Source organism: Aminobacter sp. NyZ550, assembly GCF_025628925.2.
Lineage (GTDB): Bacteria > Pseudomonadota > Alphaproteobacteria > Rhizobiales > Rhizobiaceae > Aminobacter > Aminobacter ciceronei.
Window position 1 is genome coordinate 1,295,367 of record NZ_CP114190.1, and the last position, 219,897, is coordinate 1,515,263.

The 219,897-nt window shown below is 63.0% G+C and carries 236 protein-coding genes, 1 tRNA gene, 1 other RNA gene and 4 pseudogenes (2 of these 242 running past the window's edge); 126 read left to right on the top strand and 116 right to left on the bottom strand.

Features of this window, described 5'->3' with window-relative positions; genetic code table 11:
• The 10 genes and pseudogenes from N7E70_RS06355 to N7E70_RS06400 form a co-directional block, all read right to left on the bottom strand.
• Positions 1-72, bottom strand: a pseudogene (locus N7E70_RS06355) (metallophosphoesterase); it reaches 827 nt to the left of the window's first position.
• The gene (locus tag N7E70_RS06360; RefSeq protein ID WP_263005828.1) at positions 69-560 is read right to left on the bottom strand and encodes a GNAT family N-acetyltransferase; all 492 of its coding nucleotides are present in this window, start codon (positions 558-560) and stop codon (positions 69-71) included. Before N7E70_RS06360 ends, N7E70_RS06355 begins: the two are co-directional and overlap by 4 nt.
• Positions 561-563: 3 nt before the next feature.
• The gene (ruvB, locus tag N7E70_RS06365) at positions 564-1,604 is read right to left on the bottom strand and encodes a Holliday junction branch migration DNA helicase RuvB (RefSeq protein ID WP_067956812.1); all 1,041 of its coding nucleotides are present in this window, start codon (positions 1,602-1,604) and stop codon (positions 564-566) included.
• A 40-nt stretch (positions 1,605-1,644) separates the two neighbouring features.
• Positions 1,645-2,265 carry a Holliday junction branch migration protein RuvA gene (ruvA, locus tag N7E70_RS06370; RefSeq protein WP_192313797.1) on the bottom strand — a complete coding sequence of 207 codons (621 nt, stop codon included), beginning with the start codon at positions 2,263-2,265 and terminating at the stop codon, positions 1,645-1,647.
• Between the two features lie 13 nt (positions 2,266-2,278).
• Positions 2,279-2,695 (bottom strand): type II toxin-antitoxin system VapC family toxin, encoded by a 417-nt coding sequence (locus N7E70_RS06375; RefSeq protein ID WP_210283767.1) that lies wholly within the window; start codon positions 2,693-2,695, stop codon positions 2,279-2,281.
• Positions 2,676-2,945 carry an AbrB/MazE/SpoVT family DNA-binding domain-containing protein gene (locus N7E70_RS06380; protein WP_154386618.1) on the bottom strand — a complete coding sequence of 90 codons (270 nt, stop codon included), beginning with the start codon at positions 2,943-2,945 and terminating at the stop codon, positions 2,676-2,678. The genes N7E70_RS06375 and N7E70_RS06380 overlap by 20 nt, the downstream gene beginning before the upstream one ends.
• 103 nt (positions 2,946-3,048) lie before the next feature.
• On the bottom strand, positions 3,049-3,300 hold the full coding sequence (locus N7E70_RS06385) for an AbrB/MazE/SpoVT family DNA-binding domain-containing protein (RefSeq protein ID WP_263005829.1): 252 nt from the start codon (positions 3,298-3,300) through the stop codon (positions 3,049-3,051).
• Positions 3,301-3,360: 60 nt separating this feature from the next.
• Positions 3,361-3,882, bottom strand: coding sequence for a crossover junction endodeoxyribonuclease RuvC (gene ruvC, locus N7E70_RS06390; protein WP_263005830.1), 522 nt, complete (start codon positions 3,880-3,882; stop codon positions 3,361-3,363).
• Positions 3,883-3,972: 90 nt separating this feature from the next.
• Positions 3,973-4,506: a protease adaptor protein RcdA gene (gene rcdA / locus N7E70_RS06395; protein WP_263005831.1), complete on the bottom strand. Its 534-nt coding sequence runs from the start codon at positions 4,504-4,506 to the stop codon at positions 3,973-3,975.
• A 416-nt stretch (positions 4,507-4,922) separates the two neighbouring features.
• Positions 4,923-5,300, bottom strand: a complete 378-nt coding sequence (locus N7E70_RS06400) for a hypothetical protein (protein ID WP_263005832.1) — start codon at positions 5,298-5,300, stop codon at positions 4,923-4,925.
• A gap of 449 nt (positions 5,301-5,749) precedes the next feature.
• On the opposite strand from N7E70_RS06400, the gene N7E70_RS06405 reads away from it, so the two are divergent.
• Positions 5,750-6,301: a DUF2269 domain-containing protein gene (locus tag N7E70_RS06405; protein ID WP_263005833.1), complete on the top strand. Its 552-nt coding sequence runs from the start codon at positions 5,750-5,752 to the stop codon at positions 6,299-6,301.
• A 37-nt stretch (positions 6,302-6,338) separates the two neighbouring features.
• Here the strand turns inward: N7E70_RS06405 and N7E70_RS06410 are convergent, their stop codons facing one another.
• Positions 6,339-7,973, bottom strand: a complete 1,635-nt coding sequence (locus N7E70_RS06410) for an acyl-CoA synthetase (RefSeq protein WP_263005834.1) — start codon at positions 7,971-7,973, stop codon at positions 6,339-6,341.
• Positions 7,974-8,030: 57 nt separating this feature from the next.
• Positions 8,031-8,801, bottom strand: coding sequence for a sulfite exporter TauE/SafE family protein (locus tag N7E70_RS06415; protein ID WP_067956835.1), 771 nt, complete (start codon positions 8,799-8,801; stop codon positions 8,031-8,033).
• 174 nt (positions 8,802-8,975) lie between these two features.
• Here N7E70_RS06415 and N7E70_RS06420 point away from each other — a divergent pair, with 174 nt between their 5' ends.
• The 8 genes from N7E70_RS06420 to N7E70_RS06455 all read left to right on the top strand — a co-directional run bounded on the left by N7E70_RS06420 (position 8,976) and on the right by N7E70_RS06455 (position 16,054).
• Positions 8,976-9,623: a thiamine phosphate synthase gene (locus N7E70_RS06420; protein ID WP_192313812.1), complete on the top strand. Its 648-nt coding sequence runs from the start codon at positions 8,976-8,978 to the stop codon at positions 9,621-9,623.
• A 6-nt stretch (positions 9,624-9,629) separates the two neighbouring features.
• Positions 9,630-10,745 (top strand): tetratricopeptide repeat protein, encoded by a 1,116-nt coding sequence (locus N7E70_RS06425; protein WP_263005835.1) that lies wholly within the window; start codon positions 9,630-9,632, stop codon positions 10,743-10,745.
• Positions 10,746-10,848: 103 nt separating this feature from the next.
• Positions 10,849-11,415, top strand: a complete 567-nt coding sequence (efp, locus tag N7E70_RS06430) for an elongation factor P (RefSeq protein ID WP_018429990.1) — start codon at positions 10,849-10,851, stop codon at positions 11,413-11,415.
• 25 nt (positions 11,416-11,440) lie between these two features.
• Positions 11,441-12,241 (top strand): inositol monophosphatase family protein, encoded by an 801-nt coding sequence (locus N7E70_RS06435; protein ID WP_067956845.1) that lies wholly within the window; start codon positions 11,441-11,443, stop codon positions 12,239-12,241.
• A gap of 177 nt (positions 12,242-12,418) precedes the next feature.
• Positions 12,419-13,108: a PAQR family membrane homeostasis protein TrhA gene (gene trhA, locus N7E70_RS06440; protein WP_067956848.1), complete on the top strand. Its 690-nt coding sequence runs from the start codon at positions 12,419-12,421 to the stop codon at positions 13,106-13,108.
• Positions 13,109-13,307: 199 nt separating this feature from the next.
• Entirely contained in the window at positions 13,308-14,327 is a 1,020-nt protein-coding gene (locus tag N7E70_RS06445) for a MotA/TolQ/ExbB proton channel family protein (RefSeq protein ID WP_067956851.1), read from the top strand.
• Between the two features lies 1 nt (position 14,328).
• Positions 14,329-15,360 (top strand): peptidoglycan -binding protein, encoded by a 1,032-nt coding sequence (locus tag N7E70_RS06450; protein ID WP_263005836.1) that lies wholly within the window; start codon positions 14,329-14,331, stop codon positions 15,358-15,360.
• Between the two features lie 271 nt (positions 15,361-15,631).
• The gene (locus N7E70_RS06455; protein ID WP_263005837.1) at positions 15,632-16,054 is read left to right on the top strand and encodes a hypothetical protein; all 423 of its coding nucleotides are present in this window, start codon (positions 15,632-15,634) and stop codon (positions 16,052-16,054) included.
• Positions 16,055-16,109: 55 nt separating this feature from the next.
• Here the strand turns inward: N7E70_RS06455 and N7E70_RS06460 are convergent, their stop codons facing one another.
• On the bottom strand, positions 16,110-16,463 hold the full coding sequence (locus N7E70_RS06460) for a DUF1304 domain-containing protein (protein WP_263005838.1): 354 nt from the start codon (positions 16,461-16,463) through the stop codon (positions 16,110-16,112).
• 137 nt (positions 16,464-16,600) lie between these two features.
• Here N7E70_RS06460 and N7E70_RS06465 point away from each other — a divergent pair, with 137 nt between their 5' ends.
• Together N7E70_RS06465 and N7E70_RS06470 are read left to right on the top strand one after the other, a co-directional pair.
• The gene (locus N7E70_RS06465; RefSeq protein ID WP_263005839.1) at positions 16,601-18,085 is read left to right on the top strand and encodes a carboxypeptidase M32; all 1,485 of its coding nucleotides are present in this window, start codon (positions 16,601-16,603) and stop codon (positions 18,083-18,085) included.
• Between the two features lie 182 nt (positions 18,086-18,267).
• Positions 18,268-19,920: an FAD-binding dehydrogenase gene (locus tag N7E70_RS06470; RefSeq protein ID WP_263005840.1), complete on the top strand. Its 1,653-nt coding sequence runs from the start codon at positions 18,268-18,270 to the stop codon at positions 19,918-19,920.
• Here the strand turns inward: N7E70_RS06470 and N7E70_RS06475 are convergent.
• The gene (locus N7E70_RS06475; RefSeq protein WP_263005841.1) at positions 19,917-20,252 is read right to left on the bottom strand and encodes a helix-turn-helix transcriptional regulator; all 336 of its coding nucleotides are present in this window, start codon (positions 20,250-20,252) and stop codon (positions 19,917-19,919) included. The two genes, N7E70_RS06470 and N7E70_RS06475, sit on opposite strands and share 4 nt — an antisense overlap.
• Before the next feature lie 856 nt (positions 20,253-21,108).
• On the opposite strand from N7E70_RS06475, the gene N7E70_RS06480 reads away from it, so the two are divergent.
• Together N7E70_RS06480 and N7E70_RS06485 are read left to right on the top strand one after the other, a co-directional pair.
• Positions 21,109-24,045, top strand: a complete 2,937-nt coding sequence (locus tag N7E70_RS06480; RefSeq protein WP_263005842.1) for an autotransporter outer membrane beta-barrel domain-containing protein — start codon at positions 21,109-21,111, stop codon at positions 24,043-24,045.
• A gap of 135 nt (positions 24,046-24,180) precedes the next feature.
• Positions 24,181-24,870, top strand: coding sequence for a nitroreductase family protein (locus N7E70_RS06485; RefSeq protein ID WP_263005843.1), 690 nt, complete (start codon positions 24,181-24,183; stop codon positions 24,868-24,870).
• A 4-nt stretch (positions 24,871-24,874) separates the two neighbouring features.
• On the opposite strand, the gene N7E70_RS06490 is transcribed toward N7E70_RS06485, so the two are convergent.
• Positions 24,875-26,680: an ABC transporter transmembrane domain-containing protein gene (locus tag N7E70_RS06490; RefSeq protein ID WP_263005844.1), complete on the bottom strand. Its 1,806-nt coding sequence runs from the start codon at positions 26,678-26,680 to the stop codon at positions 24,875-24,877.
• A 188-nt stretch (positions 26,681-26,868) separates the two neighbouring features.
• Between N7E70_RS06490 and rpmE the strand changes: the two genes are divergently transcribed.
• Positions 26,869-27,090: a 50S ribosomal protein L31 gene (gene rpmE, locus N7E70_RS06495; RefSeq protein WP_067956883.1), complete on the top strand. Its 222-nt coding sequence runs from the start codon at positions 26,869-26,871 to the stop codon at positions 27,088-27,090.
• Positions 27,091-27,126: 36 nt separating this feature from the next.
• Positions 27,127-27,690: a hypothetical protein gene (locus tag N7E70_RS06500; protein ID WP_263005845.1), complete on the top strand. Its 564-nt coding sequence runs from the start codon at positions 27,127-27,129 to the stop codon at positions 27,688-27,690.
• Between the two features lie 27 nt (positions 27,691-27,717).
• Here the strand turns inward: N7E70_RS06500 and N7E70_RS06505 are convergent, their stop codons facing one another.
• Positions 27,718-28,344, bottom strand: a complete 627-nt coding sequence (locus N7E70_RS06505; protein ID WP_263005846.1) for a TetR/AcrR family transcriptional regulator — start codon at positions 28,342-28,344, stop codon at positions 27,718-27,720.
• Positions 28,345-28,442: 98 nt separating this feature from the next.
• Here N7E70_RS06505 and N7E70_RS06510 point away from each other — a divergent pair, with 98 nt between their 5' ends.
• Positions 28,443-29,288: an NAD(P)H-binding protein gene (locus tag N7E70_RS06510; protein ID WP_263005847.1), complete on the top strand. Its 846-nt coding sequence runs from the start codon at positions 28,443-28,445 to the stop codon at positions 29,286-29,288.
• Positions 29,285-29,770, top strand: coding sequence for an anthrone oxygenase family protein (locus tag N7E70_RS06515; RefSeq protein WP_263005848.1), 486 nt, complete (start codon positions 29,285-29,287; stop codon positions 29,768-29,770). The genes N7E70_RS06510 and N7E70_RS06515 overlap by 4 nt, the downstream gene beginning before the upstream one ends.
• 34 nt (positions 29,771-29,804) lie before the next feature.
• Here the strand turns inward: N7E70_RS06515 and N7E70_RS06520 are convergent, their stop codons facing one another.
• From N7E70_RS06520 to N7E70_RS06530, 3 genes are all read right to left on the bottom strand, one after another.
• Positions 29,805-30,881: a D-alanine--D-alanine ligase family protein gene (locus N7E70_RS06520; RefSeq protein WP_263005849.1), complete on the bottom strand. Its 1,077-nt coding sequence runs from the start codon at positions 30,879-30,881 to the stop codon at positions 29,805-29,807.
• Positions 30,882-31,016: 135 nt separating this feature from the next.
• Positions 31,017-31,328: a SelT/SelW/SelH family protein gene (locus tag N7E70_RS06525; protein WP_263005850.1), complete on the bottom strand. Its 312-nt coding sequence runs from the start codon at positions 31,326-31,328 to the stop codon at positions 31,017-31,019.
• 230 nt (positions 31,329-31,558) lie between these two features.
• Entirely contained in the window at positions 31,559-32,308 is a 750-nt protein-coding gene (locus N7E70_RS06530) for a YebC/PmpR family DNA-binding transcriptional regulator (protein WP_067956900.1), read from the bottom strand.
• A 165-nt stretch (positions 32,309-32,473) separates the two neighbouring features.
• Here N7E70_RS06530 and N7E70_RS06535 point away from each other — a divergent pair, with 165 nt between their 5' ends.
• On the top strand, positions 32,474-33,280 hold the full coding sequence (locus N7E70_RS06535) for an MBL fold metallo-hydrolase (RefSeq protein ID WP_263005851.1): 807 nt from the start codon (positions 32,474-32,476) through the stop codon (positions 33,278-33,280).
• 9 nt (positions 33,281-33,289) lie between these two features.
• Here N7E70_RS06535 and N7E70_RS06540 read toward each other — a convergent pair whose 3' ends face one another.
• The 4 genes from N7E70_RS06540 to N7E70_RS06555 all read right to left on the bottom strand — a co-directional run bounded on the left by N7E70_RS06540 (position 33,290) and on the right by N7E70_RS06555 (position 36,580).
• Positions 33,290-34,066 (bottom strand): GGDEF domain-containing protein, encoded by a 777-nt coding sequence (locus N7E70_RS06540; RefSeq protein WP_263005852.1) that lies wholly within the window; start codon positions 34,064-34,066, stop codon positions 33,290-33,292.
• A gap of 2 nt (positions 34,067-34,068) precedes the next feature.
• On the bottom strand, positions 34,069-35,007 hold the full coding sequence (locus tag N7E70_RS06545) for an IS481 family transposase (protein WP_263005546.1): 939 nt from the start codon (positions 35,005-35,007) through the stop codon (positions 34,069-34,071).
• Between the two features lie 46 nt (positions 35,008-35,053).
• A complete protein-coding gene (locus tag N7E70_RS06550) occupies positions 35,054-35,767 on the bottom strand; it encodes an MASE1 domain-containing protein (RefSeq protein ID WP_263005853.1) in 714 nt (237 codons plus the stop codon).
• A 162-nt stretch (positions 35,768-35,929) separates the two neighbouring features.
• Positions 35,930-36,580: a glutathione S-transferase family protein gene (locus N7E70_RS06555; protein WP_263005854.1), complete on the bottom strand. Its 651-nt coding sequence runs from the start codon at positions 36,578-36,580 to the stop codon at positions 35,930-35,932.
• Positions 36,581-36,762: 182 nt separating this feature from the next.
• Between N7E70_RS06555 and N7E70_RS06560 the strand changes: the two genes are divergently transcribed.
• A complete protein-coding gene (locus N7E70_RS06560; RefSeq protein WP_263005855.1) occupies positions 36,763-37,113 on the top strand; it encodes a winged helix-turn-helix transcriptional regulator in 351 nt (116 codons plus the stop codon).
• Positions 37,114-37,138: 25 nt separating this feature from the next.
• On the opposite strand, the gene N7E70_RS06565 is transcribed toward N7E70_RS06560, so the two are convergent.
• Complete coding sequence (locus tag N7E70_RS06565; RefSeq protein ID WP_067956912.1) at positions 37,139-37,462, bottom strand: ArsR/SmtB family transcription factor; 324 nt, start codon at positions 37,460-37,462, stop codon at positions 37,139-37,141.
• A 51-nt stretch (positions 37,463-37,513) separates the two neighbouring features.
• Here N7E70_RS06565 and N7E70_RS06570 point away from each other — a divergent pair, with 51 nt between their 5' ends.
• Both N7E70_RS06570 and N7E70_RS06575 read left to right on the top strand, forming a co-directional pair.
• Positions 37,514-37,999 (top strand): SRPBCC domain-containing protein, encoded by a 486-nt coding sequence (locus N7E70_RS06570; RefSeq protein ID WP_263005856.1) that lies wholly within the window; start codon positions 37,514-37,516, stop codon positions 37,997-37,999.
• A gap of 11 nt (positions 38,000-38,010) precedes the next feature.
• Positions 38,011-38,373, top strand: coding sequence for a VOC family protein (locus N7E70_RS06575; RefSeq protein ID WP_263005857.1), 363 nt, complete (start codon positions 38,011-38,013; stop codon positions 38,371-38,373).
• 45 nt (positions 38,374-38,418) lie between these two features.
• Here N7E70_RS06575 and N7E70_RS06580 read toward each other — a convergent pair whose 3' ends face one another.
• From N7E70_RS06580 to ssrS, 5 genes are all read right to left on the bottom strand, one after another.
• Positions 38,419-39,129, bottom strand: a complete 711-nt coding sequence (locus tag N7E70_RS06580; protein ID WP_263005858.1) for a DNA helicase — start codon at positions 39,127-39,129, stop codon at positions 38,419-38,421.
• Positions 39,130-39,350: 221 nt separating this feature from the next.
• Positions 39,351-40,106 (bottom strand): TerC family protein, encoded by a 756-nt coding sequence (locus N7E70_RS06585; RefSeq protein ID WP_067956922.1) that lies wholly within the window; start codon positions 40,104-40,106, stop codon positions 39,351-39,353.
• A 162-nt stretch (positions 40,107-40,268) separates the two neighbouring features.
• On the bottom strand, positions 40,269-41,093 hold the full coding sequence (locus tag N7E70_RS06590) for a TIGR00282 family metallophosphoesterase (RefSeq protein WP_067956925.1): 825 nt from the start codon (positions 41,091-41,093) through the stop codon (positions 40,269-40,271).
• Positions 41,094-41,180: 87 nt separating this feature from the next.
• Positions 41,181-41,765: a 5-formyltetrahydrofolate cyclo-ligase gene (locus N7E70_RS06595; protein WP_263005859.1), complete on the bottom strand. Its 585-nt coding sequence runs from the start codon at positions 41,763-41,765 to the stop codon at positions 41,181-41,183.
• A gap of 121 nt (positions 41,766-41,886) precedes the next feature.
• Positions 41,887-42,042, bottom strand: a non-coding RNA gene (ssrS, locus tag N7E70_RS06600) — 6S RNA.
• Positions 42,043-42,280: 238 nt separating this feature from the next.
• On the opposite strand from ssrS, the gene N7E70_RS06605 reads away from it, so the two are divergent.
• The 3 genes from N7E70_RS06605 to N7E70_RS06615 all read left to right on the top strand — a co-directional run bounded on the left by N7E70_RS06605 (position 42,281) and on the right by N7E70_RS06615 (position 43,993).
• Positions 42,281-43,120 carry an AAA family ATPase gene (locus N7E70_RS06605; protein WP_154387228.1) on the top strand — a complete coding sequence of 280 codons (840 nt, stop codon included), beginning with the start codon at positions 42,281-42,283 and terminating at the stop codon, positions 43,118-43,120.
• 4 nt (positions 43,121-43,124) lie between these two features.
• Complete coding sequence (locus N7E70_RS06610) at positions 43,125-43,370, top strand: hypothetical protein (protein ID WP_263005860.1); 246 nt, start codon at positions 43,125-43,127, stop codon at positions 43,368-43,370.
• A gap of 176 nt (positions 43,371-43,546) precedes the next feature.
• Positions 43,547-43,993, top strand: coding sequence for a GNAT family N-acetyltransferase (locus tag N7E70_RS06615; RefSeq protein ID WP_154387229.1), 447 nt, complete (start codon positions 43,547-43,549; stop codon positions 43,991-43,993).
• Between the two features lie 36 nt (positions 43,994-44,029).
• Here the strand turns inward: N7E70_RS06615 and N7E70_RS06620 are convergent, their stop codons facing one another.
• Positions 44,030-45,103 carry a glycoside hydrolase family 25 protein gene (locus N7E70_RS06620; RefSeq protein ID WP_263005861.1) on the bottom strand — a complete coding sequence of 358 codons (1,074 nt, stop codon included), beginning with the start codon at positions 45,101-45,103 and terminating at the stop codon, positions 44,030-44,032.
• A gap of 226 nt (positions 45,104-45,329) precedes the next feature.
• Between N7E70_RS06620 and N7E70_RS06625 the strand changes: the two genes are divergently transcribed.
• Together N7E70_RS06625 and msrB are read left to right on the top strand one after the other, a co-directional pair.
• Positions 45,330-46,520: a vWA domain-containing protein gene (locus N7E70_RS06625; protein WP_154387231.1), complete on the top strand. Its 1,191-nt coding sequence runs from the start codon at positions 45,330-45,332 to the stop codon at positions 46,518-46,520.
• A 99-nt stretch (positions 46,521-46,619) separates the two neighbouring features.
• Positions 46,620-47,024, top strand: coding sequence for a peptide-methionine (R)-S-oxide reductase MsrB (msrB, locus tag N7E70_RS06630; RefSeq protein WP_154387232.1), 405 nt, complete (start codon positions 46,620-46,622; stop codon positions 47,022-47,024).
• Positions 47,025-47,096: 72 nt separating this feature from the next.
• Here the strand turns inward: msrB and N7E70_RS06635 are convergent, their stop codons facing one another.
• The 4 genes from N7E70_RS06635 to N7E70_RS06650 form a co-directional block, all read right to left on the bottom strand.
• On the bottom strand, positions 47,097-47,450 hold the full coding sequence (locus N7E70_RS06635) for a hypothetical protein (protein ID WP_263005862.1): 354 nt from the start codon (positions 47,448-47,450) through the stop codon (positions 47,097-47,099).
• A gap of 136 nt (positions 47,451-47,586) precedes the next feature.
• Positions 47,587-48,411, bottom strand: a complete 825-nt coding sequence (locus N7E70_RS06640; protein ID WP_154387233.1) for a sugar phosphate isomerase/epimerase family protein — start codon at positions 48,409-48,411, stop codon at positions 47,587-47,589.
• Between the two features lie 10 nt (positions 48,412-48,421).
• A complete protein-coding gene (locus N7E70_RS06645) occupies positions 48,422-49,774 on the bottom strand; it encodes an LLM class flavin-dependent oxidoreductase (protein ID WP_263005863.1) in 1,353 nt (450 codons plus the stop codon).
• A gap of 91 nt (positions 49,775-49,865) precedes the next feature.
• Positions 49,866-50,849: a LysR family transcriptional regulator gene (locus tag N7E70_RS06650; RefSeq protein ID WP_263005864.1), complete on the bottom strand. Its 984-nt coding sequence runs from the start codon at positions 50,847-50,849 to the stop codon at positions 49,866-49,868.
• 42 nt (positions 50,850-50,891) lie between these two features.
• On the opposite strand from N7E70_RS06650, the gene N7E70_RS06655 reads away from it, so the two are divergent.
• Positions 50,892-51,569: an NADPH-dependent FMN reductase gene (locus tag N7E70_RS06655; protein WP_246670911.1), complete on the top strand. Its 678-nt coding sequence runs from the start codon at positions 50,892-50,894 to the stop codon at positions 51,567-51,569.
• Between the two features lie 58 nt (positions 51,570-51,627).
• On the opposite strand, the gene N7E70_RS06660 is transcribed toward N7E70_RS06655, so the two are convergent.
• From N7E70_RS06660 to N7E70_RS06670, 3 genes are all read right to left on the bottom strand, one after another.
• Positions 51,628-51,888: a DUF2312 domain-containing protein gene (locus tag N7E70_RS06660; protein ID WP_067956960.1), complete on the bottom strand. Its 261-nt coding sequence runs from the start codon at positions 51,886-51,888 to the stop codon at positions 51,628-51,630.
• 137 nt (positions 51,889-52,025) lie between these two features.
• Positions 52,026-52,334 (bottom strand): DUF1244 domain-containing protein, encoded by a 309-nt coding sequence (locus N7E70_RS06665; protein WP_067966058.1) that lies wholly within the window; start codon positions 52,332-52,334, stop codon positions 52,026-52,028.
• 11 nt (positions 52,335-52,345) lie between these two features.
• Complete coding sequence (locus N7E70_RS06670) at positions 52,346-53,143, bottom strand: N-formylglutamate amidohydrolase (RefSeq protein WP_263005865.1); 798 nt, start codon at positions 53,141-53,143, stop codon at positions 52,346-52,348.
• Positions 53,144-53,388: 245 nt separating this feature from the next.
• Between N7E70_RS06670 and N7E70_RS06675 the strand changes: the two genes are divergently transcribed.
• Both N7E70_RS06675 and pyk read left to right on the top strand, forming a co-directional pair.
• Positions 53,389-53,877: a DUF1036 domain-containing protein gene (locus N7E70_RS06675; protein WP_067956963.1), complete on the top strand. Its 489-nt coding sequence runs from the start codon at positions 53,389-53,391 to the stop codon at positions 53,875-53,877.
• Positions 53,874-55,310 carry a pyruvate kinase gene (pyk, locus tag N7E70_RS06680; RefSeq protein ID WP_067956968.1) on the top strand — a complete coding sequence of 479 codons (1,437 nt, stop codon included), beginning with the start codon at positions 53,874-53,876 and terminating at the stop codon, positions 55,308-55,310. The genes N7E70_RS06675 and pyk overlap by 4 nt, the downstream gene beginning before the upstream one ends.
• 97 nt (positions 55,311-55,407) lie before the next feature.
• On the opposite strand, the gene N7E70_RS06685 is transcribed toward pyk, so the two are convergent.
• From N7E70_RS06685 to ykgO, 3 genes are all read right to left on the bottom strand, one after another.
• The gene (locus N7E70_RS06685) at positions 55,408-56,457 is read right to left on the bottom strand and encodes an alpha/beta fold hydrolase (RefSeq protein ID WP_263005866.1); all 1,050 of its coding nucleotides are present in this window, start codon (positions 56,455-56,457) and stop codon (positions 55,408-55,410) included.
• Positions 56,458-56,585: 128 nt separating this feature from the next.
• Complete coding sequence (locus N7E70_RS06690; RefSeq protein ID WP_157096998.1) at positions 56,586-57,167, bottom strand: tetratricopeptide repeat protein; 582 nt, start codon at positions 57,165-57,167, stop codon at positions 56,586-56,588.
• A gap of 79 nt (positions 57,168-57,246) precedes the next feature.
• On the bottom strand, positions 57,247-57,372 hold the full coding sequence (gene ykgO / locus N7E70_RS06695) for a type B 50S ribosomal protein L36 (protein ID WP_018429929.1): 126 nt from the start codon (positions 57,370-57,372) through the stop codon (positions 57,247-57,249).
• Positions 57,373-57,615: 243 nt separating this feature from the next.
• On the opposite strand from ykgO, the gene N7E70_RS06700 reads away from it, so the two are divergent.
• The gene (locus tag N7E70_RS06700) at positions 57,616-58,023 is read left to right on the top strand and encodes a lysozyme inhibitor LprI family protein (protein ID WP_263005867.1); all 408 of its coding nucleotides are present in this window, start codon (positions 57,616-57,618) and stop codon (positions 58,021-58,023) included.
• 28 nt (positions 58,024-58,051) lie between these two features.
• Here N7E70_RS06700 and N7E70_RS06705 read toward each other — a convergent pair whose 3' ends face one another.
• Entirely contained in the window at positions 58,052-58,393 is a 342-nt protein-coding gene (locus tag N7E70_RS06705; protein WP_067956986.1) for a winged helix-turn-helix transcriptional regulator, read from the bottom strand.
• 130 nt (positions 58,394-58,523) lie between these two features.
• Between N7E70_RS06705 and N7E70_RS06710 the strand changes: the two genes are divergently transcribed.
• On the top strand, positions 58,524-59,408 hold the full coding sequence (locus N7E70_RS06710) for an NAD(P)-dependent oxidoreductase (protein WP_269441448.1): 885 nt from the start codon (positions 58,524-58,526) through the stop codon (positions 59,406-59,408).
• Between the two features lie 507 nt (positions 59,409-59,915).
• On the opposite strand, the gene N7E70_RS06715 is transcribed toward N7E70_RS06710, so the two are convergent.
• The 3 genes from N7E70_RS06715 to N7E70_RS06725 form a co-directional block, all read right to left on the bottom strand.
• On the bottom strand, positions 59,916-60,935 hold the full coding sequence (locus tag N7E70_RS06715) for a 5-(carboxyamino)imidazole ribonucleotide synthase (RefSeq protein ID WP_269441463.1): 1,020 nt from the start codon (positions 60,933-60,935) through the stop codon (positions 59,916-59,918).
• A gap of 59 nt (positions 60,936-60,994) precedes the next feature.
• Positions 60,995-61,459 (bottom strand): 5-(carboxyamino)imidazole ribonucleotide mutase, encoded by a 465-nt coding sequence (gene purE / locus N7E70_RS06720; protein WP_442866514.1) that lies wholly within the window; start codon positions 61,457-61,459, stop codon positions 60,995-60,997.
• 117 nt (positions 61,460-61,576) lie between these two features.
• On the bottom strand, positions 61,577-61,780 hold the full coding sequence (locus tag N7E70_RS06725; protein WP_067956996.1) for a YdcH family protein: 204 nt from the start codon (positions 61,778-61,780) through the stop codon (positions 61,577-61,579).
• 238 nt (positions 61,781-62,018) lie between these two features.
• Here N7E70_RS06725 and N7E70_RS06730 point away from each other — a divergent pair, with 238 nt between their 5' ends.
• Positions 62,019-62,198 (top strand): YdcH family protein, encoded by a 180-nt coding sequence (locus tag N7E70_RS06730; RefSeq protein ID WP_067956999.1) that lies wholly within the window; start codon positions 62,019-62,021, stop codon positions 62,196-62,198.
• 311 nt (positions 62,199-62,509) lie between these two features.
• Here the strand turns inward: N7E70_RS06730 and N7E70_RS06735 are convergent, their stop codons facing one another.
• The 3 genes from N7E70_RS06735 to N7E70_RS06745 all read right to left on the bottom strand — a co-directional run bounded on the left by N7E70_RS06735 (position 62,510) and on the right by N7E70_RS06745 (position 64,372).
• The gene (locus N7E70_RS06735) at positions 62,510-62,773 is read right to left on the bottom strand and encodes an ArsR/SmtB family transcription factor (protein ID WP_067957002.1); all 264 of its coding nucleotides are present in this window, start codon (positions 62,771-62,773) and stop codon (positions 62,510-62,512) included.
• An 83-nt stretch (positions 62,774-62,856) separates the two neighbouring features.
• Positions 62,857-64,098 (bottom strand): MFS transporter, encoded by a 1,242-nt coding sequence (locus tag N7E70_RS06740; RefSeq protein WP_067957005.1) that lies wholly within the window; start codon positions 64,096-64,098, stop codon positions 62,857-62,859.
• Positions 64,099-64,177: 79 nt separating this feature from the next.
• Complete coding sequence (locus N7E70_RS06745) at positions 64,178-64,372, bottom strand: DUF1192 domain-containing protein (RefSeq protein WP_067966066.1); 195 nt, start codon at positions 64,370-64,372, stop codon at positions 64,178-64,180.
• A 114-nt stretch (positions 64,373-64,486) separates the two neighbouring features.
• On the opposite strand from N7E70_RS06745, the gene N7E70_RS06750 reads away from it, so the two are divergent.
• A complete protein-coding gene (locus N7E70_RS06750) occupies positions 64,487-65,497 on the top strand; it encodes an NAD(P)H-quinone oxidoreductase (RefSeq protein WP_263005870.1) in 1,011 nt (336 codons plus the stop codon).
• Between the two features lie 118 nt (positions 65,498-65,615).
• Here N7E70_RS06750 and N7E70_RS06755 read toward each other — a convergent pair whose 3' ends face one another.
• The 4 genes from N7E70_RS06755 to N7E70_RS06770 form a co-directional block, all read right to left on the bottom strand.
• Positions 65,616-66,416, bottom strand: a complete 801-nt coding sequence (locus N7E70_RS06755) for a class I SAM-dependent methyltransferase (protein WP_067957011.1) — start codon at positions 66,414-66,416, stop codon at positions 65,616-65,618.
• Positions 66,417-66,704: 288 nt separating this feature from the next.
• The gene (locus N7E70_RS06760) at positions 66,705-67,409 is read right to left on the bottom strand and encodes a hypothetical protein (protein ID WP_263005871.1); all 705 of its coding nucleotides are present in this window, start codon (positions 67,407-67,409) and stop codon (positions 66,705-66,707) included.
• A gap of 139 nt (positions 67,410-67,548) precedes the next feature.
• Entirely contained in the window at positions 67,549-68,385 is an 837-nt protein-coding gene (locus N7E70_RS06765; protein ID WP_067957017.1) for an ABC transporter permease, read from the bottom strand.
• Between the two features lie 31 nt (positions 68,386-68,416).
• Entirely contained in the window at positions 68,417-69,238 is an 822-nt protein-coding gene (locus tag N7E70_RS06770) for an ABC transporter ATP-binding protein (RefSeq protein ID WP_263005872.1), read from the bottom strand.
• A gap of 343 nt (positions 69,239-69,581) precedes the next feature.
• Here N7E70_RS06770 and N7E70_RS06775 point away from each other — a divergent pair, with 343 nt between their 5' ends.
• The 6 genes from N7E70_RS06775 (at position 69,582) to N7E70_RS06800 (ending at position 77,495) form a co-directional block, all read left to right on the top strand.
• Positions 69,582-71,696 (top strand): hydantoinase/oxoprolinase family protein, encoded by a 2,115-nt coding sequence (locus N7E70_RS06775; protein ID WP_154387251.1) that lies wholly within the window; start codon positions 69,582-69,584, stop codon positions 71,694-71,696.
• Positions 71,693-73,888 (top strand): hydantoinase B/oxoprolinase family protein, encoded by a 2,196-nt coding sequence (locus N7E70_RS06780; protein WP_263005873.1) that lies wholly within the window; start codon positions 71,693-71,695, stop codon positions 73,886-73,888. The genes N7E70_RS06775 and N7E70_RS06780 overlap by 4 nt, the downstream gene beginning before the upstream one ends.
• A complete protein-coding gene (locus tag N7E70_RS06785; protein WP_182573737.1) occupies positions 73,885-74,340 on the top strand; it encodes a Zn-ribbon domain-containing OB-fold protein in 456 nt (151 codons plus the stop codon). The genes N7E70_RS06780 and N7E70_RS06785 overlap by 4 nt, the downstream gene beginning before the upstream one ends.
• Positions 74,337-75,500: a thiolase C-terminal domain-containing protein gene (locus N7E70_RS06790; protein ID WP_263005874.1), complete on the top strand. Its 1,164-nt coding sequence runs from the start codon at positions 74,337-74,339 to the stop codon at positions 75,498-75,500. Before N7E70_RS06785 ends, N7E70_RS06790 begins: the two co-directional genes overlap by 4 nt.
• A gap of 12 nt (positions 75,501-75,512) precedes the next feature.
• Entirely contained in the window at positions 75,513-76,310 is a 798-nt protein-coding gene (locus tag N7E70_RS06795) for an SDR family NAD(P)-dependent oxidoreductase (protein ID WP_263005875.1), read from the top strand.
• Between the two features lie 159 nt (positions 76,311-76,469).
• Complete coding sequence (locus N7E70_RS06800) at positions 76,470-77,495, top strand: ABC transporter substrate-binding protein (RefSeq protein WP_263005876.1); 1,026 nt, start codon at positions 76,470-76,472, stop codon at positions 77,493-77,495.
• Here N7E70_RS06800 and N7E70_RS06805 read toward each other — a convergent pair.
• Complete coding sequence (locus N7E70_RS06805) at positions 77,458-78,354, bottom strand: IclR family transcriptional regulator (RefSeq protein WP_263005877.1); 897 nt, start codon at positions 78,352-78,354, stop codon at positions 77,458-77,460. The genes N7E70_RS06800 and N7E70_RS06805 overlap by 38 nt on opposite strands.
• A gap of 138 nt (positions 78,355-78,492) precedes the next feature.
• On the opposite strand from N7E70_RS06805, the gene N7E70_RS06810 reads away from it, so the two are divergent.
• Positions 78,493-80,625, top strand: coding sequence for an acetate--CoA ligase family protein (locus tag N7E70_RS06810; protein ID WP_263005878.1), 2,133 nt, complete (start codon positions 78,493-78,495; stop codon positions 80,623-80,625).
• Positions 80,626-81,238: 613 nt separating this feature from the next.
• On the opposite strand, the gene N7E70_RS06815 is transcribed toward N7E70_RS06810, so the two are convergent.
• Positions 81,239-81,418, bottom strand: a complete 180-nt coding sequence (locus N7E70_RS06815; RefSeq protein ID WP_192313940.1) for a hypothetical protein — start codon at positions 81,416-81,418, stop codon at positions 81,239-81,241.
• A 209-nt stretch (positions 81,419-81,627) separates the two neighbouring features.
• Positions 81,628-83,043 (bottom strand): aminotransferase-like domain-containing protein, encoded by a 1,416-nt coding sequence (locus tag N7E70_RS06820; protein WP_263005879.1) that lies wholly within the window; start codon positions 83,041-83,043, stop codon positions 81,628-81,630.
• A gap of 82 nt (positions 83,044-83,125) precedes the next feature.
• Between N7E70_RS06820 and N7E70_RS06825 the strand changes: the two genes are divergently transcribed.
• Positions 83,126-83,989: a DMT family transporter gene (locus N7E70_RS06825; protein ID WP_067966072.1), complete on the top strand. Its 864-nt coding sequence runs from the start codon at positions 83,126-83,128 to the stop codon at positions 83,987-83,989.
• A gap of 375 nt (positions 83,990-84,364) precedes the next feature.
• On the opposite strand, the gene N7E70_RS06830 is transcribed toward N7E70_RS06825, so the two are convergent.
• Positions 84,365-85,372, bottom strand: coding sequence for an SMP-30/gluconolactonase/LRE family protein (locus N7E70_RS06830; RefSeq protein WP_263005880.1), 1,008 nt, complete (start codon positions 85,370-85,372; stop codon positions 84,365-84,367).
• 161 nt (positions 85,373-85,533) lie between these two features.
• Positions 85,534-86,445: a LysR family transcriptional regulator gene (locus tag N7E70_RS06835; RefSeq protein ID WP_263005881.1), complete on the bottom strand. Its 912-nt coding sequence runs from the start codon at positions 86,443-86,445 to the stop codon at positions 85,534-85,536.
• 111 nt (positions 86,446-86,556) lie between these two features.
• Here N7E70_RS06835 and N7E70_RS06840 point away from each other — a divergent pair, with 111 nt between their 5' ends.
• The 7 genes from N7E70_RS06840 (at position 86,557) to N7E70_RS06870 (ending at position 94,907) form a co-directional block, all read left to right on the top strand.
• Entirely contained in the window at positions 86,557-87,711 is a 1,155-nt protein-coding gene (locus N7E70_RS06840) for an acetyl-CoA C-acetyltransferase (protein WP_263005882.1), read from the top strand.
• A gap of 253 nt (positions 87,712-87,964) precedes the next feature.
• Positions 87,965-89,401 carry an NAD(P)/FAD-dependent oxidoreductase gene (locus N7E70_RS06845; RefSeq protein ID WP_263005883.1) on the top strand — a complete coding sequence of 479 codons (1,437 nt, stop codon included), beginning with the start codon at positions 87,965-87,967 and terminating at the stop codon, positions 89,399-89,401.
• 93 nt (positions 89,402-89,494) lie between these two features.
• Positions 89,495-90,094, top strand: coding sequence for a LysE family translocator (locus N7E70_RS06850; protein ID WP_263005884.1), 600 nt, complete (start codon positions 89,495-89,497; stop codon positions 90,092-90,094).
• 92 nt (positions 90,095-90,186) lie between these two features.
• Complete coding sequence (locus N7E70_RS06855; RefSeq protein ID WP_263005885.1) at positions 90,187-91,773, top strand: FadD3 family acyl-CoA ligase; 1,587 nt, start codon at positions 90,187-90,189, stop codon at positions 91,771-91,773.
• Between the two features lie 119 nt (positions 91,774-91,892).
• Positions 91,893-93,581 carry a sensor histidine kinase gene (locus tag N7E70_RS06860; RefSeq protein ID WP_263005886.1) on the top strand — a complete coding sequence of 563 codons (1,689 nt, stop codon included), beginning with the start codon at positions 91,893-91,895 and terminating at the stop codon, positions 93,579-93,581.
• A gap of 59 nt (positions 93,582-93,640) precedes the next feature.
• Positions 93,641-94,228 (top strand): response regulator transcription factor, encoded by a 588-nt coding sequence (locus N7E70_RS06865; RefSeq protein WP_263005887.1) that lies wholly within the window; start codon positions 93,641-93,643, stop codon positions 94,226-94,228.
• A gap of 190 nt (positions 94,229-94,418) precedes the next feature.
• Positions 94,419-94,907 (top strand): GlcG/HbpS family heme-binding protein, encoded by a 489-nt coding sequence (locus tag N7E70_RS06870; protein ID WP_263005888.1) that lies wholly within the window; start codon positions 94,419-94,421, stop codon positions 94,905-94,907.
• Positions 94,908-94,990: 83 nt separating this feature from the next.
• On the opposite strand, the gene N7E70_RS06875 is transcribed toward N7E70_RS06870, so the two are convergent.
• Positions 94,991-97,795: an autotransporter outer membrane beta-barrel domain-containing protein gene (locus N7E70_RS06875; protein WP_263005889.1), complete on the bottom strand. Its 2,805-nt coding sequence runs from the start codon at positions 97,793-97,795 to the stop codon at positions 94,991-94,993.
• Positions 97,796-98,298: 503 nt separating this feature from the next.
• Here N7E70_RS06875 and N7E70_RS06880 point away from each other — a divergent pair.
• Together N7E70_RS06880 and N7E70_RS06885 are read left to right on the top strand one after the other, a co-directional pair.
• Positions 98,299-99,000: a DUF1013 domain-containing protein gene (locus N7E70_RS06880; RefSeq protein ID WP_263005890.1), complete on the top strand. Its 702-nt coding sequence runs from the start codon at positions 98,299-98,301 to the stop codon at positions 98,998-99,000.
• A gap of 96 nt (positions 99,001-99,096) precedes the next feature.
• Positions 99,097-100,467 (top strand): IS1182 family transposase, encoded by a 1,371-nt coding sequence (locus N7E70_RS06885; protein ID WP_263005891.1) that lies wholly within the window; start codon positions 99,097-99,099, stop codon positions 100,465-100,467.
• 177 nt (positions 100,468-100,644) lie between these two features.
• On the opposite strand, the gene N7E70_RS06890 is transcribed toward N7E70_RS06885, so the two are convergent.
• Positions 100,645-102,114: a serine hydrolase gene (locus N7E70_RS06890; RefSeq protein ID WP_263005892.1), complete on the bottom strand. Its 1,470-nt coding sequence runs from the start codon at positions 102,112-102,114 to the stop codon at positions 100,645-100,647.
• Positions 102,115-102,427: 313 nt separating this feature from the next.
• On the opposite strand from N7E70_RS06890, the gene N7E70_RS06895 reads away from it, so the two are divergent.
• Complete coding sequence (locus N7E70_RS06895) at positions 102,428-102,898, top strand: nucleoside deaminase (protein ID WP_263005893.1); 471 nt, start codon at positions 102,428-102,430, stop codon at positions 102,896-102,898.
• Positions 102,899-103,045: 147 nt separating this feature from the next.
• On the opposite strand, the gene N7E70_RS06900 is transcribed toward N7E70_RS06895, so the two are convergent.
• From N7E70_RS06900 to N7E70_RS06935, 8 genes and pseudogenes are all read right to left on the bottom strand, one after another.
• Positions 103,046-104,368 carry a serine hydrolase gene (locus N7E70_RS06900; protein ID WP_263005894.1) on the bottom strand — a complete coding sequence of 441 codons (1,323 nt, stop codon included), beginning with the start codon at positions 104,366-104,368 and terminating at the stop codon, positions 103,046-103,048.
• Between the two features lie 312 nt (positions 104,369-104,680).
• Positions 104,681-105,880 carry a serine hydrolase domain-containing protein gene (locus N7E70_RS06905; RefSeq protein ID WP_263005896.1) on the bottom strand — a complete coding sequence of 400 codons (1,200 nt, stop codon included), beginning with the start codon at positions 105,878-105,880 and terminating at the stop codon, positions 104,681-104,683.
• 120 nt (positions 105,881-106,000) lie between these two features.
• On the bottom strand, positions 106,001-106,435 hold the full coding sequence (locus N7E70_RS06910; protein ID WP_263005897.1) for a GFA family protein: 435 nt from the start codon (positions 106,433-106,435) through the stop codon (positions 106,001-106,003).
• Positions 106,436-106,555: 120 nt separating this feature from the next.
• A pseudogene (locus N7E70_RS06915) lies at positions 106,556-107,911 on the bottom strand (IS3 family transposase).
• Between the two features lie 91 nt (positions 107,912-108,002).
• Positions 108,003-108,719 carry a helix-turn-helix transcriptional regulator gene (locus N7E70_RS06920; RefSeq protein ID WP_067957091.1) on the bottom strand — a complete coding sequence of 239 codons (717 nt, stop codon included), beginning with the start codon at positions 108,717-108,719 and terminating at the stop codon, positions 108,003-108,005.
• A gap of 196 nt (positions 108,720-108,915) precedes the next feature.
• Positions 108,916-109,514: pseudogene (locus N7E70_RS06925) on the bottom strand (DJ-1/PfpI family protein).
• 29 nt (positions 109,515-109,543) lie between these two features.
• On the bottom strand, positions 109,544-109,717 hold the full coding sequence (locus N7E70_RS06930) for a hypothetical protein (protein ID WP_263005898.1): 174 nt from the start codon (positions 109,715-109,717) through the stop codon (positions 109,544-109,546).
• A 95-nt stretch (positions 109,718-109,812) separates the two neighbouring features.
• On the bottom strand, positions 109,813-110,598 hold the full coding sequence (locus N7E70_RS06935) for an SDR family NAD(P)-dependent oxidoreductase (RefSeq protein WP_263005899.1): 786 nt from the start codon (positions 110,596-110,598) through the stop codon (positions 109,813-109,815).
• 193 nt (positions 110,599-110,791) lie between these two features.
• Between N7E70_RS06935 and N7E70_RS06940 the strand changes: the two genes are divergently transcribed.
• Both N7E70_RS06940 and dmeF read left to right on the top strand, forming a co-directional pair.
• Positions 110,792-111,064: a metal/formaldehyde-sensitive transcriptional repressor gene (locus N7E70_RS06940; protein WP_263005900.1), complete on the top strand. Its 273-nt coding sequence runs from the start codon at positions 110,792-110,794 to the stop codon at positions 111,062-111,064.
• Positions 111,061-112,041, top strand: a complete 981-nt coding sequence (gene dmeF / locus N7E70_RS06945; RefSeq protein ID WP_263005901.1) for a CDF family Co(II)/Ni(II) efflux transporter DmeF — start codon at positions 111,061-111,063, stop codon at positions 112,039-112,041. Before N7E70_RS06940 ends, dmeF begins: the two co-directional genes overlap by 4 nt.
• 28 nt (positions 112,042-112,069) lie before the next feature.
• On the opposite strand, the gene N7E70_RS06950 is transcribed toward dmeF, so the two are convergent.
• A complete protein-coding gene (locus N7E70_RS06950; RefSeq protein WP_263005902.1) occupies positions 112,070-112,720 on the bottom strand; it encodes a glutathione S-transferase family protein in 651 nt (216 codons plus the stop codon).
• A gap of 271 nt (positions 112,721-112,991) precedes the next feature.
• On the opposite strand from N7E70_RS06950, the gene N7E70_RS06955 reads away from it, so the two are divergent.
• Complete coding sequence (locus N7E70_RS06955) at positions 112,992-113,471, top strand: VOC family protein (protein WP_263005903.1); 480 nt, start codon at positions 112,992-112,994, stop codon at positions 113,469-113,471.
• A 44-nt stretch (positions 113,472-113,515) separates the two neighbouring features.
• Here the strand turns inward: N7E70_RS06955 and N7E70_RS06960 are convergent, their stop codons facing one another.
• From N7E70_RS06960 to N7E70_RS06980, 5 genes are read right to left on the bottom strand one after another with little or no spacing between them, the layout of a single operon-like run.
• Positions 113,516-113,965, bottom strand: a complete 450-nt coding sequence (locus N7E70_RS06960) for a GNAT family N-acetyltransferase (RefSeq protein WP_263005904.1) — start codon at positions 113,963-113,965, stop codon at positions 113,516-113,518.
• A 32-nt stretch (positions 113,966-113,997) separates the two neighbouring features.
• A complete protein-coding gene (locus N7E70_RS06965) occupies positions 113,998-114,414 on the bottom strand; it encodes a DUF1801 domain-containing protein (RefSeq protein WP_263005905.1) in 417 nt (138 codons plus the stop codon).
• Positions 114,414-114,638 carry a hypothetical protein gene (locus N7E70_RS06970; RefSeq protein ID WP_263005906.1) on the bottom strand — a complete coding sequence of 75 codons (225 nt, stop codon included), beginning with the start codon at positions 114,636-114,638 and terminating at the stop codon, positions 114,414-114,416. Before N7E70_RS06970 ends, N7E70_RS06965 begins: the two co-directional genes overlap by 1 nt.
• Positions 114,639-114,666: 28 nt before the next feature.
• Positions 114,667-115,077, bottom strand: a complete 411-nt coding sequence (locus N7E70_RS06975; RefSeq protein WP_263005907.1) for an SRPBCC family protein — start codon at positions 115,075-115,077, stop codon at positions 114,667-114,669.
• Positions 115,074-115,397: an ArsR/SmtB family transcription factor gene (locus tag N7E70_RS06980; RefSeq protein WP_263005908.1), complete on the bottom strand. Its 324-nt coding sequence runs from the start codon at positions 115,395-115,397 to the stop codon at positions 115,074-115,076. Before N7E70_RS06980 ends, N7E70_RS06975 begins: the two co-directional genes overlap by 4 nt.
• Positions 115,398-115,531: 134 nt before the next feature.
• Here N7E70_RS06980 and ybaK point away from each other — a divergent pair, with 134 nt between their 5' ends.
• Positions 115,532-116,005, top strand: a complete 474-nt coding sequence (gene ybaK, locus N7E70_RS06985) for a Cys-tRNA(Pro) deacylase (protein WP_263005909.1) — start codon at positions 115,532-115,534, stop codon at positions 116,003-116,005.
• A 78-nt stretch (positions 116,006-116,083) separates the two neighbouring features.
• On the opposite strand, the gene N7E70_RS06990 is transcribed toward ybaK, so the two are convergent.
• Positions 116,084-117,736 (bottom strand): alpha/beta hydrolase, encoded by a 1,653-nt coding sequence (locus tag N7E70_RS06990; RefSeq protein WP_263005910.1) that lies wholly within the window; start codon positions 117,734-117,736, stop codon positions 116,084-116,086.
• Positions 117,737-117,981: 245 nt separating this feature from the next.
• A complete protein-coding gene (locus tag N7E70_RS06995) occupies positions 117,982-119,892 on the bottom strand; it encodes a propionyl-CoA synthetase (protein ID WP_263005911.1) in 1,911 nt (636 codons plus the stop codon).
• 233 nt (positions 119,893-120,125) lie between these two features.
• Between N7E70_RS06995 and N7E70_RS07000 the strand changes: the two genes are divergently transcribed.
• Positions 120,126-120,281 (top strand): hypothetical protein, encoded by a 156-nt coding sequence (locus N7E70_RS07000; protein ID WP_183195089.1) that lies wholly within the window; start codon positions 120,126-120,128, stop codon positions 120,279-120,281.
• Here N7E70_RS07000 and N7E70_RS07005 read toward each other — a convergent pair.
• Positions 120,278-121,045, bottom strand: coding sequence for a sulfite exporter TauE/SafE family protein (locus N7E70_RS07005; protein WP_263005912.1), 768 nt, complete (start codon positions 121,043-121,045; stop codon positions 120,278-120,280). The two genes, N7E70_RS07000 and N7E70_RS07005, sit on opposite strands and share 4 nt — an antisense overlap.
• Before the next feature lie 338 nt (positions 121,046-121,383).
• Between N7E70_RS07005 and N7E70_RS07010 the strand changes: the two genes are divergently transcribed.
• The 7 genes from N7E70_RS07010 to N7E70_RS07040 all read left to right on the top strand — a co-directional run bounded on the left by N7E70_RS07010 (position 121,384) and on the right by N7E70_RS07040 (position 124,350).
• Entirely contained in the window at positions 121,384-121,854 is a 471-nt protein-coding gene (locus N7E70_RS07010) for a hypothetical protein (protein WP_182573769.1), read from the top strand.
• A 72-nt stretch (positions 121,855-121,926) separates the two neighbouring features.
• Positions 121,927-122,103, top strand: a complete 177-nt coding sequence (locus N7E70_RS07015) for a hypothetical protein (RefSeq protein ID WP_157097003.1) — start codon at positions 121,927-121,929, stop codon at positions 122,101-122,103.
• A gap of 113 nt (positions 122,104-122,216) precedes the next feature.
• A complete protein-coding gene (locus N7E70_RS07020; protein ID WP_154385705.1) occupies positions 122,217-122,411 on the top strand; it encodes a hypothetical protein in 195 nt (64 codons plus the stop codon).
• A 94-nt stretch (positions 122,412-122,505) separates the two neighbouring features.
• Positions 122,506-122,682, top strand: coding sequence for a hypothetical protein (locus N7E70_RS07025; RefSeq protein WP_263005913.1), 177 nt, complete (start codon positions 122,506-122,508; stop codon positions 122,680-122,682).
• A gap of 292 nt (positions 122,683-122,974) precedes the next feature.
• Positions 122,975-123,280: a hypothetical protein gene (locus N7E70_RS07030; RefSeq protein ID WP_263005914.1), complete on the top strand. Its 306-nt coding sequence runs from the start codon at positions 122,975-122,977 to the stop codon at positions 123,278-123,280.
• 88 nt (positions 123,281-123,368) lie between these two features.
• Positions 123,369-124,085 carry a type 1 glutamine amidotransferase gene (locus N7E70_RS07035; RefSeq protein ID WP_263005915.1) on the top strand — a complete coding sequence of 239 codons (717 nt, stop codon included), beginning with the start codon at positions 123,369-123,371 and terminating at the stop codon, positions 124,083-124,085.
• A 106-nt stretch (positions 124,086-124,191) separates the two neighbouring features.
• Positions 124,192-124,350 carry a hypothetical protein gene (locus tag N7E70_RS07040; protein WP_169808313.1) on the top strand — a complete coding sequence of 53 codons (159 nt, stop codon included), beginning with the start codon at positions 124,192-124,194 and terminating at the stop codon, positions 124,348-124,350.
• Between the two features lie 71 nt (positions 124,351-124,421).
• On the opposite strand, the gene N7E70_RS07045 is transcribed toward N7E70_RS07040, so the two are convergent.
• Positions 124,422-124,676: a DUF982 domain-containing protein gene (locus N7E70_RS07045; RefSeq protein WP_263005916.1), complete on the bottom strand. Its 255-nt coding sequence runs from the start codon at positions 124,674-124,676 to the stop codon at positions 124,422-124,424.
• Between the two features lie 184 nt (positions 124,677-124,860).
• Between N7E70_RS07045 and N7E70_RS07050 the strand changes: the two genes are divergently transcribed.
• Both N7E70_RS07050 and N7E70_RS07055 read left to right on the top strand, forming a co-directional pair.
• Positions 124,861-125,280, top strand: coding sequence for a hypothetical protein (locus tag N7E70_RS07050; RefSeq protein WP_263005917.1), 420 nt, complete (start codon positions 124,861-124,863; stop codon positions 125,278-125,280).
• A 401-nt stretch (positions 125,281-125,681) separates the two neighbouring features.
• A protein-coding gene (locus tag N7E70_RS07055) for an IS3 family transposase (RefSeq protein ID WP_442866498.1) occupies positions 125,682-127,036 on the top strand; the annotation gives its coding sequence in 2 pieces (ribosomal slippage) (positions 125,682-126,158 and positions 126,161-127,036; 1,353 coding nt in all).
• 66 nt (positions 127,037-127,102) lie between these two features.
• Here N7E70_RS07055 and N7E70_RS07060 read toward each other — a convergent pair.
• Positions 127,103-128,128 (bottom strand): class I fructose-bisphosphate aldolase, encoded by a 1,026-nt coding sequence (locus N7E70_RS07060; protein WP_067957164.1) that lies wholly within the window; start codon positions 128,126-128,128, stop codon positions 127,103-127,105.
• Between the two features lie 337 nt (positions 128,129-128,465).
• On the opposite strand from N7E70_RS07060, the gene N7E70_RS07065 reads away from it, so the two are divergent.
• Positions 128,466-128,846, top strand: coding sequence for a cupin domain-containing protein (locus tag N7E70_RS07065; RefSeq protein ID WP_263005918.1), 381 nt, complete (start codon positions 128,466-128,468; stop codon positions 128,844-128,846).
• A 371-nt stretch (positions 128,847-129,217) separates the two neighbouring features.
• Here N7E70_RS07065 and N7E70_RS07070 read toward each other — a convergent pair whose 3' ends face one another.
• Positions 129,218-130,414, bottom strand: coding sequence for a phosphoglycerate kinase (locus N7E70_RS07070; RefSeq protein ID WP_263005919.1), 1,197 nt, complete (start codon positions 130,412-130,414; stop codon positions 129,218-129,220).
• Positions 130,415-130,565: 151 nt separating this feature from the next.
• Between N7E70_RS07070 and N7E70_RS07075 the strand changes: the two genes are divergently transcribed.
• Both N7E70_RS07075 and N7E70_RS07080 read left to right on the top strand, forming a co-directional pair.
• Positions 130,566-131,117 (top strand): ATP-binding protein, encoded by a 552-nt coding sequence (locus N7E70_RS07075; protein WP_263005920.1) that lies wholly within the window; start codon positions 130,566-130,568, stop codon positions 131,115-131,117.
• Positions 131,118-131,251: 134 nt separating this feature from the next.
• Positions 131,252-131,635 (top strand): VOC family protein, encoded by a 384-nt coding sequence (locus N7E70_RS07080; RefSeq protein ID WP_263005921.1) that lies wholly within the window; start codon positions 131,252-131,254, stop codon positions 131,633-131,635.
• A 190-nt stretch (positions 131,636-131,825) separates the two neighbouring features.
• Here the strand turns inward: N7E70_RS07080 and N7E70_RS07085 are convergent, their stop codons facing one another.
• The 3 genes from N7E70_RS07085 to tkt form a co-directional block, all read right to left on the bottom strand.
• Positions 131,826-133,685: a potassium/proton antiporter gene (locus N7E70_RS07085; protein ID WP_067957175.1), complete on the bottom strand. Its 1,860-nt coding sequence runs from the start codon at positions 133,683-133,685 to the stop codon at positions 131,826-131,828.
• Positions 133,686-133,973: 288 nt separating this feature from the next.
• A complete protein-coding gene (gene gap / locus N7E70_RS07090) occupies positions 133,974-134,984 on the bottom strand; it encodes a type I glyceraldehyde-3-phosphate dehydrogenase (protein ID WP_192314028.1) in 1,011 nt (336 codons plus the stop codon).
• A gap of 22 nt (positions 134,985-135,006) precedes the next feature.
• A complete protein-coding gene (gene tkt / locus N7E70_RS07095) occupies positions 135,007-136,995 on the bottom strand; it encodes a transketolase (protein ID WP_263005922.1) in 1,989 nt (662 codons plus the stop codon).
• A 282-nt stretch (positions 136,996-137,277) separates the two neighbouring features.
• On the opposite strand from tkt, the gene N7E70_RS07100 reads away from it, so the two are divergent.
• Together N7E70_RS07100 and N7E70_RS07105 are read left to right on the top strand one after the other, a co-directional pair.
• Positions 137,278-137,550 carry a DUF4164 domain-containing protein gene (locus tag N7E70_RS07100; protein ID WP_067957185.1) on the top strand — a complete coding sequence of 91 codons (273 nt, stop codon included), beginning with the start codon at positions 137,278-137,280 and terminating at the stop codon, positions 137,548-137,550.
• Between the two features lie 7 nt (positions 137,551-137,557).
• Positions 137,558-137,920, top strand: a complete 363-nt coding sequence (locus N7E70_RS07105) for a cell division protein ZapA (RefSeq protein WP_067966084.1) — start codon at positions 137,558-137,560, stop codon at positions 137,918-137,920.
• Between the two features lie 109 nt (positions 137,921-138,029).
• Here N7E70_RS07105 and rpoH read toward each other — a convergent pair whose 3' ends face one another.
• Together rpoH and N7E70_RS07120 are read right to left on the bottom strand one after the other, a co-directional pair.
• Positions 138,030-138,929, bottom strand: a complete 900-nt coding sequence (rpoH, locus tag N7E70_RS07110) for an RNA polymerase sigma factor RpoH (protein WP_067957191.1) — start codon at positions 138,927-138,929, stop codon at positions 138,030-138,032.
• 185 nt (positions 138,930-139,114) lie between these two features.
• Complete coding sequence (locus N7E70_RS07120) at positions 139,115-140,143, bottom strand: RluA family pseudouridine synthase (RefSeq protein WP_067957193.1); 1,029 nt, start codon at positions 140,141-140,143, stop codon at positions 139,115-139,117.
• Between the two features lie 24 nt (positions 140,144-140,167).
• Here N7E70_RS07120 and N7E70_RS07125 point away from each other — a divergent pair, with 24 nt between their 5' ends.
• The 8 genes from N7E70_RS07125 to N7E70_RS07160 all read left to right on the top strand — a co-directional run bounded on the left by N7E70_RS07125 (position 140,168) and on the right by N7E70_RS07160 (position 146,732).
• Positions 140,168-140,548, top strand: a complete 381-nt coding sequence (locus tag N7E70_RS07125) for a fimbrial protein (RefSeq protein WP_067957196.1) — start codon at positions 140,168-140,170, stop codon at positions 140,546-140,548.
• The gene (locus N7E70_RS07130; protein WP_185910311.1) at positions 140,545-140,952 is read left to right on the top strand and encodes a VOC family protein; all 408 of its coding nucleotides are present in this window, start codon (positions 140,545-140,547) and stop codon (positions 140,950-140,952) included. Before N7E70_RS07125 ends, N7E70_RS07130 begins: the two co-directional genes overlap by 4 nt.
• A gap of 89 nt (positions 140,953-141,041) precedes the next feature.
• Positions 141,042-141,116, top strand: a tRNA-Glu gene (locus tag N7E70_RS07135).
• A 365-nt stretch (positions 141,117-141,481) separates the two neighbouring features.
• Complete coding sequence (locus tag N7E70_RS07140; RefSeq protein ID WP_263005923.1) at positions 141,482-141,697, top strand: helix-turn-helix domain-containing protein; 216 nt, start codon at positions 141,482-141,484, stop codon at positions 141,695-141,697.
• Between the two features lie 11 nt (positions 141,698-141,708).
• Positions 141,709-142,590 carry a hypothetical protein gene (locus N7E70_RS07145; RefSeq protein WP_263005924.1) on the top strand — a complete coding sequence of 294 codons (882 nt, stop codon included), beginning with the start codon at positions 141,709-141,711 and terminating at the stop codon, positions 142,588-142,590.
• 342 nt (positions 142,591-142,932) lie between these two features.
• A complete protein-coding gene (locus tag N7E70_RS07150) occupies positions 142,933-145,389 on the top strand; it encodes a helicase RepA family protein (RefSeq protein ID WP_263005925.1) in 2,457 nt (818 codons plus the stop codon).
• A 411-nt stretch (positions 145,390-145,800) separates the two neighbouring features.
• Positions 145,801-146,382 (top strand): hypothetical protein, encoded by a 582-nt coding sequence (locus tag N7E70_RS07155; protein WP_263005926.1) that lies wholly within the window; start codon positions 145,801-145,803, stop codon positions 146,380-146,382.
• Positions 146,379-146,732 (top strand): hypothetical protein, encoded by a 354-nt coding sequence (locus N7E70_RS07160; protein WP_263005927.1) that lies wholly within the window; start codon positions 146,379-146,381, stop codon positions 146,730-146,732. Before N7E70_RS07155 ends, N7E70_RS07160 begins: the two co-directional genes overlap by 4 nt.
• A 371-nt stretch (positions 146,733-147,103) precedes the next feature.
• Here N7E70_RS07160 and N7E70_RS07165 read toward each other — a convergent pair whose 3' ends face one another.
• Positions 147,104-147,397: a helix-turn-helix domain-containing protein gene (locus tag N7E70_RS07165; RefSeq protein WP_263005964.1), complete on the bottom strand. Its 294-nt coding sequence runs from the start codon at positions 147,395-147,397 to the stop codon at positions 147,104-147,106.
• A 359-nt stretch (positions 147,398-147,756) separates the two neighbouring features.
• Between N7E70_RS07165 and N7E70_RS07170 the strand changes: the two genes are divergently transcribed.
• The 5 genes from N7E70_RS07170 to N7E70_RS07190 all read left to right on the top strand — a co-directional run bounded on the left by N7E70_RS07170 (position 147,757) and on the right by N7E70_RS07190 (position 153,980).
• The gene (locus N7E70_RS07170) at positions 147,757-148,002 is read left to right on the top strand and encodes a hypothetical protein (RefSeq protein WP_263005928.1); all 246 of its coding nucleotides are present in this window, start codon (positions 147,757-147,759) and stop codon (positions 148,000-148,002) included.
• A 78-nt stretch (positions 148,003-148,080) separates the two neighbouring features.
• A complete protein-coding gene (locus N7E70_RS07175) occupies positions 148,081-148,374 on the top strand; it encodes a hypothetical protein (protein ID WP_263005929.1) in 294 nt (97 codons plus the stop codon).
• Between the two features lie 396 nt (positions 148,375-148,770).
• Entirely contained in the window at positions 148,771-149,313 is a 543-nt protein-coding gene (locus N7E70_RS07180; RefSeq protein ID WP_263005930.1) for a hypothetical protein, read from the top strand.
• A gap of 281 nt (positions 149,314-149,594) precedes the next feature.
• On the top strand, positions 149,595-152,687 hold the full coding sequence (locus N7E70_RS07185; RefSeq protein WP_263005931.1) for a hypothetical protein: 3,093 nt from the start codon (positions 149,595-149,597) through the stop codon (positions 152,685-152,687).
• A gap of 531 nt (positions 152,688-153,218) precedes the next feature.
• Complete coding sequence (locus N7E70_RS07190; protein ID WP_263005932.1) at positions 153,219-153,980, top strand: hypothetical protein; 762 nt, start codon at positions 153,219-153,221, stop codon at positions 153,978-153,980.
• Positions 153,981-153,985: 5 nt separating this feature from the next.
• Here the strand turns inward: N7E70_RS07190 and N7E70_RS07195 are convergent, their stop codons facing one another.
• Positions 153,986-154,807: a glycerophosphodiester phosphodiesterase gene (locus N7E70_RS07195; protein WP_263005933.1), complete on the bottom strand. Its 822-nt coding sequence runs from the start codon at positions 154,805-154,807 to the stop codon at positions 153,986-153,988.
• Positions 154,808-154,905: 98 nt separating this feature from the next.
• Here N7E70_RS07195 and N7E70_RS07200 point away from each other — a divergent pair, with 98 nt between their 5' ends.
• Positions 154,906-155,319 carry a hypothetical protein gene (locus N7E70_RS07200; protein WP_263005934.1) on the top strand — a complete coding sequence of 138 codons (414 nt, stop codon included), beginning with the start codon at positions 154,906-154,908 and terminating at the stop codon, positions 155,317-155,319.
• Here N7E70_RS07200 and N7E70_RS07205 read toward each other — a convergent pair.
• The 9 genes from N7E70_RS07205 to N7E70_RS07245 form a co-directional block, all read right to left on the bottom strand.
• Entirely contained in the window at positions 155,316-156,728 is a 1,413-nt protein-coding gene (locus N7E70_RS07205; RefSeq protein ID WP_263005935.1) for a KAP family P-loop NTPase fold protein, read from the bottom strand. The two genes, N7E70_RS07200 and N7E70_RS07205, sit on opposite strands and share 4 nt — an antisense overlap.
• A gap of 51 nt (positions 156,729-156,779) precedes the next feature.
• Positions 156,780-157,121, bottom strand: coding sequence for a hypothetical protein (locus N7E70_RS07210; protein WP_263005936.1), 342 nt, complete (start codon positions 157,119-157,121; stop codon positions 156,780-156,782).
• A 14-nt stretch (positions 157,122-157,135) separates the two neighbouring features.
• Positions 157,136-157,522: a thermonuclease family protein gene (locus N7E70_RS07215; protein WP_263005937.1), complete on the bottom strand. Its 387-nt coding sequence runs from the start codon at positions 157,520-157,522 to the stop codon at positions 157,136-157,138.
• A 66-nt stretch (positions 157,523-157,588) separates the two neighbouring features.
• Positions 157,589-157,879 carry a hypothetical protein gene (locus tag N7E70_RS07220; RefSeq protein WP_263005938.1) on the bottom strand — a complete coding sequence of 97 codons (291 nt, stop codon included), beginning with the start codon at positions 157,877-157,879 and terminating at the stop codon, positions 157,589-157,591.
• Between the two features lie 192 nt (positions 157,880-158,071).
• Complete coding sequence (locus N7E70_RS07225) at positions 158,072-158,263, bottom strand: hypothetical protein (protein ID WP_263005939.1); 192 nt, start codon at positions 158,261-158,263, stop codon at positions 158,072-158,074.
• A gap of 14 nt (positions 158,264-158,277) precedes the next feature.
• Positions 158,278-159,543: a hypothetical protein gene (locus N7E70_RS07230; RefSeq protein WP_263005940.1), complete on the bottom strand. Its 1,266-nt coding sequence runs from the start codon at positions 159,541-159,543 to the stop codon at positions 158,278-158,280.
• 324 nt (positions 159,544-159,867) lie between these two features.
• Positions 159,868-160,632: an SOS response-associated peptidase gene (locus tag N7E70_RS07235; protein WP_263005965.1), complete on the bottom strand. Its 765-nt coding sequence runs from the start codon at positions 160,630-160,632 to the stop codon at positions 159,868-159,870.
• A 31-nt stretch (positions 160,633-160,663) separates the two neighbouring features.
• Complete coding sequence (locus N7E70_RS07240) at positions 160,664-160,975, bottom strand: hypothetical protein (RefSeq protein WP_263005941.1); 312 nt, start codon at positions 160,973-160,975, stop codon at positions 160,664-160,666.
• Positions 160,966-161,160, bottom strand: coding sequence for a hypothetical protein (locus N7E70_RS07245; RefSeq protein ID WP_263005942.1), 195 nt, complete (start codon positions 161,158-161,160; stop codon positions 160,966-160,968). Before N7E70_RS07245 ends, N7E70_RS07240 begins: the two co-directional genes overlap by 10 nt.
• A 60-nt stretch (positions 161,161-161,220) precedes the next feature.
• On the opposite strand from N7E70_RS07245, the gene N7E70_RS07250 reads away from it, so the two are divergent.
• Together N7E70_RS07250 and N7E70_RS07255 are read left to right on the top strand one after the other, a co-directional pair.
• Positions 161,221-161,529, top strand: coding sequence for a hypothetical protein (locus tag N7E70_RS07250; protein ID WP_263005943.1), 309 nt, complete (start codon positions 161,221-161,223; stop codon positions 161,527-161,529).
• Entirely contained in the window at positions 161,526-161,918 is a 393-nt protein-coding gene (locus tag N7E70_RS07255; protein ID WP_263005944.1) for a hypothetical protein, read from the top strand. Before N7E70_RS07250 ends, N7E70_RS07255 begins: the two co-directional genes overlap by 4 nt.
• Before the next feature lie 47 nt (positions 161,919-161,965).
• Here the strand turns inward: N7E70_RS07255 and N7E70_RS07260 are convergent, their stop codons facing one another.
• Together N7E70_RS07260 and N7E70_RS07265 are read right to left on the bottom strand one after the other, a co-directional pair.
• Positions 161,966-162,874: a tyrosine-type recombinase/integrase gene (locus tag N7E70_RS07260; RefSeq protein ID WP_263005945.1), complete on the bottom strand. Its 909-nt coding sequence runs from the start codon at positions 162,872-162,874 to the stop codon at positions 161,966-161,968.
• 92 nt (positions 162,875-162,966) lie between these two features.
• Entirely contained in the window at positions 162,967-163,107 is a 141-nt protein-coding gene (locus N7E70_RS07265) for a hypothetical protein (RefSeq protein WP_263005946.1), read from the bottom strand.
• A gap of 429 nt (positions 163,108-163,536) precedes the next feature.
• On the opposite strand from N7E70_RS07265, the gene N7E70_RS07270 reads away from it, so the two are divergent.
• The 3 genes and pseudogenes from N7E70_RS07270 (at position 163,537) to N7E70_RS07280 (ending at position 164,681) form a co-directional block, all read left to right on the top strand.
• The gene (locus N7E70_RS07270) at positions 163,537-163,728 is read left to right on the top strand and encodes a hypothetical protein (RefSeq protein WP_263005947.1); all 192 of its coding nucleotides are present in this window, start codon (positions 163,537-163,539) and stop codon (positions 163,726-163,728) included.
• A 58-nt stretch (positions 163,729-163,786) separates the two neighbouring features.
• Positions 163,787-163,903: pseudogene (locus tag N7E70_RS07275) on the top strand (hypothetical protein); the annotation flags it as partial.
• A gap of 607 nt (positions 163,904-164,510) precedes the next feature.
• Positions 164,511-164,681 (top strand): hypothetical protein, encoded by a 171-nt coding sequence (locus tag N7E70_RS07280; protein ID WP_192314053.1) that lies wholly within the window; start codon positions 164,511-164,513, stop codon positions 164,679-164,681.
• Positions 164,682-164,728: 47 nt separating this feature from the next.
• On the opposite strand, the gene N7E70_RS07285 is transcribed toward N7E70_RS07280, so the two are convergent.
• The 3 genes from N7E70_RS07285 to N7E70_RS07295 form a co-directional block, all read right to left on the bottom strand.
• Positions 164,729-165,097 (bottom strand): GFA family protein, encoded by a 369-nt coding sequence (locus N7E70_RS07285; protein WP_442866499.1) that lies wholly within the window; start codon positions 165,095-165,097, stop codon positions 164,729-164,731.
• A 137-nt stretch (positions 165,098-165,234) separates the two neighbouring features.
• Positions 165,235-165,534 (bottom strand): DUF982 domain-containing protein, encoded by a 300-nt coding sequence (locus N7E70_RS07290; protein ID WP_263005948.1) that lies wholly within the window; start codon positions 165,532-165,534, stop codon positions 165,235-165,237.
• Between the two features lie 112 nt (positions 165,535-165,646).
• Positions 165,647-165,895 carry a DUF982 domain-containing protein gene (locus N7E70_RS07295; protein WP_067957266.1) on the bottom strand — a complete coding sequence of 83 codons (249 nt, stop codon included), beginning with the start codon at positions 165,893-165,895 and terminating at the stop codon, positions 165,647-165,649.
• Positions 165,896-166,213: 318 nt separating this feature from the next.
• On the opposite strand from N7E70_RS07295, the gene N7E70_RS07300 reads away from it, so the two are divergent.
• Both N7E70_RS07300 and N7E70_RS07305 read left to right on the top strand, forming a co-directional pair.
• Positions 166,214-167,092, top strand: coding sequence for a hypothetical protein (locus tag N7E70_RS07300; RefSeq protein ID WP_263005949.1), 879 nt, complete (start codon positions 166,214-166,216; stop codon positions 167,090-167,092).
• A 174-nt stretch (positions 167,093-167,266) separates the two neighbouring features.
• Positions 167,267-167,941 (top strand): outer membrane protein, encoded by a 675-nt coding sequence (locus N7E70_RS07305; RefSeq protein WP_263005950.1) that lies wholly within the window; start codon positions 167,267-167,269, stop codon positions 167,939-167,941.
• 81 nt (positions 167,942-168,022) lie between these two features.
• On the opposite strand, the gene N7E70_RS07310 is transcribed toward N7E70_RS07305, so the two are convergent.
• Positions 168,023-168,517, bottom strand: a complete 495-nt coding sequence (locus N7E70_RS07310) for a hypothetical protein (protein ID WP_067957273.1) — start codon at positions 168,515-168,517, stop codon at positions 168,023-168,025.
• Between the two features lie 359 nt (positions 168,518-168,876).
• Positions 168,877-169,104 (bottom strand): hypothetical protein, encoded by a 228-nt coding sequence (locus N7E70_RS07315; RefSeq protein ID WP_067957276.1) that lies wholly within the window; start codon positions 169,102-169,104, stop codon positions 168,877-168,879.
• Positions 169,105-169,813: 709 nt separating this feature from the next.
• Here N7E70_RS07315 and N7E70_RS07320 point away from each other — a divergent pair.
• The 8 genes from N7E70_RS07320 to phoB all read left to right on the top strand — a co-directional run bounded on the left by N7E70_RS07320 (position 169,814) and on the right by phoB (position 180,140).
• Entirely contained in the window at positions 169,814-170,170 is a 357-nt protein-coding gene (locus tag N7E70_RS07320) for a putative quinol monooxygenase (RefSeq protein ID WP_263005966.1), read from the top strand.
• A 245-nt stretch (positions 170,171-170,415) separates the two neighbouring features.
• Positions 170,416-173,361 carry a response regulator gene (locus N7E70_RS07325; protein ID WP_263005951.1) on the top strand — a complete coding sequence of 982 codons (2,946 nt, stop codon included), beginning with the start codon at positions 170,416-170,418 and terminating at the stop codon, positions 173,359-173,361.
• Positions 173,362-173,650: 289 nt separating this feature from the next.
• Entirely contained in the window at positions 173,651-174,655 is a 1,005-nt protein-coding gene (locus N7E70_RS07330; protein ID WP_263005952.1) for a substrate-binding domain-containing protein, read from the top strand.
• Between the two features lie 123 nt (positions 174,656-174,778).
• On the top strand, positions 174,779-176,167 hold the full coding sequence (gene pstC, locus N7E70_RS07335; protein WP_263005953.1) for a phosphate ABC transporter permease subunit PstC: 1,389 nt from the start codon (positions 174,779-174,781) through the stop codon (positions 176,165-176,167).
• The gene (gene pstA, locus N7E70_RS07340; RefSeq protein ID WP_263005954.1) at positions 176,160-177,770 is read left to right on the top strand and encodes a phosphate ABC transporter permease PstA; all 1,611 of its coding nucleotides are present in this window, start codon (positions 176,160-176,162) and stop codon (positions 177,768-177,770) included. Before pstC ends, pstA begins: the two co-directional genes overlap by 8 nt.
• Positions 177,771-177,787: 17 nt before the next feature.
• Positions 177,788-178,609, top strand: a complete 822-nt coding sequence (gene pstB, locus N7E70_RS07345; RefSeq protein ID WP_067957292.1) for a phosphate ABC transporter ATP-binding protein PstB — start codon at positions 177,788-177,790, stop codon at positions 178,607-178,609.
• A 38-nt stretch (positions 178,610-178,647) separates the two neighbouring features.
• Positions 178,648-179,352, top strand: a complete 705-nt coding sequence (phoU, locus tag N7E70_RS07350) for a phosphate signaling complex protein PhoU (protein WP_067957295.1) — start codon at positions 178,648-178,650, stop codon at positions 179,350-179,352.
• Positions 179,353-179,450: 98 nt separating this feature from the next.
• Entirely contained in the window at positions 179,451-180,140 is a 690-nt protein-coding gene (gene phoB / locus N7E70_RS07355; RefSeq protein WP_067957297.1) for a phosphate regulon transcriptional regulator PhoB, read from the top strand.
• A 26-nt stretch (positions 180,141-180,166) separates the two neighbouring features.
• Here the strand turns inward: phoB and N7E70_RS07360 are convergent, their stop codons facing one another.
• Positions 180,167-181,408, bottom strand: a complete 1,242-nt coding sequence (locus tag N7E70_RS07360) for an ROK family protein (protein WP_263005955.1) — start codon at positions 181,406-181,408, stop codon at positions 180,167-180,169.
• Positions 181,409-181,657: 249 nt separating this feature from the next.
• Between N7E70_RS07360 and xylF the strand changes: the two genes are divergently transcribed.
• The 4 genes from xylF to N7E70_RS07380 all read left to right on the top strand — a co-directional run bounded on the left by xylF (position 181,658) and on the right by N7E70_RS07380 (position 186,723).
• Entirely contained in the window at positions 181,658-182,698 is a 1,041-nt protein-coding gene (xylF, locus tag N7E70_RS07365) for a D-xylose ABC transporter substrate-binding protein (protein WP_263005956.1), read from the top strand.
• Between the two features lie 140 nt (positions 182,699-182,838).
• Positions 182,839-184,191, top strand: a complete 1,353-nt coding sequence (locus tag N7E70_RS07370; protein ID WP_263005957.1) for a sugar ABC transporter permease — start codon at positions 182,839-182,841, stop codon at positions 184,189-184,191.
• 21 nt (positions 184,192-184,212) lie between these two features.
• Complete coding sequence (locus N7E70_RS07375; protein WP_067957308.1) at positions 184,213-185,001, top strand: ATP-binding cassette domain-containing protein; 789 nt, start codon at positions 184,213-184,215, stop codon at positions 184,999-185,001.
• Between the two features lie 120 nt (positions 185,002-185,121).
• Positions 185,122-186,723 carry a CHASE domain-containing protein gene (locus tag N7E70_RS07380; RefSeq protein ID WP_263005958.1) on the top strand — a complete coding sequence of 534 codons (1,602 nt, stop codon included), beginning with the start codon at positions 185,122-185,124 and terminating at the stop codon, positions 186,721-186,723.
• A gap of 86 nt (positions 186,724-186,809) precedes the next feature.
• Here N7E70_RS07380 and N7E70_RS07385 read toward each other — a convergent pair whose 3' ends face one another.
• From N7E70_RS07385 to N7E70_RS07405, 5 genes are all read right to left on the bottom strand, one after another.
• Positions 186,810-187,055 (bottom strand): YMGG-like glycine zipper-containing protein, encoded by a 246-nt coding sequence (locus N7E70_RS07385; RefSeq protein WP_067957313.1) that lies wholly within the window; start codon positions 187,053-187,055, stop codon positions 186,810-186,812.
• A 160-nt stretch (positions 187,056-187,215) separates the two neighbouring features.
• Positions 187,216-187,536 (bottom strand): hypothetical protein, encoded by a 321-nt coding sequence (locus N7E70_RS07390; protein WP_263005967.1) that lies wholly within the window; start codon positions 187,534-187,536, stop codon positions 187,216-187,218.
• A gap of 98 nt (positions 187,537-187,634) precedes the next feature.
• Entirely contained in the window at positions 187,635-188,606 is a 972-nt protein-coding gene (locus N7E70_RS07395; protein WP_331461904.1) for a sensor histidine kinase, read from the bottom strand.
• A gap of 209 nt (positions 188,607-188,815) precedes the next feature.
• Positions 188,816-188,980, bottom strand: a complete 165-nt coding sequence (locus N7E70_RS07400; protein WP_018429836.1) for a DUF1328 domain-containing protein — start codon at positions 188,978-188,980, stop codon at positions 188,816-188,818.
• 75 nt (positions 188,981-189,055) lie between these two features.
• Positions 189,056-189,850, bottom strand: coding sequence for a response regulator (locus N7E70_RS07405; protein WP_067957319.1), 795 nt, complete (start codon positions 189,848-189,850; stop codon positions 189,056-189,058).
• Positions 189,851-190,045: 195 nt separating this feature from the next.
• Here N7E70_RS07405 and N7E70_RS07410 point away from each other — a divergent pair, with 195 nt between their 5' ends.
• Positions 190,046-190,243: a NepR family anti-sigma factor gene (locus N7E70_RS07410; protein WP_154385735.1), complete on the top strand. Its 198-nt coding sequence runs from the start codon at positions 190,046-190,048 to the stop codon at positions 190,241-190,243.
• A 6-nt stretch (positions 190,244-190,249) separates the two neighbouring features.
• Positions 190,250-190,798, top strand: coding sequence for an RNA polymerase sigma factor (locus N7E70_RS07415; protein WP_067957322.1), 549 nt, complete (start codon positions 190,250-190,252; stop codon positions 190,796-190,798).
• On the opposite strand, the gene N7E70_RS07420 is transcribed toward N7E70_RS07415, so the two are convergent.
• Positions 190,784-191,167, bottom strand: a complete 384-nt coding sequence (locus N7E70_RS07420) for a response regulator (protein WP_263005968.1) — start codon at positions 191,165-191,167, stop codon at positions 190,784-190,786. The genes N7E70_RS07415 and N7E70_RS07420 overlap by 15 nt on opposite strands.
• Before the next feature lie 147 nt (positions 191,168-191,314).
• Here N7E70_RS07420 and N7E70_RS07425 point away from each other — a divergent pair, with 147 nt between their 5' ends.
• On the top strand, positions 191,315-192,076 hold the full coding sequence (locus N7E70_RS07425; protein ID WP_067966099.1) for a Crp/Fnr family transcriptional regulator: 762 nt from the start codon (positions 191,315-191,317) through the stop codon (positions 192,074-192,076).
• A gap of 72 nt (positions 192,077-192,148) precedes the next feature.
• Here the strand turns inward: N7E70_RS07425 and N7E70_RS07430 are convergent, their stop codons facing one another.
• A complete protein-coding gene (locus N7E70_RS07430; RefSeq protein WP_263005969.1) occupies positions 192,149-193,261 on the bottom strand; it encodes an AI-2E family transporter in 1,113 nt (370 codons plus the stop codon).
• A gap of 121 nt (positions 193,262-193,382) precedes the next feature.
• Here N7E70_RS07430 and N7E70_RS07435 point away from each other — a divergent pair, with 121 nt between their 5' ends.
• Positions 193,383-193,709 carry a DUF883 family protein gene (locus N7E70_RS07435; RefSeq protein ID WP_067957331.1) on the top strand — a complete coding sequence of 109 codons (327 nt, stop codon included), beginning with the start codon at positions 193,383-193,385 and terminating at the stop codon, positions 193,707-193,709.
• Positions 193,710-193,778: 69 nt separating this feature from the next.
• Positions 193,779-194,231: a hypothetical protein gene (locus N7E70_RS07440; RefSeq protein WP_263005970.1), complete on the top strand. Its 453-nt coding sequence runs from the start codon at positions 193,779-193,781 to the stop codon at positions 194,229-194,231.
• A gap of 12 nt (positions 194,232-194,243) precedes the next feature.
• Here N7E70_RS07440 and N7E70_RS07445 read toward each other — a convergent pair whose 3' ends face one another.
• The gene (locus N7E70_RS07445) at positions 194,244-195,680 is read right to left on the bottom strand and encodes a sensor histidine kinase (RefSeq protein WP_263005971.1); all 1,437 of its coding nucleotides are present in this window, start codon (positions 195,678-195,680) and stop codon (positions 194,244-194,246) included.
• A 116-nt stretch (positions 195,681-195,796) separates the two neighbouring features.
• On the opposite strand from N7E70_RS07445, the gene N7E70_RS07450 reads away from it, so the two are divergent.
• From N7E70_RS07450 to N7E70_RS07460, 3 genes are all read left to right on the top strand, one after another.
• A protein-coding gene (locus N7E70_RS07450) for an IS630 family transposase (protein WP_263005224.1) occupies positions 195,797-196,740 on the top strand; the annotation gives its coding sequence in 2 pieces (ribosomal slippage) (positions 195,797-196,133 and positions 196,133-196,740; 945 coding nt in all).
• A 111-nt stretch (positions 196,741-196,851) separates the two neighbouring features.
• Positions 196,852-197,022: a hypothetical protein gene (locus tag N7E70_RS07455; RefSeq protein WP_169808314.1), complete on the top strand. Its 171-nt coding sequence runs from the start codon at positions 196,852-196,854 to the stop codon at positions 197,020-197,022.
• A gap of 210 nt (positions 197,023-197,232) precedes the next feature.
• Entirely contained in the window at positions 197,233-198,189 is a 957-nt protein-coding gene (locus N7E70_RS07460) for a PRC-barrel domain-containing protein (protein ID WP_263005972.1), read from the top strand.
• A 56-nt stretch (positions 198,190-198,245) separates the two neighbouring features.
• Here N7E70_RS07460 and N7E70_RS07465 read toward each other — a convergent pair whose 3' ends face one another.
• Positions 198,246-199,802: an alkaline phosphatase family protein gene (locus N7E70_RS07465; protein WP_263005973.1), complete on the bottom strand. Its 1,557-nt coding sequence runs from the start codon at positions 199,800-199,802 to the stop codon at positions 198,246-198,248.
• A 231-nt stretch (positions 199,803-200,033) separates the two neighbouring features.
• On the opposite strand from N7E70_RS07465, the gene N7E70_RS07470 reads away from it, so the two are divergent.
• The 5 genes from N7E70_RS07470 to N7E70_RS07490 all read left to right on the top strand — a co-directional run bounded on the left by N7E70_RS07470 (position 200,034) and on the right by N7E70_RS07490 (position 203,604).
• Entirely contained in the window at positions 200,034-200,966 is a 933-nt protein-coding gene (locus N7E70_RS07470; protein ID WP_067957341.1) for a VOC family protein, read from the top strand.
• 10 nt (positions 200,967-200,976) lie between these two features.
• Positions 200,977-201,603, top strand: coding sequence for an alpha/beta hydrolase (locus tag N7E70_RS07475; protein WP_263005974.1), 627 nt, complete (start codon positions 200,977-200,979; stop codon positions 201,601-201,603).
• On the top strand, positions 201,600-201,899 hold the full coding sequence (locus N7E70_RS07480; protein ID WP_067957347.1) for a GNAT family N-acetyltransferase: 300 nt from the start codon (positions 201,600-201,602) through the stop codon (positions 201,897-201,899). Before N7E70_RS07475 ends, N7E70_RS07480 begins: the two co-directional genes overlap by 4 nt.
• Before the next feature lie 337 nt (positions 201,900-202,236).
• Positions 202,237-202,647: a hypothetical protein gene (locus tag N7E70_RS07485; protein WP_067957350.1), complete on the top strand. Its 411-nt coding sequence runs from the start codon at positions 202,237-202,239 to the stop codon at positions 202,645-202,647.
• Between the two features lie 183 nt (positions 202,648-202,830).
• Positions 202,831-203,604, top strand: coding sequence for a glucose 1-dehydrogenase (locus N7E70_RS07490; protein ID WP_263005975.1), 774 nt, complete (start codon positions 202,831-202,833; stop codon positions 203,602-203,604).
• 2 nt (positions 203,605-203,606) lie between these two features.
• On the opposite strand, the gene N7E70_RS07495 is transcribed toward N7E70_RS07490, so the two are convergent.
• Together N7E70_RS07495 and N7E70_RS07500 are read right to left on the bottom strand one after the other, a co-directional pair.
• Positions 203,607-205,691 (bottom strand): PAS domain S-box protein, encoded by a 2,085-nt coding sequence (locus N7E70_RS07495; protein WP_263005976.1) that lies wholly within the window; start codon positions 205,689-205,691, stop codon positions 203,607-203,609.
• A gap of 129 nt (positions 205,692-205,820) precedes the next feature.
• Positions 205,821-206,600, bottom strand: a complete 780-nt coding sequence (locus N7E70_RS07500; RefSeq protein ID WP_154385668.1) for a response regulator — start codon at positions 206,598-206,600, stop codon at positions 205,821-205,823.
• Between the two features lie 199 nt (positions 206,601-206,799).
• Here N7E70_RS07500 and N7E70_RS07505 point away from each other — a divergent pair, with 199 nt between their 5' ends.
• On the top strand, positions 206,800-207,525 hold the full coding sequence (locus tag N7E70_RS07505) for a response regulator transcription factor (protein ID WP_067957358.1): 726 nt from the start codon (positions 206,800-206,802) through the stop codon (positions 207,523-207,525).
• Between the two features lie 22 nt (positions 207,526-207,547).
• Here the strand turns inward: N7E70_RS07505 and N7E70_RS07510 are convergent, their stop codons facing one another.
• Positions 207,548-207,712 (bottom strand): hypothetical protein, encoded by a 165-nt coding sequence (locus tag N7E70_RS07510; RefSeq protein WP_169808315.1) that lies wholly within the window; start codon positions 207,710-207,712, stop codon positions 207,548-207,550.
• A 759-nt stretch (positions 207,713-208,471) separates the two neighbouring features.
• Between N7E70_RS07510 and N7E70_RS07515 the strand changes: the two genes are divergently transcribed.
• Entirely contained in the window at positions 208,472-208,933 is a 462-nt protein-coding gene (locus N7E70_RS07515; protein ID WP_192314132.1) for a L,D-transpeptidase, read from the top strand.
• A 38-nt stretch (positions 208,934-208,971) separates the two neighbouring features.
• Here the strand turns inward: N7E70_RS07515 and fcl are convergent, their stop codons facing one another.
• The gene (gene fcl / locus N7E70_RS07520) at positions 208,972-209,916 is read right to left on the bottom strand and encodes a GDP-L-fucose synthase (RefSeq protein WP_263005977.1); all 945 of its coding nucleotides are present in this window, start codon (positions 209,914-209,916) and stop codon (positions 208,972-208,974) included.
• Positions 209,909-211,000: a GDP-mannose 4,6-dehydratase gene (gene gmd, locus N7E70_RS07525; RefSeq protein WP_263005978.1), complete on the bottom strand. Its 1,092-nt coding sequence runs from the start codon at positions 210,998-211,000 to the stop codon at positions 209,909-209,911. Before gmd ends, fcl begins: the two co-directional genes overlap by 8 nt.
• 592 nt (positions 211,001-211,592) lie before the next feature.
• Between gmd and N7E70_RS07530 the strand changes: the two genes are divergently transcribed.
• The 8 genes from N7E70_RS07530 to N7E70_RS07565 all read left to right on the top strand — a co-directional run.
• Positions 211,593-213,434 carry an ABC transporter permease gene (locus N7E70_RS07530; protein WP_371746554.1) on the top strand — a complete coding sequence of 614 codons (1,842 nt, stop codon included), beginning with the start codon at positions 211,593-211,595 and terminating at the stop codon, positions 213,432-213,434.
• Between the two features lies 1 nt (position 213,435).
• The gene (locus N7E70_RS07535) at positions 213,436-214,566 is read left to right on the top strand and encodes an ABC transporter ATP-binding protein (protein WP_263005979.1); all 1,131 of its coding nucleotides are present in this window, start codon (positions 213,436-213,438) and stop codon (positions 214,564-214,566) included.
• A 104-nt stretch (positions 214,567-214,670) separates the two neighbouring features.
• On the top strand, positions 214,671-215,798 hold the full coding sequence (locus N7E70_RS07540; RefSeq protein ID WP_067957376.1) for an ABC transporter substrate-binding protein: 1,128 nt from the start codon (positions 214,671-214,673) through the stop codon (positions 215,796-215,798).
• 67 nt (positions 215,799-215,865) lie between these two features.
• Positions 215,866-217,008 carry an ABC transporter substrate-binding protein gene (locus N7E70_RS07545; RefSeq protein ID WP_263005980.1) on the top strand — a complete coding sequence of 381 codons (1,143 nt, stop codon included), beginning with the start codon at positions 215,866-215,868 and terminating at the stop codon, positions 217,006-217,008.
• 92 nt (positions 217,009-217,100) lie between these two features.
• Positions 217,101-217,910 carry an HAD family hydrolase gene (locus N7E70_RS07550; protein WP_263005981.1) on the top strand — a complete coding sequence of 270 codons (810 nt, stop codon included), beginning with the start codon at positions 217,101-217,103 and terminating at the stop codon, positions 217,908-217,910.
• Positions 217,907-218,761 carry an inositol monophosphatase family protein gene (locus N7E70_RS07555; RefSeq protein WP_263005982.1) on the top strand — a complete coding sequence of 285 codons (855 nt, stop codon included), beginning with the start codon at positions 217,907-217,909 and terminating at the stop codon, positions 218,759-218,761. Before N7E70_RS07550 ends, N7E70_RS07555 begins: the two co-directional genes overlap by 4 nt.
• Positions 218,762-218,903: 142 nt before the next feature.
• Positions 218,904-219,722, top strand: a complete 819-nt coding sequence (locus N7E70_RS07560) for an inositol monophosphatase family protein (protein WP_263005983.1) — start codon at positions 218,904-218,906, stop codon at positions 219,720-219,722.
• A 35-nt stretch (positions 219,723-219,757) separates the two neighbouring features.
• Positions 219,758-219,897: the 5' end (the start) of a dual specificity protein phosphatase family protein gene (locus N7E70_RS07565; protein ID WP_263005984.1), read on the top strand. 493 nt of this gene lie beyond the right edge of the window; 140 of the gene's 633 nt are visible here — the first part of the coding sequence; it begins with the start codon at positions 219,758-219,760; the stop codon falls past the right edge of the window.

The following is a 219,897-nucleotide window of genomic DNA, read 5'->3' on the forward strand; positions in this document are numbered from 1 at the left end:
ATAGCTGCCAAGCGCCGCCGCAGCCAGGACCGAACCGCCGAGAAAACGGAAGAAGCCGCGGCGAGTGATCAAGCTTTGGCACCCGTGCGATGGCGCTCGAAGCGCTGCTCGCGCACGCCGCCGGACCACTGGTCGCGTTCTTCCTCGGCAACGAGGTTGAAGCCGAACGATTCATAGAGATGCCGGGCCGGACCGAGCCCGACGAATGTCGTGAGATAGACGCCGGGAAAACCCTTGGCGTCGACATGCGCCATGGCCTTGTCCATCAGCCGGCGCCCGAGGCCCGTCCCGCGCGCGCCATCGCTGGTGATGAACCAGCGCAGATGCGCCAGCAGCTCCGTCGAGGTCGGAGCCTCCAGGCTGATCGTGCCAAGCAGGGCGCCGTTGTCGTCATCCTCAGCGGCGAAGAAGTCGAGGCCGGGTCTGAAGTCGCGCATGAAGGCGGAAAGCTCGCTGGCGACCTTGGCCTCGAAAGGCAGCCCAAAACCCCAGTCGCGGGCGTAGTAGACGGCGTGCAGTCCAACGATGTCGGCTATCAGTCCGGGGCGATAGCCGATCATGTATCAGTCTTCCTCTTGGAACAGGTTGATCTGCTGCACGGCAAGGTCGCGCGGGATCTCGAGGCCAAGGTGCTTCCAGGCATTGGCCGTCAGCACGCGGCCGCGCGGCGTGCGTTGGATGAAGCCCTGTTGGATCAGATAGGGCTCGATGATGTCCTCGATGGCGTCGCGTGGCTCCGACAGGCCGGCGGCGATGGTCTCGATGCCGACCGGGCCGCCGCCGAAATTCATCGCGATCATCGAGAGGTAGCGCCGGTCGAGCGAATCGAGACCGAGTGCGTCGACCTCCAGCCGCGACAGCGCCTCATCGGCGATGCGGCGGTCGACCGGACCGGAGCCGGCGACGGCGGCGAAGTCGCGGACGCGGCGCAAGAGGCGGCCGGCGATGCGCGGGGTGCCGCGGGCCCGGCGCGCGATCTCGATGGCGCCGTCGTCGGCGAGCGGCATGCCGAGGATGCGGGCGCCGCGCCGCACGATCAGCTCGAGCTCCTCGACCGTATAGAAATTGAGCCGGGTCGGGATGCCGAAGCGGTCGCGCAGCGGGTTCGTCAGCAGACCGAGACGGGTGGTCGCGGCGACAAGCGTGAACTTGGCCAGGTCGATCTTGACCGAGCGCGCCGCCGGACCTTCGCCGATGATCAGGTCAAGCTGGTAGTCCTCCATCGCCGGATAGAGGATTTCCTCGACTGCCGGGTTGAGGCGGTGGATCTCGTCGATGAACAGCACGTCGCGTTCTTCGAGATTGGTCAGCAGTGCGGCAAGGTCGCCGGCCTTGGCGATGACCGGGCCGGAGGTCGAACGGAAATTGACGCCGAGCTCGCGTGCCATGATCTGGGCGAGCGTCGTCTTGCCGAGGCCGGGCGGACCGACGAACAGCACATGGTCGAGCGCCTCGCCACGGCCCTTTGCCGCCTCGATGAAGATCTTGAGATTGGCGCGCGCCGCCGCCTGGCCGACGAAATCGTCCAGCGTCTGCGGGCGCAGGCTGTTGTCGGCATCCTCGCCGCGTTTGTCGGGGGTGATAAGACGGTCAGGCGAATTCATGCGTCCGTCCTCGCACGGAGACCGGCTGCGAGCAAGGCGCTCACCGTGCCAGCTCCTTCAGGCCGAAGCGGATCAGCTTGGAGGAATCGGCGTCTTCGCCGACGCTCTTCATGGCGGCGGCAATGGCGTTGGCGGCGATGTCGCGAGAATAGCCGAGATTGACCAGTGCCGAGACCGCATCGGCGATGGGGGCAGGGGCGACGCCTTCGCCGAGTTCCTGCTTGAGCCCGATCGTGCCCGTTGCCTCGCCGGCGAAAGCCGGGGCCTTGTTCTTGAGCTCGGTGACGATGCGCTCGGCAACCTTCTTGCCGACGCCGGGCGCGCGACTGACCATGGCGATGTCGCGCAGCGCGATCGCGTTGGCGAGATCGGAAGGCGCCAGCGTCGACAGGATCGCCAGCGCCACCTTGGCGCCGACGCCCTGGACGTTGGCCATCAAGAGCTTGAACCACTCGCGTTCCAGCTCGGTCTTGAAGCCGTAGAGCCGAATCATGTCTTCGCGGACATAAGTCTCGATGAACAGGATCGCGGCTTCGCCGGCGCCGGGCAAGGCTGCGAGCGTGCGCGTCGAGCAATAGGCGACGTAGCCGACGCCATGCACGTCGAGCACGCAGAAATCCTCGCCGATCTCGTCGACGGTGCCCTTCAACTTGCCGATCATGGTTCAAGCCTCGTCATGGATGGGTATCGGGCGCGATGATCTCGAGCTCGGGGAAATAGGTGCGGTAGCGGGTGGCGTCTCGGGTCAACAGGCGATGTCCGGACACAAGCGCATGCGCCCCGATGAGGAAGTCGGGCAGGGCCCGCTCACCGCGACCGCCCCGCTGCCGGTATTCGCGGTGCGCCCAACCGGCGGCCAGCGCGGCCTCGAAAGGTATGTCCTCGAAGGTCCACAGCGTCGAGACAAAGACGCCTTGATAGCGCTCCGCCGAAACGAACTCATGCGAAACTTCGGCTGCGACAATGGCATTGAATATCAGGTCGCCATACCGTCGTGCTTCTCGAATCTGCTGCCTGGACCAGGTCGCCCACTGCGAGCCGGGCTCGACGACATCAATGATGACGTTGGAATCAATGATTGTCGCGGACATCACGATCCCTGGTCATGGCCATGATGTCATCGGCAGTCAGATTGCTGTCGCCCGTACCTTCGATACGCCGGAACCAATCCTCCAGGCTGCGGTCAAGCGCCTTCGCCCGCATATCTGGCTCGGTGCCGCGCACCAGTTCGACAGCGCCGTCGGCGCGTTCGACAAAATCCACCTCCGACCCTGCCTCGATGCCGAGCCGGTCACGGATTTCCTTGGGGATCGTCACCTGGCCCTTTGTGGTCACGCGCATGGTAATACCTCGTAGGTATTACTTAGTGGCGATGTGAGAACAAGTCAAGAACACGTAGGTCGCGGCGAGGGTGTGGTGTGCGGTCGGGACGCCTGACTGGACGTTACCGGCCCTTCGCCAGCGCCAGCATTTCGTCACCATTTGTCGCCAGATCCCCGGCGCCTTCGAGCCGGTCGAGAATGGCCAGGAACCGGTCAAGCCGGTCGCGGTCGGCCAGCCTGTTGATCTCATCCTTGGGCACGATGGTGATCTTGCCGCCTTCGATACCGAAAATCACCTCGGTGTTGGCGCCGATCCCGAACGTCTCGCGCAGATCGCGAGGGATCGTCACTTGGCCCTTGCTGGTAACCCGCATGGAATCATTCCTCTTCTTGCTGGAAAGGAATGTTGCAGCGATGAGAACAAGTCAAGAACATCACGCGTGAGCGGCAGCCAATGCAGCCAGCCTGTATGCCGGGCTCTGGCGGTGGTGGGCATGGCAGATGGCGATTGCGAGGGCATCAGCGGCATCGGCGGTGTCGAACACCGACTTCGGCAACAGCACCTTGACCATCATGGCGATCTGCTTCTTGTCGCCGTGGCCGACACCGATGACCGCCTTCTTCACCGCATTGGGTGAGTACTCGGCGACGACGAGCCCGGCGCGGGCCGGCACCAGCATGGCGATGCCGCGCGCCTGGCCGAGCTTCAGGGTTGCAGTGGCATCCTTGTTGACGAAGGTCGCCTCGACGGCCGCCTCATGCGGCATTTCGCGGTGAAGCACGTCGGCAAGGCCGTCATGCAACTGGCAAAGCCGGCTGGCGAGCGCCGCCTTGCTGTCGGAGCGCACGGTGCCGGCGGCGACGAACCGCAGCGAGTTGCCGAGGCTCTCGATGATGCCCCAGCCGGTGCGCTGAAGGCCGGGATCGATACCAATGATACGAATCGTCTCTTTCATCCGCGAACTCTATCTTCACGGAGACAAGACGCCAGAAAAATGTGAACAAAACAGAAACAATCCCCGCGTCATCGCAGGGATGGTCCTGCGTCAGTTGCGGGAAAAGGCCGTGTTGAGCAGGCTGATCTGGTCGGAAACCGGGTTGCTGCGGCGCATCGCCTGCACCGGCACGACGGTTGCGCCGTTGCCATAGATTTCATCGTCCATGCGGCGCACATGCGCCTGCAGGCGCAGCGAGCGGCGCACCAGGTCGACGAAATCGGCGGGCAGTTCGTTCCAGCCGGCGGCGTCGTCATGGGCGGAAGCCGTGTCGAGCCGCACCTTGGACTTCTCCGAGGCGACCTGGTCGCGGGTCATCTCGCCTGAGTTGGCGGCGCGCTGCAAAAGCAGCCACGAGGCGATCTGCATCAGGCGGGTGGTCAGCCGCATCGATTCGGCGGCGTAGAGGGTGGCGGCAAGCCGCGACAGCTTCTTGGCCTCGACGCGGCCGGCACCGTCGAGATACTCGGCGGCCTGTTCGACCAGGCCCATGCCCTCATTGTAGAGGGGCTTGAAGGACGGCGAAAACACCCGCCTTTCGGCGAGCTTGATCGTGTTTGCGCTTTCCCTCGAAGGCTCGTTCATCATCGCTACCCTGCACCCTGTTCGCGTTCTGCCCGTCTTTCCCGACGGATTCTGCGCGGCCGTTCCTATACGCCAAGCCCGATGAAAATGCGCTTCCGCCGATGTGAACGCAAGCGCATGTTTAACAAAGGGTTAACGCGCCGGATTGGATAGCTTTTGGAGGGCATTTCCGAAGGCGCGCGGGCGAAAAAAAAGAGCCGCGGAAAAGCGCGGCTCTCAGGAGTTTAACAGGGAGGCGTCAAACAAAGTGGCTCCAACCACTCGGTAAGAATCCAGATGACTGGATACGCACAGTAAACACTGGGAATGCTTAATGGGCGCTTAAGATCGGTGCCGATTTCGCCTTATGGCGCGTTAGACTGTGCCGGCACGGCACAACGGTGTGGCGTTGCCGGCAGGCAGGATCTTATGCCGACTCAGGACTTCCACACCGTCGGCAGGGCGATGAAGGCAAACAGCAGCATCGCTGCGTAAAAGCCGATCGACGACATCGCCACCACCGGTTCGATCGCCGCATTGCCGCCGAGCAGGAAGAACAAGCCGACCAGAAGGCCGATGCCGCTGACCGCCGTCAGCCAGAAATGGACCTTGGCCAGCGTCTTGTCGCGGGCGACAGGAAAAAGATGGTAGAAGAAGGCGAACACCGCCGACATCAGCCAGCCCGCCACCATGGTGTGGGCGTGAACCGGCATCTGGCTGTGGTCCTGGCTGATCGACATGTGCAGGCCAAGCGCCATGCCGCACAGCGCGTAGACGACCGCGAGCGTGAAGAAATTCCGTGCTACCCCTTGCATTGTAGTCTCCTGATGCCTTTTCCCCCAGCAGGGAATGGGTTGATGTCGGCCCGTGACGAACCGTCGTAACGGGGCATGTGCACCGGCCGTGTTTCCGCGGCATGCCGCACGGCCAGGCCGCGCGCATGTCGGGTCGTTACATTGCAGATATCGTCAGGATGATGTGTCCGGCCATTCGCCCCCCGCGGCCGGTTGGATACGCGCCCCTCCAGCGCATGAAGGACGATATCACGTCGCCCGGTCGGCATTACATGCCTTGTAGCTGAAATGACGTGTTTTCCCCTGCCACCTTGTGGGGCCCCCGACCATCGTTTCCATTGCCGAAACATCCCGCCGTTTTCATCGACACACTACCGAAACAGCACCGGCGCTATTAGCCGGCCCGAAAATGAGCGCGGCCTGAAGTGGGTGCTGCGATTTCGCAAAACCGGATTGGAAAGGTCAGGAGTATGGATTGGTACTCTCTCTTCAAGTTTCTTCACGTCGTCGCAGCCGTTCTCTGGGTCGGCGGCGGCTTCGCACTGATGCTGCTCGCGGTTCGCGCCGACCGTGCCGGCGACACCGACGGCATGTTGCAGGTCATGCGTTCGGTCGGCGAACTCGGCAACCGGCTGTTCATGCCGGCATCGCTGGTCACGCTTCTGCTCGGCCTCGTCATGTGCTGGTTCTGGGTCGGCTTCACCGATCTCTGGATCGTGCTCGGGCTTGCAGGTTACGCCATGGCCTTCCTGATCGGCACCCTGGTGTTCAAGCCGACCGCCGACCGCATGGCTGCGATCATCGCCCGCGATGGCGCGACGCCTGCAGCGCTCGATCAGGGCCGGCGCATCCTCAAGGTGGCGCGATTCGACTATGCGATGATGCTGATCATCGTCGCCGACATGGTGCTCAAGCCGACGGCTTCCGACCTACCGATCCTCTCGGCGATGGCTGTCGTTTTCGCGGCCGGCTTGTGGGCAGCCTTCGATGGCTTGCACCCGTCCACCGTGGTTGCGGCCTGAAGGAATGGGCGCGCTTCCGGCGCGTCGCCCTCGATCCTTATCCCTTGGCCATGTCGCGCAGCCGGAACTTCTGGATCTTGCCGGTCGAGGTCTTGGGAATCTCGGCGAAGATCACCGCCTTCGGCACCTTGAAGCGCGCGAGCAGGGAGCGGCAGTGCTCGATGATTTCGGCCTCCGTCGCTTGCCTGCCTGGCTTCAGCTCGACATAGGCAATGGGCACTTCGCCCCATTTGTCGTCGGACCGCGCCACCACTCCGCATGAAGCGACCGAGGGGTGCTTGTAGAGCGCGTCCTCGACCTCGATCGACGAGATGTTTTCGCCGCCCGAAATGATGATGTCCTTGGAGCGATCCTTGATCTGGATGTAGCCGTCCGGATGCATCACACCGAGGTCGCCGGAATGGAACCAGCCGCCGGCAAAGGCCTCGTCGGTCGCCTTCTTGTTCTTGAGATAGCCCCTCATGACGATGTTGCCGCGGAACATCACCTCGCCGATGGTCTCGCCGTCGGCGGGTGTCCTTTGCATCGTCTCGGGGTCCATCACGGTCAGGTCCTCGAGTGCTGCATAGCGCACACCTTGGCGCGCCTTCTTCGCCGTGCGCGGTCCCTTCTCGAGTTTGTCCCATTCGCCGTGCCATTCGTTGACGACCGCAGGCCCGTAGGTCTCGGTCAGGCCATAGAGATGGGTGACGGCGAAGCCGGCGTCGGCCATGCCAGACAGCACCGCTTCCGGCGGCGGCGCGGCAGCTGTGTTGAAGGTGACCTGCTGCTGAAATGTGCGCTTGTCCTCGTCCTGGGCATTGATCAGGATCGACATGACGATCGGTGCCCCGCACAGATGCGTCACGCCATGGTCGGCGATGGCATCATACATTTGCCTCGCGCGTACCCAGCGCAGGCAGACATGGGTGCCGGCCTGCACGGCGAGCGTCCACGGAAAGCACCAGCCGTTGCAGTGGAACATCGGCAGCGTCCAGAGATAGACGGCGTGCTTGGCCATGCCGGCGTGGATGGTGTTGGTGTAGGCCATCAGCGCGGCACCGCGATGGTGGTAGACCACACCCTTGGGATTTCCGGTCGTTCCCGATGTGTAGTTGAGTGAGATCGCGTCCCATTCATCGTCGGGCATCGACCATGCGAAAGCCCTGTCGCCTGTCGCGACGAAGTCTTCGTAGTCGAGGCTGCCGATACGCTCGCCCTTGGGATAGGGGGCGTCCGCGGGGTACTCAGGGTCGTCATAACAGATGACCAGCGGCTTCACCGTTGCCAGCGCCAGAGCCTCCTTGACCACGCCTGTGAATTCGCGGTCGACGATCAGCAGCTTGGTCTCGGCATGGTCGAGCTGAAAGGCGATGATCGCCGCGTCGAGCCTGGTGTTCAGCGAATGCAGCACCGCCTTTGTCATCGGCACACCGAAATGCGCCTCCAGCATCGGCGGGGTGTTGGACAGCATCACCGTCACCGTATCGCCCTTGCCGATGCCGCTCGCCTTGAGCGCCGCGGCAAGTTTCAGCGACCGTTCCCACCATTGCCGGTAACTCGTGCGCTGGCTGCCATGGATGATGGCGACATGGTCTGGGAACGTCTTTGCGGCGCGTTCGAGAAAGCTCAGCGGCGTCAGCGGCTGGTGGTTGGCGGGGGTCTTGTCGAGGTCTTCCTCGTACTTGCCCATGACAGTTCTCCTCCCTGGTCGCGACGAGCCTATTCCACCGCCGCGAGGCGGTCATCCTCACATAAAGTCGACCACCCCGTCATAAAGCAGCTTCAGGGCCACGATTGCCACCGTCGCGTAAGTGAAGGGGTAGAAGATTTCCGGCCGCATCCGCCTGACCAGCCAAGCGCCGGCCAGCGTCGCCAGCGGTGCCAATGGCATCAGCGCCAGCGAGGCGGTCAGATTGGCTGTGTCGAACTGGCCGAGCGCAAAGTAGGGCACCAGCTTGATGGCGTTGGTGACGGCGAAGAAGATGACGCTGGTGCCGGTCAGCACCTTCGGATCCATCCTCAGCGGCAAGGTGTAGACCTGGAATGGCGGGCCACCGACATGGGCGACGAAGCTGGTGAAGCCGGCGATCGATCCCCAGAAGGCGCCGGCGGCGCCGTTCGGCTCGGTCTTGTGGTCGGCGCCGTGGCGCAGGCTGGTGTAAATCCAGCGCGCCACGAAGATGAAGGCGATGGCGCCGACGATGAAGCGCACATTGTCGGCAGTCACGACAGAGGCCATCAGCCAGCCGATGCCGATGCCGATGATCGAGCCCGGCAGCATCTGCCACAGGATCGTGCGGTCGAAGACGCCGCGCCAGGTCCACAGCGACACCACATCCATCAGGATCAGGATCGGCAAAAGGATTGCAGCAGCCTGCACCGGCGAAATCACCAGCGCCATCAGCGGAACGCCGACGAAGCCGACGGCACCGCCAAAGCCACCCTTGGAAAGGCCAACCAGAATCACGGCAGGAACTGCCGCTGCATAGAACCACGGGTCGAGAAGAAGGTCGGTCATCGAGGGCCTCTCGAATCCGCAATATCGGGATGCCGCGCAGTTGGCGAGTGCCTTCCCCATGTTTTCATATGCTTGGGCTTTGCCGCCCATCCTGTTCAACGGCAGCACTTTGTTCTATGCCCCAATGCAAACATGATCGCCTTGCATAGGCGTCAAGCACCCGGATTGATGCACATGAACCCAACCACGCCACCCAATCGCTGCCGTATCGTGCTGATCGCGCCGCCGACAGTCGCCCCGCAACAGGTCGAGGCGGCACTCGCCGGTGGCGACGTCGCATCGCTGATCCTGCCCGGCGAGGGCGTCGATGAAGCGTCGTTCCAGAGCTTTGCCGAAAAGGTCGTGGCCGCCGCGCAGAAGGCCGGGGTGGCAGTGGTCGTCGCCGGCGATACCCGCGTCGCCGGGCGTGTCCATGCCGATGGCATCCATATAGAGGGCAACAAGGAAGAGCTTGCGGAGGCCGTCGAAAGCTACCAGCAGCGCATGATGGTCGGTGCCGGTGGCGCAAAGACGCGCGACGATGCGCTTGAGCTCGGCGAAGAGCGACCAGACTACATCTTCTTCGGTCGCTTCGGTTACGACAACAAGCCCGAGCCGCATTCGCGCAATCTCTCGCTCGGTGAATGGTGGTCCGAGATGATCGAGATTCCGTGCATCGTCATGGCCGGTTCGGACATCGCCTCGGTCGAGGCAGTGGCTGCTACCGGCGTCGAATTCGTTGCCGTGTCGTCGGCGGTGTTCGGCGAAGGCATCGACCCGCGCGAGGCGGTGGCCCGCGCCAATGCGCTGCTCGACGAAACCGCGCCGCGTTTCGAGGAGTAGTCATCGATGGATCGTTCGCGCCTTCTTGCCGCTCTGCTGTGCCTGGGCTTTGGGCTCGAGCCCGCGATTGCCGTCGAGAGCGCGCCGATCACGCCGTCCGACCAGGGGGCCGTTCCTTCATTCGGCAAGCCGCTCGACCTGATCGATCCGAACCGCTTCGGGCCGGCTCCGATGCCGCTCGATGCCGCGCCCATGCCGGTCGGCGAGCCGATTCCGGCGTCGCAAACGCCCGACCTCGGCGCCAACCCGGCGGCCAAGGCGACTGACGGTATCGACCCCAACCGTTTCGGCGGCAAGCATTCTGACGAAGCCTACGGCGCCTTCCAGCGTGGCCTCTACAAGACGGCCTACAATCTTGGCATCACACGTGCCGAGGCCGGCGATGCCGCTGCGCAGACGCTGGTGGCCGAGATCCTTTCGCGCGGCCTGGGCGTCGCCCGCAACGACAGCGAGGCGGCTAAATGGTATGAACGCGCCGCAGAACAGGGCATTCCCGAAGCCCAGTTCCAATATGCGCTGATGCTGCTCGATGGAAAATACGTTACCCGCGACGACAAGGCCGCCAATGCGCTGATGCAGGCGGCGGCCGAAGCCGGCAACCGTTTCGCCCAGTTCAACTATGCCCAGATGCTGGTGCAGCGCGAACCGGGCGGCAAGGGCCTCGAAAAGGCCGTGCCCTATTACGAGCGCGCGGCGGCCACCGGGCTGCCCGATGCGCAATACGCCATGGCCCAGGTCTACGCCAACGGCGTCGGCGGCAAGCGCCGCGACGACAACCAGGCGCGGCTGCTGCTCGTCCGTGCCGCCAGGCAGAACTACGACTCGGCCCAGTTCGACCTCGGCTTATGGATGGCCGATGGCCGTGGCGGCGATCGCGACCTGAAATCCGCCTTCGGCTGGATGAAGCTTGCTGCCGATGGCGGCAATGTCGCGGCGCAGAACCGGCTCGCCAAGTTCTATATGGGCGGCATCGGCGTCGATCCCGATCCCATTCTGGCGGCGGCGTGGTACATCAACGCCCGCCGTGCCGGGCTCAACGATCCCGAGATGGACGACTTCCTGCGCGGCCTGACCGACGCCGAGATGAAGCAGGCGCTGGAACGTGCCAACCGTCTGCGCTGATCCAGCGAAAATCTCGACTTCTCTTGCCTAAAAAGCCATTTTGTGGTCTTGGAGGCGCCGATAGCGCCCCTTCCGGCGCAAACCTCTCTTCCGGAATCCAATCATGGCCAAGATCAACGGCAACGAAATCCGTCCCGGCAACGTCATCGAGCATGACGGCGGCCTCTGGGTGGCGGTCAGGACCAATCACGTCAAGCCCGGCAAGGGCGGCGCCTACAACCAGGTCGAACTGAAGAACCTCATCAACGGCACCAAGCTCAACGAGCGTTTCCGCTCGGCCGAGACCGTCGAGAAGGTCCGCCTGGAGCAGAAGGATTTTTCGTTCCTCTACGAGCAGGGCGACGCCCTGGTGTTCATGGACACCGCCAGCTACGAGCAGCTCGAACTGCTCAAGGATTTTGTCGGCGATCGCGCTGCGTTCCTGCAGGACGGCATGATGGTTACCGTCGAGCTCTATGACGAGCGCCCGATCGGCATCGCGCTGCCCGACCAGGTGACGCTGACGATCACCGAAGCCGATCCTGTCGTGAAGGGCCAGACGGCTGCGTCGTCCTACAAGCCGGCCGTGCTGGAAAACGGCGTCCGCGTGCTGGTTCCGCCGTTCATCTCTTCGGGCGAGCGCATCATCGTCGACACCAACGAAATCACCTACGTCCGCCGCGCGGACTGATTTCGACACTGCTGAGGTTGTAGAAATGGCGCGTTCAGCGATTCTAAATGTTATGGTGCAGGCCGCCATGAAGGCCGGCCGCTCGCTGGCGCGTGATTTCGGCGAGGTGCAGAATCTGCAGGTCTCGCTGAAAGGCCCGGGCGACTATGTCAGCCAGGCCGATCGCAAGGCCGAAGACATCATCTTCACCGAGCTGTCCAAGGCACGCGCCGGCTATGGTTTCCTGATGGAAGAGCGCGGCGCCGTCGCCGGCGAGGACGACCAGCATCGCTGGATCGTCGATCCACTCGACGGTACCACCAACTTCCTGCACGGCATTCCGGTGTTCTCGATCTCGATCGCGCTGGAGCGCCAGGGCCAGATCGTTGCCGCTGTCGTCTACAACCCGGCGATGGACGAGCTCTACACCGCCGAGCGTGGCGGTGGCGCCTTCCTCAATGATCGCCGCCTGCGTGTTTCCGGCCGTACCAAGCTGGTCGATGCCGTCATCGGCTGCGGCGTGCCGCATCTCGGCCGTGGCCATCACGGCAACTTCCTGCTCGAGCTGCGCAACGTCATGGGCGAAGTGGCGGGCATACGTCGTCTCGGCTCGGCCGCGCTCGACCTGGCTTATGTCGCTGCCGGCCGCATGGACGGTTTCTGGGAGACGTCGCTGTCGCCCTGGGACGTCGCTGCGGGCATCCTGCTCGTGCGCGAAGCCGGCGGTTTCGTCTCCGACGACAAGGGCGGCCAGGACATGCTCGACGGCGGCTCGATCGTCGCCGGCAACGAGACCATACACCGCGCGCTCATCAAGACGCTGAAGCGCCCGGTCACGCCGCGCTGATCCGCCGCGTCGCCGGTTTCTTGCCATCGTCAATTACGCCTGCCCATATCTCTACAGTGCCGCGCGTCCATCTGGACGCGCCAAGGACGCTGTAGAACGTTTGAGCGGTGCATGATCCTTTCCGAAATCGATACCGATTTTCGAGGTCATGCACCATGAAGGGCGCAGGGACGGACCATGTCGGACACGCAGCGCAAGCCTGACACAGCTGTGCCCTTCGTCGGGCGCTACAGTCATTCGCGCGCCGAGCTGATCGCCGACGGCGTGGTCCATGCGGTCGGCATCGTGCTCGCCGTCGCCGCCGGTGCTGTGCTGCTCTCCGTCTCCGCATTCTTTACGGCCACGGGCGAATATCTCGCCGCGATCGTCTTCGTCGTCGCCCTGCTCACCGTGCTGTCGGTGTCATGTGCCTACAATCTGTGGCCGGTATCGCCGGCCAAGTGGGTGCTGCGCCGCTTCGACCATGCCGGCATCTACCTTTTGATCGCCGCCACCTACACGCCGTTCCTTGTCCAGCTCGACGATCGCGTCACGGCAGGCTGGATGGCCGGCATCGTCTGGTCGGCGGCGGCAGCCGGCATGGCGATCAAGCTGTTCCTGCCCGGCCGGCTCGACCGGCTGGCGATCGCCTTCTACCTTGCCATGGGCTGGAGCGGCATCGTCATCCTGCAGCCGCTGATCGCCACCTTGCCGGCGGCGACGTTGTGGCTGCTGTTTGCCGGCGGCATGGTCTATTCCTGCGGCGTCTTCTTCTACGCGTGGCAGCGGCTGCGCTTCCAGAGCGCGGTCTGGCATGGCTTCGTTGTCACCGGCGCTGGCCTGCATCTGGCCGCAATGATGGACCTTCTGGTCGTGGCGCGGCTTTGACCGACGGCCGGTCCCAGCTCAGCGCGCGCAAGCGTCTTTCATTTTCGTCACATTTCCGCTTACAGTCGTAGTCCACTAACGTAACGCGCCGAAACTCATGAAAAGCTCGGTGCATAGACTTTACGGCGATGGAGCAGTCCGGGCGCATCCGTATGGATAGGCGGGGCTCCGATCGCAGGAAACCGGAACCGGGGCGCCGATGGCATTGTTGAAATCTCTCGGGGTGGGTAAAGGCTCCGATGTGCTGAGCTACGACCCGCACCGCCTGTCCTCTCCACAGGTGTTCCTGCTGACGATGATCATCTTCCTGGCAATCGTCGCCTTCATCGCCGCGATTCTGACGCGGCAGATCTCCAGCGCTTTCGGCACAAATCCCGGCCTCAACGGTCTGATCCTCGGCGTGCTCGTCGTCGGCATCGGGCTGGCCTTCGTCCAGGTCGGCCGGCTGTTCCGCGAGGTGCGCTGGGTCAATTCCTTCCGCGCCGGCTCCGAAGCCACCGAACCGGTGCTGCTGGCGCCGATGAAGGCGATGCTCGGGCGTTCCGCATCAATGGCATTCTCGACCAGCTCGATGCGCACAATGCTCGATTCCATCGCGACGCGCCTCGACGAAAGCCGCGACGTCTCGCGCTACCTCGTCGGCCTGCTCGTCTTCCTCGGCCTGCTCGGCACCTTCTGGGGCCTGCTCGGCACCATCGGCTCGATCGGCGAGACCATCCAGTCGCTTGATCCCGGTTCGGGTGATGCCTCGGCTGTGCTCGAAGCACTGAAGGCCGGCCTCGCGGCACCGCTGCAAGGCATGGGCACGGCGTTCTCGTCGTCGCTGTTCGGTCTGTCCGGCTCGCTGGTGCTCGGCTTTCTCGACCTCCAGGCCGGACGTGCCCAGACGCGTTTCTACACCGAACTGGAAAACTGGCTGTCGTCAGTCACCGATCTGTCCTCCGACATGGTCGTCGCCGACGCCAAGAACGGTTCGGCCGACGAACTCCGCGTGCTCAGCGAGCGCCTGCGCAACATGCAGGAGCAAGGCGGCTCGAACCCGCGTGTCGCCGCCGCCATGGCCAATCTCGCCGATGGCATCTCCGGCCTGGTCAAGAACATGCGCAGCGAACAGCAAATCATGCGCGACTGGGTCGAGGCGCAGTCGGATGAACAGAAGGCGATGCGCAACACGCTCGAAAAGATCGCTGACGCCCTGAAGAAGGAAGGGGTGCACTAAGGTGGCATTGGCGCGCGGGCGGCGCGGCGACCGCCGGATCGACTATTGGCCGGGCTTTGTCGACGCTTTGTCGACGCTGCTTCTGGCCATCATGTTCCTGCTCTCGGTCTTCGTGCTGGCGCAGTTCCTGCTCAGCCGCGAAATCTCCGGCAAGGACGAGGTACTGACCAGGCTCAACTCGCAGATCAACGAGCTGACCCAGCTTCTGGCGCTCGAAAAATCCAGCTCGCAGGACGCCGAAGATGCGCTCGTCAATCTGCAGGCGTCGCTGTCGGCAGCCGAGAGCGAAAAGAGCCGGCTCGAACAGCTTCTGTCCCAGGGCGCCGGCGCCGGCGCCGAGGCCAATGCCCGCATCGGCACGCTGTCGGGCGAACTGGAGAACGAGCGGCAGGTCAGCCAGCGCGCGCTCAGCCAGGTCGAACTGCTCAACCAGCAGATTTCGGCGCTGCGCCGCCAGATCGGCGCGCTCGAAGAGGCGCTGAATGCGTCCGAGGCGCGCGACAAGGAATCCAACACCAAGATCGCCGACCTTGGCCGCCGGCTGAACGTGGCGCTGGCGCAGCGCGTGCAGGAGCTCAACCGTTACCGTTCCGACTTCTTCGGCCGCCTGCGCGAAATACTGTCCGACCGCGAAAACATCCGCATCGTCGGCGACCGCTTCGTCTTCCAGTCGGAAGTGCTGTTCCCGACCGGCTCCGAGCAGATCAACGAGGCGGGCAAGGGCGAAATGAAGAAGCTCGCCGATGCCATCATCGAGCTGCAGAAGGAGATTCCGCCCGAGATTAACTGGGTGCTGCGCGTCGATGGCCACACCGACAACATTCCGCTGTCGGGCACCGGCCGCTACCGCGACAATTGGGAGCTTTCCTCGGCGCGCTCGACCTCGGTGGTCAAGTTCCTGATCGAGAACGGCGTTCCGGCCAATCGCCTGGTCGCTGCCGGTTTCGGCGAGTTCCAGCCGCTCGACGAAAGCGGCAGCGACGAGGCGCGCTCCAGGAACCGCCGCATCGAACTCAAGCTCACAGAGCGCTAGCCTCCGCGCCATAGGGCCCAGCGTGCGTTCATTCTCAAGATTTCGTGTGCGCAATGGCCTGCCCCAGCGGGGGCAAAGCCGCGGCAGGCGGGGGCCGATTGTGGCGGCCAAGATTATCTTTTCTTAATTAGGTTTCCGTCCGACGCGGGCCTAGCTTTCGCAGGCAGTCCGGGAACCGCCGGCGATGACCTCCCACCGCGACACGACGGTTTCAGACGGCCTGTAGTTGACGGGACGTCCTGTCGCGCCCCGCAAGCTTGGGAGTCGCAAAATGCGCTCTATGGCATTCAAGGCGGCGCTTGCCGCAATCCTGATCGCAACCCCTCTGGCGACGGCTTTCGCCAAGGAGCACCATGGAACGATGCGGGAGTTCTCGTTCCAGAGCAGCCCGAGCGGCGGCGATAGGCCTGACTCTCCGGCGCCTTCCTATGGCTATGCGCCTGGCGGCCAGCTTCGCGCCATCCTTGACGATCTCCAGGGCGATGATGCACGCATCATGAACGACCGCCGGGCGAGGCTGATCACGCCGTCCGAGGTTCGCAGCCTGCGGGGCGAGGAAGCGATGATCCGCAGGACCGCTGCCCGTGATGCGGCCAGGGACGGCAGCAAGCTTCCAGCGGCCGCGTACGACCAACTGATGGCTGAGGTCGACGGTCTCGACCTGCAGATCGACCGCGACGCGGCTCTCCACTAGACACGTTCAGGAACCCCTTGCCCCCGGGTCGCTCCCCGGGGGAATGGGTTTCGGGCTACCAGCCAAGCCAAAGTGCCGCCAGCGCCAATGCTGCCGGCAAGGCCTGGATGTAGAGGATCTTGCGGCTGACGGTTGCCGCGCCGTAGAGCCCGGCAATGGCGACGCAGAGCAGGAAGAACACCTTGACCTGGAAGCCTGCCTGGCCCAGCCACAGGCCCCAGATCAGGCCGGCGGCGAGGAAGCCGTTGTACAGCCCCTGATTGGCGGCCAGCACCTTCGATGCCGTGGCGAAATCCGGCTTGAGGCCGAACGCCTTGTGGCCGCGCGGCGTGTCCCACAGCACCATTTCGAGATAGACGATGTAGAGATGGATCAGGGCGACGAGCCCGACCAGCATGTTTCCGACCATAGCCGCCCCTTCGACCTCAGTTGCACAACTTGAGCATGCCGGCTGCCGTTCCGGCAAGTGGTGGACCAGCCGAACGGTCTTGCGAAGGCGCACGGATTGGTATCCTCTCGCCGCGAATTTGAGACAGAGGAAATGCCATGTCCTTCGCAAGGTTAGACGAACTCGGCCGCAAGCTCGAAGCGCTGGAACACGCGCTTGCCATACTGGGCGCCGACGAAGCCACCCACATGGCGGTCGGCGGCGGCGCCAGGCGCGCCGAAGCACTTTCGGCGCTTGCCGGCATGCATCACCGCCAGGCAACCGCGCCTGAAATCGCCGACTGGATCAATGCAGCCGAAACTGAAACGCTAAACGACGAGCAGGCGGTGGCACTGCGCGAGTTCCGCCGCCAGTACACCAACATGACCTGCCTGCCGACGGAATTTGTCGAGCGCCAGACCGCCGCCCGTCTGCGCTGCGAACAGCTGTGGCGCGACCTCAGGGCCAAGAACGACTGGGCCGGTTTCCAGCCGGCGCTCGAAGGCATCGTCGCAATTGCGCGCGAGGAGGCGGCGATGCGTTCCCAGGCGCTCGGCCTCGATCCTTACGACGCGCTGATGGAGCAATATGATCCGGGCAACCGCACGGCCGACATCACGCCCGTTTTCACCGACCTCAAGGCGTTCCTGAAAGACTTCGTGCCGGAGGCGCTGGCTGTGCAGCAGGAGCACCTGGCCAAACACCCGAAGCGGCCGCTGTCGGGCGTCTACGCCATCGAGCGCCAGCGTGAGCTTGGCCTTGCGATGATGGGGGCGGTCGGCTTCGACCTGACCCGCGGCAGCCTCTCTGTGTCGCACCACCCGTTCTGTGGCGGCGTGCCGTCGGACGTGCGCATCACCACGCGCTACAAGACCTCAGACTTTCTGTCGGCGCTGATGGGCGTGCTGCACGAGACCGGCCATGCGCTCTACGAACAGAATTTGCCGGAAGCCTGGTCGCACTGGCCGCTCGGCAAGGCGCGCGGCATGGCTGTGCATGAGAGCCAGAGCCTGTTCGTCGAAAAGCAGCTCGGCCGCAACCCCACCTTCTGGCAATGGGCGCTGCCGCTGGTCGAGCAGCATCTCGGCGAGCGCTGGTCGATGGACGAGATCCTGCCGCATGTGCACCATGTCGAGCGCGGCCTGATCCGCGTCGACGCCGACGAGGTCACCTATCCGCTGCATGTCATCCTCCGCTACGAACTCGAGCAGGAGCTGATCTCCGGTCGTCTGTCGGTCGCCGATCTGCCCGAAGCGTGGGATGCCAGGATGCGCGACTATCTTGGCCTGTCGACCATCGACAACCCTGCCGACGGCCCGATGCAGGACGTGCATTGGCCGAGTGCCGCCTTCGGTTATTTCCCGTCCTACACGCTCGGCGCGATGATGGCGGCGCAGCAATGGGCGACGCTGATCAAGGACCATCCTTCCGTTGACGACGAGATCGCGCGCGGTCATTTCGAAACGGTCAACAACTGGCGTCGCGACAAGATCTGGTCACAGGCCTCGCGCTGGTCGACCCCCGACCTGCTCGAACGCGCCACCGGCGAAAAGCTCAACGCTGCGCATTTCACGGCACATCTGAAGAAGCGCTACGGGGCCTGACCTTCCTCACCGGCTCGTTGCGGCCAGCCTCCTTCTCCTCGTCTCTACGGCGAGAAGGTCTGGCAGGGGATGAGGGGCAGGTCGCCCCCTTTCCGCAAGGTAACTGAGTCAGCCCAGTTTCTTCTTGATTGCAACGTTGCTCCTATCGGACACTTGACCAACGAATGTCTTGGGAGGGGCAGTTGGCTGACCAGGCGGATGCGATCGTTGTCGGTGGCGGACTTGCCGGCCTGGTTGCCGCGGCAGAGCTGGCCGATGCCGGCAAGCGGGTCATCATCCTTGAGCAGGAGGACGAGAATTCGCTTGGCGGCCAGGCCTTCTGGTCGCTCGGCGGGCTGTTCTTCGTCGACAGCCCCGAGCAGCGCCGCATGCGCATCAAGGACAGCCGCGAACTCGCATTGCAGGACTGGATGGGTTCGGCGCAGTTCGACCGGCCGGAAGATTTCTGGCCGCGCAAGGTGGCCGAAGCCTTCATCGATTTCTCTGCCGGCGAGATGCGGCCGTGGCTACATGCCCAGGGCATGCGCTGGTTTCCCGTCGTTGGTTGGGCCGAGCGTGGCGGCGCGCTGGCGCATGGCCACGGCAATTCGGTGCCGCGTTTCCATGTCACCTGGGGCACCGGCCCGGGCGTGCTCGAACCGTTTGTCCGTCGTGTCCGCGATCATGCTGCGGCGGGCCGGATCGCGCTGAAATTCCGTCATCAGGCCAGCCGGCTGATCAAGACCCATGGTGCAATGTCCGGTGTCGCCGGCGAAATCCTGGAGTCGTCTGCCGTCGAGCGTGGCCAGCAATCCGGCCGCAAGGTGACAGGCGATTTCGAGTTCCATGCCGACGCCGTCATCGTTACCTCGGGCGGCATCGGCGGCAATCACGACCTCGTTCGAACGGCTTGGCCGACCGACAGGCTCGGGCCGGCGCCCAAGAAGATGGTCGCCGGCGTGCCGCACCATGTCGATGGCCGTATGGTCGCGATCACGGAAGCCGCCGGCGGCACCGTTATCAACCGTGACCGCATGTGGCACTACACCGAAGGTGTGACCAACTGGGACCCGATCTGGCCCAACCACGGCATCCGCATTCTGCCGGGGCCGTCGTCGCTGTGGTTCGACGCGCTGGGCGAGCGGCTGGAAGCGCCGTTCCTGCCTGGCTTCGACACGCTCGGCACACTCCGGCGCATCCTGTCCGCCGGCCACGAATACTCCTGGTTTGTGCTGACCCAGAAGATCATCAAGAGGGAGTTCGCGCTGTCCGGCTCGGAGCAGAACCCGGACCTGACCTCCAAGCGCTGGGTCGAGGTGTTGAAGAGCCGCCGCGCCAAGGGCGCGCCGCCGGCGGTCGAAGCGTTCAAGCAGCACGGCGAGGATTTTGTCGTCCGCGACAATCTCCGTGATCTTGTGGCCGGCATGAACACGCTTACCGGCAACGATCTCATCGACCATGATCGGTTGCATGCGCAGATCGCAGCGCGCGACCGCGAGATCGACAATCCCTACTCCAAGGACGCCCAGGTCACCGCCATCCATGGCGCCAGGCGTTATCTCGGCGACCGGCTGGTGCGGACGGCAAAGCCGCACAAGATCCTCGATCCCGCCAACGGCCCGCTGATCGCCGTCCGCCTCAATGTGCTCACCCGCAAGACGCTGGGCGGGCTGCACACCAATCTGAATGGTCAGGTGCTTGGTGCCAATGGCGAGCCTATTCCCGGCCTCTATGCTGCCGGCGAGGTCGCCGGCTTCGGCGGCGGTGGCTATCACGGCTACAACGCGCTCGAAGGCACCTTCCTCGGCGGTTGCATATTCTCCGGCCGCAACGCCGGCCGGCACGCGGCGCGCTAGCCGTTTTCGGACCTGTCGCGGTCCAGCTCGCGCATCTCGCGCGGCGTCATGCCGTAGCGATTGCGGAACATGCGGTTGAAGTTCGAGGGGTCGAGGAAACCGCAATTGGCCGCGATCTGCGCGATGCTGAGGTCGAGCGCCGGGCTCAAGGTTAGCACGCGCCGGGCGCGTTCGAGCCGCGCTGTCCAGATGGCGGCTGCGACGGACTCAGCTTGTCCGGAGAAGGCACGGTAAAGCTCGGAGCGCGAGCATGCCAGGGCAGCGGCAACGCGTCGCGGCGACAGCTCGGGATCGCACTGGCGCTGGTCGATGATCGTCCGCGCCGCGGCCAAAATATCCCCCGGCAGCAGGCTTTCCTCCTCTTCGGCGGCTTGGCGCAGGCGGGGGGGGCGTTGCGGTATCGACTGCGGCCTCGCGCCCGATAGCTGAGAAGCTGCGCATGCGTCTTGCCACGGCCTATGTCGGCCAGATCGGCAACAGTACGCGTGACCACGGGGCTAGGGCCAGCTTGGCGGTGAAGTTTTGAGCCATGGTGCCCGCTGGAGCCGCGTGGCCCTAATCTGTCAAATGCCGGTTTCCGGAATTAGACCCAAAAATGGCGCGGGACGAAATCTTCCCAACCACGGTGTTGTCGCTTAGGTGTGGCTCATCATTTAGGGGCCTGCCTGAGGGATAAGCTCCCCTCCCGACGGCAGGTGGGGAGTAAGCAGTGCCTGCCATTTTTTCCAGAACGCGCGCTCTTTCGGGTGTGCCACTTTTTGCCCTGTGCGGTTCGCTCCAGCCTGCCTGGGCCGATCGGTGGTCCCTGGGCGGTCAGGACATCACTGATGACCTTCTCATCTGTTCGTTCGAGGGCATTTGAGGCGTGGTGTGTATCGAGGGAGTAGAACAGTCGCAAATGCCTGCTGCCCCATTTGGCATTTGCCGGCGCATTTCACTTGCATGCGCGAGTCTTCTCGAAACGTCCGTGAGTGGAGTTGGCGGTTGTACGAGTTGAAGCAAGTTTAATTCTTCATATCTAATATTCTCTGTTGCTGAATAAGCTTGGCTGTTCTAAGCAAAATCTATTGTTGAGTTTTGGGTGGAGATTGGGGTCTCCGCACAATGCCTTTGCCCGGTTTGGGCGTGCATATAAGTGGTGGGGATATCATGCCTTTTTTTGACCGCAGCTCTGCTGCGCGGACTCATTTGGAATCGGCTCAAGCCAACAGGACCTCTTCCAGCCAACCCTCGAACCGACCAATCGCCCGTCTCGCCGCCTTGCGGTCCGGCACGGCGCTGGCGACGCTCGCGGCCGTGGCGGTTGTGCTCGGCGCTGCGTCGCCGGTCCTTGCAGACCAGTATTGGGATGGTGCCGACATCGTTGCCAATGGTGCCGTCAATGGAGGTGCCGGCACATGGGTTGCTGGCAGCACCAACTGGACCGACGTCACCGGCACAACAAACCAGCAATGGGTTGGTGGCACAGCGGTGTTCGGCGGCACTGGTGGAGGGGTAAACGTCCAGGGGCACCAGAATTTCGATACACTTCGTTTCACGGCCAGCGGCTACAGGCTTACGGCTACTGCTTCCGACTCGCTTACCTTGGCGCCGGCAATCGGCTCGGCGACGATAAATGTGGGTCCTGGAGTTTCCGCCGAGATCGGCATGGTCATCAAAGGGTCAGCCGGGCTCGACATTGTCGGCGGCGGTACGCTGAAGCTCAGCGATTGGGTCAACACCTATACAGGCGCCACCACGATCGGCTCCGGTACGACACTCCAGATGGTTGGCAGCAGCAGCAGCATCAGCGCCTCCAGCGGATTGACGGTCGACGGTACGTTCGACATCTCGAACAAGGGTGGCGGCGTCAGCATCAAGGCGTTGACGGGCAGCGGTCTGGTCAAGCTCGCTGACAAGATTCTCAACATCACAGCGGCCAGCGGCACCTTTTCCGGCGTGATCGATGGCAGCGCTGGCATCAGCATCGATGGCGGGACACAGATTTTCACCGGCAACAACATCTTTACCGGAAGCACGGCCATCTCCAGCGGCGCAACGTTGCAGCTGGGATCTGGTGGCACGTCAGGTTCTCTTGCCGGCGCGGTCAACAATCACGGTACGCTGGTTTTCAATCGCTCCGACGACCTCGTTGTTGCCGGCCAGATCAATAGCGCAGGCTCGTTCCAGCATATTGGCGGTGGCAAGTTGACCCTTACCGGCGCTGGCAACAGCGGCAGCGGCACGGCCACCGTGCTGATCTCTAACGGCGGTACACTCCAGTTCGGTGACGGCGGGGCGAGCGGTTGGTTGGGTGGGACCGATGGCAAGATCACCATCGACGCTGGCAGCAAGCTGATTTCCAACATGTCCAATGGCCTGGGCTACCTGCCGCAGAACGTTCAGCTTGCCGGCGCGGGTCAGTTCTTCAAGCAGGGATCGGGCACCATCACATTAAGGGGCGACAGTTCCGCATTCGCCGGCGAAACCTTCGTCAACGCCGGCATGCTGAATGTCGGTTACAAGGGCATTGGTACGCTGGCTGGGCCAGTCTCCGTTGACTCCGGCGCTCGGTTCGGCGGCAGCGGCACGGTTGTCGGCAACGTGACAATCGCATCAGGTGCAGCGCATGCTGTGGGCGACAAGGCGAACCCGGCTACAACGGGCCTCGTCCATACCCAGACCGTCAACGGCGACTACGTCAATCACGGCATCCTCGAGATCGAGGCGACGCCGACGACAGCCGACAAGCTGACGGTCAACGGCACGGTCGACATATCGGGTGCGACGCTCAATCTGGTACTGACACCCAACGACCCGAGCGCGACCGGAGGCTGGGATCCGCTCAACGGGCCGTTCACGATCATCGCCAATGATGGCGGTGACGCCGTCACCGGAACCTTCGCCTCGGTCGGTAACCTCAACAACCTGCTCTTCCTCAATCATCTCATCAGCTACACCGGTGGCGACGGCAATGACGTAACGCTGGCGCTCAGCCGCAACGACCTGTCGGTCGAGGAGGTCGCCCAGTCGCCGAACCAGTCGGCCGTCGCGGGTGCCGTCGACAATCTGCCGAGTGGCAATCCGGTGCGCTCGGCCTTGCTGATGTCGACGGACGAGGACGAGGCACGCGACGCGCTGCAGCAGCTTGCCGGCGATGTGCACGCCTCGGTCAGCGGCGGTACGACGCAGACGAGCCAGTTCCTCGGCGAGTTCGCCAACGACCGCGTGCGCTCGGCCTTCGGCGATGTCGCGGCACCCGATCTGACTGTCATGGGCTATGGCGAGGGCGGGCTCGAACTTGTCGCTGCCGATACCGACCGTTTCGTCGTCTGGGGCCAGGCGCTGGGCAATTGGGGTTCGTTCGACGGCGACGGCAATGCGGGCGGCTTCAAGCACGCGAGCGGCGGCCTCGTCGCCGGTGGCGACACCATCGTCGGCGATGGCTGGCGCATTGGCCTGCTCAGCGGCTACAGCCGCACCAGCTTCGACGCCGATGACGGCGCAGCTTCGGGCGACAGCGACAACTTCCATGTCGGGGTCTATGGCGGTCGCCATTTCGGCGCCATCGCTCTTCGCGCCGGGGCGTCCTACACCAGACATGCGATCGACACGAGCCGCACGGTCTCGTTCCCCGGTCTCACCGAAACGCTCAAGGCCAGCTACGATGCCGGCACGGCGCAGGCCTTCGTCGAGACGGGTTACAAGGTGGAAATGGGCCGCGTCGCCTTCGAGCCTTTCGCCGGACTTGCCTATGTTTCGACCTCGACCGACGGCTTCACCGAAACCGTCGGCGCGGCTGCGCTGACCAGCACCGACAAGAGCTTCGACAGCACCACGACGACGCTCGGCCTGCGCGCCGCAAGCGACGTCAACCTTGGCGACGCGAAGGCGACGGTGCGCGGTGGCCTCGGTTGGCGCCATGCCTTCGGCGATGTCACGCCCGCTTCCACGGTGGCCTTCGCCGGCGGCGGCGACAGCTTCACCGTCCATGGTGCGCCGATCGCCCGCGATGCGCTGCTCATCGAGGCCGGCCTCGACTTCGCCATCACGCCCAAGGCCAATCTCGGCCTGAGCTACAACGGCCAGGTCGCCAACGGCGCCCGCGATCACGGCGTCAAGGCAAGCCTCGGCGTGAAGTTCTAGGAACGGACAGCCGGCGCCGGTCACGGCGCCGCCAATCCCCCAGGCGACGCCGGTCACGGCATCGCCAATCCCCGTTGACGCGGGCGGCGGCATTGGAGATTGTCGCCGCAATCGAGATTTTCCGGGGAGGAACACGTGACTGTCTCAACCACGCACGCCTATCGCACATTGCCGCTGCCCGACTACCGGGAAAAGCCGGTCGAGGAGATGCGTGCCGGCGCACAGTCGTTCTACGACGAGATTCGCACGCGCCATACGGTGCGCGATTTCTCGACGCGGCCAGTACCGCGGGACATCATCGAAACCTGCATTCTCGCCGCCGGCACAGCGCCCAATGGCGCCAATCACCAGCCTTGGCATTTCGCCGTCATCGGCGACGCTGACATCAAGCGCCAGATTCGCGAAGCGGCCGAGATCGAGGAGCGTGCTTTCTACGAGGGCCGCGCCGGCGAGGAGTGGCTGAAGGCGCTGGCGCCGCTAGGTACCGATGCCTCCAAGCCCTTCCTGGAAGAGGCGCCCTGGCTGATCTGCATTTTCGGCGAGCGCAAGAGCCGCTCGGCCGACGGTGTCTCGCGCAAGAACTATTACGTGCCCGAATCGGTCAGCATCGCCACCGGCTTCCTGATCGCCGCGCTGCACCGCGCTGGCCTGGCGACGCTGACACACACGCCGAACCCAATGAGCTTCCTCAACCAGATCTGCGGCCGCGACCCGCACGACAAGCCTTACATCCTGATGGTCGTCGGCTATCCCAAGGAGGGCGCCACCATCCCCGTGCATGCCACGGAGAAGCGTCCGCTGTCGGAGATCGCGACCTTCCTGTGAGGCGTTATTCCGCGGCGCCCTGGAAGGCGCTGGCGCCGGTGTCGAATTGCAGCTTGGCGAGGCGGGCATAGATGCCACCCTTTGCGACGAGGCTGGCATGGGTGCCTTCCTCGACAATGCGGCCGCCATCCATGACCAGGATGCGGTCGGCCTTCAGCACGGTTGCCAGCCGGTGTGCGATGACGATAGTGGTGCGCCCCTGCATCAGGTGCTCGAGCGCCGTCTGGACCTGCCGCTCGCTGTCGGCGTCGAGCGCCGATGTCGCCTCGTCGAGCAACAGGATAGGCGCGTCGCGCAGGATGGCGCGGGCAATGGCGATGCGCTGGCGCTGACCGCCGGAGAGCGTGACGCCGCGTTCGCCGACTTCGGTGTCATAGCCGTCCTGCAGCTTCTCGATGAACTCGACGGCGAGCGCGGCCTCGGCTGCCTTGACGATGTCGGCCTGCGAAGCACCAGGCCGGCCGAAGCCGATGTTCTCGCCTGCCGTGCTGGCAAAGACCGTCACGTCCTGCGGCACGATGGCAATGCGGTCGCGCACGGCCTGCGGGTCGGCCTTCTGGAGATCGACCCCGTCGATCAGCACAGCGCCGGCTTCGGGATCGTAGAAGCGCAGCAGAAGCGAAAACACCGTGCTCTTGCCAGCGCCCGAGGGGCCTACGATGGCCACTGTTTCTCCCGGCTTGACGGTGAAGCTCAGGCCATGCACGGCGGCGCGGTCGGGCCTGACCGGATAGGAAAAGGTCACGTCGCGGAATTCGATCGCGCCGCTGCACCTGGCGGGCAGGGCGATCGGCGTAGCCGGGGCTGCAACCGTCGGCTCTTCGGCGAGGATCTCGGTGATGCGTTCGGCAGCACCGGCGGCGGAGCTGAGTTCGCCCCACACCTCGGAAAGCGCGCCAAGCGCGCCGGCTGCAAACACCGAATAAAGCAGGAACTGGCCGAGCGTGCCGGGCGAGACCACGCCTTCGAGCACATCGCGCGACCCGAACCACAGCACCGCCACGACCGAAGCGAAGATGGTGAAGATGGCAAAGAAGGTCAGCACGGCGCGCGCCAGCACCGAGGCGCGGGCGGCGTTGAAGGCGGTCTCGACGGCAGCAGCAAAGCGGCCGGTGACGAGCTTTTCATTGGTGAAGGCCTGGAGTGTGCGGATGGCGCCGATCTGCTCGCTGGCAAAGGCCGTGGCGTTGGCCAGCGTGTCCTGCGCCAGCCTCGACTTGCGCCTGACCGAGCGACCGAAGGCGACCAGCGGCAACACGATCAGCGGAATCGCGGCAATGACGAGGCCCGACAGCTTCGGGCTCGTCACCACCATCATGGCGAGCGCGCCAAGGCCGAGGATGATGTTGCGCAGGGCGACGGAGGCGGTGGCGCCGACGGCCGACTTGATCTGGGTGGTGTCGGCGGCAAGCCGCGACACGATCTCGCCCGACATCGCCGTGTCGAAGAAGGCCGGAGAAAGCGAGGTGACGTGCGAAAAGACGTCGCGGCGGATGTCGGAGACGACACGCTCGCCGAGCGTGATGACGAAATAGTAGCGGCAGGCAGAGGCCAGCGCGAGCAGTGCAGCGATCGCCACCAGCATGGCGAAATATTTGGCAATGAAGCTCGAATCGGCGGAGGAGAAGCCGTGGTCGATCATCCGGCGCACGGCGATCGGCAGGGTCAGCGTGGTGACGGCGGCGGCGACAAGCGAAATGATGGCGCCGATGACCAGCCTGGGATAGCGGTAGAGGTAGGGCGAAAGCCTGCTCAGCGGGCGGAGCGAACGTCGGCGCTGTTCATTGGCGGCCGTTGTTGTGTTCGCCATGTCAATTCCCTCTCGGCCGCGGGCCATTTGCCGGCTGCGCGGCCTTGTGATTCGAAATCGGCTGATGTATAGGCACGCCGACCGTTTCTGAAGCCGTGGCCTATCTAGCCGTGGCTTCGAATTTTCGAAAGAGGCGCATCGCCGCAGGATACCTGCGCAAGCCGCGCCGTGACAGCAGGAACAGAGCGATGAAAGCCGATATCCATCCCGACTACCACACCATCAAGGTCGTCATGACCAATGGCACCGAATACCTGACCCGCTCCACCTGGGGCAAGGAAGGCGATACGATGAACCTCGATATCGACCCGACCACGCACCCGGCCTGGACCGGCGGCCAGCACAACCTGCTCGACCGCGGCGGCCGTCTGTCGAAGTTCAAGAAGCGCTACGAAGGCCTCGGCATCTAAGCCGGCCCGCTTCAAGGATACCAAGAACCCGCCCTCGTGGCGGGTTTTTTGTTGCCGGCGGACGGGATATTCATCTCGCTTCACGGGAGGCACGTCGGGCTGAAGTTGAGTGATGAACGATGGTCTCGCCTGGCTGGCGGATACAAAGTCGCTTATGACGCCCGTCAAGCCTTCGCTGCACTTTCCAGGAACTACCGCGACAGCGCCGCCTGGGAGGAAATCTTGAATGAGCTGCATCATCAGGGCGATGTCGGCGAGGCGTCCTACGCAGCTATTCCTGCGCTTGTCGGCATCTCCTCCCAACGCCGTCATGCACACTGGGCGCTCTATGGTCTGGCGGCAACGGTCGAGGAAGCGCGGCTGGTCTTTCCACGAAATCCACCGATTCCCGAATGGCTGGAACGCGACTATGCCGATGCATGGCAACGTCTCTTTGAGTTCGCCTTGCGCGACTTGGGGACCGAGTCGGAACCATCGGTCGTGACCTGCGCGCTGGCCGTCGTCGCCTTGCACCGCAAGCAGTTGTCACTGGGACGCCTTGCGCTTTGTGACGACGATGAACGAACCGAAATGCTCCAGCGCCAATTCGGTGCGGGCTAGTCACAGTTCCACCAGCGTTTTCTCAGGCTAGGTCGCCCCCATCTCCCGCAGCGCCATCGCCTTGTAGTCGGCCACCAGCGCGTCGCCTTCGCCGCGGTCGACCGAAATCGCCAGCCGCATCGTTGCTTCGCCCAGCGACATGATCAGGAACGCCTTGCGCTCTATCTCGGCAGCATCTGCAGCGGGCGCGACCCGCTGCCACGCCTCTGCCAGCAGCGCACCATTGGCCCTGGAATCGCGCAGGTCGATGTCGCGCAGCGCCTTGTCGGCCTGCGTGCCCGACCAGATGTCGCGCATCACAGGTTCGGCGACGAAGATGCCGTAATAGACGTCGATCAGCCCGCCGAAGGCGTCGATCAGCCCCTTCATGTCGCCAACGCCCGCCAGCCCGTCTGAAATGCAGGCGCGGCCTTCGGCATTGTAGCGCTCGGCCAGCGTGCGGATGATCGCGCCCTTGTCGGGAAAGTACTGGTAGAGCGAGCCGATCGACACGCCGGCGCGTTCGGCCACCTCGCCCATGCGCATGGCGTCGCTGCCGCCTTCCGAGATCAGCGTGCTCGCGGCCTGCAGCATGCGCTCGACGCGCTCCTGGCTGCGTTTCTGGCTCGGTGCGCGCCGCAGCGCCTGGCCCGAGATGTCTTCGATCGCTTCCATGGTTCCTCGCCCGCAACGAATCCGCTTGACCGCCATAATATGAGGGTTTATCACATTTGCAAATGTGAGGAATGCTCACATTAATGAAGGAGGCCAAAATGACCGTATCTCAGCATGACATGAAGCCAATTCTCATCCTCGGCGGCACCGGCAAGACTGGCCGCCGCATTGCCGAACAGCTTGCACAGCGCAACCTGCCGGTCCGTATCGGTTCACGCGGCGCCACCCCGTCCTTCGACTGGGATGACCGCTCCAGCTGGCCGGGCGCAGTCGAGGGCGCCGGTGCCGTTTACATCTGCTACTATCCCGACCTCGCGGCCCCAGGTGCCGCCGAGGCAGTCGGCGCCTTCGCCGAATTCGCCGTCGGTATGGGCGTCAAGCGCCTGGTGCTTTTGTCCGGGCGCGGCGAGCCCGAGGCGCAGCGCGCCGAGGAAAGGGTCCAGCAGTCCGGCGCCGACTGGACCATCCTGCGCTGCAGCTGGTTCATGCAGAATTTCAGCGAGAGTTTCCTGCTCGACGCCGTGCTTTCGGGCGAGGTGGCGCTGCCGGTCGGCGCTGTAGGTGAGCCGTTCGTCGATACCGACGATATCGCCGATGCCGCTGTCGCCGCCTTGTCAGACGACCGCCATATCGGCCAGCTCTACGAACTCACCGGACCGCGCATGCTGACCTTCGCTGACGCCGTCGCCGAGATTTCAGCCGCCGCCGGTCGCGATATCCGCTTCGTCGAGATCAGCGTTGCCGACTTCAAGGCCGGTCTCACCGACCAGCAACTGCCCCAGGAGCTCATCGACCTGTTGATGATGCTGTTCACCGAGGTGCTCGACGGCCGCAACCAGCATGTTGTGGACGGTGTCAGCCGGGCGCTCGGCCGCGCCCCGCGCGACTTCACAGACTATGCCAACAATGCCGCCGCAGCCGGCATCTGGGCAGAAGCACAATGATCGCGCCCGTTTTCACCGCACTCGTCTTCGCCGCCATGCTCGGCACCGGCATCGCCGCCGGCCTGTTCTTCATCTTCTCCAACACCATCATGGCGTCGTTCGCGCGCCTGCCGGCAGCGCAAGGCATCGCCGCCATGCAGCAGATCAACGTCACCATCATCAACCCGCTGTTCATGCTTGTGTTCATGGGGCTCGTGGTGCTGTCGCTGGTCCTCGGCGCCAAGGCGATTTTCGGCTGGGCCGAGGCCGGCTCGGCCTGGCTGCTCGCCGGCAGCGTCGCCTACCTGGTCGGATGCTTCCTGGTGACGATGGTGTTCAACGTGCCGCTCAACGATGCGCTCGCCGCCGTCGATCCGGCAAGTGCCGAGGGTGCCGCGATATGGGCTCGCTATCTCAACGAGTGGCTGCCGTGGAACCATGCCCGTACGGTCGCCTGCGTGGTGTCACTGGCGTCGTTCGCCATGGCTTTCCGTGCCGCATGAACAAGAAGGCCGGGGTTGACCCGGCCTTTTTGTCTCAGCCTTGGCGCTTCCAGCGCGCCACGGCGTGTTCGATCAGCTTCCCGACCAGATCGGGGTAGGGCACGCCGGAGGCTGCCATGGTCTTCGGATACATGCTTATGTTGGTGAAGCCGGGAATGGTGTTGACCTCGTTGACCAGCGCCGACCCGTCCGCCTTCACAAAGAAGTCGACGCGCGCCATGCTCTCGCAGCCGAGCGCCAAGAAGGCGCTGCGGGCAACCTCCTGCAGCCTGGCCTTGGCCGCATCGGGCAGGTCCGCCGGGATGCGCAAGGCAGCGCCGTCGGCATCGATGTACTTGGCCTCATAGGTGTAGAAGCCGTGGCTCGCCGCTGGTGCGATCTCGCCCGGCACGGAGACGGAGAGCGATCCATCGGGCGCCTCGAGCACGGCGAATTCGACCTCACGGCCGTCGACGAACTCCTCGATCAACACCTTGCGGTCATATCTGAAAGCCTCGGCCAGCGCCTTGTCCAGCTGTTCCGCCGTCTCGGCCTTGCTGACGCCGACGGATGAGCCTTGCCGTGCCGGCTTGACGAAAACAGGCAGTCCGAGCTCGGCCTTGATGGCGTCGAACGTGGGACGGACACCGAAATGCACGGTCACACCACGCGCCACCGGCACCCCGGCCTCTCTCATCAGCCGTTTGGCGACGTCCTTGTCCATTGCGTTGGCCGAGCCGAGCACGCCCGAGCCGACATAAGGAATGTCGGCCACCTCGGCCAAACCTTGGACCGCGCCATCCTCGCCGAACGGGCCATGTAGCACCGGAAACAGCACGTCGACCCTGGGCAACTCGAACGGCACTTCGCCGGCTGGCAGGGCGATCAGCCGCCCTTTGCCGCCCGGCACCAGCGCCACCTCGGCGCCCCCGATGGGCACGGCCTTGGGCAGTGCGCCGTCGCGGTCGAGTTGGGCCAGGAACCAGCGGCCGTCGCGGGCGACGCCGATGGGCACGACCTCGTATCTGGACGCGTCGATCGCCTTGACGACGTTGCTTGCCGACATGAGCGAGACGTCGTGCTCGGAGGAGCGTCCGCCGAAAAGAACTGCGATGCTTGGTTTGGTGGTCATGGATGCTTTCCGCTCTGCCGCCAGGTTCGCGCCATGCCGCGGCGCGATGTCCCTGCTTGCTCAGCAATTCGAGTTTATCTGTGGCGCCGTTTCAGGGCGCGGCGTTCTTGCGCGATTTTCGCCGTGGGCAGGCGCTCAGGCCTGGTCCTTGGTCTTGTGACCCTTCCTGTCGGAATGGCCGAGATCGCGCTCGGGGTCGATGATGTCGCGCACCAGCTGTTTCAGCTTGGCCGCATCGGGGAAGCCGCCGTCGCGCTTACGGTCCCACACCAACGTGTCATTGCAGGTGATGGTAAACACGCCGCCTGTGCCCGGCACCAGCGTCACCTCGCCAAGCTCGGTGCCGAATGTCGACAACAGCTCCTGCGCCATCCAGCCGGCACGAAGCAGCCACATGCACTGGGTGCAGTAGGTGATGCGGATCTGGGGCAGGAGGGAGTCGGTCATTCGCAACCCGGTGCTGTGTTGTGCGTCTTACGAGCCCCGCTTCGCGGCACCTCAGGATGAGAGAAGTTCGTGCCATCCGCCCACTCTTCGACGTTCGGGCAACGGGCAGCGCATAGTCGTGCCGGACGCCGCGGTCCTCTTCCTGAGGTGCCCGCGGAGCGGGCTTCGAAGGACGCTGGAGAAAAGGCGTCAAACGAAAACGCCCCGGGTTTGCCGGGGCGTGTCAAAAATCAAGCCGCGCTGAGCTTGGCCATCGTCGCCTCGTCGACCTCGAAGTTGGCGTAGACGTTCTGCACGTCGTCGTCGTCTTCGAGCGTGCCGACCAGCTTCATCAGCGACTGGGCGCGTTCTTCGTCGACGGGGATGTTGTTCTGCGGCTTCCAGATGATCTTCACCGACTCGGCGTCGCCGAGCGAGCTTTCGAGCGCCTTGGACACTTCGCCGAGGTTTTCGAAAGCGCAGGTGATGGTGTGGCCGTCTTCATCCGACTGCACGTCGTCGGCACCGGCTTCGATGGCCGCGTCCATGACCTTGTCGGCGTCGCCGGCGCCTGCCGGATAGACGATTTCACCGACGCGGTCCCACATGAACGACACCGAACCTGTTTCGCCCAGTGCCCCGCCGGCCTTGGTGAAGGCTGCGCGCACGTTGGACGCCGAACGGTTGCGGTTGTCGGTCAGCGCCTCGACGATCAGCGCCACGCCACCCGGGCCATAACCTTCGTAGCGCACTTCTTCGTAGTTCTCGGCGTCGCCCATCGAGGCCTTGGAGATGGCGCGGGCAATGTTGTCCTTGGGCATCGACACCGCCTTGGCGTTCTGGACGGCAAGGCGAAGGCGCGGGTTCATCGAGGGGTCGGGCACGCCGGTCTTTGCTGCAACGGTGATTTCGCGTGCAAGCTTGGAGAACATCTTGGACCGCACCGCATCCTGGCGGCCCTTGCGGTGCATGATGTTCTTGAACTGTGAATGGCCGGCCATGGGACCCCTGTTTGTCGCTTCGGCAGTGTTTGAATGGGCCGCCTTATAGATAAATCGGCTCAATACGTCCAGACTTCAAGGCTTCCCGGCCCTCGCGAAAACGTGACTCCGTGCGTCGCGCCGCTGCTGGGATAGTGCGTTTCGCCCCGAACGCCCGAGAGCGCCATGCCCCTTCGCCTGTTCGCCGCCTGTCTTGCCACCCTGCTTTCAGCGTCGATCCCGACATGGGCGGCGGACGATCCGGTGCCGAGCAAATGCATGGCTATCGCGCAGGCGCTGCCCGACGTCACCTATGCCAGCTTCTATCAGGCCCAGACGTTCGTCGATGGCGACGTCTCCATCACCTATGCCGGCCACTCGACCTATGTCATCGAGACGCCTGGCGGCGTCCGCATCGCCACCGATTACAGCGGCATTTACGGCTCGAGTCCGTTGCCGCGCATCGTCACCATGAACAAGGCACACCCCACCCACTACACCGACATGCCGGACCAGGACATCGACCATGTCCTGCGCGGCTGGAACCCCGAGGGCGGGCCGGCCAGGCATGCGCTGGTCGTCGACGATGTCTATGTCCGCAACGTGCCGACCGATATCAGGCGCTTTGGCGAGATGGAGCGCGACGGCAATTCGATCTTCATCTTCGAGGTCGCCGGCCTGTGCATAGGCCATCTCGGCCATCTGCATCACCGGCTCGAGGACGCACATTATGGCGCCATCGGCCGGCTCGACGTCGTCATGGTGCCGATCGACGGCGGCATGACCTTGTCGATCGATGCGATGACCGAGATCACGACCAGGCTCTATTCGTCGATGATCCTTCCGATGCATCGGCATTCCACCCCGATTGGCGAGTTCACCGGCATGATGGGTGATGGTTTTGCCGTCGAATTCCGCAACAGCCGTTCGCTCACCGTGTCACTGCGGTCGCTGCCATCGCGGCCAACCATCGTCATTCTCGACGGTGTCTGACCTCAGCGTTCAGTTCAAGGTCGGCGATGTTGCCTCGGGCTGCCGGGCGCCGACCCGAACCATGTTGCGTCCAGCTTCCTTGGCTTCGTAGAGCGCGCGGTCGGCGGCCAGCATCATGTCGTCGAAATCAGTGTATTCCCCCGGCGCGCGCGTCGCCACGCCGATACTGACGGTGGCCCACACCTCGCCGCCCGACGGCATCTCGATCGCCCGCATTTCAAGTGCCTGGCGGATGCGCTCGGCGACGGAGGTTGCCGCGATCATGTCGAGGCCCGGCAGCACCACGGCGAACTCTTCGCCACCCATGCGGCCGAACAGGTCGGCCGGGCGCAGCAGACGGGAGATCAGGACGACAAATTCCTTCAGCATCGCGTCGCCGCCGGCATGGCCGAATCGGTCGTTGATGTTCTTGAAGTGATCGATGTCGAGCATCAGCAGCGCCGTGCCTTGGTCCCGGTTCGCTTGCAGGCAGGCTTCGCTTCGCTCGATGAAGGCACCGCGTGACAGCGCGCCGGTCAGCGAGTCGTGGTTGGCCGCGCGCGACAGTCGTTCGATCAGCTCGACGCGGGCGGCGTTGATGCTGGCAACAGTCAGCGGACAGAGCGCCATCAGGGCGATGCCGAGCCGCAGCGAGTCGAGCGAGCGCAGCGGGTCGGGCAGTTCCGGCAACGGGATGAGGTTTGCCGGGATCGAGATCAGCAACCACACGCTCAGCAGCATGGTCAGCACCGAGGTGGTGAACGTCCTGTAGGTCAGCGAGCACCAGAGCAGGGCAGGGATGGGCATCGCTAGATGTCGTTTCCAAGAAGGTTGTTCAGTCTTTGGAACGGGCTGATGCCTCCAAGGGCCGAGTGTGGGCGTGCCAGGTTGTAGTTGGCTGCCCATTGGTGAATGGCCTTGGCGCGTTCGTTCGATGAGGCGTATGGCCTGGCATAGGCGCATTCGCGCAGCGAAGTCTGGATGAAGCGCTCGGCCTTGCCGTTGGTGCGCGGGGTGTAGGGCCTTGTGCGGATGTGTCGGGCACCGGCACCTTGGAGTGCCTGGGCGAACAGTTTGGAGCGATACGCCGAGCCGTTGTCGGTCATCACCCGCTCAACCCTGGCGCCCAGCCTGGCGTACCAGGCCAGTGCCCGGTTGAGGAACCCGGTGGCATCATCCCGGCCCAGGCTGGGCAGCAGTTCGACATAGGCGAGGCGCGAGGCATCGTCGATGGCGACATGCAGGTGTTCGTAGCCGATGCCTCGGGCGCGATGATGGCCTTGGTGCTGACCCGTGATCCGATGGCCAACGCCGTCGATACGGCCCAGGGTCTTGATGTCGATATGGATCAGTTCGCCCGGCCGCTGCCGCTCGTAGCGCAACACCGGGGGCCGGGGATCGAGCCAGGCCAGCCGGTTCAGTCCTAGCCGGCGCAGCACAAGGCCCACCGTCGAGCGCGCCAGGCCCAAGGACCGGGCAATTGCCGGCCCGGTCATGCGCTGGCGCCGCAACTGCTCGATCCGCGACACCTGCATGGCTGCCAGCCGATGCCGGCAGCGGTGCGGCGCCGAACTGCGATCGTGCAGAACCCGGTCGCCGGCCCGGTAGCGGTCGAGCCAGCGATAAGCCGTTCGTTCCGAAACCCCGGCCGAACCGGCAGCACGCCGCACGCTCCAGCCCTGTTCAATTCGTTGCACCAAAAGCACTCGACCTGACGGCGTCAGACGCGCATTCTTATGGACGTTCATTCGGGGAGCTCCACTGAAGGTTGGTTGGCTTCGCAACCCCAGCTTCTCAGTCCCTCCTCGAATGAACAACCTTCATAGCTTCGACAGCTAGAGCACCTGGTCCGCCCAGCATGATGGCAAGCCCAACCGAAGCCACCAGCACCAGCGCCGGCAAGGCATGCTGGAAGAGCGCGGGCGAAAGACCGGCCGGCCAATGCTCGCGCAGCCTGCGGAAGCCGGGGAAGGTCAGCAGCACCGGAAGGATGATCAGGCTGTTGACCAGTTCGGTGATGAACCAGAAGGTGATGCCGCTGAAGAAGTCCTTGCCAAACAAAAGGCGTGCCGCGCCGCCGCCGGCGATCGAGGCGGCCAGTGCCACCGCGCAGCAGATGGCGAAGAGGTGCAGCACCGATGACTGCCGTTGCAGCCAGCGGTCGCTCTCCGGCACCAGCCGGAACAGCAGGTACCCGGTCAGCGCACCGGTGATGTTGGCAGTCGTCAGCCACAGCGTGACGAAGAAGTTTCCACCTGTTGAAAGGTCAGCCACGATGTAGCCGACGAAGGCAGCGAGCCAGCCCAGTGGCGTGGCGTAGCTCGGGTTGCGCACCATCATGCCGAGCAGGATGGCGTTCGCCGGCCAGACCGCGGCGAGGAAGCCGACCGGCCGCGTCAGTATGCCGAAGAACGATGCGAGGAAGACGATGCCGGCAACGATCAGAGCAATCGCAAGTTGCGGTTCCGTGTCTGGCCTGACAGGCAGTTCCCGGGTGGCAGTCAGCATTCCCCGTCCGTATGCACGTTCCTATTCGGATTGTTGGCCAACAAGCGTTTATCCGAGCTTAATAAGTTCCTTCTGATGTACATTGAGATGCTGGCCACGTCCAAGCATTTCGCTGGCCGCGTTGATGCCTCCGCAACCGATGGGTGCGAGAGACGTGACAGGTCAAGTGGCGATGCGCGGCTCCAGCTCCTCGACCGTGGCGTGACCGCGGAACCCGCCCAATGACACGGCTTCCCGCTCCTCCTCGATGGCATGGGCGAAGATCACCGCCGGGTCGGCTTCGAGTTTTGCCATGTGCTTGTGGATGCCGGGGAACTCGCTCGCCATGTCGAACAAGTCGAGATCCGAGCCCCAGCGCGCGATGCCGATGAAGTAGGCGTCGGCCACGGTTCTGTGGTTGCCAATCAGCCATTCGCTGTTTTCGAGCACGCGCTGCAGGAAGGCGAAGTCCATGGCTGCCTTTTCGCGCGCCATCTTGCGCAGCATGTTGCGCCCGGCGTCGTCGTCTTCGACCAGCTTGAAGGCGTTCCAGCCATAGCCGAGATCGGAATGCAGCGTGGTGTGCAGGTAGGACAGCATCCAGTTCAGCCGGTCGAATTCCTTGCTGCCCTGGGCAAAGCCGAGGCCATTGTCGAGGTCGCGCGCGGCGATGTTGTGCAGGATCGCCAAGCTCTCGGTCAGCGTGCCGCCATCCCCGGTGACCATCGCCGGCGTCTGGCCGAGCGGGTTGACCCTGGCGAAGGTGCGGGAATGCTTGGCTGTCATGTCTATGCGGTGCAGGCGGTAGGGCTGGCCGAGCCATTCGAGTGCCACGATCGAGCCGAACGATCAACCATGCGGCACGCCGTAAAAGAGCACAGGTTCCATGTCATATCCTCTTGAAATCGGACCGCGAGACAGTCGCGGCATGCCGCAGAACCTATGCATTGAACTCGTTCCAACAAGTACCTACATTTCGGTAAGGTACTGACTTCAAAGTGAGAATTGAGGATTTCTTGGCGAAGACGCAGCCAGAAAGTTGTGGCCTCGGCCCCGCCTTCCAGCTCATCGGCGGCAAATGGAAGGCGTTGATCCTGTGGCTGGTGCACACCGAGCCGCGCCGCTTCGGCGAGCTCAAGCGGCTGGTGCCTGACATCAGCGAGAAGATGCTGATCCAACAATTGCGCGAAATGGAGGCCGACGGTCTCGTCCACCGCGAGATCTTTCATGAGGTGCCGCCGCGCGTCGAGTATTCGGCGACGCCGCTCGGCCAGTCGCTCGATGAAGCGCTCGGACCGCTCGCCAGCTGGGGCAAGGAGCATGGCGCCGCCATCGAGGCGCGGAAGGCGAAATCGCCTGGTCACTAGCTGACATCAAAGCACGGGACGCGCCTCAGCCTTCCAGGTCGAGCTTCAGCCGATCGAGAATGCTCATCGCGTGGCTGGCATATTCGCTGATCCAGCGGTCGTGAATCTCTTTGATCGGCATCGAGTTGAGGTGGTTCCAGCGTTCGCGGCCTTCGCGCCGGGCGACCACCAGTTCGGCCTCCTCCAGAACCTTCAGATGCTGCATCACGGTGCAGCGGTCCATGTCGTCGAAACGCTCGCACAGGGCGCCCGTCGTCAGCGCGCCATCCTTCAGCACGTCCAGCATCAATCGCCGGCGCGGATGCGCCAGAGCCTTGAAAACATTGTCGTCTTTCGAATCGCTTGACATGTTATAATTTTATAACACATTGTTGCCGCGTGCAAGCATAGGAGGCTGACAATGTCCTTGGGGTTCAAGGTTTCGGGACGTATCGCCAAGCCCGTCCACGAGGTGTTCGACGCGGTCGTCAATCCGAAGAAGCTGAGCGGCTATTTCACCACGCTGAACGGCGCCAGCGCGCCGCTGGTCGCCGGAACCACCGTCACCTGGTGGGGTTCGGTGCCGGTCGAGGTCGACGAGATCGAGTTGGACAAGCGCATCGTACTGCGCTGGGACGCCGAGGTGGCCGAGGGCCAGCCGTCCTACAAAACCCGGATCGAGATGGGCTTCGACGTGCTCGAGGACGGCTCGACCTTCGTCACCATCGGCGAATCTGGCTGGGTTGAGGACGCGGTCGGGCGCAAGGCGTCCTACGGCAACTGCGAGGGCTGGGCGGAAATGCTGTCGGCGATGAAGGCCTGGCTCGAATACGGCATCAACCTGCGCGAGGGTTTCTACCCCTCAGAGATGCGCGGCGAGTTGCCGACGACAAGCGAACGCAAGTGAGGAGAGAGACAATGGGTGCCAAGATCGAAGGCGGCATGAACATCGCCATGAAGGTGCCGAGCCACCAGTACGAGGCGACCATCGCCTTTTACCGCGACGTAGTCGGCCTCGAGGGTATCCCTGAGAAGCTGCCCGCGGTTGGCTTCAAGCTCGGCCCGAACCAGCTCTGGATCGACGAGGCCCCGACCATGAGCCAGGCTGAGGTCTGGCTGGAGCTGTTCACGCCCGATTTTGCCGGCACGCTCAAGCAACTCGGCGATGCCGGTGCGGTGCGCTGCGACCCGATCGAGCCGCTCGACGAAACCTTCCGTGGCGGCTGGATCATGAACCCGGCCAACATCGTGCACATGGTGCGCGAACCCGACGCCTGGTGAGGCTGGAACAGTTCGGGAGGCGGGCATTCCCGCCGCCCGGTCTTGTCAAACCGAGTGGACTCGCACTTCGCCATTGGCTAGAAAGCAGGCTTTGTCGAACAGCTTGAGATCCAGCGGATTGGGCAGCCTGACGTCGCCGAGGTCGGGCATCGTCTTCGTTGCCGGGTCGTAGGAGCGGTCGATCTGCGAGATCATCACGACGATCAGCCCCTTGTCGCGCGCCAGTGCTCTCAGCGCCCGCACCTGTTCCATCAGCTTCGGATTGTCGCGCTTCTGGTCGAGCAGTTGCAGGTAATCAACCACCACCATCGTGCCGCGCGGCGCCGAAGCCATGCGCCCGGCGATATGGGCCGCGCTGATGATGTCGGAGCTGTCGAGCTCAAACAGGTTGCCAAACTGCGCCCGGTCGGCGCCGATGGCGCGGAAGCGATCGAGCACTTCCTTTTCAGTGTATTCGAGCGTGAAGAAGCTGCCGCGATGGCCCAATTTCATCGCCTCGACGGCGAGTTCGAGACCCATCAGCGTCTTGCCCTGGCCGGGCCGCGCGCCGAGCAGGACCATGTCGCCGGGAGCGAGCCGTGCGAACAGTCTTTCCGCCGGGCGCACGGCAGCGGCCTTGGCGGCAAGCAGGCTCCAGCCGGCAATGCCTTCGCCGGCTGCCACCTCGTCGAGTGCCTGATGAAGTGGGATCGTCTTCGTCCTGGCCAGAAGCCTGGCCTTGCGCTTCAGCACAGGAATGGGCGCGGATAGTTTCATTGTGCGAACCTCCAGATACGAGCTGTCGTCGCAACCCCTCCTTATGCACGTGCTCGAACAGATGGTTCGGTGATTTAGGCACCCTGCACGATCAGTACTTTCCCGCTGGAGGGGGGAGGCGTGGGCCGCGCCAGAATCAAATGATAGCCCGGTTCCGGTCGGTGTGAAATCGCTGGCCGAGACGAAAACGGCGGGCTTTTGGCCCGCCGTCGTCATGTTCATCAGTGACCGCCACTTTTCCTGCGGCGGTTCCGCTGCAGCATGTTGAGGCCCTCGACCAGCGCCGAGAAGCCCATGGCGGCGTAGATGTAGCCCTTGGGCACATGATAGCCGAAACCATCGGCAATCAGCGTCATGCCGATCATCAAGAGGAAGCCGAGCGCCAGCATGACGATCGTCGGGTTCTTCTCGATGAAGGTCGCGAGCGGCGTTGCAGCCAAAAGCATTACCGTCACGGCGACGATCACGGCGATGTACATGATGCCGATCTCGTCGGTCATGCCGACAGCGGTGATGATCGAGTCGATCGAGAACACCAGGTCGAGCAGCAGGATCTGGAAGATCGCAGCGCCCATCGAAAGCTGCAGCGTACGCGACACCATCTCGTCCTTGTGGTCCTCGGGATCGACCGAGTGGTGGATTTCCTTGGTCGCCTTCCAGACCAGGAACAGGCCGCCAGCGATCAGGATCAAGTCGCGCCAGGAGAAGCCGTGGCCGAAGGCCGTGAAGACGGGTGCCGTCAGCGCGACGATGAAGGAGATGGTGGCCAAAAGCACCAGGCGCATGATCAGCGCCGCCCCGATGCCGAGCCGCCGCGCCTTGGCGCGCTGGTGCTCAGGCAATTTGTTGGTCAGGATCGAGATGAAGATCAAATTGTCGATGCCGAGCACAACTTCGAGCGCGATCAGGGTCAGCAGTGCCACCCAGGCGGTCGGGTCGTTGATGAAGCCGAAATACGGCGCCAGGAATTCGATCATCTAAGTGTCCCCGTTGTTCTTCTGGATACGATGCGAGCGGCCGGCGGCCGCTCGTTCACATGCTACAGTGCCGAGACATGGTGCATCCGGATAGATGCATCATGCTCTAACATATGCTGACGTGCGGCGGGCAAGTAGGTTTCGACTGGCCCCACGTCAATGTCAGGACCAGAAGGAGGGGACGGTTTCTTCGAGCCTAGGCCCGCGACGCAATGGCGCAACCCGTTCGGCGAGGCCGGTGCGGTCGGAAATGTCGACGCCGACGCCGCAGATGGTGGCCGGGCCGTTGGCCGCCTCGAAGCGGCCCTTCGGCACCTTGGACAGGAACCGGTTGAGCGGTTCTTCCTTGTCCATGCCGAGCGAGGAGTCGTAGTCACCGCACATACCGGCGTCGGTCAGATAGGCGGTGCCGCCATTGAGGATCTGGTGGTCGGCTGTTGGCTGGTGGGTATGCGTGCCGACAACCAGGCTGGCGCGGCCGTCGACGAAATGGGCAAAGCACATCTTCTCGCTCGTCGCCTCGGCGTGGAAGTCGATCACCACCGCATCCGCCTGTTCGCCCAATGGGCAGGCGGCCAGTTCCCGCTCGCCGGCCTGGAACGGGTCGTCGAGTTCAGGATGCATGAACACCCGGCCCATGATGTTCGAGACGAGAACGCGGGCGCCGTTCCTGGCGATGTAGAGGCCGGAGCCGCGCCCCGGTGTGCCCTTCGGGAAATTGGCCGGGCGCAAGAAGCGTTCCTCACGCGGCGCAAAGGCCAGCGCCTCGCGCTGGTCCCAGACGTGATTGCCCGTCGTCACCACATCGGCGCCGGCAGCAAGCGTTTCGCGGAAAATCTCCTCGGTGATGCCGAAGCCGCCGGCGGCGTTCTCACCGTTGACGATGACAAAATCGAGCCGGAAATCAGAAATCAGGCCGGGCAGCTGATTCCACACCGCAGTGCGTCCGGCCTTGCCCACCATGTCGCCAAGAAAAAGAAGTCTCATAAAAAATGCTTCTACAGGGCCATTGCGAAATCATGCAAGTGGAGCCGGCCGAATTTGCCCGGAGCTGATTCGCGCTGGCCGATCACCTCACGTCGGCTCGAAACGGCGCAGCCCGCTTTCCGTTAGTATTTCGGGGATGATGACGTCATGGTTCTCGTCGGGAACGCGCTCGACCTCCTGGCAGTCGAAGGCGATGCCGATCAGCCTGGGCTCTATGCCCTTGTCCTGTAGCTTGGAGATCGCCCGGTCGTAATAGCCGGCGCCATAGCCGATGCGGTGGCCGCGTTTGTCGAAAGCCGCCAGCGGCACCAGCATGATCTGGGGATCCAGCACCTCGGCTTCCTCATGCGGCCCGACGGTGCCAAAACCCATATCGACCATCGGTGCGCCGCGCACCAGTTCGCGGAAGACGATCGTGTGCTTGTCGAGGATCGCCGGCAGGCAGAGCCGTGCACCATGCTCGCGCAGGGCAAACATCATCGGCCTGACGTCCACCTCCGATCGCATCGGCCAGAAGCCCGAGACGATCGTGCCGGGCTCGAACTGCAGATTGTCGCGCGCCGTCTCCGCCATCTCCAGCGACGCTTCGATGCGCCAGAACTGATCGAGCGCGTCGCGCCGGGCCAGCGCTTCCTTGCGCAGCTGCTTCTTGATTTCGCGATGGGAAGTCATGCCGGTGTTCGCCCGTTCTGCTGTCGTTCGCCACGTGTTTGGCACATTGGCCGTTGCACCGGCAACGCGGAAACCGACGCTTTCAGGCGTCGGGTGGGCAGGTTTTATCCTGACAGGGAGGTGACGATCCACACAACCGGTGAAGAAGTCGATCCCGGAGACCTACAAAGTAGGTGGGCGCCGTATGGAAGAACCCACGGGTCCTCCCAGGGACAGCTCCCTAAGGATCGTTAAGGCCCCGGGGAAAATGCTCTCCTGCCGGGAAGCGCAGACCGTCACCGCCAATATAGGCGCTGTGGCCGCAATGCGCCATGGCAGTGGGACGCTTCGTGCAAGGATATTTGCGGGGCTGTGGTGTGGAGGTTTTTTCATGCTCATGCGCTTTGTTGTCTGTTCGAGCGAGAGCTCTGCCTCCTGTACCGCGGCGGCCCCGAACGCCTATCACGACGGGACGTCCCGCTTGCCCCACCGGCCACACCTCCCTAGTGTCGGCGCCGACAAATTTGGAGTTTCGCATGCGCTTTGAAGGAACGTCGGCTTATGTCGCCGACAAGGATCTGATGGTGGCGGTCAATGCGGCGATCGCTCTGGAGCGGCCGCTGCTGGTCAAGGGCGAGCCGGGTACCGGCAAGACCGAACTCGCCCGCCAGGTGGCATCCGGCCTCGGCCTTGAAATGATCGAGTGGAACGTCAAGTCCACCACCAAGGCACAGCAGGGTCTCTACGAATATGATGCCGTCTCGCGCCTGCGCGACAGCCAGCTCGGCGACGGCCGCTTCAACGACATCAAAAACTACATCAAGCGCGGCAAGCTGTGGGATGCGTTTGCCGCCGACAAAAAGGTCGTGCTTCTGATCGACGAGATCGACAAGGCCGACATCGAGTTCCCCAACGATCTGTTGCAGGAACTCGATCGCATGGAGTTCTTCGTCTACGAGACCGGCGAGACGATCAGCGCCAAGGTCAGGCCGATCGTCATCATCACCTCGAACAACGAGAAGGAACTGCCCGACGCCTTCCTGCGCCGCTGCTTCTTCCACTACATCCGCTTCCCCGACGTCGACACGCTGCACAAAATCGTCGAGGTGCATTATCCCGGCATCAAGCAGAACCTGGTGCGCGCCGCACTGACCCAGTTCTACGAGATCCGCGAGGTTGCCGGCCTCAAGAAGAAGCCGTCGACCTCGGAAGCGCTCGACTGGATCCGCCTGTTGGTCGCCGACGATATCGCACCGGAAGACCTGCGCGCCGACCCCAAGAACGCGCTGCCCAAGCTGCATGGCGCCCTGCTCAAGAACGAGCAGGACGTGCATTTGTTCGAGCGCCTGGCATTCATGGCGAGACGGCAGGGGTGAAATTTTGGCGGCATCGTCCGGTGACCAGAGGGAAGTCGATGTCTCGATCATTCGCTGGGTTGACGACGAACCGCAGCCGGAAATCATTGAATTCGTCTTGAGCGACCGATCTGGGCGCCAATGGCATTTCCATGAAGAATGTGCAGTGATTTCGGGAGAGTTGTTGGATGCGGCCAGCGTCTATCCGAACCCGGCACATTGCGTTGCACCGTATTGTCTCAAGGCTGCGATCCGGAAGGACGATCAATAGCGGAAGTCGATACGTATCGACCCTGGTTTGTGGAATCTCTGGAGGGCACCAGGCGATTTGAAGTCATTTCCAGCCAACTGTTGCCCGAAAGCCAGGAGCAGCGATTTGGCAGCCCTGGACCCTTGTCCCATCAGAGATTTCTGAGGACGCTGGTGCATCCAAGGAGAGAGAGCTTCATGACCGACATCACCATCCGCCCGCTCGAGCTTGCCGACCACGAGGACTGGCGCCGACTGTGGACCGCTTATCTCGATTTCTACAACACGGTCCTGCCTGAAAACATCTACAAGCTCGCCTGGAAGCGCCTGTTCACCGAGGGCGAGTTCGAGCCCAAGGGTCTGATCGCTCTCGTCGACGGCAAGGCGGTCGGCCTGACGCACTATCTCTACCACCGCTCGGGCTGGTCCGAGGCCAACAATTGCTACCTGCAGGATTTGTTCGCCGACCCGGAGGCGCGCGGCAAGGGCGTCGGCGCCGCCCTGATCGAAGCCGTGAAGCAGGAGGCCGGCAAGCTCGGCGTTACCAATGTCTACTGGATGACCCACGAGACCAACGCCACGGCGCGCAAGCTCTACGATCGCGTCGCTCGCCGCACCGGGTTCATCGAGTACGACCTGCTCTGAGGCGACAGGCAATCACTGGCCAGGACCCGCGGGCGATCAGCCCGCGGTGCGTTCCAGCCACTGGTTCCACTGGGCTGCGCTGCCGCGGAAGACGTTGAGGTCGATCTTGCCCTCGACACCATGCGACAGGCCCGAGCCCGAATACTGCCAGAACACCCAGTTGCGGCCGGGATAGACCTTGGATGGCGGCTCGGCCACGGCGCGTAGCCAGAACGGATAGTTCTGGAAGTGGCCGCGCAGATTGTCCTTGTAGAAGTCGGGCGCGGTGTAGATTACCGGACGCTGGCCGTAATGGCGCTCCAGCTTGTCCATGAAGACCTGCATCTTCTCGCGGATCTTTTCGGGGCTGTGGCGGCGCTTGCAGCTCGATTCGCCATTATATTCGACGTCGATGACCGGTGGCAGCGCGCCGGGAACCCTGGGCACGTTGCGGATGAACCAGTCGGCCTGTTCGCCGGCGGTGCGGCACCAGTAGAAGAAGTGATAGGCGCCACGCCTCAGGCCGGCGGCCTCGGCCGCGCGCCAGTTCTTGCGGAACATCGGGTCGAGATGGTCGCCGCCGTCGGTGGCCTTGATGTAGGCGAAGTTGGCGCCCTGGGTGCGCAGCTTGGGCCAGTCGATCTCGCCCTGCCAGCGCGACACGTCGACGCCGTGGACGGCGAAGTTCTTGGGCGACATGGTTCGGCCGAAATTGATCGGCTTGGCGTCGCGGAAGCGGCGGCCATAGATCTTGCCCGGCGCAAACGGCGTTGCCTTCATCGGGTTGGACGGCGCCACCAGCGCGATCGGCTTGGCGTCGGGCGTCGGCATGTCTTCAAGCTCGATGGCAGGCTCCATCGGCGTCCTTGGCATAGGCGTGGGCATTGCCATCGCCACCTGTACCGGCGCTGCCGTCATCGTGGTCACTTCGACTGGCGCTGCCATGACCGGCTGGGGCGCCGGCGCCTGCGCGACCACGGGTGCGATGTCGGCCGACGGCCGCATCACCGAACTCGTTGTTTCAGGAGATGGCGACGCCTGCTCCATCAGGCTGCCGAGGCCCGAGTTCGAGGTGCAGCCGGCAAGAGCCAGGCTGGCGAGAACGATCGCTGACGCCGCTGAGAAACGCATTGGTACCCGTACGCAAAACAAACTCGGATCGGAGGCAGACTCGGGCCCCGCTCCCCACTGACGGCAATTGCTAACGGGAAATTACCAAGAAAGACTGAATCCGATTTTTACTTTAATTAGATTTTGGGTGTTGCAGCGCTGCCAATGCGCCCATCGCCTGATTGTCGGCACTGCTGTGGCATCGGCGGACTTGCCTGCGGCAGCGCGCCGAAGCAAAGTGCCCGCCATGTTCATACCCTTCTTCCTCGAGCTCAAGGCGGCCAAAGTTCCGGTGTCGCTGCGCGAATATCTGGCCCTGCTGGAGGCGCTCGACGCCGATCTCGTCAGCTATGACGTCGAGGGCTTTTATTACCTCGCCCGTGCGGCGCTGGTGAAGGACGAGCGCCACATCGACCGTTTCGACAGGGTTTTTTCCCACTACTTCAAGGGCGTCGAGACCGTTGCGGGCGAGGGCGGGGTCGACGTTGCCAACATCCCCGAGGAATGGCTGCGCCGCTTGGCGGAAAAGACGCTGACCGACGAGGAGAAAAAACTTGTCGAGGCGCTGGGCGGCTTCGAGAAATTGATGGAGACGCTGAAGCAGCGGCTCGAGGAGCAGAAGGGGCGCCACCAGGGCGGCTCGAAATGGATCGGTACCGCGGGCACTTCGCCCTTCGGCGCCTATGGCTACAATCCCGAGGGCGTGCGCATCGGCCAGGAGACGAGCCGCCATCGCCGCGCGGTGAAAGTGTGGGACAAGCGCGAGTTCCGCAATTTCGACGATAGCGTCGAGCTCGGCACCCGCAACATCAAGGTGGCGCTGAAGCGCCTGCGCCGTTGGGTGCGCGAGGGCGCCGAAGAAGAGCTCGACCTGCCCGGCACTATCCACGCCACCGCCGACCACGGTTATCTCGACGTCAAGACCAGGCCCGAGCGGCGCAATGCGGTGAAGCTTTTGATGTTCTTCGACGTCGGTGGCTCGATGGACGACCACATCAAGGTGGTCGAGGAGCTGTTTTCGGCGGCGCGCGTCGAGTTTCGCCAGCTCGAATATTTCTACTTCCACAATTGCCTCTACGAAGGCGTCTGGAAGGACAACCGCCGCCGCCATGCCGAGGTCATGCCAACGCTCGACGTGCTCCACAAATATGGCCACGACTACAAGGTCATCTTTGTCGGCGACGCTTCGATGAGCCCCTACGAGATCGCTTATGCCGGCGGTTCGGTCGAGCACTGGAACCCGGAGTCGGGTGCTATCTGGCTGCGCCGCGTGCTCGACCAGTGGCCGAACGCCGTCTGGCTCAATCCGACCCAGGAAAAGCACTGGGGCTACACCAGCTCGATCAAGATGATCTCGGAGATCTTCGCCAACCGCATGTACCCGCTGACGCTGGCCGGTCTGGAAGCAGCGACCAAGCAGCTGTCGCGCAAGCACTGAGCCGCTTCAACAGGATTTGATGCCCTGTCAGTCGGCACCTTTCGTAACTATCTGTGCGAAGACCGCGAACAAGAAGAACAATCGAGGGAGATCCCCGGAATGGATGCCAAGACCTATCCCGTTACCCGTACCGACGCCGAATGGCGCGCGATGCTGACGCCCGAGCAATACCAGGTGATGCGCCACCACGGCACCGAGCGGCCGGGCAGTTGTGCGCTCCTCTACGAAAAGCGCGCCGGCACCTTTGCCTGCGCCGGCTGCGATCAGCCGCTGTTCGAATCCAAGCTGAAGTTCGAGAGCGGCACCGGTTGGCCGAGCTTCAACGACCCGGTCGAGGGTTCGGTCGAAACCACCGTCGATCGCGGTTACGGCATGGTTCGCACCGAGGTGCATTGCGCCAATTGCGGCAGCCACCTCGGCCACGTCTTCCCCGACGGCCCGCCGCCCACCGGCCTGCGCTACTGCATCAACGGCGTGGCGCTGAATTTCGAGCCGGCAGCTTAATTCGCTCTTTTGACAAGAGACGCCGCGGGTGCTGCCCGCGGCGCGATCGTCTGATGGCAGCACCAGTGTTGCTCAGAGCAGGCTGGCGAGGATGATCCACAATGTGGCGCTCAGCTTGACAGCATTGGAATTCGGCGTGCCAGCCATGTCAGCCGTCCTCAGTACGCTGCCATAGAGGAACAGATTGTAGGGCAGCGGGATCAGGTGGACGGCGACTGCGAGCAGCGCTGACATTTTTGCGGCCAGGATCAGCAGCGCGACGATCGTCGTGGCGACGTTGATGATGCTGCCAACCACCACCATGTCCCACCAGAACAGCTGGCCGAGCGGCACGTCGCCGTTCCAGCGGCGCGAAAAGAATGCGGAAAGTCCGCTCTGTCCGCCCAGGGGATTGTCGGAGGGGTGGAAGTGCCCGGTCTGTGTCATCGCTGGTGACCCCGCGCCATTGCCGCTGATGTGACAGTCTAGCTCACAAATAGGGCATCAAATCTGCCGTGTTTACAAGTGCGCCGATAGTCTCGTTTCACAACAAGGTGAACGCCGTACGACGGCTGCAAGTTCCTCAGCCGGCCGCCTCAATCTCTGCAAGCAGTCGCTTCGATGTGGCCAGGCCGCGCCTCGCCCTCTCCTGCGGCAAAACCGTGTTCGCCAGCCGCAGCATCGGGATCTCGATGCTGAGTGGCCGGTCAGTTGGCAGAGCGGCGAGATAGGCCCTGAGCGGCAATGCCCCTTCGCCAGGCAGGTCGCGGTCGAAGGCCGAATGGCGCACCATCGTTTCAAGATCTGCTGGTTTGGGCGGGGCGTCGCACAGATGGACGTTGTGCAGCAGGCTACGGTCGAGCATCGCCAGCTCAGCTGGCGAAATGCCCATGCGGTCGATATGCAGCATGTCGAGGATCAGCCCGGCACCATGGGGTGCACCCGCCGCTATCACCGCCAGCGCCTCGTCGAGCGTTCCCGCCGCGCGATGGGCAATCGGCTCGAAGTCGACGCCGAGCCCAAAGCCCGAGGCCATTTCGGCGAGACCTGCGAACCTATCTTCGATCTCGGCCTGTTCGATCGCGCCGCGCATGTCAGCTACGGCGATCAGGCGTGGTGAACCGAGTTCCGCTGCAGCCTCCATGGCGCCGGCACTGTGCGACAGGTCGAAGCCTCGGCGGATCATCCAGCTTTCGACCTCCGTCACCGTCAGCCCGCTATTGTCGAGCCGCCGCCTGCACTCGGCGGCCAGCGCCTTGTTGCCGAGCAAGGGCGATGGCGCGTCGGCCGCCGCTGTCGGATGGATGCGCAACCCCAGATGATCGTAGCCAACGTCAGACGCGATGCGGATCGACTCGAGCGGCGAGACGACTGGGGCCGTCAGATACGACATCGAAAATCGTCTCATAGCCAATATCCTATCTGCGATGCGTTGAAGCTGGATGATCGTGGGCCGTGCGCGGACCCGCGCCCGTCACCTTTTCGCGCAGGGTGCCTTTTGCGTATTCGGTCTTGAACATGCCGCGCCGCTGCAGTTCGGGAACCACCATGCCGATGAAGTTCTCCATCGTCTCGTGCGCCAGGATGCGGGCGATGTTGAAGCCATCGACATCGGCGTGCTCGACCCATCTGGCGAGCTCGTCGACGACTTGTCCGGGTGTGCCGACCACCAAGAGATTGCGGCCACTGACCACCATGCTTTCGGCTGCCTGGCGCACCGTACAGCTGCCCTTGCGCGTCAGGATCTCCAGCTGCGAATGCGCCGCGTCCGTCTTTTCGTAGCGGATCGGCTCGTCCAACGGATATTTAGACAGGTCGATGCCGAGTGCTGCCGACAACTGGCTCAGCATGCCTTCGACGCTGGTGTGGCGCTTGTAGTCCTCATAGCGGGCGCGGGCGAGCGCTTCGGTTTCGTCGACGATGATGGTGGCGCCGGCGAAGAATTTCAGACTCCTGGGATCGCGGCCGAGCGCAGCGGCGCGCTTGCGCATGTCGGTCACCTGCGGCGCCACAAGCTCCAGCTTCGGCCCGTTGATGAAGATGCCCTCGGCATGGGTTGCTGCAAAGTGGCGGCCGCGCGGCGAGCCACCCGCCTGGAACAGCATCGGCGTGCGCTGCGGCGAGGGTTCGGCAGCACTCACCGCCCGGATTCTGTGATGCGGGCCGTCGTGATCGAGCTCGGAGATCAATGCCGGATCGGCATAGATGCTGCTCGCCTTGTCGCGCTTCAGCGCATCGTCGGCCCACGAGCCTTCCCACAGCCCGTACATCACTTCCATGAATTCGTCGGCGGCGTCGTAGCGCGCGTCGTGCTCGGCCAGTTCGTCGCGGCCCATGGCGAGTGCGCCGCTGCGCAGGAAGGAGGTGACGATGTTCCAGCCGATGCGTCCGCGTGTCATGTGGTCCAGGGTCGTCATGCGCCGGGCAAACAGATAGGGCGTCTCGTAGGAGGCGCTGCCGGTGATGGCGAAGCCGAGGTTTTTGGTCACCAGAGCCATGGCCGGTACGATCACCGCGGGATCGAGGCTCGGCGCCAGCGCGCCGCTGCGGAAAGCCGATGCGAAACTCTGCTTGTAGGTGTCGGGCACGCCAAGCGAGTCGGCCAGGAACAGCGCGTCGAACAAGCCTCGTTCCAGCAGGCGGGCATAGTCGGCCCAATAGTCGATGCTGGTGAAGTCGAGGGCCTTGTCGCGCGGATGGCTCCACAGGCCGAAGGCGAGGAAGCTCGGATTGCACTGGTCGAGCGCGTTGAGCCTGATTTCCCGGGTCATGCGGCGGTGTTCTCCACTTGCGTTTGTGGCACAACTTCCCGGAGGCGAGAGACTGGATCAAATGACCGTTTTCGACGAGGCGATCTCGAAATCAGGCCACACCTCCCGCGGTCCCGAACTGCGCCGCCAGTGTCTTGGCAAAACGCAGCAGCACCGGCGTCTCGATCTCCCCCCGCCAGAACAGCTTCAGCGGCAGCGGCACCGAAAATCCGGCGACGTCACGAATGATGACATTCGGCGGATGCCGCCCTGCCTGCGAGCGGTTGACGAAGGCGATGCCGAGCCCCGCGGCGACCAGGCTCAGCGTTGCCTCGGTGCTGCCGGTCTCCATCAACACGCGGATGGTGACGCCGCGTGAGTGCAGTGCCAGCGCGACCTTCTCCGCCATCAGGCCAGACTGGGCGAGGTCCATGCCGATGAAGTAGGCACCCTCAAGGTCTTCGACCACAACCTTTGGCCGTGAGGCGAGCGGATGATGCTCGGGCAAAGCGAGCGCCAGGTCGTCCAACACAAGCTGTCGCGACTTCAGGCTGTGCGGGTAGCCGAGATCATAGGCCAGGCCGAGGTCGATTGTTCCCGCCGCCAGCGCTTGGAATGCCTGCTCGGACAGCATTGGCGTCAGTCGGAGTTCGACCGTCGGATTGGTGCTGCGGAACGCCTGCAGACCGTCGGGGACCGGCGCAAACATCATCGCAGCACCATTGAAGCCGACGCGCAGCAGCGACACCTGGCCGCTGTCGATGAGGTCGAAGCGGCGGATGGCGAGGTCGACCTCGCGCAGGATGCGCGATGCGTCTTCCAGCAGCGCTGCGCCGGCCAAGGTCAGCCGCACGCCGGTCGGCTCGCGTTCGAACAGCCTGCCGCCGAGCTGCGCCTCCAGATCGCCGATGCGCCGCGACAGCGCCGACTGCACGATCGCCAGCCTATCGGCCGCCTTGTGGAAGCTGCCGAGTTCGGCGGCGACGACGAAGTGCTGCAGGTTCTTCAGGAGCTGGGCCCGGCGTATGCCGAGCCGGCCGAAGCTGAGGCTGTCGTTGGGGGTCTGAGCCTTTGGCTCGTCTGCACTGCCGGTCATCTGGGCACCACGCGCAAATGTTTGGTCGTACCGATTGTGCCGATGCCGAAACGAGATCGCCTCGTCCGAAAAGGTCATTTGCCGCTAAATGCCGTTGCCTGTCTCCTGAAGGCCGAAACAGAGATGCCTCGGGAGGACAGAATGGCTGCGAGACCCCTAATCGTCGGGATCGGCGGAACGACACGCAACGGCTCGTCTTCGGAGCGGCTGCTGCACCGGGCGCTGGCAGCGGCGCAGGCGGCAGGTGCCGATACGCTGGCCTTCAGCGGCGAAGGGCTGGTGTTTCCGATCTATGGCACTGTCACGCCCGGCGCGGCCGAGCTGGCGTTCGTCGAAGCCCTGCGCCGCGCGGACGGCGTCGTCGTTGCATCACCGGGCTATCACGGCTCGGTGTCGGGCATGGTCAAGAATGCGCTGGATTACGTCGAGGAGTTGCATGGCGATATCAGGCCGTATCTCGAAGGGCGGCCCGTTGGGCTGATCGCCGCAGCCGCCGGCTGGCAGGCTGGCGGCTCAACGCTGCAGCATCTGCGCTCGATCGTGCACGCCCTGCGCGGTTGGCCGACGCCGTTGGGCGTCATTGCCAATTCGTCGCTACCGGACTGTGATTGTGGAGACCAGATCGCGCTGATGGTCAATCAGGTCTTGAACTTTGCGGACGCGTTTGGCGTGGGGAAAGCCAGTATGGCTGCGCCGTTGCAGTCCCGGAACGTGGCGTAGATTGCTTGCCACGATGGCTGCGGCGGGGTCGCATGGATGCGCCGCAGCCATATTGGCCTCAGCTCATGCCGAGAGCGGCTTTGTAGAGGTCGAGGATTGCTTCCGCCTCGTCGCGCTCGGCCTGGTCCTGCTTGCGCAGGCGGATCAGGGTGCGCAGCGCCTTGGTGTCGAAGCCGGTGCCCTTGGCCTCGGCGTAGACGTCCTTGATGTCGTCGGAGATGGTCTTCTTTTCTTCTTCAAGCCGCTCGATGCGCTCGATAAAGGCGCGCAACTGGCCGGCGGCAACGGTCTGGCTGGTATCGGTGATTTCGTCGGCCATGGGGCACTCCGCAATTGTGATTGGAACAGCGCGACTCGGCGCGCCATGGGGCATTTCGGCCCGGTTCGATGCCCGATGACGGCAGGAGGGTCAAGGGGACGTGGCGGCGCAGCTGACACGACGCGACGTAATATCGCCTAGTGGTCCTTGGGTCGGCTCGCCTCAAAGGCGGTCTTTTGCGCATCGCTGGCGTCGCGCTGATACTTGGCCTGCCACTCGGCATAAGGCATGCCGTAGACGATCTCGCGCGATGCCTCCTTGGACAACTCGACGCCGGCGCCTGCGGCTGCGTCGCGATACCAGTTGGACAGGCAATTGCGGCAGAAGCCGGCGAGATTCATCATGTCGATGTTCTGCACGTCGGAGCGCTCGCGCAAATGTTCGAGCAGGCGGCGAAAGGCAGCCGCCTCGAATTCGCGCTGCTGCGCCTCACTGAGTTCGGCCATGGTAACCTCCTTCACAGCGGCCCGGTGCGCGAGCCGAATTGTCTGACTTCGTGTATGTCGGCACGGCGGTTGATCGCGTCAACGATCGGCGCCAGCCGATTTGCCCAGGCTCCGGCTCCGGCGTCGTCGCCGATCAGGTCCTGCCTGATTTCGATCAGCGCATGGGCAAAGCCGTTGACGATGCAGTGCTTGTACATGGTGTCGCCGCGCAGCGCCCCATCATAGGGCTCGTTGTCGCCGACGACCAAGCCGATGTCCTCGGCCAGCATCTCGATCAGCGGCCAGGCGGCACGATGGTCCATGTCCCACAGCACGCCGGCATGCCATGGCCGGATACGGCCCTGCATGACAGGCGTGAAGGAATGCACCGACAGGATGAAGGGTGCCGTACCGGTCTGCCGGTGCACCGAGGCAATCATGGCGCCGACAGCGTCATGATAGGGTCGGTAGAAAGTGTCGAGCCGGCGCTCGCGCTCTTCCCCGGACATTGGATAATTGCCCGGGATGACCGAGCCGTCATAGAGTTGGCGGATCAGGGTCGGGTCGTCCTCGCCGCGATTGGGGTCGATCAGAAGGCGCGAAAAATTGGCCATCACCGCCGGCGCGCCGATCATCGCCGCCAGCTTGCGGGTTACCTGTTCGGCGCCGATGTCATAGGCGATGTGGCGCTCGAACTCCTCGGGCGGCAAGCCGAGATCACCATATTCCTGCGGCAGGTCGCGCCGGGCATGGTCGCACAAAAGCACCAGCCCCTGGGCGCGGTCGCCGTCGATGATTTCGAACGGGGCAAAGAGAGTGTTTCGCGTCATCGGAGGCAAATTGTCCTTCGGCACGGCTTCGGTGTAGGTTTTGACGCCGTTGCAGCTGTGGGGATATGTGCTAACGCCGTTGTTTTGCCAACCTTTTTTCGAATATGCCAGATGGGGCGGCAAATCACGGCGGCCGAGCGCATCTAAATCGATTGGATAAGCGCCGTGCCATGCGTTGACATGCGCTTGCACATTGCCGAAAAGGGCACCAGAACATGAAAAATACGTCGAAGAGGGGCTTGGGGATGGAACTTGCCGGGGGGCCGCGCGTACGCTCAGCCTTCGCATTGCTTTTCCTTTTCCTGGCGGTTCCCCTGTTTGCCTCCGTTGCCGCGACGCCTGCGCGTGCCGATTTCAGGGTCTGCAACGCGACGCAGAGCCTCGTCGGCGTCGGCATCGGCTATCGCGCCAAGGCTGGCTGGATCACCGAAGGCTGGTGGCACATCGAAGGGCAGACCTGCAAGACGCTGATCGAAGGCCCGCTGTCATCGAGGTTTTATTATCTCTATGCAGAAGATGCCGAGCGGGGCGGACGCTGGGACGGCCCCATCAACATGTGCGTGGCTGAAAAAGAGTTCAAGGTTGCCGGGGTCACCGACTGCGTAGCACGCGGTTTCCAGCGTGCCGGTTTCCAGGAATACGACACGGGCGAGCAGGCGAACTGGATGGTCCAGCTCACCGACGAGCCCGCAACGGGCGGCAATGCGGCCGCCTCGGGAACGAACGGTCAATGAGACGTAGCCGCAAGGTCAAGATACTCGCCACACTCGGTCCGGCCTCTTCCGACGAGGTCATGATCCGCAAGCTCTTCGATGCGGGCGCCGATGTCTTCCGCATCAATATGAGCCATACCGACCACGATTCGATGCGCACGCTTGTTGGCCGTATCCGTTCGGTCGAAGAGGCGGTTGGCCGGCCCATCGGCATCCTCGCCGACCTGCAGGGACCCAAGCTCCGCGTCGGCAAGTTCGCCAATGGCAAGGAAGAGCTATCAGTCGGCCAGACCTTTACCCTCGACGACAACCCCGACCTCGGCACGTCGAGCCGTGTCCACCTGCCGCATCCTGAAATCCTCAAGTCGGTCCAGACCGGCCACCGTCTGCTCATCGATGACGGCAAGCTGGAGCTCAGGGCAACCAAGACCGACGGCAAGTCGATCGTCTGCACGGTCGTTGCCGGCACCAAGATTTCCGACAAGAAGGGCGTCAGCCTGCCCGACACCGACCTGCCGGTCGGCGCGTTGACTGAAAAGGACCGCAAGGACCTCGACGCGGTGCTCGAAACCGGCGTCGACTGGGTCGCGCTGTCCTTCATCCAGCGGCCCGAGGACCTCGCCGAGGCGCGCAAGATTGCCCAAGGGCGCGCGCTCCTGCTCTCCAAGATCGAGAAGCCGCAGGCGGTTGCCCGTCTCGCCGAAATCATCGAGCTGTCCGATGCCTTGATGGTCGCCCGTGGCGATCTCGGCGTCGAGATGCCGATCGAATCCGTGCCCGGCATCCAGAAACAGATCACCCGCGCGGCTCGCCGTGCCGGCAAGCCTGTGGTCGTCGCCACCCAGATGCTGGAATCGATGATCACGGCCCCGGTGCCGACCCGTGCTGAAGTTTCCGACGTCGCAACGGCCGTGTTCGAAGGCGCCGACGCCGTCATGTTGTCGGCCGAGTCGGCTGCCGGCCAGTACCCGGTCGAGTCGGTCGCGACCATGGACCGGATCGCCCAGCAGGTCGAAAAGGATCCGACCTATCCCGGCATCATCAACGCCCAGCGTTCGCAGCCGGAAGCGACCGGCGCCGACGCCATCTCACTTGCGGCGCGCGAAATCGCCGAGACGCTGAAATTGTCGGCAATCGTCACCTACACCGCCTCGGGCACCACCGGGCTGCGCGCGGCGCGCGAACGGCCGCAGGTGCCTGTCATCGCGCTGTCGCCGATCCTCGCCACCGCGCGCCGCCTGTCGCTGCTCTGGGGCACGCATTGCGTCGTCTCGCCGGATGCGGTGGATCTCGACGACATGGTCGACCGCGCCTGCAACGTCGCCTTCAACGAAGGCTTTGCCGCTGGCGGCGATCGCGTCATCATCACCGCCGGCGTGCCGCTCCGTACCCCTGGTTCGACCAACATGCTGCGCATCGCCTATGTCGGGCCGGAAGGCAAAGGCAGCAGGTAATTTATGGGAGTAGGGGAGTAAGAAAGCGGGGGAATAGGCGGCTCAAGCCGTCCTCCTCGTTCTCGATGTTCCCTTACTCCCCTACTCCCCTACTCCCTTAGTTTGGCGCCTTCTCGTTCACGCACATATCCGTCCCGAACGCGTCGCCGGCAATGCGGGCCTCGACCTGCCGCGCCATCGCCTGCAGGTCACGTGGTTGGCCGGCGAGCCTTTCAACCGCTGCCGCGACCAGATCAGGTGCCACCCAGTCGGGTTTGTGGCCGAGGTTCCTGACCCAGACCAGCTCGGCATCCGGAATGTCGCGGGCAAGGCCGATCGAATGGATCTCCTCGTAGACGACTGTGTCTGCGTCGCCCGACAGCACCACAGTCGGCGCCTTGATTTCGGGATAGCGAGGCGCCGTCTTCAGCGCGTGCCGGTACAAGCCCTCGACATCAATCGCATTGGCGCGAAACGGCTGCGGCCGCAGCACCAGCTTGATGGAGGCTTCGTCGACATAGAAATCGGGCGCCTCGTTGGGCGAGAAGACGCAGGTCGTGGCCGCATCGATGCGCATCAGCCCGGCCGGATTGGCAACCATCGCGGCGAACAGCCGCCCGACCACCGGCATGGCGCTCAGGCTGTAGTACCAGGACGTGTCGCCGCCCGGCCAAGGATGTGTTGCCGCCGACAGGAACAGCAGCCCGCGCGTCTTCTCAGGGCGCTCCAGGGCGAAGGTCGCCGCGATCGAGCCGCCGAACGAATGGCCGATAATGATGGCGTCCTTGACATCGAGCCTGTCCATCAGGGTAGCGATGGTCGCGGCCTGCCCTTCCTGCGTCTCGTTGCTGCCGGGCCCGCGTTCGGACCAGCCATGGCCGGGCCGGTCGAAAAACAGCATCTCGGCGCGGCCTTCGAATTGTGGCCTGAGCGGCAGCATCTGGTCCTTCAGGTTGGCGGATGCGCCGTGGATGAAGACCAGCGGCGGCAACTCCGCGCCAACGGGCGCCGGTACATGGACGTAATGGATGTTGGCGCCCGCTATGTCGATGAAGCTGCCCACCGGCGGATTGCGGCGCTCGATCAGCCATGAGGCCACGCCGGTAAAGCCGGCAAGCGCAAGCACGATCGCAACGAGCAGGACCAGGACAAAGGTGAGGATGTTCATGCGGCTCGTTGGAGGGGAGTAGCGAAGTAGGGGAGTAGGAGAATAGGGCAGTGAGAGAGCAGGGGGAATGGGGCATCAATCGGCGACCCTCACCTGCTCCCTTACTGCCCTATTGCCTTACTCCCCTCTCAAATCCCTTCGCCCGCAAGCTCTTCCTCCAGCCGCGAAACCTCGTTTTGGGCATTTCGCAGCATCGGGTAGATGACCAGAACGCGCTGCCAGGCCTGCAGTGCCAGCTCGTTGTGGTTGGTGGCAGCCATGATCTGGGCCATGCCGGAGAGGGCGCCGAAATGGCGCGGCTCGAGCTCCAGCGTGCGTTCGATGTCGGTCATCGACTTGCGGAAGTTGCCCATCATGAAATGCACGGTGGCGCGGCGGTTCCAGCCTTCGGCATATTGGGGCTGCAGGGTCACGACCTGGTCGAGGAAATCGAGGGCAACGTCGAACTTCTTGGCTTCCAGCGCCTGCTGCGCCCACAGCATCATGAGGTCGACGGAAGCGCTGCCAGACCTGTACCAGGCTTCCCAGATCCGGTTGGCGAGGCGTTCGGCGGCCTTTTCGTTGCGCTCACGCTTGAGGTCGGAAAACAGCGAATCGAGCTGGGTGTCGGCCTTGGCGACGACGGTATCGCCGCTCGTCTGGGCAAACGCCTGGAGCGGCAGCGGCGTTGCCGCGATGGTCAGGACAAAAAAGGCAAAAACGCTCCGCATGCGGAAATTCTAGACCCCCGCATGGGAACGTCAAACTGAAATTGCCGTGATGCGCCGGCCGCGAGTGGCCGGGCGAGCATCAGCCCTGGCGGGCCTTGTAGCGCGGCGCAGTCTTGTTGATGATGTAGATACGGCCCTTGCGACGAACCAGCTGGCAGTCACGATGGCGGCCCTTGAGCGCCTTGAGCGAATTCTTGATCTTCATGTCACTAACCCGTCAGATGGGGCCCATCTTCCGGGCCGAAACCAAAAGCACGCCCAAAGTGCGCGCCCAATTTGTGTGAGTGGCTCTTAGACGAGGAGTCTTGGTCAGTCAACCGCGACAGGGCACAGCATGGCGGATTGATTGGCTTTTTTGCCGGCAATGGTCGTGGCCGTGCCGGGACGGGGACTTGCCAGTGGACAGCCTCGCTGGAATCCTCCCGCTCGTCAAACAGCGGAGAGGCAGATGCGGCATTCGATTCTCTTGATCTCAATGGCCGGCGTGATGGTGGCATCGGTGGCGTCGGCCGAGGAGTGCGACCGCAACGACCAGACCCAGATGGGCATGAACATCTGTGCGGCCCAAGACTACGCGGCGTCAGACGCCAAGCTGAATGTCGCCTATGGTGACATCATGAAGCGCCTGTCCGACAACGCCGGCGCGCGCAAGCTGTTACAGGATTCGCAGCGCGCCTGGATCGCCTTCCGCGATGCTGAATGCAAGTTCGCCTCCTCCGGCGTCGAAGGCGGATCGGTCCAGCCGATGATCCATTCCGGCTGCCTGCAGGGACTGACCGACGCGCGTGTGACGCAACTCGGCAGCTACCTCAAATGCGAGGAGGGCGACCTGAGCTGTCCAGTACCGGGCCAGTAGGCCGGCAGTCCGCGGCAGAGGTCTCGTCTCAGGCGTATTCTGCTTTGTTCTTGATATCGCAGGGAAGGCCGAACTGCGCGCCCCAGCGGCATAGTGATTCTGCTGCCGCGTTGAGGGCTGCGCCGCGTTCGGTGAGCGAGTAGACAACCTTGGCCGGCAATTCCGAATAGACCTTCCGGTCGACGAGCCCATCGGCCTCCAGTTCGCGCAATTGTTGCGCCAGCATCTTTTCGCTGATCCCGGGAATCGACTGCCTCAACCGGCCGAACCGGCGTGATGCCGTTCCGAGCTGGCAAAGGATGTCTATCTTCCATTTGCCTTCGGTCATCCTGACAGCCGCTACAAAGCCATTGTCCGCCGTCTTGTCCATGCTGCTCTCCTTACCGCCAGGTGACCACTTACGCCCGGGTTCGTATTGTGTGCCGCCCATATCACCATACCTCCACGACGTCGCGACAGACGTCGCGTCGTGGCGCCGCCAGTTGATATGGAGAGTTGGAATGAAGCGTTCAATCGCCGTTTTGGGAACCGGACGCATGGGCTCGGCACTTGCCCGCGCCCTGCTTGCATCAGATTATCGCATGACGGTCTGGAATCGTACAAAAGACAAGGCCGAACCGCTCGCCTTGCTCGGCGCAACCGTCGCATCTTCAGCACTTGAGGCCGTGACTTCAGCTGAAGTCATCATCGTGAATGTCAGCGACTACAAGGCGACTGGAGGCATCCTGCGCGACGATGCAGTCGCTTCCGCCGTCCGCGGCAAGCTGATCATCGACCTGACGTCGGGAACGCCACAGGGTGCGCGCGAAGCCGCCGAGTGGTGTGCCAGGCACGGCGCCGGCTATCTCGATGGTGCGATCATGGCAACGCCTGACTTCATCGGCACCGATGCGGGCACCATCCTGGTCTCGGGGCAGGGCCAGGCCTTTCAGGACAACGAGGCCGTCTTTCGCGCGTTGGGCGGTAATGTCCAGCATGTCGGACAAGACCCTGGACGTGCCAATGCGCTTGATAGCGCTTTGCTGGCCCTGATGTGGGGTGCATTGTTCGGAGCGCTCAACGCCATCGCCGTGAGCCAGGCCGAAGACATCGATCTGGGCGAACTGGGCCGGCAGTGGACGGCGACAGCGCCCGTTGTCGAGGGGCTCGTCACTGACCTCATCAAGCGTACCGATGCCGGCCGTTTTGCCAGCGACGAGGAGACCCTTTCGTCGATTTCCATCCATCACAGTGCGTTCCAGCACCTCCTGGAACTCATGGATGCGCGGGGCATCGACCGCGCCGTGGTTGACGCTTACGGCTTCCTCTTCCAGCGGGCGATTGCAGCCGGCCAGTTGCATGGAGATTTCGCGGCGTTGTCGCAGTTCATGGGCAAGGCCGCATAAGGGCGGCTGCAACGAGGAAGCTGGCCGCGTCGCCGTCCAGCTTCCGCCTGACAGGTCATATGAGAGAAGAATGTCTTTCACGCTTCTCGTCGACACCTATTGCGCCGCCTGGTCCAGCGAGAGCGCCGAGCAGCGGCGGGCGTTGCTGTTGCCGCTCTGGAGCGACGGTGCAACCTACACGGATCCTACAGTCCATGCCGAGGCTGCGGAGGAACTGCTCGCGCATATCGAGGGAATACAGGCCAGGCACCCCGGAGCCCGGATTCTGCGCACCAGCAACGTGGACATTTCATCATGGCGTGGCGCGCTTCGCCTGGAAATTGGTGATGCCGGACGGGACATCGCCGCCCGAGGGCCTCGACATCGCCTTTGTCGATGGCGACCAGAAGCGCATAACGCGCATCATCGGCTTCTTCGGTTCGATGCAAAGGCCTGCTGCGTGAGTTTGGCGGCACGACGAGCCGGCGCAGCCACAGGTGCAGTCAGCCCATTGCTGGCGGCTGTCTTTTAGCGGCGCGGCAACAGCCGGGTGAAATGGCCCATCTTGCGGCCGGGGCGGGCCTCGGCCTTGCCGTAGAGATGCACAGCGACGTCGGGCTCGGCCAGCAGGGCCGGCACCCTTTCGATGTCGTCGCCGATCAGGTTTTCCATGATGCAGTCGGAGTGGCGGTTGGCGTCGCCGAGCGGCAGGCCGGCGACGGCGCGGATGTGCTGCTCGAACTGCGAGACCACGCAGGCCGCCTCGGTCCAATGGCCTGAATTGTGTACCCGCGGCGCCATCTCGTTGACCAATAGCGAGCCGTCGGCAAGGACAAAGAACTCGACGCCGATGACGCCGACATAATCGAGTGCCGTGAGGATCTTGCGTGCCGCGTCACGTGCTGCCATGGCTGTTTCGCTGCCGATCGTGGCCGGCAGCGTCGAGGTCGCCAGAATGCCGTTGCGGTGCACGTTCTCGGCCGGGTCGAAGACGGCGATGCTGCCATCGGTGCCGCGCGCCGCGATGATCGAGATTTCGCGCTCGAAGGCAACGAAGGATTCGAGCACCAGCGGCACATTGCCGAGCGAGGCGCAGGCGCCGTCGAAGCCGCCTGTCGTCATGTTGCGGAAGACCATCTGGCCCTTGCCGTCATAACCCATGCGGCAGGTCTTCAGCACGCCGCTGCCATCGAAGGCCTTCAGCGCCTCCGCCAGCTCGGCATCGTTGTCCACAGGCCGGAAGCCGGCTGTGGATATCCCGATCCCGTTCAGGAATGTCTTTTCGACGAGCCGGTCCTGGGCAACCTCGAGGGCGCGTGCTGGCGGGTGGACGGCGATCGTGCGGCCCAGCCGTTCGGCAGCGACGACCGGCACGTTTTCGAATTCATAGGTGACGACAGCACTTGCGCGCGCCAGTTCGTCGAGAGCGGCGGGGTCGTCATAGGCGGCGACGATCTGGCGATTGCCGACCTGGGCTGCCGGGCAGTCGGCCTGGGGCTCCAGAACGATCGTCCGGTAGCCGAGGCGAGCCGCTGCCATGGCCAGCATGCGGCCGAGCTGGCCGCCGCCGATGATGCCGATGGTGGCGCCGAGGGGAAGGGGCGCGCTCACGCGTCGTCCGTCGGCTGTTCGGCGACCCGTGCGGTCTGGGCAGCGCGCCATTCGTCGAGCCTTGCGGCGAGCGCGTCGTCGGACAGGGCAAGCACGGCCGCGGCAAGCAGTGCCGCGTTGGCGGCACCGGCCTTGCCGATGGCAAGCGTGCCGACGGGGATGCCGGCCGGCATCTGGACGATGGAAAGCAGCGAATCCTGGCCCGACAAGGCCTTCGATTCGACCGGCACGCCGAACACCGGCAGAGAGGTCATGGCTGCAGTCATGCCGGGAAGATGGGCCGCACCGCCGGCGCCGGCGATGATGACGCGGAAGCCTGCTGCCTTGGCGCCCTTGGCGAAGTCGTAAAGACGGTCGGGTGTGCGGTGGGCCGAGACGATGCGTGCCTCAAAGGCGATGCCAAGCACGTCGAGCAATTCGGCGGCATGGCGCATGGTCGCCCAGTCGGACTGGCTCCCCATGATGATGGCGACGTCGACCCTGTCTTTGCTCACGCGCGGCACCCCTGCTTGATAAGCCTGCGCTTAACCGAAATGCATGGCCATCGCAACCAAAGGCCGTCCGAAAATGGCGGTTTCTCAGGCGATGATGTCGGGGATGATGCGGTCTTCGATCTGGCTGATCTTGTCCTTGAGGACCAGCTTCTTCTTCTTCATCCGCTGGATCTGCAACGTATCGCAGCCCATCGCGATCATCGCGTTGATTGCGGCATCAAAATCCGCATGGTCCTGCTTCAAGCGTGCAAACTCGAGACGAATCTCGGCTTGTTCCTGTTCCGACATGTCTACCGTCTGCAAACTCACTGGCGCACCCGGGGCGCTCCTAAGGCGGGGTCGGCGACTCCTTGTCACCGGCGCGAAGCCCTTATCACATTTCACGCTGTCAGGAAATGCTACCACACTTTATTCGACATCGCCGACGGGGGATGGCAGACTGTCATGGTTCCGTCACAGAGCACTGTCTGCGGTGGGCAGGGCTGTGCCCGGAGCATCGAGGAAACCATGAAAGGGAGAACCAATCATGTCTCTTGCTTCCCATCTTGAAGAACTCCAGCGCAAACATGGTGACGTCGAGCGCCAGCTCGGCGAAGCAATGAATCATCCATCCATGGACGACCTGCAAATCGTAGCGCTGAAGCGTCGCAAGCTGGCTCTCAAGGACGAGATTGAAAAGCTGAAAGGTGACCCGACGCAGCACTAGGCTCAGTCACAGCACTAGGCTCAGGCACGAGGTCTCCAGCAAGGCCCTGATTTTCGGCAAGGGCCCGACAGCCGGCGGCGAAGCAACATCGCCGCCGGATCAGGGTGATCTTTATCAGCCAAATCATCGCATGACCGGAACAGCGCATCCGCAGCGGGATGCTCGTGCGTATCGGTGGTTGAGCCGGCGCTGCCGCCAGGCGATTGCCGTGATCAGCCACATCATTGGCACGTCGTGTTATTGTCCGGCATAGGACTGGCGCATCCATCCTCCTGGGCATGACCGCCTCCGAGGCGGCACCGGACAAAGCCTCAGGCGTCCCAGAACTGGTCCAGCCAGATGTTGAGCTTGCGGAAGCCGGCAACGCTGACCGCATAGACCCGGCGCGTGCCTTCGGCGCGGGCGCTGACAAGGCCGGCGTCGAGCAGGACCTTGAGGTGTTGTGACACCGCCGGGCGTGAAACCGGCAGGCCGGCGGCAAGTTCGCTGACGGTCTTGGGGCCACGCCGCAATTCTTCCAGCAGATGGCGCCGGTTGGCATCCGATATGGCGAGGAAGGGCGCGTCAGTTGTCATGGCTCATTTGTGCCGCAACATCGGCGAAATCTCAACTACCGGTCGCAATCGCCGTACTGGCGTCTCGTCGCACCACCTTGCTGTCAGGCGGCGTCCTCGTGCCTGGGGTCGAGGCGCAGCGATTCCGGCGTCGCGCTGCGGTCGGCCGGCTGAGTCTTGAAGGCCTCGCGATCCTCGATCGGCACCGGCGCACGCCGCTTGATGCGCAGCGCGGTGTAGCCGGCGAGCATGAAATGCGCGGCAGCTGTCGCGAGGAAAAGCGCTTCCGGCCGCATGTAATCCATCAGGCCGGCGCCAAGCAGCGGCCCGACCATGGTGCCGAAGCCGTAGAGCAGCAGCAGCCCGCCCGAAACCTTGACGAAATCCTCAGGCTTGGCGTGGTCGTTGGCATGTGCCACCGCCAGCGAATAAAGCGTGTAGGCAAAGGCGCCGTAGCAGGCGGTCATGGCGATGACGAAGGCGCCTGAGCGCGGCGCCACCAGGAAGATCAGCACGGCGGCGACCGCCGAAGCGAGCGAGGCGCCGATCAGCACATAGCGGCGGTCGGTGCGATCGGAGACCTTGCCGATCGGGATCTGCAGTGCGGCACCGGCGACGACCACGAGGCTCATCATCAGCGCGATTTCGGGCGTCGAGATGCCGACGCGCGCGCCATAGACCGCGCCAAGCGTGCCCCAGTCGCCATTGGCGACGCCGATGAGGAAGCAGGCCACCGAGGCGACCGGGGAGTTTGCGTAGAGGCCCTTGATGTCGAGCGAGACGTCCTGCAGCGGCTTGGGGTGGGCGGCACTCGAGACCGCAGTCGGGATCAGCGACAGGCAAAACAGGATGCCTGTCACCATGAACAGCGAGGCGCTGGTGACGTCACCGCCGGCGACCATCATCTGGCCGGCCATGATCGAGGCGTAGGTGACCATCATGTAGAGGCCGAAGACGGTACCACGGTTCTCGTTGGTGGCGCGCTCGTTGAGCCAGCTCTCGATGACCATGAAGGCGCCAGCCATGGCGAAGCCGGTAAAGGCGCGCAGCAGGATCCAGACATATTCGTTGACGATCAGGCCGGTGAGCAGCGCGATGATGGCGGCGGATGCGGCAAAGGTGCCGAAGGCGCGGACATGGCCGGCGCGGCGGACGACACGCGGGGCAAAATAGCAGCCGGCAACAAAACCACCGGCCCAGGCGGTGCCCATCAGGCCAAGTGCGGTGGTGGAAAAACCTTCTTCCTGGCCGCGCAGGGGCAAAAGCAGGCCATGCAGGCCCGATGCTGCGAGCAGGAAGGCTGTGCCGCGGAGCAACGACAGGATCGGCCGGTAGGTTGCGAGCATCTGGTGTCCCACCACGAATCAATTAGGCACTGGCACCTGATGATAACCCGTTTGGGGCATATCGGTGGCGGCGCGCGTTTCAGCCGCGCTTGAACAGCGCCTCGGCGGCCGACTTGGTCGAGCCCTTGACGGTGAGCTCGGCCTCGAGCCGGCGGATCTCGGCGCGCAGGGCCGCGATGCGCTCGTTGAGCTCACCGACCGAAAGCAGCGACAGATCCTGGCCGATCTCGTGGACCGGTTTCTTCTTGATCGGCTCGTCGTCGAACAGCGCCATCTCGCTTGCCTCCATCTCGGACAGGCGTTTGCCTGATTTGCCAATCAGAATACATAGTGCGGTCAAACACATGTAAAGTCCGGGGCATACCGGACCAGCGGAGACCGAAAAGACATGGCCAATGTTGCCAAACTTCCAGCCAAGATGCTCGCGGTGGCGATTTCGCAGCCGGGCGGGCCGCGCGTGCTCAAGGCCGAGAAGCGCGACTTGCCGGAACTTGGCGAGGGCGAGATCCTGATCCGTGTGCATGCGGCCGGCGTCAACCGGCCCGACGTGTTGCAGCGCAAGGGCGCTTACCCCGCGCCGCCGGGCGCCTCCGACCTGCCCGGGCTCGAAGTGTCGGGCGAGGTGGCAGCACTTGGCGAGGGTGCCAAGCGCTGGCGCATCGGCGACGCGGTCTGCGCGCTGACGCCGGGCGGCGGTTATGCCGAATATGCCAGGGTGCCCGAAACCAACGCGCTTCCCATGCCTACAGGCTTCACCTTCACCGAAGCTGCGGCCGTGCCCGAAACCTTCTTCACCGTCTGGCACAACGTATTTGAGCGCGGCGCGCTCAAGGCCGGCGAGACGCTTTTGATCCATGGCGGCTCGTCGGGCATCGGCACTACGGCGATCCAACTCGCCTCGGCCTTTGGCGCTTATGTCATCGTCACTGCCGGTTCCGAGGATAAATGCGCTGCCTGCCTCAAGCTCGGAGCCGATCGGGCGATCAACTACCGCAAAGAAGACTTCGTCGAGGCGGTGAAGGACGCCACCGGCGGCAAGGGTGCTGACGTCATTCTCGACATGGTTGGTGGCGACTATGTCGGCCGCAACTACAATGCTGCCGCCGTCGACGGCCGCATCGTCCAGATCGCGACGCAAGGCGGGGCGGTGGCGAGCGCCGATTTCTCCAAGCTGATGGTCAAAAGGCTGACCCATACCGGCTCGACGCTCAGGCCGCGCACGACCGAGTTCAAGGCCAGCATCGCCGCAGCACTCGAAGCCCAGGTGTGGCCGCTGCTGGCCGTCCGCCGCGTGGCGCCTGTCATGGACATGATCTTCCCGCTGCGCGAAGCCTGGCGGGCGCATGAGCGCATGGAAGAGGGCGAACACATTGGCAAGATCGTGCTGGATGTGGGCTGAGGGACCTTCTGCCTCGCCTTTGTGGGAGGGCCGGGGTGGGGATCTTCTCCCCGGCGCTTCCAAGGAAGCCCTTTACCGCGCCCGGACCAGAAGCTCATCGCCAAGCATGGGCGGGGCCTCAGGCAACGATGCCGCGCACGGCCCAGGCGATGTTGGCAAAGGAGCGCGGGCCGTCGGGCCGGCCGGCCTCGTAGGCATCGCGCGCGGCAGCCTCGGCGCGCGCCTTGTCCGCCTGGTCGAGCGTGGCGACAAATTTGCCGATCGGACCTTCTCCTGAGCCGATGGGCACCCAGAGATCGTTGAAATCTGCATAATCCATACGCAGCAAAAGCTGGGATTCCTCGACGCGTGACAGTCCTTGTGCGACGAAGGCGGCTTTCATCTCGCCCGGCTGCATCATCGGCTGGAAACAATAGCGGGCGCGCAGTTGCCGGCCAGCTTCGCCCAGCGCTGCCAGCGAATCGACGACCATGCGCATGCCGGGCATGCCACCACAATGATCCCACACCGTGGCTGCGACCACCCCGCCTGGCCGCGTTACCCTGGCCATTTCCGCGATCGCTTTGGGCGCCTCGGGCACGAAATGCAGCACCAAAAGCGCGAGCGTTCGGTCGAAGCTTTTGTCCGGGAAGGGCAGGGCGCAGGCATCGGCCTGGCTGATCTTTATGCGCGGGTCCGTATTGCGCGCCTGAGCCGCTGCGACAAAGACCGGCGAGAAGTCGATGGCCGCGATTTCCCCGAGATTTGCCGCCTTGGCCAGCACGAAGGTCAGGCTGCCGGTACCGCAGCCGACGTCGAGCACTTTCTCGCCATCGGCGAGGCCGGCAAAGTCGATGAAGGGGATTGCGAGTTTCTGGCTCCAGCGGCCCATCAACTGCTCATAGCCGGCCGCATCCTGCACGTTGAAGCTTGATGTCATCGAAGCCTCCTATGCCAAAAAGGCATGGTAAGCCGCCGCGAAAGAGATGGGAAGAAAGACTGTCGACTGATCCACACAGGCTAGCTCGTGAATGACCTGCGCCCATTCCCGCCGTTCAGGCAGACGCTGCAATTTCCTGTCATCGGCTGACAGCCTTGGCACACCACTGGGTCGGTCCGGAAAGCAGCCATTGCGATAGTTCAAAGCCAACAGCATTTTGTAGACTAGGAGTGATCCCGCCGACGCGGCAAGCGCGCAGTGGCGCTGGAATGTCGCGCGTCCCGCCTGCTAGGGCTGGACTCCAGTCTTGAGTGGAGAGGCAGGTGCCGAACACATCAGGTGGCCGACCCAGTCGATCGCAATGTCTTCGGTCCTGGCGCGCCATGTGCGGAAAGGCTCGCCGTCTTCGGCCATGCCGACGCGAGCCCAGTCGCTCCAATCCCGCATGGCCCAGATAAGCACCACCTCGGAATCATTGCGCATGGCGGTGCGAAAGGCGCCGACAAGCTGCAGCCCCAATTCCATTGCCTGGCCAAGCCAATGCTCCGACACCAGCCGCAAATAATCCTGCGCCAGGCCTGGCTTGATATTGACTGTCTCGTGCAGGAATACCTTGGCGCCGACCACACTGCCGTCGGCACAAAGTTGCTCTATGTCGGGTGAGTAAGGGGCTGCGATCAACAATCGGTCGAGGCCCCCGCTGCGGTAATCTTGAGCCGTGAGCCACCACATCTCAAGCGCCTTGTCCTGCATCGTGTCCGTGCCGGTCTCATGCGCGAAACTGGCAGCCAGGCTGTCCCAGTCTTCGTACTCCCACAGGTTCACCACTTGTGGCCAACGGCCCGTGCTGCCGAGCGTCCCCCAGACGCCGAAGCATTTTTGAAGGCGTTCGGCACTGTGCCGACCCCAGTCGGTCGTCATGTGTTTGAAGTAGTTAGCCCGGTTGGCGCCGATGATGTCGATATATTCGTGGATATAGATCTTGGAATTCATTCGGGCCTCCCAAAGGTCAGCTAGCTGCCACGCCCTGCCGGGTGGCACTACAAGGGCAGACGAAGAATGATGCCCATCTCGCCGAACGCCCCCGAAGCGCGCTATCGCATTTCGGGGCAGTTCGGATGCTGCGTTGGATCTAGCGGGATCCTTTGGTCGAGGACGCCGTCCAGGGCAGCATCAACCGTCCGAGCCAGCGGACCAGCGAGCTGAACAGGAAACCCATGAGGGCTACGGTGCAGATACCGACATACATCCGGTTGGCCTGAAACAGCGACCACGAATGCCAGATGCGATAGCCTATGCCCTGGCTTGCCTGGACGAACTCGACGCCGACGATGACCAGCACCGCCGTGCCGATGGCGATGCGCATGGAAATGAACAGCTGTGGCAAAAGTGCCGGCCAGGTGACGTGCCTGAACATATTCCAGCCCTTGGCGCCGAAGGAGCGGGCGGCCTCGTGATAGTTCTCGGGGATGGCAAGCACTGCCTCCATGCACTGGATCCAGACCAGGAAGAACACGGTCATGCCGACAAGCAGCACGCTCGGCAGTTCGCCAAGTCCGAAGATCAGCAGCAGCAACGGCAGCAGGGCGAGCTTTGGCACCGTGTAGAGCGCGGTAAGGAACGGCTCCAGCGCGGCGCGTGTCAGGCGTGACAGGCCGAGCAACAGGGCGGCGCCAAGGCCTGATGTGACGCCGATGGCGAAGCCGGCGAGTACACGCAGAGCACTCGCGATCACATCCTGCTGCAGCATTCCTGTGCGCAGCATTTCGACCGCTGACAGGAAGATCGCGCTCGGGGCGGGAAAAAAGCGCGAATCGAGAAGGCCGGCGCGGGCGCAGATCTCCCACAGGATGAAGAACACGACGGGCGTCGCCATCGCCAGCACCTTTTCCTGCCTTCGCGCCCGCAGCGCATAACCACGTGGGTCGCGCTCGGCTTCGCCCGGTCTGATAGCGATGGTCTTTTCCATGCTCGTCGCCTCCTCCGCGTCGATGTCTGTTTCAGGCAGCGTGCTTGCCGACCTGCTCTCGCAGCAGGTTCCAGATTTCCTGCTCGAGCTTGGCGAACATGGGCTCTCCGCGGATTTCCGGCGCGCGTGGTCGGGCGAAAGGCACCTCGAATTCGGCGATGATGCGACCTGGCCGCGCCGACATCACCACGACCCGGTCGCCGAGCAGCAACGCTTCTTCAAGGCTGTGGGTGACGAAGACGACTGTGCGTCTGTCTTCTTGCCAGAGCGTCAGCAACTCGTCCTGCAGGATGCGACGGTGCTGGGCGTCGAGCGCGGCGAAAGGTTCATCCATCAGAAGGATTTCAGGCTCGACCGCCATGGCGCGAGCGATGGCGACACGTTGCAACATGCCGCCGGAAAGAGCCGGCGGATATGCATTGGCGAAGTCGGCGAGGCCCATCTTGCCGAGCCAGGCCGTCGCGCGCCTGTCGGCCTCGGCGCCAGACATGCCTGTCATCTCCAGACCGAAGCGGACATTGGCCTGGATCGTCTTCCACGGAAACACATTGTAACTCTGGAACACCATGGCGGTGGGAACCGCGCGCGTGCCACTGGCATGGACGAGGACCTCGCCCTCGCTCGGCCTGTGCAGGCCGGCAATCATCCTGAGTACCGTCGACTTGCCGCAACCCGACGGACCGACGAGGCAGACAAACTCGCCACTCCTCACCTTGAGATCGACACCGGCAAGCGCTTCGACATTGCCGTTGGCGTCATAACGCTTGCGCACCCCTCGCACTTCTATCTTGGCAGGGGCCTCGGCGACCAATGGCATGGCAGCTGATATGTCGGTTCTGCGCAATGAGTTCATCTGTCGCTCCGTGAGGAAGTGCAATCCAGCGAGCGCCAAGGGCATCCGCGGACGGGAGGCTAGGCCGATAGGCGAAATCAAAACAATCGCTTCCGCAGATTTTCCGGATAGCCGGAAAAGTGCCGGTTGCGTTTGACAGCTTGTTCCGTTCGACGCCTAATCGACGTGTCTCAAGTGGCGGAAATCGTTGCCGCCTTGGAGAGCGGCGGCGGCTTTCGTTCCCCGCAGGATTGTTTCAATTCCGTGCCGGATTTCCGGCGTTCACGGCAGGCCACCAACGGCGAGCGCCATGCGTTCGACGGACGGTGGACTGCGACCTGAAGAGTGATTTGCGAGTTTGCATATGCAGATCGTCGGCATCGACACTGGCGGCACCTTTACCGATACGGTCATTCTTACCGGCGACGGCAGGATCGGGGTCGGCAAGGCACTGACGACGCACGGCCGCCTGATGGAAGGTGTGATCGCCTCGCTTGCTGTCGCCTCCCGCTCGCTTGGCAAGAGCCTGCGCGAAATCCTCGAGGTGACCGACATCCTGTCGCACGGCACCACCGTTGGCCTCAATGCCCTGCTCACCAACGCCGGCGCCAAGGTTGGCCTGCTTGTGACCTCAGGCTTTGAGGCGACACTGCCGATGGCGCGTTCCAACAAGGTGCACGGCCTGCCCGACGAGGACAGCATCAATGCGCTCAAATGGCGCAAGCCGGATCTGCTCGTTCCCCGCCGCCGCATCATCGGTGTACGCGAACGCATCGACGTCGATGGCAACATCATCGTGCCGCTGGATGAAGAGCAGGCCCGGCAGTCGATCCGCCAACTGGTCGCGCGCGGTGCCGAGGCGATCGGCATCGCGCTGATGTGGTCGCCGGTCAATGGCAGTCACGAGCGCCGTCTCGCCGAACTCGTTGCCGAGGAGGCACCTGGCCTGCATGTGACGTTGTCGAGCGAGCTCGCGCCACGTATCGGCGAATATGAGCGCACCGCGACCGTTGCCATGAATGCCTATGTCGCACCTCTTGTCGGCGACTACCTGACCTCGCTCGACGAGGCGTTGCGCGATGAGGGATTTTCGGGCCTGTTCCTGATCGTGACCATGGGCGGCGGCGCGCGTCGCGCGAGTTCGCTGCACGACGCCCCGATACATCTGCTTCAATCCGGACCCGTCGGCGGCATCATGGCCGCCCGCCAGATCGGCGCGCGGCTTGGGCATGTCGACGTGCTTGCCACCGACGTCGGCGGCACCAGCTTCGATGTCGGCCTCGTCGTCGGTGGTGCCCTGCCGACCGCTTCCCGACCACGCATCGACCGGCATAGCCTGGCCGTTCCCGTCATAGACCTGGCCTCTATCGGAACGGGTGGAGGCAGCATTGCCTATGCCGATCCCGAACTCGGCGTGTTGCGGGTCGGACCGCAAAGCGCCGGTTCGATGCCCGGCCCGGCCTGCTACGGCCGCGGCGGCACGCAGCCTACAGTGACGGATGCCGCTGTCGTTTTGGGCCATCTCGATCACCTCGGCGGCGCGCTCATCCTGGATCGCGACGCTGCGCGGTCGGCGCTTGCGCCGCTTGCCGGCAAGCTCGGCCTTGAAATCGAAGAGGCGGCCGAGGGGATCTTGCGCGTCGCCAATGCACAGATGGCCGATCTCGTCCGCCGCGCCAGCGTGCAACGCGGCCATGATCCTCGCAACTTCGTGCTTTATGCCTATGGCGGGGCAGCACCTCAGCATGTCGGGCGCTATGCCGCCGAGATCGGTGTGAAGGCAATCGTCATACCGCGGCTGGCGCCGGAGTTCTCCGCGTGGGGGGCAGCCTCCAGCGACATGCGGACCTCCTATGAAATCGAGCTGCCCGCCCGGCCGCTGCAGGACTTCCGTGATGGCGAGATCGACGCCTTCGGTCGGCTTGAGCAGCGCGCCCGAGGCGAATTCGAGGGGCTGGCGGAGGCGAGCCTGGCAGGTGCCGTCGAGATACGGCGCAAGATCGGTCTGAAATTTTCTCGCCAGCTGCACCGGATCGACATCGAAGTGCCGTCGTCACGGCTTGGTAGAGCCGAGATTGCCGCTGCCGAGGCCGCGTTCCGGTCCCGCTACGAGCAGATCGTTGGTCGGGGTTCGGCCCATGCAAAAAGCACGATCGAACTTGCGGCCGTCGTCGTTGAAGCGCGTATGCCGATCGTCATGCCCGACAGCGCCCCGACGGGGATGCGCGGCGCGCTCCGGCCCAGCCGGCAACGGCGGGCCTGGTTCGGGGGTCGTGAGCAGGAGACGCCGGTCTTCCTGTGGGCCGAGCTTGGCGTGGGTGTCGTGATATCGGGACCTGCCTTCATCGAATCCGACCAGACAACGGCAGTCATCTATCCCGGCCAGACGGTGACGACCGACGTGGACGGCAACCTAACCATGACCGTGCCTGCGGTGCACAAGCGCTCGCCTTCGCCCAGCATCGGGGAATTCGCATGACAATCGGTCCGATCGAGCTCGAAATCATCCGCCACCGACTTGAAGCCATCAACGCGGATGCAGGGGAGACGCTGGTCCGTGTCTCGGGTTCGCAGATCGCCTCCGAGGCGAGTGATTTCAACACCGCGATCATGACGGCCGACGGCACTGTGATCTCGTGCAGCAAGTTCATTCTGGTGCAGTCGACATCGCTCAACCTTATCGTTCGCGACATCCTCGATCGCTATGGCGAAAACCCGGGCATTGGTCGCGGTGACCAGTTTCTTACCAACGATCCCTATCTCGGGACGCTGCATCAGCCCGATGTGACGCTGGTGGCGCCGATCTTTCACGGCGACAGGCTGATTGCCTGGGCGGGGTCGACGGTGCACGAACCGGATGTCGGCGGGCCGGTCAGCGGCGGCTTCAACTATGCAGCCCGCTCGATCTTCGACGAAGCGATCCCGATCCCGCCGGTCAAGATCGTCGAGGCAGGCAGCATCCGCCGCGACATCGAGCGCGACTACCTTGCCCGCACCCGAACACCCGAGCTCAACGCGCTCGATTTGCTCGGCCAGATCGCGGCGAACCGCGCATCCGAACGTCAGGTGCTGGAACTCTGCGCCGCCTATGGCACCGATGGTCTCGTGCACGCGATGGACAGGCTGCTTGCTTCGACGGAGGCAGCCTTCCGGCGCCGCCTCATTGAGCTGCCAGATGGCATTTGGCGCGAGAATTCGTTCATTCAGCATGAGCAGCGTTGCGGCGCCGACTATTTGCCGAACCAAGTCTACGCGGTCCGCCTCGCCATGACCAAGACAAGCGACAAGCTCAGCTTCGACTTCACCGCCAGCGACGACCAGGCTCCTGGCGCGGTCAACTCCACCTATCCGACGCTGGCCAACTTCACCATGGCGGCGGTGCTCGTCCACATCTGCCAGGGCCTGCCCTGGATGCCCGGCGCCATATGGCGCACCATCGACATATGCACCCGAAAGGGCTCGATCGTCGATGCCGAGTGGCCGGCCGGCGTCGCGATGAGCACAGGCACCTCGGCACAAGCGATCCGCAACTGCGTCAGCGGTTGCCTCGCGCGCCTGCTGGACGGTTCGGCGGCGCATGCGCACATGGCCATGGCCTCGTCGCAGTCTTCGGGCGCCGGCGGCATGTCGATTTCGGGACACCGGCGCGACGGCACCCCGTTCACCACGCTGTTTCTGGATGAGCTGAGCGGCGGCGGCGGCGCCACCGTCCATGCCGACGGGAGCGACACGTCGGGTACGGCGACATCGCCGGGCGCGACGCCGTCGAACCTCGAAACCAACGAAGCATACTATCCCGTGCTCTATCTGACGCGCCGCGAGTTGGCCGATTCCGGCGGACCCGGCATGCGACGCGGTGGCGTCGGCGCAATGCATGCCTATCGCCCGCACCAGACCGACCGATCGATCGCACTCTTGTCCATGGCGCAAGGCTTGCAGCATCCGGCGACAATGGGCGCAGCAGGCGGTGAACCCGGTTTGCCCAGCGGCTTCGCCATCATGAGTTGTGACGTGCCGGTGGCCGTTTCAAGCGGCTGGGCGGAGCTTGCGGATGCCACTGATTTTCGGCTGCCCGATGCTGCAACCAGGCTCTATCCGGATCAGATATTGGTCACGTCCTCGCAAGGGGGCGGCGGCTTTGGCGATCCGCTCGAACGCGATCCGGCTGCGGTTGCCATGGATGTGCTCGATGGTCTCGTCAGTGTGGGCAATGCATTGCGCGACTTTGGCGTGGTCCTGCGTCTCGACGGCAACCAGGTAGAGATCGACCGTGACGCGTCGGAGGCCGCGCGAAAAGCACGGCTCAAGGTTCGGCTCGGCGGTCGCGATCCGCGCACGATTGAAGGTCCGGTCAGCGGACGTCGCCTGTCCAGCCATTTCCGGGCCGTCGCAGTCTCCGGTGGCGAGCAGGTCGTATGCGCCGTCTGCGGTCATGGTATCTGCGACGCTGGCGCGGACATCTACGCATCCCTTGCCGTCCATGAAGCCGTCGCCGGCGAGCGATCAGCCATCACCGACCGTTATCCCGGCAGCGAACGCTTCCGCATCCGCCATTTCTATTGTCCCGGTTGCGCCCGACAGGTCGACGTCCAGGTCGCGCTTTCAGGCGATCCGGTGCTCGAGGCGATTGAATTGCCGGTTCCCCGCATTCCGACAGAGACAAGACCATGACAGCCATCCCTTTGCCCTATGCTGACGATCCCGACACGGCGGGCTTCTGGGACGCGGCACGCGAGAGTCGCCTCGTCGTCCAGCGCTGCAAGGCCTGCGGCCATTGTCAGTTTCCACCACATCCGTTCTGCGCCGCCTGCGCCCATGCCGAGACGGAATGGGCCGAAACGTCCGGTCGAGGTTCTGTCTGGTCGTACGGTGTTGCGCATGGTCCGACGCTGCCTGGTTTCCAGGATGTGGTGCCGTATCCAATGATCGTCGTCGAATTCGAAGACCATCCGCATATCCGCATGGTCGGCAGCCTGGTTGCGGCACCCAACGCTGCCATCAACAGCGTACCAGTTTCGGCAATCCGCATCGGCATGCCAGTCGACGTCACCTTTGCTGCCGTCTCCGACGACATCACCCTGCCGCGCTGGATGCCGCGCGTTTCCGAGAGCCTGAAGCCATGAGCGATATGATCTCCCTCAAGGACCGGACTGCGATTGTCGGTATTGGCGAGACCGCCTTTGGCAAGGCCATGGTGCAAAGCGAGGAGCAGCTTGCCTGCATGGCGATCAAGGCGGCGCTCGACGACGCCGGCATCTCGCCGTCGGAGGTCGACGGCCTCTGCTCGCTCAATATGGAGAACGTCTTCCAGCACGACATCGCGCGTGATCTCGGCATGAAGGAGGTGACCTATTATTCGCAGATGCCCGCCGGCGGACATGGCGGCTGCGGTACCGTCGGCCATGCGGCCATGGCGATTGCCACCGGCCAGGCCAAGGTGGTCGTCGGCTGGCGCTCGCGCAAGCGGAGCGGCCGTGCAAGCCGTGTCTGGGCGCAACTGGAGCAGCGCATTCAGGGCAGCCGTGACACCTGGCTGAGACCTTGGGGCATCATCCGGCCTGTCGACGAGGTCGGCGTGATGTACACCCGCTATATGCACGAATTCGGCGCCACCCGCGATCATCTCGCCAATGTCGCATTGGCGTTCCGAAGCCATGCCAACCGCAATCCCAAGGCCTTCATGCATGCCAAGCCGATGAGCCGCGAAGACTATTTCGCAGCGCGCTGGATCAGCGAGCCGCTTTGCCTATTCGATTGCTGCCTCGAGACGGACGGCGCGATCGCCTTCGTCGTCACAGCAGTGGATCGCGCCAGGGATTGCCGCAACAGGCCCGTCTACGTCCACGCCGCAGCCCAGGGGTTCGATGGCGGCAGCGCCATCCTTGCCAACTACTTCACGGCCGATCCGATGCGCTCGCAGGCTGCGACCTGCGCGAAGTCCCTGTGGCGCCAGAGCGACTTCCGCGCTGCCGACATCAAGGTGGCGCAGTTCTACGACGCCTTCACGCCGGAGGTGTTCTTCACCCTCGAAGGCTACGGCTTCTGTGGGCGAGGTGAAGGCGCTGCCTTCACCGAGGATGGGGGCGTCGCGCTCGGTGGACGCCTGCCGGTAAACACCGGCGGCGGCAGCCTCTCCGAGGTCTATCTGCATGGTTTCAACATGATCACCGAAGGCGTGAAGCAGATGCGCGGCAGCTCGACCGGCCAGGTCGAGAACGCCGACTGCTGTTTTGTCAGCTCCAGCGATCTCGGCCCGACCTCAGCGGTCGTGCTGCGCAACTGAGAGGGGCAAAGGATGCACGATACGATCATCTGGATCAGCGGCGCGACGCAAGGGCTGGGCCTCGGGCTTGCCCGCAACGTTCCCTACGACAATGCCCGCATCATCAACCTGTCGCGGCGCAAGCACCCCGACTATGAAAGCGTGACCTTCGACCTGACCGAGCCCGCCTCATGGGACCGCGTCCGCGCTCATTTCATCCGCGAACTCGCCGCCTTTCGCGGCAAACGCGCCATCTTCATTCACAACGCCTATTCTTCCCAGGCCATCGGCGTTGTCGGCAAGGTCCCCTCCGGAACTTACGAAAAGGCCGTTCTTGCCAATCTCGCCGCCCCTTTCGTGCTGGCCGAAGCGTTTCTCCAGGCCTGCCGCCCCGGTTATGAGGCCGGGCTGGTGATGCTGTCGTCGGGTGCCGCCGTGGCAGCCCTCGAAGGCCTGGCCGCCTACTGCGCCTCCAAGGTGGCGATCGAGCACTGGGTCGAAGTCGTCGCCCGCGAACGCGAAAGCCGCGGTGTATCAGGGCCATGGGTGGTGGCGGTACGGCCGGGCGGCGTCGATACGCCGGCCCTGCGCGCGGCAGCCGAAGTCGATCCCGAACTCTATCCGCGCGTGGCGAGCCTCAAGCGCAACATTCCAAATCGCGTCGACATAGACACGGCGGGCAGACGGATCTGGGCAGCACTGCCGCCGGCTCCGGATACCGCGGTCATCTCATTCGCCGAGCCGCCTGATGACCCGGCATTCCAGTTTGGTGGTCCGCGCATAAGGCAACTCGCCGGGTCGAGCTGGAAGCTGGTCTACGACGCAGGCTGACAAGCGCATCGGTCCGAATCCGGAACGCTTTCCGGAGAGCACGAGGTGCAGGGGCAATGGATCAGGGCGTCCTCTTGCGTCCGTTCGGACGCACGACGCTCCAGGAGGTTGCCGACCGGTGGAGGACCGGCGGCGAAAAGAAGCAACAGGGAGGAAGCAATGAAATCTCTATGGAAGAAACTGGCACTCGCCGCCGCCGTGATCGGGGCAAGCTTCGGCGCCCGTGCCGAAGGCTCCGACGCGCCGAAGCCACTACCGCAGCGTGAGAAGGTGATCGTCGCCATGACCGCCAAGGTCGAGGCCTACATACCGATGCTGCTTGCCGACCGGATGGGGGAGTTCGACAAGGAAAACATCGACATCGAATACACCTTCGCCAAGTCGAGCGACGGCATCGTGCTCCTGTCCACGGGGCGCGCTGACGTGCTCGGCGGCCAGCCGAGTGCGGCCATCTTCAACGCCATTGCCAGCGGCGCCGACATCCGTGTCGTCGCCCCGCTCTTTGTCCAGTCGCCGGCCTCGAAGCAGGGCATCTGGGCCAACAACGCCTTCCTCAACGGCCGCAAATTCACCGTCGACCTGTTCAAGGACCAGACGGTCGCCAGCGCCATCGGCCTCGGCTCGACGGCGTCCTACTTCCTGCAGACCGAGCTGGAAAAGGTCGGCCTGTCGCTCAAGGACGTAAAGTTCCAGACCATGGCGTCGGCCGACATTCTGGTGGCGCTTGAAAACGGCGCCGTCAATTTCGGCTATCTGATTGATAGCATCTGGCAGAAGGCCGACGAATCCAAGGTGTCTTTGGCCTTCGTCCAGGGGCCTGAAATGTCCGCCGGCTCGTGGAGCTTCGGTCCGCGCCTGCTCAAGGAGCGGCGCGACATCGGCGAAGCGGTGATGCGGGCGCTGGTGCGCACGACACGCACCTATCTGCAGGGCGACTACCATGCCAACCCCGCGGTCATGAAGATCATGCTCGAGGATCTGCAGCTGCCCGAGGAGACGCTGAAAAAGGGCGTGTCGCTGACCTTCGATCCCAATCTCTACATGCCCGGGGATCTCGCCGCCCGCCTGCAGAAGACCTATGCGCTCATTCCCGAGGTCTTGTCCTACAGCGAGCTGATGCCGGAGGACCGTGTCGTCGACCAGGGTTTCATTGCTGCCGCGGGCATAACCATTCCGGCGAAATAGGCAGGTCGTCATTGGCCCGGTGCAGTTCCGCGAGGCGCTGGTGCCGGACGGCGATCTGCCTCAGCGCCGATCCCAGCGCCTGCGTCGCGGCACTGTCCTCGGGATCGGCGCTGACGAGCCCGACGGCGACAGGAACACGCATGAACTTCGACTGGAAGGGGGCAGCCACCGCTGTCGCCCCTTCCGCCGAGAAGCCGCGGGAGGTGGCATAGCCTTGTTTGCGAACCGTTCTGACCTTGTCGAGCAAGGTGGCGACGCTGGCCACGCGCCTCGCCGGCGGCTCGGTGCGAAACATGCGCTTGGCAATCTCCACCACCACCTCCTGCGGCTTGCCAGACAAAAGCGCCATGCCGGCCGCTGTCGACCAGTCGTAGTCGGTGAAGCCTTCGACATGGACGCCGGCGTGAAAGTCAGAGCCGGCGATGATCGCCGAGCACTGGACCCAGCGATCGTTCTGCATGCACAGCCATACTGTCAGGCCGGTGTGGCGATGCACTTCGTCCATCAGGTCGGAGACTGCCGTGCCGCCGAAGAAGGAACCTTCGATGCGCCTGGCCAGAGTGACGATCCGGTAGGAAGGCAGGTAAACCTTCTGACGCGGGTCGAAGGCGAGGTAGCCGGTGCGCACCAGCGTCTTCAGAATGTCGTCGGCGCTGGAATTGGGAATGGCAAGCGCACGGCTGATCTCGGTCGTACGCGCCGGCCGCGGATTGGCCTGGAAGTATTCGAGCAGGGACAGCACGCGCAGGCTGGATTTCACCACGCCGCCAGAGCGGTCATTGGTGACGCCCCGCAGCAATTCGTTGGGCTCCTCGAATCCCAACTCCGCCCGTCTCGCCGTGTTGGCCGCGGTTCCCATGGCGCTCTCCTCTCCTTGCGCCGGCGTGCCGGCACAGAGCGTTTCGCCGCCAGTTTGGCACCTTGCCGAGAAGCTGAATTCGGCCATTTGGCCTAGGCCAATCGCCCGGAAATCCGACAAACCGAAAGACCCGACATCATGCAGACCATCCCACAGGCAATCCAGCACGCCCGCGAAGAACTCGACCGCAGCCTGGTCGATCTCCAGCGCATGTTTCGCAAGAAGAGCGGCATTGCCTATGTCGGCCGTGTCGACGCGTCGCCGCAAGCGCATAGCTGGTTTCGCCGCTTCGGCGATGACGTGCGGTTTTGCTACGTCAATCCGCGCGGCGGTGAGGCCGGTGGTGTGCCTGTCTTCACGTCGATGGCGGAGGTGCCTGATCATATCGACCTCGCCGTGGTCAAGGTGGCGCCGGCGATCGTTCCGCAGGTAATCGCCGATTGCGGTCGTCGCGGCGTGCGCGATGTCATCGTCTTCAGCTCCGGTTTTTCAGAAGTGGGTGCCGAGGGTGCCGCGCTCGAGGCCAAGGTCGCCGAGGCCGCCCGTGAACATGGCGTGCGTGTCATCGGGCCGAACACCAACGACAACACATTCGAGCAGTTTCCCGTGCCGGAGCATCATCGCGGCGGCCTCGTCGGGTTGGTCACCCAGAGCGGCTTCAACGGCCGGCCCATCGTCGAGGGCATCGCCATGGGTGCTGCCTTCCGGCGTTGGGTGACGGTGGGCAACGAGGTCGATCTCGAGGTTGCCGACTTCATCAACTACTTTGCCCATGATCCGCAGACGTCGGTCATCGCAGCCTATGTCGAAGGCTTCAAGTCGATCGCCAAGCTCAGGCTGGCGCTTGAGGCTGCCAATGCGATGAAGAAGCCCGTGGTCATGCTCAAGATGGGATCGACCGAGCGTGGTGCGCGCATGGCCGCATCGCATACAGGCCACCTCGCTGGAGCGGATGCGGTCATCAACGGCTTGTTCCGGCAGTATGGGGTGATCCGGGTCCGCGATCTCGACGAGTTGCTCGAGACGGCCAACCTGCTTGCCAAGCTGCCGGCGGGCACCGGCCCGAACTGTGCGCTCTACTCGGTTTCGGGAGGCTCGACGACGCTGATGGCCGAGCTGGCCGACAGCTATGGCGTGAGCTTTCCCGATCTGTCGCAGGCGACGATCGAAAAGCTCTACGCCTACCTGCCCAACTACGTCACCGTCTCCAATCCGATCGACAATGGCGGCGGCTTTGTCATCGCTGCCCCGCAGCAACAGCGTATCGAGGTGCTTGAAGCCATTGCCGCCGACGCAAACGTCGATGTCATCGTGGTCGGGCTGACGGCGGCCCTTGGCCTGCTGTCCGACAGCTTTGCCGCCGACGTGCTGGCTTTCGCACCACGTTCGCCCAAGCCTGTGGTCGCGGTGTGGGGGTCGGTGCTGACCGACAGTCCCGGCTATCGCGACCTGGTCAAGTCAGGCGTGCCGATCTTCCGCTCATTCCGCAAATGCTTCCGCGCCATGCGCGCGCACGCTGACTACGAGGCCGCAAAGGCGGCATTCCGCAGCCGCTCCTGGGATGCAGCAGCATTGTCGGCCAGCCAGCAAGGCGCGCTGAAGCAGGATGGAATTCTCGACAGCGGACAGGTGGCCGCATTGCTCGACGGCTCAGGCATCTGCCGTGCTGGCGAGCGCCTGGTTACCTCGTCCTCCGAGGCAGCAGAAGCGTTCGCGGCCTGGGGAGGGCGCGTCGTCATGAAGCTGGCTTCGCCCGACATCGCCCACAAGTCGGATGCGGGTTTGGTGCTGCTCGACATCGGTGACGCTGTGACTGCCGCAAGCACTTACGAGAGCCTGGTGGCAAAGGCGAAGACCCATTTTCCGGCGGCTCGGATCGAGGGTGTGCTGATGCAGGAACTGATCGTCACCGGCGTCGAGATGATCGTCGGACTGACGCAGGATCGCGATCTTGGCCCAACCATCACCATCGGCGCCGGGGGCATCTATGCCGAAATCCTGAAGGATGCGGCTACGCGACCGTTGCCTGTCGACAAGGACGATATCAGCGACATGATCGCCAGCCTGAGGCTCTCCCCTTTGCTCGATGGCGCCCGCGGCGCGGAACCCTCGGACAAGGAAGCCCTTGTCGATCTGGTTTTCAAGCTGGCGCAACTGGGGCTGGCCGCCGGTTCCGCGATAGCCGAGCTTGACCTGAATCCGGTTATCGTGCTGCCGGACCGGGCTGTGGCTGTCGATGCGCTTGTCGTCGCGGCCAACTCATCGACATAGCCGCACGATGGCGCAATTCTGCGGCGTTTGAAGGGAGAATTGGGATGCGCATCCAACAAGGGTAGGAGGTCTTCAAATGCGATCGGGCGACCGACCGCGAGCCTGGTGTTGACCCCACGCCGGTGATCGACGGTCAAGTGAGCCCCTGCCGGCTACCTGATCGCCGCAACCGGACCGACTGGTATTAGCCCCAAGCAGGACATCGCTCCATCGCTTGATAAGGTAACCCTTTTCGTTGACAGACGCGCCGTTCCCTTCTGCTTATCGCGTAACCATGGTGGTGCCGACTTATGCCCATGCCGACACCCCTCCATCCCTGCCTCTTCGGCCTCGCGCATTGGCTCGCCGCACTTATGGCCTTCGTCGTCGTGTCGATGGAGAGGTGACGGGGCGGACGCTGCACCGACCTGATCTCGCAGCGTGCGGCGCAGCCCTGTCTGACCACGCTGATCGCGCTGTCGAGCGGGGCCGAGTCTATGGCTGAAAGGGATGTGCGCCGTTGATGGCTAGCATCCCACAGTCTTATCCGCGCATCGTGTGGCGCTACTTTCGCTTCAGCGCGAGAGGTAGCGTTGCCGAGGAGCCTGAGCCCGAAGAGCTTGGAGCGTTTTCGTTAGTCGGTGATCAGGAACGTCCTGTTGCTGGCCACGTCGAGCAAGGGCAGTTCCTTGTTGCCGGTGACACTCTTGCTCGCCGCGTTGCCGCCAAAGTAGGCAATGCCGACAGAAGCGCTGAACTGCTCCTGGCCTGAGCCGAGTGGGCCGGAGGGCGTGCGTGGCGCCAGAAGGCGCAATTATCGCTTCTTCCCGCGCTTGCACCCGCACTCCCGTTGGTCAAACAGAGCCCTCAAACGACAGCTAACGCTTGGTCTTCGAATGGAAGCTTCCAGTCCCCTCCCGGCCCAATCTGATCATTCCGATGCGAAGTCCTCTTGTCCTGCAAGCATCCAGCAATCGCAGCCGGGGTGCGGAGCAACATAAGTACGAAAGAGACTTGCGTGATCTAGCGATCCCCCGAACAAGATTGGGATAGCGACCGCTGTATCGTCTCGAAAACCCTGCTGTTGCCGATTTGTGAGACGTTGAACCTCATCAGGTCTCCTGCCGTCTGGGCAGGGCTGAAAGCGTTCCCGGGCGCCAGGACGACACCATCGACAAGTGCTGCCCTTGCCACTTGTGCCGACGATCGAGGACCAGGAACTCTACACCAGAGAAACATCCCGGCATGCGGTTCCAGCAAGGGCACGATGCCTATCTCCCGCAACTTCGCTCCGACTTCGTGGCGTGCTCGAGCAAGGCGCATCCGCAGTCCCTCGAGATACTTACGATGGCCACCGTCACTGAGCACGCTGAGGACGAGCTCCGCGTTGAGACGCCCGCCGCCGAATGTTGTCGCAATTTTCAGGTCGACGATCCCGTCTATCCAATCCTTTTTCGCGGCAATGAACCCGCATCGGGCTGAAGCAGAGAGGGTTTTCGAGAAGCTGCCGATGTGGATGACTCGGTTCAAGCCGTCGAACGCGGCGAGCCGCGGGCCGGGCACATGCTCAAAGTCGGCAAAAATATCGTCCTCGACGATTGTCAGACCATGCTGTTCGGCCAGCATCAGGACACGATGGGCGATAACAGGAGAAAGCGTCGCTCCCGTCGGATTATGGACCGCCGAGTTCGTGATGTAGAGGCGTGGCCGATGCTCTGCGAGCACGGACGCGAACACCTCGATATCGGGCCCATTTGGGGTGTAGGGAACGCTGACGACCTGAACCCGGTGCGCTCTCAACAGCGCCTGGAAGTTGAAGTAGCAGGGATCGTCGAGAAGCACGGTATCGCCAGGGTCGATGAGATAGCGACAGAGAAGGTCGATGGCCTGGGTGCCGCTTTCGGTCAGGATGACCTGGTCGGGTGGCGCCTCAATGCCCTTCTCTGCCATTCGCCGGGTGATCAATTGCCGAAGGGGTGGCAATCCCAATGGCGATCCATATTCGGCCAGGGCAATCCCCGAAGCCCTGGAAAGTGCGCGTAGACCGCGCCGGAGGCCAGCCTCGGGAAGCCAGTCAGGGGGCAGCCACCCGCAGCCCGGCTTCTCGGTATTGTCGGTGGCTTCCAGCGATTGGCGGGACACCCAGAACGGATCGATAGCTCGGTCGAGCTTCGGACCAACCTCGGACAGCAACAGTGGGGCGGTCTGTGTCGCCACGTAGAAACCGGAACCAGGACGGGATAGCACCACCCCCTCGGCAACGAGGCGGTTATAGGCTTCTACGACTGTCGAAACCGAGACGCCTGACGTCTTGGCGTGTGCCCGTACGGAGGGAAGCTTGCTGCCTGGCAAGAGGCTGCGTCCGGCGATTCGACGCCTGATCTGCTCCATCACCATTTCAATACGGGTTGTGTCCATCTGTATTGCCTTTGTGGCCATAACAGTAATGTCAAACTGTACCTTACCGTATCTGGCGGTTGCAAGCGGCTGCCTGCATAGGTCCATGGACAAAGGGGGTGCCATGGAACGGTCGACAAGCGGTTGGTTGTACGGATTGATAGGTGTGATCATCTTCAGCGGGTCACTGCCCGCCACGCGCGTTGCCGTTCAGTCTCTTGATCCGGTTTTTCTGACGGTTGCTCGTGCGGCAATTGCCGGCATTCTCGGAGTTGTCTTACTAGCCGCCTTCAGGGAGCGCCGCCCGGAACGTCGCGATCTTGTTTCCCTGGTGGTCGTTGCCCTCGGCGTGGTGGTTGGTTTTCCGCTTTTGACGGCTTTTGCCCTTCAGCATGTCACGTCGGCCCACTCGATCGTGTTCATCGGCCTCCTTCCGCTCTGCACTGCGATCTTCGCCGTGATCCGCGGCAATGAGCGACCCAAGCCGATCTTCTGGCTCTTCTCGGTTCTCGGAAGCGCATTGGTCGCCGGGTTTGCGATTAGCCAGGGGCTGTCTGCCTCGCCTGTCGGCGACGCGCTCATGCTGGCCGCGATCATCGCTTGCGGGCTCGGTTACGCCGAAGGGGCGACGCTCTCGCGCAAGCTCGGTGGATGGCAGGTCATCTGCTGGGCGCTGGTGATATCCCTTCCGGTGATGCTGATGCTCACGGCGATCTATTGGCCTGCCACATTTGAGAACGTGACGATTCCGGCATGGACAAGCCTGGCCTACGTTTCCCTGTTCAGCATGCTCATCGGCTTCGTCTTCTGGTATCGCGGCCTTGCGCTTGGCGGCATCGCCTCGGTCGGACAACTTCAGCTCCTGCAGCCATTCTTTGGCCTCGTGCTTGCCGCTACATTGCTCCGCGAGCCCGTGACCCCCGTGATGTTGGTCGTCACCGTCGCTGTCATCTGCTGCGTCTTCGGGGCGCGCAGGTTCGGCAAATGAGGTAGAGTTGGATGTGTGCGCCAGCCGTTGCAAGGAGGCCACTCTGCCGGGCGTTCATCGTAGGGCATACCGCAGTCGGCCCCATGGTGGCCGCGCAGTGGCGCGGTTGATCAAGGCCAACCCCATCCCGACCAGCGATACCGCCGTTGTATCCATCAACACTGCGAAAAGAGCCGACAACGCATACGAGGCGAACTCGCACCGCGTTGTCGGCAGGCGGGGACCGAGGCGAACGGGCTTGGCCCAAGTTAGTCAAGGCTGCGTCCAGCCCGTCGATGCTGCCTGGCGGATCAACGGAACGGCTGCAGGTGCTACTGCGATACCCGCGCAGCCCAGGGGGACCTGCACCGCTGGAGTGCGCTGGTCATGCTCTGACTACCAGAGCGGCTTATCCAGCTTCGTGCAGGCTATGGAGTTTGCCTGGCTTTCCGGCAGGTGCTTGAAGAAGTTCAGGTTGGTCACGCAGATCTCGCCATTGCCGAAGGCGATGCTTGCGGGAGCGCCGAGAGGCGCCTGGAGCGGGTTGCCCAGCTGCTGTCGCTTCTTGGCGTCGGCACTGACCTTCCAGATTTCGCTGCGCGTGGTCTCGGTCAGGTAGAAATTGCCGTCCTTGTCGACCTCCAGACCATCCATGTTGTCGTAGCCGAAGGCCAGCATTTCAGCCTGTCCGGCACTGCCGTCATCCTGGATCGGCACCTTGACCAGCAACGGGATGCCGCCTGTCACGCCGTAAAGCGACTTGCCATCCGGTGCCAGTGCTATGCCATTGACGCCGACGGGATAACCGCTGAGAGAGCGGTCTCCCGGACTGAACAGCGGGTCCTTCGACCACAACTCGGCCGATTTCTGCTCGGGGTCTATTTTCCAGATCGCCTGCAGGCTGAGATCCGACAGGAAGATCTTGCCGTCCGGTGTTATGACCGGGTCGTCGGGGAAGCAGAACGGATATCCGTCGGCTCGCGTCACCACCGGCTCGACCTTGCCCGTCGAGATCGTGACCTTGTACAGGCCGGACCTGGTGACAGTTGCATCACCGCATCCCTCGACCGCCAGATTGGCCTTGGCAGGCCAGGGGAAGCGTTTGGAGTATTCGGAAAAGGCGACGTAGAGGTGATCCTTGCCGTCCCAGTCGATGCCGACGGTGCTGCCTTTGGCATCTCCGATCACCGTCCTCAGATCGGCGATCTTGGTCGACGTGCCGTCGGTCGCGACCTTCATGACCAGCGCGGAATGAAACAGGCTGACATAAAAATTGCCGTTGGTGTCGCCGACGAGCCCTTCGGGCGCATCGTCGAACTGCGTAAGAATTCGCCAGTCGGATGCCAGTGTCTGTGATGCAAGAGACGATGCAAAAAATGCCAGAAGTGCGCCACGACGCAACATTTTTCTCTCCCATTTTGTAGATGATAGGTCCTCGCCTAATAAAGGGTGGACGTGTTCAAATGGGCTGCATCGTCTGTTCGGACTAATGCTCTGTCGTGCTTTCGCAACGCCGTCCGGCTTCAAAAAAGACACGACTGCCAGGCGCTGTTCGGCAGCTGACCTCAGATCACCGTGGCGAACTTCCAGGCGGGGTCGGCCGCACGCCCGCGGGCAAAAACAAGCAGGTCCTCGGCCACCTGGCTGACGGCGGCGGAATGCACGCGATAGCGGTTGACCGCAAGGGCCCAGGTGACATCGAAGCCCTGGATCACCGCCATCGAAACCCTGTCGTCGCGCTTGTGTTCGTAAATGGATGAATAGGGCAGCATGGTGTAGCCGACGCCGGCGCGTGCAAGCTCGTAGCACATGGCGACCGACTCGACTTCGACAACGGTGTTGATGGAGAGATTTCCGGTTCCGAGCTTCTGCTCGAGATAGCGCCGGATCGGATTGCCGGACTCAGGTAGCACCAGCTTGTGCTGCACCACGAAGTCGGCCGAGACCATGCCTTCGACGCCCAGTTCCGCGCTTTCGGTTCCGACAAGCATCATCGGTTCGCGAACAAGCGGCGTCAGGCTGAAACGCTGCGTTCGCGGCTGCAGCGCGGTGATGGCGACGTCGAGGGTCCGCCGCTGCATCCACACCTCGAGTGCGTTGGAGACGATCTCGCTAACACGCAGCGTGTAACGCGGATGTTCGCGGACGACCTTCTCCAGAAAGGGGATGGCGAGCAAGCGGTTCAGCGATGAGGGCAACGCCAACGATACGGAGGTCGAGCTTTCCTGGGCGATCTCCTCCTTGATCAGGACCGCTTCGCGCAAAAGCTGCGGTGCTCGCCCGGCCAGCAGCAGACCGGCCTCTGTCAGCTTGGTTCCTGTGGTGTCCCGCCGGAACAGCGAGGCGCCGATTTCGCCCTCGAGAAGAGCGATCTTTCGGGAAAGCGACGGCTGGGACAGGTTCAGGTCGGCGGCCGCACGGTTCATGCTGCCAAACTCGGCGACACGCAGGAAGCACTCGAGAAGCCTGAGATCCATGTATCGCTCGTTATTCAGAAACCGTTGAAGTCATATGACCATTATAGGAATAGTGGAGGATCAGATCTGGCGCTAGCCTCCGGGACAGTGGAAATCGCAGAGCTTGTCCCTATGCCCGAAGCCTACATCATCGATGCCGTGCGCACGCCCGTCGGCCGCAAGAAGGGTGCGTTCGCCAGCACACACTCTGCCGATCTGGGCGCCTACCCGATCAGGGAACTGGTCAAGCGCACCGACGTAGATCCGGCCAGCATCGACGACGTCATCTTCGGCTGCACGGAAACCATCGGCCCGCAAGCGGGCGACGTCGCCCGAACCTGCGCTTTGGTGGCCGGCCTCCCCGAACATGTTCCGGGGGTGACAATCGACAGGCAATGCGGATCGTCGCAGCAGGCAATCCACTTCGCCGCCCAGGCCGTCATGAGCGGAACCCAGGATCTTGTGGTTGCCGGCGGCGTGCAGAACCTCAACCTGATCCCGATGGGTGCGGCTATGGCGGTCGGCACGCAGTTCGGTTTCGACGACCCTTTCAGCAGCTCGCCCGGCTGGCAGGTGCGCTATGGCCAGCAGGAAGTCAGCCAGTTCAGGGCCGCCGACATGATCGCTGAGAGGTGGAGCTGCAGCCGCGAGGACATGGAACGTTTCGCGCTTGAAAGCCACAGGCGCGCCATCGATGCCATCGATCGGGGACTGTTCGCACCCGAAATCGTTCCCGTCGGCAACTTTTCCGTCGACGAGGCGCCGCGCCGTGATACCAGCCTGGCCAAGATGGCTGCCTTGGCTCCACTGCGCACTGGTGGCCGGGTCCATGCTGGCGTCGCCAGCCAGAACACTGACGCTGCCGCAGCCATACTGATTGCGTCCGAACAGGCCGTGAAGGACCACGGGCTCAAACCGCGCGCACGAATCCACCACATCTCGGTTCGCGCTGCCGATCCTATCTGGATGCTGACGGCGCCGATCCCCGCCACCCGACACGCGCTTGCCAAGGCGGGTATGCGGGTCGACGACTTCGACCTGTTCGAATGTAACGAAGCCTTCGCTTCCATCCCCATGGCCTGGATGCGCGAGCTCGAAGTGCCGCACGAAAAGATGAACGTCAATGGCGGCGCTATCGCGCTCGGTCATCCGCTCGGCGCCACCGGCGCCCGCATCATGACGTCGATGTTGTCCGAGCTGGAACGACGCAATGGCAGGTTTGCCCTGCAGACCATGTGTGAGGGCGGGGGGCAGGCAAATGTCACCATTATTGAGAGGATGAACTAGGCAGAACCACCGGAGCGCCAACCAGTACGAACAACATAAGTGATCCGAACAAGCTTGTTCGGGTGTATATTACTTATTTTTGCTTATAATTACTTAAGTAAACGCAAATATATATCGTCCGAATAGACGATTTGTAATTAGATTTCAGAAAATATTGTCGTCGAGGGCATCCCGCATATTCCGAGTCCCGATTGGAAACTTGCCTACTCGCCCACATCCACATCTGGCCTCGTCAATCGCTTAGGAGACCTTGATGATTTCGAATACCACTGACGTACTTGTCATCGGCGGCGGACCGGCCGGTTCCACTGTCGCAACCATCCTTGCCAAGCAGGGGATCAAGACCACTGTTCTGGAACGCGACGTGTTCCCGAGATATCATATTGGCGAGTCGCTTCTTGCCTCGCTGATGCCGATGCTCGACGCAATCGGCGCCGGGGAAAAGATGAAGAAGCATGGCTTCGTCGAGAAGCCTGGCGGCTACTTCAACTGGGGTAACGAAAAGTGGTCGTTCCGCTTCGACGAGATCGAGGGTGCACCAAACCACTCTTATCAGGTCAAGCGCTCGGAATTCGACAAGCTGCTGCTCGACCACGCAGCGGAGAATGGCGCGAGCGTTCACCAGAACGTCAAGGTCAGCAAGATCGAGTTCGACAATGGCCGGGCGGTCTCGGCGAGCTACCTCGACCGAACCTCAGAGACGAGAGGCAACATCAGCTTCAAGTATCTGGTCGACTGCTCCGGCCGCAGCGGCGTGATCGCCAACGAGTATACGAAGGACCGGCATTTCCATAACGTCTTCAAAAACGTTGCCATCTGGTCCTACTGGTCCGGGACCAACCTCTTTTACGACGATCTGCCTGCCGGCTCGACCCGCATCATCTCGGTGGAGGCCGGCTGGATCTGGTTCATTCCGCTCAACGACGGCACGGTCAGCGTCGGCACGGTCATCACTCGCGATCAGCTGCGCAAGGAACGCGATGGTGGGCAAAGCGCCGAACAGGTCTATGACCGGTTGCTTGCCGACAATGAGGAGGCGCGCATCATCCTGAAGGATGCCAAGCGCACCGACATCAAAATGGAGACGGACTACTCCTACACGTCGGAGCGCTTCTCGGGGCCGGGCTACTTCATGTGCGGCGATGCCGCGTGCTTTCTCGACCCGCTGCTGTCGAGCGGCGTTCACCTTGCGATGGTTTCTAGCCTCGTTGCCGCCGCGTCGATTGCCAGCATCCTGAAAGGTCATGTCGACGAGGCGCGCGCGGTCAATTTCTTCGAGACCAGCTACCGGCAGGCCTATCTTAGGTTCCTGATGATGGTTTCCGCCTTCTATGACCTCAACAGAGGGCAGGCAGGCTATTTCTGGGAAGCGCAGCGGCTGACCTCCAAGGACTATTCGGACCGCGACATGAAGAAGGCGTTCGTCAGCATCGTGTCTGGCGGCGCCGACTACACCGAGGTCAGCGATGGCCGCTACGGCGAAATCGTTGCCAAGCAGGTTGCCGAAAAGCTGAGGCAAGGTGTCGACATGCGCCGCGGCACCGGCCAGATCGGCGACGAGACCAAGCGCGAGAACATGCAGTTCATGGATGCTCTCAACGGACTGCAGTTCCTGCAGGCCAACGCGGCGATCGACGGCCTTTATGTGGTGACGCAGCCAGAGATCATGCTGGCCCAGACCGCAGCCTAAGAAGCCAGGGCCGGGCGACAGCCCGGCCCTTTCCCCGACATTTGTCCTGGGCGCCGACGCGACCAGGATCCGGCGATGCTATGAGGTCTTGCGATGGAGAATTGGCTCGCATTTTCGGCCGCGACGATAACGCTGCTTTTCGTTCCAGGGCCAACCAACACGCTGATTGCAACCAATGGTGCGCTGCTCGGCTGTAAATCTGCCCTGAAGCTCTTGCCAGCAGAATTGCTCGGATACCTCTGCGCCATCCTTGGCTGGTCGCTCGGTCTGTCGTTGGCCGCCCGCTTCGTTCATTCGGCCGCATCGTTTGCCGCGATCGCCGCTGCCGCGGCCCTGCTCTTGTCGGCGCGCAAGCTTTGGACCTGGGACATGGCGCGTCAGAACCGGACCGGCTCGCGCGCCGCCGACATCTTCGTCGTGACGCTGTCCAACCCCAAGGCACTTTTGTTTGCACTCACCATCGTTCCACATCTGCGTGAAGGCAACATTCCGGCCGCGCTGCCTTATCTGATGTGGCTGTCGCTGCTCATCCTGACCATCGGGTCCATCTGGACACTGATTGGCGCCGGCATCGCCCGACGGTTCCAGCATTTTGCCTCGTCGCGGCTTTTTGCCCGTTTGGGGGCGGCAGTGCTGGTGTTTTTCGCCACTTCGCTCTTCGTGACGACCCTGCTGCGCGCCTTCGAGCTTTAGCAGCCCATCGATCACAACAACGATTTCCAACCAGGCTCGTTCGCCCCGGTTAGGGGCGAACGACAACCCTTCATCGCACCCAAGGCAGACAGATGATCTCAGAAGACGCCGACTGGAAGTTCACCACCATTCCTGCCCTCTGCGCGCGCGCAGCCGAGCTCTATGGCACACGCACCGCAGTCGAAGACAATGGCGTCGTGCTGAACTTCATCGAGCTCGACGCGATGCGCAAGCGCGTTGCCAAGGCGATGATCGCAGCCGGCGTCCAGAACGGCGACCGCATCATGGTCTGGGCGCCCAACACCTGGCAATGGTTCGCCACCGCCCTCGGTCTCGTCACCGCAGGCGCCGTGCTCATTCCCGCCAGCACCCGCTTCAAGGGCGCGGAAATCGCCGAACTGGTCAAGCGCAGCGGCACTTCGGTGCTGTTTTCCGTCGGCACCTTCCTCAACACCTACTATCCCGACCAGCTCCGTACCGAGACGCGCGAACTGCTGCGCGAAGTTGTCGTCATCGGCGATCCAGGCAATGGCGACCGCAGCTGGGACGATTTCGTCGCCGCCGGCGACAGCATCAGCGATGCCGAGCTAACCGCGCGCGAGGCCACTGTCGGCCCCGACGACCTCTGCGACATGCTCTTCACTTCGGGCACCACGGGATATCCCAAGGGCGTCATGTATGGCCACCTGCAATGCCTGCAGGCGATCGACGCCTGGGCGACGCGTGTCGGCATCCGCGAGCACGATCGCATCCTGGTCATTCCGCCACTTTTCCACGTCTTCGGCTATCGTGCCGGGGCGATGGTGGCGCTGATGCGTGGCGCCGTCTTCATGCCCCATCTCACCTATGACGCCGGCGAAATTCTCAAGCGTGTCGCCGCGGAGAAGATCAGCGTCATCCCCGGTCCACCCGCCATCTTCCAGGGCATGCTCCAGCATCCGGAGCTGGCGAACTTCGACACCTCCAGCCTGCGCCTGGCCGTGACGGGAAGCACAACAATTCCACCCATTCTGGTCCATCGGATGCGAACAGAACTCAACATAGCGGGTGTGGTAACGGGCTATGGTCTGACCGAATGCGGCGGCTACGGCACCATGTGCCAGGCGACCGACCCGGATGAGGTGATCGCCAACACCGCCGGCAAAGCCTCGCCCGGCGTCGAAGTCCGTATCATCGGCGAGGACGGCCACTTCCTGCCCGACGGCAAGCCGGGCGAAGTGGTGATCCGCGGCTATATCGTCATGAAGGGCTATTTCAACGATCCCGAAGCCACTGCCAGGACCATCGATCCGGAGGGCTGGCTGCACACGGGCGACATCGGCTATTTCGACACGGACGGCAACCTGCACATCGAGGACCGGCTCAAGGACATGTACATCACCGGCGGCTTCAACTGCTACCCGGCCGAGATCGAGCGTTTGCTCAGTGAACACCCGGCCATCGGCATTGTCGCCGTGATCGGCGTGCCCGACGAACGGCTCGGCGAGGTCGGTAAGGCCTATGTGGTGCTGCGCCCGGGCACCAATGCCACCGAGAAAGAGATCATCGATTGGTCGCGTGCCAACATGGCCAATTACAAATGTCCGCGCAGCGTCGAGATCCGGTCCTCATTGCCAACGAGCCCGCAGGGCAAGGTGGTAAAGGATCAGCTTAGGGTTTCATTTGCAAAATGTGCCTGAAGGGCACTTTGGGTCATTCTCGAGGCTGCATCAGCGCCCTGTCGTCAGACAGACACGCCGTTCCCTTCTGATTGGTCCGCGATTATGGTGATGCCGACTTCTGGCAGCATTAACCCGACGTGACCACACCCTTCTCCCATCCCCGCCTCCTCGGCCTCGCGCTTTGGCTCGCCGCACTGGTGGCCTTCGCGGCCGTGTCAGTGGAGACGTCGCGGACGCGGATGGCGGACGAGGTCGAGGTAACCGGGCGGACGCTGCACCGGCTGATCTCGCAGCGGGTGGCGCAGCATGATGCGCATCTGACCACGCTGATTGCACTGTCGAGCGGGGCCGAGCCGGCGCCCGACGGGGCCGTACGGCAGGTGATGGAGAGCATTTCGCGGTTTTATCCGCGCATCGCCTGGCTGACGCTGGTTTCGCTCGAGCAAGAGGTCGCTGCCAACGGCGCCGTGGCCGGAGGTCAAGGATCGGTCGAGCCAGGCAGCTCGGGAGCTTCGCAGCCGGCAGGCGGCGGCGCTTCGGCTGTGATCGTGCGCGAGATGGTGGACGTGCCCGCCGGCGATGGGGTTGAGCTGGCCCCGCTGGGGGAAAAAATCGTGGCACAGGTGCGGGGCAGGCCGAGCGTCTACGCCGCTGGCGACGGGCGCTATCTCCTGGCCAAGCGCGCGCCGGAGCCGTCTGACCGCGCCGTGGTGCTGATGATCGAGGCCGCCAGGCTTCTGGAGCCGGAGGAGCGCCCTGGTTTTGCGCATCTCAGGATCAGCCTCGATGGTGCCGACCTGGTGGACCTGCCGGCCGATGCGTCGGTCGGCCCGGGCGTATCGTGGCTAAAGCCGCCACATTTCGAGAAGGTGATCGACGGGCAAGGGCAGCGGCTGTCCTTGTCGCTCGACCGCGCGCTGCCTTTGGCCGCACTGGTGCCGCCGGGGCGGTTCCTGGGCTTTGCCGTGGCGGCCGGTCTGTTGGCTGCGGCCTTGAGCTTCGGGCTCGGGCAGCGGGCGGCGGTGAAGCGATCCGAGCTCGCCGCGCGGGCGGCGGAGGCGCGAGCGCTCTTGCAGGAGCGGGAGACGTTGTTGGCGCATGCCTCGCGCGTCAACGCCATGGGCGAGCTGGCGTCCGGTATCGCGCATGAGCTGACGCAGCCGCTGACCGCCCTCCTGAGCCGCAGCCAGGCGGCCCTTCGGCTTTCGCAGGCGGAAAGGCCCGACATGGCGATGATTTCGCAGGCGCTCGACGTCAACGTGCGCGAAGCCAAGCGTGCCGGCGAGATGCTGAAGCGGATGCGCGACTATGCCTCCAACAAGGCGCCTGAACGGGCGCGGCAGGACCTGAACGCCATCGTCGCCGAGGTCGTGGCGCTGACCCGCACTGACCTCGAACGGCGCGGCGTGGCGCTGGTGCTGGAGCTTGGGCAGCCGGCGCCGGAGGCGGTGGTCGACGCGATCGAGATGGAGCAGGTGCTGCACAATCTGATCCGCAATGCGGCCGAGGCACTGGACAGCGCCGGGACTGTCGAGGCGCGGATTGCGATCGCAACAACAATCGTCGGCGCGGAAGCGAAGATCGAGGTCGAGGATAACGGGCCGGGCATTGCTCCCGACGTGCTGCCGAAACTGTTCGTGCCGTTTTTCACCACCAAGGGAGACGGCATGGGGCTGGGGCTGTCCTTGTGCCAGACGCTGGTGGAGCGGGTCGATGGCCGCATCGAGGCCGGCAACGCCGTTGGCGGCGGGGCACGGTTCGTGATTACGCTGCCGCGTGCGTCGGTCGGACGATCCGAAGCGATTGCCGGCAAGCACGATGGCTAGGTTGGACAGGCGCCGGAGCGTGTTGGGGTGTCCGCGGCTGTGCTCCGGGGAGTGAAGGCATGAGCAGGTATCAGGTCTATCTGATCGACGATGACGAGGCGGTGCGCGAGGCGCTGGCCTTCCTGCTCGGCACCTATGGCATAAAGGTCGAGACTTTTGGCGATCCGCAGATTTTCCTGGCGCATGTCGACGAGGGCAAGCCCGGCGTGCTGGTGGTCGACCTGCGCATGCCCGAGGTATCAGGGCTGCAGCTTTACCAGAAACTCGCCGAGCGCGGCATCGACTGGCCGACGGTGATGATCACCGGGCATGGCGACGTCGCCGCCTGCCGGCGCGCCTTCAAGGCCGGCATCCAGGATTTCCTGACCAAGCCTGTCGATGGCGAGGTACTTGTCGAGGCGCTGCAGCAGGGGTTCGGTAGCCTCGATGCCCGGTTGGAAAAACGCGAGGCGCGCACGCTTCTGGCCAAGCTGACCGAGCGCGAGCGCGAGGTCCTCGACATGGTGGCGCGAGGCTGGGCAAGCAAGGAGATCGCAACCGCGCTCGAGGTCTCGGCCCGCACCATCGACGCGCACCGGGCGAAGATCGCGGACAAGCTTGGCACAAGCTCGGTGGCCGAGCAGGTGCGATTGGCGCTGATCTCCTAGTGGGACCTGATCCTGTCCGAAAACCGGCCTCCACTTTTTGGGGTCATGCCCTGGCGGTCGCGGCAGTAGGTAATCCTACCTAGGGCAGGTGGTGGCATCGCGGATTCAGCACGGCAGCGGTTCGGCGTAGTTCTGGCCTCGGACAAGCAAGACGCTTTCTCCCGAGCAACATCAGGACAGGAACCCAGTCATGATCAAGAGCATTTTCCTCGCCGCCGCTGCCACCGTTGCCATTTCGGGCGCTGCTTCCGCACAGGTGCTGACCGAGAAGAATATCTCGTCGAGCCTCGCCGTCGAGATCGCCCAGAACGCGGTCGCCGCCTGCGCCGCCGACAAGTACAACGTCACCGCTGCCGTGGTCGACCGCGCCGGCGTGCTGCGCGCCCTCGTTCGCGCCGACAATGCCGGCACGCACACGGTTTCGGCTGCCCAGGACAAGGCCTTTACCTCGGCCTCGTCGCGCACGCCGACCTCGAAGATGGCCGAGAACGTGCAGAAGAACCCCGGCGCAGCAGGCCTAGTCGACATTGACGGCTTCCTGGTGCTCGCCGGCGGCATGCCGATCAAGGCTGGCGACGCTGTCATCGGCGCCATCGGCGTCGGCGGCGCACCGGGCGGCAACTTCGACGAGGCTTGCGCTGTCGCTGCGCTCGAAAAGGTCGCCGACCAGCTGAAGTAAGCCTGTCCGATAGCTTTGCCGGCAAGAACGAAGCCCCGCTTCCTGGACCAGGAGGCGGGGCTTTTTCGTTTCCGTCGCGCCGGTCAGAACCCCATGGCGAAGCTGCCGCGCAGCTGGTGCGCTGCGGTGCCGTTGCCGATGGCACCGGCATAGCTGACGTCGAGGCGGGCGTTGTCCCTGACGGCAAAGCTCAGGCCGGCATCGTAGACGAAGGCCTCCGACGCCAGGCTGTCACCCAAGACGGAAAACGGTGCCGTGCCGGCAAGGGTGAGGCGCGACAGCGGCGCGTCGCTTTCGGTGTGGCGCCAACCGAGCATGCCCTGCAGCGTGACGGATCGCGCGCCGGCCGGCAGTTCGGCGCTCGCTCTGATGCCGAGGGTGGAGATGGTCGCATCTTGATCGCCGGCTGCCCCGGTCAGTGCTGCGCCGCCGCCGGTCTCGGCAAATCCGTCGCTGCCGGTCCTGACATAAGCGATGCCGGCAAACGGCTCGACATAGGATGCGCCGAGGCCGAGGCGGTAGCCGACGACGCCATGGACGAGGGTGGTTGAAGCATCGTAGCCGGCGGCGAGACTGTCGGAGAAGCCGCCGAAGGCGACACGACGTTCGCTCGACAGATCGTGCCACGCCTGGATGGCGCCGAATTGCAGGCGAAGCGCACCAAGCTCGGCCCCGGCGTAGACGCCGGCATGCAAGGTGTCGGCTGTACCGGTGGCAGTCCGCCTATCCCCGGAGATGCTGCTGCTGGAATAGCCGGCCATGGCGCCGAGGCGGATGCCTTCGGTGACCTCGCCGTCGAGGCCGCCAAACAGTGCCGCGGTCTTGACCTTGAAGCCATCGGCGTCGTCGACGCCTGACAATTCCGAGATATTGCCCACGCCTTCGACCCAGAAGGCACGCGATGGCTTTCCGGCCGCTGTGTCGAAGGTCGTGCGGATGCGGTTGTGCACGGCATCCTGTGCCAGTGTCGCTGATATGATGCCGGCGTTCATCAGCGAGGGGTGGATGTCGCCTGACAACTGATCGAGCGCGTCGCCCGCGCCGCCGGCGGAAAGGCCAAGCAGGCCGCCGACCATCGGGTTGCCGGCCGGCAAATTGTCGAGCGCGCCGGCCACGGCCTGCTGGTTGTCGGTAGTGGCTACGCTGCCGAACGCAGCACCATTGAACTGCAAGGTGAGCCAGACCTCTGTGGCGTTCCTATAGTCGAGCGCACTGTCGAGGAAGGCAAAGTCGTCGGTGACGCCGCTGAAGGCGCCCGTCAGCGCTCCGGTTGTCGACAGGATCAGATACTCGTCCAACAGCACGCCCGTGCCACTGGCGATGATATGGACCGAAGATGTCGCATCGATGGAGGCCGTGCCGGCGGCGATGCGGCTGGCTGTGCCGCCAATGCCGACCTCGTAGAGTGAACCCGCCTGAAAGGCGAAATCGCCGGCCACGTCGAAGGTTCCATCGGGCGCGACGGTGGCGCCGGAGCGGATCGTGACGTCACCGAGATCGCCGCTGCCTTCAAGCCTGGCGGTCGAGAACACGTCGAGCGTGCCGCCGAGGCCATAGCCGATCCACAATGTCCCGCCCGCAACGTCGGTCGTTCCGGTGAAGGCCGAGCTGTCGCCAAGCAGGCGGCTTGTTCCGCTCAGATGCCTGATCGCGCCGCTGCCCGAAATGGCCGCGGCAAAATCATGGGCATCGTCGCTATGATTGAAGACAAGCGTGCCGCTGCCCGGTCCGAAGACGACTTTCGGTGCATCGACGTTGCCCGCAGCGACGGCAGCGTCGCCCTCGGCCGCGCCGATGTTGAGCGTGCCGGTGGAGCCGCCGGCGAAGCCGATCTGGATGCCGGCAGCTGCCGTCGAGATCGTGCCGCCGTGGCTGACCGTGGCGGTACCAGCACCATTCCAGCCCAGCATGACATATGAGCCTGAAACGACGCGGGACTGCGGGCCGGAGACCACCAGGTCGCCGACGCCGGAGGCGTTGGCTCCGACGATCACTGCTGCGCTTTGCAGTTTGCCGCCTGCCGTGAGGCTGGCCGAACCGGCCGAATTGACGCCTATCCTGATGTCGACGGTCGAGGTGAGGGCAGAGTCCGTACCATCGATGGTCAGTGTGCCCGAGGAGCCGGCACCACTGCCCAGAAACGTACGATTGTTGGCCGTAACCTTCGCGCCGCCGGAGATATGCAATTCACCGTCGCCGGCCTGGCCGAGGATCAGGTTGGCGTTGGTGATCTGCCACAGCGTATCGGCACCCGAAATGTTGGCGATGCCGTTGCCGCTCGCCTGCTGGCCCAGGCTTGCGGAGTAGCTGCTCGCAGTTGCGCCCAGGCTGAGATTGAAGGTGCCTTCGCCTCCGTCGCCGACAACAAATCCGCTGTTGCCGGTGCTCAGCGACGAGTTCGTGCCGGTCACGTTGACCAGGCCGACGCTGCCCGCGTGGGTGGCCACCGATGCGTGCGCGGCTTCAACGCTGCCGCCAGCCGCGATATTCAATGTCCCCGATCCGTAGAAGCCGACATTGAGATCGCCGGTCGTCCAGGTGGAGCTGCCGCCCGTAACCGTCGCTTCGCCTGTCTGGCTGCTGGCTGGTGGTGCGCCGTTGGCCGACGAGTTGCCGACTATCGCCGATGTCGAAGCCAGGCTGCCGCCATTGACGATGTTGAGCGAGGCGCCGGCGACGCCGCCGATGAAGAGTGTGCTTGTGCTTGCACCGGGGGTGCCAATGCTTGGTGCATTGGGCGCGCCCGGCTGGTTGACGATCACGGCCGTTCCTGCGGGAGCGCTGCCGCCCGACCAGTTGTCGCCGTTGAACCAGTCGCTGCTTTGGTCCCCTTCCCAGGTCTGGGCATGTGCAGCAGCGGCAAGGGTGCACAATACGGTGCTGGCCATGCCGGCTATCGAAACAGCGCGCAACAATCCGCGCATGGCCGTATTGTGGCCAGTTGTCATGATACGCCCCCAAAAAATCGTCGTCTCAAAATGGTTTTCCGCGCGCAGAATGCTGCCGCTCGAATGGAGTGTTCAAATATGCCGCCAGTAATCCCGCCCAAAGAAAAACGTCGTCAGCGTATTACGCAAGCCGACTCCCGGCGGGATAGCTTGCAGAAAACTTGGATGTCCCCTTTCCAATGAATAGTAAGCTTTTGCTGATAGATCAACCGGGTCAAGGCCGGTTTATACACTTGACCGCCAACCGGAATGGCCGGGAGCAGCTGCGGCATCGCCGGGGTTGGCCGCCTTCCGGAAGGTGGCACCGAAGGCCGCTTTGGCGCGGTTCCAAAATCGTTGCGGTGGCCGGCGAATGCGTCTATATACGGGCCGAATTTCCCATTTTCTGGTGGTCTGACCACCGCCCGCGTGAGGGACGCGGGCGAGCGAAGAGGATATATCGCATGGCCAATACGCTGCTTATGCCCAAGGCGACCGCTGTCTGGCTGGTCGACAACACGGCACTTTCCTTCGACCAGATCGCACAGTTCTGCTCGCTGCACCCGCTCGAGGTGAAGGCGATCGCCGACGGCGAATCGGCCCAGGGCATCAAGGGCATGGACCCGATCATGACCGGCCAGCTGACACGCGCCGAGATCGCCAAGGGCGAGGGCGACATCAACCATCGCCTCAAGCTGTCGGACCCCAAGGTCCGCGTGCCCGAGACCAAGCGCAAGGGCCCGCGCTACACGCCGCTGTCGAAGCGCCAGGATCGCCCGAACGCCATCTACTGGCTGGTCAAGAACCATCCCGAGCTCAAGGATGCGCAGATCTCGCGCCTCGTCGGCACCACCAAGGCGACGATCGAGCAGATCCGCGAGCGCAAGCACTGGAACATGGCGACGCTGACGCCGCTCGATCCGGTGGCGCTCGGCCTGTGCTCGCAGATCGACCTCGACATCGAAGTGCAGCGCGCCTCGCGCGGCCGCGAAGCAGCCGCTCCTGTCGGCGATACGCTGCTGCCGGCCTCGCTGACCGAGCGCCTGACGCCGGAGCAGGCCGCGCCCAAGGACGAGGACAAGGAGCTCGACGCCAACGCCGTGTTCGCCAAGCTCTCTGCCCTGCGCTCGAAGGCGCCGGACGAGGACGAAGACGACAAGTTCTGAGCGTTTTCCCTCGCACAAACAAAGGCCCCGCATTGCGGGGCCTCAGACTGCTGACAACCCCCTGGCGAGAGTTGGGGGTTTGTGATTCAGTGGGTGATGTTGAAGCGAGCCGGCCCTGAACAAACCGCACTTGAGATCGTCACGCTCGATCAACTGGTTCCAGTTGATCACCTTCTGCGCAAGATCGATGGTGTTATCGATTTCTCGTTCATCCACGATCTGACAGCGCCGCTTTACTGCGCCGACAATGGTCGCCCGCCACTTGATCCGACCTTGATGTTCAAGGCGCTGTTCATCGGCTACCTGTTCGGGGTGCGCTCGGAGCGGCAATTGGTGCGAGAGATCGAGGTCAATGTCGCCTACCGGTGGTTCCTGCGGCTGAAGCTGACGGACAAGGTGTTCGACGCCTCGACATTGTCGCAGAACCGACGCCGGCGCTACCAGGACGAGACGATCGCGCAGGCGATCTTCGACCGCATTGTCGAGCAGGCGATCGGGGCAGGCTTGGTCGACGGCACGGTGCTCTACACCGACAGCACGCACCTGAAGGCCAATGCCAACAAGGGCAAGTACGACCTTGCCATGGTCGCCAAGTCGCGTGCCGACTACTGGGGCGAGCTCGACCGGGCGATCGATGCCGAACGGGCGTTGCACGGCCAGAAGGCGCTGAAGGAGCAGGAGCGGCAGCCTGCGGTGAAAGAGACGAAGGTCTCGCGCACCGATCCTGAGGCTGGCTATATGGTGCGCGAGGGCAAGCCGAAGGGCTTCTTTTATCTCGATCACCGCACGGTGGATGGCGGCTTCGGCATCATCACCGACACGTTTGCCACGCCGGCCAACGTGCATGACTCGATCGTCTATCTCGACCGGCTCGACCGCCAGGTGGAGCGTTTCGGCTTCGACGTCACGGCGGCGGGGCTGGATGCCGGCTATGCCACGCCAGGCATCGCCAAGGGCCTGGAGGACAGGAACATCCACGGTGTCGTCGGCTATCGCAACCCGACCCGGCCAAAGCCTGGCAAGATGAGGAAGGGCGCTTTCGTCCATGAGCCGGACCTTGACGGCTATCGTTGCCCGCAGGGCCAGTTGCTCACTTACGCCACCACCGATCGCGGCGGTTATCGCCACTACAGGAGCGACCCGACGATCTGCCGCAACTGTCCGCTGCTGGCGTCTTGCACATCAAACGCCAAGGCCGAGCGCACCATCACGCGCCATGTCTGGCAGGATGTCCGCGAGCGGGTCGATGCCAACCGCTTAACCGCATGGGGCAAGGCGATCTATCGACGCCGCAAGGAGACGGTCGAGCGATCCTTCGCCGATGCCAAGCAGCTCTTCGGCCATCGCTATGCCCGCTTCCGAGGGCGAACACGCGTCGCCTGCCAGTGCCTGATCGCAGCCGCCGCCCAGAACATGAAAAAGATCGCAATCAGCCTCTGGCAAAAGCCAAAACCAAGCCTCGCATGAGGCCAAAGCGGGCTCGCAACGAGCCTTGGCATCTGCTCCCCGACATCAATCCAAAAGCTCAATCAACCCACAAAACAAAACCCCGCCGAAATTCGACGGGGTTTGTCAGCAGTCTGAGGCCCCGCATTGCGGGGCCTTTTTCGTTTCCGGTTTGCTCTGATGTCACCGGTCAGCAGGTCAGTCAGACAGCCGGGATGCCGGCATGTCACGGCCGAAGCGATGCAGGGTGAGGCCGGGTGATCGGTTCGACGCCGGGGCTGCGAAAGTGATGGCCGCCTCGACGTCCTTGTAAAAGAAGCGGTGCTCGCCCTCGGCAAAGAGCCGCAGTTTCGGCTGGCCGCTGAACTGGGCGTAGAGGGCATCGTCTTCGCGGATGACGCTGAGGATGACGTCGGGCGCGAGCTGGTAGCGGCCGGTGTAGGTGTCGAACAGGCTTGAATCGACCGGAACCTCGGCGTGCCGCGGTTTAACCCTCGTCAGCGGGATCTCGCGATTGAGCAGATGCAGGCCGATGTCGCTGACACCGGTGATGGCGTTGGACAGGACGACGACACCTCTGCGTGAGCCTGGATGAAAGCCGATGAAGGCGCTGTAGCCGCCGGTGCCGCCATCGTGCCAGGCAATCTCGCCATTGCTGCTTTTGGTGACGACCCAGCCGAGCGCCGCCGAGGTCTCCTGTTCACCGATGGCCCGCCGTGTCGCCAGTGTGCCGGCAAGGGCAATGGTCAGCGGCGTCTTGTTCGTGTTGACCGTCACCTGCAGCAGGTCGAGCAGGTCGTTGGCGCTTGAACGCAAGGCACCGGCGCCGGCAAAAGCGGGCAACTCCCAGCTGGGCGCAATCTCCAGCATGTCATTATGGCCGGTGGCCAGGCGCTTGCCGAGATGAGGCGGCAATTCGATTGCCGTGCTGCGCATGGCCAGCGGGCCGCTGATGCGGTCGTGAACGAGGGCCTCGAAACTCTTGCCGGCGCGGTGAGCAAGGGCCTGCCCCAGCAGCGCCGAGCCCAGGTTCGAGTACTCATATTCCGTACCGATGTCGCGCGGCAGCTCGTAGCCCGACACGAAGGCATTGAGCTCATCGATCGTGTAGTCGGCATAAGGGTTGGTCTCGTCGGCCGGCTCGATATTGTCGGGCATGCGCGGCAGGCCGGAGGTCTGCGTCGCCAGGTCGACGAGGGTGATCGCCTTGCCGCCCCGTTCCGGCACGGCAACGTTCATCGGCAAATATTTGGCCACCGGGTCGGTCAGCGCGACTTCGCCGCGCGCTGCGATGTCGGCCAGCAACAGCCCGGTGAATACCTTGGTCACCGAGCCGATCTCGAACACGGTGTCGCCGTCGACAGGTCGCGGATCGAAGCCGCCGCAGTCGCCATGGGCAATGATGCTGCGCCCGTCCGGCCCGATGGTGCCGACGACTATGCCGACGCCTCGCCTCTGAACGTCGATCCGGTCGGCGAGGATGCGGCGGATTTCCGTCCCGGTTGGCGTCTGACCCGACCAGTCGCCGGCAACTGCGGACACGACGATGGGCCTGTCTTGCTTGCGGTCGAGATAGAGCAGCCCACCGGTCACGGCTGCAACGGTGAAGATCACGGCGGCTGCAGTCAGTGCACCTGAAAATGCGGAGAGTATCCTGAGGCGTCTCATGGCGATGCTGTCTCTGGGCGCGGATTCGGCGCGACTGGCAAATCGAACAGCACTGTCTGGTCCCGGCAGATTGCAAGAGCATTGCGGCAGCTGCGATTGGCGCGGGCCGGCGGGTCGTTGAACACATCGCTTTCGCTTGCAGACGGCGTCGGTCGCCGCCGCCGTCACCTCGATCTCGTCGGACCAATGAACGACGTCGCCGCGTTCAGATGAACGCCTCTTTCAACAGCCGGCTGGACAGCCGCCAAGCGCTCCGGGAAGATGAGGGTGCGAAGCATTTGGGCGTGTGGTTACGGATACCAGGGAGGCGGCCATGAGCAGCGATACCGAGCATCTACGTCTTGCGGTGAAGATCGCCGGGGAAAGCCGGGCCAGCGGTAATCATCCCTTCGGCGCGATACTGGTCGGGCCAGAGGGCGACGTGCTGCTTTCATCCGGCAACACCTTCGCAAGGGATCGGGGCGTTGGCCACGCGGAGGCGAATGTGGCCCGCGCGGCCGCGCAGCAACATGATCCGGCCTTTCTCGAACGATGCACGCTCGTGACCTCGGTCGAGCCGTGCTGCATGTGCGCCGGGGCATGTTACTGGGCCGGCATCGGCACCGTGGTCTATGGGCTGAGCGAAAAGCGGTTGGCCGAGCTCACCGGAGACAATCCGGAGAACCTGACGCTCGACCTCAGCTGCGATCAGGTGTTCGCAGCCGGACGCCGCCATGTCGCGGTTCGTGGCCCATTCCCCGAGCTCGAAGACGAGATCGTCAACGACCACAAGGATTTTTGGTGACAGAACCCATCAGCAACGGTCGAGGCGCGTGGCAGAAACGTATGCCAGCCTGAGCCTATGCGTTCGGTGAAAACCAGGCGGCGGGGTGGCCAGTGTCCAGCCAGGAATGGCTTGCCCCGGCCAAGTACGCGGCGGTGGATAGTCAGCTCAGTCGGTCACGCGCGGGGCTGAAATGTTCTCGCCGAACTGGTGCAAGGTCAGGCTCGGCGAAGGACTGGCATCGGTTCGTGTGAAAGTGATCGCGGCCTCGACATCCTTGTAGAAGAAGCGGTCTCCTCCCTCGGGGAAGAGACGGAGCCTGGGTTGGTCGGTCAACTGGGCAAACAGTGTGTCGCCATCGCGGGTAATGTCGAACACCATCTTCGGTGCCAACTGATAGCGGCCGACATAACCGTCGAGCAGCTTCGGGTCGATGACGGCCTCGACCGGTTTCGGCTTCGGCTCGGAAAGCGGAATGTCCCGGTTGAGCAGGTGCATGCCGATATCGTTGACGTCGGCATCGGAATTGGACAGCACGACGACGCCCGTCCTGGAGGCCGGATGGAAGCCGAAGAAGCTGACGAAACCACCGGTGCCGCCGCTGTGCCAGACGATGTCGCCCGACGAGCTTTCGGTGATCATCCAGGCGAGGCCGACCTGCGTGCCGTCGTTGACCGGCTTGCGCTTGAGGCTCGCCGTGGCAATGGCGTCAGTGAGCGGCGACTTTTCAGTGCTCGCAGCCATGGCCAGCAGATTGAGCAGATCGTTGGCCGACGAGCGCAGCGCGCCCGCACCGGCGATGGCCGGAAGATCCCAGTTGGGAACAGGCTGCAGGTCGCCATTATGGCCGGTGGCCATGCGCCCGGCGAGTTCGGGCGAAAGCGTGATGGCCGTGCTCGACATGCCGAGCGGGTTGGTGATGCGTTGGGTCACCAGCGTCTCGTAGTCGACGCCGGCGCGGCGGGCGAGCGCATGGCCGAGCAGGCCGAAGCCGGTGTTGGAGTATTCGAAGTCGGCACCGATGTCGCGCGGCAGCTGATAGCGCGACAGGAAGCGATAGAGCTGTTCGGTGGTGTAGGCGGCATAAGGGTTGAGCACGTTCGTCGGCTCCAGGTCGTCGGGCAGGCTCGGCAGGCTGGAGCGATGGGTGGCCAGGTCGGCAAGGGTGATCGACTTGCCGCCGCGCTCGGGCACGGTGACGCCTTCGGGCATGTATTTGGCAAGCGGGTCGTCGAGCCCGATTTCGCCACTGGCCACCATGTCGGCGAGCAGCAGGCCTGTGAAGCCCTTGGTGATGGAGCCGATCTCGTAGACGGTGTTGCCGTCGACCTTGCGCGGATCGTTGGCGCCAAACTTGCCATGGGCAACGATGCTGCGGCCATGCGGACCGATCGTGCCGACGACGATGCCGACGCTTTCGCGCCTTATGTCGATACGCTCGGCAAGAATCTTGGCGCTCCTTGTCGGCGGGAAAGGAACTGGACGACACACTGGCCGAGGCTTTGGTCACGGCAAAAGATCCTTCGATCTGGCGGTCAAGTGAAAGCAGGCCGGTCGAGAACGCGGCGACGGACAGCATTGCCGTGGCGGCAGCCATGGCGCGGGAGCGCATGAAAGGCTTTGTTGCGGACTTCATCGTGTTGTTTCTCGAAACTGGCGTTGTCGCTTGGGAGCTGGCGCCCTTCTGACAGCCCGAGATTGCAAGAGCATTGCAGGGGGTGGCCAGCGCTGACAGCAAAAAAGACCCCGCCGGGGGGAGCGGAGCCTTTTTCGTTGACGCCAATGCTGGAGGTCAGAGGCTGGTCAACCGGGAATGGGGCCATTGGCAGGCAGGACGAGCGACCTGAGCACCTGCACGCCGATGTCCTCGATGCCGACATCGGTATTGGACAGGATGACGACGCCGACCTTCGCTCTGGGGTGGAAAGCGATGAACGAGCTGAAGCCGCCGGTGCCGCCATTGTGCCAGATGACCTCGCCGGTGGCGTTCGTGGTCACGACCCAGCCAAGGGCGGTGGCCCCGCCGTCGGTGATCTGTCTGCGTGTCGCGAGTGTTTTGGCAAGCGTCTTCGACAGCCGCACGGCCCGTGGCGTCTGGCGCTGGCCCAGTGTCATTTCGAGGAAGACCAGCAGGTCGTGGACCGACGAGCGCAGCGCGCCCGCGCCGGCGAGCGTGGGCAGGTCCCAGTTGGGGACGCCTGTTAGCGCGCTGTCATGTCCGCGCGCCATGCGTTTGGCGAGGTCGGGGGGGAGTGTGATCGCCGTGCTGGACATGCCCAGCGGGTCGGTGATCCGCTGCCTCACAAGCGTGGCGTAGTCGACGCCGGCGCGGCGGGCGAGCGCATGACCAAGCAGGCCGAAGCCGAGATTGGAGTATTCGTATTCGGCGCCGATCCTGCGCGGCAGAGTGTAACCCGACAGGAAGGCGTGGAGTTGTTCGGTGGTGTAGTCGGCATAAGGATTGGCGTCATCGGCCGGCGCCAGATTGTCGGGCAGCCGCGGCAGCCCCGACATGTGGGTGGCAAGGTCGGTGAGCGAGATCGTCTTGCCGTCGCGCTGGGGAACCGTGACGCCGTCGGGCAGATATTTGGCGACGGGGTCTTTCAGGGCGACTTCGCCGCGCTCGGCCATGTCGGCAAGCAGCATGGCGGTGAACACCTTGGTGATGGAGCCGATCTCGAACAGCGTGTCGCCATCGACGGGACGTGGATCGGCGATGCCGAACTTGCCATGCGACACCACGCTGCGGCCCTTGGGGCTGACGATGCCGACGACGATGCCGACGCCCTGTTTGTGCTCGTCGATACGCTCGGCAAGCAGCGCGCGGACCTTGGTGTCTGCAGGGATGCTGCCGGCAGCATTCGCCGTCGAGGTGACCAAGGGGCGCTCGATCAGGCGGTCGAGATAGAGCAGGCCGCTCGAAAAGGCGGCTATCGTCAGGATCGCGGCGGTGGCAGTCAGCACGCCCTGGAGTGCCGTCTTCTTCTTGGCTGGGCCAGTCATGTCACACATGTCTCGTAAATCATCCGGGACAGCTTGGTGGCTGGTCCGGGTTGCGAGAGCATTGCGTGTGGCGGACCGTCTCGCAGAGTAGGTCTGGAACGCGCCGAAAATCGAGCCGGCTTACGTGCTGGCGATGAATTTCAGGATGCCGGCAATGCCCGAGCCCGTGGTGCCGTCCTTGCGGTCGGACGGATGGTTGATACCGTCCATGACCGGCACCTCGGTGAAGTCGAACGGGCTGATGCCTTGGAGGATAGCGGCATTGACGCCAAACTGGTTGGGGTTCGAACGGCGCTGGTGATGGGTGTAGATGCCGCATTTCGAGCAGAAGTAGTGTTTCGCTGCCCGGGTGTTGAATTCGTAGGTGGTAAGGGCCTCATGGCCGGCCAGGACATCGACGCCGCCGAGATCGGCCGAAAGTGCTACCGCGCCTCGCATCCGGCAATAGGAGCAGCTGCAGCGCCGGGCGCTGCGCAGACCGTCCGACAGCCTGACGCGCAGGCGGACCGCGCCGCAATGGCATGCGCCGTCGATTTCTCGGATATCCATGTCCATGTGCAGTCACCTCTTCCGCCTCGTATCCCGAACCTAGCGGCATGCAGGATGGTTGGGTATGGCTGCGGGGCACAAAAGAAAAGTCCCGGAGCGTGAACTGACCCCGTAAAGTTGGACGGTTCATTGAGCTGGTAGATTTAAGGGCTGGGTCCTGTATTGCACAGGGGCCAGCCCTTTCAGTTTCAGTTTGATGCGGCGGTGGTTGTAATAGTCGATGTAGCGCTCGATGGCCTTATCGAGGCTTTGGACAGTTTCGAACCTTTCCGGGTGGAAGAGCCCGGACTTGAGCGTGGCGAAGAAGCTCTCCATCGGTGCGTTGTCGAGGCAATTGCCTTTGCGTGACATGCTTTGTGCAAGGCCTCTGGTTTCCAGCCTGCGCTGGAATGCCGACATCTGGTACTGCCATCCCTGATCGGGAATGCAGGGTCGGCCGTTCGTCCTCATTGAGCCGGGCGAAGGCTTTTGTCAGCATATTGTCCACCAGTTTGAAGCGCGAGCGGCGCGCCGTCTCGAAGGCGACGATCTCGCCATTGTAGAGGTCCATGATGGGAGACAGGTAGAGCTTGTCGCCGGCCACGCTGAACTCCGTCACGTCGGTCACCCATTTGCAGTTGGCGCGGTCGGCGCTGAACTTGCGCTGCAACAGATCGGGAGCGGTCCGCCCAACCTCGCCCCTGTAGGAACGATATTTCTTCGGCCTGACCAGCGACTTCAAACCCATCCCGGCCATCAGGCTCTGGACGGTCTTGTGATTGACGCGCTGACCCGACTGGCGCAGTTGCGCAGTCACCCGGCGATAGCCGTAGCGGCCCTTGTGGCTGTCGAAGATGGCCTTGATCGCCTCCTTCAGCGCCACATGGCGGTCCGGGCGCGAGGCTGCCTTTTGCCTGTAATAGAACGTGCTGCGCGGCAGCTTCGCCAGATCGAGCAGGCCCTCAAGCGGATGCAACGGCCTTAACGCCTGGACGGCTTGTGCTTTTTGGGCGCGTGTCCCTGCGTTAAGGCCTCCAGTTTTTTTAGGTAGGCGTTCTCCATCCGCAGTTGCTTCAGTTCGGCCAGCAGTTCTTCCCGGCTTTTGGCTTCGTCACTGGGTGCAACAGGCACTGCGGGGGCCGGCGGCTTCGACATGGGGCGTCCTCCGGGACGTGGGCCGAGTGCCTCTATCCCACCCGCATGATAGCGCTTCTCCCAGCCCGCCAGGCAACTGGCATTGCGGATATTGAACAACGCCGCCGTCTGGCGATACGACAGACCTTCTCGCCACATCCGCTCGAGCACTGACAGCTTGAACGTCGCGTCGTAATGATCGTATTTGCCCGACAGTCCCGCCCGGCCATGCGCCTGGTACAAAGCCACCCACTTGCGGACAGTCGCCGCGTCAACTCCACGCTTCGACGCCGCACTCGCGTAGCTTTCATCCCCGCACAAATAGCTATCGACAACCGAGCGCTTGAAACGCGCACTGTGTTTGGACATGCAAAACCCCCGAAGGTTGTGTCCAACTTTACGGGGGGCAGTTCACGTTGCCGGGACAGTTTGGGAGGGGCGGGGAGGGAAACTGCGGTTGTCAGCCGCCGGAGCTGCGGTCGTGTGTGCCATAGGATTCGCTGCGTTCGACGCTGCGGTAGTAGTCGACAAGCAGCTTGCCGCGCTCGGGCTTGAAGCCGCGGCCGGCAGAAGTGACCGCCGAGATGCGGTCGATGCGGAAGGCGCGGAAGTCGTTGCGCATCTCGCACCAGGCGATCAGCGTCCAGACCTTGCCCCAGAACCACAGGCCGAGCGGGCGGACCTCGCGGGCAGAGCCGCGGCCGGCCTCGTCGTTGTAGTCGAGCTTGAGCACCTGGCGCTTTTCGACGGCGCGCTCGATCAGGTCGATCGCCTCGCGGTCGGCGTCTGACACCACCCACATCGGCGTGTGGATCTCGGTGCGGGCGATGCGGTCCTTTTCCGAGTCGGGCAGGACCGCGCCGATCTTGACCAGCGCTTCGTCGGCGGCACGCGCCATGGCGGCGCCGCCAAAGGCGCGGACCATGCGGGCGCCGGCAACCAATGCGACGATTTCGTCCCGTGTGAACATCAGCGGCGGAAGGTCGAAACCCTCCCTCATCATATAGCCCACCCCGGCCTCGCCATCGATCGGCACACCCGTCGATTGCAGGTCGGCGATGTCGCGATAGATCGTGCGCTCTGAAACCTCGAGCCACGCGCCCAGCTTATGCGCGGTCACCAGGCGGCCACCACGGAGATGCTGTACAATCTGGAACAGCCTGTCGGCGCGTCTCATCGATTACCCCTCAAGTCTCGCGCTGTTCTTGGCCAAGTGGGGGCGCCTGGCGTCGATGACAATGCGCGTCGTCAAAATCTCAGTCCGGAACGTCGCCAAGCGCCTGACGCAGGGCGACGCCGGAAGCCCGCAAGATGCGAACCGTTCATACTATCATCGCACAGGCCTCCTGACAGCGTATTGTCAGGAGGCGTCATCATGTCCGTGCATTGCCGCCGGCATGCTCGCGGGCAAACATGGCACGCATCTCGCCGATCTGGTCGACGAGTTCGGGGTAGAGCGTCTCGAGGAAGGCGGCGGCGAAGGTGCCGGGCGCCGAACCAGGGGCGGAGACGATGTTGCTGTCGGCGACGGCGTGCGGCACGTCCTGGTAGCCCTGAGCGCCGGCGTAGGCAGGCTCATGCCCGAGGATCCAGTCGCGGCCGTTGCTGGTGTGGGAGACACCGTCGAACAGGCCGGCACGGGCGAGCGCAAGGGTGCCGGCGCAGATGCCGCCGATGACGCCGCCGCGTGCGGTGACAGCCTTGAGCAGTGGCGAGACATCAGGCGCGTCCTTGCCCGCCCAGCCGTCCGAGCCGATGACGGCGACAGCGTCGAGATCCATGTTTTCCGCGGGGTTGGCGCCGCGTGTCGGCGACAGGTTGAAGCCGGCGATCGAGGTCAGCGGGGCCTGGTGCGGCGAAATCGCGATCGCACGCGCACCGAACCACTCAGCCGCCGAAGCGGCCAGAAGGCCATACTCCCAGTCGGCATAACCTTCGATGAAAGGACGCCGATTGTCTTTGGTGCGGTCATGGGCGTGTCCCCTCTGTCAGGCGATAAGGTCAGTTGCGGTCGCTGCGGCGGGCGTCGAAACGGTCGGGCCAGCCGATATCCTTGCGGATGCTCGTCGGCAGAGAATTCATGAGCCGCTCGGTGCGGATCTCATTGTGCATGGTCCTGACCTTGCCGGCATAATGCCTGATGGTGCGAAAGATGACAGGCGTAAACGTGTTCATGGCGGGTCCTCCTTATCTTGACTGGGAGGAGTATCGCACACCCCTCCTGACAGCAGTCTGTCAGGAGCTCGCGGCCGTCTTCGCCAATGTTTCCGTCAGGCTTTGGCAGGAACCGTGCCGTTGAGCGCGAGACGCCCGCCATCGGCGAAAATCGTCTGGCCGGTGATATAGGAAGCATCGTCGGACGCGAGGAAAGCGGCGATAGCTGCGATCTCCTCAGGCTCGCCGATGCGGCCGAGCGGGGTGCGCGACAGAATGCGGGCCTTAGCCGCCGGATCGGCCTTGGCACGGGCCAGCATGTCGGTCGAAATCGAGCCGGGGCCGATGGCGTTGACGCGGATGCCATAGGGCGCGAGACCGAGCGCCATGACAGTCGTCAGCTGGCCGACGCCGCCCTTGGACACGGCATAAGGCACCTGGTCGGCATGGGCGACGACCGAATTGATCGACGACATGTTGATGATCGTGCCAGCGGGTCCACCTGCCTTGACCCTGTCGGCCATCATGCGGGCGACGGCCTGGCCGGCCAGGAAGGCGCCCTTGAGGTTGACCCTCAGCACGCGGTCGAAATCGTCTTCGGCAAGGTCGAGGAAACTGGCCTGGTGGTCGATGCCAGCATTGTTGACCAGAACGTCGACGTCGCCGAAGGCGTCGATGGTCGATGCGACGAGATTGTGGACGTCGAGGCGCTTGCCGACATCGGCGCGAACGAACCTCGCCTCGCCGAGCTTTTCCAGATCGCGCTCGGCGGCATTGCCCTCTTCGTGGTCTATGTCGGCGATGACGACCCGCGCGCCCTCGCGCAGGAAACGCTCGGCGATGGCATAGCCGATGCCCCTGGCGCCGCCGGTGATGATCGCCGTCTTGCCGTCGAGCTTCATTGTCCGCTCCTGCCCTTGTCGCCGCGCGGGCGAATCCTGCGGCGGACAGTGGCGGGAAGGCGGGGCGCGGTCAACGGGGAGGCGCCTACCTCCACCCTCGGTCCGTCCCCATAAGGGGGAGGACTGCGGCGCTGCGCCATTGCAAAGGACTTCGGGGAATATAGGATACCCCCCTATATTATGCGAGGTGGCTATGTCCCACGTGGTTCGTGAAAAATCCAAGCTGCTGGCGCGTGTCAGGCGCATCAAGGGTCAGGTCGAGGCGGTGGAGCGCGCACTGGAGGCCGAGGTCGGCTGCGCCGATGTTTTGCAGCTGGTCGCCTCGGTGCGCGGCGCGGTCGGCGGACTGACCGCCGAGCTGATGGAAGACCACATCCGCGACCATGTATTGGCGCCCGCCGACGCGGCCGAGCGCCAGCGCGGCGGCAACGAGCTGATCGACGTCATCAGGACTTACTTGAAATGACCCACGACCATCCGCATGGCCATTCGCATGGCCGGCACGAGCATGCTCATCACGATCATCATGGGCATGGCCATCGCCACGCGTTCGAGGCAGCGCACAGCCATGTCTTTCTCGGCGAACGCCATGACCGCAATGCGCGGCGGACGATGTTCGTCATTGCGCTGACGGCGGCCATGATGGTGGTGGAGATCGTCGCCGGCACGATCTATGGCTCGATGGCGCTGGTGGCCGATGGCTGGCACATGTCGACCCATGCGGCGGCGATGCTGATCGCAGCGCTTGCGTATGTCTTCGCGCGCCGGCAGGCGCACAATCCGCGCTTCACCTTCGGCACGGGCAAGGTCGGCGACCTCGCGGCTTTTGCCAGTGCGGTGATCCTGGCAATCGTGGCGCTCTATATCGGCTGGGAGAGTGTTGCCCGGCTGATGAACCCGGTGGCGTTCAATTTTCGCGAGGCGGCCATCATCGCCGTTATCGGGCTCGTGGTGAACCTCGCCAGCGCCTGGCTGCTGCGTGACGGCGGCCATCACGGGCACGACCACCAGCACGCTCATGGCCACGACAACAATCTGCGCGCCGCCTATGTCCATGTGCTGGCCGACGCGCTGACCTCGGTGCTGGCCATCTTCGCCCTGGTGATGGGCGCGATCTATGGGCTGCGATGGATCGATCCGGCCATGGGCATCGTCGGCGCCGTGGTCATCGCGCGCTGGTCGTGGACGTTGATCCGCGATGCCGGCCGCGTGCTGGTCGACTATGTGCCGTCTGGCGACGATTTGCCCGATGAAATCCGCGAAGCGGTGGAGGCGGACCGCGACGTGATCACCGACCTGCATGTCTGGCAAGTCGGCCCAGGCCACCACGCGGCGATCGTTTCGCTGAAGTCGAGCGCGCCGGCGACGCCCGAGGCCTACAAGTCGAAGCTCGCCCACATCCACAACCTGTCGCATGTGACCATCGAAGTGCAGCCGGCGTAAGGGAGAGCCAGGGCTTGGTGCGCCTTGATCAGCCGCCCGAGGCTGCCTTGAAAACCGCCATCTGGGCGTCGAAGGCGCGCCTGTAGGCGGGGCGGGCCTGGCCGCGGGCGACATAGGCGGTGAGGTTTGGATAATCCTCGACGATGCCGTCCCCCTCCAGCCGGCGCAACACCATCACCATCATCAGGTCGCCGGCGCTGAAGGCGCCGTCGAGCCACTCGGCATCGCCAAGCCTGTCCGAAAGCTGGTTCATCCGGACGCGGATGCGATCCTTGAGCATCGGTATGCGTTCGGCGAGCCAGGGCTTGTCGCCTTCCACGAAAGGCGCCTGCTCGAGCTCGACGATCGGCGGCTCGACAGTGTTCAGCGCGGCGAACATCCAGGTGATGGCGCGCGCCCGGGCGTTGGCTTCCCTCGGCAGCAGCCCGGCATGACGCTCGGCAATGTGAAAGATGATGGCGCCTGACTCGAACAGCACGAGGTCGCCTTCCTCATAGGTCGGGATCTGCCCGAAGGGATGACGCGCCAGATGCGCCGGCTGCTTCATCGCCTTGAACGAGACGAGACGGACGTCGTAGGGCTGGCCCACTTCCTCGAGTGCCCAGCGTACGCGCATGTCGCGCGCCAGGCCCTGGCCCTGGTCGGGCGAGGCTTCGAATGCGGTGATGGTGGGCGTCATCGGCTGGCTCCGGTCGATTGCTTGTCCGTGCATGGTGCCTTCAAAGGACGAAAGGCGGGCAGCGTTCCCGACAGTTTCGTCGCAATTTCTTGAGTCCTGGGCATTTCGCGCCCGCGAGCTCCAATAGCGCATGGCCGTGGTGCTTTTGTCAGCAGACAACCGCCGTGGCCTTCCATCACCGGCGGTCGGGGTAGACAATGGCAGCCGCGCCCCTATGTCGGAAGGGCGGGAGGGTTCACGCCGAACTGGCCACATGCGAGAGGAGCGCACAATGCCTGTTGCCAAGAACACGATCTGCCTGTGGTACGACAAGGATGCGGAGGCTGCCGCCCGATTTTATGCCACGGTCTTTCCCGACAGCAAGGTCACGGCCGTCCATCGCGCGCCGGGCGACTATCCGTCGGGCAAGGAAGGTGATGTGCTGACGGTCGAATTCACCGTCGCCGGCATTCCCTGCATCGGCCTCAATGGCGGGCCTGTCTTCACCCATGACGAGGCGTTCTCGTTCCAGATTGCTACCGACGACCAGGAAGAGACCGACCGCTACTGGAACGCCATCGTCGGCAATGGCGGCAAGGAAAGCGCCTGCGGCTGGTGCAAGGACAAATGGGGTCTCAACTGGCAGATCACGCCACGTGTGCTGACCGATGCCATGGCTGCCGGCGGCGCGGAAGCCAAGCGCGCCTTCGCGGCGATGATGGACATGAAGAAGATCGACGTTGCCGCGATCGAGGCCGCACGGCGGGGATGAGGCTGACGCCGTTAGGCGGCAGCTTTTCTGACCCGCAAGGCAGGTTAGCTTAGGTCTTTTTCCAGCCGGACGGCTGGTGCCAGTTCCGTCTGCACGGCTGCGGCAAAGCGGAAGCCTGACGCCTGGTAGAACGGGCGTGCCCGCTCGCCGGCCACGACCTCGATGGTTTGCGCACCGAGCGTTCTGGCGTGGCGTTCGGCTTCGGCGACGAGCAGGCTGCCTATGCCCTTGCGCCATGCTTCCGGCGCGACGAAGAGGTCCTCCAACTCGGCCCGGGTGGCATCGTCGCCCGCAAGCACAGTCACGAAGCCGACGATCTCGCCGGCCAGTTCTGCAACCGCGATATTCGGCAGGTGCGCGGCCGGAACCTCCCTTGCCTCGGGCATCGCCAGAAGCTCCTCGACATGGTCTCCCCAGGCGAGCGAAGACCGCAGCTTGAGCGCGCCAAGGACGTCGCGATCCTCGGCGCGAGCGGGGCGGATGCTGACGGACATCGCCGTTTCTGCGCGCTCCTTCAGCTGCGGCCTCACATCTTCTCGCCAGGCAAGGCGCTGGCCTGCCTGACCCAGTCGGAGAACTGCGCCTCGTCGAAGGGCTTGTTTTCGTAGATTTCGAGATAACGCACGTCAGCCTGCTTGGAGGCGCCCGGCGGCAGCGGCACAAGCTGCGCGCCCTTGAAGAAGGCGACCTTGACGTATTTGGTCATGCAGTGGAAGCCGAGGAACCAGATGTCCTTCTCCATGCCGTAGAAGGGCGAGTTCCACTTCACTGCCTTGACCACGCCGGGCACCACCGCGGTAACCAGGGCGTCGATGTGGCGGCCGACGTCCCGTTTCCAGCCGGGCATGGCGTCGATGTAGGACTGGAGGACGGCGTCGCCATAACCCTTGGCGATCTGCGGATTGCCGCCGGACAAAAGCTTGGGTGCCGCGTCCTTGGCCATCAGGCATGGCCTTTTGCCGCCGGCAGCGTGTCCTGACGGCCGCCGAAGTAGGGCGCGAAGAACATGTAGATGCCGGTCGGGATCAGCACGAAGAGCGGCGGCAGCGGCAGATAATAGTACCAATCAGGCAAGGTGGTGATGGCCATGCCGATGAAGATCGAAGCGACGATCAGGCTGAAGAGCAGCGAGGTCCAGCGATGGATGATGCGGATCACCGAGTTCATTTGCAGTACTCCCTGAAATCGATGTTGTTCAGTCGAGCTTCGAGACGACGTTGCCCAACTGGTCGAAGAAGCGCGGCCAGCCGACTGATGCACCCTGGTAGTAGGCCTTCTGGGCCGTGGTGAAGCCGCGCTGCTCCATGCGCAGGCTGGTGCCCGCCGCAGTCGGCGCGAGCGTCCAGGTGACGATGCTCTTGAGGTCTTTGGTATCCCAGCGATAGGACAAAGCGCGGTGCTCCTCGACCGTCTCGACCTCGCAATCGACCTGGCCCCAATCGGCGGAGAGCGTGAAGCGGCGGCCGGCGACCGGGATGAAGTCGTTGTTCATCAGCCACTCGGCGATGAGATGCGGCTGGGTCAGCGCGCGCCAGAGCTTTTCCGGCGGACAGGGGAAATCGCGTTCGACCACGACCGAGCGCGTGGTTTCCATCGTTTCGGTCATTGGTCCATCCTCTTGAGTAAATTGTCGAGATCGTCGAAGCGGTCGTTCCAGAAACCGGACATTTGGGTCGTCCAGTCGATCAGCGTCCGCAGCGCTTCGCGGTCGGCGCTGTAATAGGTGTAGCGGCCCTGCTGCCGGTCGCGCACAAGGCCTGCCGTCTTCAGGATCTTCAGGTGTTTTGAGACCACGGGTTGCGACACGCCGGCCTTGTCAAGCAGACCGACGACTGTGGTGTCGCCATTGCGGCAAAGGCGCTCGAACAGGCCGCGGCGGGTCGGATCGGAAAGCGCGCGAAAGATCGCGTCCTGGGGTTCGGTCATGTCCCATACCCAAATGGCTATGAATTAATCCATAGCCATTTGGGTATGGGATTGTCAATGGGGAATGGAAACCTCTGTGGCCTACGCTGCTCCCCAACCTTGCGCGCAGGCGGGACCCTGTTGCACAACAGGGCATGTCGAAGACCACTCCCGCCACCCTCGCTCTGACCAAGTCGAGCATTCCGTTTGCGCTCGCGACTTATGACTATGACGCCGGGGCCGACCGTGTCGGGCTGCAGGCGGCGGAGGCGATGGGGGTTTCGCCCGGCATCGTGCTCAAGACGCTGATGGTCGAAGTCGACGGCAAGCCGGCCTGCGTGGTGGTGCCCTCCGACCAGGAGGTCAACATGAAGAAGGTGGCGGCGGCCTTCGGTGGCAAGGCTGCGCAGATGATGAAACCCGACACTGCCGAGCGGCTGACCGGTTACAAGGTCGGTGGAATCAGTCCGTTCGGCCAGCGCAAGCAGGTGCCGACTGTTGTCGAGGAACTGGCGACGCTCGAGGACGAGATCTTTCTCAACGGCGGGCAGAGGGGTCTGCAGATCCGCATGCGGCCCGACGACCTGATCGCCGCGCTGGGTGCCAGGGCGGCCGACCTGATCCGCTGAAGTTTCGGACAGGCAAGCTTCGTTGTTCCAATTCGATGCAAGTTCTCAGCGCCGTTGTCTTTGGGCGCGGGTCAATCGCTACTTCCGCTTGTCGGCAAAATGCTGCTTCAGCCTGGCGATCTCGCTAGGCGACACGTCCTTGATGTCGGCGACCTGCATCCAGGCGTCGATATAGTGCTCGGCGGCGTAGACGTGGCCATAGCCCATCGGCGCGGTGGTCGCCATGGCGAGGTCGAGCGTCAGCTGCAGGAAGGTGACGACGGGGTACCAGCGCAACTCGGGCGAGACGTCGGGGCCGCGTGGCGTCTTCATCCAGTCCGGCTCGCTGTAGAGCGCGCGGGTTTCATAGAAGGTGATCGGGTCGGAGGCGTATTGCAGGTAGACCAGGCGCAGTGGACCCCATTGAGCGCCCGGAATGTCGAGCGCGTTCTTCTGCGCGGTGAAGCGGACATAGGAGCCGTCACGGAATTCGGGCAGCCACTCCGGCGAGCCGGGATTACGGTCGTCGGTGATCGAGTGCCAGATCCGGCTGGCGAAGGGCGGGCCGCTGAGCAGCGCGCCTTGATAGGGATCTCCGAGGACCTCGAACAGCTCGTTGGACAGTTCGGTGCTGAGCGCGCCGAGGCTGAGGCCGAAGAGATAGAGTTTCGGGCGCGTATCCCTGGGCAAGGTGTGCCAGTAGCCATAGATTTCGCTGAACAGAGCGCGCGACTGCTCGGCACCGTAGCCGGGCTCGACCAGGAGCGACAGCCAGCTGGCGAGATAGGAGTATTGGGCGGAGACGCTGGCGACGTCGCCATTGTGCAGGAACTCGATCGGGTCGATCGCCTGCTCGTCGACCCAGCCGGTGCCGGTGGGCGTGACGATGACCAGCGTCGAGCGTTCGAAGCCGCCGGCGCGTTTCAGCTCCTCCAGAGCCAGCTTGGCGCGCTGCTGTGGCGTGTCGCCGGACTGGAGGCCGACATAGACGCGGATCGGCTCCTTGGCCGGTTTGCCGGTGAGCTTGGCGATGTCGGCGGCAGTCGGGCCGGTGGCGATGTAGGAGCGGCCCATGCGGCCGAGATCCTGCCAGCCCACCAAAGATGCAGCGCTGCCGGTCCTGGCAGGCTCGGAGGGCTGCCGGGTTTCGGCCGGCATCAATTCGTCGAGGCGCTGGAACGAGCTGTCCATCACGCGCAGGCCATAGCGGAAGATGATGCCGTCGGCGGCCGACCAGAACAGGAACACCGCAATCGTGGTGCCGATGACGTAGGAGACGCGCGTCGGCACGAAGCGGCGCAGCTTTTCCGAGACGAAGACAAGGGTCCGCTTGAACAGACGGCCGAACGCCACGAGCACGACGAAGGTGACCAGCGCGATGGCGCCAACCTCAAGCGGATGGGCGGTGTCGACCGGGGCAAGCTGCATCAGCCGGCGGATCGAGTTCTGCCATTCCGACGCCTGCCACAGGAAAGCGAGACCGACGATGCCGCAGGCGATGGCGGCGATCAGCTTGCCGGCGATCAGGATGCGGGCGCGGAGTTCGGGCAGCTCGAGATAACGCCAGAGCCAGCGCAGGAATAAGCCGCAGCCATAACCGACGGCAGCGGAAAGGCCCGACAGCACACCTTGGGTCAGGTAGTTGCGCGGGATCAGCGTGGGCGTCAGTGACGCTGCGAAAAACAGCGTGCCGAGCAGCAGGCCGGTGGTCGAGAACGAAAACCAGTAGCGGACGGCCCAGTTGCGCAGCATGCCTATGCCCCCAATCCTATCAGGCCAACTTGCCGCGTGCCTTGTGCTCAGGCAATGGCACAGCGTCCAAATCTGAGGGAAAGGCAAAGCCTTAGCTGGGAGCGAGCGCATCCATATTGCGGTCCGCTGGCATCTTCACGTTTCGGGCGCAGTTGAAACTGCAGCCTTTCGGGATCTTGGCGTCGCCCACTCAAATCCTCATGGTGAGCCTGTCGAACCATGAGGATTTGGTGCCGTGAGGGCCGTCAGGCCACGCCGATGCCGCGCGCCTTCAGCGCCTCCGTGATCTCGTCGAGGATGACGGGGTCGTCGATGGTGGCGGGCATCTTCCAGTCCTCGCGGTCGGCAATCTTCTGCATCGTGCCGCGCAGGATCTTGCCGGAGCGCGTCTTGGGCAGCCGCTTGATGGTGACCACCATCTTGAAGGCGGCGACGGGACCGATGCGGTCGCGGACGAGGCCAACGACCTCCTTCTCGATCGCTGCCGTGTCGCGGGAAACGCCCGAGTTGAGCACGATGAAGCCGCAAGGGATCTGACCCTTCATGGCGTCGGCGATGCCGATGACGGCGCATTCGGCGACATCTGGGTGTTCGGCCACGACCTCCTCCATGCCGCCGGTCGACAGGCGGTGGCCGGCGACGTTGATGATGTCGTCGGTGCGGGCCATGATGAACAGATAACCCTCGTCGTCGATGTAGCCGGCGTCTGATGTCTTGTAGTAGCCGGGGAACTCGGCGAGGTAGGCGTTGAAGAAGCGCTCGTCGGCATGCCACAGCGTCGGCAGGCAGCCGGGCGGCAAAGGCAGCTTGACCACGACATTGCCGAGCGTGCCGCGCCCGACCTCATGGCCGGCATCATCGAGTACGCGCACGTCGTAGCCAGGCATCGGCACGCAGGGCGAGCCGTATTTGACCGGCAGCAGACCGAGCCCGACCGGGTTCTGGCTGATCGGGTGGCCGGTCTCGGTCTGCCACCAATGATCGATGACCGGGACCTTCAGCTTGTTCTCCGCCCATTTGATGGTTTCTGGGTCGGCGCGCTCGCCGGCGAGGAACAGGGTGCGGAATTTCGTAAGGTCGTATTGCGGCACGAAGAGGCCTTGCGGGTCTTCCTTCTTGATGGCGCGGAAGGCAGTGGGAGCGGTGAACAGGGCAACGACCCCGTGTTCCGAAATGACACGCCAGAATGTGCCAGCATCGGGCGTGCCGACCGGCTTGCCCTCGAACAGGATGGTGGTGGCGCCGTGTAGCAGCGGGCCATAGACGATGTAGGAGTGGCCGACGACCCAGCCGACATCGGAGGCTGCCCAGAAGACTTCGCCCGGCCTGACGCCGAACTCGTTTTCCATCGACCATTTGAGCGCGACCATGTGGCCGCCATTGTCGCGCACCACGCCCTTGGGCTGGCCTGTCGTGCCCGAGGTGTAGAGCACATAGAGCGGATCGGTGGCGGCAACGGGGACACATTCGACCGTGCGGCCGGCAGCCTTGGCGGCACCGACCGTTGCGGCATAATCGAAGTCGCGGCCGGCGACGAGATCGCAGGCCAGCTGCGGCCGCTGCAGGATGAGGCAGTGTTCCGGCTTGTGGCTGGCGAGCTCGATGGCACCGTCGAGCAACGGTTTGTAGGCGATGACGCGGCCAGGTTCGATGCCGCAAGAGGCCGAGATGATCAGCCTCGGCGTGGCGTCATCGATGCGGGTGGCGAGCTCCTTGGCGGCAAAGCCGCCGAACACCACCGAATGTATGGCGCCGAGCCGGGCGCAGGCGAGCATGGCAAAAGCAGCTTCTGCGACCATCGGCATGTAGATGATGACGCGGTCGCCTTTTTGCACGCCCTGGTCCTGCAGCACGCTGGCGAGCGCATTCACTTCGGCGAGTAGCCCGGCATAGGTGAATTTCTGCTGCGTGCCGGTGATCGGGCTGTCGTGGATGAGGGCCACCTGTTCGGCGCGGCCGTCCTGCACATGGCGGTCGAGCGCGTTGTAGCAGGTGTTGCATTCGGCCCCTGCGAACCACTGGCCATAAACGCCGCCCTCGGCGTCGAAGACCTTGTCCCAGGGCTTGAACCAGTCGATCGCCCGCGCAGCCTCGGCCCAGAACCCCTCGGGATCGTGGGCCCAACCGTCATAGACCTCGTGATAGCGAGATGGCATGGCGTTTCCTTCCCAGGACAGTGGCCCTCGAGGCCGTCATTGTTGGCTTAGTTTGTACCCGCCGGCTCGACCGGGCGTCCATTTGACCTTGGTTTAAGAGGCTGTCCGCAAATGCCGTTTTCGACGCGTTTTGGTGCACTGCCGCTGTTCTCAAATCGTAGTGCTTGCTGCCGCACTGTAGCAGATCGGCTCATCGCCTTTGACAGGCACGCGCGAAGTTGATCAAAGACGGCATGTCCAAGGCGCTGTCGCTCCTCATCCTCGCCATCATGGCGATCCAGCTGGTCAAGCCGCTCGGCCTGCCCGGCCTGAGGCGGCGCCGCGATTTCTGGAAGCTCGCGGTGCTGGCGCTGGCGGCGATTTCTGCGACCGCGCTGCTGGGGCACTAGAAAGCCGGCGCCAGGCCCTGCCACGAAATATGCGCGCCGAGCAGGGCCAGGCCGGCAAAGAACCAGCGCCTGAAGGTTTCAGCCGCGATGCGACCGCGCAGCCAGCCGCCGAGCCACATGCCGGCAAGCGCCGGCAGGATCGCGAAGGCCGACATGCCGACCTGATGGAGCGGAACCGCATCGTTGGCCCACAGGCCGATACCGAGCGCGACGGTCGAGACGGTGAAGGACAGCCCCAGCGCCTGCACCAGATCGTCGCGGCCAAGGCCGATCCCGCCGAGATAGGGCACGGCCGGGATGACGAAGACGCCGGTGGCGCCGGTCATGATGCCGGTGAGCGCACCGACAACAGGGCCGGCCCAAGGTTCGGCGACCGGCGGCACCGACATGTTCAGCTTGAGCAGGCCGAGCGCTGCATAGGCGAGCAGCACAAGCCCGAGGCCCGCGGTGACGATTGATGTGTAGCCGCTGGTGATCAGCCCGGTGAAGGCGAGCGTTGCCGCGGACACGGCTGTCATCATCGGCCACAGGCGCCGCACGAGTGCTGCGACGTCGGGGCCGGCGAGCAACTGCCAGATGTTGGTGACGAAGGAGGGCAAGAGCAGGATGGCGGCGGCTTCCGCCGGCAGCATGACGAGGCCGAGCAGCCCCATGGCGACTGTCGGCAGGCCAAGCCCAACCACGCCCTTGACCAGCCCGGCAAGGACGAAGACGGCGCCGACGACGATGATGAGCAGGTAGGGCTCAGGCATGGTCGTGACCATGCAATGGTGCCTGACATGCAGGCAAGTGCCCCCCCCACAGTTATGGGGGGTTCGCCGGGGCAAAACCCCATCCCAACCCCGGCGAACCTTACCTGACCGCAAGGGTCAGGCTCCGGCCATCGCCGGCAGCTCATATCAAGCAGGATGCGTGCCAGCTGTTTCTGTGCCGGATTGGGACGAGGCGCCGGGCTGTCGCCCTACAAGTTGACGACGTAAGATCCTGGCGATCGGCTGATGGTCCGTCATGAAGGGCGAGGGGATGACAATGACCGATGGCGATGTAAGACGCAGCAGCCGCGTTTTGTGGTATCTTGATACGTCCAGCGTTGGAGCGGGGGATGAATTCCCAAGGTGTTGCCAAGGTGCCGTTCGGGCCGACGACCGCTGCGGCGATCGTTCTTTCGCTGATGATCTGCACGCTTGTCGCCTATTTCGTGATGGCTGCTTTGACGATTGCTGTCGGGTGGTTGCCGATGCTCGATGATCTGATGGCGGGCACGTTCCAGCAGGCGCGCTACATCAGGATTTTTGCCGCGATGATTGGCGCTGCCGCGGGCGGGTTTTCCGGTGTCTGGGTGGCGCGGGCGGTCTGCGATTTCGCCTTCGCCGCCTATGTGCCGCGCGCGGTGTTTTACGCCATGGCCGTGCTCGCCGCGGCCGGCCTTGCCAAGTGCTGGTACTCGGGATCGCTGGCCGAAAGCGCCGTGGTGCTGGCGCAACTGGTCGCGACCGTCGTCGGCGCCTTCATCTGGTTCTGGCCCGATCGTTCGCCGATCACCATGGGCAACGGCATCGTCAGGTCCGACTGATCGGGGAGCAGCCCGATCCGGCCTGACGCGTGACCTGCCGTACCATCGGCAATCGGGCGCGAGCTGCTGGACTTGCCGGCTGCCGGCAGCTACCTGTGGCTGATGAAGCAGAACAATCTCTATCTCATCATCGGCGTACTCGCGGCTGCCGTCATCGCGCTCGGCATCTATGTCTATCGCCAAGAGACCAAGCCCAAGGGTGTCGAGTTGCGCATCGACGAAACCGGCATTTCGGTCCAGGAAAAGTAATCACGGTCTTTGCCGCCAATGCCGGCGTCGCCTCGCTGGCGAAGGCCATGGCAGTGTGTTGACGTTGGCAAGATCTGCGTTGCTGCGCTCCAGGCTTGATGGAATGATGGGTTATGGCGAGATTGACGAACACGGCTCCGAACCGGGTGTTGGCCGTCGACACGATGGTGGTGAACGAAGAGCCGCTGCTGGCGCTGCTCAACCTCGAGACCGATGACGGCGCCGTCGAGCTTGCGATCAACCGCACGATGGCCGAACTGATCGTCGATCAGCTGCTGACCCTGCTCGGATATGACGAGGAAGAATAACCCTCCGCCTCGGCCATCATGGCGTTTTGAACGCCGTTGATGGAACGCTCTGCCGCATCAGGGGTTGTCTCATGACGAGACGAAGGAACCTGCGATGTACGAGCTTTTGCAGAATCTTCTGGCCGCGACCTGGTACGGCCAGCCCGCCGAGGGAGTTGGCGACGCCTTGCCCGACGAGGCGGCCACCGGGGGCGTCAGCGAGCGCCTGCATAGCGATCTTGATACCTGTTTCCAGGCGATCCACGAGCAGATTTCCGAGCGCGAGCGATGAACTATCGCTACGACGCCGCAGGCTCCCTGATCAGGGCATCCCTGGAACGATGGAGAGGGCGGCCAATCACGTTCGGAAACCAGAATGGCCGCGAAACGGGTGCACGCGCGCCGCGGGTTTGGCCCCGATCCGATCCTGGTGGCGCGGTTTCTCGGCACGCAGCGAGGAACAGGAAGCCAGCGGACGAATATGGCAACACGGAACGGGTCGTTGAGGCGTCGGAGAAGGTCTCGGACGGCCGGAACCCGCCGAAATCAAAGCCGCCCACCGGGTCAGGAGAGGAGTGAGCCACGTGAACGTCGCTAACCTGCAGCTCGAGGGCCTGCTGATGGCCATCGCCACGATCAACAACGTGCTGGTTCGCAAGGGCGTGGTTTCCAGCGAGGAGATCGACATCGCGCTACGCAAGGCCGAAGCCGGCGAGACAGCGGCAGAGCGCTCCGGAGAGTTGTCGCCGGCAAATCGCGACGCCGTCAATTTTCCGATCCGCCTGCTGCAACTGGCCAACCAGTGCCAGCCGGAAACGGATATGCCGTCGTTTTCGGCGCTGGCCCGCATGGTTGGCCAGATGAAGGAGGCCTATAACGACCAAAGGTGAGCTCTGCCTCAACCCTTTTGCCGTCGTGCCACATGCCGCGCTGCTTCGGTTTTCAGATGGCGCGGCGTGAGGCAGCCGCGGGGGCAGAATGAAGATCCTTGTTTTCCAGCATCTCAGGGTCGAGCATAGCGGCATCTTCGCCGCGTTCTGGCGCGAGGCTGGACATAGCGAGCATGTCGTGGAGCTGGATGAGGGCGAGGGGATTCCCGACCTCGAAAACTTCGACATGCTGGCCGTCATGGGCGGACCGATGGACGTCTGGCAGGAGGAGGCGCATCCGTGGCTGAAGCCGGAGAAGGCAGCGATCCGGCGCTGGGTGCGCGAGCTCAAGCGGCCCTATCTCGGCATTTGCCTCGGTCACCAGCTTCTGGCTGACGCGCTAGGCGGCAAGGTCGGGCTGATGAAGGCGCCGGAGGTTGGGCTGGCAACCGTCGAGCTGACGCAAGCCGGTCGCACCGACCGACTGTTTGCGGGCATCGGCCCTGACATCGAGACGCTGCAATGGCATGGCGCGGAGGTGTCTGTGTTGCCGGAGGGTGGCGAATGTCTCGCCGCCAACCTTGCCTGTCCGATCCAGGCGCTGCGTGTCGGCGAAAGGGCCTACGGCTTCCAGTATCACATGGAAATCACCGACCGCACCGTCGGCGACTGGTCGGAAATCCCGGAACATACCGCGAGCCTGGAGCAGGCGCTGGGGGCCGAGGAAGCTGCACGCCTGGCGCAGACGGTTGCGCCGCACCTGCCGGTATTCCGCAAGACGGCGAGCCGCATCAACGACAATTTCTTCGCCGCCATCGGCGGCTGAGATACAGCCGATTCCGGCCCTCTTGTCGGCCACAAACCGACATGGCCGGTTGTATTCGCTGGCGTATCGCCCTAGGCAGGCATGAACCAGAAAAAGAGGACAGAACATGCCCAGGCCAACGAACTACAATCAGGACCGTCGCGACCGCGACCGCGCCAAGGCAGCGAAGAAGGCCGACAAGTTGGCCGCCAAGGCCGAAGCCCGGCTGCGCGGCAAGGCCGGCTCGGAGCTCCAGTCGGAGCCCGAAAGCGAAACTGAAGAGTAAGGTGCTTAATGCGCCCGACCGGGCGCATGTGAAACACGAACCTGCGTATCCGGCCTTGGCCGGTGCGCCGGTCAGTCCTTGTCGTTGATAAAGATGCTGGCTTCGCGCGCCGCGGCGACAAAAGCCCGCCGCGCCGCCATGGCCGGCTTTTCGCCCGAAATAGCGTCGGAGCATGCCTGAAGGGCGGCCCGATGCTTCGGGCTTTTCTTGCCAGACCAGCTGTTGAGCAGGAAGGCTGAGGCTTCGTTGGCGCTGCGAAGCAGCAGGGGCGTACCGGCGGGGTCGCCCTTTACGGTGACGGGCGTTTCGAACCTGATGTTTTCCATGGTCGCTCTCATACGCGAAAGTGCTGGGGGAAGCGAGCCGCATAACGCCTGGTGGTTGAAGCGTGGCCAGCATGCGGCGCAGCGCCTCCACATTTGGTTGAGAACAGACTGGCACTTGTGAGGCTGGAGCTGGCATGAGAGAGGAGGCGGGCTCGGCATGCATCGTGCCGGACGTGGGGGAACAATGACAAGCAAACGGATACTGCCTGCTGTTCTGGGCCTGTTGATTGCCAGTGCCGCGCCGGCATCGGCCGAAGGCGACCGCTACCGGGCCTTCAGCACCACCGCAGAGAGCATCACCGGCGACATCTCGATGGACGATTTCTCCATCACCTTCGCCAATGGCCGATCGCTGAAGTTCGCCGCCTTGCTGGGCGACCATTTTACTGTCGACGGCGAACGGGTGAACGCCTCGGTCTACAGCGTCGAGGACCCCTCGGATCCCGAGCTGGAAAACGGCAACAGGCTGTGCGGCGCCGGCGACGTGACTTACCTGGCGAGTTGGTCCGGCGGCGAGGGCCTGACGAACGTTGCTGTGTTCACCGGCGACGAACCGCCGGAAAGCAGCGCGGATATGTGCGCGTCGTATACGTATCAGGATTGATGGGAGCTGGTGGGGGGTGCCCGAGCTACTGTTTCGGTGGCGCCTGCTGGTTTGAGGACAGCGCGCCAGCAGCACGGTTTCCCTTGTCGCGGCGGCGGTCCTCTTGGTCAGCAATTGTGACGGCATAAAATGCCGCCAGACCGATGCCTGCTCCAAGAAACCAACCGACCGCTCCGAACAATGTTCCAACCATCCAGACGCAAGCGCCAACAACAAACATGATAAAAAAGCTTGGGCCGTGAATTTGGGGTCTCCGGGCATGGAGAAAATCCAGGCGATCAAGGAGGCGCCTGCAATTGTGCGACATTGACGTTCGCGGCGCATTCTTGCCGGCATAAACAAAAAGGCCCCGGATCGTGAACTGACCCCCGAAAGTTGGACACAACCTTCGGGGGTTTTGCATGTCCAAACACAGTGCGCGTTTCAAGCGCTCGGTTGTCGATAGCTATTTGTGCGGGGATGAAAGCTACGCGAGTGCGGCGTCGAAGCGTGGAGTTGACGCGGCGACTGTCCGCAAGTGGGTGGCTTTTTACCAGGCGCATGGCTGGGCGGGACTGTCGGGCAAATACGATCATTACGACGCGACGTTCAAGCTGTCAGTGCTCGAGCGGATGTGGCGAGAAGGTCTGTCGTATCGCCAGACGGCGGCGTTGTTCAATATCCGCAATGCCAGTTGCCTGGCGGGCTGGGAGAAGCGCTATCATGCGGGTGGGATAGAGGCACTCGGCCCACGTCCCGGAGGACGCCCCATGTCGAAGCCGCCGGCCCCCGCAGTGCCTGTTGCACCCAGTGACGAAGCCAAAAGCCGGGAAGAACTGCTGGCCGAGCTGAAGCAACTGCGGATGGAGAACGCCTACCTAAAAAAACTGGAGGCCTTAACGCAGGGACACGCGCCCAAAAAGCACAAGCCGTCCAGGCGTTAAGGCCGTTGCATCCGCTTGAGGGCCTGCTCGATCTGGCGAAGCTGCCGCGCAGCACGTTCTATTACAGGCAAAAGGCAGCCTCGCGCCCGGACCGCCATGTGGCGCTGAAGGAGGCGATCAAGGCCATCTTCGACAGCCACAAGGGCCGCTACGGCTATCGCCGGGTGACTGCGCAACTGCGCCAGTCGGGTCAAGGCGTCAACCACAAGACCGTCCAGAGCCTGATGGCCGGGATGGGTTTGAAGTCACTGGTCAGGCCGAAGAAATATCGTTCCTACAGGGGCGAGGTTGGGCGGACCGCTCCCGATCTGTTGCAGCGCAAGTTCAGCGCCGACCGCGCCAACTGCAAATGGGTGACCGACGTGACGGAGTTCAGCGTGGCCGGCGACAAGCTCTACCTGTCTCCCATCATGGACCTCTACAATGGCGAGATCGTCGCCTTCGAGACGGCGCGCCGCTCGCGCTTCAAACTGGTGGACAATATGCTGACAAAAGCCTTCGCCCGGCTCAATGAGGACGAACGGCCGACCCTGCATTCCGATCAGGGATGGCAGTACCAGATGTCGGCATTCCAGCGCAGGCTGGAAACCAGAGGCCTTGCACAAAGCATGTCACGCAAAGGCAATTGCCTCGACAACGCACCGATGGAGAGCTTCTTCGCCACGCTCAAGTCCGGGCTCTTCCACCCGGAAAGGTTCGAAACTGTCCAAAGCCTCGATAAGGCCATCGAGCGCTACATCGACTATTACAACCACCGCCGCATCAAACTGAAACTGAAAGGGCTGGCCCCTGTGCAATACAGGACCCAGCCCTTAAATCTACCAGCTCAATGAACCGTCCAACTTTACGGGGTCAGTTCAAACCGCCGGGGCTTTCGCATTTCTGCCTGATGGCCTGGCTTACGCGGCCTTTTCCAGCGCGGACTTCCACTGGCCGAGGGCGGCCAGGTGGTTCATGTGGGCGCGGTGGGTGAAGGCTGCCTGGCCGGCGGCGAGGTTTTCGGCCTTGCCCGACCATGCCTTCTGCGGCGCTGCCTGCAGCGCGCGGCCGTAGGAGAAGGTCAGCTTCCACGGGTGCGGGCCGATGGCGTTGATGGCGTTGAGGTTGGCGGTAGCCTCCTCGTCGGACTGGCCGCCCGAGAGGAAGGCGATGCCGGGGACTGCCGCCGGAACCGTCTCGCGGAACAGCTTGATGGTCTTTTCTGCGATTTCCTCGGCGCTGGCCTGCCTGGCGGCCTTCTTGCCGGAGATGACCATGTTTGGCTTCAGGATCGTGCCTTCGAGCACGACGCGGGCGGCGTAGAGCTCGTCATAAAGCTTGACCAGCGTTGCCTTGGTGACGTCGTAGCAAGTGTCGATGTCATGTGCGCCGTCCATCAGCACTTCCGGCTCGACGATCGGCACGATCCCGGCTTCCTGGCAGAGTGCAGCGTAGCGGGCGAGTGCCTGGGTGTTGGCCGAGAGCGAGTAGGCCGACGGCACGTTCTTGCCGGTGTCGATGTCGATTACGGCGCGCCATTTGGCGAAGCGGGCACCGAGCTTGTAGTACTCGGCCATGCGCTCACGCAGGCCGTCGAGGCCTTCGGTGATGGTGTCGCCGGGGAAATTGACGATGGCCTTGGCGCCGGCGTCGACCTTGATCCCGGGAATGGCGCCCGATGCCTTGATGAGATCGACCAGCGGCGTGCCGTCGGCGGCGGACTGGCGAATTGTCTCGTCGTAGAGGATGACGCCGGAGATGTACTTGGTCATCGCCTCCTTGGTGCGGAACATCATCTCGCGATAGTCGCGGCGGCTGTCGGCCGTCGACTCGACGCCGATGACGTCGAAACGCTTCTTGATGGTGCCGGAGCTTTCGTCCGCAGCCAGAATGCCCTTGCCGTTCGCCACCATGGCGACGGCGATGTCTTCGAGACGTTCGCTCATACAATTACCTCCTGGTCAGATGCGGCGCGCATAGCAGATGGTTTTCCTGAACGGAATGCCGGCAACAAGCCTATAACCGATTGAAATTATTTCAATCGTTTTAGCTCGCGGGCAAGATTTACGACCGGTTGTTACAGATTTGAACTTATGACTAGACGAATAGCAAAAGGTACAGGGTGCGAGGTATCGGAACCGGTCAATTCGACTCGGTCTGACCATACGTGTTCGGGTCATCTCGGCCGACCGTGCCGGCGTCTGTCTATCTATTATATCAGTGGATGCTAAAATATTAGCTTGCCGCATGCGCCTGTGCGCATGACGATGATGGGAGGCTGCCATGGCTGATGGCGCAATGAATGTCTCGAGATTCGAGTTCAAGTCCCACAATGAGCCGGACGAGATCCGCTCGCCGGACAAAACCCGTGTCGAAGTGGTGCGGCTGACAGGCTTCACCCTCGGCCGGCTCAATATGGAGCCGGGCTGGCGCTGGTCGGAATGCGTGAAGCCGGTGGTGAAGACCGACAGCTGCCAGGTCTCGCATGTCGGCTATGTCGTTTCGGGCACGCTGACGGTGAGGCTGAATGACGGGACGCAGAAGACGCTGACCAAGGGCACCTCCTACACCATTCCGCCTGGGCACGACGCCTGGGTCGAAGGCAACGAACGTTTCACCTGCATCGAGGTGATGAGCGCCGAGCAGTATGCCAAGCCGGCATAGGTGGGTTCAGGCTTGGGCTGGGAAGCTAGACGGGACGGGCGCAGACGGTGTGGACCCCTCTCCGTCTCGCCCTGCGGGCGAGCCACCTCTCCCCAGAGGGGCGAGGAACCCAAGCTGGAGAAGCCTCGCGCCCAATCCGCGTCTTAGCTGAGCTTGCGGGTAGCTCAGCCTGGCCGCTGGTGTGTCAACCGAACCGCGGATACTTCCACCGAGAATGCCAGGGAGCTGCCGGTTCAGGACCGGCTTCCTCGCCCCTTTGGGGAAAGGTGCCGAGCGCAGCGAGGCGGAGAGGGGCGCCTGGCGCCGACTAAGCTGGCGTCGCATGAAAAGGGTTCTCCCTCGCGATCGCGAGGGAGACAGACTGCTGCACGTCAGGCCTTGAGCACTTCGACGCCGGGCAGTTCCTTGCCTTCCATCCATTCGAGGAAGGCGCCGCCGGCGGTGGAGACATAGGTGAAATCGTCGGCCACGCCGGCATGGTTGAGCGCTGCCACCGTGTCGCCGCCACCGGCGACGGAGACCAGCTTGCCGGCCTTGGTGCGGGCGGCCGCGTGCTGGGCGGCGGAGACAGTCGCCTTGTCGAAAGGCTCGATCTCGAAGGCGCCGAGCGGGCCGTTCCAGACCAGCGTCGAGGCGCGGTCGATCCAGTCGTTGACTGAAGCGACGGTCTTGGGACCGACGTCGAGGATCATGGCATCGGCAGGCACTGCCTCGATGGCGACGACCTCGTTGGCGGCACCCGCCTTGAACTCGCGGGCGATGACGCCGTCCGACGGCAGGATGATTGCGCAGCCGGACTGGGCAGCCTCGATCATGATCTGCTTGGCGGTAGGGGCGAGGTCATGCTCGCACAGCGACTTGCCGACATCGGTGCCGCGCGCGGCGAGGAAGGTATTGGCCATGCCGCCGCCGATGACGAGTGCGTCGACTTTCTTAACCAGGTTCATCAAGAGGTCGATCTTGGTCGAGACCTTGGCGCCGCCGACGATGGCGACGACCGGCTTGACCGGGTTGCCGAGGCCTTTTTCCAGTGCCTCGAGCTCAGCCTGCATGGTGCGGCCGGCAAAAGCGGGCAGCTTGTGGGCGAGGCCTTCGGTCGAGGCATGCGCGCGGTGGGCGGCAGAGAAGGCGTCGTTGACGAAGATGTCGCCATTGGCGGCGAGCTGCTCGACGAAAACAGGGTCGTTCTTTTCCTCGGCCTTGTAGAAACGGGTGTTTTCGAGAAGCAGGATGTCGCCGTCCTTCATGGCGCCGACGGCGGCGGCGGCCTGTTTGCCGATGCAGTCGGCGGCAAAGCCGACCGGGCGCCCGATGACCTGCGATGTGGCGGTCGCGATGGGCGCCAGCGACAGGGCCGGATCGGGGCCGTCCTTCGGGCGGCCGAAATGGGCGAGCAGGATGACCTTGGCACCCTTGCCGGCAAGCTCGGTGATGGTGGGTGCGACACGCTCGATGCGAGTGGCATCCGTCACCTTGCCGTCGGCGACCGGCACGTTGAGGTCGACGCGGACGAGAACCCGCTTGCCGCTGACGTTGCCGATGGTGTCGAGAGTCTTGAAGGCGGCCATAAGGTTCCCTTTCCTATGGAGAGATTGCGCGGACCATACAAATCGCGGGCGCGGATGCAAGGTTTGCGCGGCGGAGTGGGTGAAATTTTGATGCTCACGGCCCTTCCTGGTGCGGTCGTGAGCGGCTATCGCCGGAGAAACGAGGGGAAACATGCGCATCGCGGTCACCGGCACGCACGGCAGCGGCAAGACGACCCTCATCGACGACTTTGTCGCCGCACATCCAGCCTATGAGCACGAGCAGGAGCCCTATTGGGCGCTGGCGCAGCATGGCACGCCATTCGCCGACGGTGCCACATCGGCTGATCTCGATGAGCAGCTGGAGCAGAGCTGCGCGATGATCCTGGCGTCAGTTGCTTCGCCCGACATCGTCTACGACCGCTGCCCGCTCGATTTCGTCGCCTATCTGGAAGTGGTCGCAGTCCAGGAGGGCTTCGAGTGGGTGCCGAGCGGCAAGCTGCTCGGCAGGATCGAAAAGGCACTCGCGTCGCTCGGCCTCGTCGTCTTCCTGCCGCTGTCGCGGCCGGCCGAGATCGACGTGACGATCGAGCTTCCACGGCTGCGCAGCAAGCTGGATACGCGGCTGAAGGCAATCATCTGCGACGACAAGCTCGGGCTTCTCGAAGGGCGCCCCAAAATCCTCGAACTGCGGGGCACGCGGGCGGAGCGGCTGGCGCGGCTTGCGGAGATTGTGGCCGGGTGAAGACGGCGCTGCTTGCCGCGCAGTCTGCCGGCAATCTGCGGGATGCCGAATCCGTGCGCCGTCCGGCCTCAGGCGTTCTTGATATGTTCCAGTTCTGCTGATACGTTTCTGCGGAATGCTGGAGGACAATGACGATGAGTGCTTATGCCACTGTTGGTGCGATCGACGGTGCCAAGTCGAACGCCTTTTATGACGCGACCTTGGCTACGATCGGCTGGAGCAAGCACACGGAGTTTCCGGGTTGGCGCGCCTATTCGGAGGGCGGCAAGGGCGATGGCTTCGTGCTTTGGGTCTGCAAGCCGTTCGATGGTGAGCTCGCCAGCGGTGGCAACGGCTCGATGGTCGGCTTCATGGTCAAGTCCACCGCAGAGGTGGATGCGTTCCACGCGGCGGCGATGCAGCATGGCGGAACCGATGAAGGCGGGCCGAACCCGCGTCCACACTACGGGCCGGACTGGTATTCCGCCTATGTGCGTGATCCCGCCGGGAACAAGCTTGCGGTGGTCTACAACGGGTGAGGTTGAGGACGGGCGGTTGCTGTCAGGCGATCCTTCCAGGGCGCGGCCCCTGTCGCAGACGGGCTGCAAGCAGAGAGGCTGAGTGCTTGATAGGCGCGACGTCGATGCCCTCCTACTCCTTGTGGGGAGGGCTGTAGGGGTGTTTTGGGGTGTCGCGCGACGTGTACCCCACAAGCGGAGGGGGGGCGCCTCACGCGTCCTCGGATAACCCCTCGGAGGTCGTCGACGCTTCCGTCTTGGCCTGCTTCTCCGGCCGCTTGGCGAAGAAGCGCCTGATGCGGTCGCTGATCTCGCCGCCGCTGAGGAACACCGGAACCGGCGGCGGGGGCGGGGCGGGCTCGATCGACAGGCCGACAGAGACGATGCGGCCCTTTTCGTCGACGTCGCGGACGATCAGGTCTATGAGGCCGAGCGAGACGCGGTCGGCATATTCGACATGGCCGCGCAGGCGCAGCTTGATCAGCTCGGCGATGGTGAGCTTGCGCTCTTCTTCCTTGACGGTCGCGCCATAGGCGGCTTCCAGCTCGCCGGCGAGATGGGTCTGGTCGACGGTGAAGGCGCCGAAGAAATCTTCGTCCTCGGCATCGACCTCGGCACGGCTGGCGAAGAGCCGGTCGAGCAGGCGCGGGTAGCGGTCGGGCACGAAGATGTAGACGTTGTCTCCTGCCTGCAGGCGGCCCATGTCCTGGAAGCGCATCGAGCGGCCGTCGCGTACGACCAGCGAGGGCCGCGCCCAGCGCGGGATTCGCTGCCCCTTGGCGACCGGCGAGCCCGGTACGACGCGATAGGCGAGCAGCTCGTGGTGAGCGGAGCCGGGCAGTTCGAGCTCGACCTTGTCGAGCGGGCCGAAGCGCTGCGGCACGATGAGGCCGAGGCGGCGGGCGAGCGGGCCGACCGTCCAACCCTGGATGACGAGCGACGTCAGCACGATGATGAAGGCGATGTTGAAGATATCCCTGCCGTTCTCCAGTCCGCCGAGCACGGGGGTGATGGCGAGCAGGATGGAGACGGCGCCGCGCAGGCCGACCCAGGAAATGAAGGCCGTTTCCTGGCGCGGGATGTTGAACGGGATGAGGCAGAGCCAGACCGCCACGGGGCGTGCGACGAACATCAGGAACAGGCCCAGCACCAGTGCTGCGACCAGGATTTCAGGGAACTGCGACGGCGTGGCGAACAGGCCAAGCACCAGGAACATGATGATCTGGGCGAGCCAGGACATGCCGTCCTGGAAGCGCTTGAGCGTGGATACGGCGCGGATGTCGGAATTGCCGGCGACGAGGCCGGCGAGATAGACGGCGAGGAAGCCCGAGCCGCCGACAGCACCGGCTGCGGCGAAGACCAGCAGCGACAGCGTCAGCACGAAGATCGGCAACAGGCCACGGTCGAGGTTGAGCCGTTCGACCAGCTTGACGATGAGGAAGCCGCCGAGCAGGCCGATGGCGGCACCGAGGATCATCTGGACGAAGAAGCCGACGACGAGATCGACAAGCAAAAGGTCGGTGTCGGGCTTGGCCCCGAGCGCGATGATCTCGACAAGGGTGATGGTCAGGAAGATGGCGATCGGGTCGTTGGTGCCGGACTCGATTTCGAGCGTCGAGCGGACGCGCTCGCGCAGGTTGATGTTGCCGGCGCGCAGCAGGAAGAACACGGCGGCAGCGTCGGTCGAGGCAACGGCGGCCCCGAGCAGGAAGGATTCGAGCCAGGTGAAGCCGGTGAGATAATAGGCGGCGATGCCGAAGACGACGGTGGTGATGCCGACGCCGATGGTGGCGAGCGTAAGAGCCGGCATGCCGGCCTGGCGCAACACGCCGACGGGCGTGCCGAAGCCTGAGTCAAACAGGATGACGGCAAGTGCTATGGCGCCGACGAAATAGGCGATGTGGGCATTGTCGAAGACGATGCCGAGGCCGTCGACGCCGCTGGCAAGGCCGATGCCGAGGAACAGCAACAGCAGCGGGGCGCCGAAGCGGAAGGCGATCAGGCTCGAAAACGCCGCCGCCACGACCAGCGCGGTGCCTACCAGCGTGATGAGATATACCGCCTGTTCCATCCCCAACCCGTCTGCGAACCACCTGTTAGCTGCGTCGGTTGAGAGTGCGGCGAAGAAAAGGCCATGTCCAAGCAAGAATGGATTTTTGCCGGCTTGGACCAAACATTTTTGCATTGCGGTAGAAATGAAAACGCCCGGCCGAAGCCGGGCGTTGCCAGTAGGTTAGTGCATGACCCCGAAATCGAAAGTCGATTTCGGAAAGGATCATGCAGCCGTTAAGTGCTACAGCGTCCTTTGCGCGTCCTGGCGGACGCGCGGCGCTGTAGTCGCCCGAGGCGGGCGCGGCAATCAGCCGATGGTGCGGCCCATCACGACGGCCGTGTCGGCCATGCGGTTCGAGAAGCCCCACTCGTTGTCGTACCAGGACATGACACGGACGAGGTTGCCCTCGATGACCTTGGTCTGGTCGAGCGCGAAGGTCGACGAGGCCGGGTTGTGGTTCATGTCGATGGAGACCAGCGGCTCGTCGGTGTAGGCAAGCACGCCCTTGAGCGGGCCATTGGCGGCAGCGACGAGCACCGCGTTGACCTCTTCGACCGTGACGTTCTTCTTGGCCAGGAACTTGAAGTCGATGCAGGAGACGTTCGGGGTCGGCACGCGGATCGAGACGCCGTCGAGCTTGCCCTTGAGTTCCGGCAGCACCAGGCCGACGGCCTTGGCGGCACCGGTCGAGGTCGGGATCATCGACATCGCCGCGGCGCGGGCGCGGTAGAGATCCTTGTGCATGGTGTCGAGCGTCGGCTGGTCACCAGTGTAGGCATGGATCGTGGTCATGAAGCCCTTTTCGATGCCGAAGGCATTGTTGAGGACCATGGCGACGGGAGCCAGGCAGTTGGTGGTGCAGGACGCATTCGAGATGACGATGTGGTCCTTGGTGATCTTGTCGTGGTTGACGCCGTAGACCACCGTCAGGTCGGCGCCGTCGGCGGGTGCCGAGACGATGACACGCTTGGCGCCGGCGGCGAGGTGCGCCGAAGCCTTGTCCTTCGAGGTGAAGATGCCGGTGCATTCGAGCGCGATGTCGACGCCGAGTTCCTTCCACGGCAGCTGCGACGGGTCCTTGATCGCGGTGACCTTGAACTTGTCGGTGCCGATGTTGATCTGGTCGCCCTCGACCTTCACTTCGTGCGGGAAGCGGCCATGCACGCTGTCGTAGCGCAGCAGGTGGGCGTTGGTCTCGACCGGGCCGAGATCGTTGACGGCGACGACGTCGATGTCCTTGCGGCCCGACTCATAGATGGCACGCACGATGTTGCGGCCGATGCGGCCGAAACCATTGATGGCAACTCTAACGGTCATGTTGGTTCTCCTGGGGGACGTCTTATGCCTGAAGCCGAGCCGTGGCGGCCTCTGCGGCAGCCTCGGCGGTGATGCCGAAATGCTTGTAGAGCTCTTCGATCGGGGCGCTGGCGCCGAAGCCGTGCATGCCGATGAAGACGCCGTCGGAACCGATGAAGCTGTCCCAGCCCTGGCGGATGCCGGCCTCGATGGCGACCTTGACCTTGGCATTGCCGATCATCGCCTTGCGGTATTCCGGGCTCTGCTGTTCGAACAGCTCGAAGGCGGGGACCGAGACGACGCGGGTCGGGTGGCCGGCGGCCTGCAGCAGCTTGCGGGCGTCGAGCGCGATCTCGACCTCGGAGCCGGTGGCGAAGATGGTGACTTCGGCATCGCCGTCGGCAGTGGCGAGTTCATAGGCGCCGTAGCCGCAGAGGTTTTCCTCGACATATTCGGTGCGTACCGTCGGCAGGTTCTGGCGGGTCAGCGCCAGCGTCGACGGGGTCTTGCGATTCTCCAGCGTCAGCTGCCAGCACTCGGCAGCTTCCGTGGCATCGGCCGGACGGAAGACGATGTGGTTGGGGATGGCGCGCAGGGCCGCCAGATGCTCGACCGGCTGGTGGGTCGGGCCGTCTTCGCCGAGACCGATCGAATCATGGGTCATGACGAAGCCGACGCGGATGCCCATCAGCGACGCCAGGCGCATGGCCGGGCGGGCATAGTCGGAGAAGCACAGGAAGGTGCCGGAGTAGGGGATGACGCCGCCATGCAGCGCCATGCCGTTCATCGCCGCGCACATGCCGAGCTCGCGGATGCCGTAGTGGACGAAGCGCTGGCCGTAGTCCTCGGCCGTGATGTTCGTGGTCTGGCTGGTCTTGGTGTTGTTGGAGCCGGTCAGGTCGGCCGAGCCGCCGATGGTCTCGGGCACGACGCCGTTGATCACCTCGAGCGCCATTTCCGACGACTTGCGGGTGGCGACCTTCGGCTTGTCGGCGGCGAGCTTCTTCTTGTACTCGGCGATGGCGGCGTCGAAGCTGGCGGGCAGGTCGCCGCGCATGCGGCGCTCGAACTCGCCACGGACTTCCGTGCCGGCCTCGGCGAGGCGCTTTTCCCAGTCGACGCGCTTCTTGGCCGAGTTGAGGCCGGCGAGACGCCATGCGTCAAGGATGTCGGAGGGGATCTCGAAGGCAGGGTATTCCCAACCGAGTGCCTTGCGGGTCGCCTCGATTTCGGCAGCACCCAGCGGCGAGCCATGCACCTTGTTGGTGCCGGCCTTGGCCGGCGAGCCGAAGCCGATGGTAGTCTTGGCGGCGATCAGCGTCGGGCGGTCGGAGCGCTTGGCGGCCTCGATTGCACCGGCAATGGCTTCCGGATCATGGCCGTCAATGGCCAGCGTGTTCCAGCCCGAGGCGGCGAAGCGCGCCAACTGATCGGTCGAATCCGACATCGAGATCGGGCCGTCGATGGAAATGTTGTTGTCGTCCCAGAAGACGATCAGCTTGTTGAGCTTGAGGTGACCGGCAAGCGACAGCGCCTCCTGCGAGATGCCTTCCATCAGGCAGCCGTCGCCGGCGAGCACGTAGGTGTAGTGGTCGACGAGCTTGTCGCCGAACTGGGCATTCATGATGCGTTCGGCGAGCGCCATGCCGACGGCGTTGGCGAGACCCTGGCCGAGCGGACCGGTGGTCGTCTCGATACCGGCGGCGTGGCCGTATTCAGGGTGGCCGGCGGTCTTGGAGCCGAGCTGGCGGAAATTCTTGATCTCGTCGAGGCTGATGTCCTCGTAGCCCGAGAGGTAGAGCACCGAGTAGAGCAGCATCGAGCCATGGCCGGCCGACAGCACGAAGCGGTCGCGGTCGTGCCAGTGCGGGTTTGCCGGATCATGCTTAAGGAAGCGGGTGTAGAGGACGGTCGCGATGTCGGCGGCGCCCATTGGCAGGCCGGGATGGCCGGAGTTGGCCTTCTCGACCGCATCCATGGACAGAAAGCGGATCGCATTGGCCATCCGGTCGTGTTTTTCGCGCGAGGACATCGTCCCTCCCATAGCCGAGAAAAGGGGCCGCCGACGGCCCCAGAAAGGTGGGGGGACACATAGCAGGCACAGGGCTTGAGTCAACAAATCGGTGCGTTTTCGCGCCCTCGTTGCGGCGCGAAGTCACGCCCCGGCCGCTTCGCTGTGTCGGCTTGGACACGCTTAGTGGGGGAAAGACAAAACAGCTTTGTTGACGCCTCCTTCAACCGGTGCCTAATGTTTCCTTGATAACGCGTTCTGAAACGTGCGCGATTCGGTGATGGGCGGGGGTCTACGAGAGCCATGACCGGGGATACGACACTCAGGGAAGTCATTGGCCGGCTAGGCAGGGCGATCGATACGCTCGAGGGCGCGGTCGCCGCGCGGCTCGAGCACGATCAGGACTACGGCGAAGCCGAAGCCGAGGTCCAGCGCATGAATGCCGACCGGGCGCGGCTGGCGCAGGAACTCGACAATTCCGAAGCCCGGGCCGAACGGCTGGAAGAAGCCAACAAGGAAGTCTCGCGGCGGCTCGTGACGGCGATGGAGACGATCCGCGCCGTGCTGGACAGGTAGGGTGGAGATGGCGCAAGTCACCGTTACCATCGATGGCAAGCAATACCGCATGGCCTGCGACGAGGGCCAGGAAGAGCACCTCATCGACCTTGCCAACCGTTTCGACCGCTACGTGCTGCATCTCAAGGATTCGTTCGGCGAGATCGGCGACCAGCGACTGACCGTGATGGCCGGCATCATGGTGATGGACGAGTTGTCCGAGCTGCAGAAGCGCGTCAAGGGCATGGAAACCGAAGTGCTGACGCTGCGCAAGACGCGCGACGATGCCTTGACCAAGGCCGATAAGAACGATGCGGCGCTGACCGGCGCGCTGGGCTCGCTGGCCGAGCGCATGGAGCAGCTGGCGCTGAGCCTGACGAAAAAGGCTTGAGCGCGGGGAAGGTTCTGGGACGGGCTTCCACCTTCGGGGGAAGATGGAGACCGAAAGAAAAACGCGCCGGCATGCCGGCGCGTTTTTTGTTTCAAGCTGAGGCCGATTGTCAGGCGTCGATGGTGCGCAGCGCCTGGGCCTGCTTCTTGGCAGCGGCCTTGACCGCGTCCTGGACCTTTTCGAAGGCGCGGACCTCGATCTGGCGGACGCGCTCGCGGCTGATGTCGAATTCGGCCGAAAGCTCTTCCAGCGTCAGTGGCTCGTCGGCAAGACGACGCGCCTCGAAGATGCGCTTTTCGCGGTCGTTGAGCACCGACATGGCGCTCGCCAGCATGCCGCGGCGGTTGTCGAGCTCGTCCTGCTCGATGAGCATGGTTTCCTGGCTGTCATGGTCGTCGACAAGCCAGTCCTGCCACTCGCCCGACTCGCCTTCGCTGGCGCGGATGGGTGCATTCAGCGAAGCGTCGCCCGACAGGCGGCGGTTCATCGACACCACCTCGGCCTCGGAGACATTGAGGCGCGTGGCGATCTCGGTGATGTGCTCGGGCTTCAGGTCGCCGTCGTCGAGCGCCTGAATCTTGCCCTTGACCTTGCGCAGGTTGAAGAACAGACGCTTCTGGTTGGCGGTGGTGCCCATCTTGACCAGCGACCACGAGCGCAGGATGTACTCCTGGATCGAGGCCTTGATCCACCACATGGCATAGGTGGCGAGGCGGAAACCGCGCTCCGGCTCGAATTTCTTGACGGCCTGCATCAGGCCGACATTGCCTTCCGAGATGACTTCGCCGATGGGCAGGCCATAACCGCGATAGCCCATGGCGATCTTGGCCACCAGACGCAGGTGGCTGGTGACCAGCTTGTGGGCGGCGGTGGTGTCTTCATGCTCGTTGTACCGCTTGGCGAGCATGTACTCTTCCTGCGGCTGGAGCATCGGAAAGCGACGGATTTCTTCCAGGTAGCGGCTGAGGCCGCCTTCGCCGGAAACGATACTGGGTAGTGACTGGGCCATAAAGCACCCTCCCTCTTTGCGAGATATGCCCCCTGATCCAGGCGAGCATGTGGCGCGGCTGCCGAATGCCTGTCGCGCTATGGGTCTTATACAGGAACAAAACCAGAAAAGACACTATTTGTTCAACGCGAAACAGAGTGTCACGCCTAAGTGAACAATACGAGTCAGGTTTTCTGATCGAAGGTTCAGAGATTGCGAAAGCCTTCGACCAATTCCCCCATGTCGCGAGGCAAGGGCGCCTCGAACCGCATGATGAGATGGGAAGCCGGGTGGCGAAATGCAAGGAGGCGGGCATGCAAAGCCTGGCGTGGAAATGCCTTGACCGCGGACTTCAACGGTTCGGGCAGCCGGTTCGACTTGGTCCGGAAGGCCTGGCCATAGTCGGGATCGCCGACGACGGGGTGGCCGATATGGGCCATGTGAACGCGAATCTGGTGGGTGCGCCCGGTTTCCAGCCGGCATTCGACCAGGCTTGCCGTGGTGAATTCGGCCTGGTCCTGGCCGAACCGCTCCTGCACGGTGAAATGGGTGATGGCGTGGCGCGCGTCGTCGCGGTGTTCGGGCACCACGGCGCGGCGGACACGGTCGGCGTGGCGGCCGAGCGGAGCGTCGATGGTGCCGGTCATGCGCTGCGGAAAGCCCCAGACCAGCGCGTCATAGGCGCGTTCGAGGTCGCCGGTGCGGCCATGGTCGGCGAAGGCCTCGGACAGCGACTTGTGGGCGCGGTCGGTCTTGGCAACGACCATGACGCCCGAGGTCTCCTTGTCGAGGCGATGGACGATGCCCGGCCGCTTGACGCCGCCTATGCCCGACAGGCTGTCGCCGCAATGGTGGATCAACGCATTGACCAGCGTGCCGGTCCAGTTGCCGGCGCCGGGATGGACGACGAGGCCGGCCGGCTTGTTGATGACGATCAGCTCGTCGTCCTCATAGAGAATGTCGAGCGGTATCGCTTCGCCCTCGGGTTCGGCCGGTTCGGCCTCGGGCATGTCGATGGCTATTTCGTCGCCGGCAGCCAGCTTGCGCTTGGCCTCCTCGACGACCTTGCCGCCGATGCTGACCGCGCCCTGCTTGATCAGCGCCTGGACGCGGCTGCGCGACAGATCGGGCGCAAGGCGGCCGGCCAGCCACTGGTCGAGCCGCACACCTGCGGCATCGGCGTCGGCTTCGAGCACTATCAAAGTGCCTGTCGCTTCGCTATCTGATGCGCTCATAACAATTGTTCCGGAAGTTTTGCCATGTCTCGGCCCGCTATCGAAGAAGAAGACAAGCCGCTCGACCCATCGGTTGAGCGTGTCCGCAGGAAACTGGTCCGCTTCTTCATCATCAATATAGGGCTGTTGTTCATCGCCCTTATGGCCGTCCTCGGCGGCGTTGTCTACAAATCGCGGACGCCGGAGGCGGCCGCTCCGGTGGCGAGCGGCGACATCCAGGTGCCGGCGGGCGGCCAGATCAGCGGCGAGATCATCCTGCCGGTGGGCGCCAAGATCATGTCGCAGGCGCTGTCGGGCAACCGCATCTCGATAGACGCCGAACTCGTCGACGGCAGCAGGACCATCTTCCTCTACGACATGTCAGAACGGCGCCTGATCGGCCAGTTCCAGGTCCGCACCAAGTGAGCGGCTTCGCCGCCCGGCGCCGCATCGCCACCGTCTCGGTGGTCGTCGCCGATTACGACCAGGCGATCGCCTGGTATGTCGGCAAGCTCGGGCTTTCGCTTGTCGAGGATGTCGACCTCGGCGGCGGCAAGCGCTGGATAACTGTCGAGCCGGGCAGCGGGCAGGGCGCAAGGCTGCTGCTCGCCAAAGCGGATGGCGAGAGCCAAGTGGCGGCAATCGGCAACCAGACCGGCGGGCGTGTGTTCCTGTTTCTGGAGACCGACAATTTTGCCCGCGACCATGCGGCGATGCTGGCCAATGGCGTCGAATTCCGTGAAGCGCCGCGCCACGAGGCCTATGGCACCGTCGCCGTGTTCGCCGATCTCTGCGGCAATCTGTGGGATCTGATCGAACCGAAGCGTTGATGCCCCTGCGGCAGCCTGGACAAGTGCAAATAACGCGTGCCGGGCTGTTGCTTTTTCGAGAACGCCAGCCTATATGGCCGATCTCGGCTGCGCCCATCGTCTAGCGGTCAGGACACCGCCCTCTCACGGCGGGAACAGGGGTTCGATTCCCCTTGGGCGTACCAACGATTTCAGGCACTTAGTGCATCCCCCTCTACATTCGTTGTCGCAATCGTTGATAAGTGATCTTGTCGACGACCGCAGGCGATTCCGGGTCGGTCGGCCGAATTCCCTCATTGCCATGTGATTTTTGAGTACGTGGTGGAGGCGACTGCAGGTGCGATCTACGCCTCGCTACAGATTTTTTCCCGGATTTATACAGTTACCTCCGATAATGTTGATCGTTGTTTTTGTTAAGATTTTTTTGTATTACAAATAACGTATGTCATAATACATGATAGCGACATACATAAAATAGTACATCATGGCGAGTTGATGGTTATTTACTGGCGTTGTATGTTGTCTTCATCAGGTTATTGTTGGAGGCAACATGAAGAACGTCAGGAAAGTGCAGTCCGGTGTCGCCCTTGCTCAAGGTGGGGCCCTCACGGTGGACGAGACGGCGGACTATCTCAGGGTCTGTCGCTCTACCGTGTACAAGCTTTTTAAAGACGGTGACTTGGTTCCGGCGCGCGTGCGCGGCCGGACGCTTGTTCGGCGGGCGGATGCGGATGAATTTCTACGCCGCTGTGTTGGCGCCGCGTAAGGGGCGCCAAGATGTGGACCTCTGCAATTGAAGATCGTCTTCGGCCCAAACATCCCCTCCGCTTCGACGATCCTCACGGGTCTAGTCTGCTTGCGTTTCTGACGGAGGGGTATCGGCTTTTCATCGAGGCATATCAGCCGTCTCCCTGGGGGCCTCTGCTTGATGCGGACCCGGCGGCCGAACTGTCGCCAGCCGAGCGTAACCTGTTGGAAGATCATCGGGCCACCCATACGGCGGTCCATGCTGTGCTGCGAAGAAGGGCCATTGAGATGCTGGCCGCAGCGCGGTTCATCGACCCGCAGGCCCAGATCTATGCAGAGGCCGAAGAGACGATCATCGCTGAACTGGTCAACGGGTGGAGCACCACGCAGCTTGCTATCGATGTGCGTCGGGAAGACGAGACAAGTTGGCAGAATAAGGTCTACTGCGTGCCGGCTCGCGCGATTGCGGGCTTTTGCGAGTTGTTGAGCCTCGAAACCGGCCGCATGAAAATTACGCCATTCGGGAATGCAGCGGCAACCGTTCTAAATCTTGGCATCCCAAAAAGGGAAACAGGCTTGGCCGGCCGGCACATTCTGGCGGGCTACCGGCGATGGACCCGCGACCTGTTGCAGGCGGTCAATCGATATCGCGACAGACGCTTGTCAGGCGAAGATTTCGTCGACCTCGAATACCGCAACACCACAATGGTCGTTCATGCGCTATTGGTCCTTTGGCTTGAAGCTCCAAAGGTTGAGCGCTTTCGTGGAGTAAGCGGGGTCGCCTTGGCGCGCTCGATCGCCGCGCGCGACGGCATTGTCTACCGCATTGGTAAGGCTGCGGCCCAACCTCTGCCCATGCGGGCGTTGTGCGATTTGGCGGGCGTAAATCGGCCTCGTATCGCACAAGCATAGGCCTGAAGATTGGCACCGCGACCATTCTCCAGGAGTTTTCCATGCATCAACCAGCAGCAATCGATCCCGTAGTTTTTCTCACTGTGAACGAGGCGGCGACGCGAGCCGGTCGGTCAACATCTTGGGTGCGCGAGTGGGTTGCTTGCGGTCAGATTGGAGCGCAGCGGCTCGGCCCCCGTGGCTTGTTGCACGTCGATCGATCCGACCTGGACGCTTTGATCGCAGTGTTTGGGCGAAAGCAGCGTAAGCGCCCCCATCTGCGATTGGTGATCAACAATACCTAGAAATGTAAAGGCCGGCCCCGCGCGAACGGGAACCGACCAATTTCATTACGGATGCGAAATGAACATAGCTCAAGACCCTGTTCGATTGCAACCTTCGGCGCTATTTGGCGACCTCGTTGGAACCCACGTTATTGGGCGTCAAGATCATCCCGACTTAGGGGCTTCGCCCCTTTCAGAGGAAATCGACCGGCTAGTCAGCAATGGATATCTTTCGCTGCTCCGCCCATGCGCTCCAGCAGGTGCCACCTGTTCGTTTCGAGATCGTCAAACGAACGAAATCGTCGACAAGATCGCCGACGGAAAGATACCTAGCCAATTCAAAAATGGCAGGTGGTTCGGCCTCCCAGATTGGAGAAATCTCGCGCCGAATATGCGGGACGTGGACGGTTGGCGCCAATATCCGGGTGCCGGTTTGTGCCTGGTGACCGGGTCCGTCGGTGCCTTCGATATAGACATTAAGATCGCGCCAACTGAAGCCAGCCCCGAAGCGGATCGAGGGCGTCAGCTTGTTGCTGAGGTAAATCGCATCGTTGCCGGGGTGCTGGGGGTTCCGGTGGAACGGTTGTCTCGCCGATGGCGAGAGAACTCGACCAGCAGCTTGGTCTTCGTTGCGCTACCGGAACCCATCGGCAAACGAAAGCTGCAGTTCGTCGATCAGGCCACCGGATGCGAGCACGCGATTGAATTCATGGCCGCTGGCCAGCAGGTGGTGATTACCGGCTTGCACAAATCAGGCGCGCGGCTGCGTTCGTCTCTGATTGACACTCCGATCTCAGAATTGCCGCCGCTGAGTGCGGCAGATTTAGACCGGGGCATCGCCGCAATCACATCCGCGGCCGCGCGGATCGGTTTTGACTTGAAATCGTCTAAGGCACCCGTGGCCCGAGATCACGATCTCCCGGTGTCGTTCGAGACCGCCGTTCTACGCGAAGTCATGAGCAGACGCGCGGAATGGGCCTCGGCGGTGGTTCCTTGCATTCCCGGTGACTACCACGAATGGCGAGTGTCTTCCGCCGAGCTCGATCGTGAACTCGAGGAAGATCTATCTATCTACTCGGACGGGATTTTCGATCACGGCACCGAACGCGGTCACACTCCCACATCGCTGATTTGCGAATTCGGAAACCTCGATGAGAGCGGTGAAATCAGTTTCGGCGGCAGCCCAATATACGGGCGTTCCGGCGACGAGCCCTTCGCCGTGGTAGGCGAGCCGGATCCGGCGGTGTTGCGCCCCAATGAGGCATCGGCGTTGACCTGGCTCTGCAACACCCTGGCTGGAGAAAGCCCGCCTTTTCCGGCGAATGCAACTTGGGCAGGATCAATTCAAGAAATAGCCAACTCGGTGGGCGTAAGCTGGGGGGAGCACGAGCAGCACCGCCAGAACAAACTGGCCGCGACCTACTTTGAGGACCTGACAGAGGTTGAGCCGCTGTTCGGACCTGAGCCCAGTAGCGCAGTCCCGGATGTGTTCAAAACGCTCAGGCTCGACCAGCTCTTGGACCTTCCCGACCCGAAGTTCGTTGTTGCCCGTCACCTCCCGGAGCGCAGTCTGGGCTTTTTGTTCGGTGCGCCCGGCGCCAAGAAATCGTTTCTCGCGCTCGATTGGGCGATGCATTTGGCGTTTGGGAAAACGTCGTGGCATGGCGATGACATCATCGCGAAACCGGCCGGCGTCGTGCTGTATCTGGCCGGCGAAGGCGCCCACGGCATGAAGGCTCGCGCGGAAGCGTGGATGCAGCATCACCAGATACCGCTCGACCAGCGTTCCGCCGGGCGGTTCCATCTTCTGCCTCACTCGGTCGACCTGATGAAGCCGGAACAGGTCAAGAAGCTCGCTGCAACGCTCCGCCTACGCATAGCCCAACCGATCGTAGCCGTGGTGGTGGATACCGTTTCTCGTTCGATGCCGGGCGCGGACGAAAACCTTCAGAAGGACATGACCCTGTTTGTTGGGGCCTGCGACGCAATCAAGAGCGAGTTCGACTGTCTCGTCCTCGGCGTTCATCACGCCAGCAAGAGCGGCGACATGCGCGGCTCAACCGTATTGCTTGGTGCTGGCGATTTCGTTTTCCGGATGGAATGCAAGCAAGGCCACCTGGCCGGCAAACTCCATTGTGAAAAGCAGAAGGACGCACCCGACGGCTGGAGTGAGCCCTACCGCTTCGAAGTCGTTCACCTGGGAGATGGTCGGTCGTCACTCGTGCCTACTCGTGCCAGCGAGATAAACGGCGACGTGTCGCACGAGCGCATAGCGCTCATCTTGGATGCGATGCAGGCCGCGTGGGATACACGAAAACCATGGGCGAAGTCTTCTAAGGCTGGAGAACGATGCGCGGTGCGGCGCCTGGCTGTCGACTTCGGCATCAATGCCGACCAAGCGGAAACGCTCATCACCTTCTTGGAACGCACCGGCGACATCGTCTTCGATGTTGCTGATGCGAAGAGCAAACTTCGTGGTTTCCGCGTAGTCGCAAGAAACGACCAAGGTGATGAAGATGAAAACGCCTTTGACTAGCCACGCTCATCGCAGTGCGGGCCGCTTCGATGCATCGGACAATTTGTCCGGGATAGCTGGTTGCATGGCGGAAAATCGGCGGAAGTGGCCTTGGCGGAAGTCCGGCGGAAATGGGCGGATCGGCGGAGATCGTACAGTTAACTTATTGAAATCATTGGCGGAAATGGTTGGCGGAAGTGGCGGCGGAAGTGAATGGCCGTTTGGCGGAAATGGGGTAGCTAAGTCATTGATTTCATTGATGGCGGAAAATCGGCGGAAATACCCTATAGGGGTTGCGGCGGCGCTACGCTCGCCTGCCCGGCTGCGCCGCCTCCACCCTACTATTGGGGCCCAGACCAATCTGGGATTTCATAGACAAAATGTCCGGCGCGAGGTTCGGATACCTCATGGGCGCTATGCGGAGAAACAGCAATGAAGAAGCGACGCCCCCGCAAAGCTCCAAATGCCTGGCAGTCGTCGGCGCAATGGCGATCGATCGGATCGGCCGCAATTCGCGAATGGAACGCGAAGCGCGCGCGCATGCCGAAATGCGGCGCCGCTCGCAAGAGTGACGGAAAACCCTGTCAGCAAACACCGATGGCGAATGGACGTTGCTACCTGCATTCGGGAAGGGTGCCCCGCGGCGACCGGTGGCATGTACCTCAATTCCCGAACGCCGACGCACCCGACTTTGAGCGCAAACTACAGCGCAAGCTTGCTGACCGGGAGCGCGCAGCAAAGAGACTTGCCGCACGCCTGGCAGCGATGACCCCGGACGAGCTCGCCCGATATCGCGCTTGGCATGTCGCGAGGCGACCTGGCGCTGCGGCAGCTCGGCAGCGCGCCAAGGCCGAGCGAGAAGCAAATGCCGAATTCCGGAAGCTCGCTAGCCGTCCGCGCTCGACGATACAGGGCTCGGAAGCTGCGGAGTTAGAGGCGGCAATATCAGAACTGAAAACCGAGCTGGCGCGCCGTCAACCAACCCAACCTGATCCAATAGGGGCATTCGCGTGAACGACACCATTGATGACGAATTCGACGACGAAGAAGATCGGCGTCGGGCTACCGTAATCAGACGCGCGCGGGTCGAGGGCGTTGAAGTCGCCTACGAAAGTGCCCTTGCTACCTGCCGCGACCCCCTGGCGTCTGCGCAAGCAAAAGCGAGTTCGCAACGCACCCTATTGCAGATCGGCGGAATGCTGGATCGACACGACCGTAATTCCGATCAACAAAAGCCAATCCACGAAATGGACGGCAACGAACTCAACGCGATGGTCGCCGCAGCTAAGCGAAAGCGTGACAGGCTGGCAGTTGCCCAGCGAGGGCAGGATGGATCGCAACGCAAAGGCAGCGCTTTCGACTAAGGTCAACGTACTTTCAAGCTTCTTTTCCGCTCGAGGCCGTTCAGCCAGTGGCGGAAACGAGGAACTGGTTCGCACCGCGCCTCCAACATGCCGGCTTTTTTCCAACGATCGGCATGGCGAAAGCACTCGAATGCAGAACCATCCAAAAGATCCCAATCTGGCATTCTCGTTGACTGAGGTCTTCTTGCGTCTTCTCGGATGAGCAGAAAATACCAGACGGGTTCATTCGCCGCCTTCAGAGCGAAAACCGCAATCGTTGATGCGATGACTAACAACAATAGCCAAACTAAACTCTTGATAGGCCCCTCCTGTTTCGAAAACTTGCCTAAACGTTTTTTAGCTGTTCACAACGCAGCTGATCGGCCCGCTAGTTACTTCTTCTCATCACGCGATCGTCGAAACGACTGCCGCTGCAGCCACACCTGGCGAGCAAGCCGGCGGAAATCTCTTTCGGGCGTTCTCGGGCTGGCCGCGGCAGATTCAACCGCCTCTTGTGGCGCTACGAGAGCCGCCAGATAGGCGTTGAGGTCGTCCACATCTATTCTTACGGGGCGGCCGGGGATGTAGGTCAGCCGCCCCGTCAAGCGCAGTCGCTTAACCGTCGCGGGCGAGCAACTTAGGATGTTAGCGACCTCTATTTCGGTCAACAGCTTGCCGAGAGCCACAGCGACGCCCTTCAATTTGACAACGCCAACTACGCTATGAACTAAGCAATTTGCGAACGTTTGTCCAATTGATCATTATGTAGATTTCGTCGTTGCTGTAGATCGTCAAAATCAACACAGTAGTAAATCAATATATCTAAGCGTCATTCAAGAAAATATGTTGACATATTCTTCGGGACTGCTACTCTGAACATAGGCCCGAAAAGCCAAGAAGAAATCAGCATATTTCGATTTTCGTCCGGGGGCTGTCGCGCATGTCCAAGGGGTCGACCCCCAAAGGCGGCAGGGGCCTAGCTTCGGTCTTTTCGACCCCGGACCTCTGTTTGCCGCCCGAAAAGCGGCTCTAGGAGAAGCACAAAATGAGCAACGTTATCGATTTCGCTACGCGTCGCACACTTTCGGCGACGGATGCCGCGCTGAAGCCTGAAGATGAATGCGATTGGACGTTTAAGAGCGATGCACACGCCGAGCACAAGAACATGGTCGAAGTCGTCATGCTTGTCGAAGCCGGAGCCGTCGCCGAACTGGAGGAGGCGCATTTCCAGGCCTGGGGCCGACACATGCGCCGTGCCTTCACTCCGCGAAAGGCCGAATTGGTCGGGTAAAGCCACGCGGCTCATCATTCAGAAAGATACAAAGACCCGCTGCTTCTGCAGCGGGTCTTTGTCTTTGGAAAAGGAGGGGTGAGCGTGCTTTCCGATTTCTGCCCGTTGATCGAGCTCTGCAACGAAAGCGATTGGCCGCGAGACGGGCGGCTGCACTGGCGCATTCGCCTTCAGGTACGCGGCAATTGCCTCGCAGACTGCTATGACGCCGTTCATCGTTTTCGCTCGACGAACGCTGATCACCCCGGAATTGGCCATTGCAAAGCCTGGCACGAGGCCCACGCAAGCGGCAGTTCGTACTATCATTTCAGCGTCCAGGTGCCGGCGGGGCTGCTGCCCCCGGTTATGGCCGCGTTCGGGTATGAATCGTAGGACACCTGTCCTATTCACCCCTAGTTTTCAGGGGTTGCTATCAACGCGCTACCAATGCCCGCACTAAGCCATTGATAATGCAGCGCGGCTAACTGTGTGAGAAACGCAGTGGGCGCCGGCAAATACGCATATTTCGCCGTTTCGAGGCTGCGTGTTCGACAGGCCCTAGGCCTGCCCTTCACACTCTAACCCTCGGGATGCCGGGGCACGTCAGGCCGACCCCCACCCCTGCCGACACACGGAAATGAGCGACTGCGGCGCCGTCGGCGGGTCGTACAAAATTCCGGCCGTTTCAAACTTTTGGATGCGGTGATTTTATACGATTTCCTGATTTTCTAAGGCCATAGCTTCGTACATCTGTAGGTGGGCATTCTTTCTCATCAGAAGGGAAGTCCGATGCAGCCCGAGTCACTATTCCCCCATTGCGACGAACTCATCGACATCGCACCGCCGTCGCGGGAGAGTATCGAGTTCGACGAAACGATCGACGGCCTCATATTCCAGTTTTGGAAGGCCACGCTCCGCCATGTCGACGTTGCGTTCGAGCTGCAATTGGCATTGTCGGAGCTACGGCGACACCGTCCCGCGTTCGCCCTGGATGGTGGGCGTGAGGCAGCACTGTCCCGCGCTATCGTGGCCGCAATCTCGTCTTCAATCGACCGGCTCCCGCCAGGCTACAACCGCCGGCAACTGACGGCTTGCGGCCGAGCAGCCTTGGTCATTGTGCGTCACTGGTCGCGCGAGCCCGGCGCCTGCCCCGCCCATGCCGACGACGCACGACTGCTCGTCGGATTGGTCGACCGCGACCTGCGCAACATGCTCGACTTCAGCCATCTGCAGGAACGCAAAGCTAACAGGCGACAGGCGACAGTCGCTGAACTGATGCGGAAGACCGGCGGGTCATTCGCCGGCAACACAGCCCTCGCGAGGGCAGCGTGATGCTGGCAATCTGCAAGAAGCGTTGCTATGATCAACGCGCCGGAAAACAGCGAAACTCGGGCAGTCGCACTCACCGCGGGCTAACCCCGAACGTCAACTGGACCCTCCCACAACAATCGCATGCTCGGAAGCAGAGCTTTCGTGTGCCGTTGGGAGTGGCGATGAGTGCAGCGGCATGTTGACCGGCTTCCCAACCATCAAACATGACGGCACCCCGTTGTTTTCGGTGCCCAGATCCAATCGTCTGGGCGGCTCAGATGGCCATAGCGGAAAGGCAAACAATGCCGATCGTCGAATTTGAAGGCCAGCGGGTCGAGTTTCCGGACGACTTTTCCGACGATGAAATCGCCGAGGCGCTTTCCACCCTACCTGCCAAGAGTTCGGTCGCATCCCCGCGGAGACCGAATGTGATCCAGGTCCAGGCTCCTGACGGGACGATCGTCGAATTTCCGGATGACACTCCGGAAGAGGTGATGACGAAGGCGATGCGCGACACGTTCGGCGGTCCCGAAGCGCCGGCTGCTGCAACTCCGGCCGCCCCCGTTCCGATCGGCGATGCCCGTGACGCAACCGGTGTGCCCGGCGGCGTTGCGGAAGCACCGTCGCCGGAGCGTTCGCTTATCGATACGATCATGGGCAGCGCCGACTATGCCGATGACACGGCCGCCATCGGCGTCCGCGAGGGCCGCAGGGGCGCTGCCCAAATGCTTGGGCTTCCGGTCGATCTGGTGAACGCAGGCCTCGGTTTCGCTGGCGTTCCGATCAGCGACCAGCCCTTCCTCGGCGGCGACTACCTGGACGAGCTCTTCGGCGTGCCTTCCACCTTGGCCGCAGTTGCCCTGGACCGCCCCGCCGAGCTGGAGCCGCAGGACGCCTTTCAGCGTGTCGTCGGCCGTGTCGGCAAGGAGATCGGTGCCGCCGCCGTTCCAGTCGCCGGCGCGCTCGGCACTGCCGCCCGCGTCGGCAAGGAAGGTGCCCGCGAGATGGGCGCACTTGGCCGCATGTTCGTCGAGCCGGCTGCAGTTGCTCCGCGCGCTCTGGTCCAGAAGGAGGCGCAGTTCGCCACGGGTGCCGGCCTTGGCGCTGGCCTTGCGAACGAAGCCGCCGGCAACGATCAGAACGGCGACAACTTCTGGTCCGATTTCCTCGGCTCGCTCGGTGGCGTCGGCGTCACCGCCCTCGGCTCGCGGCTGACCGGCGCGGCCCGCAACGCTGTTGCTGCCGCCACCGGCAAGCCCGCCATGATGGACGAGGTTGCCGGCCAGGAGGTGGCCGACCGCATCATCAACAATTCGACCGCCGCTGGCGAACAGTTCGCCAAGACCGGCCGTGTCGACACGGCTCCGCTCGCCGCTCAGTTGCGTCAGCCCTCGCAGGTTGAAGACGTCGTCCCTGGCTACGTCGCCAACATCGGCGATCGCATGCAGGACCCGTTGCTAATGACGATGGTCCAGAACCAGGACATGCTAACGCCTGGCGCCGCCAACATGCGCCGCGTCGGCAATGAAGCGGCCGTATCTTCAAAAATGGATGCCGTTGCCCCGCAGGGCGATCCGGCGCAATTTCGCGCAGCTCTGTCGTCCGGTCGCGACGCGCAGATCGCGGAAGCGCAGGAGGCCGAGGATCTGGCCCGCGCTATCTTCGGCGAAGCGGAGCAGGGCGTTCAGCCAGGCATGCGCGACGCCACGGCGCGCGGGTCCTCGCTGCGCTCTGGTGTTCAGGATGCCTATGACGCAGTGCGCCAGTATGTCAGCGAGCTTTGGGACCCGGTGAACAACGCCACGACCCAAGTCGATGTCGGGCCGCTCCGCGATCGGTTCGCGGCGGTGGACGAGAGCCTGCCGGTCAACGATCGCACCAGGTTCCGCCCGGCGGAGGCAGACGTACCGGGGCAACTCGCGCCGGCTGACACTGATGGCATGGTTCCGCTGAACGAAGTCACGTCGATCCGGGGCGGCCTCTCCGACGATCTGCGGGGCCAGCGCGCCGCAGGCCAGCGCAACGCCGCGCGCGTCACGCAGCAGTATCAGGACGAGGTCGACAATTTCACCGAGGCCGCCATTCCGCCAGAGCTGCGCGACCAGTATGAGACGGCGCGCGCCGCCCGCACCGACCAGGGCAATCGTTTCGAGCGCCCCGGTACTGCCATCGCCGAGACATTGCGGCCCCGTGAGGGTGGCGGCTACCGTCTGGACGACAGCGCCGTCGCCGGCCGCTTCGCTCAGCCTGACAGTGGTCGCATCAACGATACCCGCGCCTTGCTGCGTGAGGCGGGCACGGATACCCGTGTTCGCAATGCGCTGGCGGATGAAGTATTGGCCGACGTCCAGAGCCGTGGGCTGCTCGAGCGCCCCGAGGCGCTGAACCGCTACATGAGCGAGCGGAACATTCTGCTTGGCGAATTTCCCGAGCTGCGCGACAGCCTGACGCGCGCCCGCGCCGCGGGCGAGTATCGCACCGGCGTCGAGCAGGCCAGCGCGGAGACGCAGAAGCGCCTCAACACGCCTGGCCGCTCCGCGCAGGCCAGCTACCTCCAGTTCGGCGACGAAGCGACCGTCGACGCAGTGCGCAATCTCACGTCCGGCCCCAAGCCGCGCGAGGCCGCCCGCGAGCTCATTGAGGCTGCCGGCGGCACGCCGGAAGCCCGGCAGAATGCTCGAGCGGCACTGTGGGAAGCGGTTAAGACGAAGAAGCTGCCGGCGCAGGGTGCCACGGGCGGCGACCGTTGGGACGCCAAGAAGCTGAAGGCGTTCTTCGACGACCCGAAGACCGCGGCTGTCGCCGACGAGCTCTGGTCCGACAATCCCGAGGATCTGGCCTCCATCAAGGACTTCTTCAACGCGCTCGCCGGCGCCGAAGGCAGCGTCCGCACGCGCGCCCCAAATTCCTCCGGCACCGCGCAGGCGCTGTCCGGCAAGTTCGATCCGTCGCTGTCGCCTACCTCGATTGCCGCACGAGCCAGGAGTGTGAACCGCGGGCAGATGTCGCTATCAATCGCAGTAGTGGATGTCGCCGCAATGTGGCTGCGGGGCCGTTCAGCAAAAGTGCAAGCCCGTGCCATCGATACGATGGCGTCTGCGGCTTTCAACAATCCCGGCATGGCGGCTGATCTGCTCGAGAAGTTCAATCCGGCAGATCTCGCGGCAAAACGTCGGCGAATTTTGCAGAAGTACGGCGTCCGAGCCACGCAAGTTCTAAACCTGCTCGACGAGATCCAGAGTGAAGACCCGGTACTCGATGCCGTTCAGGGCGACGGCGAACCGCAGGCCGCGACGTCAGGGCTCAGCACGCAGGATATCGCCGGAATTTTCGATCACGGCACCGTTGGCAATGGGAAGCGACCAGCCGCACAGACGTCACCCGCTCGGCCTTAGCGCAAAGACAAGGGATCATTCATGGGCGCTCCAAAGAAGCCTGTCCTCGACTACAGCTACACTGGCTTTCAGGCGGAACAACAGGAGGGACCTTTTCCAGGCACCAATCTGGACGCCGACCTAGCAGAGCTGAAGCGCGGGGTCGACGACACGATCGATGCTTTGGCTGACGTTCGGCGTTCGGATGGTGCTCTGCCGAACGGAAAGGTTACCCCCGACAGCCTGTCCAACACCGTATTGGCACTGCTGCGAGGTGACGGCCCGACAGGCCCGACAGGACCAACCGGACCAGCGGGAGCAACAGGACCGACAGGCGTCGGCGCAACGGGCGCGACAGGACCTACCGGCGCCACATCCACGGTTCCCGGCCCGACAGGGCCGACGGGTCCCGTTGGAGCTACGGGGCCAACTGGACCGGTCGGTGCCACGGGGGTTTCGGGTCCAACTGGCGCGACAGGCCCTACCGGAGTTGGAGCGACCGGAGCAACCGGAGTAACTGGGCCGACTGGCGCGACTGGACCCGGCCGAGAAGTGCTGACAGCTAACCGAACCTATTATGTCCGCACTGACGGCAACGAGGCCAATACCGGGCTTGCTGATACGTCGGCTGCGGCATTTCTGACCGTTCAAAAGGCTGCGATAGTCGCTCAGGGGCTGGACGCCAATGGCTTCACGATCACTATCCAGGTCGGAGACGGGACGTACACGGCTGGCGCAACGTTCAGGGGGCCGGTGCCGGGCTCGACTGCCGATCCAGCGGTGACCATCAGGGGCAACTCTGGCACGCCAGGGAACGTCGTCATCAATGCCGCAAGTGGCTACTGCTTCATCGCGCAGTGGGGTGCCCGCATTCGCGTACAGGATATGGAACTCCGAAATTCAGCTGCCGGTGCGTGTCTTTACGCGCGAGGCGGGACGATCTGTTTCGCCAATATCCGCTTCGGCGCGTCGACCGGTGGGCACATCGAGGCCAACATTAACGGTGAAATCTACAACTCGGGGAATTACTCGATTGTCGGCGGAGCCGTGTCTCACCTTCATGCGCCTGCCAGCGGAAACATCGCCATCACATCGGCGACAGTCACCCTGACGGGCACGCCAGCATTCAGCGCGTATTTTGCTGGTGCCGCAGCGGGCGTCATCTCGATCGCCAGCGTAACATATTCAGGCTCTGCGACAGGAACACGCTATCTGTCCCACAAGGGCGCCCTCATCGACACTGGCACCGGCAACGCGAGCTTCCTACCAGGCAATGCGGCAGGAAGTGTCGCGACCAACGGGCAGTATCTGTAAGCGGGTCAGTTCTGGTCGAGGAAATCGCTTCTTACCGTTAGTGCGGCGTCAGCACCGGCATTCATGAGATTGCGCAGTGACTGTGCCGGATCAGGATCGGGGCGAGGCCAACTGCCGTGTACGAAGAATGTGACGGTTAGCTTTCGCGCGTGAGCTGCGGCAACGAACTCATCGACTGGCTCGTCTGATAGCGGGGACTGGATCATAATCCCGTCCAGGCCGCTGGAAGCGATCTCGTCGAGGGTTTCGAACGGGATGTTCGCTGCGAAGTCGTACTTCTTCAGGATTACAGGCGAGCGCGGGTAGGCTGCTTTGTACGCCTTGCCTTGCTCGATATCGTAAACTGAGAATGACAGGAGATCCTCGCTGATCCCGGAACGCCCGATCGCCTTCTGCATCTCAGCCAAATGAGACTGGTGCACCCGGGTATCAAGCAGCGCCATTCCTTTGTCACCATTGGCCGCGAGCGCGTCGGCCAAGGTGGGCACTCGAACATCGTGACCTCGCCACGCGCCAATCACTGTTGCCGTCACTTCTTTGGCTGGAAGGTCGGTGATCTTCCGTTTCGTGCCGTCAACAAGCTTGACGCTGTCGTCATGGCTCAAAACAGGGGTGCCGTCGTCGAGTATCAGCGTGTCCAGTTCGATTCCATCATATCCTAGCTCGTAGGCATAATTGATGGCCTCGACAGAGTTCCCAACCGGCCGTTCATCCTTATAGGTGACGTTCTGCCCCCAAGCGAACAGCTTAATCTTGCCTTCTGCCATGGCCGATGAAGTCGGCATCAACATCAAGGCGGCGATTGCCAGCAATCGAATAAGCGTCATCTAAACTTGCCCCGCCTCAATATCCTGCCTGTTCCGCATAACTCTGCGTCAGGGGCAGGTCAACGCGGCTGACTGCTTTCCTGATCGGCGTGTGTGCAATGTGGATTACGGACCTTGCCTTCGATGTGTTGATCCGAAAGTTCAAGGGACCGCTCGGGGGCGGTCTGGCAGCGGGTGCTGCCATTACCGGCATTCTGTCGCGGCCGGCCAGCGCCCTGCAGGCTGCAGCCGTCTCCCGCGGCCTGGCACAACTCGTTACGTCGCCATCATTTCGGAAGTGGGTGACGAACACGCGCCAGAACATGCCGACCGCCGGCAAGATGGCCTATCGGACGGCCGCCGCGCCCGCGTTGGTGGATGTCGTCACCGGTGCCTTGGCCGAGAACAAGGACGTTCAGACGGCCATGGAATGGTTGAACGAGGGCGCCTCGCAGATCGATCAAACCGGCCAGCGGATTGTCCGGCCGCCTCAGGACGCGGGGTCTTGGGAACGGTTTTTCCGTAGCAACTAGGTAAATTGTCCAATCCGTCCGGCTTTTTGGATCATAGCACGGTAACGTTCGAGTATTGACGTTACCTTCATGCCTCTGTGGGTACTGCCATGTAGAGTTGCGAACTCGGTCTGCCGATAGCGCTCGACAAACCGGTATTCCCAAGCATCGCCGCCGACCTGTTCCGTCAAGCCGTTACTGAGCAAGCCCATAAAGCTGTCCAACACACGAGTAAGCTCTACCGTTTGTTCCCCCATCTGACGGCCGAAGTGGTCACGGTTCTGAAATATGAAAAGCGGCTCTCCGCTGAACAGAGTTTGAAATTGCCTTGCGGCGATCTGCTGATCGACGTCGCGATTGGCCATACCCGTCGCGATGTTAAATGCACCAGTCTTTCTCAGGTGATATGCGGCAACAAGCGGGTACACATACAATAGCGGTACAGGAACTTTAGCTTCCGCTCGGTTTGTCACACTACTGAGCATATCCATGCACTGCTTTATATCTCGCAACGACAGGCCCGCGATTCGCGATATTGCGGAAACCATCTGGCGCTGTGTTTGGTCGGGAATGGGCAGATAGCGATCTTCCACCAGCCCAAGTTCAGTCCATTGCACATCAACAAACTCGTCGAGAGTGGGTTGATCGAACGAGTAGGTGCGGTCGAAGAAGCGGTGGAGATACGTATCCGCGTCGAACCCGGCTCCGTACACGGCACGTATTGTATGAGCCAATTGATCCGTATGGGTCGCAACCAAAAAAATGACATTGGGGACGTCGAATAGGTGCTTGATCCGTTCTAAGAGTGATATCGCATAGATTGGCCGGCACCTATCAACTTCATCAATCAGAACAAACAGCGGGTTGCCGTTCTTAACCCCCTCTCCGAGCTCTGTGCGAAAATCGTCGATCGCCTTCTGCCCCTCTTCGAAGTGCTCGAGCGCCTGTTCGGCATACTCACTCAATGTCTGCTCAGTTGCTTCGGCGATTGACTTCGTCACGTCGTCCGCAATTCCTTCGACAGCTTCTTGACCAATGAAGAACCCGGCTCCGCGCTTCACTAGCCCCAGGGTGGCTCGCGTGGCGATCTTCCCTACGTTCTTCGTCAGTGATTGCCGTATGTCGGCCGACTTGCCCGCCTTTGGCAGGGCCCCTAGTATCGCCGACATGACCGGAAAGATCGGGTCATCCGCGTGATCGTCGCGCCATGCGTTGACCTCCGCGACCCCAAATCCATGAGAGCGAAGCTGTTGGGCCAGCCTGGTCATAAAAAAGGTTTTGCCGGCGCCCCACGGAGCGCTCACATTAATCGATACACCGCGCTGTCCTGTCTCTACCGCCTGGGCATTCCGCTCCAGTAAATAGTCAATCAGGAAGTCGGCGTCTTCCTTGCGCTTTAGGTGATCGCCCGCCCAGATTTCGGTTCCCATTTGCCCCACCAAATTCTCAACTTGCTTATGTATCGATTGTGAACCTGCCAACTAGTAGATGGTCAGCAGGCCGGAACCGTCTGGACCCATTTTCTTGTAGTAGGCAGCACAATCACTGTCAGTAAGCTCGCCCATCTCGGCGCTAAGGCGATCCCACGTGGAGCCCGCTCGTTCATCCGCAAAATCCGACTGAACAAGGCCGACTTCCGAGGTTACCTCATTGATTCTGGGGACGTTTCTAGAAATGCTCTGCTGGGAGCACTTGCCGACAAGGATCTCAGCGGTCATTACGGCTTCATAGACTTCGTTCTGCGCCGGCGTGAGGTTCCGCGCAGAACTGGCTGTTGGCCATATCAGCAGGGCTGCAGCCATAGCAAAGGCAGCTAACTTCATTCCATTCCTCCCTGTTACCCGCACCAAGGCCGTTTGACCTTCGGTCGCCAGATGATCGCATGGCCTTCGCGGAGCAGAATGTTTTCCGCCAACTGGCCATTACCAAGCCTGACACGCACCAACGGTCGACGCTGGTCTGTATCATCCACGTGTCCAGTGTCTTCGATCCGCAGACCTGGCTCGCGTAGGAGCTCAGCCAGTCGCTTCTTGGCCTCCTTGCCGAGCATGCGCTCGCGGTCGCACTTCGCTCGCCCGCCAGTCTCTGGGGTGTCGATGCCTGACTTGAACGGCACGCCGTCGCCGATCAGGCGCATATTCTGGCCGTTGCACTTGATGGTGTCGCCGTCCACCGCGGTGAGCTGCACGCACGAGATGACCGTCGCTGCTATGAGCGTGAGCATAGGAAATCCCCCCGGATCGCTAAGCCGGTTGTGGCATGTGCCTGCGCTTCTGCCAATCGCCCTCCGTCACCATCCCCAAAGTGGCGGGGTCTTTTGGAAATTTGGCCCGAATTGGTTGTGTTTCCAGCGCGTCATTATTGACGTGCAGAACAAGATCGAAAGGCCTTCTCGAGCTCGCTTGTGAAGCCGGTTGGCCCGCGGCGCGCCAAAGAAGTCTTCTATTGGGAAACAGTCGGGCACGTACGGCAGCACGTCGCTGGGAACCAGCTGCACCCAGAGTTCCGGCTGGTCGATGTCGAACACGAGCTGCCAGGTGCTTCGTGCGTCCGCCGCGATGTCACAGATTACAAGGCCCATGGGTCATCTCCTCTTTCGAGAAGACTGCGGCAGTCCACAAGGCTCCGCTATCGCAAGATTTGGCTATTGACGAGCCGCCGCCGATAGGCACTGGCCATTCGGTGTTCATGATGGGTGTGGGGCTTCAACCTGCCCTGACCAATTTGTCAGGGCCTGCTGGCTTCGTGCGGCGCGAAACTATGACGAATGTTGTTATCGCCGAACGATCCGCGGCAGATCGTTGTCTGTCGACTTGGTGAACGCCTCAACGAAGCGATCGTATTCACGTTCGCTCTCTTTTTGCAGAATCTTAGCCTCGCTCGTCTGAAGGCGTCGCACTTTTGCGGTGTCCGCACATTCATCGGCAACAGAGAACATTTCGTTCAAATCGCGACCGAAACTCATTGTCGTTCTCCTGTTTAGTTGTGCAACCTGGCTTGGCGTTGACCATACCGCGAATTGAGAGCGAGGTCGAAGTAATGTTTACGCTTAATCCAAACCAGCCCTTCGCTCTTTGTAATTACAGCGACGTCAACCGGCCCGCCAACAGTTTGAGAGGGCCTTGTAACCTTCTCCTTTAGCGATTGCAAATTGATTAAGGTTTCCGCAAGGCCTGTCATTTCCTCGATAGGAAGAACCGACAAAACCCGACGAAATGGATTGCCATGTTCTTCCTGCGCGGCGTCGAGCACTGCGTCACCAACGGCTTTGCGCGCCTCGCCGACCAATTTCTTGCGATCTTTGATCGTAGCAGGATCGATGCCAGCGGCGGTACAGACTTCGCCTACCAGGTTATCTAATCCATCGTTTACGGCAGACATTACGAGGCCGAAAACGTCTTGGCTTAGGCCAAGTTGGAACGTGTCGCTCATACTCGTTTGCGCAAATGCCTTTATGCTGGCCGGTCTATGATGGTCGACTGAGAAGCCGCCAATTCGTTCGGTGAGATGATTGCCCGCAACTATTCCGGAGGAGAGGTATTCGACATAGGAGGGGAAGATTTCATGATCGCCATAGCCGGCGAACACAATTCCGGTTGATCCTACAAACTCGTCTACGAATTTGAGAACCGTCCACAGTCCTGTTTCCGCCATTTCCTCAATATCGTCCGGGAGATATGGTTTCAGCACTGCGGCTTTGGCAAACCAATCGGCAAGATCTTTTTTCTGGGCATCGACGAACTTATCTGCAACATCTTGCTCCATTGCGGAGTGCAATCTGCCGTCTTTGTCCGCTCGCGCTCTAGCTTCTGAGAGTTTCTTCTGTGCGTTGGCGCGTGCAATTTTTACGTCGATCGATAAGTCATCCGGCAGGATGATTGAGAGCAGAAAGGACCGAGCTGACCTCACTGTCTCCTGAGTTCTGATGGCATCCGAGAATAGGATTGGGCTATTATTGATAAAGGAGAAAAATTCGTCGGCGTATCCGGCTAGATTATTAAAGCACTTGTCGCCAAGCTCTCGTCGAAAGCATTTAATGATTATCTCCCACGGGACGCTCATCAAATTAGCCGAATCGAATATCATTATTCCAACGGGATGATGATCGCTTAGCTGAAATATCTTGTTGGCTCCCTTAAAGTACCGCTCTTTGGGGCCGTCATCTGACGTGTGGGTTACTGTGCTCGCGCTGTCAGAAGCCAATACAATGGCAAGCTTATTGAGTACGCAGACTTCAGATGTCAAAGCACATTCCCCCTATGGCTTTGAATGCAGCGTAGCCCGATAAAAATGAGTCGGCAATCAGTGCGGTGACATTCAACGGCAGGGCCGGCAAATCATGAAGGCTTGATTCTGCTCGCGACACCGCTGCCGCCCGGCTGTCCAAAGGTGGCGAAACGCGCCGCCAGATCGATCTATCGTCCGAAGCGACCTGTTGGCTGCCTGAGGGCGTACTCTCTCTATGGGGCAATGTTGCGGAGCACGCCGGCTCCCTTTGCCGCGGCCTCGAAAGCCTTCCCGGCAGCGTTGGCTTCGGCCATGCCCTAAAGAGCGTCGAAGTCACACCTCCTAGATCAACGATGCCTGAGATTGAGGTGAAACGATCTGGGTAGGAGGAAGATCCACTGTTGTCAGCATGTCGTCAGGTAGCGGACGCTGCAGCTTGCTCGCCTCTGCCCAGGGCGCTGTCAGCCACGTTTCAATCTCTTCCGGTGTCGTCAACATGACGGGCATTGCCTTTTCGTGGATCGGGGCAACGACACCGTTCGGGCTCGTGGTCAGGAAGGCATAGACCTCCCAGTCGAGCACGCCGTCGCGAATGGTGCGGGCGCCGCGCCATGGCGTCCACAGGCCGGCAAAGACAGCGAGCGGCTTGCTTTCATTGAGCGCGAACCAGAAATTGCGATGCCGACCGGTGAGGGGGTCTTTGTCGCCCTCGACCGGGCTTGGCTCGGCGAAGCTGGTGAATGGCACCACGCATCTGCTCTCGACGCCGAGATGGGGCGCCCAATGCTTGATGTCCGTCCGCCGGATGTTGGTTACGCCCTTGTCGGGCTCCTTTTCCAGCAGCGCCTTGAAGTCGACGGTTTGACCCTTCGCCTCAAGCTTTGCCGCGCGGGCCTTGGTCGCCTGGAATTGAACGTTTGAAGCCGTGGGCATACCCCAGTTGAGCATGGCCAACTGCCGGCGCCCTTCGAAGTTGCGCACCACAGGCCCATTGCGGCCAGGATAGACGTCGATCGACGGTTCAAGATTGCCGGCGATGTCGTCAAGCACCTTGGTCAGGGCGCGAAGCTCATCTTGCGAGGATGAAAAATTGTAGAGGTTGCACATGGGGGTAAACTGTCGTGGGGTGGAGGTGCCGTCAATCGGAAGAGCACCACATGACTCCAGAGCCGGAACTGTTCTCTGCGTCGCCGCAGCAAGCTCTGATGGCCGCATTTTCGGCCTTGCACCAGATAGAGAAGATCTTCTCATCTTCCTCTGTCGGAGTGAGGTCCAGGGGCGTGCCGTCTTCCAGCGAGTAGACGTTGTCGTAACGCTCCAGAACCATCAGGACCGAGCCGATGGCCTGATCTGGGTCAACGCCGTACATGTCGAGAATGGCCTTGGCCGCTGCCACCCCGCAACGGATGTCTGCGGGTGATGCGCCGGGAATATCGAGGGTCAGGGGCACAAGGGGCCTCCTTGCTGCGACGTGTATTTCTTGCCATCGGCCTTGTGCTCGTAGCAGAACCAATGCGGCTCCTGCTTGCCGGTGGCGAAGCCCCAGCCGCCATCCTTCTTGCAGCCGGTATGCTCGCAAAAGTGCTCGTAGATGCCGCCGGGCTTTCGCGGTGCGGTGTTTTGCTCGTCGCTCATGCCCATAGGTTAGCGTGATGTGAATTGACTCCGCAAGGAGTTTGTTCCTATTTCGTTCTCATGCCCGCGCCGAACCGAACAACGCCCTTTCCGCTGTCGAAGCTGAACGATGCCCGCGATTTCGTCGAGGTTCGATGCGGCTATTGCAAGCGGGCCCACATCTATTACCCGACGGACCTAATTCAACTGTTCGGCGACGTCGACGTGGATTCTCTATCCGGGCGGATGAAGTGCGAGAGTGTCCCTGGAGGCCATGGGTTCCTCAAAGTCGAGCGCGTTTTCTCCGGCTCCAGGGAGATGGAGGGCAAGAAAATCCGCCGGCTTGTCGCCATCAAGATCCGGCGCGAGCCAGTCTGGCGGGAAGAATGACGTCCGCAAAGACACGCGAGAATACAAAGCGCTGGCACATTCGCCAGAACCAACCGTATCAGGTCGCGCTGCCCAACGACTTTTGCTGCATGGAGAATTACGACCTCCTAGCTCGGTATTGCCAGCGCTTCGAGCCGCGCCCTAGCACCCAGCAAGTCACTGCGAAATGGCCGAATGGCAAGCAGGAGGACTATCGGCTCTATTGCTTCGCGAGCCGAGCCGATGCTGACGTCTTTGCGGCCGAGTTCGAATGTCTTCACTTCGATCCTGCAAAGGATCGGGAGTGCGGGCGCGTCAACGGCGCCTGGCTACGAACAGACGAGTGGAAGCCGATCGAGCGATGCGGGCCACTCCAATTGCCGCGGTTCTTTCGGGAATACGGGCGGTAGCGGTTGGCCGCGAAAAACGCGAGAAATCACGGCGCCGGATATCCGGGTCAGATATCCGGGGCGAGCCGCCGGATCGTGTCGGCAACATAGGACGGCGCCAAATGCGCATAGTGCTTCTCTGCCATGCGAGTGTCGCTGTGGCCGAGCGCCTGCGCGACTACCATCAGGGGAGCGCCATTTCTCACCATCGTGCTTGCATAAGTGTGTCGGAGTTCGTGGAGCGTCACATCTGAGAGGTTGGCTTGCGCCAGGAGTGCCTTCCACGGCCGGTTGTAAGTCGAAGTTGCCCAGGCTGCGCCATTCTCCTGCCGAAGTAACGGATCGGCACTGCCGCGGTCTCCAGCAAGCCGGCCGAACAGTTCCGCGCCTCCTGCAGGCAAGGGGATATGTCGCGGCTTCCCGCTTTTGCTTTCGGCAACGAAGACCGACTGGTTCGCTGCGTCATAATCGGCAACTCGTAGCCGGGCCAACTCGCCAAAACGTGCGCCCGTTACCAGGGCGGCAGAGACAAGATCCCGAATTGCCCCATTGCTCGCAGCGATGAGTGCTTTTTGCTCCGCAGGTGTCAGGAACCGAACTCGCGCGGCCGTCGTGCCGCGATACGGCTTAACCAGCCGCCACGCGGCGTCGTCGGTGACCAGCCGGTTGTTGAACGCCCAATTCAGAGCAGCTTTCAAAGTCGTGAGCGTCCGGTTTGCCGTGTCACGCCTGCGCCGGATGACTTCCGGATCGCCAAGATCGACGCTGACGGTGTTCGCCCTATCGGCTGTCTTGCTGGTGCGAAGGCGCTTCTCCGCCGACACCATGCCGTCGCGCCAGGTCCGGACCCTCTCAATCGTTAGGTCGGAGACGCGGATGGTGCCCAACCTAGGGCGGATGTGGAATGCAGCTCTCGACTGCGCGTCGGCTATCGACTTCATGCCCTCGGCGGCTCGAGCCTCGAAATACCTGTCCAAGGCCGAGTTCACGGTAAGGGCCGGAGCCTCTTCCTTTCCAGTCTTCAGCCACTTGGCCCAGGCGCGAGATGCATCTTTGGCCTGCTCATGCGTCAGTACGGCACTTCCATCAGCCGGCAGGACGTCGTCAGCACGCCCGAGCCGAGTTTGAACTCTCTTCCCATCAGTGGATCTCGAGGCTGCCAGCCAGCTGCCGCCCCGGCCATGGCTGCCACGACCGCGGCGGTAGCCAAGCCTTACGCCTGGACTGATGATTTCCCACTCGGGCGCGTCAGATGTGGGGAGGGCCGCCCGAGCGGTCCGGCTGGATAGAATGCTGCGGCGTTGCGCCATGCCTGATCGCTTTCGTTGTCGATTTCGTTGCAATCAAGTCGCACAATCGCCTATGATCACAAGTGCACAATAGCGCACTTTATGATTGAAAATCAAACCTCTAGGAGGGTGTAGGCTTGTGCAGGAATGTGCAAGATGCCGCCCTCTCACGGCGGGAACAGGGGTTCGATTCCCCTTGGGCGTACCAACGATTTCAAGCACATACTGTAACTCGAGCCGCTGCCGTCAAACGATGGTCAAGCAGGGCCATTGGTCTGACGCTCTAGATCCTGCGATCGCGCCTGGCTGGCCCATTCTAGTTGTCCGGCCAGTGCGCAGGAGCGTTTCGCATGCTCATTCCCGAAACGCCGACGACGCTCCGGGCATTGTTTGTCGCGGCCTACTCGATGATGGCGGCAACGGCCTCGGGCTTCGAGACGGCGTGGCTGCCCGCCGTTTCGGTGACGGTCGCGCCCGCGCGCTCGGGCGTCATGCGCTGCGCTGCCGGCGGGATCATGCGGTCGTCGGGCGCGCCCAGGTAATAACTCGGCCGACGGCGGGTATCTCGCGACCGATCTCTGGCAGGAACTTGCCGAACTCGTGACACCGGTCACACCCAACGCCCAGGCTGTCGTCGGCAAGGTCGAGGACCTGGAAGCGCAGACGCGGATCAAGGCGCAGAAAGCCAGGAAGGCGATCGACACTTCGTTCCATCATCTTGCCCATGACCTGCTCACCGCGAGAAACTGGATGGATGTCAGCGAAGCCCAGAACCCGGGCAGGCAGTTTGGTGCGGCGCCGACCGCCCCGCCGAGCGCGCTGCGGGAGGAAGTGCCATGGCAGCAGCCTGCAGCGGAACGGCCCAAGCGGCCGCTCGGCTTGGTGGTCTATGACTTCATGCAACAGAACCCGGCGTCCAATTTCTATTCGGGCGGGCTGAAGGCACCCGACCTGCCCACGCTGCCAAAGGCAGCCGTGTTTTCCGCAGCCAACTATTGGCTCCAGACGGTTGGCCGTCGCGCGGACCAGCGCGACGCCACTGGTCCGCGCGAAATCCTGTGCGGTGACAGCCGCCGCGCCAGCGACGACCGACCTGTCCTGGTCTTCGACGACCTCCTGGCTTTCCGGACTACAGCCCCGTGCCGGAATGCCCACCTAAGGCCTGACGTCCCGCGAGATGTCAGGCCTTTCTTTTGGTGGCGACATGCATTGCCGGCATGTCGCGTGGCCGCAGCGTGTGACCGCCACTGCCACATCGCTGCGAAAACGCCATGTGGAACCTTGCCTGCCCGTCGGCGTTGCGGTGACAAAGGAGAATGCCGTCATGCTTCGAACACTAGCACTGTTTGTCGTCGGTTATGCAGCATACAGGATCGGTCGAGAGTTCATCGCCAGCGTGCCGTCGGATTTCGATCCCGTGCCGGCAGCGCCGAAGCGTCGCCGCAAGCCGGTCGTGAAGCCGAGCGCCAAGACCGCCACGGCGACCACGCACTGAAAGCCCTCGGAAATCAGGGCGGGTTCCAAACCCGCTGATTTCCGCGACTACGCTTGCTTTCTCAAAGCGCTACGTTCGGCGGGTGCGGTTTCGGAAACAGCGGCCGGCGGCTGACGATCGTGGTCGAACTGCTGCGCCTCGGGCAGAGGATGCAGCCAGTTTTCCCGTCGGCCAGTCCAGAGTTCATATTGAGGCGTCAGATCGGAGGGCACCACGTCGAGACTGCCGAGCATGACTTCGGCCTTGTCGTCGCTGACGAAGGTGACGCGGCTGCCGCAGGTGACGCAGAAGCTGCGGCTGCCATATGTGCTGACCTGGCCCGTCTGTTCGAGGGTCGAAACCGGCCAGACCGCGTAGGCGGAAAATGCCGAGCCGCTGGTCTTGCGGCAATCGGCGCAGTGGCAGATTCCCGACACGCAGAGGCTCTCCGGTCACCCGGAATGTGACGGCACGGCAATAGCAGCTGCCGAATCGGATTGTCTCGCTGCGACGGTTTTCCACGGCAGAACTCCTTTCCGCTTCAAAGGAAAGCCACAGGCAAACGTTCCCTGGGTTAGAGGGGCATTCGGCCGCGTTTCGGCGTTACGATCCATGGCTCGATCGACACCGCGTCGGTTTCGCGGATGCCGACGGAGCGGGCAAAGCCGGCAAAGGCATTGCGGGCACCATCGACCGACAGCCGGTCCTCGCGTGCCGCATGGCAGGCGCGCATCGCCGTGTTGTAGATCGGTCCGCGCCTTTGTTCGGGCCACCTTGCGAGGAAGCCGAGCGCATCGGCGACACTGGCAATCTGCAGGATGGCCTGATCGGCGTCCCTGACGAAGATCGGGCTGGAAAAGGTTTTGGCTGTCATCACTTCCTCCCGGGTCATGGACCGTCTTTCGAGCAAGCGAACCTGCCGGCTTTCGGCGCGACAGGCAGACCAGGAAAATGGCTACGGCAGCCTTTCCCGTCAAGAATGGAGTTCAAGCCGCATCCGGCGACGCGGCCAGTATTCCGGCCTCGTTGCAGAAGCTTTCGAAAGCTTCCCTCGCCTCATCGACAGGGATCGAGCCGTTGATCGCGGCCTGCATGGCGTTTTCTGCGAGATAGAAGAACGGATTGCGCTTGTCTTGCGGCCAGCCGTCAAGAAACTCGACGGCATCCGACACCGAGACGACCTCGCGCAGCGAAAACTCTCCATCTTTGACCCAGACGTTCGGTGTAAAATCCATCCACCAAAACGCGCCCGATGGCGGAGAGTTGCATCGGCGGCCTCAGTGCGCAGTCGATCGATAGCATTTTCGCTTAACAACAGAGGGCATCGGCCGACAACGCTCGAGGTGCCATGCCGCCGCGAAATCATCCTGTGCTATCGGTTCTCCTGTAGGGATCAGCAAGGTTCAATTCAGGATTGCTTGATATCAACTGGCCGAGTTACTGACCGGAACTGGAGCCGCCTTTGAAGGGGGCTCATTGCCAAAAATGCAATTGCCATCGCGACTTTCATGCACATGCCCGCCCAGAATCCGCCCCGCCGCCCGACAGAGCCGATGAGCGCAGTGGAACTGACTGCGCATCCGCTCTTTCCACGCATCGACCGGCGCCTGGCTCTCCATCTGATCGCCATCCACGAGCAGACGCCAAGGCTGGCGCGGCTCAAGGCTTCGCACCGCAAATGGCTGATGACCCAGTCGCTCTATGCGCTTACGCTCGAGCGCACGGAGGACGACCCTCATTCCGGCCTTTCGCAGTCGCGCCTGGTCGACATCGCCACCAGCATCGGCGCTGTCAGCCACAACACGGCACGAGCCTTTCTGCAGGAATTGCTGACCTACAAGTTTCTGACCGAGATACCCACCCCGCACGACAAGCGGCTACGCCTGCTCGACACGACTGAGGCGAGTCGGAAGGCGATGACCGGCTGGTTCATGGGGCATATGAGCTGCCTCGATGAGCTGGACAATGGCGGGCGGCACGCCCGCTGCACCGCCGACGACAGGATCTTCCGCGCCGCCCAGCCACGCGCAGCCCGGCGGCTGATCGAGAACCCGGTGTGGCGTTATCCGGCCGAAAGCATCAATTCGTTCCTGCAGTCGGAACTGGGCGGGATGATCCTGCACGAGCTCATATCGCGCATCGAAGATTTCATCCCGCAAGACGGCAAGGTGATCGTCGGTCCCTCCAGCCTGGCGGAACTCGCCGCGCGATACTTCATCTCCGTCACGAACCTGCGCAGAATGTTCAAGAAAGCGGAAACAAGCGGGCTGATGGGCTGGTCGGAGGCATCGGACCAAAGGGTGTTGTGGCTGTCGGCGACGTTCCTGGACGACTATTTCCTGTGGCAGGCGCAGAAATTCGCCGCCCTTGACGAGGCCTATTGCTGGGCGGTCCAGAACATTGTCGGGCACAACCACTCTGCAACCGGCTGATCCAAGCACGACGATGTAGAAATGCCGCGACATCAACAGGCGGCAAGATAGAACCAGATTTGGTCGTTTCCGGACGCGCAGGTAGCCCTTATCAGGCGCTGAAGGGCGTGCGGCAGTCAGGTTCAGGGCAACGAAAGGTTGTCGTGCTGTGCCCCTTCATTCCAGGGGTTTTTCATGAAAACAGTTCTTCTTGCTTCGACCTTGATGCTTGCCGTTGCGGGCAGCGCGCTTGCCGCCGATGTGGTTGCCCACGAGCCGGCGCCGGCGGAGGCACCCGCTGGTTTTGTCTGGACCGGTGGCTATGTCGGCCTGCATGGCGGCTACGCCTGGCTCAATGGTACGGTCGATGTCGCCACGGCCGAACGGCCCTTCGATATCGATGGCTTCGACAACGGGCTGCTGGGTGTCCATGCAGGCTACAATTGGCAGCTTGGCGGCGGTTTCGTCGGCGGTATCGAGGTTGACCTCTCGCATGCCTGGACCAAGCGGGACTTGGTCGTCCGTGTCAGCGTTCCCGATTTCCCGCCGATGGACATTCCCGTCGAAGCCGGGACCAACTGGCAAGGCAGCGCGCGCCTGCGCGCCGGCTATGCGATGGACCGTACGCTGCTTTTCGCGACGGGCGGCGTTGGCTTCGCCAATACCTACGTGAAGATGCAGGCCTATGACGAGAGCAAGACGTTCCTCGGCTGGACAGTGGGTGCCGGCATCGAGCACGCGTTCACCGACAACTGGATCGGCCGCCTCGAATACCGTTATGCCGATTTCGGTTCGGAGACGTTTCCGGGCGACATCAAAATCGGTCTCAACGAGCACACCGTGCGCGCCGGCATCAGCTACAAGTTCTGACCGGCACTGCCCGACTAGAAAAGAGCCCGGCTTCATCGCGCCGGGCTTTTTTCGTCATGGAACGGCTGGTCCGGCTGGACCTCACTCGGCTGGCAGGCTGCGCACGAATTCGACGCCGTCGATGACAAGCAGGTGTGGCTCGGGTGCGGCGGCGATGCGCTGGACGCCGTCGCTGCAGGTAAACACCGGCCAGCCGCTGTCGGCGCACAGGATCTCGACGAACCAGTTGCCGAGCTGGTCGGTCAGGCTGATGCGCAAGGCGCCGTCCTTGAGGCGCCGTGCATGGGAGCCGTTGGTTGCAGTCCAGGTCCAGGGTCCGCCGAGAGGCGGCCGGGAGAACATGACAAAGGGATAGGTCCTGGGCGGCAGGTCTTCATATTCGGCCGCCAGGCGATAGCGCATCATCGCGGTGGTGTAGTCGGCGGCGATGGACGGCCAGCGCGCATAGAGCATGCCGACGCCGTGCAGATGCGGATCGACAAGCAATTGGCGAGCACGGCTCTCGGCAGCATGGGCCGCCGTTGCCATGGCGACGGCGGCGATGGCAGCAAGCAGCATTGCGATGCGTCGCGACATGTGCCCGGGCCTCAGAGCCCATCCCGGATAGGAACGAGCGCTCGTTGGAGCGTGACCTTGCCCGCGAACCTGTTTCCCAGTTTTCGGGAAAGAATCAGTCGACATCATTGTCGCCGCTTGCCGTAGCGGGATCAATGGCGGGATGATTTCTGCCTTCGGACCGCAACAGGGCAGGGCCGATCGGAAAAAATCTTGGGAAAATTGAATCGGGATGAAAACCCCGAACGCCTCCTGCGTTCGGGCATCAGGTCGATGCCAGAACCTGGTGAAGCGCGCCAACAGGCTGGCGTCCAATTCACCCGGTCCCGAAAGCCTGATGCTTTCGGGCTAGCAATTCGGGGTTGCAGACCGCCTTTTCGTCAGGCGGCGGCTCTTGCCCTGAAACGGGGTATGCTTGCCAGCAGCAGATCCTTGTCACGCACGCCGCTACGATAAAGCTTGAGGAGCGTCCTCGCTATCTCGCTTGCCCAGACGGAACTCGGGTCTTCGCCGCGTTCGTGGCAGATCTGGTCGAACACATGCTGAAGAAGCGCGAGATCCCTGGGATAAATCGGGGAGTTAGGCTGGGTGAAAAGTACGTGCTCCATAGTCTTCTCCCATATGGTGTTTGTTCTTTTGTCTTATGCTTTGCTGCTGAGTTTTTGCCTGCTTGCTGCCGCGGTCAGCAAAGCTGATCGCGATCAAGAACCAAATCCGCGCTCATGCCCTTGGGTATAGAACGAGGATAGAGTTCAGCATCGTCACGTATGTGGAAGCATCTGCCGCAGGCGATCGCATCAATATGCCTCCTTGAGGCAAAGGTTGCATGCAGGCGTGGGTCATTTCAGGGCAGAAATTCTGCTCTACAACCTGTGTGATGTCGAGTCACTCTGGGTTGCAACGGAGTTGCAGGAAAAGGTGCTCAAATGAAGGTGAAAGGGCCCGCCAGGAGGGGGACGGCAGGCCCTTTCTGGACGTGGCTGAAAGGAAAAGACCACGCCCGGTGTGCCAGAACGCAACTCTTCGGGGCGGGAAATGGTTCCCTTCAGACGCGCTTGCTTTACATCAGGACATCGACAGTGATCATTTGCCTTCATCATTTGTTCACCATCAACTCCCCACCATTCATGTGCGCAATGTATCGAGTGCGCGTCTTTGGCAACGCCCGGCGGGCTGCACAACCCTTCGCCCGCCGGTGCGCCTCAGGCCCCTGACATGGCCTTCCCAACGCTGCCTGCATGACTTAGCCTGACGCTATCGCCGCTGCCCACTGGCTCGCCGGCGGGATCGCAGGAAAGGCATAAGCTCTTGGCTGAAATGACCATCATCGTCGAATTCGAGACAGTGGACGGGGCGGAGGAGCAGTTCCTCGACCTGATCTCGGAACACGCCCGTGCCTCGCTGCAGGAAGAGCCGGGCTGCCTGCGCTTCGAGGTCATCAAGCCGGTGGAGCGCGACGGCACGCCGATCGCGAACAAGGTGATGGTCAACGAACTTTATGCCGATGAAGCGGCTGTTGCCGCGCATGAGCGGAACCCGCGCATGCCGGATGTGCAGGCGGCACTTTCGCCCTTGCTCAAGTCGCGCCGGCTGATCCTGGCGCGGTCGCTCGGCCTCGTTGATCCCAATGGCGGCATGCGGCCGGAAGAGCTCAACGCGGCCAATGACGATTAGCGCAGAGGTTTCAGGCCGACCTGGCACCGCTCGTGGCGATTTCCCGGTTGCCCGATGCTGACGTCGCGGAAAGTAAGCGCAGGTCAGGTGTGGTTTTTCGTGGTTTCTCGCTCCAGTTACATTTGCAATTGCTGATGTGCGGCGCTGCGATGTTAAGGTTAGTCAGTCGTTAATGCTTCTGCGGCAAGGTTTGTCGTGGCGGTCTGCGGGGGAGCAGCATCGCTCCATGCATGCAGGGCTGACGGATGCGGAAAATTCTGGGCTCGGACGTCAACGATCCGACCGGCGGGCCGGCCAATGAGCGGGGGCTGACGAACGAGGCTGGCGGCGCGCGGGCCCTGGACGATCTCGACCTGCCTTATGCCGATCTCGAACGCACCATCGAATCGATGAACATGGGCGTGGTGCTGGTCGATGCCGGCCTCAACGTGCAGTTCATCAACCGGGCTTTCCACGACATCTGGAGGCTGACAGTCGGCCAGGTCGTCGTCGGCTGCCCGTTCAGGGCGTTGATGGACATCAATCGCTACAGCGGTGTCTATGCCGTCGCCGACGCCGACTGGGAAAGCTACGTCGCCCTGCGCGAGTCCGAGATTGCGGCCGGTGATGTCGCGCCGCGTGAATTCCGCCGCGCCGACGGCTGTACCATGATCTATTCGGTCACTGCCCTGTCCGGCGGCAAGCGGCTGGTTTCCTATTACGACGTCAGCGAGATGAAGCGCCGTGAGGTCGAAGCGGTCGAAGCCCGCCATCGGCTGGCCGAAGTGCTGGAATCGCTGCCGGCCGGCGTCGTCATCTATGACCGCGACGACCGTTTCGTGCTTGCCAACCGCAAGCTCAAGAGCGCCTTGCCGGCACTCCATGACGTACTCACCGAAGGTCGCACGCTGCGCGACAGCATGGTGGCAGCGCAGCGCTCGGGCTACTTCCGCGACACCAGCGACGACGACCTTGATGCCCTCTATGACGCCGATCCTGAGGCGTGGGTCGAGGGCATGATGGAACGCTATCACTCCAGCCAGGCGGTGCGGGAGCGGCGCAATCCCGATGGCCGCTGGTACCAGATCTTCGACCAGCGGCTGGCCGACGGCACCTTCATCGGCGTGCGTGTCGACATCACCGAACTCAAGCAGCGTGAGCGTGCGCTGCAGGACTCGATGCGCGAGAACGAGGTGTTCCGCAGCCTGATCGACAATGTTCCGGTGTCGATCTACGCCAAGCATGACGACCTCAGGCTGATGTATGTCAACCAGGGCTGGTGCGAGCTGACCGGCTATTCCAAAGAGGAAGCGATCGGCAAGACCGACCTGGAGATCTTTGGCCCGGAAGGCGAACCCTTCATGGAGGCCGACCGCGAGGTCATGCGCCGCGGCACGACTGTCGAGATCGAAGAGACGGCAACATGCGCCGACGGCATGGTGCGCCACCAGTTCGCGCGCAAGAGCGCGATGGTGGCCTCGGACGGTTCGCTCTATTTGATCGGCTCGACAACCAACATCACCGAGCTCAAGCAGCGTGAAGTCGAACTCGAGGAAGCGCAGCGCCGGGCCGTGCTGGCCGACCGCGCCAAATCCGAATTCCTTGCCAATATGAGCCACGAAATCCGCACGCCGATGAATGGCGTGCTCGGCATGGCCGAGCTTCTGGCGAAATCCGATCTCGACCCCAAGCAGAAGACCTTCACCGACATCATCGTCAAATCGGGCAATGCGCTGCTGACGATCATCAATGACATCCTCGATTTCTCGAAGATCGACGCCGGCCAGCTGGTGCTCGACCCGATCCCGTTCAACCTGTCGGAGGCGATCGAGGACGTCGCCACGCTGATGTCGACGCGGGCCAAGGAGAAGGATCTCGAGTTGATCGTCAGGATGCAGCCCGATCTCCGGCATCTCTATGTCGGCGACGTCGGCCGCATCAGGCAGATCATCACCAATCTGCTCGGCAACGCGGTGAAGTTCACCGATTCCGGCCATGTGCTCGTCGACGTGACAGGCCGCAGCGACGGCGAGCAGACCAAGCTGCATGTCGCGGTGACCGACACCGGCATCGGCATCCCCGAGGCCAAGCTCAAGCTGGTGTTCGAGAAGTTCAGCCAGGTCGACGCGTCATCGACGCGGCGGCACGAAGGCACCGGCCTCGGCCTTGCCATCACCTCGCGCCTCGTCGACATGATGGGTGGCGAGATTGGCGTGGAGAGCGGTGAGGGGGCGGGTTCGACCTTCTGGTTCTCCTTGACCCTGCCCAACGCCGGTCGGCTGGAGACGCGGCCGGCAGCACTGATCGACGTCACCGGTGCGCGCGTGCTGATCGTTGACGACAATGCGGTCAACCGCACGATCCTGACAGAACAGATGCTGTCGTGGGGCTTTGATTCCTGTGCCGCCAAGAGCGGCGCTGAGGGACTGCAGGTGCTGCAGGCCGCGCAGGCGATGGGCATCAATGTCGACTGCATCGTGCTCGACTACCAGATGCCGGGCATGACCGGTGCCGAGATGGCCCGAATCGTGCGGCAGTCGCCGACCCTGTCGGACACGCCCGTCGTCATGCTGACCTCGGTCGACCAGTCGCTTTCGGGTCCTGGGCACCGCGATCTCGCAATTGATGCCCAGCTGATCAAGCCGGCGCGCTCGTCTGCTCTGCTGGAGGCGCTGGTCGCGGCGATCCAGCGCAAGCGGGCACCCAACCTCACACCGGCGCAGATGGTTGAAGCTCAGGTGCCGGCTAAGCTTCCCAGCAGCCCTGCGCCGCAAGCAACGCGCCTCCGCGGCGGCCAACGGCCGGGCGGCGATGGCGGGCTCGACATTCTCGTTGCCGAAGACAACGAGGTGAACCAGATGGTGTTCAGCCAGATCCTGGCCGAGACCGAGCTCAGCTTCGAGATTGTCGGCAATGGCCGGCGCGCGGTTTCAGCCTATGGCGAGCGTCGTCCCAAGATGATCCTGATGGACGTGTCGATGCCCGAGATGAACGGGCTCGAGGCGACGAGCGAAATCCGCAAGCTCGAACGCGGCACCGGCATGCGCGTGCCGATCATCGGTGTCACTGCGCACGCACTCAAAGGCGACAAGGAACGCTGCCTCGAAGCCGGCATGGACGACTACCTGCCCAAGCCGATCAGCCCGCGGGCGCTGCTCGAAAAGATCGAGCGCTGGTCGTGGCAGGACGAGGAGCGCCGCGGCGCCGTCTGACCCGAATCCGGAACCCACGCTGGTCCGGCGCTCGAAGACTGTGGAAATGTGACAGCCGGCGGCGACAAAGTCCGGCCTGCCGTTGGGTCGGCGGCTTGCTTTCGTTGCCTGCCTGTAGTTTGCCTCGCGCCGGCAAAGGACCGAGGAAACGACCCCTTCAGCGCCATGCACAGCAATCGTTACAGGGGTGACACGAAACTGTCATGCAACTGTAATAGAGGGGGGCTATTGGCTCACCGGGCGCCGAGGAAAGGCGTCATAAGAGATACTCCAACAGGAGCAGGCCCCAATGAAAAAAGCTCTTCTCACTGCGTCGGCTGCTGCCTTCGCGATCGCAGCCTCGGCAGGTTATGCCTCGGCCCGCGACCAGATCCAGGTCGTCGGCTCGTCGACGGTTTTCCCGTTCACCACTGCGGTCGCCGAGAAGCTCGGCCAGGGCGGCAAGTTCAAGACCCCGGTCGTCGAGTCGACCGGCACCGGCGGCGGCATGAAGCTGTTCTGCTCGGGCGTCGGTGAAAACACCCCCGACTTCACCAACGCTTCGCGCGCCATCAAGTCCGGCGAGATCGAAAGCTGCAAGGCAGCTGGCGTGACCCCTGTCGAGATCAAGGTTGGCTTCGATGGCATCGTCATCGCAAATGCCAAGTCGGGCGCTCAGGTCGACCTGACCAAGGAGCAGATCTTCAAGGCACTGGCCAAGAATGTTGCCATCGACGGCAAGGTCGTTGCCAACCCCTACATCAACTGGGCTGACATCGACGCATCGCTGCCGGCTACCAAGATCGAAGTGCTTGGCCCTCCGCCCACATCCGGCACGCGCGACGCGTTCGTCGAGCTGGTCATGCTCGAGGCCTGCCAGGACGAAGTCAAGGCCGCCAACGAGAAGGCCTGCGCGGAAGTTCGTGAAGACGGCGCTTACGTCGAAGCTGGCGAAAACGACAACCTGATCGTGCAGAAGCTCGAAGCCAATTCCAACGCTTTCGGCGTGTTCGGCTTCTCCTTCCTCGACCAGAACGCTGACAAGCTGCAGGGCCACAAGGTGGACGGCGTCGAGCCGACCTTCGAGAACATCGCATCCGGCGAGTACAAGGTGTCGCGTTCGCTGTTCGTGTACGCCAAGAAGGAACATGTCGGCGTGATCCCCGGCATGCAGGAATTCATCGCCGAATATACGTCCGAAGGCGCCTGGGGTCCTGAGGGCTACCTCGCCGACAAAGGCCTGATCCCGCTGCCGGACGCTGAGCGTGCTTCGGTTGCCGAAGCTGCAAAGGCTCTGAAGGGCCTGGGCTCGTAATCAGTCCCACCTGAGACCATCCCGGACGGCCGCTCCGTCCGGGATGTTTCTTTCTTCGCGGGTCCGGCCGAGGTCGGGGCACCCGAGTGCACCTACGAAAACAGCGGTCCAGGATATCACCGAATGGTCACCTATCTGGTCTTTGCGCTTGTCGCTCTTTTCATAGCTGCATATTGGCTTGGCCGCTCGCGATCGCTCGCGACGGTTGGTGGAGAAATTTCCAAGCTTCACTCCTTGCCCAGCACGCATGGCATGTTCCTGGCGCTGGTCAGCGCAGGGCCAGCCCTTGTTGCGCTCATCGTCTGGGGCATAGCCACGCCAGCCATTGAGGCCTCTATCGTCAAGAGCCGGTTTGTCGCAGAGCTGGCCACGCTCGGCAAGCCCGAGATAGAAGCGTTTACCCGCGATGCCCGTGCGATCGCTTTCGGCGGCGTCGTCGGTTTCACGGACGCCACCAAGGAAGCGGCCGCCGAAGCTTTCAAGTCGGTTCATGCGACGAGCAGCTGGTTGATCCTGGCGCTCTGTCTGGCTTTGGCCGCCGCAGGGCTCTATTTTGGCTACGCCAAGATCGCCCCGGCTTTCCGTTCGCGCCATATCGTCGAACGTATTCTCCGCGTTTTCCTGATCATGTGCGCCGCTGTCGCCATCCTGACGACGGTCGGCATCGTGATGTCGCTGATCTTCGAGTCGCTGCGCTTCTTCGCCCAGGTGCCGATCTACAAATTTCTGTTCGGCACACACTGGAGCCCGCAAAGCGCCTTCACCGGTGCCGGCAGCGGGGCCGGCGAGGTCAATCCCGACATCTTCGGTGCGGTGCCGCTGTTTGCCGGCACTCTGCTGATCACATTCATTGCGATGGTCGTCGCCGCACCAGTTGGCCTTATGGCGGCGATCTATCTGTCGGACTATGCATCTCATGGGGTCCGTGCCGTCGCCAAGCCGGTCCTTGAAATCCTTGCGGGCATCCCGACGGTGGTCTACGGCTTCTTCGCCGCACTGACTGTCGCCCCATTCTTCCGCGGCATCGGCGAGAGCCTGGGGCTCAGCGTTGCTTCCGAATCGGCGCTGGCGGCGGGCATCGTCATGGGCATCATGATCATTCCGTTCGTGTCCTCGCTTTCCGACGACGTCATTAATGCCGTGCCACAATCGCTTCGCGATGGGTCCGCTGGCCTTGGCGCAACCAAGTCTGAAACCATCCGCAGGGTGGTCCTCCCGGCTGCCTTGCCGGGCATTGTGTCGGCAATGCTGCTGGCAGTCAGCCGTGCCATTGGCGAAACCATGATCGTCGTCATGGCGGCAGGTCTTGCGGCAAACCTCACAATCAATCCGCTCGAAGCAGTGACCACCGTCACGGTGCAGATCGTGACGCTGCTCGTCGGAGATCAGGAATTCGACAGCGCCAAGACACTTGCCGCTTTTGCCTTGGGCCTGGTGCTGTTCTGTATCACGCTGACCCTCAACATCGTCGCGCTGCGCGTCGTCAAGAAGTATCGGGAACAGTATGACTGACACGACCTCATTTCCGGCCGTGGCTGCACGGCCGCGCAGTGTCCACACCGACGATGCGGCGAAGGCAAGGCTGAAGGCGCGTTACGCGGCAGAGCTGCGTTTCAAGTGGATAGGCGCTGGTGCGGTGGCGCTTGCGGGCCTGTTCCTGATCATCCTGCTTTCGACCATCGTCACACAGGCGTGGCCGGCACTGCGGATGAACTACATGACGCTGCCCATCGATCTTTCGGCGGCAAAGGTCGACCCGGCGAAGCCCGGTGAGGCGAACTACGACGCGCTTGTTCAGGACGCGCTCGCCGCCAAGGTTCCGGGAGCGACAAGCCGCCAGGACCGTCGGCTGGTGCGCGGCCTGGTGTCGACAGGGGCCGGTGTCATGCTGCGCCAATCGGTCGAAGCCGAGCCCTCCATGCTCGGCAAGACGGTGGACTATGCGGTGCCGGTCGACGATTTTGCAGATCTTTACCTGAAGGGCCTGCTCGCGGGTACCGGAAGCGTCCAGGCGCTTTCCGGTTCGGTGACGCCCTCGGCGGCCGCCGGCGATGTAGGTCTCACATTTTCCAGCGACGCAATCCTCGCTATGGCGCGTGATGCTGGCGCGACCGAAGAGAACGGCGTGCTGCGCCTGACGACGGGGGCCAAGTCGCTTCTGGTCGAAATGAATGGCGCAACGATCAAGCTCAGCGAAGTCGCGGCCGCGCCTGGAGGCGGCGCCGTCGCAAAGGGCCAGGCCATCGGCAAGCTCGATGCAACGACCCCTGCCGCCGACGGAGCTGCCAAGCTTCGCGTCATCGACATGCCGGAAAGCTCGCGCAAGATCGGCGACAAGGAAATCGTCTGGCTGGACGGGCTGAAGGCACAAGATCTTGTCGAGAGCCGTTTCAATTCGATCTTCTTCTTTACGGGCGCGAGCCGCGAGCCCGAACTCGCAGGCGTCTGGGGTGCGGTGGTGGGCTCGTTCCTGACCATGATCGTCACCTTGGCGATTTCCTTCCCTATCGGCGTTGCCGCTGCCCTCTATCTCGAGGAATTCGCGCCGAAGAACCGCTGGACCACGCTGATTGAAGTGAACATCAACAATCTGGCGGCGGTGCCCTCGATCGTCTTCGGTCTTCTCGGTCTTGCGGTGTTTCTCAACTGGTTCGGGCTGCCGCGTTCGGCGCCGTTGGTGGGCGGCATGGTGCTTGCGCTGATGACGCTGCCGATCATCATCATCGCCTCGCGCGCTTCGCTGCGGGCGGTCCCACCTTCGATCCGTGAGGCTGCCCTTGGCATTGGCGCATCCAAGGTCCAGACGGTGTTCCACCATGTCCTGCCGCTGGCGATGCCAGGGATCATGACCGGAACAATTCTCGGTATGGCCCATGCACTTGGTGAGACCGCGCCTCTCCTGATGATCGGCATGGTCGCCTTCATCGTCGACATCCCGGGCGGCTTCACCGACCCGGCCACCATCCTGCCCGTACAGATCTTCATGTGGGCGGATTTCCCCGAACCGGGCTTCCAGCAGAAGACGTCGGCAGCAATCCTGATCCTGCTCGCATTCCTCGTGTTGATGAATGCCATTGCCGTGATCCTGCGCAAGCGCTTCGAGCGGCGTTGGTAGACAAGGAACATCTTGCTATGAACATCATGACCGAAAAGACCCTCGAAGAGGTAGTGAGCTCCGAGATGAACAAGCCAAACGAAGCCATCAAAATGCGCGGTGACAAGGTCATCGTGCACTACGGCGAGAAGCAGGCGTTGTTCGGCGTCGATCTAAATATCCGGGAGCACCAGGTGACGGCGCTGATCGGCCCGTCGGGCTGCGGCAAGTCGACCTTCCTGCGCTGTCTCAACCGCATGAACGACACCATCGACAGCGCTCGCGTCGGCGGCAAGATCACGCTCGACAATGAAGACATCTACGATCCCAAGATCGATGTCGTCGAACTGCGTGCCCGCGTCGGCATGGTGTTCCAGAAGCCGAACCCGTTCCCGAAGTCGATCTACGAGAATGTCGCTTACGGCCCGAAGATTCATGGCTTGACGCGCAGCAAGGCCGAGCTCGACGCGGTTGTCGAGTCCAGCTTGAAGAAGGCGGCACTTTGGAACGAGGTCAAGGATCGTCTGACTGAGTCCGGCACCGGCCTGTCGGGCGGGCAGCAGCAGCGCCTGTGCATCGCGCGCGCCATCGCCGTTTCGCCCGAGGTGATCCTGATGGACGAGCCGTGTTCGGCGCTCGACCCTATCGCCACCGCCAAGGTCGAGGAGCTGATCGACGAACTGCGCGAGAACTACACGATCGTCATCGTCACGCACTCGATGCAGCAGGCGGCGCGCGTGTCGCAGCGCACGGCGATGTTCCACCTCGGCTATCTCGTCGAGGAAGGCCCGACCGACAAGATGTTCACCAACCCCGACGACAAGCGGACGCAGGACTACATCACCGGCCGCTTCGGCTGAGTGGGTTTCGTCGCGGCACACGATACGAGGAAGAAATCATGGGCGAACATACAGTCCGGTCCTTCGACGAAGAACTTCAGCACGTCGACCAGCTCATCCGCGACATGGGCGATCTTTCCGGCGCAATGGTGGCCGGCGCCATCCGCGCGCTTCTCACGTCCGACCAGGCACTGGCGCAAAACGTCGTTGCCGACGATACGATCATGGACGCCAAGCAGCGCGATCTCGACAATTCGGCGATCACGCTGATCGCCAAGCGCCAGCCGATGGCGCAGGATTTGCGCGCCGTGGTCGGTGCCATCCGCATGGCGGGTGACCTCGAGCGCATCGGCGACCTCGCCAAGAACATTGCCAAGCGGGTCGGCGCCGTCGGCCAGTCGCCGACCCCGCGCAATCTCTCGCATTCGATCGATGCGATGGCGCAGCTGGTGCTTGGCCAGGTTCGCGGCGTCGTCGATCTCTATGTCGCGCGTCAGGCCGAGGGCCTGAAGGATCTGCGCGCCGACGACCAGAAGATCGACATCCAGTACACCGCCGTGTTCCGCGAACTCCTGACCTACATGATGGAAGATCCGCGCAACATCACGGCCTGCACGCATCTGCTGTTCTGCGCCAAGAACCTCGAGCGCATCGGCGACCATGTCACCAACATCGCCGAGAACGCCTATTTCGTCGTGACGGGTACGCAGCTGCCGCTGAACCGGCCCAAGGTCGACGAGACCACGACGACGGTTCCGGCCTGAGCATTTCCGCAACCGCATGCGTTTGGCGCGGGGGCGCTGCATAGGTTAAATCAGCGCATGGTCCAGAAGCGGCCATGCGCAAGGACAAGGTATAGCCAATGATCGCTCCCAAGGTCATGGTCGTCGAAGACGAAGAGCCGCTGGGCGTGCTGCTTCGCTACAATCTCGAATCCGAAGGCTATCAGGTCGAGGTCGTCACGCGTGGCGACGAGGCCGAGATCCGGCTCCAGGAAAACGTGCCCGACCTGCTGGTGCTCGACTGGATGGTGCCGGCGCTGTCGGGTATCGAACTGTGCCGCCGGCTCAGGATGCGTCCCGACACCGAACGCCTGCCGATCATCATGCTGACGGCGCGGGGCGAGGAAAGCGACAGGGTGCGTGGCCTTTCGACCGGTGCCGACGATTATCTGGTCAAGCCGTTCTCGACGCCGGAATTCATGGCGCGCGTCAAGGCGCTGCTGCGCCGGGCCAAACCCGAGGTGTTGTCCTCGGTGCTCAAGGTCGGCGACATCATGCTCGACCGCGAGTCGCACCGCGTCTACCGCAAGAAGAGCGAGATCAAGCTCGGGCCGACCGAATTCCGCTTGCTCGAATTCATGATGCGGCACCCGGGCCGCGTGTTCTCGCGCAGCCAGTTGCTCGACAATGTCTGGGGCGAGACGATCTATATCGATGAGCGCACCGTTGACGTGCATGTCGGGCGCCTGCGCAAGGCGGTCAACAACGGCCGCATGCCTGACGTGATCCGGACCATCCGCGGTGCCGGCTACGCCATCCGCGAGGACTGAGCCGCTTCGGGCTCTTTTCCGCTCAGCTAGGCGACGTCGGCACCGGCACGGCGTGGAGCCGTGCCTGCGGCAATGATCTCCTGATCAACGGCAAGCAGCGCGCGCATCATCGCGCCCTCGCGTTTGAGTGGAACCTCGTTGGGTTCGGTGTCGAAGGAGATCGCCTTCGAGTGCAGCCCGCCCGCCGTCTTGGCGATGGCCGCGCGCACATGTGGCTCCATGATGTCGAAGGCGGTTGCGCCGACGCCGACGAAGGCGAGGGGGGCGGGGTCGAACAGCGCAAACATCGAGCCGAGACCAAAGCCGATGGCTTCGCCGGCCTTGCGGAAGGCCTCGCGTTCGGGGCCATCATGGTCACGTGCCGCATCGGCCACGGCCCTGATGTCGTCGTCGGACAGGTCGGCCAGCGGCTCGGCATTTTCGTCGCCAACCCTTGCGTTGCGCCAGATGGCGTAGTTGCCGGCATAGGCCTCGATGCAGCCGCGGCGGCCGCAGCGACAAAGCGCGCCGTCCGGGCGATGGATCATGTGGCCGAACTCGGCACCCGACGACTGCGTGCCGGTGAACAGCTCGCCCTTGATGACGAGGCCCATGCCGATGCCGTGCGAGAGCAGGATGGCGATGAAGTCGTCGCGATAACGCATCGGATCTCGCCAGCGGAGGGCCTCGGCGATCATGTTGCAGTCGTTCTCGACCGAAACAGGTACGCCGAACTCCTGCTCCAGCCGGTCGGCGAAGGGGATGTCGTCGTAGCGGGTGATCGGAGACCACAACAGCTTGCGCGAGGCGGCGTCGGTGATGCCCTGGACGGCGATGGCGATGCGTAGAACGGCGCCGCCCGAAGTGCCGGCCCTGTCGATCAGGCGCCGGACCATTCCGACGCATTCGTCGACCAGCGCCTCGGCAGGCATCTGCTGCGTGACAAGCCGCCGGGTCTCTTCGGTCACGGTGTTGCCGGCATAGTCGATGATGGCGGCGGACAGGCTGTTGAGCGAGAGCACGACCGCAACGACAGACGCAGCGTCGGCATCGAGCATCAACCCGACCTGCGGCCGCCCCCGTTTCATGGAGACGGGTTCGCTGAACTTGGCCTCGGCAAGGATGCCTTCTGATATGAGATCGGAGGAAATAGTCGAGATCGTCGAATGGCTGAGGCCGGTGGTGGCGGCGATTTCGGTGCGCGATGGCTGGCTGGCTCGGCGAACCGCGGATATAACCATGGCGCGGTTGCGCCGTCTCAGATCGTCGTGACGTATGCCGACCGACATGTGCTCGTCTTCCTCCCGGCGAAGCGCTGCCCTTCTTAAGCGGCAGTCCCTTACGCGCCAAGTGATTGTGACAGAGCCAGCGCCAAATGTCTCTATTTATTTCGGGCTCCGAAAAAAATAAGGAGCGCTCGCGAAACCATGTTGACAGTGGCCGGGCATTGAGTCAGTATTTTTTCGAGGCTCGAAAAAAAGAGCTTCTCCAAGGGCTATCGCGAAGTAGGCGCGCCCATTGGGCGCAGGGAGGAAATAATGAAAAAGTTTACCACCGCCATCCTGGCGGGCGTTGCCATGACTCTGTCGCTTACGGCAGTGACTTCGGCAAAGGACAAGGTCATCGGCGTCTCCTGGTCGAACTTCCAGGAAGAGCGCTGGAAGACCGACGAAGCCGCCATGAAGGCCGCCATCGAGGCCGCCGGCGACAAGTACATCTCGGCTGACGCGCAGTCGTCGCCGGCCAAGCAGCTGACCGACGTCGAAAGCCTGATCTCGCAGGGCGCCAACGCCCTGATCATCCTCGCTCAGGACGCCTCGGCCATCGGACCGGCTGTCGACAAGGCCGTCGCCGAAGGCATTCCTGTTGTCGGCTACGACCGCCTGATCGAGAACAAGGACGCCTTCTACCTGACCTTCGACAACAAGGAAGTCGGCCGCATGCAGGCCAAGGGCGTGTTCGCCGCCAAGCCTGAAGGCAACTACGTCTTCATCAAGGGCAGCGGTGCAGATCCGAACGCCGACTTCCTGTTCGCCGGGCAGATGGAAGTGCTCAAGGAGGCCGTCGACGCCGGCAAGATCAAGAATGTCGGCGAGGCCTATACCGATGGCTGGCTGCCGGCCAATGCCCAGAAGAACATGGAACAGTTCCTGACCGCCAACGACAACAAGATCGACGCGGTCGTGGCTTCGAACGACGGCACCGCCGGCGGCGCGATCGCAGCGCTTCAGGCACAGGGCCTTGCCGGCTCGGTGCCGGTGTCGGGCCAGGACGGCGACCATGCCGCGCTGAACCGCATCGCGCTCGGCACTCAGACCGTCTCGGTGTGGAAGGACGCGCGCGAGCTCGGCAAGAACGCCGCCGAAATCGCCTCGCAGCTCGCCGATGGCAAGAAGATGGAAGAGATCGCCAACGTCACCAAGTTCAAGACGCCTGGCGGCCTCGAGCTGAACTCGGTCTTCCTGACGCCTGTTCCGATCACCAAGGACAACCTCAACGTCGTCATCGACGCCGGCTGGGTTGGCAAGGACGTGGTCTGCCAGGGCGTGGCGGCCGGTTCGGTCGCAGCCTGCAACTGAGATCGGTTCGATCCGGTCGGTCAAACGCCGCGGCTTGCCCGCGGCGTTTTTCAAAAGCGCCCGCTTCATGACATGGCGGATTGACCCTATCATGCGCACACCGGCTGCCGCTTAGACGGCTATCCGGTCGGGAGGTAACAATGACAGACACGACAACCAACGCGCCGGCAGACCGAGCGCGAACGACCGAACTCAGCCCGGTCGGACGTTTTCTCAAGGCAACCGAGATCGATACGCGCATGCTCGGCATGGTCGGTGCGCTGCTCCTGATCTGGGTCGGGCTGCAGGTGATTTCGAGCTTGCGCCTTGGCGTCAACCCGTTCGAATTCGACAGCCGCACCTTCCTAACCGCTCGCAATCTGTGGAACCTGTCGGTGCAAGCGTCTGCCGTGGCGATTATGGCGACCGGCATGGTGCTGGTTATCGTCATGCGCAATATCGACCTGTCGGTCGGGTCGGCCGAAGGCCTGATCGGCATGGTGATGGGCTTTGCCCAGGTGCATTTCCTGGTCAAAGCCGTCGGTCTCGAACTTGGTAATCCGTGGATCTGGGCGTTGGCACTTGCCATTGGTATTGCGCTTGGTCTGATGATAGGCGCGCTGCAAGGTTTCGTCATCGCCTACATGGAGGTTCCTGCCTTCATCGTGACGCTGGGCGGATTGCTGATCTGGCGCGGGGCGGCCTGGTGGGTCACGTCAGGCCAGACGATCGCGCCGCTCGATGCCACCTTCCAGCTCATGGGTGGTGGTCCGCAGGGCGCCATCGGAGCGACGTGGAGTTGGATCGTCGGCCTTGTCGCATGCCTGGCTGTGGTGTTCCTGCTGCTGCGTGGCCGCCAGCAACGCAAGCGCTTCAAGTTTCCGCTGCGGCCAGTCTGGGCAGAGGCATTTCTCGGCGCCGTTACCTGCGGGGTCATCCTTGGCGCGATCTGGATCGCCAACTCCTACCCTTGGCCGATCGGTATCGTGCGTCGCTACGCCGAGGCCAACGGCATTACCATCCCTGAAGGCGGCCTGTTCATCGCCCATGGCATCGCCATTCCCGTCCTGATCGCGGTGGCCGTGGGCATCGTCATGACCTTCGTCACCAACCGCACACGCTTTGGCCGCTATGTCTTCGCCATCGGCGGTAACCCGGAAGCAGCCAACCTCGCCGGTATCAACACGCGCTGGATCACCATGAAGGTGTTCATGATCATGGGCGTGCTGGCGGCGATCTCGGCGGCAGTCTCCAGTGCTCGCCTGAACTCGGCTACCAACTCGCTCGGTACCCTGGACGAACTGCTGGTCATCGCGGCAGCGGTCATTGGCGGCACCTCGCTCGCCGGTGGCTCCGGCACCGTTGCCGGTGCCATGCTGGGTGCGCTTCTGATGCAGTCATTGCAGTCGGGCATGGTGCTGCTCAACATCGACACACCGCTGCAGAACATCGTCGTTGGCCTGGTGCTGGTCGTGGCCGTCTGGCTCGACACGCTCTATCGCAAGCGCGTCTAACGAAATCCGGGAGCCAAGATCATGGAACAGACCCGTATCCCGCTCGTCGACCTAAAGAACATCTCCATCGCCTTCGGCGGCATCCGTGCCGTCGACGATGCTTCGGTCGACCTCTATCCCGGTGAAGTGGTGGCGCTGCTCGGTCACAATGGTGCCGGCAAGTCGACGCTGATCAAGATCCTGTCGGGTGCCTACAAGCGCGACGCCGGCACCATCATGGTCCGGGGCGAGGAGGCCGCGATCTCCAACCCGCGCGACGCCAAGAAATACGGCATCGAGACGATCTACCAGACATTGGCGCTGGCCGACAATGTCGATGCCGCCGCCAACCTATTCCTCGGACGCGAGATCATGACCGCCTATGGCACGCTCGACGACGTCGCCATGGAAGCCGAGGCGCGCAAGGTGATGGGCCGGCTCAACCCGCGCTTCCAGCGCTTCAAGGAGCCGGTCAGCAAACTCTCCGGTGGCCAGCGTCAGTCTGTGGCGATCGCACGTGCCATCCTGTTCAATGCCCGCATACTGATCATGGACGAGCCGACGGCAGCCCTTGGACCACAGGAGACGGCGCAGGTCGGCGAACTGGTCAAGCAGCTCAAGGCCGATGGCATCGGCATCTTTCTCATCAGCCACGACATCCACGACGTGTTCGATCTCGCCGACCGTGTCTGCGTGATGAAGAACGGCCAGGTCGTCGGCACGGCCCGCACCGAGGACGTGACCAAGGATGAGGTGTTGGGCATGATCATTCTCGGCAAGTGTCCGCCTGGCGCAACGCCCGGACCGGGGGCAATGCAGATCGCTGCCTGAACAGGCCCTTTGCCGGCTCAGGCAGGCCGCACGTCTGGCTCAATGCACGATCGCGAAAAGCAGTTTCACCTTTGCGCGATCGTGCTTTAATGGTGCGTGGGTGACGCGAGCCAGCCGGAATTGAGAAAGTACTTCCCCAGTCTGATCTTTATCGCCGTGACCCTCGTCAGCCTGACGATGGCCGGGCTCGTGTATCTGGCGACCGTGGAGGCGGCGCGGATCAAGTTCCAGTCCGTCGCCGACGACGCGCTCAACCGCATCGAGGGCAGGCTGGAATTCGACTTTGCCTTGCTGCATGCGACGCAAGCGATGTTCGTGGCGCAGAAGGGCCATCTTTCGCGCGACCAGTTCCGCGACTATTTCGCTTCGCTCGATGCGGAGAAGAATTTCCCCAGCCTGCGCGGCATAGGCTTCCTCAGGCTGATCGAGACCAGCCAGAGCGAGACGGTCATGCGCGAACTGAAGGACGGCTACGGCATCGACCGGGCGCTGTTTCCTGAGACGACGCTGAACTGGCGGACGCCCATCGTGCTGTTCGAGCCGATGAGCAAGGCCAGCCTCGATGCGATGGGCTACGATATGGCAACCGACCCGCTGCGCCGGCCCGCCATCGAATCGGCAATGGCGGCCCAGGGCGAACCCAGGGCGACGGGCAGGGTGCTGCTCGGCCAGGGCGACAACGAGAAGCAGCCCGGGATCCTGGTGCTTTCACGCGTCGACCGCCCGGCGGCAGAAGGTCCGGCACCCGCTGGTTTTCTCTATGTCGCCTTCCGCACATCGGAGCTTTTCCAGGCAGCACTCGGCAAGGCGCCGCTACTGCCGGTGGCGGTGGAGGTATTCGACGGGACGATGGGCGATGACACGCTTTTGTTCCGCTCGCAGGTGCCACCCGATCCCAGCTATGGCAACGAGTTTTCGGTGACGCGCGAGGCCAATGTCGCCGGCCGCAGATGGACCGTCAATTTCAGGCCGAGCACAGCGTTTGCGCCGCCATCGCCGCGTGCCGCGCCGCTGATGCTCGGGGTTTTCGGTCTCGTGCTGGCGGGTGCGATCGCGCTTGTCGCGCGCTATCAGCAGCGCGCCTATGAAGCCGCGGCGCAGTTGCACGAGACGACCGAGAAGAGCCTGCTGGAAAAGGACCTGATGCTTCAGGAAATGAAGCATCGCATCAAGAACTCGATTGCCCGCGTGCTGGCGATGGCGCGGCAGACCGCGGCGCACTCCGAGAACATCAATGACTTCTCGTCGTCCTTCTCGGCGCGGCTTCAGGCAATGGCAGCATCGCAGGACATGCTGACACGCTCGCGCTGGCAAAAGGCCGATCTCAGCGAATTGCTGCGCATCGAGTTGGGCCAGGTGTTCGGCAAGGAATTGCCGGAGGACATGATGAATGGTCCGACGGTCGAACTGGACGAGACGACGACGCAGGCACTTGGGCTGACCTTCCATGAGCTTGCGACCAACGCGTTGAAATATGGCGACGGCGACAACTCGGTTGGCGGCCTGAAGGTGAACTGGCGCATGAACGGCCAGGGCAAGAAACGGCGGCTGGTGCTCAATTGGGCCGAACGCAACGGCAATGGCGTATCGGAGCCTGAGAGGACCGGCTTTGGCACCAAGCTTATCGACATGAACATCACCCGCGAGCTCGATGGCAAGATCATGCGCCGCTACGCCAAGGACGGACTGCTGGTGGAGATCGACATACCCTATCGCGGCTGAACGCCGCGACATCGGCAAGAAGCCCGGTTCACAAAGAAATACCCGGCGAGGCCAGAGCCTTCGCCGGGTTTTGTCTGCAAAGCCGTTTAGCGGCAGCGCGCTGTGTAGATCTGGCCACGGCTGTTGCGGTATTCGCAGTAGCCATTGCGCAGGTTGCGGACCAGCAGGCCCGAGGCCGCGCCGACGGCACCGCCGATGAGTGCGCCCCGGCCGCCGCCGATGAGAGCGCCGGCAACAGCACCTACGCCCGTGCCGGTGGCTACGTCGCGCTCGGTCGTCGTGCAGCCTGAGATTGCAACGACGGCTGCAACGACAAGGATAAGCTTCTTCATGTGGTCAGTCCTCTCACTTTAACATCGCCCGGTGAATACTTAGCGTATCGGTCCAAAAATCGGAATCGTTTTTCCGCTCGCCGCATCAATTCAACGGCTTAGCGTATCCGCATGATGTCGGCTCCTCGGTCTGAAGGGGACAGGCTGATACGCTTGCGCATCAGTGGAGATAGGCCGGCTTGCCGCTCGCCGCATCCGCCGCGACGACGACGCTCGAAACCGACAGCGACGCTTCGAGCATACCGTTGGGCAGCACATTCCAGGTCAGTTGGTCGTAGTCGTCCTCGAGCGCGGGATCGACCTCGAGGCATTTGGCAAAGGCGCGTCTGTCGCGCGATGTGAACGCGGTCAGAACCTTCGGCAACTCGGCCTGGCAGGCGTCATATGCCTCGAACAAGGGCGCTGGCGCCGGTGTCTCGCGGCAACCCGACAAATCCTGCGAGCAGGAAACGACCAACAGAAACGCTGCGATGTGTTCCATGACAAACCACCTCGGCCAAGAAACGGCGGGTGGCGGGCAAAAGTTCCGTGATCCAATCGAGCTAAACCGTTTGAATCTCCGGTGTCATGTGGCGACGGCTAATCCCTGTCGATTTCGAAGTTCGCCTGGGGCATGAGGAGACGGTATTGCAGCCTGTCGACGCCGATTTCGAGTACGGCACTGCCGCTCAGCGCCGCCGGGACGACGCGCTCGAGCGCGACCGAGCCGAAGCGCTTCTTGCGTGTCGTCGCGTCGGCAGTCGGGCCGATTGCCTCCGACCAATGCAGCGCCAACTGCCCTTCGCCATCGGGACCGGACACCCTGCTGGCCGTCACCTCGACGTGACCGTCTGCACGCGAAAGCGCGCCAAAGCTCACTGAATTGACCGCCAGCTCGTGCACGGCAAGACCGATATGCAGGGCGGCATTGGGGGTGAGATAGGGATCCTCGCCAAGGATGTGGACGGCATGCTCGGTGTCGCTACTGTAGCGTTTGACCTGGCCGATTACGAGTTCGCGAAAGCCTGCGCCGCGCCAGTTCGACGACGTGACCAGATCCTGCGACGAGGCGAGCGACTGCAGCCGGCCGCGAAAACGCTCGAGGAAGACGTCGATGGAGCCGGAATAGTGACCGGTCTGGCTGGCAATGCTCTGGATGATGGCAAGCAGGTTCTTGGAGCGGTGGCTGACCTCGCGCAGCAGCGCCTTCAGCGTTTGCTCGCGCCGCTTCTGCTCTGTGGTTTCGATGACGGTGACGACGACACCCTGGACCTGGCCGCTCGACGAATGGTCGGCGTCGATACAGACATCGTACCAACGCATGCCTGCCGAGTTGTCGGCGATGCTGACCTCGAGCCCGTCCGAATTGCCGGTGGCAAGGACGTTCTTCTTTGCAGCCACGAGCCGGTCGGCCTGCTGTTGCGGCAGGGAGTTGGCCGTCCCGGACTGCTCTTCCAGCACCTCCGCCCAAGGCGGCTGCAGATTGTGTGACCACACTGTCTGCAGGGTGTGATCCTGGTAAAGCACGGCGATGCCGGCATTGCGGGAGACGTGGAGAAGAGCGGCGTCCAATCGTGAGCTCGGTCCCATTGATGCTGAGGGATTGGCCATGCCACGAGAGCCTTTGCTCTGCTTCTTGCGGTTCAGCCGAATGATTTCGACTGGAACCAAATGGGACCGCCGGGTAACGCGTCAGTGCTGAGCGCTACCCGGCGGCGCTGGACTCCGACTGAGGGGGCCGGCTTCCAGTCTCGGGTTGGTTCTTCATGTTACCGACGTCATCACGCGCGCCTGAACAGGCCCGCAATGAGCGAGATGACAAGAAACGCCAGGAAGATGAAGAACAAGATTTGCGCGATGCCGGCAGAAGTTCCGGCGATACCGCCGAAGCCGAGGGCGCCGGCGATAATCGCGACGACAAGGAATACGAGCGCCCAATACAGCATGATCTATCTCCTTCAAATGATGAATGAAAAACGTGCCGCCGCAAGGATGGTTCCCTGAGGCGAGGCCAAAAAGCCCTATGCCGCAGCCTTTGCCTGTCTGTCAAAGAACAATGCCTGACTTATCAGCGCCTTGACCATTTCAGGGTTGAACGGCTTGGTGACGAGGAAGGCCGGCTCGGGGCGCTCGCCGGTCAGCAGGCGCTCGGGGAAGGCGGTGATGAAGATCACAGGCAACGGCGCTGACGACAGCATCTCGTTGACGGCGTCGATGCCCGAGCTGCCGTCCGCGAGCTGGATGTCGGCCAGGATCATCTTCGGGCGCGTCCGCTTGAACAGCGCTATCGCTTCCGCACGGGTGCGCGCCGTGCCGACGACGCGGTGGCCGAGGCTCTCCACCATCTCCTCGATGTCCATGGCGATCAGTGGTTCGTCCTCGATGATCAGGATGTCGGTCGCGACCTGGCGCGAGATTTCGCCGCTCGCTTCATGGAGCAGCTTGGTGAACTCTTCCTCGTCGGCGTCGAGCACTTCGGCAGCTTCAGCCTCGTTGAAACCTTCAACGGCAACCAGAAGGAATGCCTGGCGCGGACGCGGCGAGAGTGCGGAGAGATTGGCGGCGGCGCGCTTTTCCCAGGCCAGGCTCGGGCCATCCTGGGGAACGCGGATGGAGACTGAGGTGAAAAGACGGGCAAATATCTTGTAGAGCGCAATGCGATCGTTGGAAGCGGACGGGAACACATCGATGTCATCGATCAGTGCTTCGAGCATCGCAGCCACCAGCGCATCGCCGCTCTCCTGGGAACCTGCCACCGCACGCGAGAAGCGACGGAGATAAGGCAGGTGGGGGGCAATTCTCGTGGATAATGTCATGGTCGACGTCTCCCTCATGTGACGTTGCTGAAACTGTTGTGAAGCGACACACAACGCTTGGTCTGTGCAAAAGTTCCTCTTTTGTGGAACCTATCCGCATTTGAGGAGTTGGGTGCAAAATTCGATAAACCGCAAAGGTTGTTGCGCGCCGTTTGGGGCGGGACGTCCGACGGGGCAAAAGGGCAAAGCAAGCATATGACAAGGCAGACAAGTGGCGCAGCCAGCGCCAGGCCGAACCGTCTTCGCGACGGTGAGCCCCTTGGGGCAAATTCAGAAATCGGCCGCAAGCTCAAGCAATATTACGATGAACTGGTGTCCGACGAGGTGCCGGATCGATTTGCCCAGCTGTTGAGCCAGCTGGAACAAGCCGAACCTGAGCAGCAGAAGGACTGACCGGGCATGGCAGCTTCCCAAGGTTTCAAGGGCGACCTGCTCGCGACCATTCCTGGCCTGCGCGCTTTCGCCATGTCGCTGTCGCAGAACGCCGACAGGGCCGACGACCTTGTCCAGGAAACGCTGGTCAAGGCGTGGGACAAGCAGTCGAGCTTTCAGCCCGGCACCAACCTCAAGGCGTGGCTGTTCACCATCCTGCGCAATGAGTTCTATTCGCAGATGCGCAAGCGTGGCCGCGAGGTGCAGGACAGCGACGGCCTTCTGACCGCACGGCTCGCCGTGCATCCGAGCCAGCCCGGCCGACTTGATCTCGACGATTTCCGCAAGGCGCTCGAGCAACTGCCGGAAGACCAGCGCGAGGCTATCATCCTGATCGGCGCGTCGGGCTTTTCCTATGAAGAGGCGGCGGAAATCTGCGGCTGTGCCGTCGGCACCATCAAGAGCCGGGTCAGCCGCGCCCGCAACAGGCTGCAGGAGATCCTGGACATCTCGGGCGAGGCCGACTACGGCCCCGACGCGATCGCGGCCCAGGTGATGGGCTCAACTGTCAGCTGAGCGCGCGCGCTTGCGAATGCTCTCGGTGACTGCCTCGATGAGATCGGCGCCGGCGTAAGGCTTGCTCACCAGGGTCACGTCAGGGAAGTCGATGAAGATCTCGTCAAGCTTGTCGTAGCCAGAAGCGAATACGAACGGAACGCCAGCCGCTTCCAGCGAGCGGGCGAAGTCGAAGGTCGGCTCGCCGCCGATCATGACGTCGATGATGGCGGCATCAAAGGGCGCGGAGATTTCACGTGCTTCGCGGAGATTGCCAGCGATGGCGACTTCGCCGGCGCCGTGGTCCCTGCAAAGCTGCTCGACGTCGAGTGCGATCAGCGCCTCGTCTTCGAGAACAAGTATACGCAGTCCTGAAAGCGGGCTCGACACGTCGTGGGGCACTCCATGGAATCGAAGCCGAACATGACGGCAGTCGCGGCTGCTGTCATTTAAAAAAGACATGCTGCGGCAGCGGCGCACCCGTGAGGAACCTTCGGCGCCATTAAGGCGTTGCCGGTGACATTTCTGGAGGAATTCATGACCGAGCAAGGCATTCCGACCGACACTGTGCGGCAGGTTTCGTGCGAGAAGTGCCCGCTCAGGCCATTGCCGACCTTCCGGCCGTTCGACAATGACGAGCTGGCTTTCGTCAGCAGCTTCAAGCGCGGCGAGCTGTCCGTCGACAAGGGCGCGACGCTGCTTTCCGAAGGCAGCAACAGCGCCCATCTCTACACTGTGCTGGCGGGATGGGGGTTTCGCTACAAGCTGCTGGAGGACGGACGCCGCCAGATTCTCAACTACGTGCTGCCAGGCGACATGATAGGCCTGCAGGGCAGCCTGATGGGCGAGATGCAGCACTCGGTGGAGGCGCTGTCGCCGATGCTTTTGTGCATGTTCGAGCGCGACAGGCTGATGGAGCTTTATCGCGGCTATCCGGGGCTGGCCTACGACATCACCTGGATCGCCTCGCGCGAGGAGCGCATGCTCGACGAGAACCTGTTGAGTGTCGGGCGCCGGTCAGCCCTGGAGCGAGCCGCCTATTTGCTGGCCTTCATTGCCAGCAGGGCGCGGAAGGTCGGCATGGACGGGACCGGCAAGGTGGAGATTCCGATCACCCAGCAGCACGTCGCCGACACGCTCGGACTGTCGCTGGTCCACACCAACAAGACCATCCGCAAGCTGATCGACCGCAAACTCGTGCAGTGGCGCGATGGCGGCTGCAAGGTGCTCGACATCGAGGGATTGATGGCGCTGGCGAACTGGGGCGGCCTCGACGAAGGTGTCCGCCCTCTGCTTTGACAGGAGCGTTGTCTTCTTGTGCTTGCGCAATTCCGGACGGGAAAACGCGGCGCATTTTTCCTGGAACTGCGCTTAGCGCCCGTATTGTCGGTCGAGTTCGTCGACGCCCCAGTTCACGCCGGGCAGCACATTGCGGATGATGGCGTAGCCGACGAGCAAGGCCGGGATGGCGATGAAGCCGCCTACGGCGCCCCACAGCCAGATCCAGAACGCCAGTGCCAGCAGCACGACGAAGGGATTGAGCGTCATCGTCCTGCCGATGACCAGCGGGGTGACGAACTGGCCCTCGACGGTGTTGACGCCGAGATAAAGGATCACCGGCAGCAGGCTCGTAGCCAGCGTGTCGAACTCGGTCAAGCCGACGGCGAACAGGATCGCCACCATGGCCAGCGGGCCGATGAAGGGGACGAAATTGGTGAGGATGGCGAGCGCGCCCCACAGCGGCGCCGAGGGCACGCCGAGCAGATAGAGGCCGATGCCGACGGTGATGCCCTCGGCGATGTTGATGACGGTGATCGACAGCAGATATTGCGACACCAGTTGCTCGACGTCGCGGAAGATATGGGCGACGCGCCAGCGCAGGCGACGGTTGAAGCAGAGCCTGAGGATGGCGATCCTGGTCTGGTCGCGCGTGGCGACGAAGAAATAGAGGCTGGCGAAGAACAGCAGGATCTGGGCGATGACCGCGGGCGCCAGTGTCGCCATCGTCTCGACGCCCATGCCTTCGTCGACCGAGACCGATACGCCTTCGCCGCCGGTGACCTGGCGCAGCTGGTCGCGCATGCTCTTGAAGGTCTCGAGCGGCCCCTTGAGGTCAGCCAGCTGGGTGGCGAGCTGAGACCAGATCTGCGGCAGGCGTTGGAGCCAGAAGCTGAGCGGTGAGCTGACCAGCAGCGCAAAGACGCAGACCGAGACGATGAACAGCAGGACGACGATCGCCGCCGACAGTGCCGGCGGCACCTTGAAGCGTTCAAGCCGCGAAGCAAGCGGGCCGAGCATCAGGCCGATGACGACGCCAAGGCCGATGGGCGTGAGGATGAACTCGCCGGCATGCAGGGCGAACACCGTGACGACGATGCCGATGAAGATGATCGATACCTGTGCACCGCGCGTGAGAAGAATCTCGAAGTTGGATTTCGGCGGAAGGCGCACGGTCGGCGCCTTCTTGATGGTGCGAGTTGGCATCGAAGATTTTCCAGCTGAATGAGGCTGGCAAAACGTCCGGTGGTCGGCGATGGTTCCTTGGAACGACGGAACCGACAGGCGCATGAGGCGTTTCGACCCATCGAACGCAAGGAGCAATGACATGGCTGCAGCTGCAGGAAAGGCCGGCAACGGCACCAAGACGACGCCAGACCTCGAGGCCGACATCAAGCAATTGAAGGCCGATATCGAGGCGTTGGCCAAGCAATTGGCGGCGACCGGCGAACATGGCTACGGCGCTGCGCGGCGGGCCGCGGCGCTGGGGGCAGAGCAGATGAAGGCGCAAAGCGACGCAGCCGTCGAAGCGTTGCGCAGCAATGCCCGTGACATCGAAGACCAGATCATGACCACCGTGCGCGAGAAGCCGGTGACGTCGCTTGCCATCGCCGCCGGCGTTGGTTTTCTCGTCGCGCTGCTGGCGCGGCGCTAGCGCGCCGATCGGAGATCAACCGATCTTCGATCGGCGATGCGCAATTTTCAGGCACAAGCCGGGGGACATATGCTGGCATCACTGATTGCGAGTTTCGCGACCGGCGAGACGACTTTGGCACTGAGGCGGACACGTCGCGCGGCGGCTGCCTACCTGGCGGCCGGGATCGCTGGCCTATGCGGCGCGGGCTTTCTCGTCGGCGCCGCCTTCATCTGGACGGCTGAGAAATTTGGTCACCTCGAAGCGGCAATCGGTTTTGGCCTCGGTTTCCTGCTGCTGGCGGGGTTGATCCTGCTCGTGCACAAGCTGATGGCCGGGTCGCGGGCACGCGAAGACGAGCGTCGCCGGCGCGCCGATATCGCGGCGCTGGGTACGACGGCCGTGATGGCAGTGCTGCCGACATTGCTGCGCAGCAAGGGTGGCATCGGCGCGCTGCTGGGACCGGTGGTGGCGCTGGCCGCCTATGCGATCTATCGCGAGAATCGCAAGCCGGACGACGGCGATGGCGTGGCGGGCGAATAGGCCCGCCAGATGTCAGGCTTCCGCCGTTTCACCTAGCGGCATCGAAATGTGGGCACGCACGCCCTCGCTCGGAAATTCGTGCGTCACCTCGCTGGAGATGACCTTTGCCAGGCTGCGGCGGATGAGGATCGAGCCGAAACCGTGATGGCTCGGCGGGACGACCTCCGGTCCGCCGCTTTCAGTCCATTGTAGCTCCAGCCGCTTGTCGCTGGTCACTGTCCACGACACCACAACGCTGCCACCCGGCGCAGATAGCGCGCCATATTTGAGCGCATTGCTGGCCAGCTCGTGCAGGATCAAAGCTAGGCCCAGCGTCTGATCAGGGCTGAGCAGCGCGTCGGGGCCAGAGATTGAAATGCGCGGGGCGTCATCGTCGTCGAAGGGCGAGAGTTCCAGCCGCGCGAGGTCACGGATGCCGATGCCGCGCCATTCATATTCCGACAACAATCCGTGGGCGAGGCCAAGCGCGCGCAGGCGCTGGCTGAAGGCGTCGAGGAATTCACGCGGCTCGCGGGCGTGGCGCACCGTCTGGGTGGCCAGCGCTTGCACGGTGGCTAGCGTGTTCTTGACCCGGTGATTGATCTCGCGCAACAGCAGGCGCTGGCGCTCCTCGGCACTGCGGCGCTCCGTGATGTCGTAGTTGACGCCGAAGACCAGCGTCGGACGGCCGTCGGCGTCACGCTCGACGACGCGGCCGCGGGCGGCGAGCCAGCGCGGCGGGTCGAAGCCGCGGATGCGGTATTCGCCGGAATAGTCGTCGCTGCCCTCAAGCGCTTCCTGGAAAATCTTGCGTGTCTTGCCGATGTCGCGACGGTCGATGGAAACGACGATGTCGCGCGCCCGCATTTTTGCAGCCGGCGGCATGTTGAAGAGTTCGGGCAGCAGCGTGTCGCATTCGACGATGCCGGTGCGCGGATCCCAGACCCAACTGGCAAGGGCAGCGGCTTCAAGTGCTATCGCGCGGCGGGTTTCGGCATGCACAAGCGCGGCCTCGGCGCGCGCGCCAGCTTGCGAGCGGTCGCGCAGGACGACGAGGCTGCCCGCAAGGGCGGCGACGTCCTGCAACTGCGCCTGCCTGTCCGGATCGGGCGCAGGGCGCCGTTCGTTGTCGAGCACCAGCAGTGCTCCGAAGGTGCGTCCTGACATGACGATTGGCGCGCCGGCATGCAGAAAAAGTGTACGGTTGACTGCTTCGGCAGGGCCGTTTGCGAGGAACCCTTCCGCCAGATCCAGTGCCTCAGTGATCTGAGCGGAGGACAGTCCGACGTCCGCCTGGACAAGCTGTCGTCCGTCCTGGTCGGCGAGGGTGAGCAGTGCTGCCGGTGCCGACATCAGGGCGGCTGCAAGCTTTGCCATCCGGTCGAAATCAGGATCGCGCTGCGCGCGCCCTTGGGCCTCGTCGGCGCTGTCGTCGGCGTCGTTGCTCGCATTGCTTCTGTCGTCTTGCACTTGGCCATCCCTCTTGGCCTGGGGAAACTAGAGCACGTCCCGCAATCGATGAATCGATTGTGAAGTGACGGGCGCGTTCGGTGCTGATTCAACATCTATCTCGATGGAGGTGGAGTATGGGGAAGGCACTGAGCGGAGATCTTCGGTTGCGGGTCTTGAAGGCTTCAGACGAAGGCATGTCGGCGCGCAAGGCGGCGGCGCGGTTCGGGGTGGGCGTATCGAGTGCGATCCGCTGGATTGCGCGGGCGAAGATCGGCGAACTGGCGCCGCGGCCGCAGGGCCGCCGCCGCGCTTCCAGTCTCGACGCGCATGAAGGCTTCATCGTCGGGATGATCGAGGAGCACAAGGACATCACGCTCAACGAGATGGTGGCTCGCCTGGAGGGGGAACAGTCGGTGCGGATCAGCCGCAGCGCGCTGAGCGCCTGGCTTGGCCGGCGCGGCTGGACGTATAAAAAAAGTCCGCGCACGCATTGGAGCAGGACCGCCCCGACATCCTGATGCGCCGCCGTGCCTGGTTCGACGGCCAACTCGACCTCGAGCCGGCGCAGTTGGTGTTCATTGATGAAACCGGACTATCGACCAAGATGGCCCGCCTGCGCGGAAGAGCGCCACGCGGCGAGCGTTGCCGTGCCGGTGTGCCGCATGGCCACTGGAAGACCACCACCTTCACCGGAGCGCTGCGGCTGACAGGCATGACCGCGCCCTTCGTCTACGACGGCGCCATGAACGGCAACGTGTTCCTCGCCTATGTCGAGCAAGTACTGGTCCCGACGCTCAAGCCCGGCGATGTCGTCATCATGGACAATCTGCCCGCTCACAAGGCTGCCGGCATTGGCGATGCGATCGAGGCTGCCGGCGCGAGACTGCTCTACCTGCCGCCCTACAGTCCCGACTTCAACCCCATCGAGAACGCATTCTCGAAGCTCAAGGCTCTGCTGCGCGCAAAGGCCGAGAGAACGATCGCGGCACTGTGGGACGCGGTCGGATCGGTCATCGAACTCTTCACCCCCGCAGAATGCGCCAACTACTTCAAGGCAGCCGGCTATGACCCAGATTAAACAGGATGCGCTCTAGACGGGTGCGGCACGCTTGAAAAGCCTTGGCCGAAACTTGGGAACCATGCCGTTATGCTGTCGTTAGCCCTCCTGGAACCATTTGGGAGAGCAGCGATGAGCAAGATCATTCCAGCCCGAAAGGCGCGTCAGGGGACGCGCGGCCGTCACGTCCTGCTGGTGCTTCTGGCAGCGCTGATGCTGGCCATGGCGGCATGGGGTGCCGCAGAATTCTATGGCGAGATGATCGATCAAGATGCCAACCAGACGACCACGGCTCCCGGCTAAGTATCTTGGTTGCCATGGAGATTTCGTCTCGCCCGTCCAATTGCGGGCGACGGTTTCGAAGGCCAGGCCGGCCAATCCCGACAGGGAAAAATTCGGAACCATGGCGGGGTCACGGCGTTGTGAACCCGTAGGAGGCCGCGCCTGACCGTTCCGGCAAAAGACAGGTCGAAGCGCGGCATGCATGAACAACACGCACGAGGAGACTCTACCATGATCCGCAACCTTTTGGCCACGACCGCCATTACAGCCCTGCTTGCGACGGGCGCCTATGCCCAAGATACGACAGCCCCGGCGCCCGCTCCGGCAGCACCCACGGAAGCCGCTCCGGCGACGCCTGAGGTCATCCCGCATGCCGATGGCTTCCTCGCGACCAACATCATTGGCGAGAAGGTCTATAACGGCACCGCTGACGACGCCGAGAACATCGGCGACGTGAATGATATCGTACTCACGGCCGACGGAGCGGCGGACCAGCTGATCATTGGGGTTGGTGGTTTCCTTGGCATCGGCGAGAAGAATGTCGCCCTGCCGTTCAAGGACTTCGACTGGGCCGAGAGAAACGGCGACCGCTGGCTGGTAATGGCCACGACCAAGGAACAGCTGCAGGCACTGCCCGATTTCGACCGCCGCGCCTATGATCCGGCACCCGCGCCTGCAGCGGCGACTGATCCGGCCGCTCCGGCGACCGACCAGACGGCGCAGGCACCCGCTGCCCCGGCAACACCGGAGGCAACGTCGCCTGCAACCAACGAGACAGCCCAGGCACCCGCAGCCACGCCTGATGCGGCGACGACCGACGAGACCAAGACGGCTGCGATCGACAAGTCGACGCTGAAGGAACTGCCTGCCGCCGATCTGCGCGCCGAAGAGCTGATGGGCACCACCGTCTACGGCGCCGACGATGCCAATATCGGCGAGATCGGCGATATCCTGATGACCGCCGACGGCAAGATCGATGCCTATGTCATCGACGTTGGCGGCTTCCTTGGCGTCGGTGAAAAGAAGGTCGCGGTCGGCAGCGACAACCTTGCCTTCATGGTCGATGCCGACGGCAAGAAATATCTCTACACCACCTTCACCAAGGAGCAGCTCGAAGGCCAGCCCGTTTATGACGCGGGCAGCTGGGCCGAAAAGCGCGACGAGCAGCGCCTGATCATCGTTCAGTAGTTGCGGCGTACCTGAGAGGAGGGGCCCGTGCTTCGGCGCGGGCCTTTTCGTTGAGGTTATGGCAAGCGCAGGAAATGGCCTGTCGGGCCATTCTCGGCCAGCTCCGATAGCGCCAGTGACTGGTCGAGATGCCTGGCGCGCCAGTCGAGCAGCCTTTCGGCAAATTCCAACCGCACGGCCAGCCACTCCGGATCATTGGCGAGGTTGCGTGTTTCGCCGGGGTCATTGGCGAGGTCGTAGAGCAAAGGCGGCAGGCCGCCGCCGAAATGCACGTATTTGACCGTTTCGGTGCGGATGACCGACAGGTTGAGCTGTCGCGAACCGGTGCCGAAATAGGCTTCCGTGGTGCCGTTGGCGACCGAGCGGAAATCGTATTCCCAATGGGCGGCGTCGCGCCAGTCGGCGGGCTCGTCGCCATCGAGGAAGGGTTTCAGCGATTGGCCGTCTAGATGCGGCTGCGCCGCTCCGCCGACCAGCTCAAGCAAGGTCGGCATGATGTCGACGGCAGCGGTGAAGCGGTCGACGGTGCTGCCGGCCGCCCGCTCATGACCGGGTGCCTTGACGATGAGCGGGATGTGGTAGGAGCCGTCGAACCAGCCGCCCTTGCCGAGCATGTGGTGGTCACCCATCATTTCGGCGTGGTCGGAGGTCAGGATGACGATGGTGTTGTCCCAGTCGCCCTTGTCGCGGATGCCTTGCCAGATGCGCCCAAGCTGGGAATCGACCTCCGAGATCATGCCGTAATAGAGCGCGCGGATCTTGCGGAATTCGTCCTCGCTCCAGTCGCCGACCTTGCCGGGGGCGCCGGGGATGAAGCTCGACTTACCCTGGTGATGCTCGAGGTGGTAGGCGAGGAAGGGGTGGCTTGCTTTCTCCGCTTCGAAGCTCGGCGCCTTGTTGTAGGCCGGGCCTTCCGCCGGATCGTACATGGTGTTGAACGGCTCTGGCACGATGAAGGGCGGATGCGGGCTGAGGAAGGAGACATGGGCGAACCAGGGCTCGCCCTTGTCCTGTTCGCCGAGCCAGCGCAGGAACTCGCCGGTGAGGAAAGCGGCCGGCGTTTCGTCTTTCGAATAAATGGGAACCGCGTTGCTGACCTCGGGCGCATCGGCATTGGCCGGCCAGTGGACATCGGGGAAGCCGGCGCTGGAATCGATGCCGCGCTGGGTGAGCCAGGACAGCCAGCCCTTCTGGTGCTCGGGCAGAAGCTGGCGCGTGGTGAAGCCGGGCAGGACACCTTCATAGCTGCGCAGGAACGGGTCGCCCGGCGCGCGGTTGCGCGGGTCGGGCGAGACGTCGGTGTAGCCGAACAGGGTCGGGTCGTAGCCGACGCGGCGCGCGGCACGGGCGATGTTGTCGTGGCGATCGTCGAGCGGCGTGCCATTGCGGCAGACGCGGTTGTTCATCTGGTAGAGGCCGGTGTAGAGGCAGGCGCGCGCCGGCGAACAGGGGGCCGCACCGGCATAGTGGCGGGAAAACAGCACGCCCTCGCGCGCCAAAGCGTCCGAATTTGGCGTCTTCACCACGGGATGACCGACAGCCGACAGGCTGTCGCCGCGCCACTGGTCGCAAGTGATGAGAAGAATGTTCTGCCGTCTGCCGGTGCCTGCCAAGCTCGCCCCCTGGAACTGAAATCGCGGGCCAAGGAAGCCGGATTCACCGCCATGCGCAAGCGTCCTCTCTGCCGCAGCGGTCATACCAGAAAGTGTGAACGAGCTCGCCTTCATTGTTCACTTTTTGGATACTGACCATTCTGTGACCGGCCACTATGACGCGACAATCGATGCGCCCATATTCGGCCCAACAGAGCGGCAGGGGCCGCGGCAAGCGAAAGGAGCAAGACGATGCTCAACCAGATCAAGGGCCTGCACCACGTTACCTCGATGGCTGGGGATGCGGCTGAAAACAACCGGTTCTTCACCCACAAGCTCGGCCTGCGCCGGGTCAAGAAAACAGTCAATTTCGACGCGCCCGACGTCTACCACCTCTATTATGCCGATGAGCTGGGCACGCCCGGTTCTGTCATGACCTATTTTCCGTTCCCGAACATCGGCAAGGGGCGTCCCGGGGTCGGCGAGGTCGGCACCACTGTGTTCTCCGTTCCCGAGGGTACGCTGCCCTTCTGGGAGAAGCGCTTCACCGAGCAGGACGTCAGCGGACTCGCGCGTGACGAGCAGTTCGGCGAGAAGCGCCTGAGCTTCGCCGGTCCCGATGGCGACGGTTTCGCGCTTGTCGAGGCCAAGGGCGACAGCCGTGCGCCCTGGATCAAGGGCGGCGTCGGCAATGACGAGGCGATCCGCGGCTTCCACTCGGCTTCGCTCAGGCTGCGCGATGGCGGGGCGACCGAAGAGCTTTTGAAGTTCATGGGCTATGAGACGGTCGACACGTCAGGCAACATCAAGCGGCTGGCATTGAAGGACGGCAATGGCGCCGACGTCATCGACATCGAGACGTTGCCGGGTGCGTCCTTCGCCGGTCTCGGTGCGGGATCGGTGCATCACATCGCCTTTGCTGTCGAGAATCGGGCCAAGCAGCTCGAGGTGCGCAAGGCGCTGATGGAGACGGGCTACCAGGTGACGCCGGTGATCGACCGCGATTATTTCTGGGCGATCTACTTCCGCACCCCCGGTGGCGTGCTGTTCGAGATCGCGACCAACGAACCCGGCTTCGACCGCGACGAGGACACCGCCCATCTCGGCGAGGCTTTGAAGCTGCCGTCGCAGCACGCGCATCTCAGGGATTATTTGGAAAACAACCTGCAGCCGCTGGGCGACTGAGGAGGGACCGATGAGCAAGGACGCTTACATCCACAAGGTGCTGCCGGGGGAACCCGGCGGACCGCTGGTCTTTGCCTTCCACGGCACCGGCGGCGACGAGAACCAGTTGCTTGGCTTTGCCCGTGAGCTGGCGCCGGGGGCGACCATCGTGTCGCCGCGCGGCGACGTCTCCGAAATGGGTGCGGCGCGCTTCTTCCGCCGCACCGGCGAGGGCGTCTACGACATGGAGGATCTCGCCAGGGCGACCGGCAAGATGGCCGAATTCGTCAAGACGCATGTCGCGGCAGTGGAGCCGTCGCAGGTGCTGGCGCTCGGCTACTCAAATGGCGCCAACATCCTGGCCTCGGTGCTGTTTGCCGAGCCCGATTTGTTCGATGCTGTCGCACTGATGCACCCGCTGATCCCGTTTGCGCCTGACGTGAAGGGCAGCCTCAGCGGCCGGCATGTGTTGATCACGGCGGGGCGGCGCGATCCGATCTGTCCGCCTGACCTGACGAGCCGGTTCGACGCCTGTTTGCGGCAAGCCGGCGCCGATATCAGTCTCGAATGGCATGACGGCGGCCACGAGGTGCGGCCCAACGAAATCGAAGCGGTGAAAAGCCTTTTCGCCGGCGTGACAAAAGGAGCGGCAGCATGACTGAAGAACTGGCGGCGATCGAGCGCGAGGACCGCGGCAGCAAGGGACGTTATGTCATACGCGGTGCCGGCGGCGCCGATGCGGAGATGACCTACAGCAATGTCAGCGAGACGCTGTTCATCATCGACCACACCGAGGTGCCCGATGCGTTCCGCGGCCAGGGCGCCGGCCTGAGGCTGGTGACGCGGGCGGTCGAGGACGCGCGCGCGGCGGGCAAGAAGATCATCCCGCTCTGCCCGTTTGCGGCGGCGCAATTCCGCCGTCACCCCGAATGGGCCGACGTGCTCAACAGCTGACATTGAGAGTTGTTGTCTGGCGTCGGCCAGGCAGCAGCATAGCGATCGCGAAAGGTCGGTGCAGGCGACTGCATCGGCCTTTCGTTTATTTTCGAATGTGCCTGAATTTCAGGCAGGCTGTTACAAAGGCGATTCTGTCTGTTTCTCGAAATGGTACAGCCTCCAGGTGGAAATGACTGAAATGGCGACTGTTTGTGACCGATTAGACAGAAATGCTGACTGTTTGTGATGTTTATCGGTTGTTGCATTAGGCGTCACTGATCAGCATCGCTGTGTTACAAAGCGCGATTACATTCACATTAACAGGGGAATGAAATTTAACGAAAAGAGCTGCCCAATGTCCGGTTCCACCCAGCTTGCCGAGTTCGACCACAAGTTCCAGCCGCGTTCACACATCTATCGCCGCCCGCGCCTTGCCATCCGCCAGCGTGCCAACGAGCACCCGATGGCAATGTTTTCGATTTTCGTATTTGCCTCGCTGGCGTCGATGGCCCTGGCGCCGACCAGTGGTCCGGCCTTTGCCTCGATGGGCACGCGGCTCGGTGCGTTCGAGGGCGCGCACACGACCGCCAAGACAGACCGGCTGCCGCTGTCCGAGACCGATATCGCCTGCCGCGGGCAGGCTTGGGGCGCCGAAAGCAAGATCTGCGTCGAGACCATCGCCAAGGAAACCGGCATGCGCGAAGCCCGTAAGGTCAGGCTGATCGCCAGTGCCGAGCCGGTCCGCACCACGCCCAACATCTTCTAGCGCTCTCCGAGCGCTGCCACCTATCCCCGCGCCTGCACAGATATCCTCCAGCGCGTACCTCCCCCGCGGCCTCGGCTGCGGGGGCTTTTTTTGTTCCGGTGTCGGCCGGCCTTAGTCTCTCGGGACGATGCAGCAACGACCGTCGTCGCGCGACCGTCGTACCCTCAAGCGAGGGGAGCAGCGATGGGCCGCGTCGAAGGAAAAGTTGCGATCGTCACCGGAGCGGCGTCAGGCATGGGCGAGGCGAGCGCCAGGCTGCTGGCCCGCCAGGGTGCCGCCGTCGTCGTCAGCGACCTGCAGGCCGACAAGGGCCGCCAGGTCGCCGAGGCGATCAGGATCGCCGGTGGGCGCAGCCTCTATGCCGAACATGACGTAACCTCGGAAGCAGGCTGGCAAGAAGTGATGGCAAGGACGCTCGAAGCATTCGGCGGGCTCCACATCCTGGTCAACAATGCCGGTGTCGGCGCGCCCTTCGGCAGTGTCGAGGACCTCAGCCTCGACGACTGGCGCCAGGTGATGGCCGTCAACATGGAGGGCGTGTTCCTCGGCACCAAATATGGCATCGAGGCGATGCGAAGGACCGCCAAGGGCGGGGCGATCGTCAATTTTTCGTCGACCATGGGCCTTGTTGGAAGCCCGTCGACGGCTGCCTATGTCGCGAGCAAGGGTGGGGTGAAGCTGTTCACAAAGTCGGCCGCCTTGCACTGCGCCAAGCAGCGCTACGGCATCCGTGTCAACTCGATCTGTCCCGGCTGGATCCGCACGCCGATGTCGTCGGGCGCGCTGGACAAGCTGGCTGCGAGCGGCGAAGGCAACAAGGCGGTCGAGCTGACGCCGCTCGGTCGGGTCGGCGAACCCGAGGACGTCGCTTACGGCGTGCTCTATCTCGCTTCGGACGAATCGGGCTTCGTGACCGGCACCGAACTGGTCATCGACGGCGGCTACACGGCGCAGTGAGCTCAGGCTCCGTCGGCGACCTGTTCGCTGACGGCGCTGAGCGCGCTGCGAACGTCGAAAGTGCTGAACGGCTTTTCCAGAATATGCGGCTTGAGGTTGGGCGGCAGCTGCTCAAGCTCGGCTTTGGCGCCGATCAGGTCGCCGGTGACGAGCACGAAGCGTGGCGCCATCTCGGGCTGTGTCGCGACGATGTCGCGGAAGATGGTGATGCCGCTGCGGTCGGGCATGCGCAAATCGGAAAAGATGATGTCGGGCTGATCGGCGAGCGCCTCCGAGACCGAGTCCCAGGTCGAAACGATGCGCGACTTGACGCCCATCAGTTCGAGAATGTCGGCCAGCGAAGCGGCAACGTCGGGCTCGTCATCGATGATGACGGCATGGCGCAGCCCGCTCGACTTCGGCGTCGCTTCGAGCATCGTGCCGTGGCTGTCGCCCATCGGCGGCAGTTCGACGACGAAGCGGGCACCCGTCGGCATCACCGGCTCGAACCAGACCTTGCCGTTGTGGCGGTCGACGATGGCCTTCGAGATGGACAGGCCGATGCCGGTGCCGACGCCGACCGGCTTGGTGGTGAAATAGGACTCGAAGATGCGGTCGCGGATCGCCTCTGATATGCCGGGGCCGGTGTCCTCGACCGAGAAGCCGGCGCTGCCGTCGGCATTGCGGAACGTCCTGACGCGAATGATGCGGTCGCCGGGTGCTGCGGCCAGCGCATGTTGGCTGTTGACCAGGAAGTTGGCGGCCACCTGGGTCATGTGGTCGGCGTCGGCCATGACGCTCAGCGTGCCCGGCACCAGCTCGGTGGCAATGCTGATGCCGCTGGAACGCGCGCCATAGGCGGTGACTTCGAGTGCGGCGCGGATGACCTGGTTGAGGTCGGTCTCGGCGCGCGAGGTCGGGTGCAGACGGACCATGCCGAGGAAACTCTTGACGATGCGGCCGCAGCGTTCCGCGGCCGCCCGCACTTTCTCGGCGCGGACCTTGGTCTGAGGGTCGTTGGCAAATTCATGCAGCAGCGTCGATTGCGCCACCACCACGGCGAGCGGATTGTTGAGCTCGTGCGAGACGCCGGCGAGCAGCGAGCCCATTGCCGCCATCTTTTCGTTCTGATGCAGCTTTTCGCGCTGGCGGTTGATTTCTTCCTCGGCGCGGTGCTTTTCCCTGAGGTCGCGGATCGAGCCGAGCACGAGGCGTCGGTCGGCGAGCCGCATCTCGTTGGCGGTGAGCTCGATCGGAATGATCTCGCCCGACGCGTTCTGGGTCACGGTCTCGAGCCGGTGGCCGACCATCGGCGAGCCACGCCCGGCCAAATATTCGGCACCGTTGTTGTAGCCCTTGCGGTAGTAGGTGGGGATCACCGTGTCGAGCAGGTCCTTGCCCAGGATTTCGTCGCGGGTCCAGCCGAACATCTTCTCGGCCGCCGGGTTGAACTCGATGATCGAGCCGGTCTCGTCGACCACCATGATGGCGTCGAGCGAGGCCTGCAGCATCGTCCGGCGGATGATCTCACTGACATGATACTCCGACAGCGAACGCTCGATGGCATCGCCAAGGGCGGCCGCAATGATCTCGAGTGCTGCAATTTCGTCGTCGTTCCAGTGGCGCTCGACGATGCAGTCATTGACGGCGAGCGTGCCCCAGAGATGGCCATGCGCCGACACCGACACCGACAGGAACGACTTGATGTGCTGCTTTTCGAAGTCATTGCGCAGGAAGCCGCTGAGGTCGCGGGTCAGGCCGGTGAAGATCTTGCCCTGGCGGCCTTCCTCGGCGAGGCGTTCAAGCAGCGGGTCGGAATCGACAAGCGTCTGGTTGATCGTCGTCGGCGGCGCAGCGACGGCGTCGATCTTCGGGTCGACCCAGAATGCGGCGATCGACTGCGCGAAGCCCTGGCCGGGCACGTCGCGCAGCCGAAACAGGATGGTGCGATGACCGCCGAAACCTGTAGCGAGACTGCGCAGGATCGTGTCGATCTCGATCTGCCAATCCTGGGCTGCGCGCAGCCGGCGCACGATCTGCCCGGCCACGATGGTGGGGCTCGGCGTGCCCGACGGGTTGTCGGTGCGGGAGACGGTCAACAATGTCATCGCGGTTCCTGGCGGGGCCCGGAGGCTTTGGTGCGCCATGCGTCCAAGAGGACGCACAAAGGACGCTCCAGTTTCATAATCTGCGCATCGTGCTTTCCGAAAATCGACTGCGATTATCGGGTCGATGCGCTAGTAGCCTTCGCTGCCGGGCAAGGAGAAGATGTAGCCTTCGCCACGCACGGTGCGCAGAAATTTCGGGTTCGCCGGATCGTCTTCGATTTTCTTCCTCAGGCGCATGATGCGAATGTCTACGGCGCGTGAGGATTCGGGGTCTTCGGCAAAGCCGATGGCCTCGGAAATCGTGGTTCGGCTGAGCAGCCGGTTGGGCCGCGTCAGGAAAACCTCGAGCATGTCGAATTCGCTCTTGGCGAGATCGATGATGGCGCCACTGCTGCCGGTGACGAGGCGACCGTCGAGGTCGGCCTGGAACGGCCCGAAGGCGATGGTGCGGCGCGGCGGCTGGGCGGCCAGCAGCGACTGCCGGTAACTCTCGGGCTGCGGCACGCGCCGGATGACCGAGCGCACGCGGGCCAGAAGTTCGCGCAGTTCGTAGGGCTTGACCATATAGTCGTCGGCGCCGATCTCGAGGCCGACGATGCGGTCGAGAGCCGTGCCTGCGGCGGTGGCGTAGATGATGCCGATCGGCATTTTCGCTCTGAGCCAGCGGCCGAGCGACAGCCCGTCTTCGCCGGGCATGGCGATATCCAGGATGGCAAGCTGGAATTGTTCGGTTTCGATGATGCTGCGCAGGGCAGCGGCACTCTCGACAGCAGTCACGTCGAAGCCGTTCGCGCCGAGATATTCGGCGACGGCATCCCTCAGGTCGGGCTCATCTTCGACGATGACAATCCGAGCGCGCAGTTTAGTCTCGCCTCCGCTACCGGCGGAAAGTAGATTGGGTATAAACATGATGTCCAGCGATCATTTCAGGTGGGCAGTTGCCAATGGCTTCCTGCCTCGTTAGGGGCGATTTTGGGCTAGGGGCGAGGCGACTGGGGACCCATCCCCGGCCGAGCGCATCCCTGGGCATTTTCTTGCCACGGCAGGCGCCGCGCAGTCCGCGCCGGCAGGCCATGGTCGCACTGAGGCTGACGATGCGGGGTGGAACGTGGCTGGAAGATCGGTCGTAGCGCTTATCGCCATTGCGGAGGTGATTGCCTCCGACCTGACCGATCATCTCGAACGGCGCGGCCATGACGTGCGTTGTGCCAAGCGGCTGTGGGAGGCCGAGCCGCTTTTGTCGGCGAAGGGGATCGATGTCGTCGTTGTCGGCGACGGCGTGACGCCGGCCGAGGGGCGTGACCTGCTGCGCCGTTTCGGCGGCGAGGGCGGTCCCGACTTCGTGCTGATCTGCCGACCCGGTGAACTGGTCGACAAGGTGCTGGCGCTCGAACTTGGCGCCGCCGATGTCGTGGAGAGCCCTCTCGTGGTGAGGGAACTCGCCGCGCGCATCGGCGGCCTCCTCACGCGCCGGGGACGCGGCACGCAGGAATTGGTGGTGCTGGAGAATTCGACGGTCGACCTGCGCTCCGCACTCGTCATGCACAGCACCGGCGAGGAAGAGCAGCTGTCGCCCGGCCAGATCGCGCTGCTCAAGCTGTTCCTGTCGCAACCAAGGCGCGTGCTGACCCGCGACGACATCATGGCGGCGGCGCCGGCTGAAAGTGCCGATGCCTTCGACCGCTCGATCGACTCGCGCATCGTGCGCCTGCGCCGCAAGCTCGACACCGAAAGCATCACGACCATCCGGGGTTCGGGCTATCGTTTCGACCCCCCGACAAGGACGGCCGGCCAGGAGGCCGGCACAACCACTCCAACCGAAAACCCGAACTGATGACGCCGAGTTGACCAAAATGTCAGCTTGCCGGAGCAACGACCGCCGGCGCGGCCATCTCGACAATCGCCGTCTCTTCGGCATGGGCCCTGTCCTTGAGGAGCACGCTCGCTACGCCCGCGAAGCCAAGCAGCCCCTGGGCATAGAGCAGTGCCGAAAGCACCGATGCTGCGAATTGTCTCTTCATTGCAGTGGCCCCGTTTTCCGTTTCAGGGGTTCAATCAAAAATGGCTACCGAGATACCCGCGCCGCCTGACCTGCCGTGGACGGCGCGGGTATCCTGTCCTCGCTGCGAATGACGCGCGAGGGTCTGCTCACCCAGGCCAGGCACCCACGCCCATGGACCCGGCCGATGTGCAGAGTTGCGACGAACAAGGCTGCTGCGAAGAAGATGGCTGCGAAGGCCACCGGCGCCATGTCCTGCACCGGTGGCAATTCAGCTGCCATAGCGTTGCCCGGACTGGCCAGAAAGCCGATTCCTGACAGAATCGCCGTAGCGACGCCCACCCGCAGGAACCATCTCGCAGCCAGCCGTTTCGCGCTCATCCAACCTTCGCAACGTTCGTTTCGTCGTGGCTGAATGTGCCGGCCGGCTGTATCGGGAAGATGCCGCCGGATGGCCTTTAGTGCTTCCGAATGTTTCAAGGACGTTGCCGGGCCGGCCGGCGCTTGCATTGCGCTTTCAGCGGCATAACCCGACGTCATATCAAATGAATCATAAGCGGCGGCGGCCTGCGAGCGCTGCTTCAGCCCAGTTTGCGTCGCCGCGCGGCTGTTGCAAACCTAGGGACGTCAATGACTGCGAAACCAAACTTGGCAATTTGGAAACGAATATGAAACGTAAAGAATATCTAAACGAAATATGTCTGAAACACGGCTCTGGCAAAAGACGTCCATTCCGAAAATGCATTTTTACTGCCGGCGCGGCCGGCTCAAGGGGGACGTCATGAATTCCGAACTGAAGAAGCGCATCATCAACATTGCCGCCATCGCAATGACCGGCGCTGCACTGCTGCTGGCTGCCGGCCAGGGCAGCGCCTTTGCCGCTAGCAAGATCGTGGCGCGGGTGTCGATCAGCCAGCAGCGCATGCATGTCATCATCGATGGTCGATCGGCCTTCATCTGGAAAGTGTCGACTGCGGGCCGCGGCTATGTCACGCCGAAGGGCTCCTACAAGCCGACGCGCATGCACGAGATGTGGTATTCGAAGAAGTACGACAATGCGCCGATGCCGCATTCGGTGTTCTTCAATGGCGGCTACGCCGTGCATGCGACCAACCACATCAGCCGCCTCGGCCGCCCGGCCTCGCATGGCTGCGTGCGCCTGCACCCCGACAATGCGGCCGACTTCTACGAGCTGGTCCAGGCCTATGGCCCGTCCAACACCAGCATCCAGATCGTCAACTAGGCATTCGGGCCAGCCCGGGCGGGCGCGACCCGTCTCGGCTAAAGCGCGTTGTTGACAAACCAGTCGTAGGTCGAGCGGATGCCGCTTTCGAGTTCGATGCGCGGGCGCCAGCCGAGATGGGCGAGCTTGTCGCCGCTCATCAGCTTGCGCGGCGTGCCATCCGGCTTTGACGTGTCGAGGGCGATGCGGCCCTCGAAGCCGACGACACTCGCCACGGTCTCGGCCAGTTCGAGGATCGTTACGTCGGTGCCGGAGCCGACATTGACGTGCTGGTCGCCGGAATAGGACTTGAGCAGGAACACCATGGCGTCGGCGGCGTCGTCGACATGGAGGAACTCGCGCCGCGGCGTGCCGCTGCCCCAGATCGTCAGTTCGGCCGCACCAGACAACTTGGCCTCATGCGCCTTGCGGATCAGCGCCGGAAGGACGTGGCTGGACGTGAGATCGAAATTGTCGCCCGGGCCGTAGAGGTTGGTCGGCATCGCCGAGATGAAGTCGGCCCCATGCTGCTTGCGATAGGCTTCAGCAAGCTTGAGGCCGGCGATCTTGGCGATGGCGTACCACTCGTTGGTGGGTTCGAGCGCGCCGGTGAGCAGCGAATCCTCCGCGATCGGCTGCGTCGCGAATTTCGGATAGATGCAGCTCGAACCGAGGAACAAAAGCTTTTCCACGCCGATCTTGTGCGCGGCATGGATGACGTTGGTTTCGATCGCCAGGTTCTCGTAGAGAAACGCGGCGGGATAGGTGGCGTTGGCGAGGATGCCGCCGACCTTGGCGGCAGCGAGCAGCACCGCTTGTGGGCGGGTCTCGCCCAGCCAGGCCTCGACCTCGGCCTGCCGGGTCAGGTCGACGGTGTCGCGCCCGGCGGTGATGACTTCGCAGCCTTCCCGTGCGAGGCGGCGCATAAGCGCTGAGCCGACCATGCCGCGGTGTCCGGCGACCCAGACGCGCTTGCCGGCGAGCGGATAGAGGATGTCAGCCATTGCTGCGCTCACCGGTTTTTGCCAGCGCGAGACGATCTTGTCGAACCATCTCGGCCACCAACTGGTCGAAGCTGGTGTTGTGGTGCCAGCCAAGCGCCTGTCGTGCCTTGGAGGCGTCGCCGAGCAGATAGTCGACTTCGGTCGGGCGGAAGTAGCGCGGGTCGATCTCGACGAGAACGCGGCCGGTGGCGCTGTCTATGCCGGTTTCGCCGACACCCTCGCCGCGCCATTCGATGCTGGTGCCGATCTCAGCGAAGGCCTTTTCGACAAAGGTGCGGATCTTGTGGGCTTCGCCGGTGGCGAGCACATAGTCGTCGGGCTTGTCCTGTTGCAGCATCATCCACATGCCGAGCGCGTAGTCGCGGGCATGGCCCCAGTCGCGCCGGGCGTCGAGATTGCCGAGATAAAGCCGGTCCTGGATGCCGGCCTCGATCGCCGCCACGGCGCGGCTGATCTTGCGGGTGACGAAGGTTTCGCCGCGCAGCGGGCTTTCATGGTTGAACAGGATGCCGTTGGAGGCGTGGATGCCATAGGCTTCGCGGTAGTTGGCGACGATCCAGTAGGCGTAGAGCTTGGCGGCGGCGTAGGGCGAGCGCGGGGCGAAACCTGAAGTCTCGTTCTGCGGCGCCGGGATGTTGCCATAGAGCTCGGAGGTCGAGGCCTGGTAGAAGCGCGTCTTGCCGACGAGACCGAGCAGGCGGATGGCTTCCAGCAGCCTGAGCGGCCCGAGCGCATCGGAGTTGGCGGTGTATTCGGGCGTCTCGAAGCTGACCTGGACGTGCGACTGGGCGCCGAGATTGTAAATCTCGTCCGGTTGCGTTTCCTGCACGATGCGGATCAGGTTGGTGGCGTCGGTGAGGTCGCCATGATGCAGGATCAACCTGGGGTCGGCGACATGCGGGTCTTCGTAAAGATGCTCGATGCGGCCGGTGTTGAAGGACGACGAGCGGCGCTTGATGCCGTGGACGACATAACCCTTCGATATCAGGATCTCGGCGAGATAGGCGCCGTCCTGTCCGGTTACACCGGTGATCAGCGCCACCTTGCCGTTCTTTGCCGGCGCTGATTTCTGCTCGTTCGACATTCCGTTTCCTTGCCCGATTCCTGCGGTTCCTGCGTGCGGCGCACCCTAGAGATGTTGAGTGCACTGCGAAAGAGGCGGCTTTGGGGTCATGCGCCGAGTGCGCTTTCCCGGGCATTTCTGCATGTTTTGCCACAGCAACATTTTGTGCATTGCACGGCAGTGCATATTTGCGGCATGCAAGGGTTGTCCAATCGAGGTTGATGAAGCCAGCATTGGCAAAATTTGGCCATTTCAGACGAAATCATATGTTTTGCACGCCTGTGCAAATTTTTGCAGAATCTGGATTGACATGAACGTACCGTCGATGGAATGAATATGCCAACAGGCACGGGAATGTGTCGCACCGCCGGGAGGCGGCGGTGGTGTCGGAAGCAGGACGGGTGAGGTGTGTCCGGGCGGCTCAAGCTGCGGGGCGCAAGGTCCGCTTCGAGGCGCCCAACGGAGGAGAATTCATGCTCATGCCATCGCATGCAGGCCATGCAGTGCATCTGCGCCGGGTCGTCCCCGGTGACGTGTGCAGCAGCCATGACGGAATCTGCCGGCGGGGCGTGACCTCGTGAGCGGCCAATCGCAGAGTTCTGTCCAGACGGTGGTGAAGCCGGCGACCGTAACCCACGGGACTGTGGCTACCCTGAAGTCGCCGACCCGCTCACAGCGCCTGCGCTACCGGACCAAGGTGGCGCTGCGCGAGCCGACGACGATCATTGGCGTGCTCGCCGCGGCACTGTTTGCCTATCTCATCGTGGTGCCGATCATCTCGATGCTGTCGGATGCGATGCGGGTGCAGTTCGGCGACGAACGCCGCATCAAGCAGGATGTCGGCGAACTGACCTGGTACTACATCGACCGCGTCTTTCTCTCGCGCATCTCGCACGACCTGTTCTGGGAGCCGCTGGTCAACACGCTGAGCGTGGCGGCCGGCGCTATCACGCTGTCGATGCTTGTCGGCGGCACGCTTGCCTGGCTGCTCAGCCGCACCGACATGTTCGGCCGCCGCTGGTTCGCCACCGCCCTCATCGTGCCCTACATGCTACCGGCCTGGACCTTCGCACTGGCCTGGACGACCCTGTTCAAGAACCGAACCGTCGGCGGACAGCCCGGCTGGCTGGAATCGATCGGTTTTTCGCCGCCCGACTGGCTGTCCTACGGCCAGTTGCCGGTGACAATCATCCTGGCGCTGCACTACTCGCCCTTCGTCATCCTTTTGTTCGGCAACGCGCTGCGCCGCTTCGACTCGCAGCTCGAGGACTCGGCCCGGATTCTCGGCGCCGGCAGGCTGACGGTGGCCCGCAAGATCATCATGCCGCTGATGCGCCCATCGCTGATGTCGGCGATGGTGCTGATCTTCGCCAAATGCCTCGGCGAGTTCGGTGTGCCCTACGTGCTCGGCCTGCCGGTCAATTTCGACGTCCTGGCGACCTCGCTCTACCAGAACATTTCGTCGCGCCAGGTCGGCGTGGGAGCGGTGCTGGCAGGCGCCATCATGCTGATCGGCATCATCACCATCACCATCGATGCCCGGCTGATGCGCGAGGCGCGCCGCTTCGTCACCATCGGCTCGAAGGGCTCGATGAACCGGCTGAGCCCGCTCGGCATCCTCAGGCTGCCGGCGACCGGCTTTGCCGCGCTGATGTTCCTGCTCAGCGTCGGCCTGCCGATCGGCACGCTGTTCCTGTCGACTGTGATGCGGGTGCCCGGCCAGTTCAACCTCGACAATTTCACGCTCGACTACTGGATCGGCACCAACCTCAACACGGTGGCGCTGCAGACCGGCATCCTGCTCAGCCCGGATCTTTGGAACGCAGCCTGGAACAGCTTGCGCATCGTCGGTGTCGCCTCGATCACCTCAGGTATCCTCGGGCTGCTGGTCGGTTATGTGGTGGCGCGTACCCCGGTGAAGCCGCTCGGCACCTTCCTGCGCCAGGTGACGTTCCTGCCTTATCTGGTGCCCGGCATCGCCTTTGCAGCTGCCTATCTGTCGCTGTTTGCCGTGCCGCGCGGGCCGATCCCGGCACTCTACGGCACGACGCTGATCCTGATGCTGGCGCTGATCGCCGACCAGATGCCCTATGCCTCGCGCGCCGGCATCGCCGCCATGACACAGCTCGGAAAGGATCCGGAAGAGGCGGCTCAGATCGCCGGCGCCGGCTGGTTCCGCCGCATGATCTCGATCGTCATTCCGATCCAGAAGGGGTCGCTGACGACGGGCATCCTGTTGCCCTTCATCTCGGGCATCAAGGGCCTCAGCCTGTTCGTCGTGCTGGCGGTTCCTTCGACCGACGTGCTGACCACCTATTCGCTCCGGCTCGTCGACTACCACTACACGCAGGCCGCCAACGCCGTCGTGCTGATCATCGCCGGCCTCGCCTATTTCGGCGCGCTGCTCGGCCAGAAGCTCACCAAGACCAATCTCGCGCAAGGACTGGGGAACTGACATGCCGAAGATCAACCTGAGCGGCGTCGAGAAGAACTACGGCGGCAACTCGGCCAACGCGGTGGCCGATCTCGATCTCGAAATCGGCGATGGCGAGTTCATGTGCCTGTTGGGCCCATCCGGCTGCGGCAAGACCACGACATTGCGCATGATCGCCGGGCTGGAGCATCTGACGGCGGGCGAGATCCGCGTCGGCCAGCGTGTCGTCGATTCGGTCGTCGATGGCGTGTTCGTGCCGCCGGAAAAGCGCGAGATGGGGTTGGTGTTCCAGAGCTACGCGCTGTGGCCGCATCTGACCATCGAGCGCAACACCGACTTCGGCCTGCGCCTGCGCAAAATGCCCAAGGCCGAGCGCGAGCAGCGCGTCGACCAGGTGATGAAGACACTTGGCATCGAGAAGTATCGAGATCGCTATCCCTCGCAGCTGTCTGGCGGCCAGCAGCAGCGCGTGGCGCTGGCCCGCATGCTGGCGGTCAATCCGGAGGTGCTTTTGCTCGACGAGCCGCTGTCCAACCTTGATGCCGCTCTTCGTCTCGAGATGCGGGCCGAGCTCAAGCGGCTGCACCGCGAGTTCAAGACCACCATCGTGTTTGTCACCCACGACCAGTGGGAGGCAATGACGCTGGCCACCACCATCGCGGTGATGAGCGAGGGTGAGCTGCAACAGGTCGGCACGCCCAACGACATCTACGACCGGCCGGCCAACCGCTTCGTGGCGCAGTTCGTCGGCAATCCGCCGATCAACATCGTTGAGCTGGGTGATGGAAAATCGGAGGTGTCGCAGCTCGCCAATGCCTATCTCGGCGCGCGTTTCGCTGAGTTGCGCGACGCGGGCTCGATCGGCATCCGACCGGAGGCGATCCGGCTGGCTGATGCCGAGCGCGGCGTGGCCGACGGCGCCGTTGCCGGCCAGGCCGAGGTGACCGGCATCCTGCCCACCGGCGGCAGCTGGATCATCGAGCTCACCGCTGGCGGCGAGAAGCTGTTCATGACCACGCACCAGTCGCCGGAGGTCGAGGTCGGCGAGGCCGTGACCTGGTGGGCCAAATCAAAGGCGCTGCATGTCTTCGACAAGGCAGGCCAGCGCATGGAGGTGGCCGACAGGCTGATGCGGCCGGCGAAGCTGCATTGAGCAGAATTCCCTTCGGGCGGTGGAGGACTGCCCCGGGGCGAAGCAAGCAGGACCATCGGGAACGACACGGCCGGCATGGCGCCGGCCTGACAAGGGAGGAGAGAATGAGCAGGGATTTCAGTGTGAAACGGCTCCTGGCGGCGACGGCACTGGCTGCCGCTGTCGGATCGTTTGCCGGCGCGACACAGGCCGAGGAATTCGACCTCAACGCGCTGGTCGAGGCGGCGAAGAAGGAACCGCCGATCAATGTCTATTCGAGCACCGGCAAGATCGTGAAGCAGGCCGAGGCCTTCACCAAGAAGTACGGCGTGCAGGCGACCGGCACCAAGGCCAATGCCGCGGCGCAGCTGGAAATGGTGATCCGCGAGGGCCAGGCCAAGAACGTGCAGGGCGACGTCATCCAGATCAGCGACGTGCCCGCCGGCGTGGCGCAGTTGGTGCCGCAGGGCTTCGTCGAGAGCTGGCTGCCGCCGGATCTCGCCGCCAAGATCCCGGCGCAGTACCAGAACCCGCTGACCGTCTCCAACGAGGCCAACGTCTTTGCCTACAACACCCAGCTCAACGAAAGCTGCCCGGTCAAGAACATCTGGGAGCTGACGGAGGCCAAGTGGAAAGGCAAGCTCGCCATGCAGGACCCGCTCAACAAGGCGTCCTATGTCGACTGGTTCAACCAGATGGCGACCAACGCCGATGACAAGGTGGCTGCCGCCTACAAGGAGTATTACGGCAAGGATCTCGAAGCGGGTGAGGACGGCGCTACCGGCGCCTGGGTCAAGGCGCTCGCCGCCAACGGCCCGTTGCTCACCGATGCCGACGAGGCAGCTGCCCAGGCGGTCGGCGCTCCCGACCAGAAGGAGCAGTTCATCGGCCTGATCAGCTCGGCCAAGTTCCGCAACAACCAGGACGTCGGCTCCAAGCTTGGCCTGTGCAAGGATTTGAAGCCCTTTGCCGGTTGGATGTATCCGAGCCTCGGCTTCATCGCCAAGGGCACCGACAGCCCGAACGCATCCAGGCTGTTCATCCACTATCTGATGACCGAGGAGGGCATCGCCCCGCAGGCGGCCGACGGCAAGATGTCGACCAACAGCGACGCCAAGCTGCCCGACGACGAACCCTCTGGCATCGGCAAGGTGCTGGACCAGATCTTCCCCTACGACTCGGCGTCGGCCCAGAGTGACTGGGACGCGCGCCAGGATTGGCAGGACCTCTGGCGCATCAACTACAAGAAATAGCGCTTGCGATTGTCGCGCCCGGCACTGACGCCGGGCGCGTTTCAGCCGGATTTTTGGGGAGGAAACGATGAAACCGGCATTTGGAACGAGCAGGAAAGTTGCACTGGCAACGACGGCGCTGGCCGGGCTGATGACGGCCATGGTTATGGCGTCGGCTCCGGCGCGCGCGGAAACCTTTGACCTCAACGCGCTGGTCGAGGCGGCGAAGAAGGAAGCGCCGATCAATATCTATGACAGCACCGGCAAAATCGTCGAAATGGCCGAGAACTTCACCGCCAAATACGGAGTGAAGGCAACCGGCATCAAGGTGTCGGCGAGCGCGCAGCTCGAGATGATCGTGCGCGAGGGCCAGGCCAAGAACGTCAAGGGCGACGTGGTGCTGATTACCGACGCGCCAGCCGGCCTGGCGCAGTTGCTGCCGCAGAAATTCGTCGAGAGCTACCTGCCGCCTGACATGGCCGACAAGATCCCGGTCAAGTTCCAGAACCCGCTGGCGATCACCACCAATGCCGCTGTCTGGGCCTACAACACCGAGGCCTACGATGCCTGCCCGGTGAAGAACATCTGGGAGCTCACCGATCCCACGTGGAAAGGCAAGGTCGCCTTCTACGATCCGCTGTCGAAGGGCACCTATCCCGACTGGTTCAACCAGACTGCGACGCATGACGACGACAAGATGAAGGCTGCCTACAAGGCGCATTTCGGCAAGGAGATCGAGGTCGTTGAAGACAGCGCGACGGCTGCCTGGGTCAAGGGCTTTGCCGGCAATTCGCCGCTGCTTGCGGATGCCGACGACGCGATCTCCGAAGCTGTCGGTGCGCCCGGCCAGAAGGAACCGTTCTTTGGGCTGATGAGCTCGGCCAAGTTCCGCGACAATGCCGACAAGGGTTTCAAGCTCGGGCTCTGCGAAGGGCTCGATCCCTGGCCGGGCTGGACCTATGTCAAGCTCGGACTGATCGCCACCGGCACCAAGAGCCCGAACGCGGCCAAGTTGTTCATCCACTACATCCTGACCGCGGAGGGCATCGCGCCGCAGGTGAAGGACGGCAAGCTGCCGACCAATCCCGACATCGGCCTGCCTGCCGACGAGCCGTCGGGCATCGGCAAGGTGCTGGACAAGCTGCAGCAATACGACGCCTCGACCGCGCTCGAAGATTGGGACGCGCGCCAGGATTGGCAGGACCTCTGGCGCGTCGCCTACAAGAAGTAGTTTCCCGGTGGGCTAGGGACGGGGCCCTTCTCCTTCGGCTCCGTCCCGCTTTTTTCCCTTGGCCCGCTTTCATCGGGACAACTGGAGACGTGATGATGTCTGACAATTCGGGGCGAAAGCTCGCGCCACCCAGGGCATTGCTGCTCGACTTTGGCGGCGTGATCGTATCGACGACGCACCTGCCTGGCTGGCGGGAACGGCTGGCCTTGCATGTGCATGGCCTGCTCGTCCAGGCCGGCGCTCAGGTGTCGGCACTTTCGGTCGAGCAGATCACCGCCGACATCAAGGCCGGCGGCATCGCCGACTCGCACTGGAAGGATGCGATGTCGCGACCGCTTGCGCCGCGCGAGCTGCGCCACGAGGAATTCTGGGGCGACTTCGTCGCCGGCGACTGGCCGCAGCAGGCGCGGGATGTCGTCGTGGCCGAGGCCTACGACCTCTGCCGCAAGATGGGCAACTGGAAGAGCGAGCGTGTATTGCGCAACGGTATGCTCGACCTGCTCGACGCGGCAGATGGCGCAGGCGTGCCGGTCGGCATCGTCAGCAACGCGCTGTGCGGCCAGGTGCATGTCGATTTTCTCGACGTCCATGGGCTGACCGGGCGCTTTGCCGTGGTCATCCACAGCGACGAGGTCAAGATGCGCAAGCCGAACCCCGAGATGATCTGGCTGGCGACACGTTCACTCGGCATCGAGCCGGAGGCGGCGTGGTATGTCGGCGACAATTTCGACCGCGACGTGCTGTGCGGCAAACGTGCCGGCATTGGCGGCAACATACTGATGGAAGCCAAAGGTACATACGACCTGCCTTATGACCTCAAGCTCAAGCCGGATGCCATCGTGGCGGATCCTGTCGGGCTGCTCGGCCTGTTCCGCGAAGCCGGGCGCGGGATCGCGGCATGACGAGCATCGAAGAGTCGAAGCGCCTGCGGACGGTTGCCGAACAGGCAGCACAGCTGATGCGCGAGCCGTTGCTGGCGGGGTTCCGCTCCAACATGGATGTCGATTACAAGGTCGACCTGCACGACGTGGTCACCAGGCACGACAAGGAAGCCGAGGTGGCGATCCGCGCCTTCATCCTAGACGCAGTCCCTGACTCGATCGTTGTCGGCGAGGAGGCAGGTGAGAGCGGCGTCGGCCGGGTACGCTGGTATGTCGATCCGATCGACGGCACCTCGAACTTCGCCCGCGGCTTTGCCTTCTGGTGTGTGTCGGTCGGCGTGGCGATTGACGGCGCGGTCGTTGCCGGCGCGGTCTATGATCCTGTCGCCGGGAACCTGTTTGCGGCCGACCTGACCGGAGCCTGGTTGAATGGTGAGCTGTTGCGCTCGCGCGCCATAGCTGACGAACGGCAGGCGACGCTGATCACGGGCTATCCGGTGGCGCGTGATTTCAGGCGCGATGGGCACGAGCAGACGCTGGCCAATTTCGGCGAGTTGGTCGAGACATTCTCGACGCTGCGGCGGCCGGGCAGCGGTGCGCTCAGCCTCTGCCATGTCGCTGCCGGCTGGGTCGATGCGTCAGCCGGCTTCGGCTCCAATCCCTGGGACGTGGCGGCAGCGGTGCTGATCCTCACACAGGCCGGCGGCAGCTATCACCCGCTGACCCTTGGCAAGGTCGATGCCGGCGTGCCCGACTTCATGTGTCCCGGTTATGTCGCACTCGGGGAAGGTGCCGACTATCCGACGTTGATGCGGGTGGCGCGGCGCATCTCCGACGAACGCGATGCAGCCCGTGCGCGAGACGCCGCATGATCGTTGGAACGCGTGTGCATCGATGTCAGATCACGGGCTTTCTGCGCTTCTGTCGACTGCAGAAATATTATCCAACTTAATGCGTTGACGATTTTGCACAGCTGTGCAATCTGACGTCAACCACACCACAGGCGGCATAGAAATGACGGTTCACGCAACAGCCACCACTGCAGATACCGGCCTCGACCGGCGTGCAGCATTCTGCCGTGACATTGCGCGTTCGGCGGGCGCGGTGGCGCTCGACGGGTTCACCAATCGCGTGGCTGGTTTCGACATGAAGGGGCCGCAGGATTTCCTGACCGAGACGGACGCGGCTGTGGAGCGGCACCTCAAGGCGCGTCTCGCCGAAGAATTCCCCGAGGACGGTTTCCTCGGCGAGGAAGGCGGCGGGGCGATCAAGGCGGACATCTGGGTCGTCGACCCGATCGACGGCACGGCGAATTTCGCCCGCGACATTCCGCATTTCTGCATTTCGATCGCTTTCGTCAGCAATGGCGAGACCGAGATCGGCGCGATCTACAACCCGGTGTTGGACGAGCTGTATTTCGCCCGCCGCGGACATGGCGGCACCCGCAATGGCAAGCCGTTGTCAGTTGCCAAGACGCGCGATTTCGATGCTGCCTGCGTCGAGTTCGGCTGGTCGAATCGCAAGACCAACACGCGTTATCTCGACGTGCTCTCCAACATCCTCGAGCGCGGCGCCAACGTCCGTCGCGGCGCCTCGGGCGCGTTGGGGCTCGCCTATGTCGCCGATGGCCGCTCGGATGCCTATGCCGAGCTCCACATGCATGCCTGGGATTGCCTGGCGGGGCTGCTGATGGTCAGGGAGGCCGGAGGCGTCGTCGCGCCGTTCCTTTCGGTCGGCGGCTTGACCGAGGGCGGGGCCGTTCTGGCTGCGGCGCCCGGCGTGGCGCTCGGCATGAGCGAGGCCACCGGCATCGCGCTCGAGGCCGGCAAGTGAGAGTCCCAGATACCCTCAAGCGTCAAGGCCGCCAGATGGACAGCAACAGCCCGCGATATGAGCGCCCGGCGCTCAGCCTGATCGAGCGTGACATCGCCGGCTACGGCATCGACATCTATGTCGGCGGCATGGACGGCGCGGGCGACCTCGAACTGCTCAGGGAAAAGAACATCAC

Excerpts from the sequence above, each read along its gene's own strand:
- N7E70_RS07185 (WP_263005931.1), top strand. The coding sequence starts at position 149,595 with ATGCCGATCGTCGAATTTGAAGGCCAGCGGGTCGAGTTTCCGGACGAC.
- N7E70_RS07375 (WP_067957308.1), top strand. The coding sequence starts at position 184,213 with ATGGAACAGACCCGTATCCCGCTCGTCGACCTAAAGAACATCTCCATC.
- N7E70_RS07545 (WP_263005980.1), top strand. The coding sequence starts at position 215,866 with ATGAAACCGGCATTTGGAACGAGCAGGAAAGTTGCACTGGCAACGACG.
- N7E70_RS07140 (WP_263005923.1), top strand. The coding sequence starts at position 141,482 with ATGAAGAACGTCAGGAAAGTGCAGTCCGGTGTCGCCCTTGCTCAAGGT.
- N7E70_RS06540 (WP_263005852.1), bottom strand. The coding sequence starts at position 34,066 with ATGCCCATCCCTGCCCTGCTCTGGTGCTCGCTGACCTACAGGACGTTC.
- N7E70_RS07045 (WP_263005916.1), bottom strand. The coding sequence starts at position 124,676 with ATGGAAAACATCAGGTTCGAAACGCCCGTCACCGTAAAGGGCGACCCC.
- N7E70_RS06700 (WP_263005867.1), top strand. The coding sequence starts at position 57,616 with ATGCGGCATTCGATTCTCTTGATCTCAATGGCCGGCGTGATGGTGGCA.
- N7E70_RS07510 (WP_169808315.1), bottom strand. The coding sequence starts at position 207,712 with ATGAAGAGACAATTCGCAGCATCGGTGCTTTCGGCACTGCTCTATGCC.
- phoU (WP_067957295.1), top strand. The coding sequence starts at position 178,648 with ATGGGCGAACATACAGTCCGGTCCTTCGACGAAGAACTTCAGCACGTC.
- N7E70_RS07410 (WP_154385735.1), top strand. The coding sequence starts at position 190,046 with ATGACAAGGCAGACAAGTGGCGCAGCCAGCGCCAGGCCGAACCGTCTT.
- ruvC (WP_263005830.1), bottom strand. The coding sequence starts at position 3,882 with ATGAAAGAGACGATTCGTATCATTGGTATCGATCCCGGCCTTCAGCGC.
- fcl (WP_263005977.1), bottom strand. The coding sequence starts at position 209,916 with ATGGCTGACATCCTCTATCCGCTCGCCGGCAAGCGCGTCTGGGTCGCC.
- N7E70_RS07020 (WP_154385705.1), top strand. The coding sequence starts at position 122,217 with ATGGCGAGATTGACGAACACGGCTCCGAACCGGGTGTTGGCCGTCGAC.
- N7E70_RS06840 (WP_263005882.1), top strand. The coding sequence starts at position 86,557 with ATGCCCGAAGCCTACATCATCGATGCCGTGCGCACGCCCGTCGGCCGC.
- pyk (WP_067956968.1), top strand. The coding sequence starts at position 53,874 with ATGAGACGTAGCCGCAAGGTCAAGATACTCGCCACACTCGGTCCGGCC.
- N7E70_RS06460 (WP_263005838.1), bottom strand. The coding sequence starts at position 16,463 with ATGGTCGGAAACATGCTGGTCGGGCTCGTCGCCCTGATCCATCTCTAC.
- N7E70_RS07085 (WP_067957175.1), bottom strand. The coding sequence starts at position 133,685 with ATGGAACAGGCGGTATATCTCATCACGCTGGTAGGCACCGCGCTGGTC.
- N7E70_RS06385 (WP_263005829.1), bottom strand. The coding sequence starts at position 3,300 with ATGCGGGTTACCAGCAAGGGCCAAGTGACGATCCCTCGCGATCTGCGC.
- N7E70_RS07290 (WP_263005948.1), bottom strand. The coding sequence starts at position 165,534 with ATGACAGCCAAAACCTTTTCCAGCCCGATCTTCGTCAGGGACGCCGAT.
- N7E70_RS06780 (WP_263005873.1), top strand. The coding sequence starts at position 71,693 with ATGACAATCGGTCCGATCGAGCTCGAAATCATCCGCCACCGACTTGAA.
- N7E70_RS07035 (WP_263005915.1), top strand. The coding sequence starts at position 123,369 with ATGAAGATCCTTGTTTTCCAGCATCTCAGGGTCGAGCATAGCGGCATC.
- N7E70_RS06605 (WP_154387228.1), top strand. The coding sequence starts at position 42,281 with ATGCGCTTTGAAGGAACGTCGGCTTATGTCGCCGACAAGGATCTGATG.
- N7E70_RS06975 (WP_263005907.1), bottom strand. The coding sequence starts at position 115,077 with ATGACCGAAACGATGGAAACCACGCGCTCGGTCGTGGTCGAACGCGAT.
- N7E70_RS07070 (WP_263005919.1), bottom strand. The coding sequence starts at position 130,414 with ATGGCCGCCTTCAAGACTCTCGACACCATCGGCAACGTCAGCGGCAAG.
- N7E70_RS07205 (WP_263005935.1), bottom strand. The coding sequence starts at position 156,728 with ATGGGAACCGAAATCTGGGCGGGCGATCACCTAAAGCGCAAGGAAGAC.
- N7E70_RS07475 (WP_263005974.1), top strand. The coding sequence starts at position 200,977 with ATGAGCAAGGACGCTTACATCCACAAGGTGCTGCCGGGGGAACCCGGC.
- efp (WP_018429990.1), top strand. The coding sequence starts at position 10,849 with ATGGCCAAGATCAACGGCAACGAAATCCGTCCCGGCAACGTCATCGAG.
- N7E70_RS06885 (WP_263005891.1), top strand. The coding sequence starts at position 99,097 with ATGTTGAAGCGAGCCGGCCCTGAACAAACCGCACTTGAGATCGTCACG.
- N7E70_RS07170 (WP_263005928.1), top strand. The coding sequence starts at position 147,757 with ATGAGCAACGTTATCGATTTCGCTACGCGTCGCACACTTTCGGCGACG.
- N7E70_RS06505 (WP_263005846.1), bottom strand. The coding sequence starts at position 28,344 with ATGGAAGCGATCGAAGACATCTCGGGCCAGGCGCTGCGGCGCGCACCG.
- N7E70_RS06870 (WP_263005888.1), top strand. The coding sequence starts at position 94,419 with ATGATCAAGAGCATTTTCCTCGCCGCCGCTGCCACCGTTGCCATTTCG.
- N7E70_RS06635 (WP_263005862.1), bottom strand. The coding sequence starts at position 47,450 with ATGACACAGACCGGGCACTTCCACCCCTCCGACAATCCCCTGGGCGGA.
- N7E70_RS07040 (WP_169808313.1), top strand. The coding sequence starts at position 124,192 with ATGCCCAGGCCAACGAACTACAATCAGGACCGTCGCGACCGCGACCGC.
- msrB (WP_154387232.1), top strand. The coding sequence starts at position 46,620 with ATGGATGCCAAGACCTATCCCGTTACCCGTACCGACGCCGAATGGCGC.
- N7E70_RS07430 (WP_263005969.1), bottom strand. The coding sequence starts at position 193,261 with ATGCCAACTCGCACCATCAAGAAGGCGCCGACCGTGCGCCTTCCGCCG.
- N7E70_RS07330 (WP_263005952.1), top strand. The coding sequence starts at position 173,651 with ATGAAAAAAGCTCTTCTCACTGCGTCGGCTGCTGCCTTCGCGATCGCA.
- N7E70_RS06515 (WP_263005848.1), top strand. The coding sequence starts at position 29,285 with ATGATCGCGCCCGTTTTCACCGCACTCGTCTTCGCCGCCATGCTCGGC.
- N7E70_RS06535 (WP_263005851.1), top strand. The coding sequence starts at position 32,474 with ATGCCCCTTCGCCTGTTCGCCGCCTGTCTTGCCACCCTGCTTTCAGCG.
- N7E70_RS06920 (WP_067957091.1), bottom strand. The coding sequence starts at position 108,719 with ATGAGACGCGCCGACAGGCTGTTCCAGATTGTACAGCATCTCCGTGGT.
- N7E70_RS07210 (WP_263005936.1), bottom strand. The coding sequence starts at position 157,121 with ATGAAGTTAGCTGCCTTTGCTATGGCTGCAGCCCTGCTGATATGGCCA.
- N7E70_RS07200 (WP_263005934.1), top strand. The coding sequence starts at position 154,906 with ATGTGGATTACGGACCTTGCCTTCGATGTGTTGATCCGAAAGTTCAAG.
- N7E70_RS06930 (WP_263005898.1), bottom strand. The coding sequence starts at position 109,717 with ATGAACACGTTTACGCCTGTCATCTTTCGCACCATCAGGCATTATGCC.
- N7E70_RS06360 (WP_263005828.1), bottom strand. The coding sequence starts at position 560 with ATGATCGGCTATCGCCCCGGACTGATAGCCGACATCGTTGGACTGCAC.
- N7E70_RS07405 (WP_067957319.1), bottom strand. The coding sequence starts at position 189,850 with ATGACATTATCCACGAGAATTGCCCCCCACCTGCCTTATCTCCGTCGC.
- N7E70_RS06660 (WP_067956960.1), bottom strand. The coding sequence starts at position 51,888 with ATGGCCGACGAAATCACCGATACCAGCCAGACCGTTGCCGCCGGCCAG.
- N7E70_RS07310 (WP_067957273.1), bottom strand. The coding sequence starts at position 168,517 with ATGTCGCGACGCATCGCAATGCTGCTTGCTGCCATCGCCGCCGTCGCC.
- N7E70_RS06955 (WP_263005903.1), top strand. The coding sequence starts at position 112,992 with ATGCCTGTTGCCAAGAACACGATCTGCCTGTGGTACGACAAGGATGCG.
- N7E70_RS07000 (WP_183195089.1), top strand. The coding sequence starts at position 120,126 with ATGTCCAAGGCGCTGTCGCTCCTCATCCTCGCCATCATGGCGATCCAG.
- N7E70_RS06785 (WP_182573737.1), top strand. The coding sequence starts at position 73,885 with ATGACAGCCATCCCTTTGCCCTATGCTGACGATCCCGACACGGCGGGC.
- N7E70_RS07050 (WP_263005917.1), top strand. The coding sequence starts at position 124,861 with ATGACAAGCAAACGGATACTGCCTGCTGTTCTGGGCCTGTTGATTGCC.
- N7E70_RS06735 (WP_067957002.1), bottom strand. The coding sequence starts at position 62,773 with ATGACAACTGACGCGCCCTTCCTCGCCATATCGGATGCCAACCGGCGC.
- N7E70_RS06570 (WP_263005856.1), top strand. The coding sequence starts at position 37,514 with ATGTCCTTGGGGTTCAAGGTTTCGGGACGTATCGCCAAGCCCGTCCAC.
- N7E70_RS07320 (WP_263005966.1), top strand. The coding sequence starts at position 169,814 with ATGACCATCATCGTCGAATTCGAGACAGTGGACGGGGCGGAGGAGCAG.
- N7E70_RS06970 (WP_263005906.1), bottom strand. The coding sequence starts at position 114,638 with ATGAACTCGGTGATCCGCATCATCCATCGCTGGACCTCGCTGCTCTTC.
- ruvB (WP_067956812.1), bottom strand. The coding sequence starts at position 1,604 with ATGAATTCGCCTGACCGTCTTATCACCCCCGACAAACGCGGCGAGGAT.
- N7E70_RS07075 (WP_263005920.1), top strand. The coding sequence starts at position 130,566 with ATGCGCATCGCGGTCACCGGCACGCACGGCAGCGGCAAGACGACCCTC.
- gmd (WP_263005978.1), bottom strand. The coding sequence starts at position 211,000 with ATGTCGAACGAGCAGAAATCAGCGCCGGCAAAGAACGGCAAGGTGGCG.
- N7E70_RS06940 (WP_263005900.1), top strand. The coding sequence starts at position 110,792 with ATGTCCCACGTGGTTCGTGAAAAATCCAAGCTGCTGGCGCGTGTCAGG.
- N7E70_RS06575 (WP_263005857.1), top strand. The coding sequence starts at position 38,011 with ATGGGTGCCAAGATCGAAGGCGGCATGAACATCGCCATGAAGGTGCCG.
- N7E70_RS07150 (WP_263005925.1), top strand. The coding sequence starts at position 142,933 with ATGAACATAGCTCAAGACCCTGTTCGATTGCAACCTTCGGCGCTATTT.
- N7E70_RS06415 (WP_067956835.1), bottom strand. The coding sequence starts at position 8,801 with ATGACCGACCTTCTTCTCGACCCGTGGTTCTATGCAGCGGCAGTTCCT.
- N7E70_RS07400 (WP_018429836.1), bottom strand. The coding sequence starts at position 188,980 with ATGCTGTATTGGGCGCTCGTATTCCTTGTCGTCGCGATTATCGCCGGC.
- ybaK (WP_263005909.1), top strand. The coding sequence starts at position 115,532 with ATGTCGAAGACCACTCCCGCCACCCTCGCTCTGACCAAGTCGAGCATT.
- N7E70_RS06525 (WP_263005850.1), bottom strand. The coding sequence starts at position 31,328 with ATGACCGACTCCCTCCTGCCCCAGATCCGCATCACCTACTGCACCCAG.
- N7E70_RS06595 (WP_263005859.1), bottom strand. The coding sequence starts at position 41,765 with ATGACTTCCCATCGCGAAATCAAGAAGCAGCTGCGCAAGGAAGCGCTG.
- pstA (WP_263005954.1), top strand. The coding sequence starts at position 176,160 with ATGACTGACACGACCTCATTTCCGGCCGTGGCTGCACGGCCGCGCAGT.
- N7E70_RS07555 (WP_263005982.1), top strand. The coding sequence starts at position 217,907 with ATGACGAGCATCGAAGAGTCGAAGCGCCTGCGGACGGTTGCCGAACAG.
- N7E70_RS06530 (WP_067956900.1), bottom strand. The coding sequence starts at position 32,308 with ATGGCCGGCCATTCACAGTTCAAGAACATCATGCACCGCAAGGGCCGC.
- N7E70_RS06590 (WP_067956925.1), bottom strand. The coding sequence starts at position 41,093 with ATGAGACTTCTTTTTCTTGGCGACATGGTGGGCAAGGCCGGACGCACT.
- rcdA (WP_263005831.1), bottom strand. The coding sequence starts at position 4,506 with ATGAACGAGCCTTCGAGGGAAAGCGCAAACACGATCAAGCTCGCCGAA.
- N7E70_RS07360 (WP_263005955.1), bottom strand. The coding sequence starts at position 181,408 with ATGTCGGTCGGCATACGTCACGACGATCTGAGACGGCGCAACCGCGCC.
- N7E70_RS06705 (WP_067956986.1), bottom strand. The coding sequence starts at position 58,393 with ATGGACAAGACGGCGGACAATGGCTTTGTAGCGGCTGTCAGGATGACC.
- N7E70_RS07440 (WP_263005970.1), top strand. The coding sequence starts at position 193,779 with ATGCTGGCATCACTGATTGCGAGTTTCGCGACCGGCGAGACGACTTTG.
- N7E70_RS07280 (WP_192314053.1), top strand. The coding sequence starts at position 164,511 with ATGCTTCGAACACTAGCACTGTTTGTCGTCGGTTATGCAGCATACAGG.
- N7E70_RS07325 (WP_263005951.1), top strand. The coding sequence starts at position 170,416 with ATGCGGAAAATTCTGGGCTCGGACGTCAACGATCCGACCGGCGGGCCG.
- N7E70_RS07215 (WP_263005937.1), bottom strand. The coding sequence starts at position 157,522 with ATGCTCACGCTCATAGCAGCGACGGTCATCTCGTGCGTGCAGCTCACC.
- purE (WP_442866514.1), bottom strand. The coding sequence starts at position 61,459 with ATGGGGAGCCAGTCCGACTGGGCGACCATGCGCCATGCCGCCGAATTG.
- N7E70_RS06770 (WP_263005872.1), bottom strand. The coding sequence starts at position 69,238 with ATGAACTCATTGCGCAGAACCGACATATCAGCTGCCATGCCATTGGTC.
- N7E70_RS06905 (WP_263005896.1), bottom strand. The coding sequence starts at position 105,880 with ATGACTGGCCCAGCCAAGAAGAAGACGGCACTCCAGGGCGTGCTGACT.
- N7E70_RS06835 (WP_263005881.1), bottom strand. The coding sequence starts at position 86,445 with ATGGATCTCAGGCTTCTCGAGTGCTTCCTGCGTGTCGCCGAGTTTGGC.
- N7E70_RS06675 (WP_067956963.1), top strand. The coding sequence starts at position 53,389 with ATGGAACTTGCCGGGGGGCCGCGCGTACGCTCAGCCTTCGCATTGCTT.
- N7E70_RS06910 (WP_263005897.1), bottom strand. The coding sequence starts at position 106,435 with ATGGACATGGATATCCGAGAAATCGACGGCGCATGCCATTGCGGCGCG.
- N7E70_RS06995 (WP_263005911.1), bottom strand. The coding sequence starts at position 119,892 with ATGCCATCTCGCTATCACGAGGTCTATGACGGTTGGGCCCACGATCCC.
- rpmE (WP_067956883.1), top strand. The coding sequence starts at position 26,869 with ATGAAAGCCGATATCCATCCCGACTACCACACCATCAAGGTCGTCATG.
- N7E70_RS06580 (WP_263005858.1), bottom strand. The coding sequence starts at position 39,129 with ATGAAACTATCCGCGCCCATTCCTGTGCTGAAGCGCAAGGCCAGGCTT.
- N7E70_RS07125 (WP_067957196.1), top strand. The coding sequence starts at position 140,168 with ATGTCTCGGCCCGCTATCGAAGAAGAAGACAAGCCGCTCGACCCATCG.
- N7E70_RS07245 (WP_263005942.1), bottom strand. The coding sequence starts at position 161,160 with ATGAGCGACGAGCAAAACACCGCACCGCGAAAGCCCGGCGGCATCTAC.
- N7E70_RS06960 (WP_263005904.1), bottom strand. The coding sequence starts at position 113,965 with ATGTCCGTCAGCATCCGCCCCGCTCGCGCCGAGGATCGCGACGTCCTT.
- N7E70_RS07495 (WP_263005976.1), bottom strand. The coding sequence starts at position 205,691 with ATGACATTGTTGACCGTCTCCCGCACCGACAACCCGTCGGGCACGCCG.
- N7E70_RS06950 (WP_263005902.1), bottom strand. The coding sequence starts at position 112,720 with ATGACGCCCACCATCACCGCATTCGAAGCCTCGCCCGACCAGGGCCAG.
- N7E70_RS06730 (WP_067956999.1), top strand. The coding sequence starts at position 62,019 with ATGTCTCTTGCTTCCCATCTTGAAGAACTCCAGCGCAAACATGGTGAC.
- N7E70_RS06850 (WP_263005884.1), top strand. The coding sequence starts at position 89,495 with ATGGAGAATTGGCTCGCATTTTCGGCCGCGACGATAACGCTGCTTTTC.
- N7E70_RS07180 (WP_263005930.1), top strand. The coding sequence starts at position 148,771 with ATGCAGCCCGAGTCACTATTCCCCCATTGCGACGAACTCATCGACATC.
- N7E70_RS07485 (WP_067957350.1), top strand. The coding sequence starts at position 202,237 with ATGTCCGGTTCCACCCAGCTTGCCGAGTTCGACCACAAGTTCCAGCCG.
- N7E70_RS07370 (WP_263005957.1), top strand. The coding sequence starts at position 182,839 with ATGACAGACACGACAACCAACGCGCCGGCAGACCGAGCGCGAACGACC.
- N7E70_RS07455 (WP_169808314.1), top strand. The coding sequence starts at position 196,852 with ATGAGCAAGATCATTCCAGCCCGAAAGGCGCGTCAGGGGACGCGCGGC.
- N7E70_RS07425 (WP_067966099.1), top strand. The coding sequence starts at position 191,315 with ATGACCGAGCAAGGCATTCCGACCGACACTGTGCGGCAGGTTTCGTGC.
- N7E70_RS06800 (WP_263005876.1), top strand. The coding sequence starts at position 76,470 with ATGAAATCTCTATGGAAGAAACTGGCACTCGCCGCCGCCGTGATCGGG.
- N7E70_RS06375 (WP_210283767.1), bottom strand. The coding sequence starts at position 2,695 with ATGTCCGCGACAATCATTGATTCCAACGTCATCATTGATGTCGTCGAG.
- N7E70_RS06795 (WP_263005875.1), top strand. The coding sequence starts at position 75,513 with ATGCACGATACGATCATCTGGATCAGCGGCGCGACGCAAGGGCTGGGC.
- trhA (WP_067956848.1), top strand. The coding sequence starts at position 12,419 with ATGTCGGACACGCAGCGCAAGCCTGACACAGCTGTGCCCTTCGTCGGG.
- N7E70_RS07060 (WP_067957164.1), bottom strand. The coding sequence starts at position 128,128 with ATGAGCGAACGTCTCGAAGACATCGCCGTCGCCATGGTGGCGAACGGC.
- N7E70_RS07315 (WP_067957276.1), bottom strand. The coding sequence starts at position 169,104 with ATGGAGCACGTACTTTTCACCCAGCCTAACTCCCCGATTTATCCCAGG.
- N7E70_RS06465 (WP_263005839.1), top strand. The coding sequence starts at position 16,601 with ATGTCCTTCGCAAGGTTAGACGAACTCGGCCGCAAGCTCGAAGCGCTG.
- xylF (WP_263005956.1), top strand. The coding sequence starts at position 181,658 with ATGAAAAAGTTTACCACCGCCATCCTGGCGGGCGTTGCCATGACTCTG.
- N7E70_RS06380 (WP_154386618.1), bottom strand. The coding sequence starts at position 2,945 with ATGCGCGTGACCACAAAGGGCCAGGTGACGATCCCCAAGGAAATCCGT.
- N7E70_RS06890 (WP_263005892.1), bottom strand. The coding sequence starts at position 102,114 with ATGAGACGCCTCAGGATACTCTCCGCATTTTCAGGTGCACTGACTGCA.
- N7E70_RS06490 (WP_263005844.1), bottom strand. The coding sequence starts at position 26,680 with ATGGCGAACACAACAACGGCCGCCAATGAACAGCGCCGACGTTCGCTC.
- N7E70_RS06510 (WP_263005847.1), top strand. The coding sequence starts at position 28,443 with ATGACCGTATCTCAGCATGACATGAAGCCAATTCTCATCCTCGGCGGC.
- N7E70_RS06625 (WP_154387231.1), top strand. The coding sequence starts at position 45,330 with ATGTTCATACCCTTCTTCCTCGAGCTCAAGGCGGCCAAAGTTCCGGTG.
- N7E70_RS06745 (WP_067966066.1), bottom strand. The coding sequence starts at position 64,372 with ATGGCGCTGTTCGACGACGAGCCGATCAAGAAGAAACCGGTCCACGAG.
- N7E70_RS07105 (WP_067966084.1), top strand. The coding sequence starts at position 137,558 with ATGGCGCAAGTCACCGTTACCATCGATGGCAAGCAATACCGCATGGCC.
- N7E70_RS06520 (WP_263005849.1), bottom strand. The coding sequence starts at position 30,881 with ATGACCACCAAACCAAGCATCGCAGTTCTTTTCGGCGGACGCTCCTCC.
- N7E70_RS06765 (WP_067957017.1), bottom strand. The coding sequence starts at position 68,385 with ATGGAAAAGACCATCGCTATCAGACCGGGCGAAGCCGAGCGCGACCCA.
- N7E70_RS06830 (WP_263005880.1), bottom strand. The coding sequence starts at position 85,372 with ATGTTGCGTCGTGGCGCACTTCTGGCATTTTTTGCATCGTCTCTTGCA.
- N7E70_RS06710 (WP_269441448.1), top strand. The coding sequence starts at position 58,524 with ATGAAGCGTTCAATCGCCGTTTTGGGAACCGGACGCATGGGCTCGGCA.
- N7E70_RS06565 (WP_067956912.1), bottom strand. The coding sequence starts at position 37,462 with ATGTCAAGCGATTCGAAAGACGACAATGTTTTCAAGGCTCTGGCGCAT.
- N7E70_RS06715 (WP_269441463.1), bottom strand. The coding sequence starts at position 60,935 with ATGCTGGCCATGGCAGCGGCTCGCCTCGGCTACCGGACGATCGTTCTG.
- N7E70_RS07235 (WP_263005965.1), bottom strand. The coding sequence starts at position 160,632 with ATGTGCAACCTCTACAATTTTTCATCCTCGCAAGATGAGCTTCGCGCC.
- N7E70_RS06410 (WP_263005834.1), bottom strand. The coding sequence starts at position 7,973 with ATGGGCAAGTACGAGGAAGACCTCGACAAGACCCCCGCCAACCACCAG.
- N7E70_RS06875 (WP_263005889.1), bottom strand. The coding sequence starts at position 97,795 with ATGGCCAGCACCGTATTGTGCACCCTTGCCGCTGCTGCACATGCCCAG.
- N7E70_RS07195 (WP_263005933.1), bottom strand. The coding sequence starts at position 154,807 with ATGACGCTTATTCGATTGCTGGCAATCGCCGCCTTGATGTTGATGCCG.
- N7E70_RS07025 (WP_263005913.1), top strand. The coding sequence starts at position 122,506 with ATGTACGAGCTTTTGCAGAATCTTCTGGCCGCGACCTGGTACGGCCAG.
- N7E70_RS06670 (WP_263005865.1), bottom strand. The coding sequence starts at position 53,143 with ATGACGCGAAACACTCTCTTTGCCCCGTTCGAAATCATCGACGGCGAC.
- N7E70_RS07270 (WP_263005947.1), top strand. The coding sequence starts at position 163,537 with ATGCTCATTCCCGAAACGCCGACGACGCTCCGGGCATTGTTTGTCGCG.
- N7E70_RS06895 (WP_263005893.1), top strand. The coding sequence starts at position 102,428 with ATGAGCAGCGATACCGAGCATCTACGTCTTGCGGTGAAGATCGCCGGG.
- rpoH (WP_067957191.1), bottom strand. The coding sequence starts at position 138,929 with ATGGCCCAGTCACTACCCAGTATCGTTTCCGGCGAAGGCGGCCTCAGC.
- dmeF (WP_263005901.1), top strand. The coding sequence starts at position 111,061 with ATGACCCACGACCATCCGCATGGCCATTCGCATGGCCGGCACGAGCAT.
- N7E70_RS07145 (WP_263005924.1), top strand. The coding sequence starts at position 141,709 with ATGTGGACCTCTGCAATTGAAGATCGTCTTCGGCCCAAACATCCCCTC.
- N7E70_RS06935 (WP_263005899.1), bottom strand. The coding sequence starts at position 110,598 with ATGAAGCTCGACGGCAAGACGGCGATCATCACCGGCGGCGCCAGGGGC.
- N7E70_RS06615 (WP_154387229.1), top strand. The coding sequence starts at position 43,547 with ATGACCGACATCACCATCCGCCCGCTCGAGCTTGCCGACCACGAGGAC.
- N7E70_RS07490 (WP_263005975.1), top strand. The coding sequence starts at position 202,831 with ATGGGCCGCGTCGAAGGAAAAGTTGCGATCGTCACCGGAGCGGCGTCA.
- N7E70_RS07460 (WP_263005972.1), top strand. The coding sequence starts at position 197,233 with ATGATCCGCAACCTTTTGGCCACGACCGCCATTACAGCCCTGCTTGCG.
- N7E70_RS07305 (WP_263005950.1), top strand. The coding sequence starts at position 167,267 with ATGAAAACAGTTCTTCTTGCTTCGACCTTGATGCTTGCCGTTGCGGGC.
- N7E70_RS06665 (WP_067966058.1), bottom strand. The coding sequence starts at position 52,334 with ATGGCCGAACTCAGTGAGGCGCAGCAGCGCGAATTCGAGGCGGCTGCC.
- N7E70_RS07480 (WP_067957347.1), top strand. The coding sequence starts at position 201,600 with ATGACTGAAGAACTGGCGGCGATCGAGCGCGAGGACCGCGGCAGCAAG.
- N7E70_RS07550 (WP_263005981.1), top strand. The coding sequence starts at position 217,101 with ATGATGTCTGACAATTCGGGGCGAAAGCTCGCGCCACCCAGGGCATTG.
- N7E70_RS06435 (WP_067956845.1), top strand. The coding sequence starts at position 11,441 with ATGGCGCGTTCAGCGATTCTAAATGTTATGGTGCAGGCCGCCATGAAG.
- N7E70_RS06400 (WP_263005832.1), bottom strand. The coding sequence starts at position 5,300 with ATGCAAGGGGTAGCACGGAATTTCTTCACGCTCGCGGTCGTCTACGCG.
- N7E70_RS07250 (WP_263005943.1), top strand. The coding sequence starts at position 161,221 with ATGCCCGCGCCGAACCGAACAACGCCCTTTCCGCTGTCGAAGCTGAAC.
- N7E70_RS06655 (WP_246670911.1), top strand. The coding sequence starts at position 50,892 with ATGCCGAAACGAGATCGCCTCGTCCGAAAAGGTCATTTGCCGCTAAAT.
- N7E70_RS07470 (WP_067957341.1), top strand. The coding sequence starts at position 200,034 with ATGCTCAACCAGATCAAGGGCCTGCACCACGTTACCTCGATGGCTGGG.
- pstB (WP_067957292.1), top strand. The coding sequence starts at position 177,788 with ATGAACATCATGACCGAAAAGACCCTCGAAGAGGTAGTGAGCTCCGAG.
- N7E70_RS06820 (WP_263005879.1), bottom strand. The coding sequence starts at position 83,043 with ATGGCCACAAAGGCAATACAGATGGACACAACCCGTATTGAAATGGTG.
- N7E70_RS06805 (WP_263005877.1), bottom strand. The coding sequence starts at position 78,354 with ATGGGAACCGCGGCCAACACGGCGAGACGGGCGGAGTTGGGATTCGAG.
- N7E70_RS07100 (WP_067957185.1), top strand. The coding sequence starts at position 137,278 with ATGACCGGGGATACGACACTCAGGGAAGTCATTGGCCGGCTAGGCAGG.
- N7E70_RS07300 (WP_263005949.1), top strand. The coding sequence starts at position 166,214 with ATGAGCGCAGTGGAACTGACTGCGCATCCGCTCTTTCCACGCATCGAC.
- N7E70_RS06750 (WP_263005870.1), top strand. The coding sequence starts at position 64,487 with ATGGCCAATGTTGCCAAACTTCCAGCCAAGATGCTCGCGGTGGCGATT.
- N7E70_RS07065 (WP_263005918.1), top strand. The coding sequence starts at position 128,466 with ATGGCTGATGGCGCAATGAATGTCTCGAGATTCGAGTTCAAGTCCCAC.
- N7E70_RS06685 (WP_263005866.1), bottom strand. The coding sequence starts at position 56,457 with ATGAACATCCTCACCTTTGTCCTGGTCCTGCTCGTTGCGATCGTGCTT.
- N7E70_RS07005 (WP_263005912.1), bottom strand. The coding sequence starts at position 121,045 with ATGGTCACGACCATGCCTGAGCCCTACCTGCTCATCATCGTCGTCGGC.
- N7E70_RS07080 (WP_263005921.1), top strand. The coding sequence starts at position 131,252 with ATGAGTGCTTATGCCACTGTTGGTGCGATCGACGGTGCCAAGTCGAAC.
- N7E70_RS06425 (WP_263005835.1), top strand. The coding sequence starts at position 9,630 with ATGGATCGTTCGCGCCTTCTTGCCGCTCTGCTGTGCCTGGGCTTTGGG.
- N7E70_RS07390 (WP_263005967.1), bottom strand. The coding sequence starts at position 187,536 with ATGGAACACATCGCAGCGTTTCTGTTGGTCGTTTCCTGCTCGCAGGAT.
- N7E70_RS06980 (WP_263005908.1), bottom strand. The coding sequence starts at position 115,397 with ATGACCGAACCCCAGGACGCGATCTTTCGCGCGCTTTCCGATCCGACC.
- ykgO (WP_018429929.1), bottom strand. The coding sequence starts at position 57,372 with ATGAAGATCAAGAATTCGCTCAAGGCGCTCAAGGGCCGCCATCGTGAC.
- N7E70_RS06640 (WP_154387233.1), bottom strand. The coding sequence starts at position 48,411 with ATGAGACGATTTTCGATGTCGTATCTGACGGCCCCAGTCGTCTCGCCG.
- N7E70_RS06760 (WP_263005871.1), bottom strand. The coding sequence starts at position 67,409 with ATGAATTCCAAGATCTATATCCACGAATATATCGACATCATCGGCGCC.
- N7E70_RS06650 (WP_263005864.1), bottom strand. The coding sequence starts at position 50,849 with ATGACCGGCAGTGCAGACGAGCCAAAGGCTCAGACCCCCAACGACAGC.
- N7E70_RS07515 (WP_192314132.1), top strand. The coding sequence starts at position 208,472 with ATGAATTCCGAACTGAAGAAGCGCATCATCAACATTGCCGCCATCGCA.
- N7E70_RS06990 (WP_263005910.1), bottom strand. The coding sequence starts at position 117,736 with ATGCTGCGCAACTGGGCCGTCCGCTACTGGTTTTCGTTCTCGACCACC.
- N7E70_RS06455 (WP_263005837.1), top strand. The coding sequence starts at position 15,632 with ATGCGCTCTATGGCATTCAAGGCGGCGCTTGCCGCAATCCTGATCGCA.
- tkt (WP_263005922.1), bottom strand. The coding sequence starts at position 136,995 with ATGTCCTCGCGCGAAAAACACGACCGGATGGCCAATGCGATCCGCTTT.
- N7E70_RS06775 (WP_154387251.1), top strand. The coding sequence starts at position 69,582 with ATGCAGATCGTCGGCATCGACACTGGCGGCACCTTTACCGATACGGTC.
- N7E70_RS07120 (WP_067957193.1), bottom strand. The coding sequence starts at position 140,143 with ATGAGCGCATCAGATAGCGAAGCGACAGGCACTTTGATAGTGCTCGAA.
- gap (WP_192314028.1), bottom strand. The coding sequence starts at position 134,984 with ATGACCGTTAGAGTTGCCATCAATGGTTTCGGCCGCATCGGCCGCAAC.
- N7E70_RS06865 (WP_263005887.1), top strand. The coding sequence starts at position 93,641 with ATGAGCAGGTATCAGGTCTATCTGATCGACGATGACGAGGCGGTGCGC.
- N7E70_RS06810 (WP_263005878.1), top strand. The coding sequence starts at position 78,493 with ATGCAGACCATCCCACAGGCAATCCAGCACGCCCGCGAAGAACTCGAC.
- N7E70_RS06645 (WP_263005863.1), bottom strand. The coding sequence starts at position 49,774 with ATGACCCGGGAAATCAGGCTCAACGCGCTCGACCAGTGCAATCCGAGC.
- ruvA (WP_192313797.1), bottom strand. The coding sequence starts at position 2,265 with ATGATCGGCAAGTTGAAGGGCACCGTCGACGAGATCGGCGAGGATTTC.
- N7E70_RS06405 (WP_263005833.1), top strand. The coding sequence starts at position 5,750 with ATGGATTGGTACTCTCTCTTCAAGTTTCTTCACGTCGTCGCAGCCGTT.
- N7E70_RS07295 (WP_067957266.1), bottom strand. The coding sequence starts at position 165,895 with ATGGATTTTACACCGAACGTCTGGGTCAAAGATGGAGAGTTTTCGCTG.
- N7E70_RS07010 (WP_182573769.1), top strand. The coding sequence starts at position 121,384 with ATGAATTCCCAAGGTGTTGCCAAGGTGCCGTTCGGGCCGACGACCGCT.
- N7E70_RS06855 (WP_263005885.1), top strand. The coding sequence starts at position 90,187 with ATGATCTCAGAAGACGCCGACTGGAAGTTCACCACCATTCCTGCCCTC.
- N7E70_RS06620 (WP_263005861.1), bottom strand. The coding sequence starts at position 45,103 with ATGCGTTTCTCAGCGGCGTCAGCGATCGTTCTCGCCAGCCTGGCTCTT.
- N7E70_RS06420 (WP_192313812.1), top strand. The coding sequence starts at position 8,976 with ATGAACCCAACCACGCCACCCAATCGCTGCCGTATCGTGCTGATCGCG.
- N7E70_RS07435 (WP_067957331.1), top strand. The coding sequence starts at position 193,383 with ATGGCTGCAGCTGCAGGAAAGGCCGGCAACGGCACCAAGACGACGCCA.
- N7E70_RS06965 (WP_263005905.1), bottom strand. The coding sequence starts at position 114,414 with ATGGCCAAGGACGCGGCACCCAAGCTTTTGTCCGGCGGCAATCCGCAG.
- N7E70_RS07220 (WP_263005938.1), bottom strand. The coding sequence starts at position 157,879 with ATGGGCCTTGTAATCTGTGACATCGCGGCGGACGCACGAAGCACCTGG.
- N7E70_RS07255 (WP_263005944.1), top strand. The coding sequence starts at position 161,526 with ATGACGTCCGCAAAGACACGCGAGAATACAAAGCGCTGGCACATTCGC.
- N7E70_RS06790 (WP_263005874.1), top strand. The coding sequence starts at position 74,337 with ATGAGCGATATGATCTCCCTCAAGGACCGGACTGCGATTGTCGGTATT.
- N7E70_RS06545 (WP_263005546.1), bottom strand. The coding sequence starts at position 35,007 with ATGAACGTCCATAAGAATGCGCGTCTGACGCCGTCAGGTCGAGTGCTT.
- N7E70_RS06550 (WP_263005853.1), bottom strand. The coding sequence starts at position 35,767 with ATGCTGACTGCCACCCGGGAACTGCCTGTCAGGCCAGACACGGAACCG.
- N7E70_RS07155 (WP_263005926.1), top strand. The coding sequence starts at position 145,801 with ATGAAGAAGCGACGCCCCCGCAAAGCTCCAAATGCCTGGCAGTCGTCG.
- N7E70_RS06755 (WP_067957011.1), bottom strand. The coding sequence starts at position 66,416 with ATGACATCAAGCTTCAACGTGCAGGATGCGGCCGGCTATGAGCAGTTG.
- N7E70_RS06690 (WP_157096998.1), bottom strand. The coding sequence starts at position 57,167 with ATGCGGAGCGTTTTTGCCTTTTTTGTCCTGACCATCGCGGCAACGCCG.
- N7E70_RS06845 (WP_263005883.1), top strand. The coding sequence starts at position 87,965 with ATGATTTCGAATACCACTGACGTACTTGTCATCGGCGGCGGACCGGCC.
- N7E70_RS07500 (WP_154385668.1), bottom strand. The coding sequence starts at position 206,600 with ATGTTTATACCCAATCTACTTTCCGCCGGTAGCGGAGGCGAGACTAAA.
- N7E70_RS06725 (WP_067956996.1), bottom strand. The coding sequence starts at position 61,780 with ATGTCGGAACAGGAACAAGCCGAGATTCGTCTCGAGTTTGCACGCTTG.
- N7E70_RS07385 (WP_067957313.1), bottom strand. The coding sequence starts at position 187,055 with ATGAAGAAGCTTATCCTTGTCGTTGCAGCCGTCGTTGCAATCTCAGGC.
- N7E70_RS06445 (WP_067956851.1), top strand. The coding sequence starts at position 13,308 with ATGGCATTGTTGAAATCTCTCGGGGTGGGTAAAGGCTCCGATGTGCTG.
- N7E70_RS07560 (WP_263005983.1), top strand. The coding sequence starts at position 218,904 with ATGACGGTTCACGCAACAGCCACCACTGCAGATACCGGCCTCGACCGG.
- N7E70_RS06880 (WP_263005890.1), top strand. The coding sequence starts at position 98,299 with ATGGCCAATACGCTGCTTATGCCCAAGGCGACCGCTGTCTGGCTGGTC.
- N7E70_RS06585 (WP_067956922.1), bottom strand. The coding sequence starts at position 40,106 with ATGATCGAATTCCTGGCGCCGTATTTCGGCTTCATCAACGACCCGACC.
- N7E70_RS06825 (WP_067966072.1), top strand. The coding sequence starts at position 83,126 with ATGGAACGGTCGACAAGCGGTTGGTTGTACGGATTGATAGGTGTGATC.
- N7E70_RS07535 (WP_263005979.1), top strand. The coding sequence starts at position 213,436 with ATGCCGAAGATCAACCTGAGCGGCGTCGAGAAGAACTACGGCGGCAAC.
- N7E70_RS06740 (WP_067957005.1), bottom strand. The coding sequence starts at position 64,098 with ATGCTCGCAACCTACCGGCCGATCCTGTCGTTGCTCCGCGGCACAGCC.
- phoB (WP_067957297.1), top strand. The coding sequence starts at position 179,451 with ATGATCGCTCCCAAGGTCATGGTCGTCGAAGACGAAGAGCCGCTGGGC.
- N7E70_RS07225 (WP_263005939.1), bottom strand. The coding sequence starts at position 158,263 with ATGAGTTTCGGTCGCGATTTGAACGAAATGTTCTCTGTTGCCGATGAA.
- N7E70_RS07415 (WP_067957322.1), top strand. The coding sequence starts at position 190,250 with ATGGCAGCTTCCCAAGGTTTCAAGGGCGACCTGCTCGCGACCATTCCT.
- pstC (WP_263005953.1), top strand. The coding sequence starts at position 174,779 with ATGGTCACCTATCTGGTCTTTGCGCTTGTCGCTCTTTTCATAGCTGCA.
- N7E70_RS07540 (WP_067957376.1), top strand. The coding sequence starts at position 214,671 with ATGAGCAGGGATTTCAGTGTGAAACGGCTCCTGGCGGCGACGGCACTG.